The organism is Massilia sp. Masssp93, from assembly GCF_059491295.1.
In genome coordinates, this window is sequence record NZ_CP168502.1 from 684,202 (window position 1) to 914,887 (window position 230,686).

Annotated in this window: 180 protein-coding genes, 2 tRNA genes and 1 pseudogene (1 of these 183 cut by a window edge); 110 read left to right on the top strand and 73 right to left on the bottom strand. The window is 65.2% G+C overall.

The window, feature by feature from the left end:
* Positions 1-9: 9 nt before the first annotated feature.
* Positions 10-909, top strand: a complete 900-nt coding sequence (locus tag ACEN9Q_RS03070; RefSeq protein WP_495627317.1) for a CAP domain-containing protein — start codon at positions 10-12, stop codon at positions 907-909.
* Between the two features lie 89 nt (positions 910-998).
* Positions 999-1,631: a hypothetical protein gene (locus ACEN9Q_RS03075; protein ID WP_495627318.1), complete on the top strand. Its 633-nt coding sequence runs from the start codon at positions 999-1,001 to the stop codon at positions 1,629-1,631.
* 670 nt (positions 1,632-2,301) lie between these two features.
* Here ACEN9Q_RS03075 and mobV read toward each other — a convergent pair.
* Positions 2,302-3,351 (bottom strand): MobV family relaxase, encoded by a 1,050-nt coding sequence (gene mobV, locus ACEN9Q_RS03080; protein ID WP_495627319.1) that lies wholly within the window; start codon positions 3,349-3,351, stop codon positions 2,302-2,304.
* Between the two features lie 995 nt (positions 3,352-4,346).
* Here mobV and ACEN9Q_RS03085 point away from each other — a divergent pair.
* From ACEN9Q_RS03085 to brxL, 11 genes are read left to right on the top strand one after another with little or no spacing between them, the layout of a single operon-like run.
* Positions 4,347-5,246 (top strand): helix-turn-helix transcriptional regulator, encoded by a 900-nt coding sequence (locus tag ACEN9Q_RS03085; protein WP_495627320.1) that lies wholly within the window; start codon positions 4,347-4,349, stop codon positions 5,244-5,246.
* Positions 5,243-5,854 carry a DUF1819 family protein gene (locus ACEN9Q_RS03090; RefSeq protein ID WP_495627321.1) on the top strand — a complete coding sequence of 204 codons (612 nt, stop codon included), beginning with the start codon at positions 5,243-5,245 and terminating at the stop codon, positions 5,852-5,854. The genes ACEN9Q_RS03085 and ACEN9Q_RS03090 overlap by 4 nt, the downstream gene beginning before the upstream one ends.
* Positions 5,851-6,507, top strand: a complete 657-nt coding sequence (locus ACEN9Q_RS03095; protein ID WP_495627322.1) for a DUF1788 domain-containing protein — start codon at positions 5,851-5,853, stop codon at positions 6,505-6,507. Before ACEN9Q_RS03090 ends, ACEN9Q_RS03095 begins: the two co-directional genes overlap by 4 nt.
* An 11-nt stretch (positions 6,508-6,518) precedes the next feature.
* Positions 6,519-9,983, top strand: a complete 3,465-nt coding sequence (gene brxC, locus ACEN9Q_RS03100; RefSeq protein ID WP_495627323.1) for a BREX system P-loop protein BrxC — start codon at positions 6,519-6,521, stop codon at positions 9,981-9,983.
* 7 nt (positions 9,984-9,990) lie between these two features.
* On the top strand, positions 9,991-11,799 hold the full coding sequence (gene pglX, locus ACEN9Q_RS03105) for a BREX-1 system adenine-specific DNA-methyltransferase PglX (RefSeq protein WP_495627324.1): 1,809 nt from the start codon (positions 9,991-9,993) through the stop codon (positions 11,797-11,799).
* Positions 11,796-12,941, top strand: a complete 1,146-nt coding sequence (locus ACEN9Q_RS03110) for an AAA family ATPase (RefSeq protein ID WP_495627325.1) — start codon at positions 11,796-11,798, stop codon at positions 12,939-12,941. Before pglX (ACEN9Q_RS03105) ends, ACEN9Q_RS03110 begins: the two co-directional genes overlap by 4 nt.
* The gene (locus tag ACEN9Q_RS03115) at positions 12,938-13,483 is read left to right on the top strand and encodes a hypothetical protein (protein WP_495627326.1); all 546 of its coding nucleotides are present in this window, start codon (positions 12,938-12,940) and stop codon (positions 13,481-13,483) included. Before ACEN9Q_RS03110 ends, ACEN9Q_RS03115 begins: the two co-directional genes overlap by 4 nt.
* On the top strand, positions 13,480-16,497 hold the full coding sequence (locus tag ACEN9Q_RS03120) for a reverse transcriptase domain-containing protein (protein ID WP_495627327.1): 3,018 nt from the start codon (positions 13,480-13,482) through the stop codon (positions 16,495-16,497). The genes ACEN9Q_RS03115 and ACEN9Q_RS03120 overlap by 4 nt, the downstream gene beginning before the upstream one ends.
* Complete coding sequence (pglX, locus tag ACEN9Q_RS03125; protein WP_495627328.1) at positions 16,494-18,266, top strand: BREX-1 system adenine-specific DNA-methyltransferase PglX; 1,773 nt, start codon at positions 16,494-16,496, stop codon at positions 18,264-18,266. Before ACEN9Q_RS03120 ends, pglX (ACEN9Q_RS03125) begins: the two co-directional genes overlap by 4 nt.
* A 6-nt stretch (positions 18,267-18,272) precedes the next feature.
* On the top strand, positions 18,273-20,780 hold the full coding sequence (gene pglZ / locus ACEN9Q_RS03130; RefSeq protein ID WP_495627329.1) for a BREX-1 system phosphatase PglZ type A: 2,508 nt from the start codon (positions 18,273-18,275) through the stop codon (positions 20,778-20,780).
* Positions 20,781-20,802: 22 nt separating this feature from the next.
* The gene (brxL, locus tag ACEN9Q_RS03135) at positions 20,803-22,881 is read left to right on the top strand and encodes a BREX system Lon protease-like protein BrxL (protein WP_495627330.1); all 2,079 of its coding nucleotides are present in this window, start codon (positions 20,803-20,805) and stop codon (positions 22,879-22,881) included.
* Positions 22,882-22,935: 54 nt separating this feature from the next.
* On the opposite strand, the gene ACEN9Q_RS03140 is transcribed toward brxL, so the two are convergent.
* The gene (locus ACEN9Q_RS03140) at positions 22,936-29,538 is read right to left on the bottom strand and encodes a hypothetical protein (RefSeq protein ID WP_495627331.1); all 6,603 of its coding nucleotides are present in this window, start codon (positions 29,536-29,538) and stop codon (positions 22,936-22,938) included.
* Positions 29,539-30,074: 536 nt separating this feature from the next.
* Complete coding sequence (locus ACEN9Q_RS03145; RefSeq protein ID WP_495627332.1) at positions 30,075-31,151, bottom strand: site-specific integrase; 1,077 nt, start codon at positions 31,149-31,151, stop codon at positions 30,075-30,077.
* Positions 31,152-31,318: 167 nt separating this feature from the next.
* On the opposite strand from ACEN9Q_RS03145, the gene dusA reads away from it, so the two are divergent.
* From dusA to ACEN9Q_RS03165, 4 genes are all read left to right on the top strand, one after another.
* The gene (dusA, locus tag ACEN9Q_RS03150) at positions 31,319-32,317 is read left to right on the top strand and encodes a tRNA dihydrouridine(20/20a) synthase DusA (RefSeq protein ID WP_495627333.1); all 999 of its coding nucleotides are present in this window, start codon (positions 31,319-31,321) and stop codon (positions 32,315-32,317) included.
* A gap of 343 nt (positions 32,318-32,660) precedes the next feature.
* The gene (locus tag ACEN9Q_RS03155; RefSeq protein ID WP_495627334.1) at positions 32,661-34,457 is read left to right on the top strand and encodes a methyl-accepting chemotaxis protein; all 1,797 of its coding nucleotides are present in this window, start codon (positions 32,661-32,663) and stop codon (positions 34,455-34,457) included.
* A gap of 103 nt (positions 34,458-34,560) precedes the next feature.
* On the top strand, positions 34,561-34,878 hold the full coding sequence (locus ACEN9Q_RS03160) for an energy transducer TonB (protein WP_229412637.1): 318 nt from the start codon (positions 34,561-34,563) through the stop codon (positions 34,876-34,878).
* A gap of 253 nt (positions 34,879-35,131) precedes the next feature.
* Positions 35,132-35,503: a YXWGXW repeat-containing protein gene (locus tag ACEN9Q_RS03165; protein ID WP_495627335.1), complete on the top strand. Its 372-nt coding sequence runs from the start codon at positions 35,132-35,134 to the stop codon at positions 35,501-35,503.
* A 1-nt stretch (position 35,504) separates the two neighbouring features.
* On the opposite strand, the gene ACEN9Q_RS03170 is transcribed toward ACEN9Q_RS03165, so the two are convergent.
* The 8 genes from ACEN9Q_RS03170 to ACEN9Q_RS03205 all read right to left on the bottom strand — a co-directional run bounded on the left by ACEN9Q_RS03170 (position 35,505) and on the right by ACEN9Q_RS03205 (position 43,749).
* On the bottom strand, positions 35,505-36,716 hold the full coding sequence (locus tag ACEN9Q_RS03170) for a YbdK family carboxylate-amine ligase (protein ID WP_229412628.1): 1,212 nt from the start codon (positions 36,714-36,716) through the stop codon (positions 35,505-35,507).
* Entirely contained in the window at positions 36,713-37,921 is a 1,209-nt protein-coding gene (locus ACEN9Q_RS03175) for a cation:proton antiporter domain-containing protein (protein WP_495627336.1), read from the bottom strand. Before ACEN9Q_RS03175 ends, ACEN9Q_RS03170 begins: the two co-directional genes overlap by 4 nt.
* Positions 37,914-38,987, bottom strand: a complete 1,074-nt coding sequence (locus ACEN9Q_RS03180) for a hypothetical protein (protein WP_495627337.1) — start codon at positions 38,985-38,987, stop codon at positions 37,914-37,916. Before ACEN9Q_RS03180 ends, ACEN9Q_RS03175 begins: the two co-directional genes overlap by 8 nt.
* A gap of 657 nt (positions 38,988-39,644) precedes the next feature.
* Positions 39,645-40,298, bottom strand: coding sequence for an Ea47 family protein (locus tag ACEN9Q_RS03185; RefSeq protein ID WP_495627338.1), 654 nt, complete (start codon positions 40,296-40,298; stop codon positions 39,645-39,647).
* A gap of 111 nt (positions 40,299-40,409) precedes the next feature.
* Positions 40,410-40,485: transfer RNA gene (locus ACEN9Q_RS03190), tRNA-His, on the bottom strand.
* A gap of 102 nt (positions 40,486-40,587) precedes the next feature.
* Positions 40,588-41,427, bottom strand: coding sequence for a glutamate racemase (murI, locus tag ACEN9Q_RS03195; RefSeq protein WP_495627339.1), 840 nt, complete (start codon positions 41,425-41,427; stop codon positions 40,588-40,590).
* Between the two features lie 141 nt (positions 41,428-41,568).
* Positions 41,569-43,104: a fumarate hydratase gene (locus ACEN9Q_RS03200; protein ID WP_322403884.1), complete on the bottom strand. Its 1,536-nt coding sequence runs from the start codon at positions 43,102-43,104 to the stop codon at positions 41,569-41,571.
* A gap of 36 nt (positions 43,105-43,140) precedes the next feature.
* Positions 43,141-43,749, bottom strand: a complete 609-nt coding sequence (locus ACEN9Q_RS03205) for a TIGR00645 family protein (protein WP_495627340.1) — start codon at positions 43,747-43,749, stop codon at positions 43,141-43,143.
* A 206-nt stretch (positions 43,750-43,955) separates the two neighbouring features.
* Between ACEN9Q_RS03205 and acs the strand changes: the two genes are divergently transcribed.
* A complete protein-coding gene (gene acs / locus ACEN9Q_RS03210) occupies positions 43,956-45,947 on the top strand; it encodes an acetate--CoA ligase (protein ID WP_495627341.1) in 1,992 nt (663 codons plus the stop codon).
* A gap of 335 nt (positions 45,948-46,282) precedes the next feature.
* Here acs and ACEN9Q_RS03215 read toward each other — a convergent pair whose 3' ends face one another.
* On the bottom strand, positions 46,283-46,549 hold the full coding sequence (locus ACEN9Q_RS03215) for a KTSC domain-containing protein (protein ID WP_495627342.1): 267 nt from the start codon (positions 46,547-46,549) through the stop codon (positions 46,283-46,285).
* 164 nt (positions 46,550-46,713) lie between these two features.
* Between ACEN9Q_RS03215 and ACEN9Q_RS03220 the strand changes: the two genes are divergently transcribed.
* Positions 46,714-47,640: a lipase family alpha/beta hydrolase gene (locus tag ACEN9Q_RS03220; protein ID WP_056439283.1), complete on the top strand. Its 927-nt coding sequence runs from the start codon at positions 46,714-46,716 to the stop codon at positions 47,638-47,640.
* Positions 47,637-48,557 carry a lipase secretion chaperone gene (locus tag ACEN9Q_RS03225; RefSeq protein ID WP_495627343.1) on the top strand — a complete coding sequence of 307 codons (921 nt, stop codon included), beginning with the start codon at positions 47,637-47,639 and terminating at the stop codon, positions 48,555-48,557. The genes ACEN9Q_RS03220 and ACEN9Q_RS03225 overlap by 4 nt, the downstream gene beginning before the upstream one ends.
* Before the next feature lie 94 nt (positions 48,558-48,651).
* On the opposite strand, the gene ACEN9Q_RS03230 is transcribed toward ACEN9Q_RS03225, so the two are convergent.
* On the bottom strand, positions 48,652-51,348 hold the full coding sequence (locus tag ACEN9Q_RS03230; RefSeq protein ID WP_495627344.1) for a polysaccharide deacetylase family protein: 2,697 nt from the start codon (positions 51,346-51,348) through the stop codon (positions 48,652-48,654).
* Between the two features lie 211 nt (positions 51,349-51,559).
* Between ACEN9Q_RS03230 and ACEN9Q_RS03235 the strand changes: the two genes are divergently transcribed.
* The 3 genes from ACEN9Q_RS03235 (at position 51,560) to ACEN9Q_RS03245 (ending at position 55,816) form a co-directional block, all read left to right on the top strand.
* A tRNA-Ser gene (locus ACEN9Q_RS03235) sits at positions 51,560-51,650 on the top strand.
* 419 nt (positions 51,651-52,069) lie between these two features.
* Positions 52,070-52,984, top strand: a complete 915-nt coding sequence (locus tag ACEN9Q_RS03240) for an arabinan endo-1,5-alpha-L-arabinosidase (protein WP_495627345.1) — start codon at positions 52,070-52,072, stop codon at positions 52,982-52,984.
* Positions 52,985-53,191: 207 nt separating this feature from the next.
* Positions 53,192-55,816, top strand: a complete 2,625-nt coding sequence (locus tag ACEN9Q_RS03245; RefSeq protein WP_495627346.1) for a TonB-dependent receptor — start codon at positions 53,192-53,194, stop codon at positions 55,814-55,816.
* A 16-nt stretch (positions 55,817-55,832) separates the two neighbouring features.
* Here ACEN9Q_RS03245 and ACEN9Q_RS03250 read toward each other — a convergent pair whose 3' ends face one another.
* Positions 55,833-56,855, bottom strand: coding sequence for a LacI family DNA-binding transcriptional regulator (locus ACEN9Q_RS03250; RefSeq protein ID WP_495627347.1), 1,023 nt, complete (start codon positions 56,853-56,855; stop codon positions 55,833-55,835).
* A 483-nt stretch (positions 56,856-57,338) separates the two neighbouring features.
* On the opposite strand from ACEN9Q_RS03250, the gene ACEN9Q_RS03255 reads away from it, so the two are divergent.
* Together ACEN9Q_RS03255 and galA are read left to right on the top strand one after the other, a co-directional pair.
* The gene (locus ACEN9Q_RS03255; RefSeq protein WP_495627348.1) at positions 57,339-58,730 is read left to right on the top strand and encodes a family 43 glycosylhydrolase; all 1,392 of its coding nucleotides are present in this window, start codon (positions 57,339-57,341) and stop codon (positions 58,728-58,730) included.
* A gap of 48 nt (positions 58,731-58,778) precedes the next feature.
* Positions 58,779-61,256: a beta-galactosidase GalA gene (gene galA, locus ACEN9Q_RS03260; protein WP_495627349.1), complete on the top strand. Its 2,478-nt coding sequence runs from the start codon at positions 58,779-58,781 to the stop codon at positions 61,254-61,256.
* Between the two features lie 196 nt (positions 61,257-61,452).
* On the opposite strand, the pseudogene ACEN9Q_RS03265 reads toward galA, so the two are convergent.
* Positions 61,453-61,611 (bottom strand): annotated as a pseudogene (locus ACEN9Q_RS03265) (Txe/YoeB family addiction module toxin); the annotation flags it as partial.
* A 144-nt stretch (positions 61,612-61,755) separates the two neighbouring features.
* Here ACEN9Q_RS03265 and ACEN9Q_RS03270 point away from each other — a divergent pair.
* The 6 genes from ACEN9Q_RS03270 to ACEN9Q_RS03295 all read left to right on the top strand — a co-directional run bounded on the left by ACEN9Q_RS03270 (position 61,756) and on the right by ACEN9Q_RS03295 (position 68,683).
* Positions 61,756-62,574, top strand: a complete 819-nt coding sequence (locus tag ACEN9Q_RS03270) for an AraC family transcriptional regulator (RefSeq protein WP_495627350.1) — start codon at positions 61,756-61,758, stop codon at positions 62,572-62,574.
* 27 nt (positions 62,575-62,601) lie between these two features.
* A complete protein-coding gene (locus ACEN9Q_RS03275; protein WP_495627351.1) occupies positions 62,602-64,173 on the top strand; it encodes an FAD-dependent monooxygenase in 1,572 nt (523 codons plus the stop codon).
* A gap of 56 nt (positions 64,174-64,229) precedes the next feature.
* The gene (locus ACEN9Q_RS03280) at positions 64,230-65,198 is read left to right on the top strand and encodes an HDOD domain-containing protein (RefSeq protein WP_495627352.1); all 969 of its coding nucleotides are present in this window, start codon (positions 64,230-64,232) and stop codon (positions 65,196-65,198) included.
* A 131-nt stretch (positions 65,199-65,329) separates the two neighbouring features.
* On the top strand, positions 65,330-65,782 hold the full coding sequence (locus ACEN9Q_RS03285; protein ID WP_495627353.1) for a nuclear transport factor 2 family protein: 453 nt from the start codon (positions 65,330-65,332) through the stop codon (positions 65,780-65,782).
* Positions 65,782-66,423 carry a methylamine utilization protein gene (locus ACEN9Q_RS03290; protein WP_495627354.1) on the top strand — a complete coding sequence of 214 codons (642 nt, stop codon included), beginning with the start codon at positions 65,782-65,784 and terminating at the stop codon, positions 66,421-66,423. Before ACEN9Q_RS03285 ends, ACEN9Q_RS03290 begins: the two co-directional genes overlap by 1 nt.
* Position 66,424: 1 nt before the next feature.
* Positions 66,425-68,683: a putative bifunctional diguanylate cyclase/phosphodiesterase gene (locus tag ACEN9Q_RS03295; protein ID WP_495627355.1), complete on the top strand. Its 2,259-nt coding sequence runs from the start codon at positions 66,425-66,427 to the stop codon at positions 68,681-68,683.
* 6 nt (positions 68,684-68,689) lie between these two features.
* Here ACEN9Q_RS03295 and fliD read toward each other — a convergent pair whose 3' ends face one another.
* Together fliD and ACEN9Q_RS03305 are read right to left on the bottom strand one after the other, a co-directional pair.
* Positions 68,690-70,012: a flagellar filament capping protein FliD gene (gene fliD, locus ACEN9Q_RS03300; protein WP_495627356.1), complete on the bottom strand. Its 1,323-nt coding sequence runs from the start codon at positions 70,010-70,012 to the stop codon at positions 68,690-68,692.
* A 52-nt stretch (positions 70,013-70,064) separates the two neighbouring features.
* Positions 70,065-70,994 (bottom strand): PAS domain-containing protein, encoded by a 930-nt coding sequence (locus tag ACEN9Q_RS03305; RefSeq protein ID WP_495627357.1) that lies wholly within the window; start codon positions 70,992-70,994, stop codon positions 70,065-70,067.
* Positions 70,995-71,274: 280 nt separating this feature from the next.
* On the opposite strand from ACEN9Q_RS03305, the gene ACEN9Q_RS03310 reads away from it, so the two are divergent.
* Entirely contained in the window at positions 71,275-72,675 is a 1,401-nt protein-coding gene (locus ACEN9Q_RS03310; RefSeq protein ID WP_495627358.1) for a GntP family permease, read from the top strand.
* 211 nt (positions 72,676-72,886) lie between these two features.
* Here the strand turns inward: ACEN9Q_RS03310 and ACEN9Q_RS03315 are convergent, their stop codons facing one another.
* The 4 genes from ACEN9Q_RS03315 to ACEN9Q_RS03330 form a co-directional block, all read right to left on the bottom strand.
* Positions 72,887-73,774, bottom strand: coding sequence for a sigma-70 family RNA polymerase sigma factor (locus ACEN9Q_RS03315; protein ID WP_495627359.1), 888 nt, complete (start codon positions 73,772-73,774; stop codon positions 72,887-72,889).
* On the bottom strand, positions 73,771-74,070 hold the full coding sequence (locus ACEN9Q_RS03320) for a putative quinol monooxygenase (RefSeq protein WP_495627360.1): 300 nt from the start codon (positions 74,068-74,070) through the stop codon (positions 73,771-73,773). Before ACEN9Q_RS03320 ends, ACEN9Q_RS03315 begins: the two co-directional genes overlap by 4 nt.
* A 103-nt stretch (positions 74,071-74,173) precedes the next feature.
* Positions 74,174-74,854: a GNAT family N-acetyltransferase gene (locus tag ACEN9Q_RS03325; protein ID WP_495627361.1), complete on the bottom strand. Its 681-nt coding sequence runs from the start codon at positions 74,852-74,854 to the stop codon at positions 74,174-74,176.
* Between the two features lie 47 nt (positions 74,855-74,901).
* Positions 74,902-75,702 (bottom strand): alpha/beta hydrolase, encoded by an 801-nt coding sequence (locus ACEN9Q_RS03330; RefSeq protein ID WP_495627362.1) that lies wholly within the window; start codon positions 75,700-75,702, stop codon positions 74,902-74,904.
* Between the two features lie 105 nt (positions 75,703-75,807).
* Between ACEN9Q_RS03330 and ACEN9Q_RS03335 the strand changes: the two genes are divergently transcribed.
* The 3 genes from ACEN9Q_RS03335 (at position 75,808) to ACEN9Q_RS03345 (ending at position 79,477) form a co-directional block, all read left to right on the top strand.
* Positions 75,808-76,449 carry a type II secretion system protein gene (locus ACEN9Q_RS03335; protein ID WP_495627363.1) on the top strand — a complete coding sequence of 214 codons (642 nt, stop codon included), beginning with the start codon at positions 75,808-75,810 and terminating at the stop codon, positions 76,447-76,449.
* Between the two features lie 139 nt (positions 76,450-76,588).
* Positions 76,589-76,807 carry a tautomerase family protein gene (locus ACEN9Q_RS03340; protein ID WP_056439407.1) on the top strand — a complete coding sequence of 73 codons (219 nt, stop codon included), beginning with the start codon at positions 76,589-76,591 and terminating at the stop codon, positions 76,805-76,807.
* Positions 76,808-76,888: 81 nt separating this feature from the next.
* Positions 76,889-79,477: a hybrid sensor histidine kinase/response regulator gene (locus ACEN9Q_RS03345; RefSeq protein WP_495627364.1), complete on the top strand. Its 2,589-nt coding sequence runs from the start codon at positions 76,889-76,891 to the stop codon at positions 79,475-79,477.
* Here ACEN9Q_RS03345 and ACEN9Q_RS03350 read toward each other — a convergent pair.
* Positions 79,463-80,443: a GlxA family transcriptional regulator gene (locus tag ACEN9Q_RS03350; RefSeq protein ID WP_495627365.1), complete on the bottom strand. Its 981-nt coding sequence runs from the start codon at positions 80,441-80,443 to the stop codon at positions 79,463-79,465. The two genes, ACEN9Q_RS03345 and ACEN9Q_RS03350, sit on opposite strands and share 15 nt — an antisense overlap.
* A 92-nt stretch (positions 80,444-80,535) precedes the next feature.
* Here ACEN9Q_RS03350 and ACEN9Q_RS03355 point away from each other — a divergent pair, with 92 nt between their 5' ends.
* Positions 80,536-81,339 carry an MBL fold metallo-hydrolase gene (locus ACEN9Q_RS03355; protein ID WP_495627366.1) on the top strand — a complete coding sequence of 268 codons (804 nt, stop codon included), beginning with the start codon at positions 80,536-80,538 and terminating at the stop codon, positions 81,337-81,339.
* On the opposite strand, the gene ACEN9Q_RS03360 is transcribed toward ACEN9Q_RS03355, so the two are convergent.
* Positions 81,325-84,453: a hybrid sensor histidine kinase/response regulator gene (locus ACEN9Q_RS03360; RefSeq protein WP_495627367.1), complete on the bottom strand. Its 3,129-nt coding sequence runs from the start codon at positions 84,451-84,453 to the stop codon at positions 81,325-81,327. The two genes, ACEN9Q_RS03355 and ACEN9Q_RS03360, sit on opposite strands and share 15 nt — an antisense overlap.
* Positions 84,454-84,469: 16 nt before the next feature.
* Positions 84,470-84,745 carry a hypothetical protein gene (locus ACEN9Q_RS03365; protein ID WP_495627368.1) on the bottom strand — a complete coding sequence of 92 codons (276 nt, stop codon included), beginning with the start codon at positions 84,743-84,745 and terminating at the stop codon, positions 84,470-84,472.
* 224 nt (positions 84,746-84,969) lie between these two features.
* Between ACEN9Q_RS03365 and ACEN9Q_RS03370 the strand changes: the two genes are divergently transcribed.
* The gene (locus ACEN9Q_RS03370) at positions 84,970-86,814 is read left to right on the top strand and encodes a sensor domain-containing diguanylate cyclase (protein ID WP_157201791.1); all 1,845 of its coding nucleotides are present in this window, start codon (positions 84,970-84,972) and stop codon (positions 86,812-86,814) included.
* Position 86,815: 1 nt separating this feature from the next.
* On the opposite strand, the gene kdpE is transcribed toward ACEN9Q_RS03370, so the two are convergent.
* The 6 genes from kdpE to ACEN9Q_RS03400 are packed head-to-tail and all read right to left on the bottom strand — an operon-like array spanning position 86,816 to position 94,834.
* Positions 86,816-87,511: a two-component system response regulator KdpE gene (gene kdpE / locus ACEN9Q_RS03375; protein ID WP_495627369.1), complete on the bottom strand. Its 696-nt coding sequence runs from the start codon at positions 87,509-87,511 to the stop codon at positions 86,816-86,818.
* Positions 87,504-90,227, bottom strand: a complete 2,724-nt coding sequence (kdpD, locus tag ACEN9Q_RS03380) for a two-component system sensor histidine kinase KdpD (RefSeq protein ID WP_495627370.1) — start codon at positions 90,225-90,227, stop codon at positions 87,504-87,506. The genes kdpE and kdpD overlap by 8 nt, the downstream gene beginning before the upstream one ends.
* A gap of 10 nt (positions 90,228-90,237) precedes the next feature.
* Positions 90,238-90,822 (bottom strand): potassium-transporting ATPase subunit KdpC, encoded by a 585-nt coding sequence (kdpC, locus tag ACEN9Q_RS03385; protein ID WP_495627371.1) that lies wholly within the window; start codon positions 90,820-90,822, stop codon positions 90,238-90,240.
* Between the two features lie 14 nt (positions 90,823-90,836).
* Positions 90,837-92,948: a potassium-transporting ATPase subunit KdpB gene (kdpB, locus tag ACEN9Q_RS03390; RefSeq protein ID WP_056439431.1), complete on the bottom strand. Its 2,112-nt coding sequence runs from the start codon at positions 92,946-92,948 to the stop codon at positions 90,837-90,839.
* Positions 92,949-92,963: 15 nt separating this feature from the next.
* Positions 92,964-94,745, bottom strand: coding sequence for a potassium-transporting ATPase subunit KdpA (kdpA, locus tag ACEN9Q_RS03395; RefSeq protein ID WP_495627372.1), 1,782 nt, complete (start codon positions 94,743-94,745; stop codon positions 92,964-92,966).
* Positions 94,745-94,834: a potassium-transporting ATPase subunit F gene (locus ACEN9Q_RS03400; RefSeq protein WP_056439437.1), complete on the bottom strand. Its 90-nt coding sequence runs from the start codon at positions 94,832-94,834 to the stop codon at positions 94,745-94,747. The genes kdpA and ACEN9Q_RS03400 overlap by 1 nt, the downstream gene beginning before the upstream one ends.
* Positions 94,835-95,185: 351 nt before the next feature.
* Between ACEN9Q_RS03400 and ACEN9Q_RS03405 the strand changes: the two genes are divergently transcribed.
* The 5 genes from ACEN9Q_RS03405 (at position 95,186) to ACEN9Q_RS03425 (ending at position 100,966) form a co-directional block, all read left to right on the top strand.
* Positions 95,186-97,063, top strand: coding sequence for a potassium transporter Kup (locus ACEN9Q_RS03405; RefSeq protein ID WP_495627373.1), 1,878 nt, complete (start codon positions 95,186-95,188; stop codon positions 97,061-97,063).
* Between the two features lie 105 nt (positions 97,064-97,168).
* Complete coding sequence (locus tag ACEN9Q_RS03410) at positions 97,169-98,767, top strand: sensor domain-containing diguanylate cyclase (protein WP_495627374.1); 1,599 nt, start codon at positions 97,169-97,171, stop codon at positions 98,765-98,767.
* A 94-nt stretch (positions 98,768-98,861) separates the two neighbouring features.
* On the top strand, positions 98,862-99,326 hold the full coding sequence (locus ACEN9Q_RS03415) for a MarR family winged helix-turn-helix transcriptional regulator (protein WP_495627375.1): 465 nt from the start codon (positions 98,862-98,864) through the stop codon (positions 99,324-99,326).
* A 164-nt stretch (positions 99,327-99,490) separates the two neighbouring features.
* Positions 99,491-100,144, top strand: coding sequence for an outer membrane protein (locus ACEN9Q_RS03420; RefSeq protein WP_495627376.1), 654 nt, complete (start codon positions 99,491-99,493; stop codon positions 100,142-100,144).
* Positions 100,145-100,207: 63 nt separating this feature from the next.
* Entirely contained in the window at positions 100,208-100,966 is a 759-nt protein-coding gene (locus tag ACEN9Q_RS03425) for a hypothetical protein (RefSeq protein ID WP_495627377.1), read from the top strand.
* 27 nt (positions 100,967-100,993) lie between these two features.
* Here the strand turns inward: ACEN9Q_RS03425 and ACEN9Q_RS03430 are convergent, their stop codons facing one another.
* Complete coding sequence (locus ACEN9Q_RS03430) at positions 100,994-101,875, bottom strand: LysR family transcriptional regulator (protein WP_495627378.1); 882 nt, start codon at positions 101,873-101,875, stop codon at positions 100,994-100,996.
* 115 nt (positions 101,876-101,990) lie between these two features.
* Between ACEN9Q_RS03430 and ACEN9Q_RS03435 the strand changes: the two genes are divergently transcribed.
* From ACEN9Q_RS03435 to ACEN9Q_RS03445, 3 genes are all read left to right on the top strand, one after another.
* A complete protein-coding gene (locus tag ACEN9Q_RS03435) occupies positions 101,991-102,860 on the top strand; it encodes an SDR family oxidoreductase (RefSeq protein ID WP_495627379.1) in 870 nt (289 codons plus the stop codon).
* A gap of 274 nt (positions 102,861-103,134) precedes the next feature.
* Complete coding sequence (locus tag ACEN9Q_RS03440) at positions 103,135-103,947, top strand: prohibitin family protein (protein WP_056439465.1); 813 nt, start codon at positions 103,135-103,137, stop codon at positions 103,945-103,947.
* Positions 103,948-104,198: 251 nt separating this feature from the next.
* Positions 104,199-104,777, top strand: a complete 579-nt coding sequence (locus tag ACEN9Q_RS03445; protein WP_495627380.1) for a porin family protein — start codon at positions 104,199-104,201, stop codon at positions 104,775-104,777.
* A gap of 65 nt (positions 104,778-104,842) precedes the next feature.
* Here ACEN9Q_RS03445 and ACEN9Q_RS03450 read toward each other — a convergent pair whose 3' ends face one another.
* Positions 104,843-107,323: a TonB-dependent receptor gene (locus ACEN9Q_RS03450; RefSeq protein ID WP_495627381.1), complete on the bottom strand. Its 2,481-nt coding sequence runs from the start codon at positions 107,321-107,323 to the stop codon at positions 104,843-104,845.
* Between the two features lie 229 nt (positions 107,324-107,552).
* On the opposite strand from ACEN9Q_RS03450, the gene ACEN9Q_RS03455 reads away from it, so the two are divergent.
* The 4 genes from ACEN9Q_RS03455 (at position 107,553) to ACEN9Q_RS03470 (ending at position 112,920) form a co-directional block, all read left to right on the top strand.
* Entirely contained in the window at positions 107,553-108,560 is a 1,008-nt protein-coding gene (locus tag ACEN9Q_RS03455; protein ID WP_495627382.1) for a LacI family DNA-binding transcriptional regulator, read from the top strand.
* A gap of 64 nt (positions 108,561-108,624) precedes the next feature.
* Positions 108,625-110,967: a glycoside hydrolase family 65 protein gene (locus ACEN9Q_RS03460; protein WP_495627383.1), complete on the top strand. Its 2,343-nt coding sequence runs from the start codon at positions 108,625-108,627 to the stop codon at positions 110,965-110,967.
* The gene (pgmB, locus tag ACEN9Q_RS03465; RefSeq protein ID WP_495627384.1) at positions 110,967-111,623 is read left to right on the top strand and encodes a beta-phosphoglucomutase; all 657 of its coding nucleotides are present in this window, start codon (positions 110,967-110,969) and stop codon (positions 111,621-111,623) included. The genes ACEN9Q_RS03460 and pgmB overlap by 1 nt, the downstream gene beginning before the upstream one ends.
* 46 nt (positions 111,624-111,669) lie before the next feature.
* Positions 111,670-112,920, top strand: coding sequence for an MFS transporter (locus tag ACEN9Q_RS03470; RefSeq protein WP_495627385.1), 1,251 nt, complete (start codon positions 111,670-111,672; stop codon positions 112,918-112,920).
* Between the two features lie 67 nt (positions 112,921-112,987).
* Here the strand turns inward: ACEN9Q_RS03470 and ACEN9Q_RS03475 are convergent, their stop codons facing one another.
* Together ACEN9Q_RS03475 and ACEN9Q_RS03480 are read right to left on the bottom strand one after the other, a co-directional pair.
* Positions 112,988-115,096, bottom strand: a complete 2,109-nt coding sequence (locus ACEN9Q_RS03475) for a sensor domain-containing protein (protein WP_082547833.1) — start codon at positions 115,094-115,096, stop codon at positions 112,988-112,990.
* A 109-nt stretch (positions 115,097-115,205) separates the two neighbouring features.
* A complete protein-coding gene (locus ACEN9Q_RS03480; RefSeq protein WP_495627386.1) occupies positions 115,206-116,003 on the bottom strand; it encodes a hypothetical protein in 798 nt (265 codons plus the stop codon).
* A 197-nt stretch (positions 116,004-116,200) separates the two neighbouring features.
* Between ACEN9Q_RS03480 and ACEN9Q_RS03485 the strand changes: the two genes are divergently transcribed.
* From ACEN9Q_RS03485 to ACEN9Q_RS03595, 23 genes are all read left to right on the top strand, one after another.
* Complete coding sequence (locus ACEN9Q_RS03485) at positions 116,201-118,843, top strand: TonB-dependent receptor (RefSeq protein WP_495627387.1); 2,643 nt, start codon at positions 116,201-116,203, stop codon at positions 118,841-118,843.
* A gap of 86 nt (positions 118,844-118,929) precedes the next feature.
* The gene (locus ACEN9Q_RS03490; protein ID WP_495627388.1) at positions 118,930-120,270 is read left to right on the top strand and encodes an MFS transporter; all 1,341 of its coding nucleotides are present in this window, start codon (positions 118,930-118,932) and stop codon (positions 120,268-120,270) included.
* A gap of 57 nt (positions 120,271-120,327) precedes the next feature.
* Positions 120,328-121,275, top strand: coding sequence for a glycoside hydrolase family 43 protein (locus ACEN9Q_RS03495; RefSeq protein ID WP_495627389.1), 948 nt, complete (start codon positions 120,328-120,330; stop codon positions 121,273-121,275).
* Positions 121,276-121,287: 12 nt separating this feature from the next.
* On the top strand, positions 121,288-122,346 hold the full coding sequence (locus ACEN9Q_RS03500) for an aldose epimerase family protein (RefSeq protein ID WP_495627390.1): 1,059 nt from the start codon (positions 121,288-121,290) through the stop codon (positions 122,344-122,346).
* A gap of 15 nt (positions 122,347-122,361) precedes the next feature.
* Entirely contained in the window at positions 122,362-123,246 is an 885-nt protein-coding gene (locus tag ACEN9Q_RS03505; RefSeq protein ID WP_495627391.1) for an SMP-30/gluconolactonase/LRE family protein, read from the top strand.
* A gap of 146 nt (positions 123,247-123,392) precedes the next feature.
* On the top strand, positions 123,393-125,135 hold the full coding sequence (locus ACEN9Q_RS03510) for an IlvD/Edd family dehydratase (RefSeq protein WP_495627392.1): 1,743 nt from the start codon (positions 123,393-123,395) through the stop codon (positions 125,133-125,135).
* A 111-nt stretch (positions 125,136-125,246) separates the two neighbouring features.
* Positions 125,247-126,239 (top strand): AraD1 family protein, encoded by a 993-nt coding sequence (gene araD1, locus ACEN9Q_RS03515; protein WP_495627393.1) that lies wholly within the window; start codon positions 125,247-125,249, stop codon positions 126,237-126,239.
* On the top strand, positions 126,236-127,825 hold the full coding sequence (locus ACEN9Q_RS03520) for an aldehyde dehydrogenase (NADP(+)) (protein ID WP_056439513.1): 1,590 nt from the start codon (positions 126,236-126,238) through the stop codon (positions 127,823-127,825). The genes araD1 and ACEN9Q_RS03520 overlap by 4 nt, the downstream gene beginning before the upstream one ends.
* A gap of 95 nt (positions 127,826-127,920) precedes the next feature.
* Positions 127,921-128,688, top strand: coding sequence for an SDR family NAD(P)-dependent oxidoreductase (locus ACEN9Q_RS03525; RefSeq protein WP_056439516.1), 768 nt, complete (start codon positions 127,921-127,923; stop codon positions 128,686-128,688).
* Between the two features lie 203 nt (positions 128,689-128,891).
* A complete protein-coding gene (locus tag ACEN9Q_RS03530) occupies positions 128,892-130,451 on the top strand; it encodes an alpha-N-arabinofuranosidase (protein WP_495627394.1) in 1,560 nt (519 codons plus the stop codon).
* Positions 130,452-130,454: 3 nt separating this feature from the next.
* Complete coding sequence (locus ACEN9Q_RS03535) at positions 130,455-132,017, top strand: glycoside hydrolase family 43 protein (RefSeq protein ID WP_495627395.1); 1,563 nt, start codon at positions 130,455-130,457, stop codon at positions 132,015-132,017.
* A 15-nt stretch (positions 132,018-132,032) separates the two neighbouring features.
* Positions 132,033-133,061, top strand: coding sequence for an arabinan endo-1,5-alpha-L-arabinosidase (locus tag ACEN9Q_RS03540; protein WP_495627396.1), 1,029 nt, complete (start codon positions 132,033-132,035; stop codon positions 133,059-133,061).
* On the top strand, positions 133,058-135,421 hold the full coding sequence (locus ACEN9Q_RS03545; RefSeq protein ID WP_495627397.1) for a beta-L-arabinofuranosidase domain-containing protein: 2,364 nt from the start codon (positions 133,058-133,060) through the stop codon (positions 135,419-135,421). The genes ACEN9Q_RS03540 and ACEN9Q_RS03545 overlap by 4 nt, the downstream gene beginning before the upstream one ends.
* Before the next feature lie 931 nt (positions 135,422-136,352).
* Entirely contained in the window at positions 136,353-137,315 is a 963-nt protein-coding gene (locus ACEN9Q_RS03550; protein WP_056439712.1) for an ABC transporter substrate-binding protein, read from the top strand.
* Between the two features lie 4 nt (positions 137,316-137,319).
* Positions 137,320-138,840 (top strand): sugar ABC transporter ATP-binding protein, encoded by a 1,521-nt coding sequence (locus ACEN9Q_RS03555; protein WP_056439534.1) that lies wholly within the window; start codon positions 137,320-137,322, stop codon positions 138,838-138,840.
* On the top strand, positions 138,837-139,871 hold the full coding sequence (locus tag ACEN9Q_RS03560; RefSeq protein ID WP_495627398.1) for an ABC transporter permease: 1,035 nt from the start codon (positions 138,837-138,839) through the stop codon (positions 139,869-139,871). Before ACEN9Q_RS03555 ends, ACEN9Q_RS03560 begins: the two co-directional genes overlap by 4 nt.
* Positions 139,868-140,860 (top strand): galactofuranose ABC transporter, permease protein YjfF, encoded by a 993-nt coding sequence (gene yjfF, locus ACEN9Q_RS03565; RefSeq protein WP_056439540.1) that lies wholly within the window; start codon positions 139,868-139,870, stop codon positions 140,858-140,860. The genes ACEN9Q_RS03560 and yjfF overlap by 4 nt, the downstream gene beginning before the upstream one ends.
* Before the next feature lie 101 nt (positions 140,861-140,961).
* Complete coding sequence (locus ACEN9Q_RS03570; protein ID WP_056439543.1) at positions 140,962-141,912, top strand: glycoside hydrolase family 43 protein; 951 nt, start codon at positions 140,962-140,964, stop codon at positions 141,910-141,912.
* Positions 141,913-141,968: 56 nt separating this feature from the next.
* Positions 141,969-142,910: a LysR family transcriptional regulator gene (locus tag ACEN9Q_RS03575; RefSeq protein WP_056439546.1), complete on the top strand. Its 942-nt coding sequence runs from the start codon at positions 141,969-141,971 to the stop codon at positions 142,908-142,910.
* 111 nt (positions 142,911-143,021) lie between these two features.
* The gene (locus tag ACEN9Q_RS03580; RefSeq protein WP_495627399.1) at positions 143,022-143,720 is read left to right on the top strand and encodes a fumarylacetoacetate hydrolase family protein; all 699 of its coding nucleotides are present in this window, start codon (positions 143,022-143,024) and stop codon (positions 143,718-143,720) included.
* The gene (locus ACEN9Q_RS03585; protein WP_056439551.1) at positions 143,717-144,643 is read left to right on the top strand and encodes a 2-hydroxyacid dehydrogenase; all 927 of its coding nucleotides are present in this window, start codon (positions 143,717-143,719) and stop codon (positions 144,641-144,643) included. Before ACEN9Q_RS03580 ends, ACEN9Q_RS03585 begins: the two co-directional genes overlap by 4 nt.
* Before the next feature lie 95 nt (positions 144,644-144,738).
* Positions 144,739-145,767 (top strand): M4 family metallopeptidase, encoded by a 1,029-nt coding sequence (locus ACEN9Q_RS03590; protein WP_495627400.1) that lies wholly within the window; start codon positions 144,739-144,741, stop codon positions 145,765-145,767.
* On the top strand, positions 145,767-146,057 hold the full coding sequence (locus ACEN9Q_RS03595) for a protealysin inhibitor emfourin (RefSeq protein ID WP_056439555.1): 291 nt from the start codon (positions 145,767-145,769) through the stop codon (positions 146,055-146,057). The genes ACEN9Q_RS03590 and ACEN9Q_RS03595 overlap by 1 nt, the downstream gene beginning before the upstream one ends.
* Before the next feature lie 16 nt (positions 146,058-146,073).
* Here the strand turns inward: ACEN9Q_RS03595 and ACEN9Q_RS03600 are convergent, their stop codons facing one another.
* The 5 genes from ACEN9Q_RS03600 to ACEN9Q_RS03620 all read right to left on the bottom strand — a co-directional run bounded on the left by ACEN9Q_RS03600 (position 146,074) and on the right by ACEN9Q_RS03620 (position 151,900).
* Positions 146,074-147,228 (bottom strand): HlyD family secretion protein, encoded by a 1,155-nt coding sequence (locus ACEN9Q_RS03600; RefSeq protein WP_056439559.1) that lies wholly within the window; start codon positions 147,226-147,228, stop codon positions 146,074-146,076.
* Positions 147,225-148,679 (bottom strand): efflux transporter outer membrane subunit, encoded by a 1,455-nt coding sequence (locus ACEN9Q_RS03605; RefSeq protein WP_495627401.1) that lies wholly within the window; start codon positions 148,677-148,679, stop codon positions 147,225-147,227. Before ACEN9Q_RS03605 ends, ACEN9Q_RS03600 begins: the two co-directional genes overlap by 4 nt.
* Positions 148,680-148,697: 18 nt before the next feature.
* The gene (locus tag ACEN9Q_RS03610; RefSeq protein ID WP_056439716.1) at positions 148,698-150,200 is read right to left on the bottom strand and encodes an MDR family MFS transporter; all 1,503 of its coding nucleotides are present in this window, start codon (positions 150,198-150,200) and stop codon (positions 148,698-148,700) included.
* 26 nt (positions 150,201-150,226) lie between these two features.
* Complete coding sequence (locus ACEN9Q_RS03615) at positions 150,227-150,673, bottom strand: MarR family winged helix-turn-helix transcriptional regulator (protein ID WP_056439719.1); 447 nt, start codon at positions 150,671-150,673, stop codon at positions 150,227-150,229.
* 177 nt (positions 150,674-150,850) lie between these two features.
* Positions 150,851-151,900, bottom strand: coding sequence for an asparaginase (locus ACEN9Q_RS03620; protein ID WP_495627402.1), 1,050 nt, complete (start codon positions 151,898-151,900; stop codon positions 150,851-150,853).
* Here ACEN9Q_RS03620 and ACEN9Q_RS03625 point away from each other — a divergent pair.
* Together ACEN9Q_RS03625 and ACEN9Q_RS03630 are read left to right on the top strand one after the other, a co-directional pair.
* Entirely contained in the window at positions 151,895-152,218 is a 324-nt protein-coding gene (locus tag ACEN9Q_RS03625) for a hypothetical protein (protein WP_495627403.1), read from the top strand. The genes ACEN9Q_RS03620 and ACEN9Q_RS03625 overlap by 6 nt on opposite strands.
* A 13-nt stretch (positions 152,219-152,231) precedes the next feature.
* Positions 152,232-152,597 (top strand): hypothetical protein, encoded by a 366-nt coding sequence (locus tag ACEN9Q_RS03630; RefSeq protein WP_056439570.1) that lies wholly within the window; start codon positions 152,232-152,234, stop codon positions 152,595-152,597.
* Between the two features lie 121 nt (positions 152,598-152,718).
* Here the strand turns inward: ACEN9Q_RS03630 and ACEN9Q_RS03635 are convergent, their stop codons facing one another.
* Positions 152,719-153,573: a pirin family protein gene (locus ACEN9Q_RS03635; protein WP_495627404.1), complete on the bottom strand. Its 855-nt coding sequence runs from the start codon at positions 153,571-153,573 to the stop codon at positions 152,719-152,721.
* A gap of 111 nt (positions 153,574-153,684) precedes the next feature.
* Between ACEN9Q_RS03635 and ACEN9Q_RS03640 the strand changes: the two genes are divergently transcribed.
* The 6 genes from ACEN9Q_RS03640 (at position 153,685) to ACEN9Q_RS03665 (ending at position 163,596) form a co-directional block, all read left to right on the top strand.
* On the top strand, positions 153,685-155,220 hold the full coding sequence (locus ACEN9Q_RS03640) for a dipeptidase (protein ID WP_495627405.1): 1,536 nt from the start codon (positions 153,685-153,687) through the stop codon (positions 155,218-155,220).
* A 406-nt stretch (positions 155,221-155,626) separates the two neighbouring features.
* Positions 155,627-156,721 (top strand): galactose-1-phosphate uridylyltransferase, encoded by a 1,095-nt coding sequence (gene galT, locus ACEN9Q_RS03645; protein ID WP_495627406.1) that lies wholly within the window; start codon positions 155,627-155,629, stop codon positions 156,719-156,721.
* Positions 156,718-157,863, top strand: coding sequence for a M24 family metallopeptidase (locus ACEN9Q_RS03650; RefSeq protein WP_495627407.1), 1,146 nt, complete (start codon positions 156,718-156,720; stop codon positions 157,861-157,863). The genes galT and ACEN9Q_RS03650 overlap by 4 nt, the downstream gene beginning before the upstream one ends.
* Positions 157,856-158,971 (top strand): galactokinase, encoded by a 1,116-nt coding sequence (gene galK, locus ACEN9Q_RS03655; protein ID WP_056439581.1) that lies wholly within the window; start codon positions 157,856-157,858, stop codon positions 158,969-158,971. The genes ACEN9Q_RS03650 and galK overlap by 8 nt, the downstream gene beginning before the upstream one ends.
* A complete protein-coding gene (locus ACEN9Q_RS03660; RefSeq protein WP_056439584.1) occupies positions 158,958-160,766 on the top strand; it encodes a glycoside hydrolase family 2 protein in 1,809 nt (602 codons plus the stop codon). The genes galK and ACEN9Q_RS03660 overlap by 14 nt, the downstream gene beginning before the upstream one ends.
* Positions 160,767-160,977: 211 nt before the next feature.
* Positions 160,978-163,596 (top strand): NAD(P)-binding protein, encoded by a 2,619-nt coding sequence (locus tag ACEN9Q_RS03665; RefSeq protein WP_495627408.1) that lies wholly within the window; start codon positions 160,978-160,980, stop codon positions 163,594-163,596.
* Positions 163,597-163,657: 61 nt separating this feature from the next.
* Here the strand turns inward: ACEN9Q_RS03665 and ACEN9Q_RS03670 are convergent, their stop codons facing one another.
* The 7 genes from ACEN9Q_RS03670 to ACEN9Q_RS03700 form a co-directional block, all read right to left on the bottom strand.
* Positions 163,658-164,227 (bottom strand): hypothetical protein, encoded by a 570-nt coding sequence (locus ACEN9Q_RS03670; protein WP_495627409.1) that lies wholly within the window; start codon positions 164,225-164,227, stop codon positions 163,658-163,660.
* A 156-nt stretch (positions 164,228-164,383) separates the two neighbouring features.
* Positions 164,384-164,785: a VanZ family protein gene (locus ACEN9Q_RS03675; protein WP_056439593.1), complete on the bottom strand. Its 402-nt coding sequence runs from the start codon at positions 164,783-164,785 to the stop codon at positions 164,384-164,386.
* 69 nt (positions 164,786-164,854) lie between these two features.
* Positions 164,855-165,178, bottom strand: coding sequence for a hypothetical protein (locus tag ACEN9Q_RS03680; protein ID WP_082547835.1), 324 nt, complete (start codon positions 165,176-165,178; stop codon positions 164,855-164,857).
* A 543-nt stretch (positions 165,179-165,721) separates the two neighbouring features.
* The gene (locus ACEN9Q_RS03685) at positions 165,722-166,486 is read right to left on the bottom strand and encodes an SDR family NAD(P)-dependent oxidoreductase (RefSeq protein ID WP_495627410.1); all 765 of its coding nucleotides are present in this window, start codon (positions 166,484-166,486) and stop codon (positions 165,722-165,724) included.
* A 59-nt stretch (positions 166,487-166,545) separates the two neighbouring features.
* Positions 166,546-167,055 carry a TPM domain-containing protein gene (locus ACEN9Q_RS03690; RefSeq protein ID WP_495627411.1) on the bottom strand — a complete coding sequence of 170 codons (510 nt, stop codon included), beginning with the start codon at positions 167,053-167,055 and terminating at the stop codon, positions 166,546-166,548.
* Positions 167,055-167,912, bottom strand: a complete 858-nt coding sequence (locus ACEN9Q_RS03695; protein WP_495627412.1) for a TPM domain-containing protein — start codon at positions 167,910-167,912, stop codon at positions 167,055-167,057. The genes ACEN9Q_RS03690 and ACEN9Q_RS03695 overlap by 1 nt, the downstream gene beginning before the upstream one ends.
* 9 nt (positions 167,913-167,921) lie before the next feature.
* Positions 167,922-168,500 (bottom strand): LemA family protein, encoded by a 579-nt coding sequence (locus tag ACEN9Q_RS03700; RefSeq protein WP_157201798.1) that lies wholly within the window; start codon positions 168,498-168,500, stop codon positions 167,922-167,924.
* A 153-nt stretch (positions 168,501-168,653) separates the two neighbouring features.
* Between ACEN9Q_RS03700 and pyrF the strand changes: the two genes are divergently transcribed.
* Positions 168,654-169,475, top strand: a complete 822-nt coding sequence (pyrF, locus tag ACEN9Q_RS03705) for an orotidine-5'-phosphate decarboxylase (protein WP_495627413.1) — start codon at positions 168,654-168,656, stop codon at positions 169,473-169,475.
* Positions 169,476-169,481: 6 nt separating this feature from the next.
* Here pyrF and ACEN9Q_RS03710 read toward each other — a convergent pair whose 3' ends face one another.
* From ACEN9Q_RS03710 to ACEN9Q_RS03720, 3 genes are all read right to left on the bottom strand, one after another.
* Positions 169,482-170,705: an MFS transporter gene (locus ACEN9Q_RS03710; protein ID WP_495627414.1), complete on the bottom strand. Its 1,224-nt coding sequence runs from the start codon at positions 170,703-170,705 to the stop codon at positions 169,482-169,484.
* 313 nt (positions 170,706-171,018) lie between these two features.
* Complete coding sequence (sbcB, locus tag ACEN9Q_RS03715; RefSeq protein WP_495627415.1) at positions 171,019-172,467, bottom strand: exodeoxyribonuclease I; 1,449 nt, start codon at positions 172,465-172,467, stop codon at positions 171,019-171,021.
* Between the two features lie 101 nt (positions 172,468-172,568).
* On the bottom strand, positions 172,569-173,522 hold the full coding sequence (locus ACEN9Q_RS03720; protein ID WP_495627416.1) for a GGDEF domain-containing protein: 954 nt from the start codon (positions 173,520-173,522) through the stop codon (positions 172,569-172,571).
* Positions 173,523-173,631: 109 nt separating this feature from the next.
* On the opposite strand from ACEN9Q_RS03720, the gene ACEN9Q_RS03725 reads away from it, so the two are divergent.
* A complete protein-coding gene (locus ACEN9Q_RS03725) occupies positions 173,632-174,444 on the top strand; it encodes a helical backbone metal receptor (protein WP_495627417.1) in 813 nt (270 codons plus the stop codon).
* Positions 174,445-174,485: 41 nt separating this feature from the next.
* Here the strand turns inward: ACEN9Q_RS03725 and ACEN9Q_RS03730 are convergent, their stop codons facing one another.
* The 5 genes from ACEN9Q_RS03730 to ACEN9Q_RS03750 all read right to left on the bottom strand — a co-directional run bounded on the left by ACEN9Q_RS03730 (position 174,486) and on the right by ACEN9Q_RS03750 (position 178,979).
* The gene (locus ACEN9Q_RS03730) at positions 174,486-174,860 is read right to left on the bottom strand and encodes an HPF/RaiA family ribosome-associated protein (protein WP_056439623.1); all 375 of its coding nucleotides are present in this window, start codon (positions 174,858-174,860) and stop codon (positions 174,486-174,488) included.
* 76 nt (positions 174,861-174,936) lie between these two features.
* Positions 174,937-175,638 carry a DUF1345 domain-containing protein gene (locus ACEN9Q_RS03735; RefSeq protein ID WP_495627418.1) on the bottom strand — a complete coding sequence of 234 codons (702 nt, stop codon included), beginning with the start codon at positions 175,636-175,638 and terminating at the stop codon, positions 174,937-174,939.
* Entirely contained in the window at positions 175,635-176,897 is a 1,263-nt protein-coding gene (locus tag ACEN9Q_RS03740) for an MFS transporter (RefSeq protein ID WP_495627419.1), read from the bottom strand. The genes ACEN9Q_RS03735 and ACEN9Q_RS03740 overlap by 4 nt, the downstream gene beginning before the upstream one ends.
* Before the next feature lie 192 nt (positions 176,898-177,089).
* Positions 177,090-177,833, bottom strand: a complete 744-nt coding sequence (locus ACEN9Q_RS03745) for a class I SAM-dependent methyltransferase (RefSeq protein WP_495627420.1) — start codon at positions 177,831-177,833, stop codon at positions 177,090-177,092.
* Between the two features lie 117 nt (positions 177,834-177,950).
* A complete protein-coding gene (locus tag ACEN9Q_RS03750) occupies positions 177,951-178,979 on the bottom strand; it encodes a CDP-6-deoxy-delta-3,4-glucoseen reductase (RefSeq protein WP_495627421.1) in 1,029 nt (342 codons plus the stop codon).
* 12 nt (positions 178,980-178,991) lie between these two features.
* On the opposite strand from ACEN9Q_RS03750, the gene ACEN9Q_RS03755 reads away from it, so the two are divergent.
* Together ACEN9Q_RS03755 and ACEN9Q_RS03760 are read left to right on the top strand one after the other, a co-directional pair.
* Positions 178,992-179,888 carry an NAD-dependent epimerase/dehydratase family protein gene (locus ACEN9Q_RS03755; RefSeq protein WP_495627422.1) on the top strand — a complete coding sequence of 299 codons (897 nt, stop codon included), beginning with the start codon at positions 178,992-178,994 and terminating at the stop codon, positions 179,886-179,888.
* Between the two features lie 158 nt (positions 179,889-180,046).
* The gene (locus ACEN9Q_RS03760; RefSeq protein WP_056439644.1) at positions 180,047-180,310 is read left to right on the top strand and encodes a hypothetical protein; all 264 of its coding nucleotides are present in this window, start codon (positions 180,047-180,049) and stop codon (positions 180,308-180,310) included.
* Between the two features lie 111 nt (positions 180,311-180,421).
* On the opposite strand, the gene ACEN9Q_RS03765 is transcribed toward ACEN9Q_RS03760, so the two are convergent.
* From ACEN9Q_RS03765 to ACEN9Q_RS03795, 7 genes are all read right to left on the bottom strand, one after another.
* Complete coding sequence (locus tag ACEN9Q_RS03765; RefSeq protein ID WP_495627423.1) at positions 180,422-181,501, bottom strand: glycine-rich domain-containing protein; 1,080 nt, start codon at positions 181,499-181,501, stop codon at positions 180,422-180,424.
* A gap of 298 nt (positions 181,502-181,799) precedes the next feature.
* Positions 181,800-183,653 (bottom strand): sensor histidine kinase, encoded by a 1,854-nt coding sequence (locus ACEN9Q_RS03770; RefSeq protein ID WP_495627424.1) that lies wholly within the window; start codon positions 183,651-183,653, stop codon positions 181,800-181,802.
* A gap of 203 nt (positions 183,654-183,856) precedes the next feature.
* Positions 183,857-184,846: a glycine-rich domain-containing protein gene (locus tag ACEN9Q_RS03775; RefSeq protein WP_495627425.1), complete on the bottom strand. Its 990-nt coding sequence runs from the start codon at positions 184,844-184,846 to the stop codon at positions 183,857-183,859.
* A 293-nt stretch (positions 184,847-185,139) separates the two neighbouring features.
* Positions 185,140-186,993 (bottom strand): sensor histidine kinase, encoded by a 1,854-nt coding sequence (locus tag ACEN9Q_RS03780; protein WP_495627426.1) that lies wholly within the window; start codon positions 186,991-186,993, stop codon positions 185,140-185,142.
* Positions 186,994-187,241: 248 nt separating this feature from the next.
* A complete protein-coding gene (locus ACEN9Q_RS03785) occupies positions 187,242-188,096 on the bottom strand; it encodes a glycine-rich domain-containing protein (RefSeq protein WP_495627427.1) in 855 nt (284 codons plus the stop codon).
* A 321-nt stretch (positions 188,097-188,417) separates the two neighbouring features.
* The gene (locus tag ACEN9Q_RS03790; RefSeq protein ID WP_495627428.1) at positions 188,418-190,265 is read right to left on the bottom strand and encodes a sensor histidine kinase; all 1,848 of its coding nucleotides are present in this window, start codon (positions 190,263-190,265) and stop codon (positions 188,418-188,420) included.
* A gap of 171 nt (positions 190,266-190,436) precedes the next feature.
* A complete protein-coding gene (locus ACEN9Q_RS03795; RefSeq protein WP_495627429.1) occupies positions 190,437-192,185 on the bottom strand; it encodes a glutamine--tRNA ligase/YqeY domain fusion protein in 1,749 nt (582 codons plus the stop codon).
* Between the two features lie 204 nt (positions 192,186-192,389).
* Between ACEN9Q_RS03795 and ACEN9Q_RS03800 the strand changes: the two genes are divergently transcribed.
* The 5 genes from ACEN9Q_RS03800 to ACEN9Q_RS03820 all read left to right on the top strand — a co-directional run bounded on the left by ACEN9Q_RS03800 (position 192,390) and on the right by ACEN9Q_RS03820 (position 195,528).
* Positions 192,390-192,680 (top strand): DnaJ domain-containing protein, encoded by a 291-nt coding sequence (locus ACEN9Q_RS03800; RefSeq protein ID WP_056440682.1) that lies wholly within the window; start codon positions 192,390-192,392, stop codon positions 192,678-192,680.
* A 27-nt stretch (positions 192,681-192,707) separates the two neighbouring features.
* A complete protein-coding gene (locus ACEN9Q_RS03805) occupies positions 192,708-193,223 on the top strand; it encodes a hypothetical protein (RefSeq protein ID WP_495627430.1) in 516 nt (171 codons plus the stop codon).
* On the top strand, positions 193,220-194,002 hold the full coding sequence (locus tag ACEN9Q_RS03810) for a hypothetical protein (protein WP_495627431.1): 783 nt from the start codon (positions 193,220-193,222) through the stop codon (positions 194,000-194,002). The genes ACEN9Q_RS03805 and ACEN9Q_RS03810 overlap by 4 nt, the downstream gene beginning before the upstream one ends.
* A gap of 17 nt (positions 194,003-194,019) precedes the next feature.
* Positions 194,020-194,913 carry a hypothetical protein gene (locus ACEN9Q_RS03815; RefSeq protein ID WP_056440676.1) on the top strand — a complete coding sequence of 298 codons (894 nt, stop codon included), beginning with the start codon at positions 194,020-194,022 and terminating at the stop codon, positions 194,911-194,913.
* 288 nt (positions 194,914-195,201) lie between these two features.
* Positions 195,202-195,528, top strand: a complete 327-nt coding sequence (locus tag ACEN9Q_RS03820; RefSeq protein ID WP_056440674.1) for a hypothetical protein — start codon at positions 195,202-195,204, stop codon at positions 195,526-195,528.
* A gap of 30 nt (positions 195,529-195,558) precedes the next feature.
* Here ACEN9Q_RS03820 and ACEN9Q_RS03825 read toward each other — a convergent pair whose 3' ends face one another.
* The 4 genes from ACEN9Q_RS03825 to ACEN9Q_RS03840 all read right to left on the bottom strand — a co-directional run bounded on the left by ACEN9Q_RS03825 (position 195,559) and on the right by ACEN9Q_RS03840 (position 202,177).
* The gene (locus ACEN9Q_RS03825) at positions 195,559-196,617 is read right to left on the bottom strand and encodes an MORN repeat-containing protein (RefSeq protein ID WP_495627432.1); all 1,059 of its coding nucleotides are present in this window, start codon (positions 196,615-196,617) and stop codon (positions 195,559-195,561) included.
* 55 nt (positions 196,618-196,672) lie between these two features.
* Positions 196,673-197,941: a CaiB/BaiF CoA transferase family protein gene (locus ACEN9Q_RS03830; protein WP_495627433.1), complete on the bottom strand. Its 1,269-nt coding sequence runs from the start codon at positions 197,939-197,941 to the stop codon at positions 196,673-196,675.
* Positions 197,942-197,976: 35 nt separating this feature from the next.
* The gene (locus ACEN9Q_RS03835) at positions 197,977-199,761 is read right to left on the bottom strand and encodes a cation:proton antiporter domain-containing protein (RefSeq protein WP_495627434.1); all 1,785 of its coding nucleotides are present in this window, start codon (positions 199,759-199,761) and stop codon (positions 197,977-197,979) included.
* Between the two features lie 154 nt (positions 199,762-199,915).
* Entirely contained in the window at positions 199,916-202,177 is a 2,262-nt protein-coding gene (locus ACEN9Q_RS03840; protein ID WP_495627435.1) for a family 1 glycosylhydrolase, read from the bottom strand.
* A gap of 300 nt (positions 202,178-202,477) precedes the next feature.
* Here ACEN9Q_RS03840 and trpS point away from each other — a divergent pair, with 300 nt between their 5' ends.
* Positions 202,478-203,500 (top strand): tryptophan--tRNA ligase, encoded by a 1,023-nt coding sequence (gene trpS / locus ACEN9Q_RS03845; RefSeq protein WP_495627436.1) that lies wholly within the window; start codon positions 202,478-202,480, stop codon positions 203,498-203,500.
* 125 nt (positions 203,501-203,625) lie between these two features.
* Positions 203,626-204,675: a serine endopeptidase gene (locus ACEN9Q_RS03850; protein WP_495627437.1), complete on the top strand. Its 1,050-nt coding sequence runs from the start codon at positions 203,626-203,628 to the stop codon at positions 204,673-204,675.
* Between the two features lie 9 nt (positions 204,676-204,684).
* Here the strand turns inward: ACEN9Q_RS03850 and ACEN9Q_RS03855 are convergent, their stop codons facing one another.
* From ACEN9Q_RS03855 to ACEN9Q_RS03865, 3 genes are all read right to left on the bottom strand, one after another.
* The gene (locus tag ACEN9Q_RS03855; RefSeq protein ID WP_495627438.1) at positions 204,685-206,871 is read right to left on the bottom strand and encodes a glycoside hydrolase family 9 protein; all 2,187 of its coding nucleotides are present in this window, start codon (positions 206,869-206,871) and stop codon (positions 204,685-204,687) included.
* A gap of 299 nt (positions 206,872-207,170) precedes the next feature.
* On the bottom strand, positions 207,171-207,620 hold the full coding sequence (locus ACEN9Q_RS03860) for a DUF3597 domain-containing protein (RefSeq protein WP_056440660.1): 450 nt from the start codon (positions 207,618-207,620) through the stop codon (positions 207,171-207,173).
* A gap of 32 nt (positions 207,621-207,652) precedes the next feature.
* Positions 207,653-208,174, bottom strand: a complete 522-nt coding sequence (locus tag ACEN9Q_RS03865; protein ID WP_229412669.1) for a hypothetical protein — start codon at positions 208,172-208,174, stop codon at positions 207,653-207,655.
* A gap of 127 nt (positions 208,175-208,301) precedes the next feature.
* On the opposite strand from ACEN9Q_RS03865, the gene ACEN9Q_RS03870 reads away from it, so the two are divergent.
* The 9 genes from ACEN9Q_RS03870 (at position 208,302) to ACEN9Q_RS03910 (ending at position 219,461) form a co-directional block, all read left to right on the top strand.
* Positions 208,302-208,637 (top strand): DUF1294 domain-containing protein, encoded by a 336-nt coding sequence (locus ACEN9Q_RS03870; RefSeq protein WP_495627439.1) that lies wholly within the window; start codon positions 208,302-208,304, stop codon positions 208,635-208,637.
* A gap of 22 nt (positions 208,638-208,659) precedes the next feature.
* The gene (gene ugpQ, locus ACEN9Q_RS03875) at positions 208,660-209,412 is read left to right on the top strand and encodes a glycerophosphodiester phosphodiesterase (RefSeq protein ID WP_495627440.1); all 753 of its coding nucleotides are present in this window, start codon (positions 208,660-208,662) and stop codon (positions 209,410-209,412) included.
* A 69-nt stretch (positions 209,413-209,481) separates the two neighbouring features.
* The gene (locus tag ACEN9Q_RS03880; protein WP_495627441.1) at positions 209,482-211,143 is read left to right on the top strand and encodes a flagellinolysin; all 1,662 of its coding nucleotides are present in this window, start codon (positions 209,482-209,484) and stop codon (positions 211,141-211,143) included.
* 261 nt (positions 211,144-211,404) lie between these two features.
* Positions 211,405-214,020, top strand: coding sequence for an alanine--tRNA ligase (gene alaS / locus ACEN9Q_RS03885; RefSeq protein ID WP_495627442.1), 2,616 nt, complete (start codon positions 211,405-211,407; stop codon positions 214,018-214,020).
* 322 nt (positions 214,021-214,342) lie between these two features.
* Positions 214,343-214,570, top strand: a complete 228-nt coding sequence (locus ACEN9Q_RS03890) for a sulfurtransferase TusA family protein (RefSeq protein WP_056440696.1) — start codon at positions 214,343-214,345, stop codon at positions 214,568-214,570.
* 248 nt (positions 214,571-214,818) lie between these two features.
* Positions 214,819-215,568: an electron transfer flavoprotein subunit beta/FixA family protein gene (locus ACEN9Q_RS03895; protein ID WP_056440649.1), complete on the top strand. Its 750-nt coding sequence runs from the start codon at positions 214,819-214,821 to the stop codon at positions 215,566-215,568.
* A gap of 24 nt (positions 215,569-215,592) precedes the next feature.
* Entirely contained in the window at positions 215,593-216,525 is a 933-nt protein-coding gene (locus ACEN9Q_RS03900) for an electron transfer flavoprotein subunit alpha/FixB family protein (RefSeq protein WP_495627443.1), read from the top strand.
* Between the two features lie 190 nt (positions 216,526-216,715).
* Entirely contained in the window at positions 216,716-218,506 is a 1,791-nt protein-coding gene (locus ACEN9Q_RS03905) for an acyl-CoA dehydrogenase (protein WP_495627444.1), read from the top strand.
* 223 nt (positions 218,507-218,729) lie between these two features.
* Positions 218,730-219,461, top strand: coding sequence for a hypothetical protein (locus ACEN9Q_RS03910; RefSeq protein ID WP_157201836.1), 732 nt, complete (start codon positions 218,730-218,732; stop codon positions 219,459-219,461).
* Between the two features lie 16 nt (positions 219,462-219,477).
* Here the strand turns inward: ACEN9Q_RS03910 and ACEN9Q_RS03915 are convergent, their stop codons facing one another.
* Positions 219,478-219,891, bottom strand: a complete 414-nt coding sequence (locus tag ACEN9Q_RS03915) for a TM2 domain-containing protein (protein WP_056440641.1) — start codon at positions 219,889-219,891, stop codon at positions 219,478-219,480.
* A 323-nt stretch (positions 219,892-220,214) separates the two neighbouring features.
* On the opposite strand from ACEN9Q_RS03915, the gene rpsP reads away from it, so the two are divergent.
* The 10 genes from rpsP to ACEN9Q_RS03965 all read left to right on the top strand — a co-directional run bounded on the left by rpsP (position 220,215) and on the right by ACEN9Q_RS03965 (position 228,857).
* Positions 220,215-220,463 (top strand): 30S ribosomal protein S16, encoded by a 249-nt coding sequence (gene rpsP / locus ACEN9Q_RS03920; protein WP_056440640.1) that lies wholly within the window; start codon positions 220,215-220,217, stop codon positions 220,461-220,463.
* Between the two features lie 70 nt (positions 220,464-220,533).
* A complete protein-coding gene (gene rimM / locus ACEN9Q_RS03925) occupies positions 220,534-221,064 on the top strand; it encodes a ribosome maturation factor RimM (RefSeq protein ID WP_495627445.1) in 531 nt (176 codons plus the stop codon).
* A 26-nt stretch (positions 221,065-221,090) separates the two neighbouring features.
* Positions 221,091-221,852, top strand: coding sequence for a tRNA (guanosine(37)-N1)-methyltransferase TrmD (gene trmD / locus ACEN9Q_RS03930; protein WP_056440638.1), 762 nt, complete (start codon positions 221,091-221,093; stop codon positions 221,850-221,852).
* Positions 221,853-221,952: 100 nt separating this feature from the next.
* Positions 221,953-222,336 (top strand): 50S ribosomal protein L19, encoded by a 384-nt coding sequence (gene rplS, locus ACEN9Q_RS03935; RefSeq protein WP_056440636.1) that lies wholly within the window; start codon positions 221,953-221,955, stop codon positions 222,334-222,336.
* A gap of 59 nt (positions 222,337-222,395) precedes the next feature.
* Positions 222,396-223,061, top strand: coding sequence for a CoA pyrophosphatase (locus tag ACEN9Q_RS03940; protein WP_056440695.1), 666 nt, complete (start codon positions 222,396-222,398; stop codon positions 223,059-223,061).
* A 77-nt stretch (positions 223,062-223,138) separates the two neighbouring features.
* Positions 223,139-224,098: a CobD/CbiB family protein gene (locus ACEN9Q_RS03945; protein ID WP_056440635.1), complete on the top strand. Its 960-nt coding sequence runs from the start codon at positions 223,139-223,141 to the stop codon at positions 224,096-224,098.
* A 138-nt stretch (positions 224,099-224,236) separates the two neighbouring features.
* Complete coding sequence (locus tag ACEN9Q_RS03950; RefSeq protein WP_056440633.1) at positions 224,237-224,578, top strand: DUF3579 domain-containing protein; 342 nt, start codon at positions 224,237-224,239, stop codon at positions 224,576-224,578.
* 81 nt (positions 224,579-224,659) lie between these two features.
* A complete protein-coding gene (locus ACEN9Q_RS03955) occupies positions 224,660-225,109 on the top strand; it encodes a CBS domain-containing protein (RefSeq protein ID WP_056440694.1) in 450 nt (149 codons plus the stop codon).
* A gap of 70 nt (positions 225,110-225,179) precedes the next feature.
* Positions 225,180-227,924: a M16 family metallopeptidase gene (locus tag ACEN9Q_RS03960; RefSeq protein WP_495627446.1), complete on the top strand. Its 2,745-nt coding sequence runs from the start codon at positions 225,180-225,182 to the stop codon at positions 227,922-227,924.
* A 150-nt stretch (positions 227,925-228,074) separates the two neighbouring features.
* Entirely contained in the window at positions 228,075-228,857 is a 783-nt protein-coding gene (locus ACEN9Q_RS03965; RefSeq protein ID WP_056440693.1) for an SDR family oxidoreductase, read from the top strand.
* A 4-nt stretch (positions 228,858-228,861) separates the two neighbouring features.
* Here the strand turns inward: ACEN9Q_RS03965 and ACEN9Q_RS03970 are convergent, their stop codons facing one another.
* The 3 genes from ACEN9Q_RS03970 to ACEN9Q_RS03980 all read right to left on the bottom strand — a co-directional run.
* Positions 228,862-229,140, bottom strand: coding sequence for a hypothetical protein (locus tag ACEN9Q_RS03970; RefSeq protein WP_307188982.1), 279 nt, complete (start codon positions 229,138-229,140; stop codon positions 228,862-228,864).
* 23 nt (positions 229,141-229,163) lie between these two features.
* Positions 229,164-229,904, bottom strand: a complete 741-nt coding sequence (locus ACEN9Q_RS03975; RefSeq protein ID WP_056440630.1) for a GntR family transcriptional regulator — start codon at positions 229,902-229,904, stop codon at positions 229,164-229,166.
* 64 nt (positions 229,905-229,968) lie between these two features.
* On the bottom strand, positions 229,969-230,686 hold the 3' portion of the coding sequence (locus ACEN9Q_RS03980) for a flavodoxin family protein (protein WP_495627447.1). Its footprint extends 350 nt past the window's final position; 718 of the gene's 1,068 nt are visible here — the last part of the coding sequence; its start codon lies beyond the right edge, outside the window; it ends in the stop codon at positions 229,969-229,971.

Genomic DNA, 230,686 nt, shown 5'->3' on the forward strand with positions numbered 1-230,686 from the left:
GTCAGCACCGTGCAGGCGGCTGAACTGCAATCCGCAACGCCGGCAGCGTACCCGGCCGGCAGCGTGCAAGCCATTGCCTTCACCGAATTCAACGCCTTCCGCGCTATCGAGGGCCTCGGCCCAGTGCGCCAGAACGCCAACATCGACATTGCAGCCAAGAACCACGCTGCCTACGTCCAGACAAACATGAGCGGTGCCGACGCGCACCACGAAATCGCAGGCAATCCGGGCTTCACCGGCGCTGAGCCGGGTGATCGCGTGATCGCAGCCGGATACGCGAGCGTCTACACCACGGAAGTCATTGCCTTCGAGGGTATCCAGATGACATCCGTGCAAACCCTGCTGAGCACCGTGTACCACCGCAACGCGATGATGACCCAGGGGCTGACGGACGTTGGCATCGCACCGGGCAACGACAGCGGCCCGAGCTACATCGATGCGGGCTACATCAAGCAGCAGAAGAACGCTGGTGACTACGTGGGCGTGTTCCCGTACGACAAGCAGTCCGGCGTGCCGATGACGCACCACACCGAGTCGCCGAATCCGTTCTACAAGGAATTCGATATGACGCAGGCGAACGTCTGCGCCAAGACCAGCTACCCGATCAGCATCGCCACCGAAACCAGCACCATCCTGAAAGTGACCACCTTCACCGTGACGCCGGAAGGGCAGAGCACCCCGTTGGACGTACGCCTGATGACCCGCGACAGTAGCGACCAGAACTTGCAGTACCTGGGCGCCAACGTTGCCTACATCGTCGGCAAGGCACCGTTCACGCCGGGCACGAAGTACACCGTGCACTTCGTCGGCACTGCCACCGGCAAGGCAACCGGCACCGCAGATGGTCTGGCGATCGACAAGACCTGGACCTTCACGACCGACACCAAGGACGTGATGGGCTGTCATTAAGATTTTTCCGCTAGCGCGGCCTCGGTTGCTGATATGGAATCAATGGTCACCCGAAAATTGCATCTTATTAATAAGGAGATAACATAGCCATGAACGATATTGGAATGGGGATCGCTGAAGCTGCGCTAAATGGATTTCGTTTGGGTAAGCGAATTCAGCAAGAACAGGCACTGCAATCCTGGCAGGACTACGCTGCAGAGCTCGAGAGGCACCTTCATGAAATGCGTCAGAGACTGGCAGATACTAACGTCGAAGTTGATAAATATCTGTGCTTCTATTCTATCTCCCAAGAGCGCCTTAATGCTTCGCACGAAAAGAACATTGAACTTGAGCGATTTATAGCGGAGAAGAACAAGCGATTTGAGGCTGTTATGTCGGCACATCATGGATGCCTCGACACCTTTCAGAAATCGTTAGCGGAGAAAGATCAAGAGATTAAGTACTGGAAGCGAGCCGCCGACGACAAAAATAGGTCAAACGATACCTTGACATCGATCTTGAAGAATGTTTCTGCCAAGGCCGCTGCACTTGATAGACTCTATGAAATGTTAGTGGAAGAGGCGACTAGACTTTATGGTGCCGATAGATTCGAAAGCCTGGATGGCGAGAAAATTAGCCAGGAAGTGGAAAACGCACGCATAAAATTTGAGGAGACAGGGAAGCTTTCATATGCTCCGAAAGTGGATGCCATACGAAAACAAATTCGGCTGAGTTGGAAATAGACTAATATTGGTGCAATTAATTTGATAGTATATTGAAAGGCAGTTGCAATTTTTTTGGTCTGGCAAATAGGGGGCAGCTTTGATTCATACTTATACCAAATTGTACAAAGATGCGGTGTTCAGGAATTACTCCGTATCGATCAGAGTATATTGCCGCAAAGGCGAGTCTGGGTATTCTGCTGAAGTTATTCTTTACTATGGATTGAACGAGGATAATCAGGGTAGGCCTCCTAAACTGTTGTTTTCCAAGCGAAATACAACTGAGCTCGAGCATCTACTCAAAGAGTCCACGGAAATTTTCAACGCGGCTGTACTGGTTCACCGAATGGTTCTCCGGAAGATGAGCATGGCTGCATCGTTACTAATCATATCGATTTTCTGGAGAATTGTGAAATGGATGCCGACGGACGGATCGGCGCTACTCTGGTCGAGAGGGTTAAAGCTGATGACGTGGAGCTTGAAAATGTAATCAACGAAATTTTGAAGGAACTTTCCAAGAATAATTCTAGCAAAAGATGCCGTTGAGAGTAATTCTGTCTATGGCAATCTAAAGAATATCTAATGAGTTGCGGAGGGTAAGATTCCATTAATTCAGGCTTGTTAAATGCATACATCGGCTCGATCTCGATGCACGTTGGGTTATTGTTCAAAGATTGAACGTCGCGCCGGATTAGTGCGATCTCGGCTTTATCCGTGATTGTATATCATCTGAATGCAACAACCTTTTTAGCCCTTCCGACTTTGTTTCAGCCGCATCTCTCTCGCGTGTAAGCAAACCAATTCTCTTCAAGAAGCTCTTCGCCTGCTCGACCATCCTCGTTAGCTGTGCTTGAAGTCCGTCGATCTGGCGCTGGAAATAGGTCCGCTCCTCTTGTATGGTACGTTGCAACTGCATATTCTCGGCCCGCAGCTTGATCGCTTCTAGCTCAAACTCTCGTGCTTCCTCGACTTCTTGGCGCAGCCGTGTGATGGCTTTAGCCTGTTGAACACGAGCACGTTGCCCCATCAGCACTACGTTTCGGGATTGCTCAATAAGAGTGACGTACTTTAACTGCTCTTCCTCATACTTCTTTAGCTGCTCTCCTGCCTTGCCGGTAATCCTGTCACCGATGGTCGGGGCTGGCAGCTTCGGCGCAATTAATGCCGAGTTTTTTTGGAGGACCGCATTGTATTGTGCTGCAGTCGTATGAACGGCTTTACTGCCTTGCAAACCACGATGGAGGCCGAACGGCGCACCGACGACTTTGGCAAACTCGGTTTGCATTGCTATCATTTTGGCCGGCCCACCGAGAAAGTCTCGCGCAGACAATCGGCCATCTGTTGTCAAAGGAACAATATATGCCACGAGGTGCGGGGAAGTTTCGTCTAATTGGACATTCAAGCACACGACGTTCTCGGCCCCGTGGCGAGCCTTGAGCCAGTCTATAGAGGCTTTTAGGTACTCATTTTGCTGCCGAACCGGGGTTGATTTCCACCACTCTGGAGACGCCGTTATTAGATACTCAATGCATATGACTGCATCGCGCCGTCGCTTCGCCGGCAGCCTGGCATTTACCGAACGCGCTAAAGCTAGTGAAGATTGGGCGCCTTCTGTTTTGTTGAAGTGTGTGCGCTCCTTGTCCGCATTCGGCGTTGGGATCTCGCGGAAGGTATGGCGAGCTGAGCCGACGACTGCACTAATGCTCTTCAGTTTTTGGGTTCGGATAATTGCGAAATTCATCGCTGTCTCCAGGCCCGCAGCCCCCGCGTAGGAACCGCGGTGTACTCACTACACTTTGCTGACGCAAAGTTGTTCGCCCTGCCGGGAGCTAAACCCACCCAACTCCGCGCTCCCGTGAGGGAACTTGGCCGGGTTGCGCCCCGGTGGCGCATGAATATATGCGACTGCATTGCTGTCTCCTGTTGCCATGGTTTCTCTTCTATTGTCCACAATTGGAATAGGCATAGTTATAGCAACGGCGCTCTCGGCGAAAATTTCACACTCGAACGAGAATAAATGCATCACTGTGCTTTAGATGTTTCGCACATATTGCGTGTAGATATATGAACCGTGCTGGCGACATTTAAAATAAATCGGAAATGAAAGCTTCTTCAGTGATCTTGTCCGGCTATTATTGGGCAGCTGACGGCTGAGTGGGCGAACATAAAGGTCATTCTTTGCGTTATGCGGGATTGAGTGCACTATCCTGCTCAAAACAAGCGTAAATTGTCACCATGGACGATCCGCTATTTCAGACGCTCACCCAACTGGCGAACACACTCACCATTCTCGCTCGTGAGCGCGATCTGCTAGCTGTTGCTATGACTCGGTTGACCACCGACGTCGAATACTTACAAGGTGAAGTGTCTATGCTGCGCGAACAAGTTGCCGTACAAGTAGCAGTGAAATCCGCGCCTTATGGTTCACTGGCCAGCGAAACCCGTGAGCATGTCGACACGGCCTGTGCGGCTTATCACCTTGGACGTAAGGTACAGACGCTAAGGAAGTGGGCGTGCTACGAGAACGGACCAGTTCGTCCAATTCGGATCCACGGAAGGCTGCGGTGGGCTGTGACCGACTTGCGCCGACTTGGGTGCCGATAGCACAGGCAGATCGAAACGAGTTGACAATAAAACCACAGCTTTAGGCGCCGGGACCGTATCATTTTGATGCGATGATCTTTCTTTTTGGATATACTGAGCAGCTTCTCTTCTCTCAGCTCGGATGTCCTGACCATGATCGATGACCCGCTTGCACAGCTGCCGTTGCCGCAAAGGGATCGGCTTAAGCATGCCGAGCTGCGTTTGCGCTTCTTGGGGGAATTGCGTCGCCTGGATCTCATGCAGCGTTTCGGCATTCAGTCAGCCGCAGCCTCTCGTGATCTTGCGTTGTACAAGGAACTGGCTCCAACGAATATCGATTACGACAGCAGGGGAAAGCGCTACCTGCTCGGTAACGAATTCAAGCCTCTGTTCCCGACGCCCTCAGAGCAAGTCTTGAGTTGGCTGGCTGAGCAACTGGGCGATGCAATTACGCCATCGTCCGACTCTCTCCTACCTTGTCTCATTCCGTCGCGGCTTTCGCATCCCAATCTGGACGTACTGGCATGCGTCACCCGAGCCATTCATCTAGGACAGGTACTTAGCATTCGCTATCACTCCGTTAGCAGTGGGGCGTCACATCGCGAGATCGTACCGTTTGCCTTGCTCGACACGGGGTTGAGATGGCACGTGCGTGCTTTCGATCGCAAAAGCCAAGCGTTCCGTGACTTCGTACTCACTCGTATTCGTGATCCTCAGCCGCGTCTCGACGATGCTCCGTTGCGCCATGAATTGCCCGAGCACGACGTACAGTGGGCGCGTATCGTGGAACTCGACTTCGTGCCGCACCCCGACCAGCCGCGTCCCGACATCACTTGCATGGATTACGACATGCCCGGTAGCGTTCTGCGTTTGAGACTGCGTGCGGCGTTGGCTGGCTATGCATTGCGCAAGTGGAGCGTGGACTGCTCACCCGACCATAGTCTGCGAGGCCCCGAGTATCGTCTGTGGTTAAAAGACCACCTGGCCCTTTACGGTGTCGAGACCGCTATGTTGGCTCCGGGATATCAGGCCAGCAAGGAGCAAGCCGCATGACTGTGCGTTACCGACTTTCTTTCACTACTGGCGGGCTATTCCTGCAAGAGGCGCCTGCGGTCGCCGCGTGCTACCTGAATCTCAGGGATTGGGTAAAGGCCCGTGACCAGGTGCGACAAGACAACCTCCTCCAAGTACGAACCGCTGCCGCCGCCACGCGCATCAGCAAGGAGGTCACTGCGCGGCTGGAGCATCTGGACGAACTCGAACTTCAAGCGCTGCTGGAGCTGAACCTTCGTGATCGAGCCAATTTGCTTTGGGTAGCGGCCTGTCGTCGCTACGCCTTTATTCGCGATTTCGCCACCGAAGTTCTCCGGGAGCATCACGTGCTAATGCGTCGGAAGTTGTCTTTTGGGGACTATGACAGTTTCTATAATAGTAAGGCGCTTTGGCATGCAGAGCTCGATGACATTGCCACGTCCACCCAGCACAAACTGCGGCAGAACCTATTTCGCATGTTGCGGGAAGCCGATCTGGTCTCGGAGCAGCACATGATCCAGCCAGCTTTGCTCAGTCCGCATCTTGCGCATCTTCTGGCCAATCGCAGCGAACAAGAACTGCTCGTCTTTCCGGCTACAGACAGCGATATTCAAAGATGGCTTCAATGAACCAAAAGATTAGTCAGCAACCGTTAGCCAACCGATTTGAACATCTGATCAAAGTGATTGGTAGCGAGCGATTTTTGCAGATGCGCGGGCTAAACAACGATCTGCCCTTCTACATCTGCGAGTTTCGCGCCAGCGAAGCCTTTGAAATGCAACGCTTTCAACGGCAGCTCATCAGTTCCTTGGCCAATCTTAGCGTACCGTGCTTGGGTGGACGCGGTGTCAGGGTGCTGGACATTAATTTGTACGACCTCAGCATCGAGCTGCTGCAGGCTCGCGAAGGCAGCGGAGATGGTAGCCGGCTTTGGGACGAACTTCTTGCTGTCGAAGCCGATGTTGAAAAGGATAACTTGCTCGAACTGCTGCAGAACGTGCTCGGTATCGAGGACTACCTGATCCCTGCCATCGGCGAGCAATTGCAGCAAGCTGACTTTGACGTGCTATTCCTGTCAGGCATCGGTGAGGTCTTTCCCTACATCCGATCGCATAACGTGCTCAACAACCTGCAAAGCACCGCCAAGAACAAGCCCACTGTGTTGTTCTTCCCTGGCGAATACCGTCATTCGCTGGAGCAGGGTGCGTCGCTGGAGCTGTTTGGACTGTTGCACGACGACAAGTACTACCGTGCCTTCAATATTTTCGAGACTCAGGCTTGAGGAAACACCCGATGGAACTTAACCGCATTTTTTTGCATCCAGTCAGCCGTCCGATAGAAGGTGTTATCAAGGCCGACGATGAATCGAGCCTTTATGTGGAGCTCAACGAGTATGTGCTTACAGACGAGGTCGCCAAGCGACTGGAGCATTTTCTTGATGCCTATAACAGCTACCATGGTGCGAACGGCGTCTGGGTCTCGGGCTTCTTTGGCTCGGGTAAGTCACATCTGTTGAAGATGCTGGCCTTGATGCTGGAGAACCGCGCCATCGATGGTACCTCCGCACTCGACATCTTCCTTCCCAAGATCCCGAAGGAGGACGAGCTGCTGCGCGCAGCCTTGAAGAAGGCCATTTCAATCCCTTCAAAAAGCATCTTATTTAACATCGACCAAAAGGCCGACATCATTAGCAAGAGCCAGAGTGACGCCTTGCTCTCGGTCTTCGTCAAGGTCTTCAACGAGACGTGTGGGTACTTCGGCAAGCAGGGCTACATCGCGCAGTTCGAACGAGACCTGGACAGCCGGGAGCAGTTGAATGCGTTCAAGGACGCTTACCAGCGCTTGGCCAACAAACCTTGGGAACGTGGCCGAGAACAGGCGCTGCTGGAATCGGGCAACATTGCCCGCGCTTATGCCGAGATTACCGGGGAAGATCCGACCTTGGCTAAGGGCATTCTGGACAAGTACCGCGCACAGTACAACGTCTCCATCGAAGACTTCAGTCAACAGGTCAAGGCATGGCTGGACAAGAAGCCAGCCAACTTCCGCCTCAACTTCTTCGTGGACGAGGTGGGGCAGTACATCGCCGATAACACCAAGCTGATGACCAACCTGCAAACCGTGGCAGAAAGTCTGGCCACAAAGTGCCAAGGCCGCGCATGGATCATCGTTACCGCCCAGGAGGACATGAACTCCGTGCTGGGGGACATGAACAAGCAGCAGAGCAACGACTTCTCAAAGATCCAGGCCCGCTTTGCCAACCGGCTCAAGCTCACCAGTGCCGACGTGGCCGAGGTGATTCAAAAGCGCCTGCTCACCAAGAATGAGATTGGCACTGAGCTGCTGGTCAGCACCTACGACCAGCAGCTCAACAATTTCAAAACCTTGTTCGAGTTCGCTGACGGTGGTCAGCAGTACATGAATTTCCGGGACGCGGAACATTTCACCTATTGCTACCCCTTCGTGCCCTATCAGTTCCCGCTGTTCCAGGCCTCCATTCGAGGCATCTCGTTGCACAACGGTTTCGAAGGTAAGGCCAACTCGGTGGGCGAGCGCTCTATGCTCGGCGTGTTCCGAGAAGTAGCGATTGCCATCGACCAGGAGCCGGTTGGCCAGCTGGCTACCTTTGACCGTATGTTCGAAGGTATCCGTGGCGCGCTCAAGAGCGCGATCCAGAGTGCGATCAACAATGCCGAGCGCCATCTGGGCGACCCTTACGCCGTGCGCGTCCTTAAGGCGCTCTTCTTGGTCAAATACGTCAAGGAGTTCAAGGCCACGCTGCGCAACCTCAGTGTGCTGATGCTGGAGCGCTTTGGCGACGACCTGCCCGCGCAACGCAAGCGCCTTGAAGCTGCACTCAACCTGCTGGAACAGCAGACTTACATCCAGCGCAATGGCGATGTCTACGAGTACCTGACCGACGAAGAAAAAGACATCGAAGAAGAGATAAAGAACACCGAGGTCGAGACAGCCGACATCCTCAAGGAGTTGGAAACCCTGCTTTTCGATGGCGTCATCAGGCAGCGCAAGATCCGCCACAGCAACGGTCAGGATTACGCCTACACCCGTAAGATGGATGACCGCGCGCTCAGCCGTGAGCACGAGCTGGCTATCCACATTATCACGCCGCTCTCCGATAACTTCGACAACATCACCCTGCAGCGCATGCAAAGCATGGGACGTGATGAGTTGCGAGTGGTCTTACCAGCCGACGTGCGCTTTATGCAGGACCTGACAATGTACAAGCGCACCGAGAAGTACATCCGGCAGAACAGCAACACTACACAAGAAGCGGTCAAGCGCATTTTGGATGCCAAGGGCTTCCAAAACACCGAACGCTTAAACGACCTGCAAGTGCGTGCCCGTAGCCTGTTGGGGAAAGCCACACTCATCATCAACGCGGCGGATGTGGATGTCAGCACCGAAGACGGCCAGACCCGGGTGCTCAAAGGCTTTGAACATCTGCTGCAAACCACCTACCCCAACCTGCGCATGCTGCGCGATGTGCCATTCAACGAGGCAGACATCGGCAAGCACCTGCGTATGGTGGAAGACGGGCTGCTAGCCAATGACGCCACCAGTCTCACCGAGCCTGAACAGGAACTGCTGGCCTTCATTCAAGGCAACGCTCGGGGGGGAGTGCGCACTACCGTCAAGAGCTTAATCGAGCGTTTCGAGCGCAAGAACTACGGCTGGTACTACGCTGCCATTCTTTGCAACCTGGCCCTGTTGTGCGCGCGCGGCAAGGTCGAGGTCAGGCAAGACAGTAATCCGCTGGAGCATGACGCTCTGGAGCGTAGCCTGCGCAACACCAATGCCCATGCCTCGCTAGTGCTTGAGCCACAGGTTGAATTCAGCGCTTCGCAAGTACGCACACTAAAAGAGTTCTTTGCCGACTTCTTCGACAAGCCGGCTAGCAGCAACGAGGCACGTGCGCTGGCTCGCGAGACTATCGATGCGCTGAAGGACCTGGAGATCGAACTGGCCGACCTGCATGGCCAGAAAGCGCAGTTGCCGTTCCTGAGCGTGCTGACCCCGGTGCTGGCCACGCTGAAAGACATGGCAAGCAAGAACCCCAATTGGTTCCTGATCGACCTCGCCCGCGCCGAAGACGCCTTACTCGACACCAAAGAAAACATTATCGAGCCATTACGGCGCTTCATGAACAGCCCACAGCGTGCCATCTTTGAGCATGCTCGCTTGCTCGTCGCCGAGCAGGAGGACAACTTTGCCTATGTGGGCGCGGCCGAAGTGGAGGCTGTTCGTAACCTGCTGGCCGACAGCAAACCCTGGCAAGGCAATCGTCTGCAGCAGCTCAAGCCGCAGCTGGATGCCCTACAGCAAGACGTCTCCAACCAGTTGGCCAGTGAAAAGGAAGCCGCCATCAACCACCTTGCAGAACTGGAACAAAGACTGCAAGCCACCGAGGCGTATGGCCGTCTTAGCTCCACCCATCAGTCGCAGCTGAGCCAACCTTTTGCTGATGCCCGCCTTGCGCTGCAAGGCCAGAAGCGCATTGCCATGATCCGCGATCAACTGCGGCACTTCGAGGACAGCCGCTTTCCACAACTATTGGTGCAACTGGAGCAATGGGCCGAGCCCGCGTCACCTGAGCCCAAACTGGTGCCCGGCCGCACCATCAAAGTCAGTTACGCCAAGCCCTGGCTCACCAATGAGGCTGAGCTCGATGACTACCTGAACAAACAGCGCGAAGCTTGGCTGAGGGAAATCCTGGCTGGCAACCGCGTGCAGATCTAAGCTGGCCATGGACATAAGCAAACTCAAAAAATTCGCCCGGTTCGCCCGACGCACCTTGGGCGAGCAAGTCGGCGCAAAGCTGGCCCTGGTGTTGTCTGAAGCCAGTGCCGCGCGTCGCGAGAGCGCGGCGGCGGTCAAGACGCTGGAAGACGCCATCAAGAGCCATGGCAAGGAACAGGTCATCGAACGTGTGGCTTACATCTGGTTCAACCGCTTCTGCGCGCTGCGCTTCATGGATGTGAACCGCTATACGCGCATCGGCATCGTGTCGCCCGCTGAAGGTCAGTTCCAGCCCGAGATCTTGCTGGAAGCCAAGATGGGCCATATTGACGAAGAGATGGTGCAGGTCAAGACGAGCCAGCAGATTGCCGACCTGCTAGCTGGCAAAAGTCCCAGCCACGACCCGCAGGGCGAGGCCTATCGCCTGCTGGTCGTGGCCGCCTGCAACGCCTGGCATAAGGCTATGCCTTTTCTGTTCGAGCACATCGACGATTTCACTGAGTTGCTGATGCCCGACGACCTGCTCTCGGGTAACTCCATCCTGGCGTACACCCGTGAGGCCATGACGTCGGATGCATGCCAAGATGTGGAAGTCATTGGCTGGCTGTACCAGTTTTACATCTCCGAGAAGAAAGATGCCGTCTTTGAAGGGCTGAAGAAAAACCAGAAAATTTCCCCGGACAACATCCCCGCTGCCACCCAACTCTTCACGCCGCACTGGATCGTGCGCTATCTGGTGGACAATTCGCTGGGCCGCCTGTGGATGCTCAATCGGCCAAATTCCCGGCTGGCCGAGCAGATGGCCTACTACATCCCACCTGAAAAACTGGAAACCGACTTCCTCAAGATCAAGTGCCCGGAAGACATTAAGGTCTGCGACCCTGCGTGCGGCTCGGGCCACATGCTCACCTATGCCTTTGACCTGCTGTACGCCATTTACGAAGAAGAAGGCTACGACGCGGCCGAGATCCCGGAGAAGATCCTCACCCACAACCTCTTCGGCATCGAGCTGGACGAGCGTGCCGGCGAGTTGGCCGCTTTTGCGCTGACCATGAAGGCCCGCGCCCGTCAGCGTCGTTTCTTCAACAAGCGCGTAAAGCCCCACATCACCGTACTGGAGAAAGTGAACTTCACCGATGAAGAGCTGGACGAGTACATGGCCCATGTTGGTCGCGACCTGTTCACCCACGGCCTGCGTGAGACGCTGCAACAGTTTAGCGAGGCTGACAACTTCGGTTCGCTGATCGTGCCCAAGGTGGGCAATGTGGAAGATGTGCTGGCGACGTTGAAAGCTAAGGATATGGTCGGCAACCTGTTCTTGGCGGAGACGCATCAGCGCGTGCTGAGCGTGCTGCACATGGCTGAAGCCCTGAGCCCACGCTATGCGGTGGTAGTCGCCAACCCGCCCTACATGGGTGGTAAAGGAATGAATGGGCGCTTGAGCACCTGGGCCAAAGAGACCTACCCCAACAGCAAGTCCGACCTGTTTGCAATGTTTATTGAGCGCAACCTGGACCTCTTGGTGAAACGTGGTGCGGTTGCCATGATCACCATGCAGAGCTGGATGTTCCTGTCATCGTTCGAGGAGCTGCGCAGCCGCATCCTGAATCAGCACACCATTGTCTCGATGGCGCATCTAGGCGCGCGGGCATTCGACAGCATTGGCGGCGAAGTGGTATCTACCACGGCTTTCGTGCTGGAGAATACTCACAAACCCGAGTATCGGGGGGCATACCTGCGCCTGGTCGATGGCAATTCGGAAGCAGAAAAGATGGAGATGATGGCCAAGGCCATCGCTCAAGGCAGGGCTGCATGATCACCAACCTGCGGCTCAAGAATTTCACCGCCTTCACTGAGTTGGCCATCGAGTTCTCTCCGGGCATCAACATCGTCATCGGCGAGAACGGCACAGGCAAAACCCAGCTGCTCAAGGCCATTCTGGCACTGAGCGGGTCGAAGGCGGGTGGGGAGCAGGCGGGTGAACAACTGACGCGCAAGCTGTGCCGGCTTTACCTCCCACTTAGTGGGCAAGTAGGTGAGCTGCGCCGTGCAGGCACACGGGGAGAGGCCCTGTTGAGCGCTACGTTTGCATCTGGCCAGTCCATCGCCGCTAAGTTCAGCGGCAGCGCCGAGGCGGCCAAGATCAGTACCAATCCGATTGGCGAGGCTTCCCTTGCCATCTTCATCCCGACCAAGGAGGTGCTGTCCTTGGTGCGCGGCCTGACGGCCGAACAGCCCGACCTATCCACCATCATGCGCATCTTCGATGATGGTTATCTGGATTTGGCCTACCAGCTGGTCAAAAAGGGGGGCCACGACCTAAATGCCAAAGTCCAGCTCGACCCACGCTTTGCCAGCATTGTGCCCCGCCTGACCAACTTGATCGGTGGGCAATATACGCTGGAGAGCGGACGTTTCGTTTTCGAGCCGGGCCGCTATGTAGAAACGGATGCCGACGTGCGCAGCAAGGCCCTGCATGCGCAGATGTACCAGGACAGCACCGAATGGAAGTTCGTGCCCAGCAGCAAACATCGTCTGTCCAGCGAAATGACGGCCGAAGGCTTCCGCAAGATCGGTGTGCTGCAACGCCTACTTAGCAACGGCAGCCTCAACCCCGGAATCACTGGCCCACTGCTGTGGGATGAGCCTGAATCTAACCTCAATCCGAAGCTAATAAGGGATCTGGTGCAGGCCCTGATGGAACTCGCCCGCAACGGGCAGCAAGTCATTCTCGCGACGCACGACTACGTACTGCTCAAGTGGTTTGATCTGCTAATGGACAAGGGCAAGGGCGATCAAGTGCGCTTCCACGTGCTTTCACGTGATGCCGATTCCGGTCAGGTGCGCCGGGACAGCATGGACGACTACCGAGCCATTGAGCCGAACGCCATTGCCGACACCTTCAACGAGCTGACTAAAGAACAGGTCGCTCGCAAGATGGGGGCCTTGGGAAAATGAAACTGCGCGAGCGCGACTTGGAAATCGACTTTACAGATGCGATCGACGCAATTATTTTCGACCAGATGACGGCCGACCAACCAGGCTACCACGGCGTCGGGCAAATGCATCGTGTCGATTTCGTGGTCGAGCTTGAGGAGGCGATTGTCTTTGTTGAGGTGAAAGACCCGGGCAATCCTAGAGCACAGGCCGAGGGGCTGGCAAAGTTTCATGGCGAACTGCAAGACGGGACGCTGAGCGACACCTTTGCAGCCAAGTTCATCGATACCTTCCTGTATCGCTGGGCAGAAGAATGCCTGCACAAGCCTGTTCACTACATTAGCCTCGTCACGCTAGAAGACAGCGAACTGCTGCCGAACTTCTCAGACGAGATTGCCAGGAAACTACCCCCGATGGGCAAGTCTGTGCCGCGCTGGAAGCGTCAACTGGCAGAAAACTGCCAGGTGTTCAACATCGAACTGTGGAACGCGAGCTTTCCGAAATGGCCTGCCACGCGCGTCGTGACTGAAGCAGCGAAGAACCGTGCCGGGAGGAATGGATGACTACCCTCCAAGACCTCGGCCTGGCCTACCGCAAAGCCAAGGTGGACCTATACTACTCTTCTCACGCATCGCTAGACGCGATTGCAGACTACGAGGAGAGCCTCCACGCCAAACTCAGCGCCTTGCTGGTAAAGCTTCAAGGCGACGACGAATCCTGGGTCACGCAGCCAGAGTTCCTTGGAGGATGGACGCTGGCCACCAAGTCGGTGGACATGTCGTGCTGGGAGCAATACCGCGAGCAAAATGGCAACGGCCTGATCTTTTCCTCGCCCGCCGAGGAGTGGACACATGCCTGTAGCCTGCTGGCCGAAGGCGACAACCCGCAGAAGCCCAAAGCCGAGTTCCGGGTGATGGCCCAGTGCAGCCTGGACTTCCACGTGCTGTCCACGCTGTGGATGCTAGAGGTCGGTCACCAGTTCGATGCAAGACTGACTGCCGGCGCCTACGGCAACCGCCTGCGCCGTACGCAAGACGGAAAATTAAACGCACTTTCGCTCGGCACTTTTCAGCCCTACCTTAAACCCTTCCGCGACTGGCGCGACAAAGGCATCGAGTCCATGCGCACCGCGCTGGACGCTAACAAGAAGATCGTGGCGCTCACGGCGGATGTCAGTTCGTTCTATCACGAGCTGAATCCCGGCTTCCTGCTCGACCCAGCCTTCGTGGTCGATGTGTTGGGCTTGGAGTTATCTGGCTCTCAAGCCAAGCTGCACCGCCTGTTCATCTGTGCGCTGCAGGCCTGGGCAAAGGAAACGCCTTTGAAGAAGGGCCTGCCCGTCGGGCTGCCGGCTTCAGCTGTGGTGGCGAATGTCGCCCTGGCTGAATTGGATCGAATCGTCGAGCAGCAGCTAGCACCGCTGTACTACGGCCGCTATGTGGATGACATCCTGCTGGTCATGGAGAACGGCGCCAACTTTCGATCTACCACTGAACTGTGGGAGTGGATGTTCTCGCGATCGGGCGGTAAGCTGGGCTGGGTGCCGGGCGAAGAACACAAGCAGATCGGCTTTAGGCCTGCGTATCTGAACGACAGCAAAATCTATTTTGCCAACGCAAAGAACAAGGTATTCATGCTGACCGGCGAGCCAGGCAAGACCTTGGTGGACGCGATTGCCCACCAGGTCCACGAGCGTGCCAGCGAATGGCGCGCGATGCCCCGCTTGCCACGCTCGGCCAGCCATGTAGGCACTGACCTACTCGCGGCCACGCAAAGTGACGGCGAGGCCGCCGACAACCTGCGCAAAGCCGATGCACTGACTATGCGCCGCGCTGGCTTTGCCATCAAGCTGCGCGACTTTGAAGCCTATGAGCGCGACCTGTCGACAGAATCGTGGCAAGCACACCGCCAAGCCTTCTTCCGGGCCTTCGTCCAGCATGTGTTAGTGCTTCCGCAGTTTTTTGATCTGGCGGTGTACCTGCCGCGGGTTATTCGATTGGCAACGGCATGCGAAGACTTCGATGCCCTGCGCAAGATCCTGCGGGCGCTGGAGCAGCTCTGCGCCCAGCTGACCGAGCACTGCACGCTGGGCATTAAAGCCTGTCCGGCCGATAGCGTGCCGCCTTCCTCGGAGCTGATGCGGGTCTGGCAAAAGCAGATGTACACCATGGTACGCGAAAGCATCAGCGCAGCTTTCCCGCCAACGATGTCGAAGCAAGGCAAGGCAACTTGGCAAGCGCACATGGCGGACTACGTGCCTGTGCTGGATCTTGATGCGCTGCTGAACTGGTATGTCTCACCGCAGGGCTTTCAAGCGCAGCAGGCCCGCCTGTTCTCCTTCGACTTGGCCCACATGCCTTTCCGCTTTCTCGGGCTGCCCAAAGAAATGGTGGCTCAGCGTGGCATCCCAGCCAGAAAGACCATCACACATTGCGCTACAGCGCTCGACTTGTTGCCAGAAGCCGTCCTCAACGGGTGCCTGCAGCTCGTAGGTTGGGTCCGGTTTGAGGGCTTGCCGCACGGGCTGCTGTTTGCTACCCGCCCATATAATCTGCCGGAGCTGTTCATCTTGAACAAGTCGGCTTACGACGCTGCGGCGCACGAGGCCATGCAAGCCGTCGTGCTCGCCGTACGTGGCTTCAAGCTGAGCGATGCGGCGCCCCGTTTCGACAAGCACGGCGTGTTACAGATCCCCGATGGCCAACCGCAGCGCCGCTACGCCATTGCCGTCGCCAGCTGGAAAACCCAGATGGCGAGCTGGACGGCCTCGGTCATGCGCATGCCTGACCCGGACGCCCAGCGATACAGCCGCTTGTGCCGCTTGCTCGATAGTGTGATTGCTCAGCCGCAGCACAGCCGGTATCTGGTGCTGCCAGAGCTAGCTTTGCCGGCGCACTGGTTCATCCGCATCGCCCGCAAGCTGCAAGGGCGCGGCATTTCGCTGATCACTGGCATCGAATACCTGCACGCCAGCAAGGCACGGGTGCGCAATCAGGTATGGGCCGCGCTATCGCACGACGGCTTGGGCTTCCCCTCGCTGATGATCTACCGGCAAGACAAACAGCGCCCGGCGTTGCACGAGGAGCAGGAACTTCAGCGCCTGGCCGGCTTGGAGCTTAAGCCAGATAAGGTCTGGAAGACCTTGCCCATCCTGCAGCATGGCGACCTGCGCTTTGCCCTGCTGATCTGCAGCGAACTGACCAACATAGGTTACCGCGCAGCCCTGCGCGGCAAGGTAGATGCGCTATTTGTGCCCGAATGGAACCAGGACACCGAAACCTTCAATGCCCTCGTGGAGTCGGCCGCGCTGGATGTGCACGCCTACATCATCCAGTGCAATGACCGTCAGTACGGCGACAGTCGCATCCGCGCCCCGTTTAAGGAAAGCTGGCAGCGCGACCTGTTGCGGGTCAAGGGAGGTATCACCGACTACTGCGTGGTCGGAGAGATCGACGTGCGGATGCTGCGGCAGTTCCAGAGCAGCCACCGCTCCCCGGGCATGCCGTTCAAGCCGGTGCCGGATGGATTTGAAATTGATTTTGGCCGCAAGGTATTGCCGGCGGGAGAGAATGAATGAGTGGTAACGAGAAGAGTGGCCGTGATCAGGATATAGAGAAGTATTTCTTTCGGGCCTCGGCAGCGGATTTCAAAAAGCTTCCGGGTACTCCAGTGGCTTATTTTGCCTCGAATAGAGTCGGGGAATTATTCCAAGGGCAGCAATCAATTGGTGGCATCTTTAAGCCCCGACAAGGAATGGCTACCACGAACGATGAAATTTTCCTCAGGCTCTGGCACGAGGTGAGTTCATGCAAAACTAATTTTGCTGCAAAGAGCCGTAGCGATGCTAAGCTGAGCAGCAAAAAGTGGTTTCCCTTTCTTAAGGGCGGAGAATTCAGGAAGTGGTACGGAAATAATCAGCATTTAGTCAATTTTCGTAATGATGGCGAAGACGTGTGCTCTTACATTGACAATACACCTGGAGCAAGGGTGAAGTCGAATGGTCGAGTCATCAATCGGGAACTCTATTTCAAAAAGGCATTAACTTGGACTCTTATATCAAGCGCAAGTAGTGCATTTAGGTTTTGTGATGAGGGCTTTGTCCTAGGGCATAAGGGGCCTGCTATTTATTCTGAAGATGGCGACCTTTCAAGTGTCGGCGCCTATCTGAACTCGAAAGTCGCCTTTTTCCTCCTAAAGACTATTTCGCCAACAATAGGATTTGAAGTAGGCCAAATTGCAAAATTGCCGTACATGGAATTGCGGGCCGAACCTAGTGTCCCTGTAAGGTTGAGTAAAAACGACTGGGATTTCTTTGAGAATTCTTGGGGATTTAGCGAACACCCGCTTCTACTGGGTGATTATCGCCAGCCCACACTTAAGGCCAGTTACCAAAAGCTTCGGGCTCACTGGCGCGAAATGACACTGGAAATGCAGCGCTTGGAGGAAAAAAACAACCGAGTCTTTATCGACGCTTACGGTCTGCAGGACGAGCTGAAGCCCGAGGTACCGCTGAACGAAATCACGCTCACCTGCAACCCGCACTATCGCTACGGTGACGATAAGACCGAGGAAGAGCTGGAAGCCCTGTTGCTAGCCGATACCATGCGCGAGTTGGTGAGCTACGCCGTAGGCTGCATGTTCGGTCGCTACAGCCTTGACAAGCCGGGACTGATTCTGGCCAACCAGGGCGAGACGCTAGCCGACTATCTAGCCGAGGTGCCGCAACCCAAGTTCCCGGTCGATGACGATAACGTGGTCCCGTTGCTGGATGGCGACTGGTTCCCGGACGACATTACCTTGCGCTTCCGCCAGTTCCTGCGCGTAGCGTTTGGTGATGCGCATTACGAAGACAACTTGGTCTTCATCGAGCAGGCGCTCAACGTCAAGGGCAAGCGCAATTACAGCCTTCGTGATTACTTCCTGAGCGAGTTCTATGCCGACCATGTGAAGCGTTACAAAAAGCGCCCCATCTACTGGCTGTTCAGCAGCCCCAAGGGCAGCTTCAATGCGCTGATCTACATGCACCGCTACCGCCCGGATATGGTGAGCGTGGTGCTGAAGTACCTGCGCGACTACCGCGAAAAGCTCGTCACCGAAAAGGAGCGCCAGGCTTCTGTGAGCATCAACCCTGCCACCACTCAGGGCGACAAGACACGGGCACTGAAAGAGGCGGACCGCTTGGCCAAGGTGCTGGCCGAGCTTGAGGACTACGAGCGCGATGTGCTCTACCCGCTGGCCACCGAGCAAAAAGCCATCGACCTGGATGATGGGGTGAAGGTGAACTATTCGAAGTTCGGCTTGGCGCTGAAGAAGATTCCGGGGCTAGACGCTAAGGACGAGGATTGACCTGAGATGAGTAACGCAAAGATCCAGCAGGCGCTGAGCAATCTATTTGACAAGCAGCGCATCGTGTTCTGGTATGACACCCGCCGCGAGTTTCGGGCCGACTTCGAGGCGCTGGATTTACCTGGGGTGAAAAAGATCGAGCTGGCCAACAATGAGTTTGGCGTGAAGTACCGCGTTCTGCGCGAGCAACCTGAACAAAAGTTCTTGCTGTTTCGCGATGGTCCCGAACCCGCCTACTTGGAGAACTGGTTGCTGGATGTGCAATTGGCCAGTGGCAGCTCCTTCCGCACTGATCAAGTGGCATTGTGGCTGGCGGAGCTAGAACTGGGTCCCGGGGCCTACCCCTTGTTGGAAGCCCACGCGGCTTTCTTTGAGGCCGCTAAGCGGCGTGAAAGGCTAAAAGAGCTGCTGGAGCCGGGCGACAGCGACAACGCCTTGCGTCAGAAGATGCTCGCCGTTTGTGTGGGCTGTGAGCCGCGCCTTGACGCGATGCTGGAAGCCCTTCTGGCCGAACTTGCTAGCGGCGTCGATACGCGCAGTAAGCTGATGGAGCGCAGCGGCCTGAACGAGCATTTCTGGGAGTTGATGAAGCGCGCCTACGGCTACGTCAGCGAGCAACCTGGGCTTCAGGATTTTGTGATCGAGCTGTTCAAGAGCTGCTTTCTCACTGAGGTGGATGTCGAGTTCAAGCCTCGCATGACATCCGACGCGAAGGTGTTCATCCGGCGCTGGAAAGACAGCCGCGCACACGCGCAGGCCTTCGAGGTGTTGTCCGCCCAGTGTGCAGACATCTTGCAGATCGAGGACAAGCTGCAGGGCTTGGAATACCGGATGCTGATGTCGGTGGATGATTTTGAAGCCATCGACCGCAAGATCCTGAGCGAGCTGGTACGCGAGGTGACATCGCGTACGGTCAGTGCGCAAGAGGTGGAGCAATGGGTACGCCAGCGCCGGCAAGGGCACTGGTTTGATCGCTACCAGCACGTGTACCTAGCCATTGAGCATGCGGCGCAGTTTATGCAGGCGCTGGAACTGACGCAGCTGGATATGGACTCCCTGCCTGATGGCATTCACAAGTATACGCAGACGTGGTTCCGTCTGGACCAGCGTTACCGTAAGTTCATCCACCATGCACGCGAGTCGGGCCAAGCGTCGCTGCTACAGGCACTGAGCCAGCAGATGGAGAACCTCTACACCAACAGCTATCTGTCACAACTGAATGTGCGCTGGCAACGCTTCGTGGACGCTTGCCAACAATGGGAAGCCGCCCCCGTGGTGAGCCAGGCGAACTTCTTTGATCGCTTTGTGCAGCCTTATCTGGAGCGCAAAGGCAAGGTGTGCGTATTGATCTCCGATGCTTTCCGCTACGAGGTGGGGGAGGAGTTGCAGAGCCTGATTCGGCGCGAAGACCGCTTTGATGCGGAGTTGGTTCCTGCACTGTCCTGCCTGCCCAGCTACACCCAGCTGGGTATGGCCTCGCTGCTACCCCACAAGACTCTCCAGATCTTGGAGAACGACAGCGGCGAGGTCATGGCCGATGGAATTAGCGCCATGGGCACCACCAACCGCGCTCGCATCTTGGCTAAGACCGTGCCCGCGTCCACCACGGTGCTCGCGAAAGATGTGCTGGCCATGGGAAAAGAGGATTCGCGGGCCTTAGTGCGCGACCATGAGGTGGTGTACGTCTATCACAACTTGATCGACAAGACAGGGGATACGCGGGACACTGAAGAGCGTGTCTTTGGCGCGGCAGAAGAGACCCTGGATGAGTTGCTGCGGGTGATCAAAAAGCTGGCAAATGCGAATGCGAGCAATATTGTGGTGACCGCGGACCACGGTTTCATTTACCAACACCAACCATTGCAGGACAGTGACTTTCTCAGCACAGAACCCAGCGGCGACGAGATTCTCTACACTAACCGGCGTTTTGTGCTGGGCCGTGGTCTGCGCGAGAGCAGCAGCTTCAAGACTTTTCAGCCCGACCAATTAGGCCTGGCAGGCAACCTACAGCTGCAGATCCCGAAATCGATCAATCGCTTGCGCTCGAAGGGCTCGGGCAGTCGGTTTGTACATGGCGGGGCCACCTTGCAGGAGGTGGTGATCCCGGTGATCAGTATCAACAAGAAGCGCCAGAGCGATGTAGGCAAGGTCGACGTGGAACTGATTGGCGGTGGTGGCAAAACCATCACAACCGGGCAACTAGCAGTGGTGCTCTACCAAACCGAGCCTGTTACGGATAAGCGCCAGCCACGACGTTTGCGCGCCGGCCTGTACACGCTAGCGGGTGAGGCGATTTCCGATGTGCAGGACTTGAGCTTTGACATGACGTCTAGCAACCCACGTGAGCGGGAGGTGGCGGTTCGCTTTATCCTGAGCCGCAAGGCCGACGCTTACAACAATCAGCAGATCGAGCTGCGACTGGAGGAGCCCGTGGACGGGACGTCACACTACACGCGCTACCAGGCCGTGCGTTACACCATTCGCCGTTCGTTCACCAGCGAGTTCGACTTTTAAGGAATAGGACGAGGTACGACCGATGAGCCAATTGGACGACAAGATCAATCAGCACTTTGCTGGGCTGGTGGTCCGCAAGGATCTGGTCAAAATGGTGAAAGGCAATGCCATCGTGCCTACCTATGTGTTGGAGTACTTATTAGGCCAGTATTGCGCCACGAATGACGAGGCCACCATAGAGGCCGGTATCGACACAGTGCGCGAGATCCTGCGCAAGCACTACGTACACCGCAACGAGGCGGGCCTGGTACGCTCGACCATCAAGGAAAAAGGACGACATAAGGTCATCGACCGCATCAGCGTAGCCTTGAACGACAAGTCAGATGCATACGAGGCCGAATTTGCCAATCTGGGCATTAAGAAAGTAATCATCGATTCCGCTACGGTCAAAGCCCACCCCAAGCTACTGGTGGGGGGCGTCTGGTGTATAGCCGATCTCGAGTACTTGTTCACCGAGGATAAAAACGCGTCGCCCTGGATACTGGCCTCGATCAAGCCGATCCAACTCTCCTACTTCGACTTCGATGGTTACGTGGAGGCGCGCAAGCAGTTCTCCACCGATGAGTGGATCGATCTTCTGATCCAGAGTGTGGGCTTCAATCCGCAGATGTTCGGCAAGCGCAATAAGCTTAGCCAGCTGGTGCGGCTGATTCCTTTCTGCGAGCGAAACTACAATCTGATCGAATTGGGGCCAAAGGGTACCGGCAAGTCACACATCTATTCAGAATTTTCACCGCACGGCATCCTGATTTCTGGTGGTGAGGTAACAGTTCCAAAGCTGTTTGTCCACAATGGAACCGGCAAGCTGGGTCTTGTCGGTTACTGGGACGTAGTGGCTTTCGATGAGTTCGCCGGCAAGCAGAAGCGCGTGGATAAGGCGCTGGTAGACATCATGAAGAACTACATGGCGAATAAGTCGTTCTCGCGCGGGGTTGAGACGCTAGGCGCAGAGGCTAGCATGGTATTCGTCGGCAATACTGACCACACAGTCCCCTATATGCTCAAGCACTCTGATCTCTTCGACCCGTTGCCAGATAAGTTTCACGATTCCGCTTTCCTCGATCGTATCCATGGTTACATCCCTGGCTGGGAGGTCGATGTGATCCGCGGCGAAATGTTCTCTAGTGGCTACGGCTTCGTGGTGGACTACGTCGCCGAGATCCTGCGTTCGCTGCGTAACCATGATTTCTCCGATCGATACAAGGCCCGGTTCCGTCTGTCGGATGATATTTCTACCCGAGACCGTGACGGCATCAATAAGACATTTTCAGGCCTGATGAAAATCCTCTTCCCTCACGGAGAAGCCAGCGACGCAGAAATTGAAGATATCCTGCGGGTAGCTATTGAGGGGCGTAAGCGAGTGAAGGATCAGCTCCTTCGGATCGATCAGACCTATCCGGCAGTGCGATTCGCGTACTTCAACTCTCAGGGGACCGAGCGCTTAGTTACCACTCTGGAGGAAGACGAATATCCGAATGCGTACCATCGCCGGGTGGAGATCGGTGGGGCCGAGGTGACACTGGCACAAGGCGTCCCGACTGACGACCCCGCACCAGTGGTAGAAGAAAAAATGTCGGCCACAAGGGGCTCACCGCCGAAGCCCGATGTTGTGCTCAAGGAGCAGCACCTGGTTTTTCAAGAGAATCAGCGTGGCGTAAGTTTCGACAAGTTGTTTGGGCCTTATTTGGTCGGAGCCAAGCGGATCATTGTTACCGACCCCTATCTACGTATATTCCACCAACAGCGTAACTTGATGGAACTGCTCGAGACTGTGAGCAAGTTATCAAGGCTAGAAGACGAGGTAGCGGTGCATGTTGTCACTGTCGAGGATGAGTTTAACGGTGATCGCCAGACCGAGAATTTCCAACGAATGGCGGATGCCTGTGCTGGCATCGGCATTCAGTTCACTTGGGCGTACGACACATCTGGCACCAGGCATGACCGAGATATCACAACTGACCTTGGATGGAAGATCGTACTTAGTCGCGGGTTAGATGTGTTTCAGCGCTTTGATGTTAACGACGTATTCAGCTTCGCAAACCGCGTGCAGCAGCATCGACAGTGTAAGGAGTTTAACCTGACGTTCGTCAAGCTGCAGTGAATACGCTTTGGCGTCCGACTGCCTGGCTTAGCGGACTACACCCTCTAACTGTTTTTACGCACGTTCATCGTCCTCGTCATCCAGCGCTTGGCCCTGTAATAGACGTTCAAGTAATCCGTCGATAGCGAGACGGTGACTGCGTTGTGATAGCCGTTTATCTGGCAGGCCGGCAATAATACGGAAGCGCGAATAAAAATCCGACTGCTGATCTTTGGGCAGTAACTTCAGCGCATTTATGGCGCGGCGAGATAGACTTCGCGGCGACCAAACCTGGCCGTGTTCATCAATAACCACGACCAAGGAACGATGTGTGAAAGCGCTGGTATCGCCAGGACGCCCAGTGGATTTTCCTTTGTGGTATTTTTGAAAAATAATTGAGACGACGAGGTTACGGTCGGAGGATTGGAGCAGCGAAAGTACTTCGTTACTGTAGATCAACAAGCGATGCCCCGCCAGGCTCCACGCATACTCACCCCGTCCACCGCTGGCACCCCAAGCGTCTGCACGGTAAGCCAATTTCCCGTTAGTTGACCAGTGTCGTACAGCTGGGTCATAGGGAACCGTCCCCATCAGGTCTCGTACCCAGTCAGATGGGAATGGCCTGTGGAGTGCATCCATCGCTGCGTAGGGGTCGTGCCGATCGAGCTGAATGTCCGTGTTAGGCTGCTTTGCAACCCAAGGCTGAACCGTGTGATCGTCGCCGCCGCAATCGCGCGCAACCTCGTCTTCATCGCTCGGCAGCCACCGGAAGAATGGCTCTTCTGATAGCAGTGCCATGACAAGCGATTGTGCATCGCTGGCATTCGCAAGCACACTACGAACACTTACCGTCGTGTCTTGCGCGATCGACCAACGTCCTGCCACCGGCACCCAATCTGCCGATACCGTACCATCCGCCAGACCTAGCATTGGTGCCAAGAGATTGCTGTCTTCCTGTGCAGTGCTGCGCTCGCCGCTTTCCGGCATCGGCACATCTTCGTCCTTGTACAGGTCAAGCGGAAACGGATCGGTCAGATCGGCCAGCCAAAGACCGTCCGGACGTGACAGCGTGTATTCTTTTAGGAACGCGTCCCAGACATCGCCGTCCCAGTCCTTCCCAACAACCGGGCGCGTAGCGAGCAGATCGCCGGCAACCAGCATAAGTGCATGCCATGCGAGATAGCTGCCATACTGATCGTGGCCAGGGACATATTCCGACGACGAACCGTCTTCATGGCCGCGGCTACGAGGACACTCATGCATACCTCGGACATCTTTATCCCAGCGTCGCACCCACGCATCGATGCGATCTGCTACTTCCCAGCCTGGGCAGCCAAAGACTCGACACAAACGTTCGACTTGGTACTTGTTGAAGTCGTAGTCGAGCTGAAAGCTGTTGTCCAGCCTCGGCGAGGTGTCCGGCCTGTCCATGTAGCAGTATTCGCCGAAGCCTGTGCTTGGCACGTGGGGGTAAGGTGATTGGTTCGTCAGGGCCAGCTGGGCAATGAGGGCTTCCTTCTCAGAAGGTGCCAACGACTGTGCCAGCGCCGAAACGATGTCGATTGCAAACGCGCGCATCACGACGTGGGGAAACTCAGTTGAAAACGCGATGTTTTCGAAAAATGGTCGATGGAAGACTAGGTGGGATGCCTCGTCCTTCGCGATGCGGGCAAGGGCGACGAGTAGCCACAACTGTGCATGCATAACGTAGAAAGGCAGCTTCACATCGTTGAATGGCACAGCGAATGAATTGAAGCGCTCGATCAACTTCGTGATGATGTCATGGCGTCCTATCGCCGTCAGGCGCCTTACCGAATGTGCGGCGCGCCATCGCATCTTGGCATCCGGATGGCCGAGCCTTGCCCACACGAGGCTGGCGACGAAAGCCGCTTCATCGGCTGGCACCGAGAATCCGACGCTCCATGGGCCGTCGCCGACCTCTGCTGGCAGCTTCTGCGCACTGTTCGCAAGGAACCGCTCAAGCCCCTCTGCAATCGCGCCGGCGTCGGTGCCCGGCGCCAGCCGCGCGGCCAGTGCAAGCCAGGCGTTGCCGCCGAGGCTATGTGCAGAGCTGCGCAGCGCGGCGACAACGTATTCGACAAGAGAAGACCGGTCGACATGAAAATGTTGCTCGAGACCCCGCCAGCCACCCCATGCCTCGACGCTCGAACCGGCGAGTTCGGCCGCGTGCCTGGTCCCAAGACGCAGTCCGAGTGTTGGCAGCGCCTCGCGCAAAGCAACCGACAACTTGCTCCACTCGTCCAGGTATTCGTCGAGCGCGTAAATCTTGTCGGTGAGCGTCGCAGCTGTTACTTCAACGACCGCGCGGACGAATTCCAGCCGCCTGGCTGGTGAACGCGCTTGCTTGGCCAAGTCGCTCAATCTTCTAATTGGCCAGCGCTTTCCTCTCTCGTCAATTTCCTCGTCAAGTATATGGCGGTCGATCGCATCAGGGTCTGTAATATCCACTTGGGAGCCGGCAGGAACTTCCGTCGAGGTTTGCAGCGGAAGGGAAGTTCGCGATTCCGCGCGGATTCCGCGTCGGGCAAGCAAGCCGGCGATGCGTAATCGGGCCTGCGAATCAGCAGGAAGACTGCACTGAGCAAGTGCATGTAACTGCTCGATGGTTTTACCTGAGGGAGACAGTTGATCGTTACGGTCAATCTCGATTAAAAGCATGTCGAAGAACCATTCGCGGCGCTCTCGAGGCAGGCAAGCCAAAACCTCCGATGCGAAGTCTGAGATATGCCACGTCCACGCTTCGATTGGAGCAGCCAGGCCAAACAGGGCGGCAGCGACATCGGCCGACAGCTTCGAGTGGTGCACAAGGACGGTCAATGTAGGGCCAAGGGATAGACCGAATCGAGATACGTCACGATCGTCCTGCCGCGCCAGCATTGCCAACGTCGTGCGGCCGGCAATTGGTACCATCGCCTGCGCGTATTCAATCCAAGGGAATTTACCATCCTCGTGTTGGTTCAACTCGAGGATGCGCGCAAGCGTGTGTGCCGCCACCGGGGGAAGTTCGGGCCCGGCATAGTGCCTCGCAATTTCCAGCAGATGGTTTGTACGATCGAAGTCGTCGGATCCGATGGCTTCAGCCAGATCGAGCGCACGGCGGAAGTATACAGATGCCTCCTCGATGCCGACGCGCCAGACCGCACGGGCAAGCTCTCCGTATGCCGTGACCCTGGCGCCAACATCGGTCTCCCGTTGAATCGTGCAGTCGACATGGCCGGCCAAAAGGAGCGCAGCGTCGTGGCACGACGGAATGCGCGACAGCCGGGCAACCGTGTGTGTCAGTTCGGGCGTGAACAAGCCAGGAGCGTGTGCGGCCCATTCGGCCATTCGCTCGGCAAGCGCGGTATCGATAACGCCAAGTATGTCGGCGACCTCGAAGAACAGGCGGAAACCATTTCGTGCTACATATGCCTTTCCGTCCTGATATGGGTAATTGGAAGATTGTTCGACATCGTGGACGAGCCGTTCGAACGCAGTCGTCACGACTTCACGACGTGTTTTTCCATGTGGAGGACGAACGATATCGGTTACATCATGTGCGTAGTTCAGCAGCGGCAAGATACGGCTGCTGAGCGCATGCGAGTACTCGGACCTTCTTTTCTCGTCCAGACTAGCATGGCTCCTCCGGCGGCGCTTACCATCGAATTTTGGAGCAGTTAATTTCCGGTCGAGCGCTTTGCCGAAGGCCGCTGCGCCCCGCAATCGCTGTCCGGCTGGCACCATTGCGATGAACTCTGCCGGTGCGATGTCGACCAATTCAGCGCGCTTGCGGTTCAACGCGGCTTTGACACCCGCAGCCAGAACGGCCACTTGGATCCTGCGGTCGATATGGAACGAACTTGTATAGTGATAGATATTTGGTGGCGTAAGGAGCGCTGCAGCCAGAATGTTGGACGCCTCGCTTTCCAGACCAAGATCGACCGCCCGCGCCGCCGCCAGCACGCTTGCCAGCGCCAGGCCTTCATTCTTAGCATCGGCAACATCGGGTGCAGGTGCAGCCGCCATGGCCTTGACGAGCCTTTTGGCTTGCGATTCAAGGGCGAAAAATGGAAGCGCAGCCGCGTGAAGGGCTCGGGAGGGGAGGGGAGAGCGCAACAACCGGGCAAGGGGACGCGTACCAGGCGAGTGTGCTGAGTGTCGGTGGCGGTCAAGAAGATCGAATACTTCCCGGAATTTTGCGAAGGCACGCTCTTCACCCTTACGAGCGAAGAACTTCGTAACGCCTACACCGTTCCCTTCGATCAGCTCGATATAGGCAAAGCCGATATCGTCCCGCTCTCTGAAAACTTTCTCATTCTCGAAATACGAGTGGCGGCGCGTACGTGCGCCCCAATTGTACCAATCGATCGATCGACGAGCATGGCGCCGCGCTTCATCCTGGTCGCCGCCGAAAGCGCTCGCAAGTGCAAGAGCTCCGTGCTTTCCGCCCGGCCAGCCTGCAGTGGTCGCAGCGAGCCGGCGCAGGGCCTCGAGGTCACCCGCCGCAGCCGCTAGATCCGGATAGTCATATAAAAATCGGTCGGCCCGTTCGTGGCCTGCAGCAACGAGCGAGGCTTCCAAGAGTAGCCGAAAAAGATCGTCGCGGCGGTTGAATTCTCCAGCCAGTGCGATCGCGGCTGTAATCCGCGCCAGCCGTATATCGCGTCCACTGACCTGCGATGCGCCTCGGGGAACACGCTCATCATAGGCCAGTTGAATGAGCTGATCGGCATCGCGCAGCGTGGTGAGAAGCGCCGGCAGCGCGCGCGCCGCATAGTTGGAGCTGAGCTGGCGTTCTTGCAGCGTGGCGATGATGCTTGCGCGAGCAGCCTGCAGATTGCCAAAGTCTTTTCGGATAAGGGTTTCGGTCGGCTCGTCGCGGAACATCAGGCCGTGTGGCGTTCGCTCCAATAAGGGGGCCAGGTCGGCCGCGAAACTTTCGACCTGTTCTACCAGCAAGCTGTGAGCAGCAGCGAGCTCTTCAATAGGCACGGGCGGCGCTAGCAACGCAATCCCTGTTAGCAAAAGGTCGATGTCGGCATCACGCGCACCACGGGTGCGCGCAGTTGAACGCGCCTCATCGAGTCGTTTGCGGAGCAACGCGTCGAGCAAATCCTGCGGCTGTTCGGAAGCGTTGGGAAAGTTCACTGGGTCGAATGGCCGCCCGGAAGTCAGGAGGTTGTCGAGACAACGCGGATTGCGACCCGATCGTGTCAGCAGCGCGGCGACCTCGGCAGCGGAGGCGTCTGGAACGCGCCGTCCGACCAGGGCACGCACCTCCACATCCGTGAATAACGGGACTGGAAACGGACGATGTGAGGCGCCGCCGGTCGCCAAAGTGAGCCGTTCGGTTCGGCATGATGCGATGATGCGAACGCCATCGATCGGGCTGACACTGATGCTTTGTAATATCAGGTGCGCGAACGACGTGGTCGCCGTATCTTCTGCCGCGAGCCCGGCATGGTCAATCGCGTCCAGCACGAGGGACACGCACGCCGTGCTGCATGTCTGCCGGGCACTCTCGACCGCCTGTTCAAGCCGCCGCCGAAATGCCCTCATCAACCCAGTCACGTCTGCCACTGGCAACAGGATGTCACAAAGGCTTTGCGCGGCCAGGAGATTGGCCAGGTGGACAAGCGTCCTCGAAGGCAGATGCCGGCCGTCGGCCGGATCTCGCCAACGGCCGGCACCGAACCCATCGAATAGGACAACAGGACCATCGAGCCGCAATTCCTCCGCGAGACCCTGCATCAGTACGGTCTTGCCCATCCCGCCGGCGGCATGGACGATGAGCGGACTACCCTCTTCGCGAGCGTGACGTGCAATCTCGCCGAGCGCTTTACGCTGAATGACGATCTCGACTTCAGGAAACGCGTCGGGCGCGGGGTACAGTCTATCTTCGTGTTCGACACCGAGCTCGGCCAGGATCGCTACGCGATTAATTTGCTTGTCAGTCTCGCTCCCAGGGCCCGCCTTGAGCCTGATGAGATTGCGTAACTTGAGAAGGCGCAGCTCGGCATCGGGATCGCCGGGTTCGCTCCAGGCAGCAAGTACCTTGGAAATTCCGCGTTCGGCTTCGGACAAGTTCCCTTTGCTTCCGACTAGTTCCAGTCGACCTAGCAGCTCGGAAAATGGATGGGGATACGCTGCGAGGGCGTCTGCGATCTGGGCTGCCTGCCGGGCCGTATCACCGATGTCAGACACCCCCGCAATAATCGCCGAGATCGCTTTCTGCAAGTTTTCATGGATGGGCCTGTTTGTCGCGAACTCGTAACGGAGCACAGCGAGAACGTGAGCTTCGCCATGCATCGCCCTGAGTTCGGCATCGGCGGCGGCGAATTTCACAAGGGTCGAAGCGAAGTCCGCGGCTCTGACAGGCTTTATAGCGCTTGCAATCGAGTATTTGAACTGGACAACCGTAACACGATGCGCTCGGCCAACATCCTCGCCACCGTGATATCGGACGAGGTCGGCAATTTCGACGGCGCCGTTTCCTAGGTTCTGCTCGTCAAGTTCGCTAAAACCCTCGAGCGTGATGGAAGTTAGATCGGACGATGGCGGGAGGAGTTCGAGGGCCGTACGCGCGGCCCAAGCTTCATGGTAAGCATGGCCCGCTTTTGAGGCACGAAGCTTATCGATCGATTTCGATGTCGTGTTAGTATCTTCGCCCTCGCTCATGGTCGGCTTTATTTCACATGATCTTGGTAGTATACACAGAGCTTGCTGACAACATCCGGTTATTGACCGCGCGATCGGCTGCGACACCGGCCCAGAGTACATCAGCGCCGTGAGGTTGGCCTGGGCCACCAGACACGGCATCCGCATCGATTTCATCTAGCCAGGTCAGCCTCAGCAAAACGCTGAATAGTAGTTTATCGGCCTAAAAGCTAGTAGTCATTCACTGATAAGATAATAGTTTATCAGTGACAGGCTACTAGTTTGAACGCTGATAAGCTAATAGTCTTTAAGTCGAAGAACTATTAGTTTTTATTGACAAGAAAACCGCTGAAACCCGCATGGATGCTGGGTTTCAGATTCCCCTAGTCTTTCTATAGTCTTTTATATAGAAAATGGCAGCTCAACAGCTACCTTGCGTACGCAGCGTTCAACGAACCGTTGCATCGCACGCGTGCAATCCGCGGCGCCGATGCAGACGGATGTAAAACTGACATGCAAGTAACGTAATGCCGCCTACGGAGGCGGCATTTTCGTATTCATGCTGCGGCGGCAACGGGCTCAGCTTTTTTCAATGGGCGCTGCCAAGAAAAGTTTCCATCTTCGTCTGGATGTAGATCTTCAGCCTTCAGCTGGACGTACCGAGCTAACATCTTCCAGTCGAGGTGGCCTGTGAAAATTGCAACCCGCGGGATGTCGTAGCCTTTTTCAAAGAGCCTGGACGTGCCCTCATGGCGAAGATCATGAAACCGCAAATCCTCGATGCCACAAGCCTTTACAGCCCTCGGGAAGATCGTGCTGAAGGTCTTCGCATCGTACGGGAACACTTCATCATGAGTGCGTGGTTGGGCGATCAGGATCGCCCAAGCTTCAGCCAGAAGTGGAACTTTCTGATGGTTCCCTTTCTTTTTCTTCGGGTGCTTCCTGTCGCGTATAATGACGGTCCGTTTCTCGAAGTCGACGTCTGACCACTTCAAGCGAGTGATCTCGGAAGCACGCATTGCAGTGAAGACAGCAAAGTCGATGATCGCGGACATAGGGATTTGCTGGCGTTCCTTCTCGTCGAAGTGCTTTTTTATCTTGGTTAGCTCTTCTTCGGTAGGCCGCCTGTCTCGCTCATTTGACTTGGGGTCAAGACCGCAGTCGACAATGTACTCGCGCACGTCGCCGAAGACATCCATGTCGAAGTGATACTTGTTCGGCTTGCTACCGAAGGTAATGAGCGCAGCGATTTGGGCGATGTCCATGCCGATGGTGACCCCACCTGCACCTTGTGAAACGCGGTTGTCAACGAAGTTCGCAAGAAAGTCGTAGGTTAACGCTTTGACAAGAACGGCGCCCATTGTCCTTTTGAGACGATTGAGAATGGCAACTTTGTTCTTGCCGTACTTCTTGTTAGCAGGCTCTTTCTCGAAATGCTGGTCAATCAGCTTGCCGAGCGTCAGGTCTTTAGCTGCCCGTGCTAACCGTTGCTTGTCCTTCAGCATCGCGGCTTCTGTCTTCGTTGCCCACTCCTTCGCTTCTTTGTGCGTGTCGAAGTTTGCAGAGGTTGGTGGGAAGCCTTTTTTGCGGATGCGTGCCTGCCACTTGCTGCCTACCTGGGAAAATGATGCCACGTGTTCTCCGTGTTGTAAGTGTGCGTTCTACCAGCCGATCTGGCCGAACTCATGTGACAAATTGTGGCAGTATTTGTGGCACTGGTACAGTAGAACGTTGTGAAAAATAGTGAAGCAAAATGAACGATCAGAACCAAGAAAATCCGGGTTTCTCCTATGAGAACCCAGTGAAAAAAAATATCTATCAGGGCCGCCGTTTATCTGTCGCTCCGATGATGGACTGGACCGACCGCCATTGCCGCGTCTTCCACCGCCAGATCACCCGGCACACGTGGTTGTATACAGAGATGGTGACGACGGGCGCCCTGGTCTACGGCGACGTCGAGCGCCACCTGCGCTTTGACGACATCGAGCATCCGGTCGCGCTGCAGTTGGGCGGCAGCGATCCGGCCGACCTCGCGAAGAGCGCGAAGCTGGGCGAGCAGTGGGGTTACGACGAGGTGAACCTGAATTGCGGCTGCCCGTCCGAGCGCGTGCAGAAGGGCGCGTTCGGCGCCTGCCTGATGCAGGAGCCGCAGCTCGTGGCCGATTGCGTGAAGGCGATGCGCGACGCCGTCAGTATCGACGTTACCGTCAAGCACCGCATCGGCATCGACCATAACGAGGAATATGGATTCGTCCGCGATTTCATCGGCACCATCGCCGACGCCGGCTGCCAGACCTTCATCGTGCATGCGCGCAATGCCGTGCTCAAAGGACTGTCGCCCAAGGAAAACCGCGAGATCCCGCCGCTGCGCTACGAAGTGGCGTACCAGCTGAAACGCGAATTCCCCGATCTCGAGATCATCATCAACGGCGGCATCAAGACCGACGACGAGATCGCGACCCATTTGCAGCATGTGGATGGCGTCATGATCGGACGCGAGGCCTATCACAATCCGTACGTGATGGCAGGCTGGGATGCCCGGTTCTATGGCGACGCGACGCCGCCGAAGTCGCGCGAACAGGTGCTGGAAGCGATGATCCCGTATATTCGCGCCGAACTCGACCGCTACGGCGCGCTGGGCCTGCGCCTGAACAGCATCACGCGCCACATGCTGGGGCTGATGGCCGGCCTGCCGGGCGCGCGCGCATTCCGCCAGTTGCTGTCCGACTCCCGCCGCCTCGCCGAAGGCAATCCCGAACTCCTCCTCGAAGCCGCCGGCCGTCTCCGCCTGGCAGCGTAATTTGTCATTTTCCTACCCCGGCCGCATCGCGTGGTCGGGATGTTCAAAATCCGCTACAGAAAACGATGCAGCCTTGGAATCACCTGCATCGTCTTCCTTGCCGAAAAGCAAGAATACACCCATAATCTAGGCTCTTCTCCTTGCACGACATCTAATCCTGTTGTTGTGGTGAAACATAATTACAACGGTGCATGTTTTCTGTCTGCAATTCGCCGTTTTGATTTATCCTGACGGAAATACGCAAGTCCACCGGGAAGATGGACTTTCCGTAACAAAAAAGAGACGGCATCGGGGCGGCAGGCACCCGGGCGGATCTGATCACTTGGAACAGGGAAGATAAGGAATGAATCTCGCAAACATGAAGGTCGGCGCACGTCTGGGCTTGGGCTTTGCCCTCGTACTCGTGCTGCTGGTCATGGTCACTGTCATCGGCATCCTGCGCATGGCGCAGATCCAGAACCGGCTCGACCACGTCGTGAATGTCAATAATATCGTGACCCGTCTGGTCGTCGACATGCGCAACAACGTGAGCGAGCGTGTCACGTCGCTGCGTACCCTGACCCTGATGACCGATCCGGCCGACATGGAGCCGGAACTGAACCGATTCAAGGAACAGACCGCCAAGTACGACGCCCTGCAGGGCAAGCTGGCGGCCAAATTCTCGGAAGAAGCTTCGGCTGAGGAAAAATCCCTGCTGAACCAAGTGAAAGAAGCCGAAGGCGCGGCCATGCCGGCCATCGCCAAGGCGTCGGCACTGTATCTGGCCAACAACGCGATGGACGCCACCCGCGTGATGGTCAAGGAAATCCGTCCGGCCCAGAAGAAATGGCTGGAAGCGCTGGACCAGCTGGGCAGCCTGGAAGACAAGCAGAATGCGCAGAGCCAGGTGGATGCCGAGGCCGCCTTCGCCAGCGCCCGCAACTTCATGCTCATGCTGCTGGGCCTGGCCGTTACGCTCGGCATCCTCGCCGCCACTGTCATCACCCGCGGCCTGCTGAAGCAACTGGGCGCCGAGCCGGGCTATACCGCCCGGATCGCCGGCAGCATCGCCGAAGGCGACCTGTCGATCGCCATCGACACCAAATCGTCGGATCGCGGCAGCCTGCTGGTCGAAATGAACCAGATGCGCAACAGCCTGGTCGACATCGTCAGCCAGGTGCGTCGCGGCACGCACACCATCACCACGGCATCGCGTGAAATCGCGGCCGGTAACACCGACCTGTCGTCGCGTACCGAATTGCAGGCCAGCTCGCTGGAAAAGACCGCGTCGGCGATGGAAGAACTGACGTCGACCGTGAAACAGAACGCCGACAATGCCCGCGAAGCGAACCACCTGGCTGCCACCGCGTCGGATGTGGCACGCAAGGGCGGCGAAGTGGTGTCGCAGGTCGTCGGCACGATGGGCGAGATCAATAGCTCGGCAAGCAAGATCGCCGACATCATCGGCGTCATCGACGGCATCGCCTTCCAGACGAACATCCTCGCGCTGAACGCGGCCGTCGAGGCGGCACGTGCCGGTGAACAGGGCCGCGGCTTCGCCGTCGTCGCCTCGGAAGTGCGCAACCTGGCCCAGCGTTCCGCTGCGGCAGCGAAAGAGATCAAGCAGCTGATCGGCGACTCCGTCGAGAAGATCGGCCGCGGCAGCAAGCTCGTCGGCCAGGCCGGCGAGACGATGGACGAGGTCGTCGCGAGCGTCAAGCGCGTGACCGACATCATGAGCGACATCGCCAACGCCAGTGCCGAACAGAGCGCCGGCATCGAGCAGGTCAACGTGTCGATCATCGAGATGGACGGCATGACCCAGCAGAACGCCGCGCTGGTGGAAGAAGCCGCCGCCGCCTTCCAGAGCCTGCAAGACCAGGCCTCGGAACTGCAGCGCGTCGTCAGCATCTTCAAACTGGCCGAAGGCGAGGAGCCGGTCGTCGCGGAAGCTCCGGCACCGGCCGCAGTCGCCACCCGTGCCGTCGTCGTCCGTGCGGCCAAGCCGCAGCTGAAGAAGCCGGCCCAGGGTCCGGCCAGGGCGAAGGCGAAGGCGAAGGCCGCCGCACCGGCGCCGAGCGAGCGACCGGCCGATGCGCCTGGATCGACCGCGAAGAAGGTCGCGGCGGCTGCCGCCAGCGACGACTGGGAAGAATTCTGAGCCAGGACGGCTCGTCCAGCGCCGGTGATCGCGCCGGCATCAAAAAAAACTTTGTTTTTCGGGGGTAATAAAAATGTCCAATAAGAAATTTGTTATGAGCCTGATGGCTCTGCTGGTATCGGGTGTCGCCGGTTCGGCTTTCGCAGGCGAAACGCCGGCAACGTTCGATCCGAACAAGTGCAAGGTCGAGTATCCGAAAGCGTCGCTGATGAACGAAGAGCAGGGCGTGACCGTCGTGTCCTTCCTCGTCAATGCCGACGGCTCGGTGGCCGATTCGAAGCTGGAAAAGTCGAGCGGCTTCAAGGGTCTGGACAAGGCTGCGCTCAAGGGCCTGTCGGCCTGCAAGTTCAAGCCGGGCACCAAGGACGGCGCACCGGCCCAGACCTGGACCAAGGTCGACTACGCCTGGAGACTGGACTGATCGCCTGTGGATGCCGGCCGGTCCGGCTCGGCGCCCCAGGTGAGGCATTGCGTCCCCGGCATCTTTGCCGGGTGCGCACGAGACCTGCGGCCCGGCGGCATCCACAAGCCTGAAAAGGGCGTCCCTGCGGGGGCGCCCTTTTTGTTACCGGGATGTGGCGGCATGTTTCGGTTGTAAGCGCTTGCATCAATCCCGCTGACGCGCCCGGCGAATCGCTATAGTGGTCTCACAACGAACCGAAAGGAGAACCACCATGAAACGCATTCTCTGTGCCGCCGCTCTTGCCCTCGTCAGCACCGCCGCCGTCCTGCCCGCGCAGGCGTTCGCGCGGGAGGTCGTCGTCGTCCGCACGGCGCCGCCGCCGCCGCGCCACGAAGTCGTGCCGGCCGCCCGCCACGGCTATGAATGGGCGCCGGGTTACTGGAACTGGAACGGCCACCGCTACGTGTGGATGCGCGGCCACTGGGAGCGGGTGCGTCCGGGCTATGTCTGGCACCGTCCGGAATGGCGCCAGGGCGACCGCGGCTGGGAACTGGATCGCGGCGGCTGGCGCCACGGCGACCGCGACGGCGACGGCGTACCGAACCGCGTCGACCGCCATCCCGCCAATCCGAACCGCTCCTGATTCAAGCCAGCGGCGCGCCGTCCTCGAACATTTCGCTGGCCATCCGCGCCAGGTCGTTCATGCCGCCGCCGGACGCGAGATGGGCGCGCAGCCAGCGCGCCTGTCCGCCGTCCTTCATGAGGTGCTCGATGACCTCGCACGCCTTGCCGAAGCCGGGGTCGCTCGAGCGGCCCCGCAGCCGTTCGAGGTCGGCGCGGATCGCTTCCCCGATGGGCATCGAGACTCCCGTTTCCGGATCGATCCAGCTGGCCTCGACGCCGTCGCGCGCCGCGTTGAAGCGGTTCCAGATGTACAGTTCGCGACTGCTGCTTCCCGGCCAGCGGCCCGGCTGGGCGGCCCATTCCAGGCACAGCTCGCGCGCGTAACAGGCCAGCGCGGCCGCGTAGACGGGCTTCAGGGGCGTATCGAGCACGCGCAGTTCGATCGTCCCATATTCGGGTTTGGGCCGCACGTCCCAATAAAAATCCTTGATGCTGTTGACGATGCCGTGGCCGGCCAGTTCGTCGAAGTGGGCGCGGAAGTCGTTCCACGTCCGGATCCCGTACGGCAGGATGCCGCTCATCGGGAACGCGCCGACGACGTTGCTGCGCGAGCTGCAGAAGCCGGACACTTCGCCTTGCCAGCAGGGCGAGTTGGCCGACAGGGCGATGAACAGCGGCGCGCGCTGCGTGAGCCACGAACACAGGCGCATCGCCTCGTCCGGCGAGCCCGCGCCGATGTGCACGTGCATGCCAAACACGGTAAACAGTTTAGCCAGATAGCCGAACTTGCGCTCGGATTCGAAATAGCGCTCCTTCGGGTAGATGCGCTGCTCGTTCCACTTCTGGAACGGGTGCGCGCCGCCGCCGGAGATCGATGCGCCGACGTCGAATGCGGCGCGCTGCACCGTCGTGCGGATGTGCTCCAGCTGCTCGGCCGCCTCGTCGAACGACGTCAGGATCGCGGTCGCCACTTCCAGCATCGACGTCGTGATTTCCGGCGTGTGCACCCACGGCTTGTCGTGCTTGTCCAGCAGGCGCAGGATGTCCGGCGCGGCCGGGAACAGGTCGAACGTGAGGCGGTCGAGCACCATCAGTTCCAGTTCGATGCCCATCGTGCCGACCGTCGACGCCTTGAAGTCCGGCAGGTAGGCGGGGCCCTGGCCGGACACGGCTTGCGCCTGGGCGTCCTGTTTCAACTTGACCAGCGCTTCGTCGTTCATCAACTCGCTCATTGCGAACCTCCTCGATAAGTTTCGCCCGCCAGGCGCAGGCCGACCCAGGTCAGGCCGGGCGCGAGCAGGACGTTCAGGGCCAGCAGCGCGCCCATCACGGCGGTGGACGTCGCATCGAGCCCGGTGTAGGCATTCAGCGTGTTGTCGACGACGAGACCGCCGTAACTCACCAGGGAGCACATCGACAAGGACATCGCATGCTGCTTGCGCGTGTCCCACGCCGTACCGGGCCACAGGGCCAGGCGGGTCGCCGCGATGCGGACCACGAACACCGTCACGGCCGCCAGGATCGCCCAGCCGTGCAGCAGCTGCTGCAGGTCGACGAGCGCGGCCGACATCAGGAACAGCAGCACATAGCCGATGTCCTGCGCGGTCTTCAACTGGGCCTGGAACACGTTGTCGCGCTTCTCGACGTTGCGCAGCAGGACGCCCATCAGCAACAGCGACAGCAGGGCGCTCGCCGCCGTCACGGAGCACAGGCCCAGGTCGATCAGCAGCGCCGCCAGCAGCATGCCGGGACGCAGCGTCGCCGGCACCTTGCACAGCCGCGTGGCGAGCGCGTACACGCCGTAGGACAGGACGGCGATCCCGGCGCCCACCGCGAGCTTGCCGCCCTGGCGCATCAGCTCCTTGGCGAAATCGCCGCCCGCATCCACGCCGTGGCTGCGTGTCCAGGCCAGGGTGATCCCCAGCGCGAGCAGGGCGACGAGGTTGGAGAGTCCGACCATGTTGGACGTGGCGAAGGTGCTGGTGCCGCTGGCGTTTTCGTCCGCCACCATCGAACTGTGGATGACGGGATTGACGGCGATGAGGATCGACCCGATGAAGATCGCGGCGCCCCACGGCAGGCCGAGCAACCCGAGCGTCACGGCGGCCGCCGCGCCGCGCACCAGCGTCGCCAGCAGCAGGCTCGCGCCCTGGCGTCCGCTGCGCATCAGCCACGCGAGGTCCATCTTGCGGCCGACTTCGAACAGCACCAGCGCGGCGGCGCCGTTGAGCAGTTCCTGGAACTGGGTCAGCAGCGCGCTGTCGATGAAGCCGCCGCCGGTCGCACCGAGCAGCAGGCCCGCGATCACGGCGCCATACAATTTGGGGATCTTGAAACGTTGCAGCGTCAGGCCGATCACGAGCGCGAGCATCAAGCCCGCGCCCAGCACGGCCAGCGGCGACAGCAGCCACAGTGGTGTGGACAGTTCATCATTCATGGCGCACCTCCCACGCATGGGCGAGCGCGGTCAGCTCGCGTTCGATCACGTCCGCCCGTTGCTTCGCCAGTTCCTTCTGGCGCTCGGGCGACGCCGGCGCCAGGTCGCTGACGATGCGCGCGCGCACGATGCCCGCATCGTCGCGCAGCGGAATCCACAGCTGTCCCTTGACGCTGCGGCCTTCCTTCCAAACCGCGATGAATTTGGCGCCCGTGCGCGCGCCGGGTTGGGCCGGGTCGAGCAGGGAAAACGGCTGCAGCCATTCGGCGTCGGGGAAGCGGCGCGCCAGCTGCACCTGCATGCCGCTGCGCTGCTCCAGCCGCGCGTCGTCGCGCGAATACGGCAGGTGGATGCGCGTCTGCGTGATGCCCGCCGTTTCCAGGCGGAGGCAGGTCTTCTCGGACACCCAGCGCCACGTATCGCCGTCGAGCACGCGCGGCTTGCCCTTCGACGCATCGCGCCAGGCGACGAACAGCGGCGACGCGGCCGGCAGCGGATTGCCCGCATCGATGGCATGCGCCGCCTTGGTCACGTCGCTCCAATGGCCGGCCTGCCAGTCGCGCGTATCGGGTTTGTCGGACGGCTGCCAGCGCCACAGTGCCGCCGACCATTGTCCGTCGTCGCCGCGCCAGATGGCCGCCAACTGCTGCGTATCGGCCGCGCCGGACGTCACGGTCCGGCCGGACCAGACGCTGCTCCATGGCGGCGCGTCCGCATGGATGGCCTGCGTGAGGCGATGCCACGCGATGGCGGCCGGCGGCAGGCAGGTGGCCGCCGGCGTCGGGATGGCGCGCCAGTACAGCATCTGCACGCGCTGGCTCCAGGCGCAGCGCCGCGCGGTCGGTTCGCCCATGCCCGACAAGGCGGGGTCGATCGGCGCTGCGCAGTCGCTCGGATAAGAACCGCTCAACCGCGTGAAGTCGGCGATGGCGGGCGTCGTGGGCGGCGCAGGCTTGCGCCTGGCGGCCTGCGACGGCGGTGCAAGCAACACGCACAGCGCGAATGCGCTCGCGAGCAGGCGGACCTTGTCGAAGCGGTGGCGGTGCGACGGTGTTACTGGGGTCATAAGTGATCGGCCCTCGGAGAGAGACCTCGGCGCGGCCGGCGGGGAAGGCAGATCCGTCCCGGTGCGCGGAGGCGGGCGGTCGCAGTGCGGCGGGGTCGGCCGGCGTCTGGACCCGTTGAAAGAGTGGATGCTGCGGGGCGCATCCGCGCTGCGGCGGGGCCGCATGGCGGCCAGGTCAACGCAATGCCTGCCGCTCGTTTTTTGAGTGTGTATCGGGATCAAGTATAGGGCAAATAATTCATTTGCTCAAATATGATTGACGTAAGTACATTTTCGACATGTATTTTAGACTATGTGCGGCTGGGGTGGCGTACGGTTGAGCTGATGGAAGCGGACAACGTGTGGAGTTGGATGTGTCAGGAAGAAGGTAGAGAAGGAGAGGATCGAGTTCGCGCGGTTCACGCTCAAGGACATGCAGCCTGCGGCAGTGATGGGCCGGGTAGACGCAGGGGGCGAAAACATCACGAACGCTACTGGGCACAGCAGCGATCGGATGGTGAAGCAGGTCTACGACCGTCGGAAGAAGAAAACCGCTAGAGCTACGGAATAATCAGAGGCCTTTCTCAGCAGGCAGTTATACTGACCTCCGTCGCTGGCGGGCGCCAGTCAAAACGGTAGGCGGTAATCGGGGTGAGTACCATCGGCCACCAGCGATGCTTATCCTTTCACCAAGCGGAGGTGAGATTTCGGCTCCGGCGCTGGCGGCAAGAATCTGGCACGCGCACGTTCCAGCAAAGCAGCCATCTCATCCAGGTATTGTTTCGCTGCTTCATCCACCGTCAGGCCCTCGAGCTCGGGGAACTTCTCAGTTGGAATGTCAGAAAAATACTGTCCAACGACGACGTTATCGGGCACCGCCACATAATATTTTTCCCTTGTACCGTCGGGAAGCTCAACGAGCCAACCACATCCTCCAAGCGTGTCACCCATGAAGAACATAATTGCGCCTGGGGGTTTCGTATGATGCGGAACGTTGTCCGAGGTCCATTCTTTGAAGTGCACGGATGAGTGCACGTTCAGCACGCCCTTTTTTAGAATTTCTGTTCGAGCATCGTTCATGAAGCGCATAAGCGGGTTTGCCTTCATGGCTGCCTGCTCCTCGACATACCATTCATCGAAGCCGTCTGCCGCTGAGGTAAGGTTCTGCAAAACGAAACTGACTGAACGCCCAAAAACAATTAGGTTGTGAAGTCCCGTGGTGCGCCTACTACGATCCGGCAGAAGAAGGTCAGATAGGCCCTCGCGAGCCGTAGCGAGAATGACTTCAGCACGTTGCAGGATGTCAGCAATTTTGGCCGGATCGTGGGGCATTTTTGAGCGCCTTTACTAAGCATCTTCCAAAAAATTGGAATTCATGTTCCAAAAAAACAAAAGGGCTACAAGCCAGAAGCATGTAACCCTTTGTTTTTACTGCTGAATTCTTGGGGTGGCTGATGGGACTCGAACCCACGACAACAGGAATCACAATCCTGGACTCTACCAACTGAGCTACAGCCACCACTGTCTTACTTGCTGTCTCGTTGTTGCCGAGACAGAACGAGATTATATAGCGTCATTCGCAATCTGGCAAATCGAATTGACCCAGCAGTGCGGCGCACGCCTACGCCGCCCCGAACGTCGCTTCCTGCACCGGCGGATCGATGCCGATCAGGCCGTTGAACGCGGCCGACAGCGCGGTGGCGCTGGCGCTCGTGTACGCCTCCAGCCACGCCGGTGCGTCGTCGCGAGCTGAACGGAGCACCCGGCCCGCGTCGAGCAGCCGCACCAGCTGGCGCGCCACCGCTTCGCCCGTGTCGACGAGCGCGACGTCGCGTGCGCCCGTGGATGCGATCACGTCTTCGATTGCCGCCTGCACGAGCGGGTAGTGCGTGCAGCCCAGGACAAGCGTGTCGGCGCCGGCGTCGAGCAGCGGCGTCACGTAGCGGTGCAGCAGTTGCAGCGTGCCTTCCGTGTCGCCCAGTTCGATCTTGTCGACGAGGCCGCGGCACGGCTGCAGCAGGAATTGCGTGCCCGTGGCTTCCGTGACCTGGTCGCGCAGTTGCAGGAACTTGGCGCCGGCCAGCGTGCGCTCGGTCGCCAGCACGCCGACCTTGCCCGTGCGCGTGGCGGCGGCGGCCGGTTTCAGGCCCGGTTCCACGCCGACGATGGGCAGGTCGGGGAAGCTCGCGCGCATCAGCTTCACGGCGGAGATGGTCGCCGTGTTGCAGGCGACGACGATGGCCTTGGCGCCCCGTTCGACGAGGAAGCGGGCCACCGCCAGCGAGCGTTCGGCGACGACGTGTTCGGACTTGTCGCCGTACGGGGCGAAGCCCGTGTCGGCCACGTAGAGCAGGTGTTCGTGCGGGAGTTGCGCGCGGATGTGGCGCAGGATCGAGAGGCCGCCGAGGCCGGAATCGAAGATGCCGACGGGGGCATCTTCGGGGTGTGCTTGGGTGTTCATGGGGAGATGGTAACCCGGCAGGAGGCGTTGTGGTTACGCGGACAAAACTTGGGTCCCCGCCTGCGCGGGGACGACGTGTGAACGGAGCAGTCCAAGTTCGCACGTCGCCCTGCGCAGGCAGGGCCCCAATTTCAAACGACGTCAAACCGTTGCGACCGGAATGCCCTTCAGCGATTCGATCTTCGCGGCCCATTCCTTAGGACCGGTCTCGTGCACCGACGTACCCGTCGAGTCGACGGCCACGGTCACCGGCATGTCCTTGACCTCGAACTCGTAGATCGCTTCCATGCCCAGGTCTTCGAAGCCGACGACCTTCGCCGACTTGATCGCCTTCGACACGAGGTAGGCGGAACCGCCGACGGCCATCAGGTACGCCGACTTGTGGTTCTTGATCGATTCGATCGCCACCGGACCGCGTTCGGCCTTGCCGATCATCGCGATCAGGCCCGTCTTCTCGAGCATCATGTCGGTGAACTTGTCCATGCGGGTCGCCGTCGTCGGGCCGGCCGGGCCCACGACTTCGTCGCGCACCGGATCGACCGGGCCGACGTAGTAGATCACGCGGTTCGTGAAGTCCACCGGCAGTGGTTCGCCTTTCGCCAGCATGTCCTGGATGCGCTTGTGCGCGGCGTCGCGGCCGGTCAGCATCTTGCCGTTCAGGAGCAGGGTCTGGCCCGGCTGCCACGATGCGACTTCTTCCTTCGTCAGCGTGTCGAGGTTGACGCTCTTGCTCTTCTGCGTGTCCGGCGTCCAGTTCACGTCCGGCCAGGTCGACAGCGCCGGCGGTTCGATGTACGACGGGCCCGAGCCGTCCAGCACGAAGTGCGCGTGGCGGGTGGCGGCGCAGTTCGGGATCATCGCGACCGGCTTGCTGGCCGCGTGCGTCGGGTACATATTGATCTTCACGTCCAGCACGGTCGTGAGGCCGCCCAGGCCTTGCGCGCCGATGCCCAGTGCGTTGATCTTGTCGCACAGTTCGATGCGCAGCTCTTCCAGCTTGTTCTGCGGGCCGCGTGCCTTGAGTTCATACATGTCGATGTCTTCCATCAGCGACTCCTTGGCCATCAGCATGGCCTTCTCGGCGGAGCCGCCGATGCCGATGCCCAGCATGCCCGGCGGGCACCAGCCGGCGCCCATCAGCGGGACGGTCTTGAGCACCCAGTCGACCAGCGAGTCGGACGGGTTCAGCATGACGAACTTGGTCTTGTTTTCCGAGCCGCCGCCTTTTGCCGCGACCATCACGTCGACCGTGTCGCCCGGGACCAGTTCCATGTGGACGACGGCCGGGGTGTTGTCCTTGGTGTTCTTGCGCTCGAAGTGCGGGTCGGCGACGATCGAGGCGCGCAGCTTGTTGTCGGCGAAGTTGTAGGCACGGCGCACGCCTTCGTTGACGGCGTCCGTGATCGAGCCGCTGCCGAAGCCTTCGAAGCGCACGTTCATGCCGATCTTGAGGAACACGTTGACGATGCCGGTGTCCTGGCAGATCGGGCGCTTGCCTTCCGCGCACATGCGCGAGTTGGTCAGGATCTGCGCGATGGCATCCTTGGCGGCGGGGCTCTGCTCGGCCTCGTAGGCGCGCGCGAGGTGCTGGATGTAGTCGGCGGGGTGGTAGTAGCTGATGTACTGGAGCGCGGCGGCGACCGATTCGATCAGGTCGTCCTGTTTAATGACAGTCATGTGATTCTCGCTGTGGGGGTCTGGGATTACGTGGTGCTAGTTGTGTGCTTGGTGCTGGGTGTTCATCATGATCCGGTCGGTGTAGGCGATCGCCATCGCCGACAGCAGGAACACGACGTGGATGCAGGTCTGCGCGATGATCGTCTGCGCATCGTAGGACTTGGCGTTGATGAACGTCTTGAGCAGGTGGATCGACGAGATGCCGATGATGGCCATCGCCAGCTTGGTCTTCAGCACGGACGCGTTCACGTGCGACAGCCATTCCGGCTGGTCCGGATGGTCTTCCAGATACATGCGCGAGACGAACGTCTCGTAGCCGCCGACGATCACCATGATCAGCAGATTCGAGATCATGACGACGTCGATCAGGCCGAGCACGACGAGCATGATCGTCGTCTCGTTCAGCTTGTCCGGCAGCGGTGCGCCCGGTACGGCCACGGCCTGGAAGATGTGCTGCAGCGCGGCCTCGTTGCCGAGCGCGGCGAGCACGAGGTCTTTTAGTTCGACCCAGAAATGGAACACGTACACGCACTGCGCGAGGATCAGGCCCAGGTAAAGGGGCAGTTGCAGCCAGCGGCTGGCGAACATGAAACTGGCGATGGCGCTGCGTTTCCTTGCGCTGGACGAGGGTTGCGAATCGAGCATCGAGGCGGGCTTTCCAAAGCGGCGGCGGTCAAGACAGCTCAACATTCTACACCCGTCCCGCCTTGCTGGCTTGGCTTCATCGCCGGCGTAAGGTTGGTAGAATGCCACGAGGGATGCTGGTCGGCGCGCGGCGGGATGTCCTGTAAGGGCTCAGTAAGCGAGCGCGCCTAAGGTATGAGGCAAAATTACTACTAATGGAGACTAGTATGGCCGAGAACGAGACCCAACATCAGGGACTGCAGGAACATCGTGTGTTCCAGCCGCCCGCACAATTCGCAGCCGATGCCGCCATCTCCGGCATGGATGCGTACAACAAGCTGTGCGACGAAGCCGCCGGCGACTACGAAGGCTTCTGGGCCCGCCTGGCGCGCGAGAACATCGCCTGGCACAAGCCCTTCACCCAGACCCTCGACGAATCGAATGCGCCGTTTTATAAATGGTTCGCGGACGGCCAGCTGAACGCATCGTACAACTGCCTCGACCGCAACATCGAGAACGGCAACGGCGACAAGACCGCGATCATCTTCGAGGCCGACGACGGCCAGGTCACCCGCGCCACCTACCGCGAACTCCACGAGCGCGTGTGCAAATTCGCCAACGGCCTGAAGTCGCGCGGCATCAGGAAGGGCGACCGCGTCATCATCTACATGTCGATGTCAATCGAAGGCGTGGCCGCCATGCAGGCCTGCGCGCGCATCGGCGCGACGCACTCCGTCGTGTTCGGCGGATTCTCGGCGAAGTCGCTGCAGGAGCGCATCATCGACGCGGGCGCCGTCGCCGTCATCACGGCCGACGAGCAGCTGCGCGGCGGTAAGCCGCTGCCGCTGAAAGCCATCGTCGACGAGGCGCTGGCGCTGGGCGGCTGCGATACGATCCGCGACGTCATCGTCTACAAGCGCACCGGCGGCAACATCGACTTCCAGCAGGGCCGCGACCTGTGGCTGCACGACCTCGTCGACGGCCAGAGCGGCCAGTGCGAGCCGGAGTGGGTCGATGCCGAGCACCCGCTGTTCATCCTCTACACGTCCGGCTCGACGGGCACGCCGAAGGGCGTGCAGCACTCGACCGGCGGCTACCTGCTGTGGGCCGCGCTGACGATGAAGTGGACCTTCGACATCAAGCCGGACGACGTCTACTGGTGCACGGCCGATATCGGCTGGGTCACGGGCCACACGTACATCTGCTACGGCCCGACGGCCGTCGGCGCCACGCAGATCGTCTTCGAGGGCGTGCCGACGTTCCCGAACGCGGGCCGCTTCTGGGACACGATCGCCAAGCACAAGGTCAGCATCTTCTACACGGCGCCGACCGCGATCCGTTCGCTGATCAAGGCCTCGAACACGGACGAGAAGGTGCATCCGAAGAACTACGACCTGTCCAGCCTGCGCCTGCTGGGCACCGTCGGTGAGCCGATCAATCCGGAAGCGTGGATGTGGTACTACACGCAGATCGGCGGCGAGCGCTGCCCGGTCGTCGATACGTTCTGGCAGACGGAGACGGGCGGCCACATGATCACGCCGCTGCCGGGCGCGACGCCGATGGTGCCGGGTTCCTGCACCTTGCCGCTGCCGGGCATCATGGCCGCCATCGTCGACGAAGCCGGCCACGACGTGCCGAACGGGCAGGGCGGCATCCTCGTGGTGAAGCGTCCGTGGCCGTCGATGATCCGCACCATCTGGAACAACCCGGACCGCTTCCGCAGCGCCTATTACCCGGACGAGCTGGGAGGCAGGTGCTACCTGGCCGGCGATGGCGCCATCCGCAACAAGGACACGGGTTATTTCACCATCACGGGCCGCATCGACGACGTGCTGAACGTGTCGGGCCACCGCATGGGCACGATGGAAATCGAGTCCGCGCTCGTGGCGCACCCGATCGTCGCGGAAGCGGCCGTCGTCGGCAAGCCGGACGACACGACCGGCGAGGCGATCTGCGCGTTCGTCGTGCTGAAACAGGCGCGTCCGACCGGCGAGGAGGCGAAGAAGCTGGCCGCCGAGCTGCGCAACTGGGTTGGCAAGGAGATCGGTCCGATCGCCAAGCCGAAGGAGATCCGCTTCGGCGACAACCTGCCCAAGACGCGCTCCGGCAAGATCATGCGCCGCCTGCTGCGCGTGCTGGCCAAGGGCGAGAGCATCACCCAGGATATCTCGACGCTGGAAAATCCGGCGATTCTCGAGCAGTTGAAGGAATCTGCCTGACCGTTCGGGCGCCTGATCGGTTACACTGATCAAAGCAGAGTTGACGCCGCGCCGGGAAACCGGGGCGGCGTTTTTTTATAGCCGCGCGAAACGGTATTCTTTTGTTACCGTTGAAAAGGGCGCTACGGTGCGAACGGTATTCTTTTGTCACCGTTGAAATGGGCGGTAGGGTGGGCACACCGTGCCCACGCGGTGATACGCGATCTGCGATCTGCCGTGTCCGTGCCGGCATCCGTTGAACGCGTGGGCACGTGGTGCCCACCCTACGAGGTTTCGCGTCTTATTCTGCGCCAGGTTGCTTGGGCAGTCCGCATGATGGGCACGGGGTGCCCATCCTACGTTTCGTCGGGCCGCTTGAATAACGCATCCAATTCCGCCCGTTTACTGGCCACCGCCGCGCGCCCGCGCGTACCCGCGAACTCTTCCTCGATATTGTCGCGATAAAAACTCCAGGCCGCGCCCGACGTCGAGAACCGGCGCCAGACCTCGCTGCCGACGCCTGCGTAATCGATCGCGCTGCCGTCGTCGAATTCCACGCGCAGGATGCGCTCGCGCGCGTCGTAACCGATGGCGCGCAGCTTGCCCGCGTTGATGCGTTTCATGTCCATGGTGTGGTTTTTCTCCCTAACGATGCATGGATTATTGGGACATTCGCCTGATTCGGCAAGCCACGAGGCGTTGCGCGGCCGTGCATGCCTTGTTGCGTTCTCCGCTTGTACGTACTCTGGCTCAGCCGTATCGACCCCATCATAAAGGAGACCAACCGATGAAACGCTTTGCCAACATGCTGGCCGCGCTCTTGTTTGCCCTGTCGTTCCTGCCGCTGTCCGCATCCGCCGCCGGCTATACCCAGACCCGATATCCGATCGTGCTCGTGCACGGCTTCCTCGGCTGGGACAGCATCGGCCCGTACGATTACTGGTTCGGCATCGCCGACGCCCTGCGCCGCGACGGCGCCCAGGTCTACGTCGCCCAGGTGAGCGCCGCCAACAGCACCGAGGTGCGCGGCGAACAGCTGCTCACCTACGTCAAGCAGGTGCTGGCCGCGACGGGCGCCCAGAAAGTCAACCTGATCGGCCACAGCCACGGCGGGCCGACGGTGCGCTACGTCGCGTCGGTAGCGCCCGGGCTGGTCGCATCGGTGACGAGCGTCGGCGGCGTCAACAAGGGCACGCCGGTGGCCGACATCCTGCGCGGCGTGGCCGCACCGGGATCGTTTTCGGAAAGCGTGCTGGGATCGATCGTGAACGGCGTCGCCGGCACCATCGCCTTCCTGTCCGGTGACAGCAGCACCCAGGTGTCGACGGCGGCGCTCGACTCGATGACGACGGCCGGCGCCGCCAGGTTCAACGCCGCGCATCCCGAGGGCGTGCCGGCCACCGCATGCGGTGAGGGCGCGTACCAGGCCCGCGGCGTCTACTATTTTTCGTGGAGCGGCGCGCAGCCGTTCACGAATCTCATCGACCCGCTCGACGCGCCGCTCAGCCTCGTGTCGCTGGCCTTCCTCGGCCAGAAAAACGATGGTCTCGTCGGCAGCTGCTCCAGCCACCTCGGACGCGTGATCCGTGACGACTACCGCATGAACCACCTGGACGAAGTGAACCAGGTGGCGGGCCTCGTCAACCTGTTCGAGACCAATCCCGTCACGCTGTACCGCCAGCACGCTAACCGCCTGCGCGAGATGGGTCTGTGAACCGGAATCCGACCATCGTCATCGCGCTGGGCGCGGCCGGCATGTTGTGGCTGGCCGCGCTGGCGGGGCGGTCTGCGCCGCCGGCGCCTTCCGCGCAGGTCGTGACCGTGGCGCCGGCCGCGCAGCCGTTCGCGCCGTCGCTGCAAGGCACGCGGCCGGACGGCGCCGTGCGCGTGGCGCCGGACGACAGCGTCGTCGCCGACGCCCAGCTGATCGAACTGTTCGACTACTACCTGAGCACCGTGGGCGAGAAATCGCCCGCCGCCGTGCGCGCGGAAATCGAGCGTGAACTGGGCCGCACCCTGCGGCCGCCCGCGGCGGCAGCCGCCAAGCGCGTGCTGGCGCGCTACATCGCGTACCGGCAAGCGCTGGCGGCGCTGGAAACCGACGCGAAGTTGTCGGGCCCGGACGCCGCCGCGCTGAAGCGCCGGCTGGCGGCGCTGCACGGGCTGCGCGCGCAGTATTTCAGCCAGCGCGAGATCGCCGCGATCTTCGGCCGCGAGGACGCCGCCAATGCCGATGCGCTGGCGCGCATGGAAATCCGCGACGACCGCACGCTGACGGCGCAGCAGAAACGCGAACGCCTGGCAGCGCTGGACGCGAGCCTGCCGGCCGCCGTGCGCGCCGCGCGCGAGGCGCCGTTGAAGATCGTGCGCGTGCAGGAAGAAGCCGAACGGCTGCGCGCAAGCGGTGCCGGCGACGACGACGTCTTCCGCCTGCGCGCCGATGCCTTCGGTGCGGATGCGGCCGGACGCCTGGCCGACGTGGACCGCGCGGAGGCCGAGTGGAAGCGCCGGATCGACGCCTACCTCGCGCAGCGCCGCAGTCTGCGCGACGACGCGGCGGTGGCGGCGCTGCGCAGCCGTATGTTCAGCGTGGATGAACAGCGGCGGCTGGCCGCGTATGAAGGACCGTAGGATGGGCACCACGTGCCCACGCGTTCAACCGACGCCGGCGCGAACGCGACGTATTTGATGGAGCGTATCGCCGCGTGGGCACGGTGTGCCCACCCTACAATTTTTCCACCTGCTGCTTCGCGTACCCCGCGCCCGATCCGTTCGGCGCCAGCTCGAGGTAGGTCTTGTATGCCGCCTTCGCCTTGTCGCCGTTGCCCGCGCGCGCGTACGCGTCGCCCAGGTTCATGTACGCGATCGCGCGCGACGGGTCCATCCTGATCGCGTTCTCGAACCAGCGCGCCGCTTCCGCGAACTTGTCCTGCTTGTAGAACACGAAGCCGAGATTGTTGGCCGCGAGCGCGAAGTTCGGCCGCAGTTTCAGCGCTTCCGTGAACTGCGTCTCGGCCTGCGCGTACTGCTTTTCCTTGTACAGCTGCAGGCCGTGGTCGTTGGCGCGCTGCGCCTGCTGGCGGCTCGATACCGGGACCGCGGCCGGCGCCTTGATCGTCTGTTCGCCGCCCTGCAAATCCTTCACGACGACGGGGGCGGATGGCGCCGATGCCTTCGCTTCCAGCTTCGTGTTGAGGGCGATGGCATCGTTCGACAACTGCGCCGTGTTCGTATTCAGGAACTCGCTTTCCTCGGGCAGTTCGAACACGAAGTCGCCGCCCTCGGAACCCGGCAGGCTGCCGAAGGCGGGCGTCTGCTGCGACACGCTGGCCACCGCCGGCGCCACATACGCCGCCAGTTCCGTCGCGGTGATCAGGCCGTCGCCGTTCAGATCGGCCTTGCCGCCGAGGCCCTGCAGCAGCGTCCACGTGAACACGGAATGGCCGTTCGGACCGCCGTCGGACACCATCTGGTCGGTGCCGCCCGCCGTCAGCATCTGGCGCCCGAGTCGCCTGGCGTTATCGCGCAAGAAGGCGGCATTGGCGCCGCCGCGCGTCAAACCGAGGCCGCTGTAGCACGCGTCCATCACGAACAGCACGTGCTTCGCGGGCAGGCTCTCGGCGATGTTCTGGATTTCGGTCATCGGGATGGCGTCGCTGGCGAGGTTCTCCGGATCGGCGTCGTACGGCACGATGTAGCCGAGATCGCGGCCGGAACTCAGCTTGCGCGTCGCGCCGTGGCCCGCGAAGAACACGAACACGCGGTCGTTGGGCTGCAGGCCGCCGGTGCCGCCATGGCCGGCGAGGTCGTGGAATGTCGCGAGGATGCCGCGGCGCGTGGCCTGTTCGTTCTTCAGCGTGATCACGTGGTCGGATGCGAAGCCGAACTTCTGCACGAGCGTCTGGCCCACGCCTTCCGCGTCGCGCACGGCGTATTGCAGGTGCGGCCATTTCGGATAGCCGTCGACGCCGACGACGATCGCCCACGAACTCGCATACCCCGTCGCGGCCGCGCGCGCGAGGGGCGCCGGCGCGGCATTGGCGCCCCCGGCCACGCGGAAGGCCGTGCCGTCCCAGCCGGCGAACTGGTAGCCCTCGGCGACGAGGCGGTCGAGGATCGCCGGCAGCGCCTTCACGGTGCGCTCGTGGATGTCGTGGAACAGGATGATGCCGCGGCCTTCCTTGTCGACTGCGCGCAGCACGCGCTCGGCGATGGAGGCGGGCACCGGATCGGCCCAGTCCAGCGAGTCGATGTTCCACATGACGGACTTCAGGTGCGCATCGGCCAGCAGGTGCATGCCTTCCTTGTTGCGCGCGCCGTAGGGAAAGCGGAACAGCGCGGAGCGTTGCGGATCGACGGCCTTCAGCAGCGTGTCCGTATCGAAGATCTCGGCCTTGAGGCTGTCCCCGCTCTCCTTCGACAACTGCGCGTGCGAGAAGCTGTGGTTGGCCAGCACATAGCCGGCGGCCTTGAGCTTGCGGCTGACTTCCGCGCCCGCGTTCAGGCGCGCGACGCCGTGCGCATCGAGCGTGCCGAGGTTGCGTCCGACGCTGAAGAACACGGCCGGCGCATCGTACTGCTTGAGGATCGCGGCGATTTCTTCGCTGTAGCGGCGGTGCGGGCCGTCGTCGAAGGTCAGGACGATCGTCTTCTTCGGCAGGCCCTTGCCGAAGATCTCGTCCTCGTCCTTGTGCGCGGCCGGTTCGTTGTCCGCGTTCGGCGGCTCCGGTTTGGCAGGATAGGGCAGCACGACGCCATAATCCTTGAGGATGCGGTCGCGCTGGTAGATCGTCTTGAGGTAGCCGACGTAGCTGTCCCACTTCTCGCGCTTCAGGACGATGGAGCGCGACTCGAAGCGCCCGAACACGGCGCTGATCTCCTTTTCGTAGGTGCGCTCGATCTCGGCCAGCGCGTCGAGGTCTTCCGAGATCCGCTTGTGCAACTTGATCGCCGGCAGCGACGAGTCCTGTGCCACATGGTCGAGCAGCGACTGCATCAGCTCGCGGAAGGCAAGACGGTCCGCATCGTACAGCCCTTCGTTCGACTCGACGTAATCGAGCAGGCCGCCGACCGCCTCGAAACGGCGCGGATTCTGCGAGCCGACGAGGCTTGCCAGCGCATCGTCGACCTTCGCGATGCGCTCCTGGTTTTCGTGGAACAGCTGCTGGCCGACGCGGTTGACGTCTTCCTGGCCGGTTTTCGAGAGGCCGGCTTCATCCTGCGTCAGCACGACCATCTTGCGGTAGGCGGCCAGCACCTGCTTGAAGTCGGCGGCGATGGCGGCCGCTTCCTTGGATTGTCCTTGCGGCGGTTGCGGCAGTTGCGCCTGGGGCGACGGCTTGCGGTTGGCCAGGTAGGTGCCACTGGCGGCACCGGCCGCGGCGACGGCGAAGATGACGAGATAGAGGGCTTTACGTTTCACGGCAGTGTTGAAAAAGTTTTATCGGGGCAACAATAGCACTATCGCCGTGACTTTTGCCAACGAAAACTTAACCTTTGTGGTGACGCAAAGAGAGCCCGGCCGGTTGTACGACGGCGCGGCGGGGCGATGCCGGTTGCATGTCACTCTTGTACTGCCGAGAATCCTTGTTATAATAGGCGGCTTCGCGAGCAGCTGGCTCGTGAACCCATCAGGAGAGATGGATGAGTGGTTTAAGTCGCACGCCTGGAAAGCGTGTATAGGTTCATAGCCTATCGGGGGTTCGAATCCCCCTCTCTCCGCCACAGATTCTGCTAAGGCCGCTTTGATGCGGCCTTTTTCATTTGCGCGCCCCGTCCTGGCCACGCGCTTTTCGATGCCCGGGTAAACGTGCCGCGGCTTTAATTCATGTCGACCGCGGGATGTTCTCGAACGTGGTTTTGCGGTAAACTGGCAATTTGATTTAACGTTAAACCAACGGTGACCCGGCCCCGGCTTGCTGTCTTCGCTTCCCCACGCTCGAGAAAGATCCACCCGAATGATGAAAAATTCCTCCAACACACTCCGTTTGTCGATCCGCTTGTTCCCGTTACTTTTGCTTGCCGCTTGCGGTGGCAACACAAGCGGCGCCGTGTCCGTACCGACGGCCGATGCCGTCCCTGTCGTGGCCGATAAACCATTGCCAGACTACATCGAAAGCGGGGGCCTCAAAGGTGCTCTTGGCGTGCACGATCCAGTCATGATCAAGGGCGGCGATACCTACTACGTGTTCGGCACGTTCACCGGCATCAAAACCTCGAAGGACATGACCACCTGGACGAATGCCGGCGCCGTCTTCCCGAAGGGATTCCAGCTCGATTGGTGGAGCAAGGATATTCCACAGGGCGCCCAGATCTGGGCACCCGATATCTCCTGGCACGACGGCAAGTACTGGATGTACTACGCCGTATCGGCCTGGATGAACTTTAATTCCAGCATTGGCCTCGCCACCAATACCACGCTGGATCCAACAGACCCGGCCTATAAATGGCAAGACCAGGGCCAGGTCATTTCGTACAAAAATGGCGGCGAGGGCGTCAACGTCATCGACCCGAACGCATTCATCGACAAGGACGGCAGGGAGTACCTGCTGTACGGTTCCTTCAAGGCCGGCTTGCGGATGGTCGAACTCGATCGTAAGACCGGCAAACTGCTGTCCGACACGCCCACGCCCACGGTCCTCACGAAGTCCCTCGGCGAAGGCGTATTCCTGATCAAGGACCCGCAGTACTACTATATCTTTGCCTCGCGCGGCATCTGCTGCAGCGGCGCGAAGAGCACCTACCAGATCGTGATGGGCCGCTCCAGGACGATCACCGGGCCCTATCTGGCCAAGGATGGCGGCAGTTGGGTCGACGACAAGTATTCGCTGCTGCTGGCGGGCGACGACAACGAACCCGGTCGTGGGCATAACGGCATCTACTCGGAAGGCGACACCACCTACCTGGTCTATCACGCCTATACCAAGGCTTTCGATTACAACTCGGTACTCAACATCAAGCCTCTCTACATGGACGCCGATGGCTGGCCGACCGTCACGCCGACCAGGACCAAATTCCAGATGGAGCCGTTCGAGCAGAAAGTCTTCGCGGGCAAGTGAGCAGGATCAAAACGCCGGTGCCAAAAAACCACGGCGGGTGGACGGCGCCGCGATTTTTCTTGCGCGTTGGTTTTACGTTAAACTAAAATTCGTTCCGAACGGACATGCAACGTCCGCTTTTTTTGCGTCGTTTGGTTTAACGATAAACCAATCTGCGTGATGGTCCAGGTTTCATCGATAACAGTAAAAATCTTGAGGAGATATAAAATGAAAAGAAACACAACGGCGCAGTTCGCGCTCAAGGTGACGGTGGCCGCACTCGCGTCGGCCGGCGTCCTGGGCAGCGCCCCGGCGCGCTCACAGGAAGCCGCCCCGGCCGATACGCCACAAGCGGACGGGAACACCGTCGTGGTGGTCACCGGCGTGCGCCGGGCCGCGCAGACGGCGCAGAAAATCAAGCAGGATGCCGACAACGTCGTCGATTCGATCGTCGCGGACGATATCGGCAAATTCCCGGACACGAACGTGGCCGAGACGCTGGCGCGCGTCACCGGCATCCAGGTACGGCGCGATGCCGGCGAAGCCAATTCGGTGCTGATCCGCGGCCTGCCGGGGATCTCGACGCTGCTCAACGGCCGTGAAATGTTCACGACGACCGGCCGCTATATCCAGTTGGCGGACATTCCATCGACGATGCTGCAGCGCGTGGATGTGTACAAATCGCAGAGCGCCGAATTGCTTGAGGGCGGTATCGCCGGCGTGATCGACGTGCGCACCAATCGCCCGTTCGACTTCAAGGGCGCCACCGTCAGCGTGAATGCGGGCGCGCGGCACCTGGACAAGGCGCACCGCACCAACCCGGAAGCGAGCGCCCTGTTCTCGAATCGCTGGAAGACGAATGCCGGCGAGTTCGGCGCGCTGGTCGGCGTGTCGTACGTGAAGAGCGATTACTGGGAAGAGCGCAGCTTCCAGTCCTTCCCGATCTCGAAGGATTGGCTCGGGGCAGGCGCGACCGGTCCGGACGTGCTGGGCCTGCAGACGATTTACGGCAAGCGCAAACGCACGGCCGCCAATTTCGCCGCGCAGTACAAACCCAACGCCGACCTGGAATTCTATGCCGAAGGCCTGGCTTCCCATTTCCAGGGTAACGACCAGACCGACCTGCTGGTGGGCTTTCCCTTCTGGGCCGGCAGCAGCAGCGCCACCATGATTCCCGGCACCAAGGAAGTCGATACGGTGACGTCGCAGAACGCCAACACGATCCTGTCGACGCAGGCGCGCAACGCGGACAACAAGACGTCCCAGATCGCCCTTGGCGCGAAATGGCGGGTCACGCCCGGCTTGCGCCTGACCTCCGAACTGGCGCATACCGACTCGAAATACGTCTGGCGCAATCCGATCCTGGACGTGATCACCAACGTTCCGAACGCGTACGGCAAGACCAATGTCGACGGCGGCGCGTACGTGAAATACGACGGCTTCGATATCGGCAATCCGGCCAATATCAACCTGTTGCAGCTGTTCGACCGTTACGGCAACGACAAGGGGAGTTCGACCGACTTCCGCTCGGACGCCACCTTTACCCCGGAGAACGACGGCTTGTTCAAGGAATTCCTGGCCGGCGTGCGTGCCAACCATCGCACGGCGGAGTCGATCAAGTCGTTCGAGGGCAGCATTTCCGCGCCGAATAACGTCAAGGCGTCGACGCTGCCGGGCATGACCTGTAACGCGCCGACGATGTCGCGCGATTACGGCACGCAGAACTGGTACACGCCATGCGCGAGCTACTTGCTGGACGATACCGCGACGGTGCGGCAGGCGGTGACGGGCAACCCGGCCGCCAAGGGACTCGATCCGGGATCGTTCTTCAAGGACGTCGAAAAGAATATGTCGATGTACGTGTCGAGCAAGATCGGCTTCGATGTCGGCGCCATTCCCGTCGATGGTCTGCTGGGCGTGCGCGTGACGCGGACCGATTCCGACCTGATCGGCAAGAGCCAGGTCAACGGCCAGTACGTCGAGACGCCGGTCAGCGCGAGCGGCACCGACGTGCTGCCGAGTGCGAACTTCAAGGCCAGGCTGACGCATGACGTGATTGCGCGCGTCGCCTACGCGAAGACCCTGACGCGTCCGGATTTTGCACAGCTCAATCCCGGTACGGCCTACGTCGCGGCGAACGGCACGACAGTGCAGGCGACGGCCAATGGCGGCAATCCGAACCTGAAGCCGTTCACCGGCCAGAACCTGGATACGGCGCTCGAGTGGTATTTCGCACCGACCGGCATGCTGAGCGCGACAGTGTTCCGACATAACTTCGACGGCTACATCATCAACAAATCGGTGCCCGAAATATTCCAGGGCATCAAGTACGACACCAGCCGTCCGTTCAATACCGACAAAGGCCATTTGCAAGGCCTGGAAATGTCGTACCGCCAGTTCTACGACAAGCTGCCGGGCTGGCTGGGCGGCTTCGGCATGGAGGCGAACGTCAGTTATATGGAAGGCGGCCTGACGTCGTCCATCGTGCCGGGATTGCAGGGCAAGCCGTTCAGCGGCATGTCGAAGAATTCGTACAACCTGGTCGCGCTGTATGAAAGGGCCGGCGTATCGGCGCGCCTCGCCTATAACTGGCGCTCGAAATTCGTGGAGGTCTACGGCGATCATCCGAGCAATTCGGGCAGCGCGCCGGCGCGCGATTTGATCGCTGCGCCGATGTCCACGCTGGATGGTTCGCTGAGCTACAAGTTCACGCCGAACCTGTCGGTGACCCTCACCGGCACCAACCTGCTGAACTTCCAGTATGTCGATTACTGGACCGACCAGCGGCTGTATCCACGCGATACCCGCCGTTATGACCGTACGGTCGGGCTGGCGCTGAACTGGAAGAACTGATCGTCCGGTCGATGTTTCACGCGCCCGGGCGCGGCGCCGCCGTCGATTCCCGGACGATCAGTTCCAGGCCGGGAATGCACTCCATCGGCGGCGCGTCGTGCTTGCGCTCCAGGATTTCCATCAGCAGTTCCACGCCGCGCGCGGCCATCGCGGCAGTGGGGATGGCGACCGTCGTCAGCGCCGGGCGCGACTGGCTCGACGACATGATGTTGGTGATGCTGACCACAGAAATCGCGGCGGGGACCGGACGGCCCAGGTGAGCGGCGGCTTCGAGGACGCCCAGCGCGGCGAGGTCGTTCGAGACGAAGACCGCCGTCAGGTCCGGCATCGCGGACAGCAGGTCGAGCGCCGCCGCTTTTCCGCCTTCGAACGTGTCCGCGCAAAAACGTACCGCCGCGGCTGGGCAGGCCAGGCGGGCCTTGCGCATGGCGTCGCGGAAGCCCAGGTAGCGCAGGTTGTGCATGCCGTCTTTCGGGCTGGCGATGATCGCGCCGATCTGGCGGTGGCCGAGTTCGGTCAGATGGCCGGCCGCCATCCGTCCCGCCGCGCGGCCGTCGAAGGCAAGGCAGGGGAGTCCCGGATGCGTGTCCGGGTCTTCCCACAGGTTGAGGACGACGGGTGTGCCCTGCGCGACGATCTGCTTGAGATGCTCGACGTTCAGGCCCGGATTGTTGGCGACGATGACGCCGTCGGACAACGAACCGGCCACTTCGTCGAGGAAGCGGGTTTCCTTTTCCGCTTCGTAGTCGGTGTTGCAAACGATGAGATAGCGCTGGTGCTTGCGGGCGGCCTGGTCCACGTACAGCATGAGCTCCGAATAGAAGGGATTCGTGATGCAGGTGAGCACCAGGGCGAAGGTGGGGGCCTTGCGTTCGACGAGCGCACGCGCCGCGAGGTTGGGACGGTAGCCCAGGTGCGCGACCGCATCGAGCACGCGCTGCCGGGTCGCGTCGCCCGTCCTGCCGCGTCCGCGTAGAACGTTGGTCACGGTGGTCGGTGTGACGCCGGCATGGGCCGCTACTTCCTTGATGGTTGCCATGAGTGGATTCGAAAGCCTTGCATGTGAATGGATGTCGGGATTTTCCTTGAAATTAGTTTTACGTTCAACTAATATTGTCAAACATTGGTTTAACGTTAAAGCAGTGCAAACTATCGGCATGGCACTTCATTCCTCCCTGTTTGCCGGCGCCGAAAGCCGGGACGCGCTGGCGCGGCTGCACGCTCGACGCGGCCGATCCGGCCCAGGTCCGGCGGCGCGGCGCCGTTGCGCTATCCGGGGCAGGCGCGTGCGGACTGCCGGACGCGGCATATAAACCGTTTCGTCTCCTAGGCCAGCGTGGCCTTTGTGGCAGCCTCGGCTGCCACTTTTTTGTTGGGGGACGAATGTGCTCAACGTAGGTTTTTCCGCTTTTGGACGATTACACGTCGGCATCGCAAAAGCGGTATCGCAGGGCGCGGAAAAGCGATCGCGGTTGCTTTTTTTCCTGCTCTGTATTGCGCCGACACTCACAGGAGGATGTTCATGAAAAGATGTGCAGTTGGACTGGTATTACTGGCGGCATTGGCGACCCAGGCAAGCGCGCAGGTGGCCGTCAGCGACGCCGTGCAGTTCAAGATCAAGAACGTCAACAGCGGATTGCTGCTCGCGATTCCCGGCGCCAGCCAGGCCGCGGGAAGCAACGTGATTCAATGGAGCGACACCGGCGGCAGCGAGCAGTTGTGGCATTTCATTTCGATGGGCAGCGGCCAGTACAACATCGAAAACCTCGCGACCCATCAACTGCTGGGCGTGTCGAGCGGCTCGAAATCGGCCGGCGCGCAAATCGTCCAATGGGCCGATAACGGCACGGCGGATCATCTGTGGACGGTCGCCCAGGCGTCCGATGGCAATTATCTGATCAAGAACGTCAACAGTGGCTTGTACCTCGACGTCTACCAGGGGAGCACGTCGACGGGCGCCGTCATCGACCAATGGAGCGCATCCGGTTGCCTGTGCCAGGAATGGCAGCTGGTAAGCACCGGCACCGATCCGTATCCGGCGCCTGGCGCCGTGAGCGGCAACGGGACGGGCGTGCACGATCCGTTCATGCTGCGCGACGGCGGCGGGACCTACTGGCTGTACGGCACCAACAACACGCTGGCGTCGTCGAGCGACCGGATCAATTTCACGAATGCCGGCAGCGCATTGGCGCCGATACCTGCGTGGACCGCCACCTATACCAAGGGCGGCACGCTGTGGGCGCCGAACGTGGCGCGGATGAACAACACGTACTACCAATACTATTCCGCATCCAGTTACGGATCGCAGACCTCGGCCATCGGCGTCGCCAGCGCGTCCACGCCGAACAGCACGGCGTGGACCGACCTGGGGACCGTGGTCACGTCGAGCGCATCGACGCCCTACAATGCCATCGACCCGAGCGTCATCCAGGACCAGGCGGGCGGCTGGTGGATGTCCTACGGATCGTGGTGGAACGGCATTTACCTGATCAAGCTGGACCCGGCCACCGGCAAGCAATCGACGGCCAATACGACGAACTACCACCTGGCCCAGCGTCCGAAGGGACTGGAGGGTTCGTATCTCTACTATTACAACGGGTATTACTACCTCTTCGCGTCCATCAATAACTGCTGCAGCGGTGCGAACAGCACGTATCGCATCATCGTCGGCCGTTCGAGCTCGGTGACCGGCCCCTACCTGGACCGCGGCGGCGTCAATCTGCTGAGCGGCGGCGGCACGATCGTCCTGAGCGCGCACGGCAACATCAAGGGACCCGGCGGCCAGAGCCTGATGACCGACAGCGACGGCCCTCTGATGGTGTACCACTACTACGATGCCAATAACAACGGCAATCCGACGCTGGGCGTCAACCGCATCGGCTTTACGGCGGATGGCTGGCCTTATGTGTATTGATGCTCCGATTCGATACGCGGATTTTTTTACTTGCATAGGAACGACGCAATGAAGCTGCACAAGTCTGCTTTTCCTGGTTGGCGGATGCTGGTCCGCCATGTTTTGTTCGCGGTGCTCGGCGGGTTGGTCGTCATGCCGGCACACGCCGACGCCGGACGCGAACGGCTATCGCTCGATCGCGGCTGGCTGTTTCATCTTGGGGACGTGCCATTCCACGTGCCGGCCACGCAGGATGAAACCTATTACGCCACCAAGGCCGGCATGGCGTCGGGTGCGGCAGCCGTGAAATTCGATGACACCGCCTGGCGCAAGCTCGACCTGCCGCACGACTGGCAGGTCGAACAGCCCTTCGACCCGAAAGCGAATATGGCCCAGGGCTTTCGGCCGCGCGGCATCGGCTGGTACCGGCGCTATATCGCCCTGCCCGAAAGCGATCGCGGCCGGCACGTCGAACTCGAATTCGGCGCCATCGCCACGCATGCCACGGTGTGGGTGAACGGTAACCTCGTCAACCATAACTGGTCGGGCTATAACGAGGTGCGCATCGACATTACGCCGTATCTGCATTATGGCGACAAGCATGCCAACGTCGTCGCGGTCCGCGTCGATGCGGATGCGATGGAAGGCTGGTGGTACGAGGGGGCCGGCATGTACCGGCACACCTGGCTGGTCAAGACCGATGCCGTGCACGTGGTGCCCGACGGGGTGCGCGTCACGCCGCGCAAGACCGATGGCGGCACCTGGGAAATTCCGGCCACTGTCACGCTCGATAACGATGGCAAGCAGGACGCGCACGTCGAGGTCGAGATGGTGGTGACCGGCCCGGATGGCAAGCAGGTGGCCCGCCGCCGCGCGTCGGTCGACGTTCCGGTGCTGACGCAGGTGACCGCGGCGCTGCCCATGACGATACGCGATCCGATGCTGTGGTCTCTCGACAGGACCACGCTCTACCGCGTCACCACCACCGTGCGGCGCGACGGCAAGGTGGTGGACCGGCTTGCCCTCGATACCGGCTTTCGCACGTTGCGCTTCGACGCCGCAAAAGGCTTCTTCCTCAACGGCAAGCACGTCAAGTTGCAGGGCGTGTGCCTGCACCAGGACCATGCCGGCGTCGGCGTCGCCGTGCCGACCGCGATCTGGGCATTCCGTCTACGCCGCTTGAAAGAACTCGGGGTGAATGCGATCCGCTTCTCGCACAATGCGATCGCGTCCGAGGTGCTGGACATGGCCGACCGCATGGGCTTCCTGGTGATGGCCGAGAACCGCAATTTCAATCCGTCGCCGGATTACATGAAGCAGTTCGAGTGGATGCTCAAGCGCGACCGCCACCACCCGTCGATCATCCTGTGGTCGGTCTTCAACGAGGAGCCGGTGCAGGCCACGGAGGCCGGCTACGAAATGGCGCGCCGCATGGTCGCTGTCGCCAAGGCGCTCGATGGCACGCGCCCAACCACGGCCGCCATGAGCAATGGCTTGCTCACGCCCCTGAACGTTTCGCATGCGGTGGACGTGGTCGGCGCCAATTATCAGATTCCCGAGTACGACAAGTTCCATGCGGCCCGTCCCGACAAACCTTTTACGAGTTCGGAAGATACGTCGGCTTTCATGACACGCGGCGAATTCGCGACCGACAAGGCGCGTCATATCGAGACCAGCTACGACACCGAAGCGCCGGCCTGGGGCAATACCCATCGCGACGCCTGGCAAGCGATCGGCACGCGCGATTTCGTCGCCGGCGGCTTCGTCTGGACGGGCTTCGACTATCACGGCGAGTCCTGGCCCTACGCATCGTGGCCCTCGGTCAGTTCGTTCTTCGGCATCATGGACTTGAACGGTTTTCCGAAGACGGCGTATTACATGCACCAGGTCCAGTGGATCAAGGATCGCCCGCTCGTCTACATCGCGCCGCACTGGAACTGGGCCGGCAAGGAGGGCCAGGAGATCGTCGTCAGGGTGATGTCCAACGCCGAACGCGTCAAGCTCCTGCTGAACGGTCAGGAAATCGGCGAGCAGAAGGTCGATCATTACCGGATGAACGACTTCAAGGTCGCTTATGCGGCAGGCGCGCTGGAAGCAATTGCGTACACGGGCGGCAAGGAAGTCGCGCGCGCGCGGGTCGAGACCACCGGCCCGGCCGTCGCGCTGGAATTGGTGCCGGATCGGACCGCCCTCGATGGCGACGGACGCGACGCCATGCCGATCACCGTCCGCGCGCTCGATGCACAGGGCAGGGCGGTTCCGCTCGCGCAGGACGAAGTGCGGTTTACCATCGCCGGCGCGGGCCAGTCGATCGGCAATGGCAATGGCGACCCGAATTCACACGAAGACGAGAAAGGCAGTACGCGCAAACTGTTCAACGGCCTGGCCCAGTTGCTCGTGCAGAGCAACTGGAACAGCAGCGGTTCGATCGAAGTCGACGCCAGCGCTCCCGGATTGCGGACCGCGCACCTGACGATTCCGGTCAGGGCCGTCGCGCCGGTAGCGTACGTGCCTGCGGCGGCCCCCCCGGTCGACGACAAGCCGTAGCGCCGAATAGCTCAATTCGACGGCAGTTGCCCGGATTACCGAGCCGCTGCCGGCACCTTGCTGGAGCCACCTCACGGGGGATTCGGTTTCGTCCCTGGTAGCGAGGCGGCTCGGCAAGGTGTGCCGCGCCACCCTGATGACCTGTCGATAATTGGAATAAAAAAAGGGAGCGTTTTCGCTCCCCAATCCATGAGTTGTAGTGATAGCGGCGCGAGATGATCACCAGCTCATTCTCGCGCACTTCGTAGACGAGACGGTTTGCTTCATCGATCCTGCGCGACCAGAAGCCGCTCAGGCTGTATCGCAAGGCCTCCGGCTTGCCGATCCCCTCGAAAGGGAGTCTCTGTGCATCCTTGAAGCGGGGCGGCACGCACCTGGCGCCAGTCAGCCATCCCGAATTTGTCGCGTTTGTACTAGAAGCACTTTCGCCCCGCTGGCATGCTCGCCCATCTCCCCCGTATGCTGGCAGCACCGCGCGTTCCCAAGCCAATCACTCACCATGCCCCCGGCACCCTCCATCCGACCTCACCACCGCGAACTCGACCCGCCAGCCGCACTGCAAAGCGCCATCAAGTGCTTCTGGTACGACCGCCGGGATGCGGGCGCGTTGAGCCAGCCGTTCGAGGTCCTGCCCGACGGCTACGCCGAAATCATTTTTCACTTCGGCGACACGTGCGGCTTGCCCGGCATCGGATGCGTCCAGCAACTGCCGTCGCCTTTCCTGATGGGCTTACTGAACCAGCCCGTGACGCTGGACGTCCGCGGCCGGCTCGACATCGTCGGCATCCGCTGCTATCCGTGGGCCGTGTTCGACCTGCTCGGCCTCGTGCCCGGGAACGCGGGCGTGCGCGTGTTCGCGCATCCCGTCGCCAGCCTGCACGCGACACTCGCGCGGTGCATCCAGGCAGAGCGCATCGACGAGGCGCTGGCCCACGTCGAGCGCTGTTTCATGCAGACGCGCACACCCGTCGACGGCATGCTGGCCCGTGCCGGCGCGGCGATGCGGGAGGCGAACGGCACGCTGGCCGTCAGCGAAGTCGCCGCGGCCGCGCATGCGACCGTGCGTACGCTGGAACGGAAGTTCAAGCAGTCGTCCGGCCATACCGTCAAGGAGGTGTCCGGCCTGATGCGCTTCGAGCAGGTGCGCAATGCGTTGTTCCATCGGCCGCAAGCCAGCATTGCCGGCCTGGCGCAGGCGCTGGGCTATGTCGACCAGTCGCACCTGAGCCGCGAATTCAAGCGCTACAGCGGCACGACGCCCGCGGCGTTCGCGCGCAGGCAGCCGCGCGGCGACTTTGGCGGGTTTGTACAAGCCTGACGGGAAGGGCGCCGGTATCGTTCCCGGATGACCTCTACATCACCCCATTACGACGTGATCGTCGCCGGCGCAGGTCCCGTCGGCCTGTTCCTCGCCTGCGAACTGGCGCTTGCACGCTGCACCGTACTGGTCCTGGAAAAAGCCGCCGATCCCGATTCGCCGTTGAAGCGCCTGCCGTTCGGCATACGCGGCCTGTCGTCGCCCAGCATCGAAGCGCTGTACCGCCGCGGCCTGCTGGACGAACTGCAGGTGCCCAAAAAACTCGAGCATCCGTTCGTCGCCGCGACCGGCACGCAAGTCAGGCGCCAGGCGGGGCACTTCGCCGGCATTCCGTTTCATCGCGAAGACGTCGACGCGTCGCAATGGCCCTGGCGCCTGCCCGGCGCAACGCCGACCAATCTGCTGGCCGAGATGGCGGAACTGGAAGCCGTGCTGGCCCGCCGCGCGCACGCGCTGGGCGTCGAGATCCGGCGCGGCCTTGCCGTGACAAAGGTCGGGCAAGCGGCCCATGACGTGACCGTGCATGCGGGCGGGCAGGCTTTCACGGGGCGTTGGCTGGTGGGCTGCGACGGCGCGCGCAGTGCCGTGCGCAAGGCCGGCCGCTTCGAATTCGCGGGCACGGCGCCTGAATTCACGGGCTATACGGTCAAGGCCGATCTCGTCGAGCCGGCGCCGATCAGGATGGGCCGCACGATGACACCGGCCGGCATGGTCATCCAGTTCCAGCCGGGGCATCTGGCGCTCGGCGATTTCGACGGCGGTGCCGCTCACGACGCCGGCCAGCCGGTCACGCGCGAACACGTGCAGGCGGTCCTGCGCCGCGTCTCCGGCACCGATGCGACGATCGCCGCGCTGCATCTCGCCACCACGTGGACCGATCGCGCGCGCCAGGCCACCGCCTATCGCGACGGGCGCATCCTGCTGGCCGGCGATGCCGCGCACATCCACTCGCCGCTGGGCGGGCAGGGACTCAACCTCGGACTGGGCGATGCGATGAACCTGGGCTGGAAGCTCGCCGCGACCGTCCACGGCACCGCACCCGCCGGCCTGCTCGACACCTATCACGCGGAGCGGCACCCGATCGGCGCGCGGGTGCTGGACTGGTCGCGCGCGCAGGTGGCGATCATGCGCCCGGAACCGGCGGCCCGCGCGCTGCATGCGGTCCTCCGCGACCTGATGGACACGCGCGACGGCGCCACCTATGTCGCGGGCAGGGTGTGGGGCATCCACACGCACTACGACCTCGGCGGCGATCATCCGCTCGTGGGCCGCAGCGTACCCGACTTCGTGTTCGACGATGGCACGACGATGAGCACGACGATGAGCACGGCCATGCGCGACGGCAGGCCCATCCTGCTCGATGTCGGCGCGGACGCGGCGCTCGCGGCCTTCGCGCGACGCTGCGGCGACCGGATGACGTACGTGGCGGGCGCCGTCCGCGAAAGCCTCGGTGTGCGCGCATTGCTGGTCCGGCCCGACGGCATCGTCGCCTGGGCTTGCGACGGCCCGCCCGATCGCACCGGACTGGCGCATGCGGCCGCGCGCTGGTTCGGTGGCGACGATGTCGCGGATGCCGCGGAGCATGCTGCAATGCGGTGATGCGCGCATCGTCACGGTTATCCGCGTGCGCCCTGCATCAGGCTACAATAGGCCCCATGAAAAACTGGATCAGCCGCCTTCGGGGCGGCGCCGACAACCCTGCCGTCGCCAAGGCCGTCCCCGCGGCCGCGGAGGATGGCGAACAGCCCGGCGGCGTCGCCGCCGAGATCGAAGCCACCTACTACCGCTGGCTGACGGCATCCGCCGGCTACGATGCCCCGGCCGAGGTCGAAACCGCGATCCTCGACCAGGTCCGCGCGCTGGCGCGCGATCCGGCCGGCGCGGCCGAGCTGGTGCCGCGCGTGCCCGAAGTGATCCCGCAACTGCTGCGCAGCCTGCAGGACGAGGCGTCGAACGCCGAGCTGGCGCGCCAGGTCGCGCAGGACGTCGTCCTCGTCGCGGAAGTGATCCGCGAAGCGAACAGCGCCTATTACCGGCCGATGTCGCCCGTGAAGACGGTCGAGGCGGCCCTCATGATGCTGGGCCAGAACGGCTTGCGCATGCTGCTCGCGCGCGTCGCGTTCCGCCCGATCATCAAGCTGCAGGCGACCGGCTTCACGCGCGTGGCCGCGCCGCTGGTCTGGAACCAGTCCGAGAAATGCGCGTTGGCCGCCAGCCTCATGGCGCCGGGCCTCACGGCGGGGGCGTTCGAAGCCTATCTGGCCGGCCTGATGCAGAACCTCGGCGTCGTCGTCGGCTTGCGCCTGGCCGACCGCGTCTGCGAGGATGGCAAGGTGCCCGGCTCCAGCGAATTCGGCCTGCAATTGCTGGCCGAGGGCCGCAACCTGTCGGCGGCCATCGCGCAGCACTGGGACTTCCCGCAGCCGGTCGCCGACGCCATCGCGCACGCGGGCGATCCGGACGGCGAAAACCTGGCCCAGGCGCTCGCGCTGGGCGACCGCATCTCCAAGCTGCGCGTCCTGATCGACGCCCACGTGGTCGACGACGACGACGACTTCGTCATGGAGGGCCTCGACAACTTCCAGCGCCGCTGTCTCGGCAAGCTGAGCATGATCGAAAGCTGATCTGCCGCACCGATGTGGTGTCGCGCGCATCGTTGCGCCACACCCGTGTTGCCACGCTTGGGTTTCCGTGTAATCATGATTTTCGGACACGAAACTTTTATCCAGGTAATAACCAAGCGTGGAGGTGGACGATGACCCGCAAGACGAAAGTTGCATCCCTGATATTGACCCTGGCGCTTCTGCCCTGGTGCGGCGGCCAGGCCGTGGCCGGACCGCTGGACGAGGCGAAGGCCAAGGCGCACCTCGACGCCGTGGCCGCCGGCGACCTGGAAGCGCTGATGCGCGACTATGCCGACGACGCCTACATGGAGTGGGTCGGCGGACCGCTCGACGGCCGCTACCGGGGCAAGGCCGAGATTCGCGCCGTCTGGCAGAAATTCATTGCGGTCAACGGCGGCCAGCCGCGTCCCGCAACGTTCGGCAAGTTGAAGGCGTTCGCCAACCCGCACGGCACGTCAGTGGAGGCCGGGGCCGGCTACGGCGGGAAGTTGCCGATGAAAGTGTGGCATGCGCTGACCTACCGCGACGGCGACCTGACCACCGAAGTCTGGCAGATCGCCCCCGCGCTGCAGATCGAGCAGTGATGCGCGCGTCGCTGCTGGTGCTGGCGGCGGCGCTGTTCGGCGGTGCGGCCGGCGCCGCGCCCGTCGAGGTGCTGGTGCGGACGCCGGCGGGCCTCCCGCTGGCCGACGCCGCCGTGCTCGTGGAGCCGCTCGCGGGCGCGCCCGCGCGAGCGCGAGCGCGCCCGCCTGCCGCGCACGTGGCCATCGAGCAGCGCGGCCGCGAATTCATCCCGTGGATGACCGTCGTGCAGACCGGCACCAGCGTCGACTTCCCCAACAACGACACGGTCCGTCATCACGTGTACTCGTTCTCCGAACCCAAGCGCTTCGAGATCAAGCTGTACGCGGGCAAGCCGGGCCAGCCCATCGTGTTCGACAAGCCGGGCCAGGTCGACATCGGCTGCAATATCCACGACTGGATGGAGGCCCACGTGCTCGTCGTCGACACCCCGTACTTCGCCCGCACGGGCGCGGACGGCCGCGCCACCATCGCCGCCGTCCCGGCCGGGCGCTACCGCCTGCGCCTGTGGCATCCGCTGCAAAAGGCGCAGGCCGCGCCGGACGACATCGAGGTTGGCGACGCGCCGGTGCGCGAGACGCTCGTGCTGGACGCGCGCCCGCGCGAGCCGAGGCCGCACACCGAGGACACGGACCACTACTGACATGTCATCGACATCGCTGCGGCATCGGATCGCCATCGTCTTCGTCGGCCTGCTGGTGCTGGTCATGGGGCTCGTGCTGGCGCTCGTCCACAGCAGCAGCGCGCGCATCGTCGAGCGCGAGACGCAGCGCGAGCTGGCCGTCGGCGCCAAGGTGTTCCAGCGCCTGCTCGAACAGAACCAGCGCCAGCTCGAGACGGCCGCCGGCGTGCTGTCCGCCGACTTCGCGTTCCGCGAGGCGATCGCCACGCAGGACCAGCCGACCGTGCGCTCCGTGATCCGCAACCACGGCCAGCGCATCCACGCCCAGGTCATGATGGTCACCGGCACCGACGGCAGGATGATCGCCGCCACGCAGAGCACCTTTGCCGCCGGCGATCCGTTCCCGTTTCCCGACCTGCTCGCGGCGGCCGAAGCGGCGGGGCGCAGCGCCGGTTTCCGCCAGATGCGCAACGGCCAGCTGTTCCAGGTCGTGCTCGTGCCGATCATGGCGCCCACGCGCATCGCCTGGGTGGCGATGGGCTTCCACGTGGACGACCGCTGGGCGCACGAGATGGCCGGCGTGACCGGACTCGGTGTGCAGATCGTGCGCGTGGGCATGCCTGGCCTGCTCGCGTCGTCCGGCGCCGCCGCGACGGATGCCGGCGACGCGCGCAACGCATCGGTCGGCGTGCCGCTGGACGGCGGCCTGCAGGCCGTGCTGCAGCTGCCGGTCGCGCAGGTGCAGGCGCCGTTCAACCAGTTGCAGGGGCGGCTGCTGGGTGTGATCGCCGCGGCCGTGCTGGTGTTCGCGCTGGGCAGCGTGATGCTGGCCGGGCGCATCGTCCGGCCCCTGAACGATTTATCCGCCGCGGCCCGCCGCATCGCGCTGGGCGATTACGCGCAGCCGCTGCCGCCGGCGCAGGGCGACGAGATCGGCCAGCTGGCCGGCAGCTTCGAACAGATGCGCACGGGGATCGCGAGCCGCGAGGAACGCATCGTGCGGCTGGCCTATGTCGACGAATTGACGGACCTGCCGAACCGCACGCGCTTCCTGGAAGCGTTCGGCCGCCTCACGCCGGGCGGGGGCGGCGCCGTGATCGTCGTGAACATCGACCGCTTCGCCCTCATCAACAACGCGCTGGGCCACCTCGTCGGCGACCGCCTGCTGCGCGCCGTGGCCGGCCAGCTGCGGCCGCTGGCGCCGGCCGGCGGCATGCTGGCGCGCCTGTGGGGCGACCAGTTCGCGTTCCTGCTGGAGGGCGCCGACCTGGACGCGGCGCGCCGCTTCGCCGACGGCGTGCTGGCCGCATTGCGCGACCCCGTCACGCTGGACGGCCAGCGCCTCGACATCGAGGCCGGCGTCGGCATCGCGCTGTATCCCGACGACGGCCTCGATGCCGCAACGATCCTGCGGCGCGCCGAGCTGGCGCTGGCCGCGGCCAAGCGCCGTCACGCCGGCGTCGCGTTCGCGTCCGAGACGGGCGCCGAGCCCGCGCACGAGCAGCTGTCCCTCATCGGCGACATGCGGCGCGCGCTTCTCGCCGGCGAATTCACGCTCGCCTACCAGCCCAAGCTGGCGCTTGCCGGCGGCCGCATCGTGGCGGTGGAGGCGCTGCTGCGCTGGCAGCATCCGGAGCGCGGCAGCATCGCGCCGGCGCGCTTCATCCCGTTCGCCGAGCAGACGGGCTTCATCCGCGAGATCACGCCGTGGGTGCTGGAGACGGCCGTGCGCCAGGCCGCCGTCTGGCATGCGGCGGGACTGGACATCGCCGTGTCGGCGAACCTGTCGACGCTGGACCTGCTCGATCCGCACCTGGGCCGGCGCGTGCGCAACCTGCTGGAGACGCATGCCGTGCCGGCGCGCCGCCTGTGCCTGGAAATCACCGAGAGCGCGCTGATGGACGATCCGGCGCAGGCGCAGGCACACCTGGACGAACTGGCGGCCCTCGGCATCAAGCTGTCGATCGACGACTACGGCGTCGGCCAGGCGTCGCTGGCCTACCTGAAAAGCCTGCCGGTCGACGAACTGAAACTCGACCGCAGCTTCATCACGGCGATCACGGAATCGCCGCGCAACGCGGCCATCGTCGAATCGACCATCATGCTGAGCCACGCGCTCGGCCTCACCGTCGTCGCCGAAGGCGTGGAGACGCAGGCCGAGCTGCGCTGGCTGCGCGAGCACGGCTGCGACATCGCGCAGGGTTACGGCATCGCGCGCCCGATGGCGGCGACGCAGTTGCAGGGCTGGCTGGCCGACTTCGCGGCCAGGACGACGGCCTGACGCCGGTCAGGCGAGGAAGTCGAACGCCGACGCCGGCCGTCCCTCGCTCATCATGCCGAACAGCGAGTTGGCGCCCGCGCTCGCGTATTGCTGCACCAGGCGGCTCGCCTGCGCGTTGACGGCCTGGGTCATCTGCGTCTTCTTGCCGGCGAGCGCGTCGCGGTCCTTCGTCACGGCCGCGGCCTGGTCTGCGAGCGTGCTGCCCGTCGCCAGCTGCTGCGCGAGTCCGGCGCCGAGCTTGTCGGCGAGGCCCGTGCCGCCGTCGGCGAACACCTTCGCCACCCGGTCGGGCGCGGCGGCGATGGCCGCGTTCAGCTTCGTCTCGTCGACCGTCAGCTTGCCGTTCTTCGTGCCGACGCCGATGGCCGCCAGCGCGGCCGGATCGGCGCCGCCGACGAGCCGCGCGACCTGATCCTGGATGTGCGCGAGCAGGCGGTCGGAGGCGACGTCGCCCGACTTGAGGCCTGCCAGGCGCGCCGGCAGGCCGTTGACGGCGGCGGCGAAGGCCTTCACGTTGCGCGCGATGGCGTCGTTGTCCCCGGCGATCGTGACCGTGCCGGCGCCCGTCGCCTTGAGGTCGAGCGTGACGCCGGCGATGGCGCCCGCCAGCCTGTTGCCGGCGCTCGTGACGGTCTTGCCGTCGACGTTCACGACCGCGTCCTGCGCGGCGCTCGTCTGCGTGACCGTGCCGCGCGCCGGCGGCTGCCACGCCAGCAGCGCCTGCAACGCCGGGTCGCCGGAGACCTGCACGCGCATCGCGTTCGCGGCGCCGGGCTGGCTGCTCAAGGTCAGCGCCACGCCTTTGTCGCCGGATACCAGCTTCGCATCCACGCCGGCCGCCTTGAATGCGGCGGCGATGCCTTCCAGCGTGTTGTCGGGCGCGCCGATGCGGATCGTCTTCGTGTCGTTTCCCGTCCCGATCCGGATGACGGTCGGCGCGCCGCTGCCGATGGCCGTGGTGCCGGACGCCACCCGGACGGTCGACAGTTGCTGGGCCTGGGCCAGCTGCTTCACGTCGACCTTGTGCGTGCCGGCCACGGCGCCGGATGCCGTGATGCGCGCGTCGACCGCCTTGCCGTCGACCTGCGCGGCCAGTTTCATGCCGCTGGCCGCGACCGTGCCGGCGACGGACTTCACGTCGTCCAGCACGTTGGCGAGCCGGCCCAGCGTGGACAGGCGCGCGTCGTCGCGCCGGATCTGCGCGTCGATGCCCTGCAGGCCCGTGCTGCGCGCGGTGAGCGATTTCACGGCGCTGCCGTACAGGTCGGACAGGGTCTTGCTGCCTGCCGTGGCCGCGGCCGTCGTCGTGGATGGAATCGTGGTCGTCATGCCGGTATTATCCGCGCAAACTTGTCATCTCATTCATTGAACATCGCCTGGATTACGCATCAATCTCGGCTTTCGCGTGGGCCGGCGCCTCGACGAAGCCGGCGACGGCGCCCACCACTGCGCCCGTCTCGTCGCGCAGGGGCACGGCGTTGATGACGACGTGCAGCCGTTCGTCGTCGGCAAAGCGCACCGTCAGCGTTTCGCCGCGGATTTCCTCGCCGCTGGCGGCGGCGCGCTGCAGCGGCAACTGGTCGAGGGCCAGCAGCGTGGCGCCGGCATACACGGCGAATGCCCGTCCGCCCGGGGCGTCGGGCCCGGGATTCTCGCCGCGGCGCAGGCGCAGCAGGCGTTCGGCGACGGGATTGGCCTTGACGCGCCGGCATTCGCGGTCACTGGCGAGGAACAGCGCGGCGGGCGCCGCCTGCATCAGGCCTTCCAGCTCGCTCGTGCGGCGCTGCTCGCGCCGCTGGCTGTCCTGCAGGGCGCCCGCCAGGCGCCGCTGTTCGGTGATCTCCTCGACGATGACCGTCACGCCCAGCAGCGTTTCGGCGCCGTCGAATACCGGATGGAGGCTTTCGCGCCAGACGCGGCGCACGTGCGGCTGGGCGGGCGTCGCGCCTTCGAAGACGGAACCGACGATGGGCCGCCCCGTCGCCATGACCTGGCGGATGCGGATTTCGGCGGCGGCCGCGATTTCCGGAACGACGTCGTGGATCGACTTGCCGACGTGGTCCTCGGGCGGCAGCCCGTTGATGTCGGCCAGCAGGCGGTTGATGCGCAGGTAGCGCAGGTCGAGGTCGAGCACGGCCAGTCCGACCGGCACGTGGGCGAGCGCGGCTTCGAGGGTCAGCATGGCGCGACGCATGTCCATGCTTTCGCGCCCGGCGTCCGCCAGGCGTTGCTGCTGCCGGCCCAGGACGACGGCGATGACCGCCGCGAGAGGCATCAGCAGCAACAGGAGCTCTGCACTTACAACGGGCACGGCAATCCTCCGAACACATGGGCCGATGATTCTCGAAAATATCATTTTCTTTGCGAAATCATCAATATGTGTATGCAGTATCGCGGCTGTGAATGTGGGAATCCGGTGCGCTAACGTGCAAATGTGTGGCTGTGTAACATCAGCGGTGTGACATGTGCCGCCCATGGCGCCGATCCGGCGACCGTAATTTTACGTATATCAAAGATTTGTCGAATCAATAATAATCGGCAGCCGGACGGCTCACGGCGATCCCGGCCGTAACAAAAGAGAGAGGAGGCATATGTCATTCATCATCGTTCTCGCCGCGCTGGCGTTCCTGATGTTCGCCGCCTACCGCGGCTACAGCGTCATCCTGTTCGCGCCGATCGCGGCCCTGGGCGCGGTGCTGCTGACGGCGCCGGCGGCCGTCGCGCCCGTATTCACCGGCATCTTCATGGAAAAGATGGTCGGCTTCGTCAAGCTGTACTTCCCCGTGTTCATGCTGGGCGCCGTGTTCGGCAAGGTGATCGAGCTGTCCGGCTTTTCGGAATCCATCGTCAACGCCGCCATCCGCTACATCGGCCGCGCGCGCGCGAACGCCGTGATCGTCGCCGTGTGTGCGCTGCTGACCTATGGCGGCGTGTCGTTGTTCGTCGTCGTGTTCGCCGTGTATCCGTTCGCGGCCGAGCTCTACCGCCAGAGCAATATTCCGAAACGCCTGATGCCGGGCGCGATCGCACTGGGCGCGTTCTCGTTCACGATGGATTCGCTGCCGGGCACCCCGCAGATCCAGAACATCATCCCGACCACGTTCTTCAAGACGACGTCGTGGGCCGCGCCCGTGCTGGGCACCGTCGGCTCGCTGTTCATCGTCGTCGTGGGCCTCGGTTACCTCGAATGGCGCCGCCGCGCGGCGATGGCGCGCGGCGAAGGCTACGGCAGCTCGCTCGTCAACGAGCCGGAGCGCATCCCGTCCACGTCGCTGCCGCATCCGGCGCTGGCGATCCTGCCGCTCATCGTCGTGGGCGTCGCGAACTTCGTCCTCACGCGCGCGATCCCGCAATGGTATGGCGATGCGTACACCGTGCCGGCCGCGATCCTGCCCGGCGTGCACACGCCGGTGACGGCCACCGTCAAGACCGTCGTCGCGATCTGGTCGGTGGAAGCGGCGCTGCTGCTGGGGATCGTCGTCGTGATCGTGACCGCGTTCCGGCGCGTCGCCGGCCGTTTCGCGGACGGATCGAAGGCGGCCGTCGGCGGCGCGCTGCTGGCCGCGATGAACACGGCGTCCGAGTATGGTTTCGGCGGCGTGGTCGCGGCGCTCCCGGGCTTCATCGTCGTCGGCGATGCGCTCAAGAGCATCCCGAACCCGCTCGTCAACGCGGCCGTGTCGGTGAGTTCCCTCGCCGGCATCACGGGGTCCGCGTCGGGCGGCATGAGCATCGCGCTGGCCGCGATGTCGGACCTGTTCATCAAGGGCGCGCAGGCCGCGCAGATCCCGCTGGAAGTGCTGCACCGCGTCGTGTCGATGGCGAGCGGCGGCATGGACACCTTGCCGCACAACGGTGCCGTCATCACGCTGCTGGCCGTGACGGGGCTCACGCACAAGGAATCGTATCGCGAGATCTTTGCCGTCACCGTCATCAAGACGCTGGCGGTGTTTTTCGTGATCGGGTTTTATTACGTGACCGGGCTGGTGTGAAAAAGCGGCGTCGTTCGCGTGCATAAACCCGTCGCCTCACGGATAACGCCGTCGCGTCCCCGCATAACTCCGTCGCCCCCGCGCATAAACACCGTCGCCCCCGCGCAGGCGGGGGCCCAAGTTTTCGTGCGTTACGGCAGCGCCGGCAAACTTGGGTTCCCGCCTGCGCGGGAACGACGGGGGGCGCCCGTACGCCGTAAAAAGACGCCATTCACGCCGGCAGGCAGACATATTCCGCATCCTGCATGGCATAGCGGGCGAACAAAAAGTCCCGGATCGACGCCACGCGTCCATCCGCCCAGCCGAGGACGACGAAATAATCCGGCCGCCCAGGGGCGCCGTCCGACTGCCGGATCAGCACCGCGGGCAGCCCTTCCACGAGGCCCGGCCATGCCGTCCAACCCGTGGATTGGCCATAGCGCGTGAAGTACTTGCCGACGGCGGCGCCCTGCAGCCGCAGCCGGTTCGCGAGGTCGAGCCGCACGTCGGCCGCCAGCGTCTCGCGCAGCGCGTCGAAATCGCGCGCGTTGAACAGGTCGACGTAGCGCTGCAGCAGCCGCCGTTCCGCGTCCGGCAAGGCGGCGTGCGTGGCGGCGCCGGTCCCGTGCCCGGCCAGTTCGCGCAGGCGTCCGCGCCCGCGCTGCAGGGCCGATTTCACCGCGGGCACGGTCGTGTCGAGGATGTCGCTGACCTCGTCGGCGGAGTAGTCCAGCACGTCGAACAGAATGACGGCGCTGCGCTGCGCCGGGGACAGGCGCATGAACGCCGGCAGGCTGGCCGACGTCGCTTCGCGGCGCGCCTGCTCGTCGTGCGCGTCGGCGATCGCATCCACCTCGTCCTCGTCGCGCATGGCGGGCGCGCGGGCCCGGCGCCGCAACAGGTCGAGCGCCAGGTTGTGCGCGATGCGGAACAGCCAGCCCTCCGGATTGTCGATGGGACGGTCCGGTGGCGGCGACTCCAGCGCGCGCACGAGCGCATCCTGCACGATGTCCTCGGCGTCGAGCACGGATGCGACCATGCGCGTGCAATAGCGGTGCAGCCGGGGGCGCAGGCGCTCCAGGTCGACCGACTGGATGGCGGACGGCGCGGCCCGGGTCATGCGGCGGCGACGGTCGAGGCGGCGTCGCAGGTGATGGCGTCCATCTGCGCGATGGCCTTCACGCGTTCGAAGTAGGCCGGCATCTCGGGATGCTGGCGCATCGCCGCGATGTCGTCGGCGCTGCGCCATTGGCCGTAGATGACGACGCGGCGGTTGTCGCGGGCGATGTGCAGCGTGGACGACACGAAGCCGGGGACTTTCGAAATCCACGCCTCCGTGCCTTGCCGCAGCAGGGTCACGAGGCGGTCGAGGTTTTCCGGCGCGACGGTGAAGATGTTGATCAGGGTGGTGGTCATATCGGTTCTCCATGAACCCGGACAGGAGGGTTCGCATCCGCATAGACGCCGGCGGATGGCGAAACGAATCGGTCCTGCGAAAAAAAATGACGGCCGGCGTAGGTCAGCATGGCGTGACGACCCGCACGACCGTTTCGCACCAGTCGCGGAAACCCATGCGCAGATAAAGGTCGTGCGCGCGCCGGTTGGCGCTCATCACGTGCAGGAACGGCGTGTTCGCGCGCGCCAGCTGGCGCATGACGAGCTTTTGCACCAGGCGCTTCGCGTAGCCGCGGCCCTGGTGGTCGGGATGCGTGCAGACGCCGCTGATCTCGCGCAGGCTGTGCGCCGCCATGCGCTCGCCGGCCATCGCGACGAGGCGGCCGTCTTCGACATAACCGAAGTATTCGCCCAGTTCGATGGTGCGCGGGCCGAACGGGCCGGGGCGCGTCAGCTGGGCCAGCGCCATGGCCTGGTCGACGTGCGCGGGACCCAGCGGCAGGGCGTCCGCGGCCGGGTCGTGCGCCGGGCCCGCGCGGCCGTCCCACACGAGACGGAACATGGTGGCCTCCGCCGTGATGCGCCAGCCGTCCGGCACGGGGCCTGACCAGGCGTCGCAATACAACTGTTCGCCGGGCACGCAGAACGGACGCAGCGCGGCGAAGTCGGGCGCATGCGGATCGGGGAAGCCGGCGATGGGCGAAAAGCCCGGCGCGTAGCGGCGCGCGCGGTCGGTGCCGGTGGCGAGGTGGCGGTGGGGGCCGTTGAGGCAGTTCCAGAAGACGTTGTCGAGCGGGTGTGCCATGGTCGTCGAAAGCCGTAAAACGTCACTCTAGCATGGCGCGGCGGCATTCACGCGGGCAGCCGCAGCACCCAGTCGAGCAGGGGCCGGGCCGCGTCTTCCCAGCGCGGATCGAGCATGAGCGCGTGCGCCAGCCGCGGCACGAGGTGCGGCGTGGCGCCGTAATAGGTGGCGGTGCCGCGCACGGCGTCGGGACGGATGAAGCGGTCGTCCAGGCCGCCCAGCACGAACATCGGCGGCGACTGCCAGGGCATCGGCGCGAACGGCCGCCAGCCCTGCAGTTCGATGCCGACGTGGCGCGACTCGCCCTGCACGCGGCCGGCGAAGCGGGCATAGTCGGCGTCGGGGAGGTCGTCGGAAAACAGGTGGCGGCGCATGGCGTCGGGGTCGAGCGACTGCGCGTCGGCGAAGCTCAGGCGCGCCAGTTGCTGGAACAGGTCGGGCGACGACAGCATCATCTGCCACGCCGAATACGCGAGGCCCCACGGCGGCACGGACGCGAGCAGCGCGACCCCGGCCGCGTGGCCGCCGCTGCGCACCCAGTCCTGCACGACGGCGCCGCCGAGCGAGTGGCCGACGACGACCAGCGGTCCGCCGTCCAGTTGCGCGACGGCGCGGCGCAGGTCGTCCGTGTAGTCGGCCAGGCGCCAGTCGTTCAGGCGCTCGCGGCCGCCGCTGCCGCCGTGGCCGCGCAGGCTGAGCGCATGCACTTCGAAGCCGGCGTCGGCGAACCAGGGCATGACGTGTTCTTCCCACACCCAGGCGCCCACGCAGATGCCGTGCACCAGCAGCAGGTGCGGGCTGTCCGGACGAGGCCGGGCCGGACGGCGCGTGATCAGTTCCAGTTCCATGCATGCGTCAAGAGTGGCTCTCGACTGTATGGTAGCGCAATCGGGGCACGGACCACGCATGGTTACAACGTTTCGCAAACCATGTCGTAGTCAAAGCGGCGCCACGTGGATATACTGAAAAAATTCTTGCTGCCAAGAAACCAGACCATTTGCTGCTCGTTTCTATATCGAATTCGCAACCCTGTCATGCATCGACAAATACATAGAATCAACGCCATCCATACCGGGCGGACCCAGGGCTTTACGCTGATCGAACTGATTGTCGTGATCGTCATCCTTGGCGTGTTATCGGCGGTGGCCTTGCCGAAATTCGTGGACCTCGGGTCGTCGGCCCGCGTTTCCTCGCTTCAGGCGCTGGCCGGATCCGTTAAAACGGGCATCGGCATGGTCAAGTCTCTGACTGCGATACGAGGGGCGGGCACGCCGGCCGGTGTGACCGACCTGACGTTTGTCAGCATGGACTCCGCAACCCAGTTGCGGGTCTGGAATGGCTACCCCGACCGGTGGTGCGACGGCATCGGCGCGGTCCTGCAAAGCATGACCGTCCCGAGTGGCGGCTGCTATCTCTCGGCAGCGGGCATCCAAGTCGACGGCTTTACGTTTTACGGTTTCGGGAACAACAAGCTGCCCAACGGCGACGCCGGATGGCGAATCGAGAGCGCGCCGACGCCCACCCAATGCTCCGTTCAGTACACGTATAACGGCACGGGCGTTCCCGTCCTCAAGGTCAATACCGGCGGATGCTGAGGGAATCCGGGCCGCCGCCGGCTGTTGCGCCGCGCCGAACGGACTTTTCCATTTCTCCGCATTTATCCTCGGGGCGCGAATGGCCACAATGCATGGGACGGCGACACCCGTCGCCGCCCATTCATGACGAGGACCATCCATGCCGTTCGCAAATTTCAAATTTCCAGAAGGCGTCGTCGACGCCGCCCGCAAGGAAGAGATCATCCACCGCACGACGGCCATGTTCGTCGAGTATTTCGGCGAGCAGGTGCGGCCCTACACGATGGTGCTGGTGGAGGAGGTCGCCGACGGCGGCTGGGGCCGGGCGGACGAGACCTTGACGCTTGCGAAGATGGGGTTGGCTGCCGCCCCCGCTTGATTGCGCATGCAATGCAAATGGCGCGCCGCGGCGCCGTGCTTTTCGGTAGCATGGGCTGACCAACCACTCGGTCCTGCTTCGATGGCGACCCAACCCTCATCCGTCGCGTCCTGCGTCGACGACGTGCTCATCACGGCGGAGCTGGAGCGGCGCCCGCGCCGGGCGCCGGATCACGCGGCCGAGAACCGTGCCATGGCCGCGCTCGCCCGGCAACTGGCCGTCGATCCGCACGGCGTCCCGCAGAAACTGGCCGAGCTGGTGCTGGAGCTGTGCGACGCCGACTCGGCCGGCATCAGCCTGCTGGAGGAGCTGGATGGACGGCGCGTGTTCCGCTGGCATGCGGCGGCCGGGCTGTTCGCGGAGCACCTGGGCGGCACCATCGAGTTCGACCGCAGCCCGTGCGGCGTCGTAGTCGACCGCAATCAAATCATGCTGATGCGGTACGGCGAGCGCTGCTTCGAAGCGATGCTGGGCTTCGATCCGCCCCTGATCGAGAGCCTGCTCGCGCCGTGGGTGGCCGAGGGGCGCGCATTGGGGACCGTGTGGGTGATCAGCCACCGCGAGGAGCGCCGGTTCGACGCGGAAGACGCGCGCGTGCTGTGCAACCTGGCCGATTTCGCGGCCGCGGCGTACCAGGCCATCGTCGCGTTCGAGGAGACGGCCGAGAGCAGGCGCGACCTCGTGCACGCGGCCGAGGAGCGCACGCGCGTGCTGGCGGGACATAACCGCATGCTCGAACACGAGATCGCCCAGCGGCGCCAGGCCGACGACGCGCTGCGCGCCAGCGAGCAGCGCTACCGCGACCTGCTCGGCGCGATTCCCGCCGGCGTCGTCGCGTGCGACGCGGCGGGGACCGTCGTATTCCACAACGCGTGCGCCGACCGGCTGTGCGGCGGCCCGCCCGGCGAGACGCCGGCCTGCTGGGGCGTGGGCGCATGCGCCGCGAACGGCCACCGGCTGACCAATTTCACGGCGCCGCTGCACGACGTGCTGGCCGGCGGCGAGCCCGTCGTCGACCGCGAACTGTCCATCGAACGGCCGGACGGCAGCCGCATCGACGTCCTGCTGAACATCACGCCGCTGCGCGACCACGCGGGCGCGCTCGGCGGCGCCGTGAACATCGTGCAGGACATCACGGCGCGCAAGCGCGTCGAGGAAGAACTGCGGGCGTCGGAACTGCGCTTCCGCACGCTGGCGAACACGGTGCCCGTGCTGATCTGGCAGAACGACGAGCAGGCCCGCAACGTGTTCGTCAACCAGTACTATCTCGACTTCGCCGGCAAGCCGTTCGAGGACCTGATGGGCGTGCGCTGGCATGCGCTGGTGCACCCGGACGACGCGCCGGCCTACATCGCCGACTACATGGAGGCCGTGCGCGCGCGCCGGCCCTGGCGCAACCTCGACCGCCTGCTGCGCCACGACGGCCAGTGGCGCTGGTTCGACAATTACGCGCAGCCGCTGTTCGCGCCGGACGGCAGCTACGCGGGCCATGTGGGGGCCTCGCTCGACATCACCGACGCCGTGCTGGCCGAACAGGCGCTCAAGGAGACCGACCGCCGCAAGGACGAATTCCTGGCCGTGCTGGCGCACGAACTGCGCAACCCGCTCGCGCCGATCAGCAACGCCGTGCACCTGCTGCGCCATCCGGACGGACGGCGCCGCGCCGACCGGCTGGTCGAGATGCTGGGACGCCAGGTGCGCCAGATGATCAAGCTCGTCGACGACCTGCTGGAGATCGCGCGCATCACCCGCGACAAGATCGAACTGCACCCGCAGCCGCTGCTGCTGGCCGACGTCGTGCACGGCGCCGTCGAGACGAGCCGGCCCCTGATCGACCAGATGCGCCACCACCTGGACGTGCGCCTGCCCGACGAGCCGGTCACGCTGTACGCCGACAGCGTGCGCCTCACGCAGGTTCTCGCCAACCTGCTGAACAACGCGGCCAAGTACACGGACCTGGGCGGCCGCATCGAGCTGGCCGCGCGCCGCGTCGGGCTTGACGTCGAGATCGCGGTGCGCGACAACGGCATCGGCATCCCGCCCGGCCACCTGCCCGAGGTGTTCGACATGTTCACGCAGGCGCACCGCGCGGCCGGGCGCGGGCACGGCGGGCTCGGGATCGGGCTCGCGATGGTGCGCGGCCTCGTGCAGATGCATGGCGGGACCGTCGAGGCGAAGAGCGCCGGCGCGGGACATGGCAGCGAATTCGTCGTGCGCCTGCCGCTGGCGGACGCGCACGACGCGGCCGACGACGACGCGGCGGCGGCCGGCACGGTGCCGCTGGCCGGGCAGTGCATCCTCGTCGTCGACGACAACCAGGACGCGGCCGACACGCTCGCCATGCTGCTCGAAGCGGACGGCGCCCGGGCGCGTGCCGTGTACGACGGCGCCGCGGCGCTGGCCGCGCTGCCCGGCCCGCGTCCGCACGCGGTGCTGCTGGACCTGGGCATGCCGGACATGGACGGCTTCGAAGTGGCGCGCCGCATCCGCGCCGATCCCGCCTGGTGCGGCGTGCGCATCGTCGCGCTGACCGGGTGGGGCCAGGAGCGCGACCGCGAACGCACGCGCGGCGCCGGGTTCGATTTCCATCTCACCAAGCCCGTCGACCTGGCCATGCTGCACGCGTGGCTGGGCACGTCCCGCGCCCACGAGGCCTTACCCGGGACGTAGCCGGAACGCCTTGCGGTACGCCGCCGGCGACGTCTGCAGCGCGGTGCGGAAGTGCTGGCGCAGCGACAGCGCGGAGCCGAAGCCCGCTTCCTGCGCTACCACTTCGACCGCGGCATCGCCCGTCTCCAGCATCCAGCGCGCGTGCGCCAGCCGCTGGGCCAGCAGCCATTGCTTGAACGACGTGCCCGTCGCCTGGCGGAAGTGACGCGTGAAGTTACGCCGGCTCATGGCGGCGCGCCGCGCCAGGTCGTCGATGGCGTGTTCTTCTCCGAGGTGCCGCGCCACCCAGTCCAGCACCGCGGTCAGCCGGCCGTCCGTGCCCGACACGGGCAGCGGCCGCTCGATGAACTGGGCCTGGCCGCCTTGCCGGTGCGGCGCCACCACGAGCATGCGCGCCACGTGGTTCGCGGCATCCGCGCCGCACAGCCGGCGCAGCAGGTGCAGGCAGCAGTCGATGCCGGCGGCCACGCCGGCCGACGTCAGCACGTCGCCGTCGTCCACGTACAGCACGTCCGGATCGACTTTCACGCGCGGATGGCGGCGCGCCAGTTCCGGTGCCACGGCCCAGTGCGTGGCCGCGGTGCGGCCGTCCAGCAGGCCCGCTTCGGCCACCGGGAAGGCGCCCAGGCACAGCGCGACGATGCAGGCGCCGCGTCCGTGGGCCGCGCGCAGGGCGTCCAGCAGCGCGGGCGGCGCGGGGCGGCAATCGTCGTACCAGGCCGGCATGACGACGATGTCGGCGTGCGCCAGCGCTTCCAGGCCGTGGCGCGGCACGATGGCGAAGCCGGCGCTCGTCGCCAGCGGCGTTTCGGGGCCGGCGCCGCACACGGTCAGCTCGAAGCGGGAGCGCGCGTCCGCGCCGGGGCGGCCGCTGAACACGAGGCAGGGCACGGACAGGTGGAACGGCGTCATGCCGTCGAAGGCGATGACGGCCACGCGGTACGAAGGAGGAGCGGATCGGGTCATGGCCCGATTATATCGAAAGGTGTCCTGCGGGCCACTGTCGGGTTTTACCCCGCGCCGCGAGAATGGCGGTACACGAACCACAAGGAGCCGCCATGCAACTCACCCAGATCCGCAACGCCACCCTGCTCGTCGACTACGCCGGCAAGACCCTCCTCATCGACCCGCTGCTGGCCGGGCGGGGCGCCTACCCCGGCTTTGCCGGCACGGCCAACAGCCACCTCGCCAATCCCCTCGTCGACCTGCCCGTGCCGCTGGCCACGCTGCTCGACGTGGACGCCGTCGTCGTCACGCACCTGCACCTCGACCACTGGGACGAGACGGCGCGCCGCGTGCTGCCGCGCGGCCTGCCCGTGTTCGCGCAGAATGGGGCCGATGCCGACGCCATCCGCGCCGACGGCTTCACCGACGTGCGGCCGCTCGCGGCGGACGGGGACACGCCGTTCGACGGCATCCGCATCGCCCGGACCGGCGGCCAGCACGGCAGCGATGCCGTCATGGCGGCGATCGGCGCACGCATGGGCGAGGTGTCCGGCATCGTGCTGCGCCATCCCGACGAGCCGACGCTGTACATCGCCGGCGACACCGTGTGGAACGCGCACGTGGCGGCGGCGCTGGAAACGTACGATCCGGACGTCGTCGTGCTGAACTGCGGCGACGCGCAGGTGCCGGGCCTCGGCGCCATCATCATGGACCTGGACGACGTGGGCCGGGTGGCGCGCGCCGCGCCGCGGGCGTCCATCGTCGCGAGCCACCTGGAGGCCGTGAACCACTGCGTGCTGTCGCGCGCCAACCTGCGCGCCTGGCTTGACGGGCAGGGCCTGCGCGCGCGCGTGAGCGTGCCCGAGGATGGCGAGGCCCGCACGTTCCAGCGGGTGCGCGAACTACGCCCCGCTTAACCAGGCCGCCAGCGCCTGCAGGTCGACCGGCTTGGTCAGGTGATGATCGAAGCCGGCCGCGCGCGTGCGGGCGCGGTCGGCCTGCTGGCCCCAGCCAGTGAGGGCGACGATGCGCACGCGCGCGCCGCCCGCGGTCCGCATGGCGCGCGCGACGTCGAAGCCGTCCATGTCCGGCATGCCCAGGTCGAGCAGCACGACGTCCGGCGCGAACCGCGGCAGGCTCGCCAGCGCGGCCGGCCCGCCGTACACGGCCCGCGCCCGCGCACCGTGCGATTCCAGCAGCAGGGCCAGCGTGTCGGCCGCGTCGGCGTTGTCGTCGACGACGAGGATGCGATGGCCGGCCAGCGTGCCGCATGGCGTATCCGCGCAGGCGTCCGGCGCGGTGTCCGGCAGCAGCGGCAGGCGCACGATGAATTCGCTGCCCTGGCCGGGGCCCGCGCTGTGCGCTTCCACGGTCCCCTCGTGCATCTCGACGAGCTTGCGCACGATGGCGAGGCCGATGCCCAGGCCGTCGCCGCCGCCCTTGTTGTCCAGGTGCGGCTGCGCGAACATGTCGAACACGCGCGGCAGCTGGGCGGCCGGGATGCCGCGGCCGTTGTCGACCACCGCCAGGGCGACGGTGCTCCCGCAGCGCTGCGCGGCCAGTTCGATGCGTCCGCCGGCGTCCGTGTACTTGGCGGCGTTGTTGATCAGGTTCGTGAGCACCTGCGTCAGCCGCACGGCGTCGCCGTGCACGACGAGGGGTTCGTCCGGCAGCGCGACGTCGAGGCGGTGGCCGGCCCGCTCGAACTGCGGGCGGCTGGCATCGACGGCGTCGCGCACGATGTCGGCGAGCGGCAGCGGACACCTGGCCAGTTCGATCTTGCCGCGCGAGATGCGCGCGATCTCCATCAGGTCGTCGACCAGCTTGACGATCTGCCGCACCTGGCGCTCGACGATGCCGAACAGGCGGTCGGTCGCCGCCGGGCCGTCGGAACGGCGCAGCAGCTGGATCGCGTTGCTGATCGGCGCGAGCGGATTGCGCAGCTCGTGCGCCAGCGTGGCGAGGAATTCGTCCTTGCGCCGGTCCGCTTCCTTCAGCGCCTGCTCGGCGCGCACGCGCTCGATCGCGGCCCACGTCCGCTCCGCGACCTCGCGCACGAGGTTCACTTCGGCGCCGCTCCAGTGGCGCGGCGCCGCGTGGTGCACGAAGAACGCGCCCGCGACGCGGCCGCCGGAAAACAGGCCGACGCCGACCTGGGCCGCGATGCCGGCGCCGCACCAGCCCGCGCGCGCGGCGCCGTCCACGAGCGGGTCGCGCGCCATGTCCTCGACGACGAACGCTTCGCCCCGGTCGAACGCGGCGAGCGCGCGCATGCCCAGCGCGGGCAGCGGATACGTGCCGGCCAGCGACGCCACGCCGTCCACGTGGTCGCGCCGGATGTGGACCCGGCTGTCCTCGAATTCGCCGATCAGCACGCGGCTGGCGCCCAGGTGCGCGCCCAGCATGCGGGTGGCGGTCGTCTCGATCGCGTCGAGCGCGTCCAGCGACCGCATGGCGTCGGACAGGCGCAGCAGGAAGGCCGCGCGTTCCTCGCTCTCGCGCAGGCGCGCTTCCAGCATGCGGCGGCCCGTCGTGTCGCGCGAGACGCCCACGACCTGCTCGACCGAGCCGTCCTCGGCCAGCACCGGCCCCCAGCGGAACTGGAAATAGGCGCTCGTGCCCGTGGGGCTCGTGAAGAACACTTCGTCCTGGATGGTGACGCCGGTGCGGAAGATGGTATCGAGGTGCTCGTCCAGGCGCGCGGCCAGGTCGGACGGGTGGCCCAGGTCGGCGAAGCTGCGTCCCAGCAGGTCGCCCGCGCGCGCCCCGAACAGTTCTTCCATTGCGCGGTTGACGTAGACGAAGCGGTGCGCGCGGTCGAACGCGTACACGAAATCGGGCAGGGCATCGAGCGTCGTCGCGACGAAGCGCGACTGGCGCATCAGCGCCGCGTGGGCCGCTTCGCGCTCGGTCTCGGCCTGCGCGCGTTCGACGGTGGCCCAGGTGCGTTCGGCCGTTTCCTGCATCAGGGCCAGGTCGGCGTCGCTCCAGGCGCGTGGCCGGCCGTGGTGCGCGAACAGGACGGCGACGAGCCGGCCGTCCTTCACGAGCGGCATGTCCGCCACCGCGGCGGCGCCGAGCGCCGCATGCGCCGCGCGGGCGGCGGCGTCCAGCGCCGGATCGGCCCGCACGTCCGGCCGCACGACCGGGCGGCCCGTGCGCAGCGCGGCCAGCAGGCCGGCGCCGTAGTCGGCGTAGCGCAGCTTGTCCGCGAGCGCCGGCGCGGTGGCGCCGTCGGCGTACGTGACGATCAGGTGTTCGCCGTCGCCGCAGTCGGCCGCATAGCCGATCCGGTCGACGCCGAGGTGTTCGCGCAGCACGCGCGCGGCTTCGGCCTGGATGCGGCGCGGATCGGCCAGCGGGCGCAGTGCGTCGTTCAGGCGCAGCAGGAAAGCCTGGCGCCGTTCGTCGTCGCGCTGCGCCGCCAGGCCGTGGTCGACGCGCCGGCCGTCGCCGTCCAGCGCCGTCACGGCCCGGTGCGCGGCCGCGGCGAAGGACGACAGCGCCGCCAGCAGGCGCGCATCCTCGGCGTCGAACCGGCGCTCGTGGTCGTGGGCGACGGCCCAGACGGTGCCGGCCGGCCGGCCGTCGATCGTCCACGGCACCAGCAGGCATTCCGCCAGCGGCGGACCGCCGCAGCGCAGCGCCGGGAAGCAGCGGTCCGGCGCGTCGAACAGCAGCGTCATGTTGCGCTCGACGACAACGCCGCACGGACTGGCCGCGCGCGGTATCGCGCTCCCGAGCACGCCGGTGTGCGCGCCGGCCACGGCGGGCCAGCGGAACACGTCGCCGTCGTCGCCGCGTTCCAGCACGCTGACGCCGGCCGTGCCGGCGCGGCACAGTTGCAGCGCGAGTTCGGCGAGCCGCTGCAGTACGCCATGCGGATGCGTCACGAGCTCGAGGCTGAGGAGGGTGAGGGCGCGGTTCTCCGCGCAGTGGTCGGGCGCACGCGCCGGGCGGCGTGCGAGTTCGTGCGTGATCAAGACCTCGTCGAGGGTCGCCTCGACATTGCCCGTGTCGTTATGCGTCATGTCTTCTCGTCCGTTGTTATGCCGGGCAGACTCGGTGCGGCTGGGCCGCGAACGGGAAGAATAGGGGCAGTTTGCCCGGCAGGGCAAGTGAAAGATGCGCCAGCCCGGCCTTGCGGTCGCGGCCGTGTTGCCGGCGCGACGATTCAAATTCCAAGTGGAAATGAAGCGCGTCGACATGCCGATCGGCACCGACTGCCGTTCCCGATTTGAGCGAACGGCGCCGTCCGCTACGCCGACGACGCAATGCGGGCTGGCTTGGCATCAGGTGTGACATTTGCGCAGCAGAAGTCATGTTTTTTGCATAAAGAATGAATTCTCGCCAATTATTCCGCTGTAGAATGTTTCAGAAGTTTTATGCCGGTACGGGGTGTGCCCGTGATGCAACGGTTGTAGCGCCAGTGCACAGCCTGGTGGTAATCGGATAGAATCTTCTGAAAAGGCTGTGCGCTTTGACGAATCTGCTTGTCGCGGCGCCGGCATCGCCGGTTGTTCTTCGCCGTCCAGGCAAGGGTGCTCATGCTCAGTCAACAAGATCTTGCGGAAGAAGCGCGCATCAGCGCCCTGCACGCGCTGGGGGTGCTCGACACGCCCCAGGAAGACCGGTTCGACCGCGTCACCCGCCTCGCCGTGGCCGCGTTCCGCGTGCCCATCGCGCTCGTGTCGCTCGTCGACCGCGAGCGCCAGTGGTTCAAGTCGCGCGTGGGGCTCGACGCCGGCGAGATGCCGCGTTCGCTCGCCCTGTGCAGCCACACGATCACCCTGGACGACCTGCTCGTCGTGCCCGACACGCTGCTCGACGAGCGCTTCGCCGGCCACCCGCACGTGACGGGCGGGCCGCGCATCCGTTTCTATGCCGGCCAGCCGCTGCACAGCGTCGACGGCCAGCCGCTCGGCACCCTGTGCATCATCGATACGGCGCCGCGCGCATTCGGCGACGCCGACCGGCACCTGCTGGGCGACCTGGCGCGCCTGGCGCAGGATGAGCTGAACCGCGACGCGCTGGTGACCGCGCGCACCCGCGAACTGCACGACAAGAACGCCGCCCTCGAGCTGGCGATGCGCCTGCGCGTGACCGCCGAACGCGTCTTGCGGCAGAAGCAGGAATTGCTGGATGCGGTGCTCGAGACGGTGGACGTGGGCGTGGTCGCGTGCGACGCCGACGGCCACCTGACCCTGTTCAACCGCGCGGCGCGCGCCTTCCACGGCCTCGACGCGGAAACCGGTCTGTCGATGGCCGACTGGCCCGCGCGCTACGATTTATACGGCGAGGACGGCCTCACGCCGCTGGCCCCGGAACAGGTCCCGCTCGTGCGTGCGCTGCACGGCGAGCGCGTGCAGGATGCCGGCATGACGATCCACGCGCCGGGCGCCGCGCCGCGCCGCCTGCTGGCGAGCGGACGCGCGCTGCACGGCCCGGGCGGCGAGCCGCTGGGCGCCGTCGTCGCGATGAAGGACGTGACGGAGCTGGCCGCGTCGCGCGCGCGCCTGGCCGAGAGCGGCGAATGGCTGCGCACCATCGCCGACAACGTGCCCGCGCTGATCGCCTACGTCGACACGGACCTGCGCTATCGTTTCGCCAACGAGCGCTACCGCGAATGGTTCGGCGTGAAGAGCCAGGACATGATCGGCAGGACCGTGCTGGAATCGATGGGCGAGGCGTTCTACGCGCCGCGCCGCGCGGCGCTGGAACGCTGCCTGGGCGGCCACGCGTCGCACCTGGAGATCGAGGAAGTGCGCCGCGGCCGCACCCGCGTGGTCAGCTCGACCTATTTGCCGCACTTGCGCGACGGCGTCGTGCAAGGCATCTACGTGCTGTCGACGGATGCCACGTCGGCGCGCGAGTACGAGCGCCAGCTGCACGCGCTCGCGCATTCCGACCACCTGACCGGCCTGCCGAACCGGCGCAGCTACGAGGAACGCTTCGGGCAGGCCATCGCGCGCGCGCGCCGCGGCGCCACGCCGCTGGCGCTGGCCTATCTCGACGTCGACCACTTCAAGCAGATCAACGATGGCCACGGCCACGCGACCGGCGACGCCGTGCTGCGCGAACTCGCGCGCCGCCTGGCCGCCAGCGTGCGCAGCACGGACACCGTGGCGCGCCTGGCCGGCGACGAATTCGTGGTCTTGCTGGAGCAGGTGGGTTCGCCGCGGGAATGCGAACGGATCGCGGCCAAGCTGCAGGATGCGATCCGCCTGCCGTTCGAACTCGACGGCCGCACGGTGCAGGTCACGAGCAGCATCGGCATCGCCTGGAGCGCGCATCCGGAACAGGCCGCGCTGGCCCTGGTGGCGGACGAGGCGCTGTACCGGTCCAAGCATGCGGGACGCGATACGGCGTCCGTGTTGGTCGCCGGCGCCTGAATCAAGGCAGCTGGAACCGGTAGCCGACGCCGGTTTCGGTGATCATGTAGCGGGGCTGGGCCGGATTGTCTTCCAGCTTGTGGCGCAGATGCCCCATGTAGATCCGCAGATAGTGGGCATGGTCCGCCTGGTTCGGGCCCCACACGTTGCGCAACAGCTGGGGTGTGGTCATGACCTTGCCGGCATTGGCGACGAGTACCGCCAGCAGGCGGTGCTCGGTGGGCGTCAGCCGCACGGCCACACCGCCCTTGGTGACGCGCCGGTTCTGGACGTCGACCACGACGTCGCCGAAGCGCACCTTGCCGTCGCCGCCGGTCGCGGGGCCGCGCTGGCGGCGCTGCGACGCGCGCACGCGCGCCAGCAGTTCGCCGACGCCGAACGGCTTGGTCAGGTAGTCGTCCGCGCCGTTGTCGAGGGCGCGGATCTTTTCTTCCTCGTTCACGCGGGCCGACAGCACGATGACCGGCACGGCAGACCACTTGCGCAAATCGGCAATGAAATCGACGCCGTCGCCGTCGGGCAGGCCGAGATCGAGGATGACCACGTCCGGCCTGCGGGTGCCGGACTCGGTCAGCCCGCGCTGCAGGGTCGCCGCCTCGTGCACCTGCCACCCTTCCTGTTCCAGCGCGCCGCGTACGAAGCGGCGGATATGGGGCTCGTCTTCCACGAGCAGGGCGATGCCGGCAAAATCACTCATCCTGTTCCTCGATCTCGATGTCTTCGTCCAGCAGGGGCAGCGCCGGCGGCGTTCCCAGCGGCAGGGTGAACACGAACGCGGCGCCGCCTCCCGGCTGGTTGGCCGCATGAATCGTACCGCCGTGGGCGCCGACGATCGCGCGGCAGATCGCCAGGCCCAGGCCGACCCCGGGCTTGACGGATTCGCGCTCGCCGCGCGTGAATTTCTCGAACACCGCCTCTTCCTGGCCGGGCGGCAGGCCCGGTCCGTCGTCCGTCACGGCGACGTCGAGCCACACGCCGTGCCGCTCGGCCGAGATGGCGACCGTGCTGCCCGGCGCCGTGTATTTTCCCGCGTTTTCCAGCAGGTTGGACAGCACCCGCTCGATCAGCACGGCGTCGTACTGCACCAGCGGCAGGTCGGCCGGCACATGGGTCTCGACCGTGTGGCCGGCCAGCGCGGCGCGGCTGGCCGCGAGCGCGCTGCCGATGACTTCCTCGACCGGTTGCCACTGGAGTTTGAGCCTGACGTCGCCGCTTTCGATGCGGGCCATGTCGAGCAGGTTCGTCACGAGCATGCTCATGCGGACCATTTCTTCGCGCAGCGCGTCCGCCATGGTGCGCTGCGCGGGCGCCAGCGGCGGCGCGGAGTGCGCCAGCGCTTCGGCCTGCACCATCAGCGAGGTAAGCGGCGTGCGCAGGTCGTGCGACAGCGCCGCCAGCAGCGAGTTGCGCAAGCGCTCCGATTCGATCTTGAGCAGCGCATCCTGCGCGACCTCGATGTAGTGCACCCTTTCCAGTGCAATGGCGGCCAGCGTGGCGAAGGTGTCCAGTTGCTGGCGCTGCTCGGGCGCCAGCAGCCAGCGCGCCGTCGCCGCCTCGATCGCCAGCACGCCGCGGGTGCGCATCGGCGCCACCAGCGGCATGTAGAAGACGGGACTGCCGGGCAGGGTGTCGGTTCCCATGCCGGCGCTGGCGCCGTGGTCGAACGCCCATTGCGCGATGCCGGCATCGAGGGCGGCGATCGGCCCGGCGTCCGCCTCGGCGGAGGGACGCACGCGCCCATCGGCGTCCGGCAACAGCAGGGCCGTACGCGCGCCGAACGTGCGCCCGATCGCATCGCGCGTGGCTTCCTGGATCTGCTCCGTCTGCAGCACGCCGGACAGGGCCCGCGCGAATTCGTACAGCGCGCGGGTCCTGCTCTCGCGCCGGGCTGCGACATGGGCCTGGAAACGCAGGCCGGCCGTGAGATGTCCCGTGATCAGGCCGACCGCAAGCATCACGCCGAAGGTCACCAGGTACTGCAGATCCGATATCGCGAACGTGAAGCGCGGCGGCACGAAGAAGAAGTCGAAGCAGGCCACGCTCACGCAGGTCGCGGTGACCGAGGGGCCGCGGCCGAACCGCACCGCCACCAGCAGCACCACGAGCAGGAACAGCATGGCGATGTTGGCGAGGTCCAGCCAGGCGATGGTCGGCGTGGCCGCCAGCGCCATGCACAGGCTGGACAGGATCGCGGCGCCATGCGCCACGATGGCCGTCCGGCCGGGCGCACGGGGTTCGTCGGTCCGCGCGCGCGGGCCCTCGGCCGCCAGGCTTTGTGCCGCCGCGACTTCGAGCAATTCGATGTCGGGCGCGCGGCGCGCGACGCGCCGGCTGGCCGGCGCCCGCCACGGCCGGCCGCCATGGCCGCGGCCCAGCACGATCCGCGCCAGGTTATGGGTGCGCGCATAGTCGACCACCGCGTCTTCCATCCGGTCGCCCGACAGGACGGCCGTGGCGGCGCCGAGGTCGCGCGCCAACTTGAGCGCGTCCAGTATCCGCTCGCGCCGGGCGGCGCCGAGCCGCTGCAGCGCGGGGGTCTCGACGTAGACCGCATGCCACTCGGCGCCGAGCTGGCCCGCCAGCCGCGCAGCGCTGCGCACCACGCCCTCGGCACCGGGGCCGGGCCCCACACAGGCCAGCAGGGCCGTTCCGGTCCGCCAGACCGCGTCGATCGACTTTTCGACGCGGTAGGCGCGCACGTCGTCCCCGATGCGTTCGGCGGTGCGGCGCAGCGCCAGCTCGCGCAGCGCGATGAGGTTCCCCTTGCGGAAGAAATTCCGGCCGGCCCGTTCGGCCTGCGAGGGCTGGTACACCTTGCCGAGCTTGAGCCGGGCCAGCAGCTCGTCCGCCGGCAGGTCCACCAGCACCACTTCGTCGGCCTCGTCGAACACGGAGTCCGGCACCGTTTCGCCGACGCGCACGCCGGTGATTCCGCCGACCACGTCGTTCAGGCTCTCGAGGTGCTGCACGTTCACCGTCGTGAACACGTCGATGCCGCGCGCCAGCAGTTCCTCGATGTCCTGCCAGCGCTTGGGGTGGCGCGAGCCGGGAACGTTCGAATGGGCCAGCTCGTCGATCAGCACCAGTTGCGCGCGCCGTTCCAGCGCGGCGTCGATGTCGAATTCGACCAGCGCCCTGCCGCGATAATCGATGCGTTTGCGCGGCAGGACCGCCAGCCCTTCCAGCAAGGCTTCGGTCTCGGCGCGCCCGTGCGTCTCGACGATGCCGATCAACACGTCGCAGGTAGCGGCCAACTGGCGCGCCGCGGACAGCATCGAGTAAGTCTTGCCCACGCCGGCCGAGGCGCCGAAATAGATGCGCAGCCGGCCGCGCGCCGCCCGGCGTTCCTGTTCGCGCACCTGGGCCAGCAGCGCATCCGGGTCGCGCCGCGCTTCGTCGCCGGGGAAATTCATGCGGCTCGCCTCATTGCGCGCGCGGCGTCTTGCCGTCCAGCGCCAGGTTCAGCGCCAGCACGTTCACGCGCGGCTCGCCCAGGAACCCCAGCGCCGGATCTCGCCGGTACTGCTCGATGAGTGCGCGGACCTGGCGTTCCGGCAGATTGCGCGCGGCCGCGACACGCGCCGCCTGGTAGTCGGCAGCCGCCACGCTGATCTCCGGATCGACCCCGCTGGCCGAGGCGGTGACGAGGTCGACCGGTATCGGCGCGCGGTTGCCGGGATCGGCCCGTTTCAGCGCGGCCACGCGTTCCTTGACGGCGGCCAGGAAGGCCGGATTGGTCGGCCCCAGGTTCGAGCCGCCGGAGCCGGCGGCATTGTCCGCCAGCGGCGCCGTGGCCGACGGCCGGCCCCAGAAATAGCCGGGCGAGGAAAACGGCTGGCCGATCAGGATCGAGCCGGCCGTGCGGCCGTCGACCGCGACGAGGCTGCCGTTCGCTTCGTGGGCGAAGGCGACGTGGCCGATGCCGGTGACGGCGGCCGGGTACAGCAGGCCGCACAGCAGGCTCAGGGCGCAGAAGATGACCAGTGCGGGACGCAGGATGGATGCCATGGGGGTCTCCTTGTTCAGACGAGGCCGAGCGCCGCCAGCAGCACGTCGATCGCCTTGATGCCGATGAACGGCAGGATGATACCGCCGGCGCCGTAGATCAGCAGGTTACGGCGCAGCAGGGCGGTCGCGCCGATCGCGCGGTAGCGTACCCCGCGCAGGGCCAGCGGGATCAGGAACACGATGATCAGCGCGTTGAAGATCAGCGCCGACATGATCGCCGAGGCCGGGCTGGCCAGGTGCATGACGTCGAGCGCCTTCAGCTGCGGATAGGTGCCGACGAAGGCGGCCGGGATGATCGCGAAATACTTGGCGACGTCGTTGGCGATCGAGAACGTTGTCAGCGACCCGCGCGTCATCAGCATCTGCTTGCCGATCTCGACGATTTCCAGCAGCTTGGTCGGGTTCGAGTCGAGATCCACCATGTTGCAGGCTTCCTTGGCGGCCTGGGTGCCCGAGTTCATCGCCACCGCCACGTCGGCCTGGGCCAGCGCCGGGGCATCGTTGGTGCCGTCGCCGGTCATCGCCACGAGGCGGCCTTCCGACTGGTACTGCCGGATCAGCGCGAGCTTGTCCTCCGGCGTGGCCTCGGCCAGGAAGTCGTCGACGCCCGCCTCGGCGGCGATCGCGGCCGCGGTCAGCTTGTTGTCGCCGGTGATCATCACGGTCCTGATGCCCATGCGGCGCAATTCGGCGAAACGCTCCTTGATGCCGCCCTTGACGATGTCCTTGAGCTCGACCACGCCCATCGCGCGGGCGCCGTCGACCACGACCAGCGGCGTGCTGCCGCGGCGCGCGGCATCTTCGACGGTGCGCGCGACCTCGGCCGGGAAAGGCATGCCGAGCGCGTCGACATGGCGCCGCACCGCATCGAAGGCGCCCTTGCGGATCCGGCGCTCGCCCACGTCGACGCCGCTCATGCGGGTCGTCGCGGAAAACGGCATGAAGACGGCGTGCATGCTTTCCATCTCGCGCTGGCGGATATTGAAACGCTGCTTGGCCAGCACCACGATGCTGCGGCCTTCCGGGGTCTCGTCGGCCAGGGACGCCAGTTGCGCCACGTCGGCCAGCTCGCGTTCCGTCACGCCGGGTGCGGGCAGGAAGGCGGCGGCCTGGCGGTTGCCGAGCGTGATGGTGCCGGTCTTGTCGAGCAGGAGCACGTCGACGTCGCCGGCCGCTTCCACCGCGCGGCCGGACGTGGCGATCACGTTGGCGCGCATCATGCGGCTCATGCCGGCCACGCCGATCGCCGACAGCAGGCCGCCGATGGTCGTGGGGATCAGGCAGACCAGCAGCGCGATCAGGACCGTGATCGTGACCGGCGTGCCGGCCCCGGCCGCCGCGACCGAGTACAGCGAGAACGGCAGCAACGTCACCGTCACGACCAGGAACACGATGGTCAAGGCCACCAGCAGGATCGTCAGGGCGATCTCGTTGGGCGTCTTCTTGCGCCTGGCGCCTTCCACCATCGCGATCATGCGGTCGAGGAAGGTCTCGCCCGGGTTCGCGGTGACCTTCACGACCAGCCAGTCCGACAGCACGCGGGTGCCGCCCGTGACGCTGGAAAAGTCGCCGCCCGATTCGCGGATCACCGGCGCCGATTCGCCGGTGATCGCGCTCTCGTCGACCGAGGCGACGCCCTCGACCACCTCGCCATCGATGGGCACGACGTCGCCCGCTTCGATCAGGATGTGGTTGCCCTTGCGCAGGTCGGAGGCGGGGCAGGGCAGCCACGTGGTGCCGTGCCTGGGGACGGACAGCTTCTTGGCCGTCACGCTGTCCTTGAGGCCCCGCAGCGATGCCGCCTGGGCCTTGCTGCGGCCTTCGGCCAGCGCCTCCGCGAAGTTCGCGAACAGCACCGTGAACCACAGCCAGACGCTCGCTGCGAGGATGAATCCGCGCGGCGCCTCGCCGGTGCCGGCCACGGCCTGCAGATAGAGCAAGGTCGTGATGATGGCGCCGACATAGACCACGAACATGACGGGGCTGCGCAACTGGGTGCGCACACCCAGCTTCCTGAAGGCGTCGACCAGGGCCGGGACGGCCAGCGTGGTGTCGAACATGTTCAAGCGCTTGCCGCCGGCCGGCGCGCCCGCGGGCGGCGCCGCGGACGAAGAGAGTTGGGACATTGGAGACTCCATCGATTATTTTGCGAACAGCTGCAAGTGCTCCGCCACCGGACCGAGGGCGAGCGCCGGCACGTAATTGAGTACGCCGACCAGGACCACGACGCCGACGAGCAGGCCGACGAACATGGGACCATGCGTGGGCATGGTGCCCGCGGTGGCCTGCAGGCGCTGCTTGGCCGCCAGCGAGCCGGCGGCCGCCAGCACCGGCACGATCACGCCGAAGCGCCCGAACCACATCGCGATGGCCAGCATCCAGTTGTAGAACGGTGTGTTGGCGGACAGGCCGGCGAACGCGCTGCCGTTGTTGTTGGCGGCGGAGCTGAACGCGTACAGGATTTCCGAGAAGCCGTGCGCGCCGGGGTTGGCCACCCCGGCCTTGCCCGCGTCCAGCATGACGGCGATCGCGGTGCCCGCCAGCACGAGGACCGGCGTGACCAGGATGGCGATCGACGTCATCTTCATCTCGTAGGCCTGGATCTTCTTGCCGAGGTATTCCGGAGTGCGGCCGATCATCAGGCCGGCGATGAACACCGCCATGATCGCGAACACCAGCATGCCGTACAGGCCGGAACCGACGCCGCCGAACACGACCTCGCCGAACTGGATCAGCAGCAGCGGCACGGCGCCGCCCAGCGGCGTGAACGAGTCGTGCATCGCATTGACCGCGCCGCAGGAGGCGGCCGTGGTGACGGCGGCGAACAGCGCCGAGGCGTCGATGCCGAAGCGGACTTCCTTGCCCTCCATGTTGCCGCCCGCTTGCAGGCTGCTCGCCTGCTGGTCGATGCCCATGGCCGACAGCAGCGGGTGGGCCTGGTGCTCGGCGAACATCACGCTGCCCGCCATCACGACGAACAGCGCCGTCATCGCGGCCAGGATCGCCCAGCCCTGGCGGCGGTCGCCGACCAGGCGGCCGAACGCGAAGCACAGGCCGGCCGGGATCAGGAAGATCGACACCATCTGGAGCAGGTTCGACAGCGGGGTCGGATTCTCGTACGGATGGGCGGAGTTGGCGTTGAAGAAGCCGCCGCCGTTCGTGCCCAGCATCTTGATCGCTTCCTGGGACGCCACCGGACCCATCGCGATCGTCTGCGTCGTCGCGGTCACGTTCACGGTCGCCGGCCGGCCATCCGCGCCGGTTCCCGGCTGCGTATAGGTGAGCGGTTCGACCAGTGGTACTTGCTGGTAGCCGGAGAAATTCTGGATCACGCCTTGTCCCATCAGGAACACGGAGAACACCAGCGACAGCGGCAGCAGCACATACAGCGTGCTGCGGGTGAGGTCGACCCAGAAATTGCCGATCGAACGGGACGACTTCGCGGAAAAGCCGCGGATCAGGGCGAACGCCACCGCAATGCCGGTGGCGGCCGAGAAGAAGTTCTGGCAGGTCAGCGCCAGCATCTGGGTCAAATAGCTCATGGTCTGCTCGCCCGAGTAACCCTGCCAGTTGGTGTTGCTGACAAAGCTGATGGCGGTGTTGAAGGCCGAGTCGGGGCTGACGTTGCCGAGTGCCTGCGGGTTCAGCGGCAGCCATGCCTGTACGCGCTGCAGCAGGTAGACGGCGAGCGCGCCGACCGCGTTGAACACCAGCAGGGCGATGGCGTACGCCTTCCAGTCCATCCCTTGCGCCGGTGCGATGCCGGCCGCGCGGTACAGGATCGACTCGGCGCGGTGCAGCCAGCCGAGACCGCGCACGCGGCCGCCCTCGGCCACGCGGGCCAGCAAGATCCCAAGCGGCCAGGCCGTGGCCAGCAGGAGCGCGAAAAACAGCGCCGGAAGCGCCAGCGAACGAACGTCCATCACAGGTCCTCCGCGTTGAACATGGCGTACAGCAGGTACGCCAGCAGGGCGCCGGAAGCGAGCGCGCCGATCAGGTAAAAGAGCGTCATGTGCGCTCCCCCAGTTGAGCGCAGCCGCTTGCCATGCCCCAGGCCAGGGCAAGGAACAAGACGATCGCGCCGATGAAGACGATATCCATGCGTACCTCGTTGTTCAGGTTGATCGGAAAGCCAGGGCGGCGGCGACAGCCGTTCCTGTCGGACGGTCGTGCGCCTTGCCGTCATGCGTTGCGATGCAATGGAGTGTAGAGACGCGGACGTAAAGATTTTCTAAAAAGATGTCCGGCGCGGATAAACGGTTTATTTACGGACGGGGTCGTGCGCCGTCGGGCAGTGTTTTTACAAAATATTTATGCGCCGCCCGGTACGATACCGCTCCCGAATACCGTCTGGAGGACCCGGTTGGATACGCAGCAGAACAACAAGAAAGTGGCCGGCCTCGCGCTCGCCGCCATCGGCATCGTGTACGGCGACATCGGCACCAGTCCGCTGTACTCGCTGAAGACCGTCTTCGATCCCACGCATGGGCTGGCGCTCACGCCGGCCAACCTGGTCGGCGTCGTATCGCTGATCTTCTGGGGCCTGACCATCATCGTTTCGTTCAAATACGTGGCGCTGGTCCTGCGCGCCGACAATCGCGGCGAAGGCGGCATCATGGCGCTCCTGGCGCTCGCGCTGGCAGCCGTCGGCGAGCGCAAGCGCCTGCACACCGCGCTGCTGCTGATCGGGGTATTCGGCGCGTCGTTGTTCTACGGCGACAGCGTCATCACGCCGGCGATTTCGGTCCTGTCGGCGGTCGAGGGCCTGGAGGTCGCCACCCCGGCGATGCAGGCTTATGTCGTGCCGTTGACGATCGTCATCCTGATCGGCCTGTATGCGGCCCAGAGTCACGGCACCGCCGGCATCGGCCGCTGGTTCGGCCCGATCATGCTGGTGTGGTTCGCGGTGCTGGCGGCAATAGGCGTCCTGAACATCGCCCGCAGCCCTGCCATCCTGGTCGCGCTCAATCCGTGGCATGCGCTGCGCTTCTTCATCGACAACCGCGGCATCGCCTTTCTCGCGCTTGGCGCGATCGTCCTGGCGTTCACGGGCGCCGAGGCGCTGTACGCCGACATGGGCCACTTCGGCAGGAAGCCGATCCGGCTCGCCTGGTTCGCCGTCGCCTTTCCGGCGCTGGCCCTGAACTACCTCGGCCAGGGCGGCCTGTTGCTGGCCCGCCCGGAAGCGATCGCCAATCCTTTCTTCCAGCAGCTGGGCAGCTGGAGCGTCTATCCGCTGGTCGTGCTGTCCACCATCGCGACCGTCATCGCATCGCAGGCGACGATATCCGGCACGTTCTCGATGACCAAGGAAGCGATCGCACTCGGCTTCCTGCCGCGCATGCGCGTCGTGCACACGTCGGAACGGGAGATCGGGCAGATCTATCTTCCGCTCATCAACTGGCTGCAGCTGATCGCGGTGCTGCTGGCCGTCGTCGGATTCGGCTCGTCCGAGCAACTGGCATCGGCCTACGGCATCGCGGTCACCGCAACGATGCTGGCGACGACGATCCTCACGTATTTCGTGATCCGCTACCGCTGGCGCATGAACCTGCTGCTGTGCCTGGGCGCGACCGGCTTTTTCCTGGTGATCGACGTGGCGTTCTTTTCGGCGAACGCCCTCAAGATATTGCATGGCGGCTGGTTCCCGTTGTTGCTGGGCGTATTGCTGTTCACCCTGATGCTCACCTGGCGCCGGGGGCGCCAGCAAGTGTTCGACAACCTGCAAAAGCATGCCATTCCACTCGACGCTTTCTTGGAGTCATTGTTCATTGGGCCGCCGACGCGGGTGCCCGGTACGGCGATTTTCCTGCGCGGCGAAAGCGATGGCGTACCGCATGCGATGCTGCATAATCTTTCGCATAACAAGGTGTTGCACGAACGTGTCGTGTTTCTCACCGTGCACATCACGGACGAGCCCCGTGTCGACCCGCAGTCCCAGGTCCGCATCACCGGGCTTGGCCACGGCTGCCATCAGGTCGACGTGACGTTCGGTTTCAAGGACGAGCCGGACATTCCCGGCATGCTGGGCCTCTGCGCACGCCACGGGCTGGCGTTCGACATGATGGAGACCTCGTTCTTCGTCGCGCGGCAAACCGTGATCTCGACGCCGGGCGCGGGCATGGCGCCATGGCGCGAGCACCTGTTCGTCGCGATGCAGCGCAACGCGCGCGATGCCGCCGACTACTACCGGATCCCGACCAACCGGGTCATCGAGCTGGGAACGCAAGTCGAAATCTAGGCATCCGCGGATCACGCATGAGGCCTGGCCGCATCGTGCCGTGCGCCGGTGGACGCCGCGGCGCGACGCGGCTAAGCTGGAGCCCCGCAGGATTCGGAGCATCGCATGCACAATTCCGATGACGGTGCCGGCCACGGCACCGACCACGCCGGCGCCGCGCTGCCTGCGCTCGACGGGCCGCGCCGTCCATTGGCGGCGCTGACCGTCGCGCTGCTGTCCTGCTTTTGCCTGTTGCTGGCCGGCCTGCAGGGCTGGAGCGCCTGGCATGCCTACCGGACCCGCCTGGACGACAGCCGCGTCGCCACGGCCAACATGACGCGCGCGCTGGCGTCGCATGCGGAGACGTCGATCAAGCTCGGCGATGCCGTGCTGGCCGAGATGGTCGAGCGCATCGAGCACGACGGCCTGGACGACGCCGCCACGGAACGCCTGACGTTGCGGCTGCGCGAGCTCACGCACGACGTCGGCGAACTGCACGGCCTGTTCGTGTACGGCCCGGACGGGAAGTGGCTGACGTCGTCGCTGCCGCGTCCCATGCAGGGCAATAATTTCGACCGCGAGTATTTCCAATACCACCTGCTGCACACCGGGCGCGGCACCCACGTGAGCGTGCCCGTGCGCAGCCGCTCGACCGGCGTGTGGATCCTGCCGCTGTCGCGCCGCATCGAGGCGCCCGACGGCACCTTCGCCGGGGTGGTGCTGGCCACGCTCAACCTGGGGTGGTTCGGCCGCTTCTACGACAGCTTCGACGTCGGCAAGAACGGCACCATCCTGCTGGCGCTCGACAACGGCACGCTGGTCTACCGCCGTCCGTTCCACGATGACCAAGTCGGCATGGACATCCGCAACGGCACCATCTGGGAGCAGGCCCAGCGCAGCGGCCAGCCCGGCTCGGCCGTGCTGGCGCCCAGGATCGACAACATCGAGCGCCTGTACAGCTACCGGCACCTGACGGGTTTTCCGCTGTTCGTCGCCAGCGGGGAGGCCAAGGACGAGATCCTGGCCGGATGGCGCCGCAGCACGCTGCAGACGGGCGTGCTGGTGCTGGCGGCGATTTGCGCGCTGGCGTGGGGCGGCGTGCTCCTCGTGCGCCAGATCCGCGTCCGCGAGCGGCTCGAACACGACCTGCGCCGCGCGGGCGCCGCGCTGCAGCGCCACAACGAGTCGTTGCAGAACCTGGCCGACAGCGACGCCTTGACGAACCTCGCCAATCGCCGCCTGTTCGAGGACCGCCTCGTGCGCGAATACGACCGCGCGCGCCGCAGCGGCGCGCCGTTCGCCCTCGTCATGGCCGACATCGACCATTTCAAGCAGTACAACGACCATTACGGCCACCCGGCCGGCGACGACTGCCTGCGCAAGGTGGCCGGTGCCGTCGCCGACGGCGCGCGCCGTCCGGCCGACCTGGCCGCGCGCTACGGCGGCGAGGAATTCGCCGTCATCCTCGCCGATACCGACCTGGCCGGCGCCAATGCGGTGGCCGACAGGATCCGTGCATCCGTGGCCGGCCTCGACCTGCGCCATCCGGACAGCCCGTCCGGCCGCGTCACCCTCAGCATGGGCCTGTACGTCGGCCATCCGTCCCTGGCCGAACGCAACGATCCGCTGGCCTGGGTCGACGTGGCCGACCGGCTGCTGTACGAGGCAAAGGACACGGGCCGGAACCGCGTCGTCGCGCGCGAGGGCCACGAGGCGGCGGCTTGAACCCTGCCGTGCGCCCCGCGGCGGCGGAAGGCCTACACTGGCGTGGAGCCCGCTCGGTGCGGGCATTGACGGCGCGCGATCCGATCTGCGAACCATGGAAGCCAACGACTCATCCACCCGGCACGGCAAGCGGACGCCGCTTCTCGACGACCAGTTGTGTTTTGCGCTGTACTCGACCGGCCTGGCGATGAACAAGGTGTACCGCAAGCTGTTGCGCCGGCTGGATCTGACCTATCCGCAATACCTCGTCATGCTGGTGCTGTGGGAAAAGGACGAGCAGACGGTATCCGAGATCGGCGCCCGGCTGTTCCTCGACTCGGCCACGCTGACGCCGCTCCTCAAGCGGCTCGAGGCGGCCGGCCTGGTGACGCGGACCCGTTCCGCCCTGGACGAGCGCCAGGTCGTCGTCGCCCTGAGCCCCGGCGGCCGCGCGCTCGAGCGCGAAGCCGCCGCGATCTACGACGGCGTACTGTGCGCCGCCGCCTGCGCGCCGTCCGAACTGGCGGCCATCAAGCGCCAGCTGGACATGCTGCGCGGTAAACTGGCCGACCATACGTAGCGGCGCCGCGACGGCTGCGTGTGGTCATCGGGGCGCGCGCTCCGGTCGCCCGCTTTGTTGTAACAACGTGAAACATCGTACGTATATCGTGATGCGATCTTGAACACGGAATGCTATCGTGACGGGGTCTCCGGTTGAATCATCCACGACAACGAGGGAGGACGATGAAGACATCCAGTTTTGCATTGGCCGCCGGGCTGCTTGCCGCCGGCGGCGCCCAGGCTCAACTGCTGGACGGCGCGACCGCGCCCAGGACGCTGTCGTCGACGCCCGCGCCGTCGCAACCGTTCGGGAAAGTCCAGCCCGTCCCGCGCACCTATATGGGCAATGCCGCGGAGCCGGTCGGACTGAAAAATCCCTCCAAGAGTGAGTTCGGCGTCTATGTGGCGGACCCGAAACTGTTCGGCGGCATCAACCTCAGTCCGAACGTCGCGCTCGAAACGGGGTACGCGAACCTCTACACCCGCGGCTATCACTTCGCCGACTACGCCAGGCCCGACGAAGTGAACGGTGCCTTGGGCACCAAGGGCTTCAACAGCTACCTGGCCGCCAGGGTCAACGTGCCCGTCAACGACAGTTTTTCCGCCTACGGGAAGGTGGGCGTCGCCTACAGCGAGCGCGTGGCCCACGACAAGACCCTGCGCGCCACTGCCTCGGACAGCGACGTGGGCGCCTATGCCGGGATGGGCGCGCGCTACAAGCTGACCGAGAAGGCGTCGGTGTCCGCGCAGTACGAGCAGTACGGTAACAGCGCGAAGAAATGGGGCAGCGAGACCAATAATTCCGGGCTGAGCGCCAAGTTCAGGATGGGCTTCTGAGCCTGCGGCCCATGGCGCGCGCCTTGTGTCAGAATGTCGGCCGGTTCGACGTGAAAGACGCACATGGATAAATTGATTTCGGAATTGACCCGCCTGTACCTGGTGCCGGACAGCCAGGCCGCGCAGGCGCTGGCGCAACGGGGCGGCGGCGGGCCGTGCGCGCCCGTCGACCTCGTGTCGGATGACGGCCTGACGCGCGCCATCGCGATCCCGTTTCGCAAGGCGCCCGGCGCGGACGAGCAGCACTGGGAGCACCTGTGCACCGTCGCGAACGGCCTGCAGGAGGACTTCGGCTTTCCGGCGCCCGCGGTGAGCGTCGCCAGCGCGGGCGGCTTCGTGCTGTGGCTGTCGCTGGCGGTGCCCGTCCCGGTGGCCGCGGCGCGGCGCTTCGTCGACGGCCTGGCCCGCCTGTGGCCGGACACGCTGCCGGACGCCGCCGCCGTCGCCATCCCAGTGGAACTGCCGCCGTGCCTGAACGGGGCGACCGGCACCTGGGCCGCCTTCATCCACCCGGGCATGGGCGCGTCGTTCGCGGACGAATCCGGGCTCGACATGCCGCCGCCCGTGGCGGGGCAGGTCGCGTTCCTGGAAGGGCTGGACAGCATCACGGCCGGGCAGTTCGATGCGGCGCTGGCCCGGCTGGAGCCGGTGGCGCCGGCGGCGCCGGTCCGGCCGTCCGCCGCGCCGGCGCGCCACGACGCGGGCATCCCGGACGGGCTGCTGCTCAAGGATGCCACGCTGGAAGACATCGTCCGCGCCCTGCATGCGCGCGACATCGAGCCGACATTCCGTTTCGTGCGCATGGAACGCCCGGCGCAATGAACCCGTCCGGCCTGCGCGGCCGGCCGGTCAACCGGCGAGATACGCCGCCAGCTCGTCCGGCGTCCCTTTCGGAAATGCCGCCTTCAGGTAATCGAGGAAGGCGGACACGCGCGCACTCAGCAGCCGCCGCGACGGGTACAGCGCCCACAGGGCAATCTCCGGCCCGGCCACGTCGCCCCAGCTCACCAGCGTGCCGGCGGCGAGATCGCGGCTGACGAGCGAGACCGGCAGGCAGCCCGCGCCGACGCCCGCCCGCACGGCGTCGCGCACCATCACCAGCGATGACAGGCGCAGTACCGGGTCGATCGCGATCTCCGGCTGTTCCATCACGCGCCAGGCTGCCTGGACACTCGTGGTCCGCACGACCGCGGGCACGGCCGCAGCGCCCGCCGGCCGGACCAGCGCCGGGCTCGCCACGACGGCGAGCCGGTCGCGCAGGAAGATGCGGCCGACGAGGTTTTCGTCCGGATCCGGATTGACGCGGATCACGAGGTCATAGCCTTCCTCGACCATGTCCACGGGCCGGTCTTCCGTCGTCACTTCCAGCCGCACCTCCGGGTAGCGCAAGGCGAACCCGGCGGCCAGCTTCCCCATCGCCGTCTGCGCGAACAGCAGCGGCGCGCTGACCCGCAGCCGGCCGCGCGGCCGCGCGCCGCCCGAGGCGAGCGCCGCCGCCGTTTCGTCGATTTCCGTCAGCAACGCCCCCGTCCGCTCGTACAGCGCCCGCCCTTCCTCGGTGAGCTTGAGCACGCGCGCCCCCCTTTCGAGCAGGCGCAGGCCGAGGCCGGCCTCCAGCTCGGCGACGCGGCGCGACAGGGTCGCCTTCGGGCGGCCGGTCGCCCGTGCGGCGCGGCCGAACCCGCCGTGACGGGCGACGAGGTTGAAATCGGCGAGGGCGAGCAAGTCCATGTGTTTCACCTGTGAGACGGAATGTCTAAATATACCGTCTATCGGCGCACCTGTGGGACGTCTAAGCTGTGAAGCGTCAACCGACACTTATCAACTTCCACCAGGAGCAAACATCATGACCATTCTCGTCACCGGAGCAACGGGCAACGTCGGCCGCCACGTCGTCGATCAACTCGTGAAGCGCGGCGCCAATGTCCGCGTACTCGTCCGCAACCCCGCGAAAGCCGATTTCCCGGCCGGCGTCGACGTCGTCCAGGGCGACCTGCTCGACGTCGATGCGCTGCGCGGCGCGTTCGCCGGCGTGTCCACGCTGTTCCTGCTGAATGCCGTCGTGCCCGACGAATTCACGCAGGCGCTGGTCGCGCTCAACGTCGCCCGGGAAGCGGGTGTGGACCGGGTCGTCTACCTGTCCGTCATCCACAGCGACCTGTACGTCAACGTGCCTCACTTCGCGGGCAAGTTCGGCGTCGAGCGGATGATCGAGCGGATGGGCTTTTCCGCCACGATCCTGCGTCCGGCCTATTTCATGGACAACGACGTCACGATCAAGGACGTCGTGCTCGGCTACGGCACCTACCCGATGCCGATCGGCGCCAAGGGCCTGGCCATGATCGCCGTGCGCGACATCGGCGAGATCGCGGCCATCGAGCTGATCCACCGCCACAACGCCACGCGGCCGCTGCCGACCGAGCGGATCAATCTGGTCGGTCCGGACACGCTGACGGGGGCGGACGTCGCCGCCATCTGGTCGGACGTGCTGCAACGCCCGATCGCGTACGGCGGCGACGACACGGCCGGGTTCGAGCAGAACCTGCGCCGGTTCATGCCGGCCTGGATGGCGTACGACATGCGCCTGATGAGTGAGCGCTTCCTTACCGACGGCATGGTCCCGGCGGCGGGCGACGTCGCGCGGCTGGTTGCGCTGCTGGGACGGCCGCTGCGTTCGTATCGCGACTTCGCCGCCGGCATCGCCGCCGCGGCCTGACGCCACGAGGCTTCGGCTTTCCCGCAGTTGAACCTCTGATATTTCTGATTCTTTTGTTGACCCGACCGCTATACACTTGTTCATCGTCAACTCATATAGAAACGTCGATAAACCTGCTGCGCGTTGCACTGTTGTCCTGCGATGCTCGCTGTACTTGCGTACAGATCCGCTTCTCGGACACCATTGCGGCCGCTCGCGACGGTTTCTCGAGGTTCCTAATTGACGAGCTGCCGGCCAAAGTCGATCGGCGGAACCAAGCAGAAAGGGATGCAAAATGAATCGAGTATCACTGAACGCGGGCGCAAAAATCATCGTCCTGGTGGTCGTCCTGTTCCTGGTGTGGGCGCTGGCGCCGTTCGGGACCGTGCCGGCAGGCTACCGGGGCGTGATGACGACGTTCGGCAGCCCGGGCGACCAGGTGCTGAGCGAGGGCATCCACTTCCGCGTGCCGCTGGCGCAAAAGCTCAACCTGGTCAACGTCTCGATCCAGAAGGGCGAAGGCGACGGCGACGCGGCCTCGCGCGACCTGCAGACCGTGCACACCCGCGTGGCGCTGAACTACCACGTGCGGCCGGATGCCGCCATCACGGTGTTCCGCGACCTGGGCAACGAGCCGGGTCAGCGCATCATCATCCCGTCCGTGCAGGAGGCGGTGAAGGCCGTCACCGCGCGCTTCACGGCCGAGGAATTGATCGCCAAGCGGACCGACGTGCGCGACCAGATCGTCACCCAGCTGCGCGAACGGCTGGCGCGCCACGGCATCATGGTGGACGAGTTCTCGATCGTGAACTTCAATTTCTCGCGCTCGTTCAACGAAGCGATCGAAGCCAAGACGACGGCCGAGCAGCTCAAGCTCAAGGCGGAACGCGACCTGCAGCGCATCGAGGTGGAAGCGAAGCAGCGCGTGGCGCAGGCCAAGGCCGAGGCGGAATCGCTGGCCGTGCAGCGCCAGCAGGTGACGCCGGAACTGATCCGCCTGCGCGAGATGGAAAACCAGCGCATGGCCATCGAGAAGTGGGACGGCAAGCTGCCGAATGTGGCGGGCGGTGCGATCCCGTTCATCAATGTGACGAACGAGGCGAAGTAAGCACTGCAATTGTAAAACTGTGAAACAAAAATAGCGTCGACGTATGGCTGGCAACACGCAGCCATCGTCGCGTTATGTCTTGTAATAATCATTGACACATCGGCATGCATATTCGACCTGAAGGTCGGTTGTCTGCATACCCGTAACAGATCCTTACCAATCCGGGATTTTTGCTTTCTGAACACATTGCTATCGTGGCGACCGTCGCGATTCATTCCGAATCGTGCGCCAGACCACAACAGGAGATAGCAATGAAAGCATTCACCTTCGTCCTCGCCGCCGCCGCGCTCGCCGCAGGCACCGCCGCTCACGCGCAGCAATCGTCGACCCCGTCCGATACGGTGTCTTATCGTCCCTACGTCGGCATCGGCGTGGTGAGCGCGGGCAACATCACGACCGGCAGCCGCCATGCAGACGCCAAGATCTTCGGCGGCGTCGACTTGTCGAACAACGTCGGTGTCGAGGCGGGTTATGTGAACTTCTCGAGCCAGGATGTTCATTTCTCGGAGGCGATGACCAACACGCCTGGCGGCACCACATTGGCGACCAAGGGCTACAGCGCGTATATCGCCGCCAAGTACACGGTGCCCATCAACGACCGGTTCTCGGCCTACGGCAAGCTGGGCGTGGCGCGCAACCAACGCAAGCTGAGCGGAAGCTTTGGCCTGTCGGACACGGATACCAACGATAACGTGTATGCCGGTCTCGGCGTGCAGTACAAGCTGAACGAGCGCATGTCCGTCGTCGGCGAATACGAGAACTACGGCAAGCAGCAAGCCTTCGGCGCGCGCCCCGGCGTGTGGTCGGCGGGCCTGAAGGTCGGGTTCTGAACGAAAAAAGGCGGGACCGAAGTCCCGCCAAGAGGGTACAGCAGAAGAAGCGGTAAATCAGGCCATCAGAAGCGGTAGGTGAACGACGCTTCCCACGTGCGGCCGAAGATCGGACGGGCGTTGATCGGGCCGACGCTGCTGCCGACGAGGCGCGAATTGCCTTCGGTCAGGCCGAGCGCGTTGTTGACGTTGGTGCCGGTGACGCGGAATTCCAGCTTGTCGGACAGCTCGGCCAGGATGCCCAGGTCCAGCGTGTTATACGACGGCAGGTACTGGGTGTTCTGCTGGTCGGCCCAGCGCGCGCCCACGTGCGCGTAGGTGCCGTACAGGCGCAGCGCGTAATCGCCCAGCGGGATGCGGTAGCTCGGCGAGAAGCGGTACTGGAACTTCGGCTGGCGCTGCACCTGGTTGCCCGCAATGGTCGGGTTGTCCTTGTACGTGGAATCCTGCCAGTCGCCCGTCAGCTGCAGTTGCAGGCCCGTGATCGGGCGCACGGCCAGTTCGAATTCCACGCCCTTGCCGTGCGAGCCGCTCACCGAGTACAGCACGCCGGTCGTGGTGATCTGCTGGAACGAGATGCCCGTGAAGTCCGTGAAGAAGGCGTTGACGTAGGCGCTGTACAGCGGCGTCGCGGTCTTGTAGCCGATCTCGTACTGCGTGACTTTCGGCGTCGGGACGCGGTTGCGGTCGTTCACGACGTCCTGGCTGCCGGCATTGCGCAGGTCGTCGAAATAGATGAACGTGTGGCCCTGGTTGGCGCGCACGAACACGCTGGAATCCTTCGTCAGCTTGTACAGGCCGCCGGCCGTGAACGAGTTCGCGGAGTCGTCGCGCGACAGGCCCGTGAAGCTGCCGCTTGGCTGCGACGTGCCGTTGTTGTACACGGTCAGCGGATTGTTGTCCGTGTCGCCCGACGTCAGGTTCGAGATCGAGCCCGAGATGTGCTGCTTCTCGTGGCGCATGCCCGCGTCGACCTTGATGCGGTCGTTGATGCGCCATTCGTCGGCCAGGAACACGGCCGTGTTGTTGCCGTCGTACGAGGCGATCGGCGCGTAGAACACGTTGCCGTCGGTGCCGTTGTGCGACACGACGGTGCCGTTGTTCAGGGCGACGTCGATGAGGCGCGCGTTCGGCGTGGCCGTCATCAGGTGGCTGTTGCCGAGGTACCAGACGTCGTGCGACGAGTAGTTCGCGACGTAGGCGCCGGCCGTGACGGTGTTGTCGTGGCCGACATCCTTGCTGACGCGGAATTCGTCCGTGAACGAGCGCAGCTTTTTCTCGACGGCCCACAGGCCCGCCTGCACGACCTGCTGGTTCGCGGCGACGGTGCCGCCGCCGTTCGTGTACGTGATGGCGCCGCCGGTGGCGGGCGCGCCGGCCGCGGCCAGCACGGCGGAATTGCCGTTGGCGGAGGCGATGGCCTGGCTCACGTAATCGGCCGCGCTCAGCGGGTTGTTACCCGTGAACATGGCGATGGTGTTGAGGTCGCCCTTGAAATAATTGAACTTGTTCGACACGTCCCAGCCGTTCAGCTTTTGCTGGAAATCGGCGCCGACCAGGTTCGAGGAGAGGCCGCGGCCATCGCCCAGGTCGTAGTTCAGCGTCTTGCCCGGGCCGGCCTCGACCGTGAAGTTGCGCATCTCGTTGCTCATCAGGGTGCCGCGCAGCGGATCGAAGCCCGGGAACGACGAGATCGTGTGGCCGTTGTTCGACGAGATCAGCGGCACGCCCGTGTAGAACGCGTTCTTGTCGGACGTGGAGCGGGCATAGACCGTCAGCTCGCCCTGGTCCAGCTTGCGGGTGAGCGAGGCGGACAGCTGGCCGCCGTCGTCGGCCGGGAAGCCCGAGTCGCGCACGCCGTTCGTCGTGCGGTAGAAGCCGCCGATCATGCCGTACCAGCCTTCGGCGATCTTGCCGCTGTAGACGCCGTCGAAGCGGCGCAGGCTGCCGGTGCCGGTCGTGAAGCGCAGGCTGCCTTCCGGATCGTCGCTACCTTTCTTCATGATGAAGTTCATCGTCGCGCCCGGCTGGCCGCTCGAATAGATCGTGCTCGGACCGCCGCGCAGCACTTCGACGCGCTCGATCGTGTCATCCAGGCGGAAGGCGGACGAGCCTTCGAAGAACGACAGCACGGGCACGGGGAAGATCGGGTTGCCGTTCATCTGCACGGAAACGAACGGCGAGTCGCTGCCCGACGGGAAGCCGCGCACTTCGATGTTGGCGCCGGACTGGCCGCCCGTCGCTTCGGCATACACGCCCGGCACGATCTTGAGGACGTCGGCCGTGCTGGACGGCGCGGCCTGCTTCAGCTGTTCCTCGGTCGCGGTGGTGATCGAGAAGCTCGTGTCGATCTTGCGCGTGCCCGAGGCCGATGCCGTACCGGTCACGACGACTTGCTGGATTTCTTGCTGGACGTTGTCCTTCGGGGGCTGGGGAGAAGCCTGCTGGGCGCTCGCCTGGGACTGGGTGACGAGTGCGAGGACGGCGAGGGCAACTGCCGACAGTTGCGGGAACTGCATGGTGTTTTTCAGCATGGGGCTGTTCATATTATGCTCTCTTGTGATTGGGAACCGGCTGCGGGGCGTCTCCTCCCCGGATTTCCCGTCGATTGATGGTCCGACAAGGAAAGTGCGGTCATTGAAACATCGGATGACATCGATGTCAATCAAAATGCTATCGATGTCATTTTTTGTCGACAACGCAAAAAAATCTGTCATAATCCGTTCCGCTCAAGTAATCTGATACCGCTACCTCAGCCTTACCCTCACGAACACCATGGCGCAAGCGAAAAAAAATCCAGTCGGCGACTCCGCAGTGACGATGGAAGACCTGGCGAAGATCGCCGGCGTCTCCACGATCACGGTGTCGCGCGCGCTGCGCGACAGTCCGCTCGTGACGGAAAACACACGGGAAAAGATCCGCAAGATCGCGGCCGAGCAGGGCTACCGCTTCAACATCAGCGCGCGCAACCTGCGCATGCGCCGCTCGTATTCCGTCGCCGTCGTCGTCGAGATGACGCCCGTGAAAGGGCGGCCGATGTCGGACCCGTATCCGCTCGAACTCCTGGGCGGCATCACGCAGGAATTGACGACGGCCGGCTACAGCGTGGTGCTCACGTCCAAGCAGCTGCTCGACACGGCGCCGGTGCAGGGCGCCGACGGCCTGATCCTGCTGGGCCAGGGCTCGCACGGCGAGGCCGTCAAGGCGCTGCAACAGACCACGTTGCCGCTCGTCGTGTGGGGCGCGCCGGAAGACGGCGCCACGTACACGGTGGTCGGTTCCGACAACCGCAAGGGCGGCGCCAGCGTCGCCGAGCGCTTCCTGGAGCAGGGCCGGCGCAAGCTGATCTTCGTCGGCGACGTCGACCACGCCGAGGTGCAGGAACGCTGCGCCGGCTTCATCGACGCGCTGTCGAACCGCGCCACCGTGCACATCCTGCGCCCGAAGGCGTTTACGTTCGAGGCGGGTTTCGACTGCGTGACGTCGCTGCTGAAAAAGAAGAGCGGCCACAGCATCGACGGCCTGTTCGCCGCCAGCGACCTGCTGGCGATGGGCGCCATCCGCGCGCTGACGGAAGCGGGCCTGCGCGTGCCCGACGATATTTCCGTGATCGGCTACGACGACACGCCGGGCGCCGCCAGCTTCGTGCCGCCGCTCACGAGCGTCCATCAATACCTGCGCGACGGCGGCGTGCTGCTCGCGAAAAAAATGCTGGCCATGATCGACGGCGAGCGCGTGCAGTCCGAAACGCTGCCGACCACGCTGATCGTACGCCACACCTGATCTCCCCCGCACACCGACAAGCTTGAAGAACGCGCCCCGCGCACGAGACGAGGAAACTGAAGTGATGAATGACATCGATACCACGAATGACATCGATAACAATGGCGCCATCGCGGCCGAGCCCTGGCGCATCCGCGAGGCCGCGTTCGATCCGGCGCGCGCGTTCCTGCACGAGACCCTGTTCACGCTGGGGAACGGCTACATCGGCATGCGCGGCACGCCCGACGAAGGCACGCGCGAGGGCGGGGGCCAGACGCTGGAAGGCACGTACCTGAACGGCTTTTACGACACGGAAGCCATCCGCTATCCCGAAAACGCGTATGGCCTGGCGCGCGTGAACGAATTCATGCTCAACGTGCCGAACGCCAAGCGCGTCGCGGCCGTCGTCGACGGCGAACGCTTTTCGCTCGATGGCGGCCGCGTGCTCGCGTGGGAGCGCACGCTGGACCTCAAAACCGGCCTGCTGGTGCGCACGGTCGAGTGGGAGACGGCGACCGGCAAGCGCCTGCGCATCGCCAGCCGCCGGCTCGTGTGCTGCGCGCGCAAGCACGTCGCGGCCATCGAGTATGCCGTCACGCCGCTGAATTTTTCGGGCCCCGTGCGCATCGATGCCGACATCGATGCCGCCGTGACGAACCTGCAGGCGGGCGACGATCCGCGCGTCGGGTCCGCGCTGACGGGATCGTCGCTGATCGAGACGGGACGCGACGTCGGCGCGCACGACGTGCTGCTGCTGCAGCGCACGCGCCACAGCGGGTTTGCGCTGGCCACCGCGACGGCGTCCGTGCCGTCGGGCGCCGCGGTGCGCGTCGCGCCGGCTGAGTTGGGCCACGTGTTCGAGGCCGACGTCGCGCAGGGCGCCACGTTCACGCTGCACAAATACGTCGCCTACGCCAGCTCGCGCGACATGGCGATCGATGCCGTCGGCCCGCACGCGCGCGCCGAACTGGCGCAGGCCCGCGCCGCCGGGTTCGAGGCGCTGGCGCGCGAGCAGGCCGGCTACCTGGCCCGCTTCTGGAGTGATGTCGACGTGTCCATCGCCGGCGACGACGCCCTGCAGCAGGGCGTGCGCTTCAACCAGTTCCACCTGCTGCAGTCCGTGGGCCGCGACGGCAAGACGAACATCGCGGCCAAGGGTGTGACGGGCGAGGGCTATGAAGGCCACTATTTCTGGGACACGGAGATCTATGTGTTCCCGTTCTTCCTGTTCTCCCGCCCCGAGATCGCGCGCGCCCTGCTGCAGTACCGCTACAACGGCCTGCCCAAGGCGCGCGAGCGGGCGCGCCAGATGGCGCACGCCAAGGGCGCGCTGTACCCGTGGCGCACGATCGCGGGCGAGGAGTGTTCCGCCTATTTCCCGGCCGGCACCGCGCAATACCACATCAACGCGGACGTCGCGTACTCGATCCGCCTGTACCTGCTGGCGACCGGCGACTTCGACTTCATGGCGGAGCAGGGCGCCGAGATCGTGCTGGAGACGGCGCGCATCTGGACCGGCATCGGCGGCTACGACCGCAAGGGCCGCTTCTGCATCAACGAGGTGACGGGACCGGACGAATACACGGCCCTCGTCAACAACAACTACTACACGAACGCGATGGCGCGCATGCACATGACGTTCGCGGCGGACGTCGCCGAGCGCCTGCGCGCCGAGCGGCCCGCCGACTACGCGCGCGTCGCGCACGCCATCGGCTTGTCCGACGACGAAATCCGGTCCTGGCGCGCGGCCAGCGCGGCGATGTTCCTGCCGTACGACGACGACCTCGGTATCCACGAACAGGACGACAGCTTCCTGTCCAAGAAGCCGTGGGATTTCGCGAACACGCCGCCAGAAAACTATCCGCTGCTGCTCAACTACCACCCGCTCGTCATCTATCGCCACCAGGTGTGCAAGCAGGCGGACGTCGTGCTGGCGCTGCTGCTGTTGTCGAACCAGTTTTCGGAGGGCGACAAGCGCCGCGACTTCGATTTCTACGAAGGCGTGACGACGCACGATTCCTCGCTGTCGTCCTGCATCTTCAGCATCGTCGCCAGCGAGATCGGCTATCGCGACAAGGCCTACGCCTACTTCATGGAGACGGCCCGCCTCGACCTCGACAACACCCACGCCAACACGCAGTACGGCGTGCACACGGCCGCGATGGCCGGCACCTGGCTGGGCGTCGCCTACGGCTTTGCCGGCATGCGCCTCGACGACGCCGGCCTGCGCTTCGCGCCGACCCTGCCGGACCAATGGACCGGCTACCGCTTCAACGTGCAGGTGCGCGGCGCGCTGCTGGAAGTGGCGGTCGACGGCGCCGGCACCGGCTACCGCCTGCTGCGCGGCGAACGCCTGGCGTTCGCCCACGGCGGCACCCCGATCGCACTCGACGCGCAGCGCACGCACATCCGCATGGAGAACAAATAATGAGCACCCGCCCGGTTTCCAGATTCAAGGCCGTGATCTTCGATCTCGACGGCGTCATCACCGACACCGCGCACTACCACTACCTCGCATGGAAGCGCCTGGCGGACAGCGTCGGGGCGCCGTTCGACGAAGCGTTCAACGAGCAGCTGAAAGGCGTCGACCGCATGGGCTCCCTGGCCCTGATCCTCGCGCGCGCGCCGCGCGCCTACACGCCCGAGGAACAGCGTGCGCTGGCCGATGCCAAGAACGGCCATTACCAGGAACTGATCGCGACGATGACGCCGACCGACCTGCTGCCGGGCGCCTTGCGAGCGCTGGAAGACGTGCGCGCGGCGGGCCTGAAGATCGGTCTCGCGTCGGTCAGCCGCAACGCGTTCACGGTGCTGGACCGCCTGGGCATCCGCGACCGCTTCGACGACGTCGTCGATGCCGCGACCGTCGTCAACGGCAAGCCCGATCCGGAGATCTTCCTCACCGCGGCCGCGCACCTGGGCGTGCCGCCCGCGGACTGCCTCGGCGTGGAAGACGCGGCCGCGGGCGTCGCGTCGATCAAGGATGCGGGCATGGTCGCGGTGGGCGTGGGCCGTCCGGACGTGCTGTACCGGGCCGACCGCGTGATACCTTCGATGGAAGCGTTCCGGCTCGAAGACTACTGACGCGCATCGCAATAACGATAATGACAAAAAACAAGCGGAGACAAACGTGAACCAACGCCGCATCCTGCTGGCCCTCTTCCTGATCTACTTCGTGTTCGCCATCCTGCTCAACAGCGTGGGCACGGTGATCCTCCAGGTCATCCACAACTACGGCGTCGACAAGGGCGCGGCCAGCGTGCTCGAAGGGTTCAAGGACCTGCCGATCGCGATCGTGTCCTTCCTCGTCGCGTCGACCCTGCCGCGCTTCGGCTACAAGAAGGCGATGCTGCTGGCGCTGGCGATCGTCGCCGCCGCCACGCTGGCGATGCCGCTGATTCCCGCCTTCGCCACGGCCAAGCTGCTGTTCCTGTGCGTGGGCGTCGCGTTCGCGCTGGCGAAGGTGTCCGTGTACTCGACCATCGGCCTCGTCGCGCGCGACCGCAAGCATCATGCGGGCATCACGAACCTGCTGGAAGGCTTCTTCATGGTCGGCGTGCTGTCGGCGTACTGGATCTTCGGCTTCTTCATCGATTCCGACCATCCCGCCTCGACGAGCTGGCTGAACGTCTACTGGATCCTGTGCGCGCTGTGCGTGGCGACGTTCCTGCTCGTGCTGTCGACGTCCTTCGACGAGCACGGCGCGGCGCCGCCGCACAGCCGCGGGCCGGCCGCGGACTTCGTCGAGATGCTGCGCCTGTTCGCCCGTCCGCTCGTGTGCGTGTTCGTGCTGACCGCGTTTTTATATGTGCTCGTCGAGCAGGCCGTCGGCACGTGGCTGCCGACGTTCAACAACGAGATCCTCAAGCTGCCCGCCGCGATGAGCGTGCAGGTCACGAGCATCTACGCGGGCTGCCTCGCGGTGGGACGGCTGTCGGCGGGCGTCATCATGCGCCGCCTGAACTGGTATCCGGTGCTGACCGCGTGCATGCTGGCGATGGGCGCGACGGTGCTGCTCGCGTTGCCCCTCACGCACGGCGTCAAACTCGACCCCAACGTGACGTGGGCGACGGCGCCGGTGGCCGCGTTCCTGTTCCCGTTCATTGGCCTGTTCATGGCGCCGATCTACCCGGGCATCAATTCCGTGATGCTCAGTTCTCTCCCGAAGCACCAACACGCGCCGATGACGGGCCTGCTCGTGATCTTTTCGGCGCTGGGCGGCACGACCGGATCGCTCATCACGGGGTATGTGTTCGGGCATTTCAACGGCCACTTCGCGTTCTACCTGACGCTCGTGCCGATCGTGCTGATGGTGGGGAGCCTGTATGCGTTCAAGCGGCAGGTGGAGAAAGTGGTGACGGAGGTGGCTGTTACGGCGTAGGGTGGGCGGCCCCCGCCCACCATGCGTGTGCGGCCCGCGAACGTTCGGTGGGCGCGGGGCGCCCACCCTACTGGCAACCCGGATCGGCCTGCGCCGGCTCCGCGCTCTGCGCCAGCAGCAGCGCGCGAAAATCGCTGGCGCGCATCGGCTTGCCGATCAGGTATCCCTGCAGCACGTCGCATCCCGTCGAGCGGATCGCTTCCCGCTGCAGCTCCGTCTCGATGCCTTCGCAGATCACGTCCAGCTTGAGCGACTTGGCGAAGGCGATCACGCCGTTGACGATGTCGAGGCAGCGCTGGTCCTGCCCGATCTCGCGCACGAACGAGCGGTCGATCTTGATCGCGGTGATCGGCAGCTGGCGCAGGTACGACAGGTTCGAGTAGCCGGTGCCGAAGTCGTCGAGGGCGATGCGAAAGCCGACGCTCTGCAGTGAGCGCAGCACCAGCGCCGCCTTCTCGATGTCCTGCATCAGCATGCTCTCGGTGACTTCCAGCTTGATGCACTCGGCGTCCAGGCCGTAGCGCGCGACGATGTTCTTGAGCAGCGGCGGCAGGTTCTCGTCCGTCAGCTGGCGCGGCGAGACGTTCACCGCCATCCGCAGCCGGTAGCCCAGCAACTCCCATTCGCGCGCCTGGCGGCACGCTTCCTCGCACACCCAGGCGCCGACGGCGGTGATGGCGGGCGAGCCTTCCAGCATGGGCAGGAACAGGTCGGGGGCCAGCAGCCCGAGGCGCGGATGTTCCCAGCGCAGCAGCGCCTCGGCGCCGACGACGGCGCCGTTGGCGGCGCTGACCTGCGGCTGGTAGAACAGCACGAACTGGCGCCGTTCGAGGGCCGAGAACACGTCCTGGCGCAGCTCCAGGCGCTGCTTGAGCAGATGGCGCGCCTGCGGCGAGAACACGGCGAACGTGTGGCGGCCGTTGTCCTTCGCTTCGTACATGGCGGCGTCGGCGTTGTTGAGCAGTTCGTCGGCCGTGTAGTCGCTGCCGCTGCCGATCGCGATGCCGATGCTGCCGCCGATCGCCACGTGGTGGCCGTCGACCGGGATCGGGATGGCCAGCTGCTGCAGGACGGCCGCGGCCACCGCTTTCGCGCCTTCGGTATCCATGTCGTCGAGCACGAACACGAATTCGTCGCCGCTGATGCGCGCCACGGTGACGCCGCTGCTGGCGAGTCCGCCGAGGCGGCGCCCGATCTCCTGCAGCGCGGTGTCGCCGGCGCGGTGGCCGTGGGCGTCGTTGACTTCCTTGAAGTGGTCGAGGTCGACGAACAGCACGCCCACGTTGCGGTCTTCCTCGACCGAGCGCGCGAGCGCGTCGTCGAGTATGCGCAGGCAGCTGAAGCGGTTGTGCAAACCCGTCAGGCTGTCGTGCGTGGCCAGGTGCACGAGCCGCGTCTCGGCTTCCTTGCGCTCGGTGACGTCGGCAAAGAACACGGTCAGGCCTTCGCGCGACGGGTAGGCGCGGACTTCGATCCACATGCCCAGCGGTTCGTAATAGCTCTCGCAGCTGGCGACTTCCTGCTCGTCCATCGCGCGCATATAGGTCTGGTAGAACGGGCCGTCGACCGCTTCCGGGAATTCGTCCCACATGCGCTTGCCGATCAGCTCCTCCGGGCGGCGCGAGATCGCGGCCGCGCCGCGCGCGTTGATGTAGGTGAAGCGCCAGTCGTGGTCGACCGAGAAGCAGCCGTCGGCAATGCTCTCCAGCATGGTGCTCAGGCGTTCGCGCGCCTGCACGGCCGCGCGCTGGGCTTCCACCACCTCCGTCACGTCCTGCAGGAATGCGACGAAGTGCGTGGGCGCGGCGCCGTCTTCGCTCACGGGAAACAGATGCATGCGGCTCCAGAACAGGCTGCCGTCCTTGCGGTAGTTGCGCAGCAGGGCCGTGCAGATCTCGGCGTGTTCCACGCAATGGCGCATGCGTCCGATCTCGGGCTGGTCGCGGTCGTCGCGCTGCAGGAAGCGGCAGTTGCGGCCGACCACTTCGTGCGACAGGTAGCCCGTCAGCTTTTCGAAGGCGGGGTTGACGTAGGCGATCGGATTGTCCGGCAGGCTCGCGTCGGCAATGATGATGCCCGTGTTGCTGGCTTCGATCAGGCGCTTGAAGAACGGCACCGGCAGGTGCTCGATGTTTTCGAGGAGGGAGCGAACTTCTTCAGGAGAACAATTCTGCATGATCGTCTACCTTGACGCTGGACGTTGTCAGTGTAACGCCGCGTGCCGTCCGCGTGCAGCACGAAAGACAGTCGTGCTCGCCTTTGTTGCCGGGTGGCTGGAACCGGCGTCAGCCGATGCCCAGCGCGGCCATTTTCGCGCGCAGCGCGAGCCGGTCCGCATCGATCCGCGCGCCGTTCGTGCGGCTCGACAACGCGGCCCGGTCCTTGCGGCCAAGGAAGTAGGCGATGCGTTCCGCGTTGGCGCCGGACGGGTGCGGCATCCCGTGCAGGATGCGGTCGGGCGCAAGCACGCCGCGCTGCGCGAGCCAGTCGAGCGCGAGGCCGACCTTGGGGCCCAGCGGCACGTAGACGGCGTCGGGCAGGAGGCTCGCCTCGCGCGCGAAATAGTCGAGCAGCTGGGCTTGCAGCAGCGGGGTCGTCAGCATGTTCGGCGCCGCGCCGTTGTAGTTCTTCTGGTCGACGAAGACCGGGTGGCGCAGCACGGCCGTCACGTGCATCAGGTGCGCGTGCTCACCGAACAGCGAGGCGCAGCCGGCGATGCCGAGCCAGCGCTGCAGGCCCACGTGGTCGAGCAGGGCGACGAGGTTCGGGCGGATCGCGCCGCTGAACGCGCCCGTGTACTTGGCCGCGCGCAGCACCTCGTCCTGGCTTGCGCGGAGCGCGAGCAGGCGCCGCGCCTCGCGCACGGCGTTCTTCCACTGCACGAAGCCGGGCGAGATGCCGACCAGCACGACCCGCGCCGTGCGGTTCACGTAATCGAACGGGATGTAGTGGGCGCTCAGGGCGCCGGCGCGCGCCAGCAGGAAGCCGTCGGGGATCTGCGCGGGCGTGGCGACGGCGTCCGGATCGGTGTCCTGGATGAGGTCGCGGAACGATGAAAACGTGGCAATGGTGCTTGAAAGCATGATTTATGGGTATGCAACATGGGTCTGCAATCGATGTCACAAAGCGTTGTGCCGTTTATGGATACGAAAAATGATATCGAAGTTGCGGAAAAATTGATTGGATCGTTCTCACTCGAACGCCTAAGATTACCTTTAAGCATGCCAGTTCAGAAAGTGTGCCTCGCTTTCAGAAACATAACAATATTTAAAGGAGACGTATGGAACCCATCGCATCGGGCCGGTTCGCGCCTGCACCCCGCACCTTCGCATTGCGCGGCACCGTTGCCGCACTCATGGGCATCGGCCTGTTGACGAGCGTTTCCGTACGCGCCCAGGACGCCGGCGCCGCCCAGGACGCCAACCAGGCCAGCGGCGCCAACGTCGTGGTCGTCAGCGGCCAGCGCCAGGCGGCGCAGAGCGCGCAGACGATCAAGAAGAACGCCGATCAGGTGCTCGATTCCATCGTCGCCGACGACATCGGTAAATTCCCGGACAAGAACGTCGCCGAGATCCTCGGCCGCGTCACCGGCGTGCAGATCCTGCACAACAACGGCGAAGCCAGCAGCATCGTGATCCGCGGCCTCGGCGGCGTGACCACCTTGATCAACGGCCGCGAAATGTTCACCGCGGCCAGCCGTTCGCTGGTGATGTCCGACGTGCCGGTCTCGATGCTGCAGCGCGTGGACGTGTATAAATCGCAGGGCGCCGACATGGTCGAAGGCGGCACGTCGGGCGTCATCGACGTGCGCACCTTCCGTCCGTTCGACTTCAAGGGCGAGCAGGTCGCCATCAACGCGCGCGCCGAGCACCGCGACAAGGCCGGCAAGACCGACCCGCAGATCGGCGGCCTGTGGTCGAACCGCTGGAAGACCAGCATCGGCGACGTCGGCCTGCTGGGCGGCCTGTCGTATCAGCGCGGCCGCTATTTCGACGAGGCCGCGTGGGCCGGCCAGCCGGCCACGTACACGGCCAACGGCCAGACCGTGCAGGGCGCGGACGGCAACGGCCGCGTGATGACGACGGGCGACCGCAAGCGCCTGGCGGCGAACTTCTCGGCCCAGTGGCGCCCGAACCGCGACATGCAGTTCTATGCCGAAGGCTTCGGCACCAAGATCGACCACGATTCGCAGAGTATCTTCTTCGTCGGCGGCCTGCCGGTGTACAGCCCGGCTTCGACCATCACGACGACCACCGAGGGCGGCAAGAACTACCTGTCCAGCGTCAGCAATCCGAGCGACACGTCGCTGGTGCTGAGCTCGACCCAGGCACGGCGCGACTGGTCGAAGGGCAGCCAGCTGGCTCTCGGCGGCATCTGGGACGCGTCGTCGACGATCCGCCTGTCGTCCGAACTGGTGCGCACGGTGTCGACCTATCGCCAGGAAAACCCGATCCTCGACTCGATCTACACCGCGCCCCACGCGGTCGTCGGCGGCGTGCGTGACGGCGGCGGCTACGTCGATTATCCGGGCACGGACCTGACCGATCCGTCCAAGTGGACCATGATCGCGCTGTACGACAACCACAATCATTCGAACGGCTCGGCCAACGACTGGCGCGGCGACGTGACCTGGACGCCGGAAGATGCCAGCCTGCTGAAGGAACTGAGCGGCGGCGTGCGCTGGGCCCAGCGCGATGCGTCGTATGCGCACGAACTGAACAACTACCGTCCGGCGACGATCACCGGCCAGAACCCGGCCAGCGTCCCCGGCCTGTCGTGTGTCAGCCCGCAGCTGTACGGCAACTACGGCGTGAACCAGTACTACGCTTCGTGCTATGAATACCTGCTGAACAACACGTCCACCGTGCGCCAGGCGATCCTCGGTACGCCGAACGGCCTGCCGGACGATCCGCTGTCGTACTACACGGACCGCGAGACGACGGAAGCTATCTACGGCAAGGCCAAGATCGGCTTCGATGCCTGGAGCGTGCCGGTCGAAGGTACCGTCGGCGTGCGCGTCGTGAACACCAAGCAGAGTGTCAATGGCAACTCGCGTGCCGGTACGGGCGTGGTCACGCCGGTGTCGGTCTCGTCCAGCAACACGGATGTGCTGCCGAGCCTGAACGTGCGCGCCAACTTCCGCGACGACCTGGTCGGCCGCATCGTGGCCGGCAAGGCGATCGAACGCGCCGCGTTCGGCGACTACAACCCGGGCGTCGTGCTCGGTTCCGTCACCACCACCAACGGCAATCCGCCGGGCGGCACCGGCGGCAACCCGAACCTGAAGCCGCAGGAAGCCCGCAACCTGGATGTGGCGCTGGAGTGGTATTTCTCGAAGGACGGTTCGGTGACCGGTACGGCCTTCCAGCACGACTTCAAGAACTACATCCGCCACAAGACGACGACGGAAACGATCAACGGCCAGGCCTACCTGATGGATCGTCCGTACAACACGGACACGGCCAAGCTGTACGGCTTCGAAGGCGCTTACCAGCAGTTCTTCTCCTTCCTGCCGGGCTGGATGAGTGGCCTGGGCGTGCAGGCGAACTTCACCTTCATGAACGGCGGCATGACCGAGCCGGACGGCAGCCGCAACACGTTCCCAGGCATGTCCAAGAAGGCCTATAACCTGGTCGGCCTGTACGAGCGCGCTCCGTGGTCGGCACGCCTGGCCTACAGCTGGCGCGATTCGTTCGTGGACACGTACAACTACCGCGGCCTGGGCATGAACCTGATCGTCGAACCGATCAAGACGCTGGACGCTTCGCTCTCGTACAAGATCACGGACAGCCTGACGGCAACCCTGGACGGCAGCAACCTGCTGGACCAGGCCTACCACGACTACCACGGCACCCCGTTGCTGCCGCGTGACGTGCGTCGTTATGACCGCGTCGTCGGCTTTGCGCTGCGTTGGAAACACTGATCCAGGTTTCTGATCGATAGGCAATAATGAGGGTGCTGCCCGGGGAAACTCCGCGTAGCACCCTGTTCGTTTGGAAGGAAGTCCGCATGCATACCCAGAAACTCTCCACTCTCGAAAAAGTGGGCTTCGGCGCCGGCGACATGGCGCTCAACGTGGTGATCTCGTCGATGATGCTGATCATTACCTTCTTCTACACGGACGTCTATGGACTCAAGACGACCGACCTCGCGCTGCTGTTCGTGCTGGTCAAGTTCGTGGGCGCGTGTTCCGACCTCGTCGTCGGCCAGATGACGGATACGTTCCTGAGCCGCTGGGGCCGCTATCGTCCCTATCTGCTGTTCCTCGCCGTACCCTACGGCCTTTCCGTGTTCGCCGTCTTCAGCACGCCGGACTGGGGCTATGATGCCAAGCTCGTGTGGGCGTATTCCACGTACATCCTGATGACGCTGATGACGTCGGGCGTGGGCGTGCCGTACATTTCGCTGATCAGCGGCCTGACGAGCGATCCGCAGGAGCGCCTGTCCGCCAACGGTTATCGCCTGTTCCTCGCCAAGGTCGGCGCGTTCATGGTGACGATCGTCGTGCCGATCCTCGCGCAGCGCTGGGGCAACGGCAGCCAGGCCGCCGGCTACCAGGCGGCGATGGCCCTGATGGCCCTGCTGGGCGTCGTGCTGTTCCTGTTCACGTTCTTCACGACGACGGAGCGCGTCGTCTACAAGACCCGCCGCCAGCCGTTGCTGGAACAGATCCAGGTGCTGGCGCAGAACGACCAGTGGCTGATCCTGTGCGCCGTCTGCGTGACGGGCACCATCGGCTACGTGATCCGCGGTTCCGTCGCGATCTATTACGCCAAGTATTACCTGCACGGCGACACGGCGACGGTGTCGGCGTTCCTGTCGACGGGCGTCGCGGCCGCCATCATCGCGATGGTCGTGTCCACGTGGGTCACCAAGTTCTATTGCAAGGTCAAACTGTTCCGCTACACCCAGCTGATGGTGGCGGTGCTGTCCGTGATGATTTATTTCATGGTCAAGCCGGGCGACACGGCGCTGGCATTCTTCCTGTACTTCCTGCTGTCGCTCGTCGTCGACCTGCACGCCCCCGTGTTCTGGTCGGCGATCGCCGAGACCATCGACTACGGCCAGGTCAAGACGGGCAAGCGCGTGTCCGGCTTCGCGTTCGGCGGCATCTCGGTCGCGCAAAAGGCCGGCATGGGCATCGCGGGCGGCCTCGTGGGCCTGCTGCTGAATTATTTCCACTACCAGCCGAACCAGGAACAGGGCGCGCTGGCGCTGCACGGCATTGCGCTGATGCTGTCCGTGATTCCGGGGTTCTTCCACTTCCTGATGGGGGCGCTGATGTTCAAGTACCGCATCAGCGATGAGTATTACTCGACCGTCAAGGAAGACCTCCGCGCCAGCGCGTGAAACTTGGGCCCCCGCCCGCGCGGGGGCGACGTATCAAATGTAACCCTCGAGACGACGATGGACACCGTACTGAAACCCCTGATCGAACAACGCGCCGACCCGTACATCTACAGGCACACGGACGGCTATTACTATTTCACCGCCTCGGTCCCGCAATACGACCGCATCGAACTGCGCCGCGCGAAAACGATCGCCGAACTGGCCGCCGCGCCCACCGTCGACGCGTGGATCAAGCCGGATACCGGCCCGTACAGCGAACTGGTCTGGGCGCCGGAACTGCATTTCAACATGGGCGCGTGGTACGTCTACTTCGCCGCCGCGCCGAGCCGCGAGATCAAGGACAAGCTGTTCCAGCACCGCATGTACGCGATCCGCAATACGAACGCGAACCCGCTCGAAGGCACGTGGGAATTCATGGGCCAGGTCGACACGGGCATCGACACGTTCTGCCTGGACGCGACGACCTTCAACCACAACGGCGTGCTGTATTACCTGTGGGCGCAGAAGGACAAGGCGATCGAAGGCAATTCGAACCTGTACATCGCGAAGATGAAGACGCCGTGGCAGATCGAGGGCCAGCCGGTGCTGCTGTCGAAGCCCGAGTACGACTGGGAAATCCGCGGCTTCTGGGTCAACGAGGGCCCGTCCGTCCTACGCCGCAACGGCAAGATCTTCATCTCGTATTCCGCCAGCGCCACCGACGAGAATTACGCGATGGGCCTGCTGTGGGCGGACGAGGATGCGGACCTGCTCGATCCGGCGGCGTGGACAAAGTCGCGCGAGCCCGTGTTCCGTACATGCTACGATCACGGCATCTACGGACCCGGCCACAACAGCTTCACGTATGCTGAAGATGGCGCTACCGTCATGCTCGTCTATCATGCGCGCACCTATACCGAAATCGTCGGCGATCCGCTGTGGAATCCGGACCGCCATACTTTCGTCAAACCGCTGCGCTGGGACGAGAACGGCATGCCGGTATTCGGGCGGCCTTCCACCCTCTGAGGACATAACAACGTGCAAAACGGAATCACCCAGGCGCCGTTCGGGACCTTGCCCGACGGCAGGCAAGTCACCCAGTACACGCTCAAGAACAATAACGGCATGATCGTCAGGATCCTGGATTTCGGCGGGATCATCACCGAGATCCACGTCCCGGACCGCGACGGCGTCTTCGCCGACGTGGCACTGGGCTTCGAGACGCTTGGCCCCTATGTCAAGGACAGCCCGTATTTCGGTGCCCTGATCGGCCGCTACGGCAACCGCATCGGCAAGGGCCGCTTCACGCTCGACGGCAAGGAAGTCCAGCTGACGGTCAACAACGGCAACAACCACCTGCACGGCGGCGATCCGGGCTACGACAAGGTGCTGTGGACGGCCGTCGTCGAAGGCGCGAGCCTCGTCCTGCGCTACGACAGCCCGGACGGCGAGCAGGGCTACCCGGGCAACCTGGTGGCCACGGTCACGTACCAGCTGACGGACGACAACGAGATCGTCGTGCGCTTCCACGCCGTCACCGACCGGCCGACGCCCGTCAACCTCACGCAGCACAGCTATTTCAACCTGGCCGGCGCGGGGCAGGGCGACATCCTCGGCCACGAGATCACGATCGACGCCGATAAATTCGTGCCCATCGACGCCGGATCGATCCCGTTCGGCGAACTGGCCCCGGTGACTGGCACGCCGTTCGACTTCCGCAAGCCGCGCACGATCGGCGAGCGCATCGGCCAGCCGGACAAGCAGCTGCGCCACGGCACCGGCTACGACCACTGCTGGGTGCTGAACAAGCCCCTGGGCGAGCGCGGCCTCAAGCGCGCCGTCCACGTGATCGAACCGACGACGGGCCGCGTGCTCGAATTGTTCACGCAGGAACCGGGCGTGCAGTTCTACAGCGGTAATTTCCTGGACGGGTCGCTGGAGGGCAAGGGCCATCCGTGGATCTTCCGCAGCGGCTTCTGCATCGAGCCCGAGCACTATCCGGATTCGCCCAACCAGCCGTCGTACCCGAACACGATCCTGCGTCCGGGCGACGTGTACGAAACGGAATCGCGCTTCCGCTTTTCCGTGGCGCCGTAATCGAGGAGGCTTCGCATGATGGAACTGGTGGTGGATGGCCGGCATGTGCTGGGCGAGGGAATCATCTGGGACGACCGCGGCGCACGCCTGCTGTGGACCGACATCGAACGCAGCGAGCTGTGGTCGCACGCACCCGCGACGGGCGCGCTGCAGCGCTGGCCGCTGCCGGAGCGTCTCTGTTCGATGGCGCTGACGGAAGTCGACGGCTGCCTGCTGCTGGGCCTCGCGTCCGGCCTCGCGTTCTTCGACCTCGCCAGCGGTGAGCTCGACCGCATCTGCGACGTCGAGGCCGACCTGCCCACCACCCGCCTGAACGACGGCCGCACCGACCGCCAGGGCCGCTTCGTGTTCGGCATGTTCAACCAGGCCGAGAACCCCAAGGACGCCATTGGCGGCTTCTACCGCCTGAACCACGACCTCACGCTGGAGCGCCTGCCGCTGGGCAATGTCGCCATCGCCAACAGCATCTGCTTCAGCCCGGACGGCCGCACCATGTATTACGCGGACTCCGGCACGCGCGAGATCCGCTGCTGCGATTACGATCCCGTCACGGGCGCCATCGCCAATCTGCGCCAGTTCGTGCCGGCCGACGCCGCCCCCGGCGACCCGGACGGTTCGACGATCGATGCCGACGGCTATCTGTGGGGCACGCGCTGGGGTGCCGGCCAGGTCGTGCGTTTCGCGCCGGACGGCAGCGTCGACCGGATATTGACCTTGCCCGCGCCGCAGCCGACCTGCCCGGCATTCGGCGGCGCCGGGCTGGACGTTTTATATGTCACTTCGGCAACGGTCGGGTTACGCGCCGGCCAGCTGGCGGATGCCCCGAAGTCCGGCGGCGTGTTCGCGCAGACCCTGCCGGTACGCGGTTTGACGGAGGTCCGGTTCGCTGGTCGACGCTGATAGCGATAACAGCGATGCCGATATCGATATCGATTGCTGTTAAAAATTGATTGGAAAGTTATCTGATCGGCCTTTAGACTTCCTTCATCGCTGAGCTGGACGACGACATGAGTCGCTCAGCACTACAAAAACGACGGAGGAAGAGCATGTCCGAGACAAAAAAGAAGCCCACCCTGCGTTCTGCAGCGTGGTTCGGTACCCAGGACAAGAACGGCTTCATGTATCGGAGCTGGATGAAGAACCAGGGCATTCCCGATCATGAATTCCAGGGCAAGCCGATCATCGGCATCTGCAACACCTGGTCCGAACTCACGCCCTGCAACGCCCATTTCCGCAAGCTGGCCGAGCACGTCAAGCGCGGCATCCTGGAGGCGGGCGGTTTTCCGGTCGAATTCCCGGTGTTCTCGAACGGCGAATCGAACCTGCGTCCGACCGCCATGCTGACCCGTAACCTGGCCAGCATGGACGTCGAAGAATCCATCCGCGGCAATCCGATGGACGGCGTCGTCCTGCTGGTCGGCTGCGACAAGACCACGCCGGCCCTGCTGATGGGCGCGGCCAGCGTCGACCTGCCGACCATCGTCGTCACCGGCGGCCCGATGTTGAACGGCAAGCTGAACGGCAAGGACATCGGCTCCGGCACCGCCGTCTGGAAATTGCACGAGCAGGCCAAGGGCGGCCAGATCTCGATGCACGACTTCCTCGCCGCCGAAGCGGGTCACGCGCGTTCGGCCGGCACCTGCAACACGATGGGCACCGCGTCGACGATGGCCTGCATGGCCGAATCGCTGGGCACGTCGCTGCCGCACAATGCCGCGATCCCCGCCGTCGACGCGCGCCGCTACGTGCTGGCGCACATGTCCGGCATCCGCATCGTCGAGATGGTCAATGAAGACCTGAAGCTGTCGAAGATCCTCAAGCGCGAGAACTTCGAAAACGCGATCCGCGTGAACGCCGCGATCGGCGGTTCGACCAACGCCGTGATCCACCTGAAGGCGATCGCCGGCCGCGTCGGCGTGCCGCTGGAACTGGAAGACTGGACCGCGGTCGGCAAGGGCACCCCGACGATTGTCGACCTGCAGCCGTCCGGCCGCTTCCTGATGGAAGAGTTTTATTACGCCGGCGGCCTGCCGGGCGTGATCCGCCGCCTGGGCGAACACAACCTGCTGCCGCACAAGGACGCGCTGACCGTCAACGGCAAGACGCTGTGGGAAAACAACCAGGAAGCGCCGATCTACAACGATGAAGTGATCCGCAAGATCGACAACCCGCTGATCGACGACGGCGGCATCTGCATCCTGCGCGGCAACCTGTCGCCGCGCGGCGCCGTGCTGAAGCCGTCGGCCGCGTCGCCTCACCTGATGCAGCACCGCGGCAAGGCGGTCGTGTTCGAAGACTTCGACCACTACAAGCAGCGCATCAACGATCCGGACCTGGACGTCGACGAGAACTCGATCCTGGTGATGAAGAACTGCGGTCCGAAGGGCTACCCGGGCATGGCCGAAGTGGGCAACATGGGCCTGCCGCCGAAGCTGCTGGCGAAGGGCATCACCGACATGGTGCGCATCTCGGACGCGCGCATGAGCGGCACCGCCTACGGCACCGTCGTGCTGCACGTGGCGCCGGAAGCGATGGCCGGCGGCCCGCTGGGCATCGTCAAGGACGGCGACTTCATCGAACTCGATTGCAAGGGCGGCCGCCTGCACCTGGACGTGTCGGACGACGAGATCCAGGCCCGCCTGGCGGACCGCGCCGAGAGCCAGAAGGAGCCGCCGCGCACCGGTTACGCGGGCCTGTACCTGGACCACGTGCTGCAGGCCGACGAAGGCTGCGATTTCGACTTCCTCGTCGGTTGCCGCGGCTCGGCCGTGCCCAAGCATTCCCATTAATGTCGGCATTCGCGTGGACACGGGACGCCCGCCCTGCGTTGGGTGGGCACCCCTTGCCCACGCGTTTGACCATATGAACACCCGCGCATCGCGCCTCGGAGACATCTGACCATGCTGCTCATCCAATACAAATCCGCCACCGGCGACCGCCGCGTCGGCATCCTGAACGGCGACGTCGTCACCGCGATCACCGGCTACGGCTCGACGCTGGAGCTGGCGCAAGCCGCCATCGCCCAGGGCCAGGGCCTCGCCGCGCTGGCCGCCGCCTCCGCCACCGGCGTCAACGAATCCTACGAAGCGATCGCCAGCGAAGGCCGCTTGCTGGCGCCGCTCGACCACCCGGATGCGGCCCACTGCTACGTCACCGGCACGGGCCTCACGCACCTGGGCAGCGCCGACGCGCGCGACGCCATGCACAAGAAGATCGGCGGCGACGTCGAATCCCTGTCCGACTCCATGAAGATGTTCCGCATGGGCGTCGAAGGCGGCAGGCCGGAAGCGGGCAAGGCCGGCGTGCAGCCGGAATGGTTTTATAAAGGCGACGGCTCGATCGTGCGCGCCGGCGGCCAGGACATGGAGATGCCGGACTTTTCGCTGGACGGCGGCGAGGAACCGGAGATCGCCGGCCTGTACGTGATCGGCAACGACGGCCAGCCGTACCGCGTCGGTTACGCACTGGGCAACGAATTCTCGGACCACGTGACGGAACGCCAGAACTACCTGTACCTCGCGCACTCCAAGCTGCGCAACTGCGGCGTCGGTCCGGCGCTGCTCGTCGGCGAACTGCCGGCGCACGTGCAGGGCGTCTCGCGCATCCGCGCGGCGGACGGCTCCGTGCGTTGGGAAAAGGCCTTCGTGTCGGGCGAACAGAACATGTCGCACACGATCGGCAACCTGGAATACCACCACTTCAAGTACGGCCTGTTCAACCGCCCGGGCGACGTGCACATCCACTTCTTCGGCACCGCCACGCTGAGCTTCGCGGACAGCGTGAACGTGCAGGCCGGCGAAACGTTCGAGATCGAATCGCCGCAATTCGGCCCGGCCCTGCGCAACAAGCTGGCTGTCCATCCGACTCAATTTGCGAAAGTGAAGACCTTATGACCGACGTGACCACCGCACAAATCACGGGCGAAGCCCTCATCGGCGGCGTCGCCCGGCGCGGCGCCGGCGGCTCGTTCAAGGCGTGGAACCCGTCCGCGCGCGAGCACCTGGAACCCGCTTTCCACATGGTCGACATCGCCCAGATCGACGAGGCCTGCAGCCTGGCCGGCAAGGCGTTCGACGTCTTCCGCAACACGACCGACGAAGCGCGCGCCGCGTTCCTCGATACCGTCGCCGACCAGATCATGGCCCTCGGCGATGCGCTGGTCGAGCGCGCGATGCTCGAGACCGGCCTGCCGCGCGGCCGCATCGAGGGCGAGCGCGCCCGTACCTGCAACCAGCTGAAACTGTTCGGCACCCTGCTGCGCGAAGGCTCGTGGCAGGACCCGCGCATCGACCCGGCGCTGCCGCAGCGCACGCCGCCGCGTCCGGACCTGCGCAGCCGCCTGATCGGCGTCGGTCCCGTCGCCGTGTTCGCCGCATCGAACTTCCCGCTCGCGTTCTCCGTCGCCGGCGGCGACACCGCGTCCGCCTTCGCGGCCGGCTGCCCCGTCGTCCTGAAGGCCCACTCGGCCCACCCCGGCACGTCGGAACTCGTGGCGCGCGCCGTCGCCCGCGCCGTCGAACTGTGCGGCCTGCCGGCCGGCACGTTCGCGCTGCTGACCGGCACCGGCAACGGCATCGGCCAGGCGCTCGTCGCGCATCCGGCCATCCAGGCCGTCGGCTTCACCGGTTCGCGTTCCGGCGGCACCGCGCTGATGGCCGTCGCCGCGGGGCGCCAGCAGCCGATCCCGGTCTATGCCGAGATGAGCAGCATCAATCCGGTGTTCCTGCTGCCCGTCGCGCTGGAACAGCACGCCGAGCGCATCGGCCGCGAATTCGCCGCCTCGCTCACGCTGGGTGTCGGCCAGTTCTGCACCAACCCCGGCCTCGTGCTGGCGATCGACGGTCCGGGCCTGTCCACGTTCTGCGCCGCCGCCACGGCAGCGCTGAACGACACCCAGCCGGCTACCATGCTGTCGGCCGGTATCGCATCGAGCTTCCGCCGCGGCGTCGCCGCGCTGGGCAGCAACGAAGCGGTGAGCACGCTGCTGCGCCTCGAGCACGAAGACAACCAGGGCCACGCCGCGCTGTTCCGCGTCGAAGCGGACGCGTTCCTGGCCCGCAAGGAGCTGCACGAAGAAGTGTTCGGCCCGGCCTCGCTGCTGGTCGTGTGCAAGGACGTCGAGCAGATGCGCGCCATCGTCGAGCACCTGGAAGGCCAGCTGACCGCCGCGATCCACCTGGAAGAGGGCGATATCGAGGCGGCGCAGGTGCTGCTGCCGACGCTGGAGCGCAAGGTCGGCCGCATCCTGGCCAATGGCTTCGGCACCGGCGTGGAAGTGGCGCACGCGATGGTGCACGGCGGTCCGTTCCCGGCCACGGCCGACGGCCGCAGCACGTCGGTGGGCACGGGCGCGATCTTCCGCTTCCTGCGCCCCGTGGCGTACCAGAACCTGCCGCAGGCGCTGCTGCCGGCGGTGCTGCGCGACGAAAACCCGCGCGGCATCTGGCGCCGCCGCGACGGCGCGCTGGGCAAGGACTGACACGCCAACACGCCGCGAACGTCACGCGAGCGGCGACAGTAGGGTGGGCACCACGTGCCCACGCGTTACGCTTAGAATAAGATGAGGAGACGACGATGGGGACTTTAGCCAAGTACGGCAGCCTGGACGGCAAGCGGGTATTCGTGACGGGCGGCGGCAGCGGGATCGGCGAAGCGATCGTGGCTGCGCTGGTGGAACAGGGCGCGCTGGTGGGCTTTGTCGACATCATGCGCGACGCCAGCGAGGCGCTGGTCCAGCGGCTGGCGCAGGCCGGCCACAAGGCGCCGATCTACCGCTACTGCGACATCACCGACATCGCCAGCCTGCAGGCCGTGATGGCCGAGATGGCCGCCAAGCTGGGCGACTTCGACGTCATCGTCAACAACGCCGCCAACGACCAGCGCCACCAGATCGGCGAGGTCTCGGTCGAGTACTGGGATGAGCGCATCGCCATCAACCAGCGTCCGATGTTCTTCACCGTGCAGGCCGCGCTGGAAGGCATGAAGCGCCGCGGCGGCGGTTCGGTCATCAACTTCAGTTCGATGTCATGGCATGCCAAGAACCCGAACTACCCGATCTACGCGACGACGAAGGCGTCCGTCATCGGCCTCACGCGCTGCCTGGCGCGCGACCTGGGCAAGTTCAACGTCCGCGTCAACACGGTCACGCCGGGCTGGGTGATGACCCAGCGCCAGATTGACCTGTGGCTGGACGAAGCGGGCGAAGCCGAGATCGCGCGTTCGCAATGCCTGCCGGGCAAGCTGATGCCCGAGGATATCGCCGCGATGGTGCTGTTCCTGTCCGCCGACGACAGCAAGATGTGCACGGGGCAGGAATTCATCGTGGATGCCGGCTGGGTGTGACGCGCCTGCCGCGTTTTTCCCGCTAGCCCGAACACCGTCGTTCCCGCGGAGGCGGGAACCCAAGCATTGTCGCAGGATTCGCACAACTTGGACCCCGCCCGCGCGGGGACGACGGATCGAAGGATATCTGCCGCACACGCGGCATTTGCCATTCTGCTCGTCATTAACACAACCACCCAACGACCAAAACAAACGGAGACCACATGAAGGCATTCCAACCCACCGTCCTCGCCCTCGCGCTCGGCCTTGCCGGCGCATTCTGCGCAAGCGCCGCATTCGCACAAGTCAACGTCACCGTCGACGCGGCCAAGCCGGGCGCGGTGATCGACAAGGACGTCTACGGCCAGTTCGCCGAACACCTCGGCACTGGCATCTACGGCGGCCTGTGGGTCGGTCCGGATTCGAAGATCCCGAATACGCGCGGCTGGCGCAACGACGTGGTCGGCGCCCTGAAAGCCATGCACGTGCCGCTGGTGCGCTGGCCGGGCGGCTGCTTCGCCGACGAGTACCACTGGCGCGAAGGCATCGGCCCGCGCAGCAAGCGTCCGGTGAAGGTCAACACGAACTGGGGCGGCGTGCCGGAATCGAACGCGGTGGGTACGCATGAATTCTTCGACCTCGTCGAGATGCTGGGCGCGGACGCCTACGTCAACGGCAACCTGGGCACCGGCACCCCGCAGGAAGCGGCCGAGTGGATCGAGTACATGACGTCGGAAGGCAAGTCGTCGCTGGCCGAACTGCGCGCGAAGAACGGCCACCCGGCGCCGTTCAAGGTGGCCTATTTCGCCATCGGCAACGAGTCGTGGGGCTGCGGCGGCAATATGCGTCCGGAGTACTACGCCGACCTGTACCGCCAGTGGAACACCTTCCTGAAGGCGCCGCAGCACCTGCGTCCGAAGATGATCGCCAGCGGCGGCACCGCCGACGACACCACCTGGACCGACATCCTCTCGCGCGACCTGAAAGGCCGCACGGACGGCATCAGCTTCCACTACTACACGCTGCCGACCGGCGACTGGCACCACAAGGGCGCCGCCACCGGCTTCCCGGAATCGGAATGGTTCTCGACCATGAGCCAGACCCTGCGCATGGAAGACTTCGTGCGCAAGAACGTGGCCATCCTCGACAAGAACGACCCGGAGAAGAAGATCGGCTTCGACGTGGACGAGTGGGGCACCTGGTACGACGTCGAGAAGGGCACCAACCCGGGCTTCCTGTTCCAGCGGAATACGATCCGCGACGCCGTCGTGGCCGCGCTCAACTTCAACATCTTCCATGCCCACGCCGACCGCGTGCGCATGACGAACATCGCGCAGATGGTCAACGTGCTGCAGGCCATGATCATCACCGACAACGACAAGATGCTGCTGACGCCGACGTACTACGCATTCAAGATGTACGTGCCGTTCCAGGACGCGACCTCGCTGCCGGTCACGCTGTCGAACAACACGACCTACGGCTCGAACGGCCAGGGCGTGCCGGGCATCAGCGCCTCCGCGGCCAAGGCCAAGGACGGCAAGACCTATGTCGCGCTGGTCAACACCAACCCGCACGACGCCACCGACGTCGTCCTGAACGTGGCCGGCCAGAACGTCGGCGCCGTGCGCGGCCAGCTGCTGACCGCCGATTCGATGGACGCCCACAACACCTTCGAGCACAAGGACGCCGTCAAGCCGGTGCCGTTCAGCGCCAACGCCAGCGGCGGCAAGCTGACGATCAAGGTGCCGGCCAAGTCGGTGCTGGTCGTGGCTGTCGAAGGCTGATCGATGGCGCACGCATTGACTCCGCGTGCGCTGGCCGTGGCGGCCGCACTCGTCCTCGCCGGATGCGGCGGGGGCGGGGGCGGCGGCGGCGCTGCCGCGCCGGTGACCGCGCCGGTCGCCGCCACGCCGTCGACGCCAGCCACGACGCCAGCCCCGACCACGACCGACACGCCGGCCCAGGCCGCGATCACGTTCGCCAACGTGTCCGTGCACGACCCGGCCGTCATCAAGGTGGGCGACACGTGGTACGCGTTCGGCTCGCACCTGGCGGCCGCCAAGACGACGGACCTGATGAACTGGACGAAGATCGCCGACGGCGTCACCGACAGCAACCCGCTGTTCGCGAAGGTGACGACGGCGCTGGCCGACACGTTCGCATGGGCCCAGGTCACGGACCTGTGGGCGCCGGATGTCATCCAGCTGGGTGACGGCAAGTTCTACATGTACTACGATGCCTGCAAGGGCGATTCGCCGCGCTCCGCGCTGGGCGTGGCCGTCGCCGACAAGATCGAAGGCCCGTACGTCAACAAGGCGGTGTTCCTCAAGTCCGGCATGTGGGGCGAGGTCAGTCCCGACGGCACCGTCTACGACGCGCTGAAGCATCCGAACGTCGTGGACCCGAACACGTTCCGCGACGCGGCCGGCAAGCTGTGGATGATCTACGGTTCCTACTCGGGCGGCATCTTCATCATGGCGATGGACCCCGCCACCGGCCTGCCGGTCGCGGGCCAGGGCTACGGCAAGCACCTCATGGGCGGCAATCATGCGCGCATCGAGGGCGCCTACGTGATGTACAGCCCGCAGACGAAGTACTACTACCTGTTCACGTCGTTCGGCGGACTCGATGCGAACGGCGGCTACAACATGCGCGTGGCGCGCGCGACCAACCCGGACGGTCCGTACCTCGACGCCACCGGCAAGGACATGGCCGATGTGAAGGCCGATTCGACCAAGCCCCTGTTCGACGACGTCAGCATCGCGCCGTACGGCCAGAAGCTGGTCGGCAACTACCAGTTCGCGCTGGCGAGCGGGGAGACCGGAACGCCGGTCGGCTACGTCTCGCCCGGCCACAACTCGGCGCGCTACGAAGCGGCGACGAACCAGTACTTCCTGATCTTCCACACCCGCTTCCCGGGCCAGGGCGAATACCACGAAGTGCGCGTGCACGAGATGTTCATCAACGACGACGGTTGGCCGGTGGCGGCGCCGCTGCGCTACGTGCCGCTGTCGAAGAGCGCGACGACGGTCTCCCCGACCGTCACCAGCGCGGACACGGCCGGCGCGTACAAGATGGTCAACCACGGCAAGGACATCTCGGCCACGGTCAAGCCGTCGGTCGCGATCCGGCTCGACGCCAACGGCACGGTGACCGGCGCAGGATCGGGCAACACCGGCGGCACCTGGACGCACAAGGGCAACAACAACGTCGCGATCGTGATCGACGGCGTCACGTACAGCGGCGTGCTGTCGCGCCAGTGGAACCCGAACGCGAACGCCTTCGCGGTGACGTTCACGGCGCAGTCGAAGGCCGGCGTGTCGCTGTGGGGCATCCGCACCGGCTCGTAATCGAAAGGATGAAGCATGCGTAAAGCGACGAAAATCGCGGCCGCACTCGGCGCCGGCGTGGTGGCGCTGGCCGCCGCGCTGACGGCGCAGGCGTCCCAGGTCGGCGTGCACGACCCGGTGATGGCCAGGGACGGCAACACGTACTACCTGTACAGCACGGGCCCCGGCATCACGTTCTATTCGTCGTCCGACATGCTGCACTGGAAGCCGGAAGGCCGCGTGTTCGCGGGCGCGCCGACGTGGGCGAAACGTGCGGCGCCGACGTTCAACGACCATATCTGGGCCCCGGACATCCACAAGCACAACGGCCGTTGGCTGCTGTACTACTCGGTGTCCGGCTTCGGCAAGAACACGTCGGGCATCGGCGTGACGACCAATGCCACGCTCGACCCGCGCGCGCCGGACTACCGCTGGGACGACCAGGGCATGGTCGTGCAGTCGGTGCCGGGCCGCGACATGTGGAATGCCATCGACCCGAACGTCGTCGAGGACGACAAGGGGCAGGGCTGGATGACCTTCGGTTCGTTCTGGGGCGGCATCAAGCTCGTGAAACTGGACGACAGCTGGACGAAGGTCGCCGAGCCGCAGGAATGGCATACGATCGCGCGTCGCGAGCGGCCCGCGTTCACGCCGGACGAGCAGGCGGCGCCGGCCGAGATCGAAGGGCCGTTCATCTTCAAGAAGAACGGCTATTATTACCTGTTCGTGTCGTGGGGCCTGTGCTGCCAGGGGCCGAAGAGCACCTACCACGTCGTGGTCGGCCGCGCGCGCGACGTCGCCGGACCGTACCTCGACCGCCAGGGCAAGGACATGGCGCAGGGCGGCGGCTCGCTCGTGATCCAGGGCGACAAGGACTGGAAGGCGCTGGGCCACAACAGCGCCTACACCTTCGACGGCAAGGATTATCTCGTGCTGCACGCGTACGAGACGGCGGATCACTACAGGCAGAAGCTGAAGGTGATGGACATCCGCTGGGACAAGGACGGCTGGCCGACGGTCGATCCGAAAGACCTCAACAAATACGTGAGCGAAGAAGTCAAATGAAGCTTACCCGCATCGCCGCACTGCTCCTCGCCCTGGGCGCCACGACATCCCAAGCCGCCGACCTGTTCCCGCTGCAGGACGTGCGCCTGGGCGCGAGCCCCTTCCTCGACGCCCAGGCCACGGACCTGAACTACCTGATGGCCATGGAGCCGGACCGCCTGCTGGCGCCGTTCCTGCGCGAAGCGGGCCTCACGCCCAAGCAGCCCAGCTACGGCAACTGGGAATCGTCCGGCCTGGACGGCCACATGGGCGGCCACTACCTGTCGGCGCTGGCGCTGATGTACGCGTCGACCGGCGATGCGGAGGTCAAGCGGCGCCTGGATTACTTCGTCGCGGAGCTGAAGCGCGCGCAGGCGGCCAACGGCGACGGCTACCTGGGCGGCATCCCGGGCGGCCGCGCCGCGTGGCGCGACGTCGCCGCGGGCAAGCTCCATGCCGATAACTTTTCCGTCAACGGCAAATGGGTCCCGTGGTACAACCTGCACAAGATCTTCGCCGGCCTGCGCGACGCGTACCGCTACGCCGGCAACGAGGATGCGAAGGCGATGCTGGTCGCCCTGTCCGACTGGGCCCTGCGGTTGACCGGCCATCTCACGGACGAGCAGATGCAGCAGATGCTCAGGGCCGAGCAGGGCGGCATGAACGAGGTGCTGGCCGACGTCGCCCAGATGACCGGCGACAGCAAATACATGGACCTGGCGCTGCGCTTCTCGCACCAGGCGCTCCTGCAGCCGCTGGAAAAGCACGAGGACAAGCTCACGGGCCTGCACGCCAACACGCAGATCCCCAAGGTCATCGGCTTCAAGCGCATCGGCGACCTCACGGGCCGCAAGGACATGGCGGACGCCGCCGCGTTCTTCTGGGAGACCGTCGTCGACCACCGCACCGTGGCCATCGGCGGCAACAGCGTCAAGGAGCACTTCCATGACGACAAGGACTTCAGCCCGATGATCGAGGAGGTCGAGGGGCCGGAGACCTGCAACACCTACAACATGCTGAAGCTGACCGAGATGCTGTTCGCGACCTCGGACAACGCCGGCTATGCGGACTACTACGAGCGCGCGCTGTACAACCACATCCTCGCGTCGGAGCGTCCGGGCACGGGCGGCTTCGTCTACTTCACGCCGATGCGTCCGAACCACTACCGCGTGTATTCGCAGGTGGACAAGGCCATGTGGTGCTGCGTGGGCTCCGGCATCGAGAGCCACGCGAAGTACGGCGAATTCATCTACGCGCACGAAGAGAAGGGCGGCAACGCGGCGCTGTTCGTGAACCTGTTCATCCCGTCGACGCTGAACTGGCGCGAGAAGAACGTGCGCATCACGCAGGCGAACGACTTCCCGGACCAGGCCAGCACGCGCATCACCGTCGACGGCGATGCGAAGTTCGCGCTGAAGATCCGCTATCCGGCCTGGGTCGCGCCGGGCAAGCTCGCGGTGAAGGTGAACGGCAAGCGCGTGAAAGTCGATGCGCAGCCGGGCAGCTACGTGAACATCGAGCGCGCGTGGAAGACGGGCGACCGCGTCGACGTCAGCTTGCCGATGGCGATGCATCTCGAGCAGATGCCGGACAAGTCGAATTACTACGCGGTGCTGTACGGCCCCGTCGTGCTGGCCGCGAAGACGAACCCGTTCCCGACGGAGCACCTGGACTTCTTCGCGGACGATTCGCGCATGGGCCACATCCCGTCGGGCCAGGTCTGCCCGCTGGAGGCCGCGCCGACCTTCGTCGCGGACAGCCGCGATTTCACGCGCCGCTTCAAACCGGTGAAAGGCAAGCCGCTGACGTTCACGGCGCCGGGCGTCGTGCAGGGCGGGGCGGGATCGTCGACCGAGTTCATTCCCTTCTTCCGCCTGCACGACTCGCGCTACATGATCTACTGGCAGCAGAGCACCCCGGGCGAGTACGCGCGCATGAAGCTGGACGACGCCGCCAAGGAATCCGAGCGGCTGGCACTGGACGCGCAGACCGTCGACCAGGTGGCGCCGGGCGAGCAGCAGCCGGAATCGGACCACGGCTTCAAGGGCGAGGGCGCGGATGCGGGCCTCAACAACGGCCGCCACTGGCGCCATGCGAGCAAGTGGTTCAGCTACCAGTTGAACGATCCGAAGCACGAGGCGAAGCTGCTGCGCCTCACGTTCGCGCGCGCCGACGCGGGCCGCAAGTTCGACATCGTCGTCGACGGCCAGCGCATCGCCGAAGTCGAACTGGCGGCCGGCGAGGCGCAGGAATTCTATACGCGCGACTTCGCATTGCCGCCCGCGCTCGTGCAGGGCGCGAACGGCAAGCTGGAAGTGAAATTCGTCGCGAAGGAAGGGTCGATGGCGGGTGGCCTGTATGGACTGCGATTATTACGTTGACCTAAAAACCGTCATTCCCGCGAAGGCGGGAACCCAACTGTTGCACGCCTTGTGTTGACGCGTGCAACTTGGGTCCCCGCCTGCGCGGGGACGACGTTTTTACGTCGCGTATCGAATGACACGACGCCTGCGCGGTGCCCGCGCCCGCGCGTCCGGGCATGGCCGTGATCCCGAAATGGATATGGATTCCGCCAAAATTACGTTGACCTAAAAACCGTCATTCCCGCGCAGGCGGGAACCCAAGTGTTGCACGCCTTGTGTTGACGCGTGCAACTTGGGTCCCCGCCTGCGCGGGGACGACGTTTTTACGTCGCGTATCGAATGACACGACGCCTGCGCGGTGCCCGCGCCCGCGCCCGCGCCCGCGCGTCCGGGCATGGCCGTGATCCCGAAATGGATATGGATTCCGCCAAAATTACGTTGACTTAAAAACCGTCATTCCCGCGCAGGCGGGAACCCAAGTGCTGCACGCCTTGTGTTGACGCGTGCAACTTGGGTCCCCGCCTGCGCGGGGACGACGTTTTTACGCCGCGTATCGAATGACACGACGCCTGCGCGGTGCCCGCGCCCGCGCCCGCGCGTCCGGGCATGGCCGTGATCCCGAAATGGATATGGATTCCGCCAAAATTACGTTGACCTAAAAACCGTCATTCCCGCGCAGGCGGGAACCCAAGTGCTGCACGCCTTGTGTTGACGCGTGCAACTTGGGTCCCCGCCTGCGCGGGGACGACGTTTTTACGCCGCGTATCGAATGACGCGACGCCCTGCGCCGTGCCCATGCCCGTGTCCTGCGCCGTGCCGCGCCCGCGCCCGCGCGTTCGGGCATGCGGCCGGGATACCGAAATGGATATGGATTCCGTCAAAAAAATGATTGGATGAATATGTCACTTCTGTCATAGTATCCATGCACAACAATTCCGGAGACAAAGTGATGACCGTCACCCGTAGAACCCTCCTGGGCGTTGCCGCCGCTGTCGCGTGCGCAACCGCCATCCCGGCATTTGCCGCCAAACCCCTCACGATCGGCTTCTCGCAGGTCGGCGCCGAAAGCGAGTGGCGCACGGCGAATACCGCCTCGATCAAGGACGCCGCCAAGAAGGCCGGCGTCACCCTCAAGTTCGCCGACGCCCAGCAGCAACAGCAGAACCAGGTCAAGGCCATCCGTTCCTTCATCGCCCAGCGTGTCAACGTGATTGCGTTCTCGCCGGTCGTGGAGACCGGTTGGGAGACCGTGCTGCGCGAAGCGAAGAACGCGAAGATCCCCGTGATCCTGACCGACCGCGCCGTGAAGGTCAGCGACCCGTCGCTGTACGTCAGCTTCATCGGTTCCGACTTCGTGGAAGAGGGCCGCCGCGCCGGACGCTGGCTGCTCGACTATGACAAGAAGATCGGCGGCAAGCCGCTCAACATCGTCGAGCTGCAGGGCACGACCGGTGCCGCGCCGGCGCTGGACCGCAAGGCCGGTTTCGCCGAAGTCATCGCGGCGAATCCGAAGCTGAAGATCATCCGTTCGCAGACGGGCGATTTCACCCGCGCCAAGGGCAAGGAAGTGATGGAAGCCTTCCTGAAGTCCGAAGGCAAGAACATCAACGTGCTGTACGCGCACAACGACGACATGGCCATCGGCGCGATCCAGGCGATCGAGGAAGCCGGCCTGAAGCCTGGCAAGGACATCATCATCATTTCGATCGACGGTGTGAAAGGCGCGTTCGAGGCGATGAAGGCCGGGAAGCTGAACGTGACGGTCGAGTGCAATCCGCTGCTCGGACCGACCCTGATCCAGACGGCGCAGGACGTCGTGGCCGGCAAGCCGGTCCCGAAACGCATCGTCGTGAACGAGGGCGTGTTCCCGGCTGAGGTGGCGGCGAAGGAACTCCCGAACCGTAAGTATTGAGTCGATGATGGTCGATTCGAAGCAGCCGGTGTTGGAAGTCACCGGCATCCACAAGGCTTTTCCCGGGGTGAAGGCGCTGTCCGAAGCAGGATTGCGCCTGTTCCCCGGCGAAGTTCATACGCTGATGGGCCAGAACGGCGCGGGCAAGTCCACGCTGATCAAGGTCCTCACCGGCGTCTATCAACCGGACGCCGGCAGCATCGTGCTGAATGGCCGGGCGATCCAGCCGCGCTCCACGCAGGATGCGCAGAACCTCGGCGTCAGCACCGTCTACCAGGAAGTCAATCTGTGCCCGAATCTGTCGGTCGCGGAAAACATCTTCATCGGGCGCTATCCGCGCCGCTTCGGCATGGTCGACTGGCGCAGCATGCGCACGCAGGCGGCCGCGCTGCTGGCCCGCCTCGAGATCCACGTCGACGTCAGCCGCCCGCTGGCGGATTATCCGCTCGCGATCCAGCAGATGGTCGCCATCGCGCGGGCGCTGAACACGGATTCGCGCGTGCTGATCCTCGACGAACCCACGTCCAGCCTGGACGAGGCGGAAGTGCAGATGCTGTTCTCGGTGCTGCGCCGCCTGCGCGAAGAGGGCATGGCGATCCTGTTCGTCACCCACTTCCTCGACCAGACGTATGCGATCTCGGACCGCATCACGGTGATGCGCAACGGCGAGCGCGAAGGCGAGTATGCGTGCGCCGATCTGTCGCGCCTGGCCCTCGTCAACAAGATGATCGGCGCGCCCGCCGACGCCGAACATGCGGCGGATGCCGCGCTGCAGGGCGAGGTGCCCGAACCCGGCGACGTCTTCCTGCGCGCACGCGGCATCGCGCGCAAGGGCGTGCTGTCGCCGGTCGACCTGGAACTGCGCCGCGGCGAGCTGCTGGGCCTTGCCGGCCTGCTGGGCTCCGGCCGCACCGAAACCGCGCGCCTGCTGTTCGGCGCCGACAAGGCGGACGGCGGCAGCATCGACATCGACGGCAAGCAGGTGAGTTTCGCGAACCCGCGCGACGCGATTCGCGAGGGCATCGGCTTCTGTTCGGAAGACCGCAAGCACGAAGGCGCGATCCTCGCGCTGTCCGTGCGCGAAAACCTGATCCTCGCGCTGCAGGCGCGCCAGGGCATCTTCCGCGCCATTCCCTTCAAGCGCCAGCAGCAGCTGGCGCTGGACTACGTCAAGTGGCTGGGGATCAAGACGGCCAGCATCGAGACGCCGATCGGCACGCTCTCCGGCGGCAACCAGCAGAAGGTCTTGCTGGCGCGCTGGCTCGCGACCGATCCGCGCCTGATGATTCTCGACGAACCGACGCGCGGCATCGACGTGCGCGCCAAGCAGGAAATCATGGATTACGTCAGTAACCTGTGCCGCAAGGGCATGTCCATTCTCTTCATCTCGTCCGAACTGCCGGAAGTGCTGCGCGTGTCGGACCGCATGGTCGTCATGCGCGACCGCAAGGCGTGCGGCGAGTACCGGCGCGGCGATCTCGACGAGACGTCCGTGCTGCACGTGATCGCGGGGGAGACGGCATGAGCACCACCGGCGCCACCGTCAAACCGGCCGCGCGGGCGGGGGCATCGCGCACCGCCTGGCTGCTGCATCCGCTCGTGCGTCCGATCGGCGCGCTCGTCGCGCTGCTGCTCGTCGACGCGTTCCTCGTGCCCGGCTTCTTCCACCTCGAAGTCAAGGAAGGGCACCTGTACGGCGCGATCATCGACATCCTCAACCGCGCCGCGCCGCTGATGCTGGCGGCGCTCGGCATGACGCTTGTCATCGCCACGCGTGGTATCGATATCTCCGTCGGCGCCGTCGTCGCGATGTCCGGCACCGTGTCGGCGATGCTCATCGGCGGCAGCACGCCCGAAACGCCGATGGCCCTCGCGCTGGCGGCGGCGCTCGGCGTCGCGCTGCTGTGCGGGCTGTGGAACGGCGTGCTCGTCGCCGGGATCAAGCTGCAGCCCATCGTCGCGACCCTGATCCTGATGGTCGCGGGGCGCGGTCTCGCGCAGCTGCTGACGGACGGCCAGATCGTCACCGTGTATTACCAGCCGTTCTTCTTCCTGGGCAGCGGCTACCTGGCCGGCCTGCCGTTCTCGCTGTTCGTCGTGGCCGCGGTGTTCGCGGCGACGCTGCTGCTGGTGAAGAAGACGGCCCTCGGCCTGTTCATCCAGGCCGTCGGCATCAATCCGGTGGCGGCGCGCCTCGCGGGCCTGCGCACCGCGACGCTCATCACGTTCGTGTACGTGTTCTGCAGCGCCTGCGCGGGCCTGGCCGGCATGCTGATCACGTCGAACATCAAGAGCGCGGACGCCAACAATGCGGGCCTGCTGCTGGAGCTGGATGCGATCCTCGCCGTCACGCTGGGCGGCACTTCGCTGGCCGGCGGCAAATTCAGCCTGGTGGGCAGCGTGATCGGCGCGCTGATCATCCAGACGCTCACCTCCACCATCTACTCGCTGGGCGTGCCGCCCGAAGTGAACATGGTCGTCAAATCCATCGTCGTCTTCGCCGTCTGCATCTCGCAGTCGAGCGAATTCAAGAACATCCTGCGGAGGTCCGCATGAGCGCGGTCGCAACGAATGCCCGCGGCCGCAGTGCAATCTCCGGCGCGCCGTGGTTCACGTCCATCGTCACCGTGGTGCTGCTGCTGGCGATGCTCGGCATCGGCGGGGCCGTGTATCCGGGCTTCCTGTCGCTGCAGGTGATCTTCAACCTCCTGATCGACAACGCCTTCCTGCTCGTGATCGCGGTGGGCATGGGCTTCGTGATCCTGTCCGGCGGCATCGACCTCTCGGTCGGCTCCGTGCTGGCGCTGTCGACGATGATCTCGGCCTGGCTGCTGCAGAACGCCCACTGGCCGCCGCTCGCCGTCATCGCGCTCGTGCTGCTGCTGGGCGCGTGCTTCGGCGGCGCGATGGGCGCGATCATCCACCTGTTCAAGCTGCAGCCGTTCATCGTCACGCTGGCCGGGATGTTCCTCGCGCGCGGCCTGTGCTACCTGATCAGCGTGGAGTCGATCACGATCGACAATCCGATGTTCACCGCGATGTCGCAGACGCAGGTGCCCATCTTCGGCGCGTTCCTGTCGCCGAGCGCCATCATTGCCGTCGTCGTCCTGCTCGTCGCGATCTGGCTCGCGCACTACACGGCGTTCGGCCGGGCCGTGTACGCCGTCGGCGGCAACGAGCAGTCGGCCGCGATGATGGGCCTGAACGTCGGCCGCACCAAGGTCCTCGTGTATGCGCTGTCGGGCTTCTGCGCGGCGCTGGCCGGCGTGCTGTTCTCCTTCTACATGCTGTCCGGCTACGGCCTGCACGGGCAGGGCACGGAGCTCGATGCCATCGCCGCCGTCGTCATCGGCGGCACCCTGCTCACGGGCGGCTACGGTTACATTGCCGGCGCGCTGTCCGGCGTGCTGGTGCTGGGCGCGATCCAGACGCTGATCGCCTTCGACGGCACGCTCAGCTCGTGGTGGACCAGGATCGTCATCGGGGCGCTGCTGTTCATCTTCTGCGTCGTGCAGCGCGTGATGGGCGGGCGTTCGAAACAATAAAGGCGGCTCGCGCGCACGACCTCCGGCCACACGGAGGCGGGCGCGGCCCCTGCTGTACCCGGCGTTGCCAACGCCGGTGATCGTACAACAACGGAGACTACATGCTCAAACCCACGCTCGCCGCGGCCCTGGTCGCGACGGCGGCGCTCGCCCACGCCGCCAATCCCATCACCAGCAAGATCTTCACGGCCGACCCGGCCGCCCTCGTCGACAACGGCCGCGTGTACCTGTACGTCGGCCATGACGAGGCGCCCGTCGGCGGCAAGGATTACCTGATGAACGAGTGGAAGGTGTTCTCCAGCTGCGACATGCAGCACTGGACCGAGGCGCCGAACGCCGTGCCGTTCTCCACGTTCAAATGGGCGGCCAAGGATGCGTGGGCCAGCGACATCGCGAAGCGCAACGGCAAGTACTACCTCTACGTGACCGTCGAGCACAAGACGATCCCCGGCAAGGCGATCGGCGTGGCCGTGTCGGACAGCCCGACCGGCCCGTTCGTCGACGCGCGCGGTTCGGCCCTCGTCACCAACGACATGACGCACGAGACGCCGATCGGCTGGGACGACATCGACCCTGCCATCTTCGTCGACGACGACGGCCAGGCCTACCTGTACTGGGGCAACACCGTCATGAAGTACGCGAAGCTGAAAGCCAACATGACGGAGCTGGACGGTCCGATCCACACGGTGGGCCTGGAAGCGTTCACGGAAGCGTCGTACCTGCACAAGCACGCCGGCAAGTACTACCTGTCGTACTCGCGCAAGTGGCCGGAAGAGACCGCGTACATGACGGGCCCCACGGCCACCGGCCCGTGGTCGTACGGCGGCGTGATCATGGAGAAGAACACGAACCTCGGCACGATCCACCACGCGATCATCGACTTCAACGGCAAGTCCTACATCATTTACCACAACGGCAAGCTGCCGACCGGTGGCGAGTACCGCCGCTCGGTCGCCGTCGAGGAGTTGCACTACGGTCCGGACGGCAAGATCCTGCCCGTCGCGCAGACGGCGCAGGGGCCGGCCGCGAATCCATCGGCAGCGTGCAAGTGATTATGGTTTAACGGAGATTTCCGTTAAATCGATATCAATAATGATATGATGTATTGATGGATACGACCAACCCGAACTGGTTTCTCAAGGCCCGCCTCAAGACCCGGCAGCTGCTGCTCTTGATCGCGCTCGACGACTACCGCAACATCCACCGTGCGGCCGACGAACTGCACATGACGCAGCCGGCCGCCTCCAAGCAGATCAAGGATCTCGAGGAGATGCTGGACGTCAAGCTGTTCGAGCGCCTGCCGCGCGGCATGGAGCCGACGATCTACGGCGAGACGATGATCCGCCACGCGCGCATGGCCCTGACGAGCCTCGCGCTGGCGCACGACGACATCGTCACGCTCAAGGCCGGCCTCACGGGCCAGGTCGAGGTCGGCGTGATCATGACGCCCGCGATGGCGCTGCTGCCGCGCGCGATCGCCCGCGTGAAGGAAGAGGCCCCGCTGCTGCGCATCGGCGTGCAGCTGGAGACCAGCAACCTGCTGCTCGACAAACTGCAGCACGGCATGCTCGACTTCATGATCGGCCGCATCTTCGACACGGGCGACACGTCCGGCCTGATCTATGAGGAGCTGACGGAGGAGCCGGCCTGCGCCGTCGTCCGTCCCGGCCATCCGCTGCTGGAGCGCAAGGCCCTGGCCTTGCAGGACATCGCGCCGCTGCCGTGGATCGTGCCGCCGCACGGCAGCATCCTGCGCTACCGCTTCGACATGATGTTCCGCCGCGCCGGCCTGGAGCCGCCGGCCAACGTCGTCGACACGACCGCGCTGCTGATGATCACGGCCCTGCTGCAGCAGACCGATTCGCTGCACGTGATGCCGATCGAGGTGGCGCAGTACTACGCATCGCTGAACGTGATGCGCATCCTGCCGATCGAACTGCCGTGCAAGATGGACGCGTTCGGCATCATCCGCCACCAGGACCACCTGCTGTCGCCGGGCGCCGACCTCCTGCTGCGCGCGGTGCGGGCGGCGGCCAAGGAGATCTACTGAGCCGGGGGCGCGCAGCCCTGTATTGCTCCTTCGTCCACAGCGCGATTGTGTTAGGCTGTCCGGCGCATCCGGCTGGTCCGGTGCCATCGCAATGTCTTTACAAGGAACCGCATGACTGCCTTCGTCATTCCGCCTCCCGCCGTCCCGGCCCTCGCCGTGGCCGGTTCCGACCAGGTATTCCCGCTGCGCCGCGTGTTCTGCGTCGGCCGCAACTATGCCGCCCACGCACGCGAGATGGGCGCCGATCCGAACCGCGAACCGCCGTTCTTCTTCACCAAGCCGGCGGACGCCGTCGTGCCGGCCAGCGGCACCGTGCCGTATCCGTCGTCCACGCGCGACCTGCACCATGAAGTCGAACTGGTCGTCGCATTGAAGGGCGGCGGCACGGACATCGCGCCCGAGCGCGCGCTGGACCTCGTGTGGGGCTACGGCGTGGGCCTGGACCTGACGCGGCGCGACCTGCAGGCCGTCGCCAAGAAGGATGGCCGCCCGTGGGACATGGCGAAGGGCTTCGACGCCTCCGCGCCGTGCAGCGCGCTCGTGCCGGCCGCGCGCACGGGCCATCCGCAGGACGCGCGCATCTGGCTGGAAGTGAACGGCCAGGCCAGGCAGGAAGGCAACCTGAACGAGATGATCTGGCCCGTGGCGGACGTGATCGCCGCGCTGTCGCGGCTCGTCGCGCTGGCGCCGGGTGACCTGATCTACACGGGCACGCCGGCCGGCGTCGCTGCGCTGAACCCGGGCGACCAGGTGCGCGGCGGCGTCGACGGCGTGACCACGTTCGAACTGCGGATCGGCACGGGGGCATGAAGACGGTCCTGCAGATCGGGGGTTTCGCGCCCGAGATCCAGGCCCAGCTCGACGCCGAATTCCGCTGCCTGGGCCTCGCCGATCTCGAACGCGAGCCGCACCTGGCGCCTCACGTCGGCGCCATCGTCACGCGCAGCAACCAGGAGGTGCCGGAAGACGTCGTGCGGCGCCTGCCGGCACTCGAGATCATCGCCACCTGCGGCGTCGGCTACGACCTGATCCCGCGCGCGCTGGCGGCCAGCCGCGGCATCGTCGTGGCCAACACGCCGGACGTGCTGAACGCCGCCGTGGCCGAGCTGTGCATCGGCTCCCTGCTGGCACTGCTGCGCCGCCTGCCGCAGGCCGACCGCTACGTGCGCGCGGGCCAGTGGACGAGCGCCGGCTTCCCGCTGGCGACGAGCCTGGCGGGCAAGCACGTGGGCATCGTCGGCATGGGCCGCATCGGCAAGGAGATCGCGCGCCGGCTGGAGATGTTCGGCGTCGCGCTCGCCTACCACGGCCGCACCGACCAGAACTTGGCGTGGCGCTACGAGGCCGACCTGGCCACGCTCGCGCGCGACAGCGACATCCTCATCGTCGTCGCACCCGGCGGCGCGGACACGAAGCACCTGATCGACGCGCGCGTGCTGGACGCGCTGGGCCCCGCCGGCTACCTCGTGAACGTGGCGCGCGGCTCGCTCGTCGACGAGCAGGCGCTGCTCGCGGCGCTGGAGCGGGGCGGCATCGCCGGCGCGGCGCTGGACGTGTTCGACAACGAGCCGGACATCGACCCGCGCTTCCTGCTGCTTCCCAACGTGATGCTCACGCCGCACGTGGGCAGCGCCACGCACGAGACGCGCGCGGCGATGGCGCAGCTCATGCTGGACAATGTGCGCGCCTGGTTCCGCAGCGGCAGGGCGCTGACGCCGGTCGAGCCGGACTGAGGCAATAGCCGCACCGCGGTGCGGCTATTGTGCGCCGCAGCGCGGCCGGGTGGATTACGCTCATCAAGACGAGCGCAAACCGCCATGGAGGTCCTATGCACATCCACACGCCCGCGTGCACCTGTTTCATCATCCCGTCTTCGATGCTGCGCAAGCTGGCCGTCCAGGCCGACGAGGCGGAGCGCCAGCGCCTCCTCGAGCAGATGGAACGCTCGGCCTTCCTGCGCGGCCAGCGCGCGGCCAGCGGCCTCGCCGCGCCGGGGCTGCAGGTGGCGCCCGGCGTCAAGCACCGCACCGTGTACGACGCGCACCACAAGACGCGCCTGCCCGGCAAGCTGGTCCGCACCGAGACGGCGGCGCCCGTGGCCGACACGGCCGTCAACGAGGCGTTCGACGGCGCCGGCACCACCTACGACTTCTACCAGCAGGTCCTGCACCGCAATTCCATCGACGGCCGCGGCCTGGGCATCGATTCGAGCGTCCATTACAGCAAGAGCTTCAACAACGCGTTCTGGAACGGCCGCCAGATGGTCTACGGCGACGGCGACGGCAAGCTGTTCACGGGCTTCACGCACGCGCTCGACGTGATCGCGCACGAGCTGACCCACGGCGTCACGCAGTACACCGTGCCGGGCGGGGGCCTCGTCTACGATGGCCAGAGCGGGGCGCTGAACGAATCCGTGTCCGACGTGTTCGGGTCCGTCGTCAAGCAATGGCACCTGAAGCAGACGGCCAGGAAAGCAGATTGGCTGATCGGCGCCGGCATCATGACGCCCGCCGTCGGCAAGGCGTTGCGTTCGATGGCCGCTCCGGGCAACACGGCCCTCACGTGGTCGGGCGACGACCAGCCGGGCACGATGGCGGGGTATGTGGAAGGCGGGGACGTGCACACGAATTCCGGCATCCCCAACCACGCGTTCTATCTCGCCGCGATGAAGCTGGGCGGGCACAGCTGGGACAAGGCGGGGCCGATCTGGTACCAGGCGCTGTCGCTGCTGCATCCGGACGCGACGTTCGCGGACGCCGCCCAGGCCACCGTCAAGGCGGCCGAGCTGCGCCACGGCGTCGGGTCCGCCGAGGCCGCGGCCGTGCAGGGCGCGTGGCACGAGGTGGGCGTCGTGTGATGCGCCTGTCGCTGCATTGCGTGGGCGGCTTCACCGGGCCGGCGGGGGCACAGACGCGCGACGTGGACGTCGACAGCCTGCCTGCGGCCAAAGGTACGCGCGTGCGCGGGCTCGTGCAGGCGCTCGACCTCGCGCAACTGCCGCCGACCTTGCTGAAGCCGCGGCCGCAGTCGTGGGATTTCACGTACACGCTGACGATCGATGACGGTACGCCGCGCCAGGTGCGCTTTCACCTCGACGCGGCGCCGCCGGCGCTGCGCGAGCTGGTCGAATTCATCGAACGAACGTAACGCGCGGCGCCGATTCTCAATTGGCCATGTTCCTGGCGACGATGGCATCCGTCGCCGCCTTCGCCTGCTGCAACGGCTGGTTCAACACCGTGGTCGCATACGCCGGTGCCGGTGCGGCGACCGTGCCGAGCGCGCTGCCGCCCTTGTGGCTGATGTCCACGTCGACCGTGGCCGACAGGCCCACGCGCAGCGGATGCGCCGCCAGTTCCTTCGGATCGAGCGAGATGCGCACCGGCACGCGCTGCACGACCTTGATCCAGTTGCCGGTGGCGTTCTGCGCTGGCAGCAGCGAGAACGCGCTGCCCGTGCCCGCGCCGAGGCCCACGACCTTGCCGTGGTAGACCACCTTGCTGCCGTAGATGTCGGCTTCGACGGTGGCCGCCTGGCCCACGCGGATATCGCGCAATTCCGATTCCTTGAAATTGGCGTCGACCCACAGCTGGTCCAGCGGCACGATCGACAGCAGCGGCGCGCCCGGCGCGATGCGGCTGCCGACCTGCACGCTGCGCTTGGCCACATAGCCCGACACCGGCGCGACGATCGCGTTGCGGCGCGCGGCCAGCCACGCGGACAGGTAGTCGGCCTTCGCGGCCAGCACGTTCGGGTGTTCGGCGGGGGACACGCCCGCCACCGTCACGCGCGCGGCCGCCAGCTGCTTCTGCGCGACTGTAAGTGCGGCCTTCGCGTCGTCGACGGCGCGGCGGGCGTGCGCCACGTCTTCGCCGGAGACGAGGTTGTCGGCCGCCAGCGGCGCGCGGCGCGCCAGGTCTTCCTGTTTCGCCTTGAGTTCCACGCGGCGCTGGTCGACGACGGCCTCGTACTGCGCCACGCTCGTGTAGCGCTCGCGCTGCTGGCGCACGGCCGTGCCCAGGCGCGCCTCGGCCTGGGCCAGCGCGACTTCCGCGTCGGACGGGTCGAGGCGGACGATCTCGGTGCCGGCCTGCACCAGCTGGGTCTCGTCGGCGCGGATCTCGACGACGCTGCCCGTCACCTGCGACGACACGTTCACGAGGTTGCCGCCCACGTAGGCGTTGTCGGTCTCGACGCGCTTCGATGCGACCAGCGCATACCAGGCGGCGTAGGCCGCGCCGGCGGCGAGGAAGGCGACGGTGATGCCGGCCAGGACGACGCGGCGTTTTTTATTGGAGGTGACTGGGGTCTCGGTGCTCATGGTCGGTTTGGCTTCGTGTTCGATTGGGTGAGGGCGGGCGGCGTCGCGTGGTAGCCGCCGCCGAGCGCGCGCGCGAGCGCGACCTGCGTCTGCAGGCGCGCGTCCGTCAGCTGCAGGTCGACGTCGCGCTGGCGCAGCACGGCCATGCGCGCCTGCTGCACGGCGCTGCGGTCGGCCAGGCCGCGCTGCATGCGGGCCTCGGCGTTCGCGGCCAGCTTGCGGCTCGCCGCCAGCGTGACGGCGTGCGCCTGCGTCTCTTTTTCGATGCCTTGCAGGGTGGCCGCTTCGCGCGCGCCGTCGCGCACCGCGGTCAGGACGGCCTCGTTGTACTCGGCCAGCAGTTCGTCGCGGCTGGTGCGTGCGCTGCCCAGTTGGGCGTGCAGGCGGCCGCTGTCGAACAGGGGCAGGTCCAGCGTGGCGCCGAGGAGCGGCGTGCGGCTCGGATAGCGCAGCAGCTTGCCGAGCGACGTCGCATCGAGGCCGATGGCGGCCGCGAGGTTGATGTCGGGCCGGAACGCGGCTTCGCTGGCGGCCACGCGCCCCAGCTGCGCCTCGACGCGCCAGCGCGCGGCCTGCAGGTCGGGACGGCGCGCGAGCAGCTCCATGCCCAGTTCGCGCGGCACGGCGTCGATCGCCGGCGCGCTCTGGAAGCGCGCGAGGTCGTTCAGCGCGGTGGCGTCGCCGCCAACGAGGGCGCGCAGGCCTTCGCGTTCGCGCGCGGCGTCCGTGTCGTAATGGGCCGCCTGTTCCTGCAGGCTCGCGAGGTCCTGCTCCGCGCTCTGTAGCGCATCGGCGCTGATCAGGCCATGCGCCATGCGGGTCTTGCGGCCGGCGATCACGTCGCGCTGCACCGCGATCAGGGCGTTCGTGTTGTCCTGGCGCGCCCACAGCATCTGCAGGCGCAGATAGCTTTGCACGACGGATGCGGCGAGGGTCTGGCGGACCTGGGCGGCTTCGGCGGCGGCCGCATTCGTTTCGCCCAGCGCGGCGGCGATGAGGGCGCGGTGCTTGCCCCACCAGTCGAAGTCGTAAGAGGCGCGCAGCGATACGGAGGCGTCGTTGAACCACGCCCCGCCGATCGGCGGCGGGAAGAAGCCGTTCGACGAATAGCGTTGGCGGTTCAGGCCCGATGCGAGATCGACCTTGCCGCCTTCGTTGGCGACTTCCGCGCCGAACGCGGCGCGCGCGCTGGCGACGCGCGCGGCGGCCACCGCGAGCGACGGATTGTCGCGCAGGGCGCGCGCCACGAGGCCGTTCAGCTGCGGGTCGTGGTAGTCGAGCCACCACTGCTCGGCGGGCCAGGCGTCGGCCGGCAGCTGGATGGCCGGTGCATGCTGCGCCTTGGCGAAATCGGGGCCGCGCACCTGGCGCGCGTCCGGCGGGACGCTGATGCAGCCGGACAGCAGGGCCAGCGCGGCGGCCGCGATGGGAATGAGTTTGAAGTGTCGCACGTTGTTCGGGTCTTTCGCTTATTCGAGGGCCGCGTGGTCGATCTGCGCCGGCGCGGCGGCCGCCTTGGGCGGGCGGATCAGCAGCAGCGTCGGGATCACGGCCAGGGTCAGGAGCATCATCAGCCAGTAGTCGTCGACGTAGGCGATCATCGACGCCTGGCGCGTGATTTCGTTGTTGATGAGGGCGGGGCCGGCCTGCGTCGCCATGTCGTAGAGGCTCATCGGATCGTGCACGGCCGGATTCGCGGCGTTCACCTGCGTGGCCAGCGACGCGTGCGCGATCTGCGTGTTGCGCACGAGGAGGGCCTGCACGAGCGCGATGCCGATCGACGAGCCGATATTGCGTACGAGGCTGTACAGCGCCGTGCCTTCCGCGCGCATCTGCGGCGACAGCGTCGCGAACGTGGCGGCCGACAGCGGCACGAACACGAGGCCCAGGCCCACGCCCTGGATCACGCCCGGCCACACGATGTCGGACTGCGACAGCACGAGCGTGTAGTGCGTCATCTGCCACAGCGAGAACGCCGTGATCGCGAAGCCGACGCCGAGCAGCAGGCGGAAATCGACCTTGCCCGTGAGGCGCCCGACGATCATCATCGCGGCCATCGTCCCGAGGCCCGACGGCGCCGTGACGAGGCCCGCCAGCTTGGCCGGATAGCCCATGAGGCCCTGCAGCATCGTCGGCATCAGCGCGCGCGTCGCGAACAGCACCATGCCGACGATGAAGATCAGGAGCAGGCCCGTGACGTAGTTGGCGTTCTTGAGCAGGCGGAAGTCGACGAACGACTGGCCGGCGGGGCGCGTCAGCGTGTGGCCGATGAAGTACGCGAAGGCGAGCGTCGTCAGGATCAGTTCGACCCACGTCTCGGTCGAGCCGAACCAGTCGTTCTGCTCGCCGCGGTCGAGCAGCATCTGCAGCGCGCCGATGGCGACCGACAGCGTGACGAAGCCGAACGTGTCGAAGCGCACGCGCCGCGCCGGGGCGGCCGCGTGGATGTAGCGCCAGATGCCCCAGAAGGCCAGCGCGCCGATCGGTACGTTGATGAAGAAGACCCAGCGCCAGCTGTAGCTGTCCGTCAGCCAGCCGCCCAGCGTCGGGCCCAGGATCGGTCCGATCATCACGCCCATGCCCCACACGGCCATCGCCGACCCGTGCTTTTCGCGCGGGTTGATGTCGAGGAGGACGGACTGCGACAGCGGCACGAGCGCCGCGCCGAACACGCCCTGCAGCATGCGCGCGACGACGATTTCCGTCAGCGTGGCCGAGATCCCGCACAGCACCGAGGCGAGCGTGAAACCCGCGACGGACACGAGGAACACGCGCTTCAGGCCGAAGCGGTCGACGAGCCAGCCGTTGAGCGGCGTCGCGATGGCGGCCGCCACGATGAACGACGTCAGCACCCACGTGATCTGGTCCTGCGACGCCGACAGCGACCCCTGCATGTGCGGCAGGGCGACGTTGGCGATGGTGCCGTCCAGCGCCTGGATGATCGTCGCCAGCATGATCGAGATCGTGATCATGGTGCGGTTGATGGGCGCGGCCGTCGTCACAGGGTGTCCTCGAGGCGCTTCTTCAAGGTCTCCAGCAGGACGGTCGCCGTGGCCAGCGCCTGCGGGTCGAGGCCGGCCAGCAGGTCGGCCCGGAATGGCGCCGCTTCGCCGATGACTTCGGCGTAGACGGTCTTGCCGGTGTCGGTCAGGTGCACGAGTTTCACGCGGCGGTCGAGGGGCGAGGGCGCGCGCGCGACGAAGCCGTCGCGCTCCAGGCGGTCCAGCATCGACACCATCGACGGCCCCTCGACGCCGACCAGGTCGGCCAGCGCCCGCTGCGACATCGGTTCGCCCGACTTGGCGATCATCGCGATCGTCATCCAGCCGGACTGGCCGATGCCCAGGTGCTTGAGGCGCTTGTCCAGCGCGAGCCGCCACAGCCGCGCGCTCGTGTGCAGGGCTGCCGAGAAGCGTTCTTCGAACGATTCGGGTAGGCTACTCATCATTAGTCATAAAATAGATAGGAACCTATCGATTTTATGCGACGTTGGCGAACTGTGCAAGCTGGCAATGAAATCGAAGGCAATTTCCCAAAACCGGGCTCTGACCCCGAATTGACGATGAAATCGAGGGCAATTTCCCAAAACCGGGCTCTGACCCCGAATTGACGACTTGACGGTTCAGGCGGGCGGTTCGGCCTTGTCCAGCGTGAACACGGCGTGGACGTCGCCGGCCACGATGCCGCGCGCGTTCCGGAGCGGCGGTGCGCGGTACGGGTCGAGGTGGGCGCGGCGCGTGGCGTCCAGCAGGCCCAGCTGATCGAGCACGGAGAACGTGGCCGGGTGCAGCGCGCGCGGGGCGCCGTCCGCCACCTTGATCGCGATGCCGATGCCGGCCGAGCGGATGCCGATGGCCTGCACGGCGTCCGCGCCGATCTTGGCGACCCAGTCGCCGCCGCCGGCCTGCATCCACGCGAGGTCGGTGCGCGAATCGCCCGACACCATGTCCGGGTGCGCCGTCATCGCGTCGAACAGGTCGCCCAGCGCGCCGCCGAGGCGGGCGTCCGGCCCCGGTTGCGCCAGGCGCGCATACAGGTGCGCGAGGCGCGCCAGCGGCATCGCGTAGTTCGGCGCCGAGCAGCCGTCGATGCCCATCGGCAGCGTGTCTTCCGTCATCTGCACGCAATCGGCCAGGGTGGCGCGGATCGCGCGCTGCAGCGGGTGCGCGGGATCGACGTAGTCCGCCGTCGGTGCGCCGTGCAGGCGGCACCAGGCGAGGAAGCCGCTGTGCTTGCCCGAGCAATTGTGGTGGACCGTGCGCCAGCGCCGCCCCGCCGGCACGGGCAGGCCGACGGCGTCGTAGTACAGCGGCGCCGCGCAGCCGCAGGCGAGCTGGCTTTCGTCCACGCCGATCTTGTCGAGGATGGCCGTCACGCCCACCAGATGCTTTTCCTCGCCAGAGTGGCTGGCGCACAGGAGGGCCAGTTCGGCGCCGGTGAAGCCGAAGCGGGCCGGGCCGTCGTCCAGGACGAAGGGCAGGGCCTGGAACGGTTTCAGGGCCGAACGGGTGAACGTCATGACGTCGGGATCGCCCGCCGACCACAGCAGGCGGCCGGCCACGTCGACGACGGCGATCGAACCATGGTGGATGTTCTCGACCGCGTAGCCGCCGGCCAGGTCGCGGTCCCGCGGATAGCCACGCGTCGTGGCCACCAGAGGCACTGGATGCATCGGTCTCTCCTTCGTCCGGATGGGGTTCTCGACGCCGCCACTGTACCGGATATCGGCCGCATGGTGCGCGCCCGAGCCGGCGCGGACGATGTCAAAAACTATATGCATCCGCAGCAATCCGCCCCGGTTTTTCGACAGTTCATCCCCCGTTTTCGACGCTTCGGCGGTTCGCCGATGACGCCGCCGCGAGCGCTTCCTACACTGTCATCACTCGCCGCACATTATCGATGCGGCGATATGAAAAACGGTGGACCCATTGAGCATCCGGCGATCATTTTGAAATCGCGCTTGTGGTCCGTTCTATATTTCGTATCTTGACTTCGGAGCAATCATGCGTATTCCACAAGCCCTGGCCTTCATCGGCGCCGCCACCCTGTCGCTGTCGGCGTTCGCCGACCCGTCCATCGCGCCCTCGTCGGCCAGCGCCAGCGCCGTGCAGTTGCCGGGCACGTCGCACTCATACCGCCTGAACGAGGACGAAGCCCGGCACATGCGCGGTGCGTTCCTGCTCGCCGACGGCCGCACGATGAAAGTGACGAACCGGATGAACCGGCTGTACGTGGACATGGACGGCAAGCACGAAGAACTGGTGCCGGTCGGTCCCAAGAAATTCGTCACGCGCGACACGGGCACCATCATCGCGTTCAACGAGGTGCCGTACGCCGACGAGGTCGTCGTCAACCAGGCCGCGCGCTGATGCGCGGCGCCCAACACGGCCGGCCCGGCCGACACGGTCCGGGCCGGCGCCTTTCAGCGCGGCGCGAGCGGGGCGGCCACGCCCCGGCGCCGCACCCCTTCCGCCGGTGCGCGATCGACGGTCAGATCGGCGCGCCGAAGCGCCCGGCCTGGTAATCGGCGATCGCCTGCTGGATTTCCGCACGCGTATTCATCACGAACGGCCCGTGCGCCACGACCGGTTCGCGGATCGGCTCGGCATGGCCCAGCAGCAGCAGGCTGTCGCGGTCGGCCAGGATCTCGATCTCGTCGCCCTGCGGTTCGAACTCGGCCAGGTGGCAGGCGCTGACCGTCTCCGGCATGCACTGGATCACGCCGCGCACGACGTACAGGAACACATTCCGATCGAGGAGGCCGTCCAGGTGCAGGCGCGCGCCCGCCTTCATCTCCACCGTGCACAGCGCCACGCCCGTCAGCGATTCGACCGGACCCGTCACGCCGCCAACCGTTCCCGACACGAGGTGCACGCGCACGCCGTCGCCCTTGTCCACGACCGGTATCCCGTCGGCCTGCAGTCCCACGTAGCGCGGCGCCGTCATCTTGAGCGCGGGCGGCAGGTTGACCCACAGCTGCAGGATCTCCAGGCCGCCGCCGCGCTCCATGAATTCGCGCGGCGACACTTCCGCGTGCACGATGCCGCGGCCGGCCGTCATCCATTGCACGCCGCCGGGGCCGATCACGCTCTCGTGGCCGGCGCTGTCGCGGTGGGCCAGCAGGCCGTCGAGGATGAAGGTGACGGTCTCGAAGCCGCGGTGCGGATGCGGCCCGAACGGCAGGCCGCGGTTGTGCGGCGGGTAGACCTGCGGTCCGTGGTGGTTGAGGAACAGGAAGGGATCGATCTGGTCGAGGTGCGGACCCGGCACGGGACGCCGGGTGATCAGGTCGCCGATGTCGTCGCGCAGCGCGGCATGCACGCGCCGGATGATCTTGTGGGCCATGCTCGTTTCTCCGCTTCTCCGATGGTTCGAACCAATACGATACCCCATCGCACGCACTTCCCGCATCCCTGCTAGACTCGTTGCGCTTTTGCAATCATGGAGACGATAACGATGAAAACGAAAACATGCGCACGCAACCTGGCCGCGGCCATCAGCCTGGCCTGGGCGGCAAGCGCGATGGGGGCGCCGACCGCGACCCCGGCCGTGCCCGGCGACGCCGCGATCAAGGCGGCCAAGCATGCCGTCACGGCCTATCGCGACGACGTGGTCGCCACGCTGTCCAGGCTCGTCAGCTACAACACGGTGGCCGACAAGGCCATCCCGTGCGAACGCAATCCGCGCCACATCGCGTTCAAGGCCTACCTGAAGCAGGAAGCGGAGCGGCTGGGGCTGGACTTTACCGATTACGGCTGCGTGGCCGTCGTCGGCCTGGGCAAGGGCAGCGAGCGCGTGGGTCTCGTGGCGCATGGCGACGTGCAGCCCGTCGATGCGAGCAAGTGGAAGAAGTCGCCGTTCGAACTGGACGCCACGAGCGAACCGGGCCGCCTGCTGGCGCGCGGCGCCGAGGACGATAAAGGCCCCATCGCCACCGCGCTGTACGCGATGAAGTCGCTGAAGGACCTGCAGGTGCCGCTGTCCAAGCGCATCGAGCTGTACGTCTACATGGCCGAGGAATCGGACTGGGGCCCGCTGGAAGCCTTCATCAGGGGGCACACGCTGCCGCAGATGAACATCACGCTCGACGCAGAATACCCGGCCGTCACGGCGGAGAAGGGGTATGGCACGCTGGCCGTCACGATGCCGAAAACGACCGCCGCGCCGCCCGCGGGCACGCCCTTCGTGAAGGAATTCCGCGGCGGGTTCTTCGGCAGCCAGATTCCCGAGGACGCGCAGGCCCTCGTCGCCGACGCGACGCCGGCACTGGAGGCGCAGATCCGCGCGCGTGCCGGCAAGCAGGTCGGCATGCATTACCAGTTCGAATGGAAGGGCAAGGACCTGCTCGTCACGGCCAAGGGCCTGTCGGCGCACTCGTCCAAGCCGGAAGACGGCGTCAACGCCATCAGCATGCTGGCCGACGCGCTGGCCGTGCAGCCGTGGCCGGACACGACGGCAGGCGCCCTGGTGAACTTCCTCAACGAGATGGTGGGCACCGGCTACTTCGGCGAAAAATTCGGCAGCATCGCCTACCGCGACGCGTTCATGGGCCCGATGACGTTCGCGCCGACGGTGATCCGCCAGCACGACGACGGCGGCATCGAACTGTCGATCAACATCCGCCGTCCGCAGGGCAAGACCAAGGAGCAGCTGACCAACGAGATCAATGCCGCGCTGGCGCAATGGCAGGGTGCGCACGTGCAACTGGCGAACATCTCGGCGCAGATCGGCGACCCGTGGATGCAGAAGGATGCGCCCCAGCTGCCGGTGCTGATGAAGACGTTCGCGTACTTCACGGGCATCAAGGACCCGAAGCCGGTCGCCATCGGCGGCGGCACCAATTCGCGCCTGTTCCCGCACGCCGTCAGCTTCGGCCCCGCGATGCCGCACACGGTCTATACGGGCCATTCGGAACACGAGTTCATCACCACCAAGCAATTGCTTCTGAACCTCGAGATGTACACGGCCGTGCTGGCCGAGCTGGCCAAGTAACGCCTCCCGCGGGCATGGTCGTTCCATGCCCGCGTCCTTCCTTCCCACGACACATTTGCCCGCCAGCCGCGCCCGCTCGTGGGGGCGCTTCACGATTTTGGTCGCTCGGCCGTCGTGTAGGTCTCGGTCTCGCCAAAATGTGTAAATCCTTCCAAAAATTTTGTAGGTTTGAGCCTACACGACGTCCTTCTTCATAGGGAAAAAATGCCTGTCCGGCGGCTTTTCCCTAGGAGAGACAGCAGACCGCGCCAAGGCCTCCGGACAAGCCTCCGCGCGGCCCGTTGATTGTCGGAAAATCAATTGCTGACGCCGAGAAAATGTGGCGAAAACGCCATGATAGGATCAAACCTGACCGCGACCGGATACCCGAAGTCGCGCAAGGAGCAATGCCTGACCTGCCGATGCCATGCACAGCCAAGACCTGATAAAACCTGACGGAAGACATCTGACGTTGTACAGCAACCGGCCCATCCCGGACGGCATCGTCGCGACCAGTCCCTTCGCCGAGCCGCAGCACGCCAACCCGCACCTGCGCTGGCATGCGCTGCGCGGCGAGTGGGTCGCGTATGCCGCGTTCCGCCAGAACCGCACGTATCAGCCGCCGCCGCAGTACAACCCGCTGGCGCCCACGCGCGACCCGGCACACCCGACCGAGATGCCGGCCGGCGACTACGAGATCGCCGTGTTCGACAACCGCTTCCCGTCGCTGGCGCCCGATGCGCATGAACCGCCCACGCTGACGGTGCCGAGCGCGCCCGCCAACGGGCAGTGCGAGGTCGTCGTGTTCACGCAGGACCCGCAGGCGGCGCTGGGCCGCCTGCCGCTGGCGCGCATCGAACTGCTGCTGGAAGTGTGGGGCGACCGCACGCGGCGCCTGAAAGGCCGCAACCACATCCAGTACGTGCTGCCGTTCGAGAACCGCGGCGCCGAAGTGGGCGTCACGCTGCATCATCCGCACGGCCAGATCTACGCCTACCCGTTCGTGCCGCCCGTGCCCGCGCGCCAGCTGGCGCAGGAGCGCGAGTACTACCTGCAGCACGCCACGAGCCTCCTTTGCGACATGGCGCGCGACGAAGCGGCGGACGGCAAGCGCGTGCTGTACCAGGACGAGCATGCGATCGCGTTCGTGCCGGCCTGCGCGCGCTATCCGTACGAGGTGTGGACGATGCCGACCGGCCCTTGCGGCGACTTCGCGGCGCTCACGCCGGCACAGCGAACAAGCCTGGCACGCGCGTTGAAGACGGTGCTGTTCAAGTTCGACTGCCTGTGGGAGCGCCCGTTCCCGTACCTGATGGTGTGGTACCAGGCGCCGACCGACGGCGCCGACCACCCCGAGACGCAGCTGCACTGCCAGTTCTATCCGCCGTACCGCACGCGCGACCGCCTGAAATACCTGGCCGGCACGGAGATCGGCGCCGGCATGTTCGCGATGGACGTGCTGCCCGAGACGACCGCGTACGAATTGCAGCAGGTCGACGTGCGGCTGGAGGACGCGGCATGAGCGCGCTGCCGGACCGCGGCGCCGGACGATCGGCCGGCGAGGTCGCGGACAAGCTCGCGCTGCTGCGCGCCGCGCTGGCGCAAACCGGGGCCGGCGCAGTGCGCCTGCGCGGCACCGACTGGTTCGCGTGGGCGACGGCGGGAGGCGACGCCGCCGTGCTGCAGGGGGCCGACTGCGGCGTGGCCGAGGTGCTCGTCACGCACGACGACGCCGTCGTCCTGACCGACGCCATCGAGGCCGAACGCCTGCGCCTGGAACAGGTGCCGCCCGGTTTCACGTTCCACATCGCGCCGTGGGCCGAGACCGAGCTGCGCGAGACCCATGTGCTGGGCGCGGCCCGCGGCGGCGCCGTGCTGTCCGACCGCCCGCGCAACGGCAACGGCAACGGCAACGCCGAGCAGCCGCTGCCCGCGAGCCTGCGCCTGCGCCGCATGGTGCTGCAGCCGTCCGAACAGGACCGCTACCGCGCGCTGGGTGCGGAGGCCTCCGCCGCGATGACGGCGACGCTGCGCGCCGCGCGTCCGCACTGGACCGAGCTCGACCTCGCGGCCGCGGGCGCGCAGGCGTTGTGGCGGCGCGGCATCCAGCCCGCGCTCGTGCTGGCCGCGGGCAGCAGGCGCCTGCAGGCGTTCCGCCATCCCGTGCCCACGCGCGAGACGCTCGGCGCGCGCGCGATGCTGGTGTTCTGCGCGCGCCGCCACGGCCTCGTCGCGAGCCTGTCGCGCGCCGTCGCGTTCGGCGCATTGACCGTCGACGAGCGCAATGCGGAGGCGGACCTGCTGCAGGTCGAGGCGACGGGCCTGGATGCCGTGCGTCCGGGCCAGTCGCTGGCCGCCGTCTACCACGCGTTCGATGCCGCCTATCGCCACGCCAACCGGCCGGAGGCGATCCGCGAGCACCATCAGGGCGGCATCGCGGGCTACCAGGCGCGCGAGATCGTCGCCAGTCCCAGCACCGCGACGGGGATCGAGGCGGGCATGGCGTTCGCGTTCAATCCGAGCTTCGCCGGCATGAAAGTGGAAGACACGTTCCTGCTCGGCGCGCATGGGCTGGAAAACCTGACGCTGGACCCGGACTGGCCGGCGACGACAATCCAGGGCCGCGCGCGGCCCGTATGGCTGGAGGTGGCAGACCATGAATGATCCCGAGACCTTCTTCGGCGGCGCCCCGGAGGCGCACGCGTCGGCACCCGGCCGCGTGAACCTGCTGGGCGAGCACACGGACTACAACGACGGCTACATGCTGCCCGTGGCGACGCCGCAGCGGACCGAGGTCGCGCTCGCGCACAGCCACGACGACCAGCACCACCTGTATTCCGGCACGCTGGACGGCAACGTCACGTTCGCGGCGAAGGGCGGCAGCGCGCCGCAGGGCTTCGGCAGCTATATCGAAGGCTGCATCCGCCTCGTGGAAGCGACGGGCGTCACGGTGCCGCCGCTGCGCGTGTTCGTGACGACGACGCTGCCCGTGGGGTCCGGCCTGTCGTCGTCCGCGGCGCTCGAAGTGGCGATGCTGCGCGCGCTGCGCAACCTGCTCGGCTTCACGCTCGACAACGTGACGCTGGCCAGAATAGCCCAGCGCGCCGAGATCGAATATGCCCGCGTCAACTGCGGCATCATGGACCAGATGGCGTCCAGCCTGTGCGACGAGCGCAACATGCTGTTCATCGACGCGCGCACGCTGGAGCACCACCTCGTGCCGATGCCACCCGGCACGGAGCTGATCGTCGTCGACTCCGGCGTGCCGCGCACGCTTGCCGCCAGCAAGTACAACGAGCGCCGCGCCGAATGCGAAGAGGCGTCGCGCAAGCTGGGCGTGCGCGCGCTGCGCGACGTGACCGACCCGGCGGCGGTCGACACGCTGCCCGAGCCGCTGCGCCGGCGCGCCCGCCACGTCGTGCTCGAAGACCTGCGCGTGCTGGAAGCGGCGCAGGGCGTGTCGGCCGAACGTTTCGGCGAACTGATGAACGCGTCGCACGACAGCCTGCGCGACGACTACGAGGTGTCGATTCCCGAGCTCGACCAGCTGGTGGCCGCGCTGCGCGCCGCCCCGGGCGTGCTCGGTGCGCGCCTGACCGGCGCCGGATTCGGCGGCGCGTGCGTGGCGTTGTGCCGCGCCGGAGGTCAAGAAAAATTCGCAGCAAGACAGGCAGCGGAAACTGCACTCTCCACCTACAACAAAGCTGGACGCCAGGGACGCATCCTGATCCCGGTCCCGACCCAAGGAAAGGAAAACAATGAGCCAGTTTGAGTATCCCCGCCCGCAGCTGGTCCGCGACAATTGGATCAACCTGAACGGTAAATGGCGCTTTCGTTTCGACGATGAGCTGGTCAACAAGATGCCGGAAGGCGTGAAAGGCTGGACCCACGAGATCAATGTCCCGTTCGCACCCGAGACCGAGATGTCCGGCATCCAGGACACCGGCTTTCACCGCTTCTGCTGGTACGAACGCGACTTCGAGGTGATGCCGTCCGAGAACCGTGTGATCCTGCACTTCGGCGCCATCGATTATTTTTCCCGCGTGTGGGTCAACGGCCAGCTCGTGGCCGAGCACGAGGGCGGCCACACGCCGTTCCGCGCCGACATCACGCCCGCGTTGAGAGCGGACGGCAAGCAGACCGTGACCGTGTTCGTCGAAGACGATCCGGCCGACCTGGCCAAGCCCCGCGGCAAGCAGGACTGGCTGCTGGAACCGCACTCGATCTGGTATCCGCGCACGACCGGCATCTGGCAGACCGTGTGGGTCGAGCAGGTGTCGCGCACCTTCATCCAGAACCTGCGCTGGACGCCGCTGTTCGAAACCTTCGAGATCGGTTGCGAAGTCATCGCCGGCGGCGACATCCAGGAAGACATGTTTGTCGAGGTTAAGATTTGGCACGGCAAGCAATTGCTGGCGGACGACAACTACAAGCTGCTGGCCGGCGAGGCGAACCGCAAGATCGCGCTGTCCGACCCCGGCATCGACGATTCGCGCAACGAATTGCTGTGGAGCCCCGAACGCCCGACCCTGCTCGACGCCGAGGTGATCCTGCGCTGCGGCGACAGGATCGTCGACCACGTGAAGTCGTACACGGCGCTGCGCTCGTTCCACATCAACCGCGACCGCCTGCTGCTCAACGGCCGCCCGTATCCGCTGCGGCTCGTGCTGGACCAGGGTTACTGGACGGAGTCGTTCCTGACGGCGCCGTCGGACGACCACCTCAAGCGCGACGTCGAACTGGCCAAGCTGATGGGCTTCAACGGCGTGCGCAAGCACCAGAAGATCGAAGATCCGCGCTACCTGTACTGGGCCGACAAGCTGGGGCTGCTCGTGTGGGAAGAGATGCCCTCGGCCTACCGCTTCGCGCCGCGCGCGATCACGCGCATGGTCAAGGAATGGACCGAGGCCATCGAGCGCGACTACAGCCACCCATGCATCATCGTGTGGGTGCCGTTCAACGAATCCTGGGGCGTGCCGAACCTGACACTGACCCAGGCGCACCGCAACGCGGTCGAGGCGCTGTACCACCTGACGCGCACCCTCGACTCGACCCGCCCGGTGATCGGCAACGACGGCTGGGAAGCGTCGGCCACCGACATCCTGGGCATCCACGACTACGACTGCAGCCCGGACAAGCTGAAGGCGCGCTACGAGGTCAGCGACCCGGTGCGCACGCTGTTCGATCAACGCCGTCCCGGCGGACGCATTCTCACGCTGGACGGCTTCCCGCACCGCGGCCAGCCCATCGTGCTCACCGAATTCGGCGGCATCGCGTACGACCCGAACGCGACGCCCGAGGACGGCACGTGGGGCTATACCCGTGCCCATACGGCCGAGAGTTATCACGCGCTGTACCAACGCCTGCTGAAGGTGGTCAACGAGACCTTCATGTTCAGCGGCTTCTGCTATACCCAGTTCGCCGACACGTTCCAGGAAGCGAACGGCCTGCTCAACGCGGACCGTACACCCAAGCTGCCGTTCGAGGTGATCAGCGCGGCGACGCGCAACGTCGCCCTCGAACCCAAGGACGTGGAAGAGGAGGGAGACATGCCGGGCGCAGCCTGACGTCTTGCGCCGCCCGGCGCGCTCCGAACCCTGTCGCGAGCACGGCACCCGCAGGGCGCCTGCCCCATCGCTGCGCGGTCACGCATGGCCGCGTTGATGGACGGACACGCCCGTCCGTGCCGCGCGACCCGCGTTCGCCGGCGCGCCGCGGTGCGGGCGGTCCGGCTTTGCATCGATCAACCGACCGCCCTCGGGCGACAAGGAGCCCATCATGTCCACGATCGTCGTTTTCAGCCACCTGCGCTGGGATTTCGTGTTCCAGCGGCCGCAGCACCTGCTGTCGCGCCTGGCCCAGCATTATCCCGTCCTGTTCGTCGAAGAACCGGTGTACGACGATGGCGCCCCGTTCATGGAACGCTCCAGCCCCGCGCCGAACGTGACCGTGTGCCGCGCGCACACCCCGATCCACGCCAACGGTTTCCACGACGAGCAACTGCGGCTGCTCCAGCCCATGGTCGCGCAGCTGGCACCACCGGGCGAGGACGTCATCGCCTGGTTCTATACGCCGATGGCGCTGCCGCTGCTGCAATTGCTGCGGCCCGCGCTCGTCGTGTACGACTGCATGGATGAACTGGCGTCGTTCAAGAATCCACCCAAGCAATTGCTGCAGCGTGAAAGCGCGCTGCTCTCCATCGCCGACCTCGTGTTCGCCGGCGGCCCCAGCCTGTACGAGGCGAAGCGCCACCGCCACCCGAACGTCCACTGCTTTTCCAGCAGCGTCGACGTCGTGCATTTCCAGCAGGCGCTGGACCGCGGGCGCGCACATCCGCAGCAGGACGCCATCCCGCATCCGCGCCTGGGCTTCTACGGCGTGCTGGACGAGCGCTTCGATCCGGACCTCGTCGGCGCCGTGGCCGAAAGCCACCCCGAGTGGCAGATCGTGCTGGCCGGACCGATCGTCAAGATCGATCCGGAGCGTCTTCCACGCCGCCCCAACATCCATTACCTGGGCCAGCAGCCGTACGCGGCGCTGCCCGACCTGCTCGCCGGCTGGGACGTCTGCCTGATGCCGTTCGCCATCAACGAGGCGACGAAATACATCAGCCCGACCAAGGTGCTCGAATACATGGCGGCCCAGCTGCCGATCGTCAGCACGCCGATCGCCGACGTCGCCAATCCGTACGGCCACGTCGTCGCCATCGCGGCGACCGCGGACGAATTCATCGCCGCGTGCGAGGCCGCGCTGGCGCAGACGCCCGAGCAGCGCCGCCACATGATCGATGCGATGCAGGCCGTCGTCGCCGCGACGTCGTGGGACAACACGGTCGCGCGCATGCGCGAGCTGATCGACACGGCGCCGCCGCGCACCGACCGGCGCGCCACCCCGCGCAGCCTCGACGCGGCGGCCGACGCGGCCGCCGTCTCGCTGCGTGGCGACGCCCGGCGCGGCTCGAAGGTCAATCCGTTGCGCGTCCACGAGCCGCATGTGGGCACGATCGTCATCGGCGGCGGCCCGACCGGCCTGTCGGCCGCTTACCACCTGGGCGCGGATACGCTGCTGCTCGACCGCAACGAGACCGTCGGCGGCTGGTGCCGCTCGATCGACGACAACGGCTTCACGTTCGATCACGCCGGCCACATCATGTTCTCGAACGACCCGTACGTCCTCAAGATGTACGAGGTGCTGCTGGGCGATAACGTGCACTGGCAGAATCGCGAAGCGTGGATCTACAGCGAGGGCGTATATACCCGCTATCCGTTCCAGGGCGCGCTGTACGGCCTGCCGCCGAAGGTGATCACGGAATGCGTGATGGGCGCCATCGAAGCCCGCTACGAAAGCGCGGAGGGCAGGACGACGGCCGCGCAAGCCGTCGACGACTGCTGCGCCGACGGCACGGCCGACGTCTGCAACACGGACCGTGCCGTGAAAGGCGAAGTGCGCAACTTCGAGCAATTCATCTACAAGGTGTGGGGCAAGGGCATCGCGAAACACTTCGCGATTCCGTACAACCGCAAGATCTGGACCGTGCCGCTGTCCGAGATGGAAACGTCGTGGCTCGGCGGCAGGGTGCCGCTGCCGAACCTGGAAGAAATCATCCAGGGCGCGCTGGAGCCGTCGCCGGCGCCGCTGGGGCCGAACGCGCGCTTCGGTTATCCGTTGAAGGGCGGGTTCCAGGCGCTGATGAACGGCTTCCTGCCTCACATCAAGGGCAAGATCGAATTGAATGCGGACGTCGTGAAAGTGCTGCCGCGCGAACACATCGTCGCCCTGCGCGACGGCCGCCGCTTCCGCTACGACGACCTGATTTCCACGATGCCGCTGCCGGAGCTGGTCAAGGCGATCGGCGACGAGGCGCCGGAAGAGGTGAGGGCGGCGGCGAAGGGCCTGCGCCACGTGTCGATCCGCTGCGTGAACATCGGCATCGACCGCGTCGCCACGGACAAGCATTGGATCTACTACCCGGAAGACACGATCTTCCACCGCATCTTCGTGCAGGGCAATGCGAGCCCGGGATGCAATGCGCCGGGCGGCTTCGGCTTCACGTGCGAGATCTCGTACTCGCCGTATAAACCGCTGCCCGTCGACGGCGACGCGCTGATCGAACGCGCCATCGCGGATTGCCGCAAGGTCGGCATGATCCGGGACGGCGACACGATCCTCGCCGCCAACCAGGTCGACATGCCGTACGCCTACGTGCTGTACGACCACGCGCGCGCCCGCAACGTGGCGACGTGCAAGGCCTGGCTGAAGCAGTTCGACATCGTCCTCGTCGGCCGCTACAGCGAGTGGGAATACTACAACTCCGACCACGCGCTGCTGGCCGGCAAGCGCGGCGCGGACATCGTGCGTGCCAGGCATACGCAGGCGCAGCAGGTCGGGGCGGAATAGGAACGGTGCCCGGGCGCGCTGCGGGATGCCGCCGGCGCGCCGGACCGAGCCGCTGTTCGGCTCAGTGTTGAATCATGCCGCCTGCCAGGCTCACGCGGTCGCCGGTGCGGAAGTCCGGCGTCGTCTGCTGCGTCACGACCTGGGTGCTGCCGTCGTCCATGCGCAAGGTGACGCGATAGACGCGGTCGGCGGAGCTGCCGGTGGCGCCGCCCGCGCTGCTGCCCATCGCCGCGCTCGCGCTGCTCTCGCCTTCCATGGCGGCACCGCTCGAACTGGGGACGACTTCGATGGCGGCGACGGTGGCGTTCGGGCTCATCGGCGGCGCGGTGGCGCCCTGGCCCTGCGTCATGGCGCCGGCGCTGTCATAGCCGGTCGAGCTGCCCGCCGTGCCGGACGCTCCGGAAGTGCCCGAGCTGCCGGTGTCGCCGCTGCTGCCCGACATGCCGCTGCTGCCCGATGTGCCGCTGCTGCCCGATGTGCCGGTGGCCGTGCCGCTGCTGCCGGTCTCGCCGCTGGTGCCGCTGGTGCCGCTGCTGCCCATGCCACCGCCGCGCCAGGAACTGCACGCGGACAGCCCGACTGCGAGCGCCAGCAAGCCCGCCAGGAAGACGCTCTGGTGTTTTTGCTTCATGATCAACTCCTTCTGATGGGATAGTGTCAGGTTAGATGAGTGACGATGCCGCGTGCCACTTTGGTAAGAGGCCTGTTCGGTATCGGCGTTCAAGCTGCCTCCAGTTGAGCATGAGCCACGTCAAAGCCGTGGCGAATAGCGGCGGGTGACGCGGCCTCAGCGTTGGGCGTCGACGGGGGCGCGCGACGCCAGCAGGGCCAGCACGCTGCCGACGACGATGGCGGCGCCGACGTCGACGGCCCAGTCGCGGACGTCAGCGCCGCGATACGGGAAGAAGCTTTGCACGAACTCGTCGCCGGCACCCATCACGGCGACCGCCAGCACGGCCTTGCAGGCGCGGGCGAGCGCGCCGCCGCGGCTGCCGACGAACCACAGCGAGGCCAGCGCGGCATAGGCGATCGAGTGCAGGACCGGTCCCGGCGCGTAGGCACCGATGTCGGCCCGGGCGCCGGGGATGTTGCCTGTCGTAATGATCGTCAGGTACATCAGTACGGCGCCCGCAAGGCACAGCAGGCGCCGGTGCGGATGTTGCAGGAACGTGGATAAATACGATGTCATGGCAAGGTGAGGCTGAAAAGCGCTCACCTTACCATGCTCGTTGTGCGCTTGCACAAACGCGCGCGGGCCTCAGATCGTCAGGGCCGGCGCGCCGTTCGGATAGTGAGCGTCGAAGCAGCTGGCGCAGTCGGCGCAGAATAAATGGGCCATGCGCACCGCCGACTGGCGCAGGACCAGTTTCAGGTGGCCGCTCTGGCATTTGGGACAGATCTCTCGGACAGTGCCGAAAGTCAGTACGTGAAGAGGTTGCCCTTCATCGTCGAGGTGGTCGATCACCATGCGCGGGTTCAGCTCGCTGAGAACCAGACAGTCTTCCGGTTCCGCGTGATGGCGGCGCGATGGATGGGGTTGCTCTTGGGGTGGCGACATCGTCTCAGGTACAGGTAAAGTCATTGGACCGGCTCCATGTTGGATTGTCTTGTCCCCACGCGACATGTAAAAAATCGCGAGGCGCGAGATTCATCATAGCGGAATCTGAAGATGGTTCAAGCACAACAGCACGCAATTGTGCGGTGCGTGGCAGACGCGACAATAAGAATACGGAACAAAAAAAATGCCCGCCAACGGAGGACGGGCACAACCCAAGATCGGGCCAAGAGACGCAGAATTCGGTGCGGTGTGCCGCTAGCAGCACACCTTCTGCGATCACGCATATCGGTTGCGTGTATGCAGATGAACCCAGTATAGGGAGAAAATGTGACTTGACCATGACGCTCATCAAAGATGCGTGCCTTTGGTCCCGAACGTTTGCGGATGGGATTGGTCCGCATGAGAACGATAAAAAAAAAGCCCGCTGATTGAGCGGGCTTCAAACTATTTTCTTGGAGGAGAATAGTGGAGACAGGTGCCATTATGCTGCGCTGCGGCATGCGCGTCCAATGATGAATTCGGATACCGGTTATTACCTGGCGTAATAATGGCCGAGCTCGCTTCGCGTCAGTCCTTGACCGGCACCGTGTAATTCAGCGCCATGCGGCCGCCATCCGCATACAGCGTCTGGCCCGTGATGTACGACGCGTCGTCGCTGGCGAGGAAGGCGGCGATGCCGGCGATCTCTTCCGGTTCGCCGCAACGGCCCAGCGGCGTGCGCGACAGGATCGTGTGGCGCGCTTCGGGGCTTCCCAGAACGGCCTGCTTCGCCAGCTCCGTCAGGATCGTGCCCGGGCCGATACCGTTGACGCGGATGCCGTGCTGGGCCAGGCCGATCGACGCCACGCGCGTGAGCTGGTTGACGCCGCCCTTCGACACGACGTACGGAATCTGGTTCGGAATCGCCAGCTCCGCATTGACACTCGACATATTGATGATGCAGCCGCTCTGGCGCTTGACCATCTCGCGGGCCACGGCCTGGCTGCACAGGAACATCGATTTCAGATTGATGCGCAGTACGCGGTCGAAATCGTCCTCGGCCAGGTCGAGGAAATCGGCGGCATGGGTCACGCCGGCGTTGTTGACGAGGATGTCGACGCGGCCGAAGGCGGCCAGCGTGGCGGCCACCATCGCATCGACTTCGGCCTTCACGCTCACGTCCGCCCGGAAGAAGCGGGCAGCGTCGCCCAGCGCGGCGGCGGCGGATGCGCCTTCGGGACGGAGATCGACGAGCATCACGCGCGCGCCCTCGCGCACGAGGCGTTCGGCGCACGCATGGCCGATGCCCTGGCTGGCGCCGGTGACGATGGCGACTTTCTGGCTGAGTTTCATGGATATCCTCGTTGCTGCAATGAAAAGGCCGCCATTGTAGCGGCCTGCCGCGCCGCGCGTCAGAGCATCACGGGCCGGTCGGGCAATTCGTTCGGGCGTGCGCCGCCGGACGGGAAATGGTTGCGCAGCAGCTGGTTCACCTGGGCGATCGCGGCCAGTGTCGCCGCGCGGAATTCGCCGCGGGAAAAGCCGCGTGTCATCGTGTCGCACACGCCCTGCCAGGTGGCGGCGGGTATCCTGCGGTCGATGCCCCGGTCGGCAATGATATCGACCTTGCGGTCGGCCAGGTTCACGTAGATCAATACGCCGCAATTGTCCTCGGTGTCCCAGATGCCGTAGTCGGCGAACAGGGCGATGGCGCGCTGGCGGTTCGTCACGCCGGCCCAGGCCAGCGCCAGCGGCAACCCCTTTTCGACGATCAGGCGCACTTCGCCCCGGTGCGTCTGCTCGCCGGCCGTGATGGCTTCCGTGATCGCGGCGAGGGCATCGGGCGGAAACGCGCGCTCCGCTTCGTTGCGGGTGCTGAACAGGTGGCGCAGGGCGCGCCGCAGGCGGCTCGGCTCGTCCATCACCAGTCTCCCGAGGCGCCGCCGCCGTCGAAGCTGCCGCCGCCGCCGGAGAACCCGCCGCCGCCGCCGTCCGAAAAGCCGCCGGAAAAGCCGCCGCCCCCGCCGCGCCAGCGGTCGTCGTCATGATGGTGGGTGGCATTGGCCAGTATGTTGCCGAGAATGAAGCCGGTCGTGCCGCTGTCCCAGCCGGCGCCATAGCGGCCCGGTTGCGCCAGCCGTGTGCGGCGCGGGCGGAACACCGCGCGCAGGACCACGACGCCGACGAGGATCAGGAAGAGGCTGACGACGACGTTGGGGCCGTCGTCCTCATGTTGTTGCGCCGGCGTTTGCGCCGGCGGCGCCGGGAATTTTTCCTGGTCGAGCAGGGTGGCGATGGCGCCCACGCCCGCGACGAGGCCGCCGTACCAGTCGTTCTGGCGGAAGTGCGGCGCGATCGTGTCTTCCAGGATGCGTTTCGATTGCGCGTCCGTGAGGACGCCCTGCACGCCGCGCCCCGCCTCGATGCGCAGGCGGCGCAGCGCCTTGGGATTGTCCTTCGCGACCAGCAGCAGCACGCCGTCGTCGACGCCCTTGCGCCCCAGTTTCCAGGCGTCCGTCACGCGGATGCCGTATTGCTCGATGGCTTCCGGCTCGGTCGACGCCACGAGCAGCACGGCGATCTGGCTACCCGTCTTCGCCTCGTAGTCGGCCAGCACGCTTTCCAGTTGCCGGCGCTGGTCCGGCGTCAGCATGCCGATCTCGTCGGTGACGCGCGCACGCAGCGGCGGCACCGGTTTGAACTGGCCTTGCGCGCAGGCGTTACAAGCCAGCAGCAGGGTCAGCATCCAGGCCCAGAGCAAGCGCGGCAGGGCGTTCATGGGATGGCCTTATTTGCCGAAGTTGACGGTCGGCGCCGTCGAAATGGATTTCTCGTTCTCGACCGTGAACGAGGGCTTGGCCTGGTAGCCGAACATCATCGCGGTCAGGTTGGTCGGGAAGCTGCGGACCGTCACATTGTAGTCCTGCACCGCCGCGATATAGCGTTGGCGCGCCACCGTGATGCGGTTTTCCGTGCCTTCCAGCTGCGACTGCAGGTCGCGGAAGCTGGCGTCGGCCTTCAGTTGCGGATAGTTCTCCGACACGGCCATCAGGCGCGACAGCGCGTTCGACAACTCGCCCTGCACCTGCTGGAATTTCTGGAAGGCTTCCGGATTATTCAGCACTTCCGGCGTGATCTGGAAGCTGGTCGCGGCCGCGCGCGCGCGCGTGACGGCTTCCAGCGTATCCTTTTCGTGCGTCGCGTAGCCCTTGACCGTGTTCACCAGGTTGGGAATCAGGTCGGCGCGGCGCTGGTACTGGTTGACGACCTCGGACCAGGCGGCCTTGGTGGCCTCGTCCTTGGCCTGGAACTGGTTGTAGCCGCAGCCCGACAGCAGGGTGGCGGCCAGGACGGCGGCCAGCAGCATGCCGGCCCAGCGCGTGAACAAGGAAGGTTTCATCTGGCGATCCGTAACAAGTTGTCGAATGGCCAAAATATACCTGAAATGACATTGTATTGGCGAGACGAGCGGGGCGGAGCGCTACAATAGCGGGTTTGCAATCAGATCAGAGAGGCCGCCATGAACTTCATCGATAAACTGGACGCCGCCTGGCGCCGCAACGATTCCCTGCTGTGCGTGGGACTCGACCCGGACACGGCCCGCTTCCCCGCGCACCTGCAAGACCGCCCGGACGGCATCGTGGAGTTCTGCAAGGCCATCATCGACGCCACCGCCGACCTCGCCTGCGCGTTCAAGCCGCAGATCGCCTACTTCGCCGCCCTCGGCGCGGAAGACCAGCTGGAAGCCATCTGCCGCTACCTGCGCGAGCGCTACCCGCACATCCCGCTGATCCTGGACGCCAAGCGCGGCGACATCGGCGCCACCGCGCACCAGTACGCGCGCGAAGCGTTCGACCGTTACGGCGCCGACGCCGTCACCGTCAATCCGTACATGGGGTTCGATTCCGTCGAGCCGTACATGGCGTGGCCGGACCGCGGCGTGATCGTCCTGTGCCGCACGTCGAACGCGGGCGGCTCCGACCTGCAGTTCCTGGACGTGGGCGGCCAGCCGCTGTACCAGCACGTGGCGCGCCTCGTGGCCGAAAAATGGAACAAGAACGGCCAGTGCGCGCTCGTCGTCGGCGCCACGTTCCCGGAAGAACTGGCGCAGGTGCGCGCCATCGTCGGCGACATGCCGCTGCTCGTGCCGGGCGTCGGTGCCCAGGGCGGCGACGTCGAGGCGACCGTCAAGTCGGGCCGCACGGCCGCCGGCGCGGGCATGATGATCAATTCCTCGCGCGCCATCCTGTACGCGCAGCCGCAGGGCGGTGAAGACTTCGCCGCGGCCGCGCGCCGCGTGGCGCTCGAGACGCGCGACGCCATCAACCGCTACCGCGGCTGAGCCGCTTTACGTCCGCCCATCGCGCTGCCGGGCGATGCCGAGGTAGCGCATCCCGACCGCCAGCGCCGCGAAGCCCGATGCGGCGGCGACGCCCAGCGCCCAGCGCGGGCCCGCGTGGTCGGCCACCCAGCCGACGATCGGCGCGCCGACCGGCGTCGTGCCCAGGGCGATGCCGAGCCGCACGGCCATCACGCGGCCGCGCATCGCGGGTTCGGTGGACAGCTGGATCAGGCTGTTCGAGGTATTGGTGAAGGTGAGGGCGGCCACGCCCGTCAGCGCCAGCGCGGCGGCGAACCACGGATAGCCCGGCGACACCGCGGCGAGCAGGCAGCCCACGCCGAACACCCCGGCCCCGATCACCAGCGCGCCGAAGTGCGTGCGCTCGCGGCCGGCGGCGAGCAGCGCGCCGATGACGCTCCCGACGGCCATCGTCGACGACAGCAGGCTGTAGCCGCGCGCATCGGTATGGAACACGGAGACGGCCATGGTGCCGATGAAGATCGGGAAATTCAGGCCGAACGTGGCGATCAGGAACAGCATGGCGAGGATCGCCATCAGGTCCGGCCGCTTCCACACATAGCGCAGGCCGTCGAGCATCCCGCGCCCGCCCGCGCTCCCGCGCGCGCGCGGGTGCGCGTGCAGCTCGCTCTTGCGCAGCCATGCCAGCGAACCCAGCACCGCGACATACGACAGCCCGTTGATCAGGAACGCCCATCCGGTGCCGACGCCGGCGATCAACAGGCCGGCGACCGCGGGCCCGACCATTCGGGCGGCGTTGAACGACGTCGAATTCAATGCGACAGCGTTCGGCAGGTCGGCGTCGCCGACGAGCTGCGCCACGAAGGTCTGGCGCACCGGCGCGTCGAAGGCCGATGCGCAGCCGAACAGGAAGGCGAACACGTAGACCTGCCACAGTTGCACGATGCCGGCGATCGTCAACAGGCCCAGCGCGAGCGCGAGCACGCCCATGGCCGCCTGGGTGACCATCATCAGCTTGCGCTGGTCGACGTGGTCGGCGACCCAGCCGGTCCACGGCAGCAGCAATAATTGCGGGCCGAACTGCAGCGCCATGACGGTGCCCACGGCCGAGGCGTTGTGGTGCGTGAGCTGGGTGAGGACGAGCCAGTCCTGGGCGGTGCGCTGCATCCAAGTGCCGACGTTGGAGACCAGGCAGCCGGCGGCCCACAGGCGGTAGTTGAAGTTATTTAACGAACGGAATGCGCGGGCCATCGGGATTGTCGTGGGGTGGGCGGTCCTCGCCCACGCGGTGATACGCGACGGTCGATCCGTCGAAAACGCGGCTCATCCGTGCAAACGCCGGTTGTACGCGTGGGCACGGGGTGCCCACCCTACGTAACGCGGCGCAGGCGTCAATCAATAACGAACGGAATGCGCGGGCCATCGGGATTGTCGTAGGGTGGGCGGTCCTCCGCCCACGCGGTGATACGCGACGGCCGATCCGTCGAAAACGCGGCTCATCCGTGCAAACGCCGGTTGTACGCGTGGGCACGGGGTGCCCATCGTAACGCGGCGCGAGCGCGAATCAATACCGGCTCGGGGCGATCATCTCCGCGTAATCATACAGCGCGCCCAGGATTTCCTCAGCCCGCTCGTCCGCCGTCTCGGACAGCGCGTCGATCTCAGCGAACAATTGCTCGACCGTGCGCGCCCCGCCGGCGCCGTCGAACAGGCGCGCGGCGCGGTGTTCTTCCCACGCCTGCTGCTCGTCGTCGCCCAGGGTGTGCGGGAAGTTGCGGGCGCGGTAGCGGAACAGCAGGTGCGCCAGGCGCTCGTCCTCGAACGACGGGCGCAGCGTCGCCAGCTTGGGCGCCGCCTCGGTCCGCAGCGATTCCAGCCGGCGCCGGTCGCCGGTCGAGACGAAGCCGCCGTACAGGTCTTCGTCGACGTCGACGGCGGCCGCGCCGGTCTCGCGCTGGTACACCTTCTGCCAGACCGCCGCCATGTCCGGCCCGCCCGCGGCAATGCGCGCGTGCGCCAGGCATTGGTCGACGTCCAGTTCCCAGCGCGCCGCCAACTGCGTGCTCAGCGTTTTCAGGTTGCTGACCAGCATCGGCGACTTGTTCAGGTGCACGCTCTTGATGGGCAGCCGGGTCATCCCCTCGGGCATCTCGGCGGCGCGGGTGAACAGGCGCTGGCGGATCGTGTCGACGTTCAGGTGGAACAGTTCGGACGGGTCGTGGCGGCAGTCCCACACGAGGACTTCGTTCTTGTTGGTCGGGTGCGTGGCCAGCGGCCAGACCATCGCGAGGCAGCCGCGCTCGGCCGGGAACATGCCGGAAACGTGCAGGAAAGGCTGGCGCAGCGCGCGGTCGAGGTGCAGACCCATCTGCTCGGCGACCTTGTCCTTGCGGCGCAGTTCGAGGCAGAAGTCGAACAGCTTCGGTTGCTTGCTGCGCAGCAGGCGCGCCAGCGCGATGGTGGCGCGCACGTCGGACAGGGCGTCGTGCGCGGCGTCGTGCGCGAGGCCGTTGTCGCGCGTGAGGTGTTCGAGCCTGAAGCTGGGGCGGCCGTCGTCGTGGCGCGGCCACGTGATGCCGTCCGGACGGAGCGCATAAGCCATGCGGACGACGTCGAGCATGTCCCAGCGGCCGCAACCGTTCTGCCATTCGCGCGCATACGGGTCCATCAGGTTACGCCACAGCAGGAAGCGCGTGACTTCGTCGTCGAAGCGGATCGTGTTGTAGCCGACGCCGATCGTGCCCGGCTCGGAGAACGCCGCGCAGATGCGGGCCGCGAATTCGTGCTCGGGCACGCCGTGTTCGAGGCAGTGCTGCGGCGTGATGCCGGTGATCAGGCAGGCCTGCGGATCGGGCAGGTAGTCCGGCGCAGGCTGGCAGTACAGCATGATCGGCTCGCCGATTTCGTTGAGGTCGGCGTCGGTGCGGATCGCGGCGAACTGCGCGGGACGATCGCGTCGCGGTTCCGCGCCGAAGGTCTCGTAGTCATGCCAGAGGAACGTATGGGTGCTCATTGTGGTGCCGTGCGCGGCTGAGTTGCGACGCGCCATTCTAACTTGCATGAATCGCGCGGCCTAGCGTCGCCGCAATCCGGCCGGGGGAACCAAATGGACGTTCACGTGCCGATGCGGTCCCGTCCGGCTTCCTTGGCGCGGTACAAGGCGGCGTCGGCGGCTTCGATCAGGCCCCGTTCGTCCTGGCCGGGCAGCAGGGTGGCGACCCCGAACGAGCCGGTGACGTGGGGCAGCGGCAGGCGCATGTCGTCGAACACCACGGCCTCGCGCATGCGTGCGCACAGGCGTTCGGCGACCATCACGGCCCGCTGCTGCGGGGTGGCGGGCAGGATCGCCATCATCTCTTCGCCGCCGTAGCGCACGGCGAAATCGGTCGGACGCAGGCCGGCGCGGATCACGCCGGCCGCCGCGCACAGGGCGCTGTCGCCCGCGATGTGGCCGTGGGTGTCGTTGAAGCGCTTGAAGTGGTCCAGGTCGATCATCACGAGCGACAGCGGGCCGCTGTCCTGGCGCGCGCGGGCGACGAGCTTGGGCAGCGCGTCGTTCAGCCAGGCGCGGTTGTACAGGCCCGTGAGGCCGTCGTTGAACGACAGCTGGCGGTAGAACTCGCCGAGCTTCTGGCGCCGGCGCAGGCGCGCGTTCGTCGCGCGGATGCGGAACGACAGCAGCCGCAGCAGGTTGCGCGCCACGCCATTGTGGCCGTCAATCAATTGCCACACGCGTTCAGGTTCGATCACGAGGAGCTCGCTGTCTTCGAGCGCGACGATGGCGTCCAGGTTGGCGGCATCGTCCAGCACCGACTGCTCGCCCACGCTCTCGCCGGGCAGGATGCGGTCGATATTGCCTTCGCCCAGCGCCGCCTCCACGGCGAGGCTGCCCGCCAGCAGGATGTACAGGCGCGCCCGCAGGCCGTCCTCGAGCGCCTCGCCCTCCGGCAGCCGCACCAGCTTGCAATCCGCGAGCGCCTGCGCGACGGCGGGGCCGTCGGCGTCGCGAAAGAGCTGCAGGTCGCGGATGCTGTAGGAGGATGCACCGAAGGTGCCGGTTACGATCATGGATTTAAACTTCTGGGCGACAACTTATATTGACAACCTCGCATGATACCTGAACGAAACAGCAACGCCGATGCTTGGCGCCGATAAACAACAGTGTTTCAATGGCGGCATGACTACCGCTACCGATTCCATCCTGGCCGACGCGCTCGGCAAACTGCACGCGCCCGCGCCCGATGCGCGCATCGTCTGCCTCGTGCCCTCGATCACCGAACTGCTGTGCGACCTGGGCCTGGCCGGCAACGTGGTCGGCCGCACCGGCTTCTGCATCCATCCGCGCGACGTCGTCGCCGCCATTCCCAAGGTCGGCGGCACGAAGGACGTCAACATCGAGAAGATCCGCCGGCTGGCGCCCACGCACGTCGTCGTCAACATCGACGAGAACGAAAAGCCGACCGTCGACAGGCTGGCCGAATTCGTGCCGCACATCGTCGTCACGCATCCGAACGCGCCGCGCGACAACCTGCACCTGGCACGGTTGATGGGCGGGATCTTCGGTGCCGGCGATGCCGCCGCGCGCTGGTGCGCCGCCTTCGAGGCCGAGTACGCGGCGCTGCGCGCGTTGCCGCAACATCCCCCTCGCACGGTGTTGTACTGCATCTGGCAGGACCCGTGGATGACGGTGTCGAACGGGACGTATATCGCCGCGATGCTGGCCGAACTGGGCTGGCGCGTGCCGGACCTGGGCGCGGACCGCTATCCGCGCTTCGCGTGGTCGCAGGAACTCGTGGACGGGCTCGATGCCGTGCTGCTGTCGACCGAGCCCTACCGCTTCACGGAAGCGCATGCGGACGCGCTGGAAAAGCAGCTGGGGATTCCCGTGCTGCTGGTCGACGGCGAGATGATGTCGTGGTACGGCAGCCGGGCGCTGGCGGGGCTGCGCTATCTGCGGCAGGTCCGGGACATGGTCGAGGGCGCAGGCTGAACGGAGCGGCCCGGGTGCCGGGCCGCGGTCGCCGCGGGCGATCAGGAATCGCTGGTCAGGTCTTTGTCGGACTCGGCGTCGACGGGCAGCGGTTCGCGCTTGTTCTTGTCGTTCAGGCGGCCGATGGCGCTGTCCAGTGCACGCTTGAGCTTGGTGATGGCGCCCGAGATCGACAGTTGCAGGTTTTCCGCATGCGCATGCACGACGACGGGCGCATAGCCGGACACGAGCGCTTCCATCATGCAGTAATTGCTGCCGTCCTCGTGCTTTTCGCGGTTTTCGTTACTCAGGTGGACGTCGACGCGGCGCACGTGGTCGCCGAAACGGCTGATCGCTTCCTCGACCTGGGTGCGGACGCGTTCGTCGAGGCCCTGGTGGCGCTGGATCGTGTTATCGGTGTTGACATTAACTTCCATAAACTCCTCCAAAAGTGGTCATATTTGCATCGATGTTACACACTCCGGGAAAGACCCGGCGCGCCGCACGCGCGGCTCAGGCATTCACGAGGCTGGCCGCGATGTTGACCGAGAGGCCGAGGATCACGAGGTTGAAGAAGAACGCGAGCACGCAATGGCCCAGCACCAGCTTGCGCATGGCGCGCGTCTTGACCGTCACGTCCGACGTCTGGACGGCGACCGAGAGCGTGAAGGAGAAATACAGGAAATCCCAATAGTTCGGCTGCGTGTGCCGGTCCGGGAATTCCAGCGGCAGCGTGTGCTTGCTGGCCGTGTAGTACAGGTGCGCGTAGTGGAAACAGTACATGACGCCGACCAGCAGCCAGGAGCCGATCACGGTCAGCGCCGTGAACGCGTAGTGCAGGGCCGCCACGTGCTCGGATGCCTGCTTCATGTTCGCCAGTTCGGTCACGATGGCATAGACGCTCAGGATCGCGCCGACGATCACGGCGCCCAGCACCGCGCCGCCGCGTTCGTCCTGTCTTTCGGCGATGGCGCGCACCCGGCTGTGGTCGGCCCGGAACATCGTCCACGTCATCGTCAGCAGGTACGACCACACCCCGGTGTTCCAGCCGATCAGGGCGCGCCGCAGGCCGGAGTAGTGGCCCGGCGCCAGCAGCCCGACCGCCACGCCGAGCATGAGCGCGCCGAGCAGGTAGGGGCGGCTGCGGATGAAGCGCACCAGGAAGCCGGGTTGCTCCGGCGGGCGGGCATCGTGGGGGAAGGGCTTGTCCATCATCCGGCCTTGGCCTGTGCGGTGCGTTCCGCTTCGTGGTGCGGGAAGCGGTCCATGCGCGACAGCACTGGGAACAGCTTCATCCACGTGCCCGTGACGACGAGGGTGGCGACGCCGCCGAACACGATCGCGCGCACGAGGCCGAACCAGCTGGCCGTGAGGCCCGATTCGAATTCGCCCAGTTCGTTGGAGGCGCCGATGAACACGGCATTCACGGCGCTGACGCGGCCGCGGATCTCATCCGGCGTTTCGTACTGGACGAGCAGGTGGCGGATGTAGACGCTCACCATATCGCCCGCGCCCAGCAGGAACAGGGCGCCGAGGGCGACGTAGAAGCTGTGCGTGACGCCCATCGTCACGGTGGCCGCGCCGAACAGGGCGACGCCGCCGAACATCCAGGCGCCGACCCTGCGCGTGATGGGCCGGAACGCCAGCGCGATCGAGCACAGCGTGGCACCCGCGCCCGGCGCCGTGCGCAGCAGGCCGAGGCTCGTCGGGCCGGCCTGCAGCACGTCGTGGGCGTAGGCGGGCAGCAGGGCGGTGGCGCCGCCGAACAGCACGGCGAACAGGTCGAGCGAGATGGCGCCCAGCACGATCGGACGCGACCACACGAAGCGCAATCCCTCCAGCAGCGTGTGCCAGCTGACGGGCGCCTTGTTCCTGGCCTGCGGCGCGCTTCTGGTGCGGGCCATCAGCAGCACGGCCACGGCCAGGAGGGTGCTCGACACGGCGTAGACGACGTTCGGCCCGAACACGTACAACAGGCCGCCCAGCACCGGACCGACGATCACGGACACCTGGAACGTGGACGAGCTCAATGCCACGGCCTGCGAGAAATCCTGCGTGGGGACGAGGTTGCGCAGCACGGCCTGCGAGGCCGGCATCATGAAGGCGCGCGCGCTGCCGTACAGCACGAGCACGGCGTACACGGGCCAGACGGTCGTGCTGCCGGACAGCGTGAACGCGACGAGCAGCAGGCTGCACAGCAGCTGGGTGGCCATGCACAGCAGGACGATCTTGCGGCGGTTGTGCGTATCGGCCACGTGGCCGGCCCACAGGATGAGCAGCAGGAAGGGCGCGAACTGGGCCAGGCCGATGAGGCCGAGGGCGAACAGGCTGTGGGTGATCTGGTAGACCTGCCAGCCGACGGCCACGCTCTGCATCTGGATGGCGAGCGTGCCGAGGAAGCGCGACGACAGGTAGAACGCGACATTCGGATTGCGCAGGACGGCAAGACGGCCTGTCGGAGAAAGGACGGACATAGGTTGGGTGAGGGTACTGGCAGGAATGCAACCCTCATTGTGCCTGATGTCGCCGAACTGCGCTGTCAATACGTAGGGTGGGCACACCGTGCCCACGCGGACGCCGGCGAACCGCGAACGTGCGCGTGGGCGGGGGCCGCCCACCCTACGGTTGGTGTGCGTGCACCCGTGCCCACCATGGGGGCCGCGAAATTATTTTTTGACGAACCGGACCGCGAACTTGTCGTCCGGCGCGCCCTTCATCTCGAAGAACGGCTGCTCGCGCGGGTCGGACGGGGCGCGCAGGTAATCGCTGCGGGCGTCGACCTTGAAGCCGGCTTTCGTCACCTCGTCGACCAGCGTGTCCTCGTCGATGCGGTGCAGCGTCTTGGTGGCCGTCAGGCCGGCGCCCTTCTTGGCCGCATTGTCGACGATGACGAGGTGGCCGCCCGGCTTGAGCGCATCGTACAGGTGCTTGTTCATCGCGGCGCGGTCGGTCGGGGTGTTCACGATGTCGTGGTACGACATGTTGATCGTGATGAGATCCAGCGGCGGCGTGCCTTTCGGGACCGGATCGTTGTAGTCCGCCACGATCGCATGCAGGTTCGGCAGCGTGGCCTGGCCCACGCGCTGTTCCAGCTTCGGATTCGGCTTGCCATTCTGGGCCCAGACGGCGCCCTTGGTGCCGACGGCCGCCGTCAGCAGCGCCGCGGTGGCGCCGCCGCCCGACGCGACGTCGAGCACCTTCATGCCCGGTTTCACTTCGGCGAACGTCAGGAACTCGCCCGATTTGCGGTGCGCGTCGGCCTTGCGGTCGTCGTCGCTGCGGATCGGGCTGGCGAGGACGGATTGCCAGTTGGCGCCCGCCTGGTCGGCGGCGTGGGCGGGGAGGGCGCCCGTCAGCAGGGCGGCCGACAGGGCAAGCAGGACAGGGGCACGGCGGAGCGTCTTATGCATATGTTCGACCCTTTCTTGTTGGGAGCCGGCCGGACGTGGCCGGGGCAACCGCGACCTTACTCCAAATTCTTGTCGAGATATACAAGAATCGCATCTGCATGCGCCCCTGTCCGCGCGTCACGGCTGGGCCAGGTCGGCCTCCGTCGTGAAGGCGTCGGCGTAGAACTCGTCGTCCGGCAGGCCGCACCGGGCGACGTAGTCGCGCCGCGCCGAATCGACCATGATCGGCGCGCCGCATGCGTACACCTGGTGGTTGGACAGGTCGGGAATGTCCTGCATCACGGCCGCGTGGACGAAGCCGGTGCGGCCCGTCCAGCCGTCTTCCGGCAGGGCGTCCGAGATGACCGGCACGTAGGTGAAATGCGGCAGCTCGCGCGCCCATTGTTCGCACAGTTCGTGCATGTACAGGTCCTGCGGCCGGCGGCCGCCCCAGTACAGCGCGACGGGACGCTCCGACTTCAGGTGGATCATGTGCTCGACGAGGGCCTTGACGGGCGCGAAGCCGGTGCCGGACGCCAACAGCACGATCGGCTTGGCGGATTCCTCGCGCAGGAAGAAGGTGCCCAGCGGGCCTTCGAAGCGCAGGATGTCGCGCTCCTTCATCGCCCCGAACACGTGGTCCGTGAACAGTCCGCCCGGCAGGTGCCGGATGTGCAGTTCGATGGGGCCGCCCAGCGACGGTGCGCTGGCGATGCTGTAGGCGCGACGCTTGCCGTCCTTGAGCATGAATTCGACGTACTGGCCGGCGCGGTAGGCGAGGGCTTCGTTGGCCGGCAACTGCAGCGTGAGGATGACCACGTCCGGCGCGGCGCGGCGGATCGAGGTGACGCGGGTCGGCATCTTGCGCACCGGATACTCGCTGCTGCCGCCCACTTCACGCGCTTCGATCACCAGGTCGCCCTCGGGGACGGCGCAGCACATCAGCGCATAGCCCTGCAGTTTTTCCTGGTCGGACAGGGCGCGCGCCTGGTGCGGCTTGTGCTGGATCGTCCCTTCGACGACCTTGCCCTTGCAGGAACCGCAGGCGCCGTTCTTGCAGCCGTACGGCAGGCCGATGCCGGAACGGATCGCGGCCGCGAGCACGGTTTCGTCCCCCGCGCAGTCGTAGTGATGGCCGCTGGGCTGGACAGTGATCTGAAACGTCATACAATCCTCGGAATGAATACAAAAAACAATGTCAGGTTCAACAAGCCGCGCCTCCTGATCGTGGGCTGCGGCGATGTCGGCATGCGTCTGCTGCCGCTGGTGCGCGAGCGCTTTCGGGTGTTCGCCGTGACGAGCCAGCCGGCCCGTGCTGCCGCGTTGCGCGCGGCGGGCGCGGTCCCGGTCGTGGCCGACCTCGACCGGCCCGAGACGATGAAACGACTGGCCGGACTGGCGCAGCGGGTCGTGCATCTTGCGCCGCCTCAGCAGGACGGTGCGCTCGATTTGCGCACGCGCAATTTGACCGCCATTCTACCCGAGGGCGCGCGGGTGGTTTATGTCAGCACCACGGGCGTCTACGGCGACCGCGGCGGCGCGGCGACGCCCGAGACGACGCCGGTGGCCCCGCGCAACGCCCGCGCCCGCCGCCGCGTGGACGCCGAACGCGTAATGCGTGCCTGGGCCGTGGCCGGCGGGGGCAAGGTGGCGATCCTGCGCGCGCCCGGCATTTACGCGGCCGACCGCCTGCCCATCGAACGGCTGCAGCGCGGCACGCCGGCGCTGGCGCCGGTCGACGACGTGTACACGAACCACATCCACGCCGACGACCTGGCGCGCCTGTGCGCGCTGGCGCTGTTCCGCGCGCGGCCGGGGCGGGTGTACAACGCGTCCGACGATTCGCGCCTGAAGATGGGCGACTATTTCGACGTCGTGGCCGACGCCTTCGGCCTCGCGCGGCCGCCGCGGCTGGCCCGGACCGAGCTGGAGAAGGCCGTGTCGCCGATGCTGCTGTCGTTCATGTCGGAATCGCGCCGGCTGGACAATCGCCGGATCGGGACGGAGCTGCGCGCCCGCCTGCTGCATCCGCGCGTCGAAGCGGCCGTCGCCGCGCTGGCCCGGGCGTCGAAATAAGGGCGGCTTAAGCATTTCGCAACTGATCCATGTATCATTTGGGTTCGCCGTAGAGCGACCATACAAATAATCTATATTTCCCAAAACTGGCTGATTTTCCATTACCCGCCTCGGGTCGTGGAGAATTTCCCATGGATGTCACTAGCGAAGGACCATCAATGCCCATCCGACGGATACCCGAGGGCGCCGAGTATGACCCGAACCGGGTGCTCGATGCCATCATCAACAAACTTAAGCTCAAGAACGACGCCGCGCTGTCGCGCGTGCTGGAAGTGGCGCCGCCCGTGATCAGCAAGATCCGCCACAACACCCTGCCGATCGGCGCCACCATCCTGCTGCGCATGCACGAAGTGTCCGACTACAGCATCCGCGAGCTGCGCGCGCTGATGGTGCGGATGGAGGGCGTGACCGGCGCGGCCTGAGCCGCAAACAAAAAAGATCCGTCCCGGGGTACGGGGCGGATCAGGCTGGCGCCGCCTGCGTGGGAGCGGCCGCGCCAGAAGGGCTGTGGGACGTGGTGGCGTCCTCGGACCTCAGGCGGCGGCCGCGCTACGCGGACCGGCGCACCATGCGGTGGCGGCGCCGATGACGCTGCCGCCACGTTTCGCCCGCACGTCGATGCGCGGACCGGCGCACCAGGCGGTGGCGGTGCTGACGGCGCCGTCGGCACGCTTGGCCTGTGCGTCGATGCGCGGGCCGGCACACCATGCGGTGCCGGCGTCGATGGCACGCTTGGCTTGTGCCTCGAGACGCGGACCGGCACACCATGCGGTGGCGGCGCTGACGGCGCCTTCGGCGCGCGGACCGGCACACCATGCGGTGGCGGCGTCGATGGCACGCTTGGCTTGTGCCTCGATACGCGGACCGGCACACCATGCGGTGGCGGCGCTGACGGCGCGTTCGGCGCGCGGGCCGGCACACCATGCGGTGGCGGCGTCGATGGCACGCTTGGCTTGTGCCTCGATACGCGGACCGGCACACCATGCGGTGGCGGCGTTGACGGCGCCTTCGGCGCGCGGGCCGGCACACCATGCGGTGGCGGCGCTGACGGCGCCTTCGGCGCGCGGACCGGCACACCATGCGGTGGCGGCGCTGACGGCGCCTTCGGCACGCGGGCCGGCGCACCATGCGGTGGCGGCGTTGATGGCGCCTTCGACACGCGGGCCGGCACACCAGGCGGCCTCGTTGCCGGCGCCGTCCTGGGACACCGGCGATGCTGCGGCTGCGGCGCCCGGATAGGCTTCGCCGAACGTGGCTTCATACAGTTCGCGCATACGGTCGCCGCTGTCGAGACGGAACTGTTCATCGTCTTCGCCACGCATGCCGACGTACGGATAGTGGTGCAGGAAATAGCCGAAGGCCTGCTCGCAGTCGGCGGCGTATTTCATCGTGTCGAGGATGTGGTAGTGCCAGAACGTGTCGACGTCGACCAGCGGCGCTGTGTCTTCTTCCGGATACATCTTCATCAAGCACAGGAAACGGCGATATTCTTTTTCCACGGCATTGGCCTTCTCCAGGCTCCAGCCTTCGCCTGATGCCACGTGCATCAGCTTCATCTTGATCGGTTCCAGGTCGAGTTGCATCACAGCATTGATCAGGTCATTGGTGTTCATGGTCATCCTCATTAGTAATTGTTGAGTACTACTATCCCTAGTTATGGTTTTAAGCGGTGAATCGACTGCCTACGAACAATATTTCCACGAAGCATATGATGACATCGGGCAACACACTGTCGAATTTACGGACGTGTCTTACACGTGCTCAATGTAGTTGAGGCAATTCACCTAGTTATTGATATTTGTCAAAGAAACAACATTCGTTGCTCAATCGGCTATGCAGAGCTTATTGAGCAAAGTAGGCACATCAGGAAGAATATCCTGCGAGCATGACAGAAAAATGAGGAGGGTGGCGCTAGATGACAGCCGAGCCCGATCCATGCGCGAGCGGGTCGCGTATGGCAATCTCGGGTCCGCCGATGACGGGCGCCGATACGGTCACGGTCGTGCCGCCGTCCGGTTCGCTGAACACGGCGCAGGTGCCGCCGAGGATCACGATGCGCTCCTCGATGCCGACCAGCCCGAACGAACCGTATTTGTTGCGTCCGCCCGGCGGCAGGCCGCAGCCGTTGTCGCGCACCGTCAGCGACAGCCAGCCGCCGTTCAGGCGCAGCTCCACCTTCACGCGCGTCGCGTTGGCATGGCGGACGATGTTCGTGAGGGATTCCTGCAGGATGCGGAAAAAGGCCGTCGCGCAGTGGTCGGGCAGGGCGATCTCGCCGTGCTCATCGTGGATGTCGCACTGGATGCCGGTGCGGCGCTGGAACTGGTTGACCTGCCACTCGACGGCCGCCGACAGGCCGAGGTCGAGCACGGTCGGGCGCAGGTCGTTGATGATCTGGCGCACGCTCTTGATCGTCGTGTCGATCTGCACCAGCGTGGCGCGGGCGCGCTTGTGCAGGTGGCTGTGCGTGCCCTTCGTGCGTCCAGCCAGCAGTTCGGCCTCGATGCGCAGCGCCAGCAGGCTCTGGCCGAGGTCGTCGTGGATCTCGCGCGCGATGCGCTTGCGTTCCATTTCCTTGATCTGGTACGCGTGGTCGGCGAGGCGCCTGAGCTTCTGGTGCGACAGTTGCAGCTTGCTCTGGCTCTCGCGCAGTTCGCTCGTCATTTCCTGGGCGAGGGCGAGGGCCGCGCGGCGCGACGACGTCAGGATGTGCAGCAGGGCGTACAGCATGACCGAGCCGAGGAAGCCGAACGCCATCATCAGCTTCGGGTAATAGCCGTCGAATTCCGTGTAGAGCGAGGCTTTCGGGACGCTGTAGGTCGTCTTCCACAGGCGGCCGTTGAAATCGAGCGGCAGGGTCGTCTTGAACACGTCGTCGCTTTTGGCGAGCGGCGGTGTCGGGTTGTCCGGGGTGCCGTGGCTGTCGAACAGGGTGAGCAGTTTGTTCGAGGCATCCCGGCCCTGCGCGTCCATGCCCGGTCCCACGTCGAACAGGGTCATGCGCAAGCCGGAAATCGGGACTTCGTCCATCACACCGTGTAACAGTTTGCGGACGCTGAATGCGATGCCGAGGGAGCCGGTATAGGCGGCGCGCCGTTGTTCCACGGTATCGAGTCCGGCACCGAAACGATAGATGGGCATGCGCATGCCCAAATAGATATTGTTCGGATGGGAGAGAACCTGGATCGGCGTGCCCGCCGAAAAAATCGTGCCGCGGTCGCGCTCTTCGATCAGTTGCGTTCCGAAATAGCGGTTGGCCATCAGGTCGAGGCCATAGTATCGGCTGCCCGGCGGAGCGGGTTCGACGAAGGCCACGACGAGGTAGGATGACCGGATGCCCGGCGGCGTGATGTCCAGCTGGACGGGCTTGCCGAAAATGCGCGATACGCTCGTGCGCAGGTCGTCGACGAAAGTGTCACGCTCGCCCTGGGGCACGTAGACCGCGAAATTGATGTAGTCGACAGCCGGGAAATTACGGGACAAATCGAGCCCGTGTACGAATTCGTTGAAGTTCTGGTGGGTCAGGACGTTGGTGCTCTGGATCATGCTGCCCGTGGAGCGCAGCAAGTCTGTGTACGATTTCACCCGAACGTTGATCACGCTTTGCGCGTGCTTGGCATGGCTGACGAAGCGGGCCTCGGCATCGCTCTCGATCGAACGTGCCGTGACCACGTACAGCAGGCCGCCGACAAGTGAGGACAGCAAGGTGCCGGCCCAGAACGATAACCGGGTGACCGAAAATGCGTCTCTCAGTGTCGTTGCCATGAAAATCCCATTTCCAGACCTTTCCGGCGCGCGCCGGTCATGCAATGTTAATTATTTGCAACTTACGCGCGTTAGATATTTTGCGAACCTAGCAGTTCAAAGAGTTGTCGTTACGGCCGAACAAAAGAAATGACCCGTCCGGTGACACGGGACGGGTCGGCTGGCGAGGACGGGGTGCCGCATGTGGCACCCCGTGGCGAGCGTCAGGCCGTCAAGCGTGCATCCGTCTTGACGCGGGGGCTGGCGCAATAAGCCGTTTCGGCACGCGGACTGGCGCAGTAAGCGGTTTCGGCACGCGGACTGGCGCAGTAAGCGGTTTCGGCACGCGGACTGGCGCAATAAGCGGTAGCGGCCACCGCGCCGTCGCCTTGGCGGGCCTGCGCCTTGACGCGCGGGCTGGCGCAATAGGCCGCCTCGATGCGCGGGCTGGCGCAGTAGGCCGTTTCGGCACGCGGGCTGGCGCAATAAGCGGTAGCGGCCACCGCACCGTCGCCTTGGCGGGCCTGCGCCTTGACGCGCGGGCTGGCGCAATAGGCCGCTTCGATGCGCGGGCTGGCGCAGTAGGCCGTTCCGGCACGCGGGCTCGCGCAATAAGCGGTAGCGGCCACCGTTCCGTCGCCTTGGCGGGCCTGCGCGTTGACGCGTGGGCTTGCGCAATAGGCTGCGTTGACGCGCGGGCTGGCGCAGTAGGCTGCGTCGATGCGCGGGCTTGCGCAGTAGGCTGCGTCGATGCGCGGGCTTGCGCAGTAGGCGGCAGCGCCGGTTTTGCTGTCGAGGGGCACGGCATTCGTTGCCGGTACGGCCAGCGCGCCCGGATAGGCTTCGCCGAAGGTGGCTTCGTACAGTTCGCGCATGCGGTCGCCGCTGTCGAGACGGAACTGTTCATCGTCGTCGCCACGCATGCCGACGTACGGATAGTGGTGCAGGAAATAGCCGAAGGCCTGCTCGCAGTCGGCGGCGTATTTCATCGTGTCGAGGATGTGGTAGTGCCAGAACGTGTCGACGTCGACCAGCGGCGCGGTGTCTTCTTCCGGATACATCTTCATCAAGCACAGGAAACGGCGATATTCTTTTTCCACGGCATTGGCCTTCTCCAGGCTCCAGCCTTCGCCTGATGCCACGTGCATCAGCTTCATCTTGATCGGTTCCAGGTCGAGTTGCATCACAGCATTGATCAGGTCATTGGTGTTCATGGTCATCCTCATTAGTAATTGTTGAGTACTACTATCCCTAGTTATGGTTTTAAGCGGTGAATCGACTGCCTACGAACAATATTTCCACGAAGCATATGATGACATCGGGCAACACACTGTCGAATTTACGGACGTGTCTTACACGTGCTCAATGTAGTTGAGGCAATTCACCTAGTTATTGATATTTGTCAAAGAAACAACATTTGTTGCTTAAGTGGATACGCAAACGCTAACGGATAGGGTAGGCGTATCCGGAAAGGATAGCCGATAGCAATGAATGCCGAGGGAAAAGGTTAGATGAGGGAGGAGCCGGCGCCGTGCTCGAGCGCGTCGCGAACCGGGTGTTCCAGTTGTCCGGCGACGGGCGCCGATACGGTCACGGTCGTGCCGCCGTCCGGTTCGCTGAAGACGGCGCAGGTGCCGCCGAGGATCACGATGCGCTCCTCGATGCCGACCAGCCCGAACGAACCGTATTTGTTGCGTCCGCCCGGCGGCAGGCCGCAGCCGTTGTCGCGCACCGTAAGCGACAGCCAGCCACCGTTCAGGCGCAGCTCCACCTTCACGCGCGTCGCGTTGGCATGGCGGACGATGTTCGTGAGCGATTCCTGCAGGATGCGGAAGAAGGCCGTCGCGCAGTGGTCGGGCAGGGCGATCTCGCCGTGCTCGTCCTGGATGTCGCACTGGATGCCCGTGCGGCGCTGGAACTGGTTGACCTGCCACTCGACGGCCGCCGACAGGCCCAGGTCGAGCACGGTCGGGCGCAGGTCGTTGATGATCTGGCGCACGCTCTTGATCGTCGTGTCGATCTGCACCAGCGTGGCGCGGGCGCGCTCGTGCAGGTGGTTGTGCGTGCCTTTCGTGCGCCCGGCCAGCAGTTCGGTCTCGATGCGCAGCGCGAGCAGGCTCTGGCCGAGATCGTCGTGGATCTCGCGCGCGATGCGCTTGCGTTCCATTTCCTTGATCTGGTACGCGTGATCGGCCAGGCGCCTGAGCTTCTGGTGCGACAGTTGCAGCTTGCTCTGGCTCTCGCGCAGTTCGCTCGTCATTTCCTGGGCGAGCGCGAGGGCGGCGCGGCGCGACGACGTCAGCGTGTGCAGCAGGGCATACAGCAGTACCGAGCTGAAGAAGCCGAATGCCATCATCAGTTTCGGATAATAGGCGTCGAATTCCGTGTACAGCGCGGTCTTGGGCGCGCTGAACGTCGTTTTCCACAGGCGGCCATTGAAATCCAATGGAAGCGTCGCGGAAAACATGTTCTCGTCGCCGGCCAGAGGCGGCGTCGGGTCCTGGCTGCTGCCATGGTTGTCGAACAGCGTACGCGGCAGCCCGGCCGTTTCCTGGCCGTGGACGTCCAGGCCCGGACCGATGTCGTACAGCGTCATGCGCAGCCCTGAGATCGGGATCTCGTCCATCACGCCATGCAGGAGTTTCGGGACGCTGAAGGCAATGCCCAGCGACCCGACGTAGGCGGCGCGGCGCTCTTCCACCGTGTTCGCAGGCGCGCCGAAGTAATAGATCGGCATGCGCATGCCCAGGTGGTTATCGTTGGGCCTGGACAGGGCGAGGATGGGCGTGCCGGAGGCATAGAGCGTCGCCCGGTCGCGGGATTCGTCCAGTTGCCTGCTGAAATAACGGTTGGCGGACAGGTCGATGCCGTAGTGGCCGGGGCTGGACTGGTCGGGTTCGATGTACGAGACGATCAGGTAGGACGGACGCCGGCCCGGCGGTGCGATATCCAGCGGCGCCGGCGTAGTCATGTAGCGCTGCATCTCTTCACGCAGGTCGCTGACGAAGGCATCGCGCTGCGCGTCGGTCACGTAGACCGCAAAATTGATGGAGTCGACCGCGGGGAAGTTCCTGGCCAGATTCAGTCCGCTCACGTATTCGTGGAACTTGCGGTGGCTCAGGACGTCGGTGCTATGAATCATGCTGCCGGTAGCCCGCAGCAGATCGGTATAGGACTTGACCCGCACCCCGATCACGCTCTGTGCGTATTTCGCATGGCTGATGAAGCGCTCGTAGGCATTGCTCTCGATCGAGCGCTGGGTCATCACGTATGACAGGCTGCCGACCAGCGACGACAGCAGCACTCCGGTCCAGAACGAGAACCGGGTGACCGAAAACGCGTCTCTCAGAACCGTCGGCATAGGATTTTCAAAGGTGTGACGCGGGCTCGCGCCGGCAAGTTGCTTTATCGCTTTGCAACTTACCTGTGTCGCATGCATGGTGAACCTAGCAGCTCGAACAGTTGCTGATGAGTCAGAATTGCTGTGATGGAAAAGCACCCTGCAAGCAACGACTTGCAGGGTGAAGTCGGCCAACTTGCCGTATATTCCCAGACGTTGGCTGCTTGATATAGATCAAGCGGAAACGCCCATACTGTTGTGTTGTCCCATCATGCGAGCCGGCCGCGCAGCTTGCCGTCCGGGCCGGCACAATAGGCTGTGGCGCCGGCGCTCAGGCGTTTGCCGTCGGGGCCGGCGCAGTAGGCGGTGGCGCCGGTGCTCAGGCGTTTGCTGTCGGGACCGGCACAATAGGCGGTGGCGCCGGTGCCCAGGCGTTTATTGTCGGGACCGGCGCAGTAGGCGATCGCCGCGCTGCGGATGGGGTTCAGCAGGTTGCGCAGCTTGCCGTCCGGACCGGCGCAGTAAGCGGTGGCCTGGCCGAGGACATCGCTGTGGCCGCCGAGGCGCTTGTTGTCCGGTCCGGCGCAATAGGCGATGGCCGCGCGGTCGATCCGCGATTGGCTGTCGGGCCCGGCGCAGTAGGCGGTGGCGACGGCGGCATTGCGCCGGCCGTCCGCCTGCAGGCTGTCCGGCCCGGCACAATACGCCGTGCGCGCCTCGCCGCCGCTCTCGGCCGCCGTGGCCGGATAGGCTTCGCCGAACGTGGCTTCGTACAGTTCGCGCATGCGCTCGCCGCTGTCCAGGCGGAACTGCTCATCGTCGTCGCCACGCATGCCGACGTACGGATAGTGGTGCAGGAAATAGCCGAAGGCCTGCTCGCAGTCGGCGGCATATTTCATCGTGTCGAGGATGTGGTAGTGCCAGAACGTGTCGACGTCGACCAGCGGCGCGGTATCTTCTTCCGGATACATCTTCATCAGGCACAGGAAGCGGCGATATTCTTTTTCCACGGCATTGGCCTTCTCCAGGCTCCAGCCTTCGCCCGATGCCGCGTGCATCAGCTTCATCTTGATCGGTTCCAGGTCGAGTTGCATCACGGCGTTGATCAGGTCGTTGGTGTTCATGGTCGTCCTCGTCTTGTTGGTTGGGTACTGCTATCCCTGGTGATGGTTGTCCGTTAAATCGATTGCCGGAAACAGTATTTCCTTGATGCGTGTAATGACATCGCGCACCACGCTGTCGAATTCGCGGACGTGTCTTGCACTTGCTCAATGTAGTTGAGACAATTTGCCTAGTTATTGATATTTATCAAAGATGCAATACGTATTGCCAAGACGGCCATGCAATTGTCGTGCTGTAGAGTAGGACGGCCTTCGACGCATGCGTGAAGGCGAAGAGAATTCGCCGCCCGTATGAGGGCAGCGACGTGGTCGGAAGTGTCTGGGTCAGATCAGGGCCGGGCCCGGTCCGTGTTCGAGTTGTTCGCGGGCCAGGTGTTCCTGTCCTCCCGCGACGGGCGCCGATACGGTCACGGTCGTGCCGCCGTCCGGTTCGTTGAAGACGGCGCAGGTGCCGCCGAGGATCACGATGCGCTCCTCGATGCCGACCAGCCCGAACGAACCGTATTTGTTGCGCCCGCCCGGCGGCAGGCCGCAGCCGTTGTCGCGCACCGTCAGCGACAGCCAGCCGCCGTTCAGGCGCAGTTCCACCTTCACGCGCGTCGCGTTGGCGTGCCGGACGATGTTCGTGAGCGATTCCTGCAGGATGCGGAAGAAGGCCGTCGCGCAGTGGTCGGGCAGGGCGATCTCGCCGTGCTCGTCCTGGATGTCGCACTGGATGCCGGTGCGGCGCTGGAACTGGTTGACCTGCCACTCGACGGCCGCCGACAGGCCGAGGTCGAGCACGGTCGGGCGCAGGTCGTTGATGATCTGGCGCACGCTCTTGATCGTCGTGTCGATCTGCACCAGCGTGGCGCGGGCGCGCTCGTGCAGGTGGTTGTGCGTGCCTTTCGTGCGCCCGGCCAGCAGTTCGGTCTCGATGCGCAGCGCGAGCAGGCTCTGGCCGAGATCGTCGTGGATCTCGCGCGCGATGCGCTTGCGTTCCATTTCCTTGATCTGGTACGCGTGGTCGGCCATGCGCCTGAGCTTCTGGTGCGACAGCTGCAGCTTGTTCTGGCTCTCGCGCAGTTCGCTCGTCATTTCCCGGGCGAGGGCGAGGGCCGCGCGGCGCGACGAGGTCAGGGTGTGCAGCAGGGCATACAGCATGACCGAGCCGAGGAAGCCGAACACCATCATGAACTTCGGATAATAGGCGTCGAATTCCGTGTACAGCCTGGCTTTCGGGACGCTGAAGGTGGCCTGCCAGGGGCGGCCGTTGAAATCGAGCGGCAGGGTCGCCGTGAACACGTCGTCGCCGCCGGCGAGCGGCGGACGCGGGTCGCTTGCGCTGCCAATGCTGTCGAACAGCGTGCGCGGCGCGGACGGGAACTCCCGTCCGTACGCGTCCACGCGCGGGCCCGTGTCGTAGAGGGTCATGCGCATGTCCGCGACCGCCACTTCGTCCATCACGCCATGCAGGAGCTTCGGGACGCTGAAGGCGATGCCCAGCGAGCCGAGATAGGCAGCGCGGCGCTGTTCGACGGTGGCGAGCGGCGCGCCGCGACGGTACACGGGCATGCGCATGCCGAGGTGGGCGTCGTTCGGCCTGGACAGCGCGGGAATCCGCGTGCCCGACGCCGCCATCGTGCCCATGTCGCGCGCGACCTGCAACTGGCCGCCGAAATACGGATTGGCCCACAGGTCCGTTCCATAATGGCCGGGGCTGGACAGGTCCGGTTCGATGTAACTGACGACCAGGTAGGCAGCGCGCGCGCCCGGCGGAGAGATGTTCAGCGGTACATTGATATAGGGCTGAAGTTCGGCTCGCAGGCCGGCGAGGAAAGCGTTGCGCCGTTCCTCGGTCACGTACAGCGCCAGGTTGATCGAGTCGACGGCAGGGAAATGCTTGTCGAGCTGGAGGCCGTTCACATAATCGTGGAACTTGCGGTGGGTCAGGGCATCGGTGCTCTGGATCATGCTGCCGGTCGCCCGCAGCAGGTCGGTATAGGACTTGATACGCACGCCGATGGCGCCTTGCGCGTATTTGACGTGGTTCATGAAGCGGGATTCCGCGTCGCTTTCGATCGAACGCGCGGTGTCGACGTACAGCAGGCTGCCGACCAGCGTCGACAGCAAGACGCCGGTCCAGAACGAGAACCGGGTGACGGAAAAAGCGTCTCTCAGCGTCGTCGACATGAGGATTTGCGTGCGGGCAAGATAGTGTTAGTTTATTGCAACTTGCTTGGCTTGCGTGCCGGATGGACCTAGCAGATCGGTGAGTTGTCGGGGTGAGTCATCGGTGACTGGCCGCGGAGGTCGGAACAAGCCCGGCTCATGCATCGAACCGGGCTTGCGGGATGGGGCGGATTACTTGCCCCAGCTGTCCTTGAGCGTCGTGACACGGTTGAACACGGGCTTGCCCGGTTGCGAGTCGACGCGGTCGGCGACGAAATAACCGTGGCGCTCGAACTGGAAGCGCTGGTCCGGCGCGGCCTGGGCCAGCCCCGGTTCCAGGTAGGCGGTGACGACTTCCAGCGCGTTCGGATTCAGCACGCTCATGAAATCCTTGCCGCCGCCGTCCGGCTGCGGGTCGAGGAACAGGCGGTCGTACAGGCGCACTTCGGCTTCCAGCGCGTGGCCGGCGCTGACCCAGGTGATGTTGCCCTTGACCTTGTAGGTGTCCGCGCCGGGCGTGCCCGATTTCGAGTCCGGGAAATAATTCACGTGCACGGCGACGACGTTGCCGTCCGCGTCCTTGTCGAAACCGGTGCACTCGGCGACGAAACCGTATTTCAGGCGCACGCGGGCACCCGGCTTGTCGTCGACCGGCGGCGTGAAGCGGTGGTAGCCCTTGGTCGGTACTTCCATGAAGTCTTCCTGCTCGATCCACAGTTCGCGCGAGAACGGGAACGAACGGGTGCCCCATTCCGGATGGTGCGGGTGGACGGGCGCGCTGCATTCGACCGTCTCGTCTGCCGGGAAGTTATCGACGATCAGCTTGAGCGGACGCAGCACCGCGACGGCGCGCGGCGCCTTCGGATCGAGGTCGTCGCGCAGGGCGCCTTCCAGCGTGCTCATGTCGATCCAGCCGTCGGCCTTGGAGACGCCGATGCGCTCGCAGAACAGCTGGATCGATTCCGGGGTGTAGCCGCGGCGGCGCAGGCCGACGATCGTGGGCATGCGCGGGTCGTCCCAGCCGGACACGACGCCGTCGACCACGAGCTGGCGCAGCTTGCGCTTGGACGTGACGACATAGGTCAGGTTCAGGCGCGCGAATTCGTACTGGCGCGGCACGGGACGCTCGAAGAAGCCGCCCTCGGCCAGCGTCTCCACGAGCCAGTCGTAGAACGGGCGGTGGTCCTGGAATTCCAGCGTACACAGCGAGTGCGTGATGTTCTCCAGCGCGTCCGAGATCGGGTGCGTGTAGTCGTACATCGGGTAGATGCACCACGCGTCGCCCGTGCGGTGGTGATGCGCGTGGCGGATGCGGTACAGGGCGGGATCGCGGTTCGTCATGATGGGCGAGGACATCGCATCCTCGCTCATCCTGGCGCGCAGGATGTGCTCGCCATCCTTGTACTTGCCGGCCTTCATGTCGCGGAACAGCTGCAGCGATTCGGCGGCCGGACGGTCGCGGAACGGCGAGTTCGTGCCCGGCGTACCGAAGTTGCCGCGGTTGCGCGACATGTCTTCGGCGCTCTGGCTGTCGACGTAGGCCTTGCCGTTTTCGATCAGGTATTCGGCCATCGCGTACAGCTGGTCGAAGTAGTCGCTGGCGTAGTGCAGGTATTCCTGCCCGCCTTGCTCCCACGTGAACCCGAGCCACTTGACGCTGTCCATGATCGTGTCGACGTATTCCTGGTCCTCTTTTTCGGGATTGGTGTCGTCGAAACGCAGGTGGCAACGGCCCTGGTAGTCGCGCGCCAGGCCGAAGTTCAGGCAGATGGATTTGGCATGGCCCACGTGCAGGTAGCCGTTCGGCTCCGGCGGGAAGCGCGTGATCACGGACGGCATGCCGGCACGCGTGTGGGTGCCCGCGGCGATGTCGGATTCGACGATCGCACGGACAAAATTCGGTGACGGGGTGGCCGCCGCGGCGTTCTTGTCGTTACTCATGAAACCTATTGTTGGATGGGTATGATTCCCGGCATTTTACCGTAGAAGACGGCATCCGGGCCGCTATGTGGTCAAGCGCACGGTTTGCCCGCAGGGCAGTCCGCATACTGGGCGGGTCATCGTCGGGGGCGGCCTGTCAAGTTGGCGCTTTCTATAGGATAATCCCGGTTTAATGTTTTTTCGGCCACAGCCGGAGAGTTCCAAGTGGAAAATTTATACGCGATCCTCGGCGTCGCGCCGAATGCCAGCGACGACGACATCAAGAAGGTCTACCGGTCGCTCGCCATGCGCTACCACCCGGACCGCAACCAGGCGCCGGGCGCGGAAGCGCGCTTCAAGGCCGTCACGAAGGCTTATGAAGTCCTGTCCGACCCGGCCAGGCGCGCGGAATACGACCAGAGCGTGAACCACCGCATCGTGCTCGACGCGGAAAGCGAGGCGTTCGAGCTGTGGCGCTCGGTGTTTGCCCTGAACGGCGTGAACATTCCCGCCTGAGCCCATCCAACAGAATACGAGTCAATCATGAAAAAAGTACATCCGGAGTTCGCCTTCCAGTCGCGCGAGCTGGAAGGTCAGATCGAAGGCACCCTGGGTGACCCGCCCAACCGCAAGAACTACGACATGATGGTGCAGGCCCTCGTGTCCGAATACGCCAACGGCGACGGCCTCGACGACGTCAACATGATGGCGTTCGCGCTCGTCGACCGCATCCGCTTCACGGACCCGAAAGGCCTGATCCGCGAAGCCAGCGATTACGAGGGCGGCGATCCGGCGAAGGTATTCGGCATGGCCAACTGCGACGGCGACGACGCGGGCCGCGCCATGTACGCGGCCGTCTGCGACAACCATCCCGAGCTGGCGCGCCAGGCCATCGTGACGGCGTTCCTGTACAAGAACCAGGCCCGCTGGGAAGACGACGACCAGTCGCTCGACCAGCTGGCCAGAAACGACGAAGGCGACGACGAGGAACTCGACGAGACGTCCGTCGGCGACGATTTCTCCCAGCTGTTCGACCAGGATGGAGGTGAGCGCGAATGAGCGACGACAACAAATCCAATCTGCCCGCGCTGAGCAAGCAGGTCGGCGAGCTCGTGCTGGCCGGTTCGCTGCAGCACGCCGAGGAGGCGCTGTCGCAGGCCGCCGACGAGCATGGCGATTACGCGGTGGCCGAAGTGCTGTCGACGTTGCCGCCGCAGGTGACGGCGCTGCACCTGGCCGGTTTCGACGGGGCCAAGACGTCCCTCGCGACCCTGCTCGTGCCGCCCAAGGCGTGGGCCGAGAGCCTCGCCTACCTGGCCGCCACCTGGCCGGACGACATGATCGAGGACGATCCCGAGCGCATCGCCGAGAACCTGTTCAACCACATCCACGGCGTGGTCTACGCGACGGATGACGAAAACCGCCGCCAGGAGCTGCTGACGGAAGCGTCCGCCACCGACTACGGCGCCACCGCGTTCGCCATCGTGTGGTCGCTGGCGCCGCGCGAGATCCTCGAAGTGGCGGGCGAGATCAACAACCGCGGCCCGCACATCAACGTGCACACGACGTCCGACAGCGACGTCGTGCCGCTCGCCGTCGACCTGGCCAAGGCCAGCGAGGACGGCTGGCAGCGCTCGCTGCTGGAGCTGTTCCCGGAATACCGCAACACGGCCGACCTCGCGGACGTCGAGCTGCCGGACGACCCGGACGAAGAGACGGAATTCCAGCAGCGCGGCACGCGCGAACTGCTGTACCGCCTGCGCAAGCAGGTGCCGTCCGTGCGCAGCATGCCGCGCCGCAGCGGCCGCCGCAGCATCGGCACGGACATCTTCTCGTGACGGGGCTTGCAAGCACGATGCTGCCGGCAATCGTCATCGAAAAACCGCCCCGGCTGATCCGCGCGATCCGGCTGATCGCCGCGCACGCGGACGCCGACGAGGCGGCCGGCCTGGCCGACGAGCTCTCGGGCATCACCGCGATGGTGGCCGAGAAGTTCACCAACGACCGCACGGCCGAGGGCATCCAGCGCGCGCAGCTGCTGACGATCGGCGGCGTGTCGCTGGGCCTGGAACATCTCGTCAAGGAAGAGATGGAACAGCGCGACGACGAGCAGGGCGACCTGGACGCGCTCGACGTGCTGCTGGGCGAGGGCGCGGAATACGTGTTCCAGCAAGGCTTCCGCCTGATCCGCGAACTCGCGGCGCTGCCGGAAGACACGCTGATCGGCGAGTTCGACGCCGACCCGGTGTATTCGCAGCGGCGCCTCAAGGAACTGTTCGTCGACATCTGCACGGCCGACCCGGGCGAGACGTGGACCGGCTACGAGCGCTACCTGGGGCAACTCAAGCAGCGCAAGGACGTACAGGCCGTCGTGCGCGCGGCCCAGTGGCTGCGCCGGCATCACTGGGAAGGTCCCGTCAAGGACCCGGACCTGAACGCGGAAGGCGTGATCGCGCTGGCGATCGTCTTCGGCGTCGAAGGCGGCGGGCGCATCGTCGCGCGCACGGGGCAGAAGGAATTCGAGCGCTTCGTGCAGACCGTCCGCAAGAGCAAGCCGGACTTCGAGGCCGGCTGGGCCGCGCTGCTGGAACACGTCCCGGCGCCGCACCAGGCCATCATCGCGGACCGCATCGCGAGCTATCGCAACAGCATCCTGCTGCAGAATATCGCGGGCAAGGTGCCCATGAAGCAGCTGTTCGTGGAGCTCGAAAACTACGCCGGGTCCGAGATCGACGCCGAGTATCCGTAACGCATGCGTCGCAATGGCGGGCTCGGGGAGCCCACCCTACGTGCAACCGAGGCCGTAGGGTGGGCACCCCGTGCCCACCGGACGTTTGTATCACCAAATCGAAGCCGTAGGGTGGGCACCCCGTGCCCACGAGACGTTTGCGTCATCAAATCCGGTAATTCCGGAAAGGGGTGCTGAGCTCGTCAATACGGTTCGTGCGCCCCTCGATTCCCAACAGGACTACCATGACGCTCCAGCCCCGCATCCCCGGCGGATGTGGACACGAGCCATCAATGCAAGGAGCACGTCATGTTGCAAGCAAACGAAATCCAGCAGCGATTCACTCATATTCAGCAAACCATCCAGGAGGCCGAACAGGCCTGCAAGCAGGCCGGCGACGCACCGGACGAGATCCGCAACGTGATCGACAAGCTGTCGCGCGAAGCCAAGCAGGCGCAGAGCGTCATGCAGTCGAACGACCAGCAGCGCATCCAGCAATGCGTGGACAACCTGGAAGACATGGGCGACGAAGCCAAGCGCATCAGCCGCTCGCTGCCGACCATGCCGGCCCACCTGGAAGCGGCCGTGACCCGCGTGCACGCCGAGCTGTCCGACCTGAAGCACAAGCTGCACTGATCGTCCGGGCGCCACGGCGCGCCGTGGCGTTCAGGGTTCCAGCCCCAGCCGGAGACGATAAGGATAGACCATCTCGCACGGCTGCCCGGCGCAGACGGCGGGTTTGTACTGGACCAGGCCGGCCATGGTCGCGACCATCTTGCGCGCCTCGGGATCGGTCAGGCCGAGCGCCTTGACGCTGCGGGCCTTGCCGTCGGTGCCTACCTGCACATACACCGTGATATTGCCTTCCGCCTGCATGGTGCCGACGACGCGCGCTACCGCCCGGTAGAACTCGGCGGGACCCTTGACGGGATACGGTGGCTCGTCCCCTGGTGCGAGCGCCGGATACCAGTTGGCGACGCGCGCCCGCTCCGCCGCGGTCAATTCATTGAAGCCCCGCTCGGGCGGCACCGGAATGCCGCGCGCGACGTCGTGCCGGATTGTCGTTCCGATCGTGGCGATGTGCTGTTTGACCGTGTAGGTGCCGTCGGGCGCGGCGACGGGCGCCCGGCCCGGCTCGCGCCCGTCCTGCACGGCCGCCTCGCGCCCGGTGCCGCCCACGTAGACGATCTTGCCCGGGCCGCTCGGCTCGCCGTTCTTCCAGCCGCCTTCGTAGCGGCCGCCGAGCTCGTAGGTCATCGTGCCGGTGCCGTCCGGCTTGCCCTTCTTGAACTCGCCCTTGTAGTCGTCGCCGTTCACGTACAAGACTTCGGCCACGCCCGTGAGTTCGCCCATCCGGACCTCGCCCTCGTACTGGTCGCCGTTCGGCTCGCGGAAATAGCCACGCCCGTCCGGCACGCCGTCCTTGAGCGTGCCCGTGTAGGCCTCGCCGTTTGGAAAGCGCAGCGTGCCTTCGCCCAGCACCCGCCCGGCCGCGAAGGCCGCTTCCAGCTTGTAGCGCTTGCCGGCGGCATCCGTCCATTCCAGCGTGCCCTTGCCGTCGGCATAGCCGTCGCGGCAAGCCCCGTTCCAGTCCGGCGCCTGCGCGGGCGGCGGCTTCACGGCGGCCAGGCGGCAGTCCGGCTTGCCGATCCACGCCGGCGCTTCCTGCGCAATGGCCGGTGCGCAGGCGAGTACGAGAACGAAAGAGATGGGTGCGGATTTCATGGCGGCCATCATCCGTGTCTGTCCGTAAATTGTCAACTCATCGATGCGACGGGGTTCACACAATGCCGCCCGCGCGCAGGGCCGCGATCTCCTCGTCGTTCTTGCCCAGCACGTCGCGCAGGACCTCGGCCGTGTGCTCGCCCAGCAGCGGCGGCGCCAGGCTGCTCGTCGCCGGCGTGGCCGACATCCGCATCGGGCTGCGCACCAGTTTCACGTTGCCGGCGGTCGGATGCGGCAGCGCGATCTCCATGCCGCGCGCGCGCACCTGCTCGTTGGCGAACACCTCGTCCAGGTCGTTGATCGGGCCACACGGCACACCGACGGCTTCCAGCATCGCGATCCACGCGTCGCGCGGCTGTTCGCGCACCATGTCGGCCAGCAGCGGCACGAGCACGTCGCGGTTCTGCACGCGCAGCGGATTGGTGGCGAAGCGCGGGTCGCGCGCCAGTTCCGGCCGGCCGCCCGCTTCGACGAATTTCTGGTACTGGCCGTCGTTGCCCGCGGCGACGATGATGTGGCCGTCGCTGCACGCGAACGTCTGGTACGGCACGATGTTGGCGTGCGCATTGCCCCAGCGCCTGGGCCGCTTGCCGCTGTTCAGGTAATTGCTGCCGACGTTCGCGAGCATCGCAACCTGCGTGTCGAGCAGCGCCATGTCGATGTGCTGGCCCTCGCCCGTGCGGTCGCGGTGCGTGAGGGCCGCGAGCACGGCGACGGTCGCGTACATGCCAGTCATCAGGTCGGTCAGCGCCACGCCGACTTTTTGCGGACCGCCGCCCGGCAGGTCGTCGCGCTCGCCCGTGACCGACATCAGCCCGCCCATGCCCTGGATGAGGAAATCGTAGCCGGCGCGGTGCGCGTACGGCCCGTCCTGGCCGAAGCCCGTGATGGAGCAGTAGACGAGGTCCGGCTTGATGGCCTTCAGCGTCGCGTAATCGAGGCCGTAACGCTTGAGGTGGCCGACCTTGAAGTTTTCCAGCACGACGTCGCAGTGGCGCACCAGGTCGCGCAGCAGCGCCTGGCCTTGCTCCGCCGCGATGTCGACCGTGAGCGAGCGCTTGCCGCGGTTCGCGGACAGGTAGTACGCCGCTTCCGTGGTCGGCTGGCCGGACGCGTCCGGGGCATACGGCGGGCCCCAGGCGCGCGTGTCGTCGCCGGCGCCGGGGCGCTCGATCTTGATGACGTCGGCGCCGAGGTCGGCCAGGTTCTGCGAGCACCAAGGGCCCGCCAGCACGCGCGACAGGTCGAGCACGCGGATGTGGCCCAGCGCGCCTTGCAGTCGATGGTCCGGACCGTTGTGCGGTCCGTTCGGAATGGATGCCATTCTGCCTCCGATGGATGAGTTGTTCTCGGCGCGGATTATACGTCGCGCTCGTCCCGCTCCCGCGAGCGGGCGTCGTCGAGGGCCGCGGCGAACTGGTCGCGCTCGCGGTCGACGATGTCGTCGACGACGCGCTCGTCCAGTCCCATCCCTTCGAGCACGAAGGCCGACAACTGCAGGCTCGCCTCCAGCGTCTCGGGCACGACGACGTTGGCGCCGGCCCGCTTGAGGGCGCGCGCATGCTTTTCGTCGCGCGAGCGCGCATACAGCTGCACGTGCGGGAATTCGCGCCGGATGCCGCGCACGGCCTGCAGCGCCGATGCGGGATGGTCCATCGTGAGCACGATCGCGGGCGCTTCGTCGGCGTGCACGCGGCGCAGCAGCTCCGGCCGGGACGCGTTGCCGAAGTAGACGGGCACCCCGTCCGCGTGCAGCCGCGAGACCATCTTCGCGTCGTTCTCGAACGCGACGTACGGGATGTTCTGCGCCGCCAGCAGCTTGGCCAGCTGCTGCCCGACGCGTCCGAAGCCGGCGATGATCACACGGCCCCGCGCTTGTTCCAGCTCGTTGTCGTCCTGCTGCGCCTGTGCGGCATGCGCGTGCGCGGCGGAGCGCTCGCCGATCGCGTGGCCGATCCGTGCCAGCAGCGGCGTGATGAACAGCGACAGGCCGACGGCCAGTATCACGCGCGCGCCGAGGGCGCCGTCCAGCAGCCGCGCCGCGATCGCGTCGCCGATGACGATGAACGCGAATTCGCCGCCCTGGCCCAGCAGCAGGCCGCCTTCGATCGCACGGCCCCACGGCAGGCCGCCGAGCCGCAGCAGCGGCGCGATGACGGCGCCCTTGAGCAGCACGAGCCCGACCACCGCGCAGGCGAGCCACAGCGGCGCGCGCACGATCTGCAGCGGGTCCATGCCCATCCCGACGGTCATGAAGAACAGCCCCATGAGCAGGCCCTTGAACGGTTCGACCATCAGCTCGACCTCGTGCTTGAATTCCGTCTCGGCCAGCAGCACGCCGGCGATCAGCGCGCCCAGCGCCATCGACAGGCCGGCCAGGTGCGACAGCGCGGCGATGCCGAACGTCGACAGCAGGATCAGCGCCATGAACACGTCCGGCTGGCGATGCCGCGCGAACGCACGGAACAGCGGATGCACGACCTTGCCGCCGATCAGATAGATCACCGCGATGGCGCCGGCCGCCTTGGCCATCGCGAGGAGGGCGATCAGCGCCACGTTCGTGTCCGCCCCGGCGCCGCCCTTGCCGAGCGCACCAATCAGGATCAGGATCGGGACGACGACGAGGTCCTGCAGCATCAGCACCGCGAACGCGGCCTGGCCCACGGGACCGGCCGTGCGCTGGCTCTCGGCCAGCAGCTGCATCACGACGGCCGTGGACGACAGCGACAGCACGAGGCCCAGCACGAGCGCCGCGTCGAGCCGGCGGTCGATCAGGACGTACGCCGCGCCGCCGATCAGCGCGGCGCACAGCAGCACCTGCGCGCTGCCGGTGCCGAACACCCAGCGCCGCATGGCCCACAGGCGCGCGGCGGACAGTTCGAGACCGATCATGAACATCAGGAACAGCACGCCCAGCTCGGCCAGCATCGCCACGTTCGCGTTGTTGGGAAACGTGAGCAGGCCGAGCAGGTGCACCTCCTGCGCCATGCGTCCGAGGCCGAACGGCCCGAGGAGGGCGCCGACGGCGAGGAAGCCCAGCACCTGGTTGATGCGCAGGCGTTGCAGCAGCGGGATCAGGATGCCGGCGAGGGCGAGGAACAGCAGGATTTCGCGCAGGAAGGGGAAGGCGTGTTGCTCTTGCACGTGAGGCCTTTATTGGACAGGGGGCCCGCCAATTTTAACGCGTGGGCTCGGGGAGCCCACCCTACGGCCGTGACCATTCGTAGGGTGGGCACCCCGTGCCCACGCAGCGATACGCCACAAGCGTAGCCGCACGCGTGCCGGCGACCGCGAACGACTATGCCTGCCGGCTCTCCGCCGTGAGAATCACCTCTTCCATCTCGTGGTCGATCTCGTTGCGCAGTTCGAGATAGCGCCCCAGCGCATGATCCAGCGAAGGCAACAGGATCGCCCGCTCGCTGTGCAGCCCGGTGTAGCGCGGGCGCTGCGCCGCGAAGCCGATCGATTCGGTCGACACGGCTTCCAGCCGGCTCGCGTCCACGCCGGCCTGCGCGGCCGCGCGCTCGGCCAGTTCGGCCCACGTCAGCGTGCCCACGTTGGCCAGGTGCCAGACGCCGGATTCGCCGTCGATCGCGAGGTCGAGGCAGGCGTGCACGAGGTCCGGCACGTACGTCGGCGACACGGCCATGTCGTGCGCGGCGCGGAACGGTTCGCCCCGTTCCAGCGCGCCCAGCGCCAGTGTGACGAAGTTGTACTTGTCCCACGGGCCGAAGAAGGCGCTCGTGCGCACGACGAGGGCGCCCGGGTGCTTGTCCTGCACGCGCAGCTCGGCCTCGGCCTTGCTGCGGCCGTAGACGTTGAGCGGGGCGACGGTATCGCTTTCGACATAGGGCCGGTCGAGGGCGCCGTCGAACACGAGGTCGCTGGAGAACGTGGTGAGGTGCACGCCGTGGCGGGCGCACGCGGCGGCGAGGATCGCCGGGCCGATCGCGTTCTCGCGGAAGCAGCGTTCGGCATCGCGCTCGGCGTCGTCCACGCGCACGTAGCCGGCCGTGTTGATCACCGCCCACGGACGATGGCGCGCCAGCGCGCGTTCGACGGAATCGGGGTCCGTGATGTCCATGTCCTGGCGCGACAGCAGGCGGTACGCCAGGTTGCGCTTGCGGCAGATGCGGGCGAAGGCGCGGCCCAGCGTGCCGGTCGCACCCGTGATCAGGACCGGCGCGGCGTCCTTGCCGACGAGCGTGTGGCCGTCGGCCGTGATCGACGTGAGGGCATCCGGCGTGGCGACCGGCTGGCACAGCCAGCGGCCGGGACGGCGCCACCAGCCCTGGCCGCGCAGCACCGGATGCGACAGCGGCGTGCCGGCCGACAGCTCGCGCATCATGCGCGCCACGGCGGTCGCGCGCGGCGCGGGCGCGCGCACGTCGAACGGGCCCGGTTCGTAATAGCCGTTGTTGCGCGTGACGAGGCTGTTCCAGTCGAACGAGCCGAGCAGCGACCACACGGTCACCGCGCGCAGGTCGACGCCGTTCGCGCGCACCTCCTTGCCCGCTTCCCAGATTTCGAGCAGCCAGCGCAATTGGTCTTCGCGGTTGGCGTCGATGTGGGCTTCGGTGACGGCCAGCGGGATGTGATACCGGTCCCAGATCTCGTGCAGCAGCGGGGCGATGCCCGCGGTGGGCGTCGCGAGCGCGCGCGACGCTTCGATGTCGGCGCACGCAATGCCGTCGGCCGTGCCGCGGTGGTGCGCCGGATAGCGGTCGGGACGGTGATCGAGCCAGCGTTCGCTCGTGACATAGTAATTGACGCCGATGACGTCGGGCGGGCAGGGATTCTCGCGGAACCACAGGAACTCGTCGGCCGGGATGCCCGTCTTCGTCAGGTAGGACCACAGCGGATGTTCCGGCCCGACCATGCCGCACAGCAGGTCCCACGCGAGCCAGCGGCGCTCGTTGTAGAACTCGGCGACCTTGGCCATCTCGGGCGTGCTGTAGGTCTTGCCGAGATCGTCCGTCTGCACGAGTTTCGCGTCCGGATTCACCGCGCGGATGGCGCGCATGGACAGCACGACGGCGCGGCACTGGTTCAGCAGCGCCTGCACGAACGTGCGGTCGTCGCGGCCGTGCGGATACCACACGCCGTACAGGCCGGCGAAGCGTGCCGTCGTGCACGGTTCGTTGACGGGCGTGTAGTACTCGATCCACGGGTAGCGCGCGGCGACGGCGCCGGCATACTCGGCCAGTTGTTCCGCGAACGCCGGATCGACGAGGCTCGTGTGGCGCGGGCCGCTGCCGTGGTGGATCAGGCCCGCGATCGGCGTGATGCCGTGGGCGCGCAAGGCGTTCAGGCGCTCGTCCGGCCAGGTCCAGTCGGCATGCTCGATGCCGTCCGGGGCCGTGCGCTCCCACAGCACGGGATAGCGGATGGCGCGGATGCCGAGGGAGGCGAAGCGGGCGATGTCGTCCGGCCTGCCGGCGTGGCCGTTACGGTCGAGTTGGTGGAAGTAGTCGTCGCGGACGCGGTTGACGGTGCATTCGAGGCCGCCCCAGAGTTCGAGGGGACGGGCGTGGCTGTTCGTGCTCTTCGTGGAATTCATAAATCACCAGTTTGTTAGTTTTATTGCAACAAAAAATCCAGCATGGTCCCGATCTGGCAAAAAAGTCGGGGAAGCGTTTTGGCTTTCGAGCGGTGGCGGTTGACAGCCGCGCGTCAACCTGCAACCATGCCATCCATGAATTTTTCGTATCCACATCCTGTTCTCACCTGGTGGCGCCGCTGATTGCGCGCGGCCAGTGAATTGGATAGGTATTCCGAAACGCCGCCTCGATTCCAAGGTGGCGTTTTTGTTGGCGCGGCAGGATCGGGGCAGGGCGGTCAAACACCCAAGGACAACTCGATGAGTCTGCAAACCCCTACCGCTACCACGCCCATCATCCTGACCGGCGACCGGCCCACCGGGCCGCTGCACCTCGGCCACTTCGTCGGCAGCCTCCGCAATCGCGTCACTTACCAGGATCAATATCGCCAATTCATCATGCTCGCGGACGCCCAGGCGCTCACGGACAATATGGATGATATTGGTAAGGTACACCGGAACGTGATCGAGGTGGCGCTCGATTACCTTGCCGTGGGGATCGACCCGGCCAAGTCGACGATCCTGATCCAGTCGCAGATCCCGGAACTGGCCGAGCTGACCTTCTATTACCTGAACCTCGTGACCGTCGCGCGCCTCGAGCGCAACCCGACCGTCAAGCAGGAAATCATGCTGCGCGGCTTCGAGCGCGACATCCCGGCCGGCTTCCTGACCTACCCGGCGAGCCAGGCCGCCGACATCAGCGCGTTCAAGGCCACCATCGTGCCGGTGGGCGAGGACCAGATCCCGATGATCGAGCAGTGCAACGAGATCGTGCGCAAGTTCAACCGCAATGCCGGCCGCGACATCCTCGTCGAGTGCAAGGCGATCGTGCCGGAAGTCGGCCGCCTGCCGGGCATCGACGGCAAGGCCAAGATGAGCAAGTCGCTGGGCAACACCATCAACCTGGGCGCATCAAGCGACGAGATCCGCGCCGCGGTCAAGATGGTCTACACCGACCCGCTGCACCTGAAGGTGTCGGACCCCGGCCACCTGGAAGGCAACGTCGCCTTCCTCTACCTGGACGCGTTCGACACCGACAAGGACGGCCTCGCCGAGATGAAGGCGCATTACCAGCGCGGCGGCCTGGGCGATTCCGTCGTCAAGAAGCGCCTGGAAGGCATCCTGCAGGACATGCTGGCGCCGATCCGCGCCCGCCGCGAGGAACTGGCCAAGGACAAGGGGCAGGTCATGCAGATCCTCAAGGAAGGCACGATGAAGGCACGCGAAGTCGCGGCGCGCACGACGGACGAAGTGCGCAAGGCACTCGGGTTGTCCTATTTCTGATCCGCTGCGGGTAGCGATAGACGCGACGTGAGGTAGCGCAAGGCGATGGCTTTGCGCTTTCTTGTGGTCCGCTCCATGTATTGATGGCAAGCTGCGGCTTTCGTCATCGATGGAGGAGCGGCACCATGAACAAGGGTTTGCGTTGGACCGAACAATGGATGCGCCGGGCGCTGTGGATCGTCGCATTCGTCTTCGCCGGCTTTTTGATCGGGCTCGGCAACCAGGTCGTCGACAACGTGGTGTACCTGGAGCCCGTGCCGCCCCCCGAACAATTCCTCGATCCGGCCAGGGCCGGGCCGCTGCAGGCCGCGGTCCGGCAGGCGGAGGACATACGCGGGAAGGCGGACGCCGCGCTGGAGCAGGCCCAGCAGCAACATCAGGTCGCGCAGGCCAACACCAGGAGCGCGCGCGAGGCCTTCGAGAACTGGATCGCGACCCGCCATGCGACGGCGCGTCCCGACCAGGACAAGGACCTGATCGCGCGCAACCGCGAACTGGACAAGCTCGTGGCGGCGGAACGGGCCGCGCTCGCCGCGGTGCAGGCCCAGGAAAAGGTCGAACTCGACGCCAAGCAGGCCCAGCAGAAGGCAGGCGCCGCTTACGAGGCGTTGCTGGAACCGGCAAAGCAGGCCGCGTATGCAGCGGAGATACGGGCCGAGCGCAAAGTCTTCTTGATCCGCCTCGGCGTGACCCTGCCGCTGCTGCTGGTGGCGGGCGCGCTGTTCAAGTACAAGCGCAACGGCACGTACTGGCCGTTCACGTGGGGCTTCATCTTCTTTGCGCTGTTCGCGTTCTTCGTCGAGCTGGTGCCGTATTTGCCCATCTATGGCGGCTATGTGCGCTACGGCGTGGGGATCGTCGTGACGGTCGTCGCCGGCCGCTACGCGATCCGCTGGCTGCACGCGTGGCTGGAACGCCAGCGCGCCGCCGAGGCCATGCCCGACGCGCAGCGCCGCACGACGATGCGCTACGACGTGGCGATGACGCGCATCGCCAAGAACGTATGCCCGTCATGCGAGCGCGCGACCAATTACAAGGACGACCACCTCGCCCATTGCCCGCACTGCGGCATCGGCCTGTTCGACCGCTGCCCGGCGTGCACGTCGCGCAAGAACGCTTTCACGCGCTACTGCTTTTCGTGTGGCACGCCGGCCAACGTCAGCCTTGCGGACTGAGCGGGATGCTTATTTCACGAAGCGGGCCAGCAGGCGGATATACGCCGTCTGGTAACCGTTCGAGGGCTCGCTGACCGACCACGAGTTCAGCGGCCAGCCGTCGTTGAAGTCGAGATAGGTCTTCTGCGACGGCTGGCCGTACGGCGGCGACGGCGGGGCCGAGCCGCATTTCGACGACACGTTCGGGCAGTTGCCGTCCCAGTTGTATTGCGTGCCGGCCGGACCGCCCACCAGGTAGCCCGGCGCCGGGCCGTACGGCGATTGCCTGGCGTCGTTCCACGGCGTGCCCTGGGTGAACCACGTATGCCACAGCCGGTTGACGGAATTCTCCGCCCCGAAGCTGTACATATTCGAAAGATAGACCTTGCCCAGCGGGTTCACGCCGTGGAGGTAGTGCGCGTAGTCGGCCGCGGCGTTGGCATCCTGGTCGGCCGTGTGGCGGCTGATGCCGTAATAGCTTTCTTCGGCGAACAGCGTGCCGGCATTCGCCTTGACCGCGTTGCTGGCCCAGGTGTACGAGCCGATGAAGGCACGGTACGGGTCGGTCTGCGCGTCGACCTTGCCCCAGCCGTCGTAGTCGGCGCGGCCCCACAGGTCGAGGAATTGCGTGCGGATCGCGGAGGCCACGGTGGACGTCGCGTTCGGCAGCGACGCGTAGTACAGCAGGTTGCGGGCGTCGCCGGCGCTGAAGCCCGACAGGTTCCAGCTCTTGAACATCGCCGCGTCGGTATAGTTCGCGTCGACGTAGCTCTGGTAGGCGGCGTCGCCCGTGGCGGCGAACAGGCGGACGGCCGCCGCCAGTTTCAGCGACTTGCGCCCGTTGTCGTCCGTTTCCTGCTGGCCGACGGCGAGGCCGGACGTGCCATGGTTCGCGTCGTTGTTGTAGAACAGGACGTTGGGGTTGGCCTGCGCCCAGTTCCAGGCGTTCTTCGCGCGCGTCAGGAGGTCGGCCGCATACGTGTTCAGCGACGCGTTGTTCAGGCTGCCCAGCACCTTGGCGCCCTCCGCGAAGGCCGCGGCCGTGGCCAGCGTGGCCGTCGTGCTGGCGTCGCCGTAATAGCTGGGGCCGGTGGACGTGGACGGCGGGCTCGCACCCACGACGCCGACAACGGACAGCACCGAGCCGTCGCCATTCTGCATCCGCTTGAGCCAGTCCAGGCCCCACTTCGCTTCGTCGAGGATGTCCGGGATGCCGTTGTACGATTCGGGCAGATTGAAATCGTCGGTGAACACGGTCGGATTCTGGACGTAGGCGTCCATCAGTTCTCCCGCGTAGCCCGCCGCCCAGCTGGTGTACTTGTTGTAGTCGCCCGCATCGGCCCAGCCGCCGCGCAGGTCGCGCGCGGTGGCGGCGTTGCCGGCGTCGAGGAAGCGCCGTGCCTGCGAATCCTGGCCCGGCCCAAGGTTGCCGGCGCCGTCCGCCCAGTTCAGGCCCGCGTTGTTCGCGGTCCTGGCCTGGCCGAGGCGCTGGTAATAAAACATGCGCACGGCCTGGATCAGCACGTTGCGGTAGACGTTGTCGCCGATCTCGAAGCGGGCCGAGCGCTGGCCGCCGGCGTCGACGATCTCATATGTGCCCGGCGTCGTGATGTTGCTGAAGTCAAAGTGCCAGACCTGGTCGCCCGACGACGGATCGGTCGCCCGGCTGTTCCATTCCGTGGGCCACCACGTGTACACGGTCGCGCCCGTGGCCGAGTTCACCACGCTGACCTGCTGGGGCCAGAACTGCGGGATGCCGGCGTCGTAGCCGGTACGGGGCATGCGCAGCACCGCGACCTTGCGCGCGTTGGTCAGGTAGCCGAACTGGTCGACCATGATGTACGTGCCGGCATTGGCCGCCATGGCCGGCCACACCGTGAAGTTGTACTGCTGGGTCGACTTGGCGCCGCAGCTGTTCGTGTAGGTGGCCGTGGCCGTGCAAGTGGTGGCGCTGGTGCCGGTATTGGTGAGCTTGATGGTCTGCTCGCGCGTCGATCCCGATGTGCCGCAGCCGCTCCACGCCCACGTGCCGGACACCGGCTGCGGCCCGAGGACGACGGTCGAGCCGGTATTCAGCGCGGCCGTGGCATTGACCGCCCACGAGGTGGTGCCGTTGATGTTGATGTACGGGGTCGTGGCACTGGGCTGGCACGTCTGCGCCCATGCGGGTGCGCTCAGTGCCGCCAGTGTCAGCAGTACGCTCTTCTTGATCTCCATGTTTTTCTCTGTCGAAGGTATGCAGGCCGGGCTCGACGAGCCCACCTCGCTGGGCGCGGGCGGGCCGGGCGGCAACGGCCGGCCGTCGTTGTCGCCGCTGGAATTCATCGGGTGATGCGTGCATTGCCCGCGCCCGTCATGCGGCGGCGATGTGACAAAAGAACGTGTGGGGAAGGGGCATTGATGTGTTCATTATGCGAGGGCCGTCGCGGCCCCGCCAGAACGAAAACGACCAGTCCGACGTATGAAATTTGCCGGCGGCATGGACGCCGCCGGTCGGGAGGTGAGGAGGGTGAGGCTTAGTCCTTCAGGTCGGCCGGCACCTTGCCGCCGTTCGCCGCCAGCTTGTTCATGACCTGGCGGTGCAGCCAGATGTTCATGCTGGCCGAGTCGTTGGTATCGCCCGTGTAGTGCAGCTCGGCAGCCAGTTCCTTGCGCGACTGCAGGCTGGAATCGAGGCCGAGCAGCTTGAGCAGGTCGACGATCGACGTGCGCCAGTTCAGTTGCTGGCCTGACTGCCGCTCCATGTTGTTGAGGACGGCTTCCACGTCCACCTGCTGCATCGTCGCGGGAGCAGCGGCCGGCGCCGCCTGCGGCTGTTGCGCGGATTGCGGGGCCGGTTGCTGCGCGGGCTGCTGCGTCGGCTGCGGCGCGCGTTGCTGGGAGCCCGGGTCGGCCTGTCCGCCGGATTGGGCGGCGGGATGCGAGGACGGGAAGATCTTGTGGAAGATATTACTCAGGATACCCATAGCGAGTCCTTTTCGGTGATGGATGGATGCGCTCAATGGCGCTGCTGCATGCCCTGCGCCATATGGCCGAGCGCGATCGCCAGCGCCGCGCCGCCGATGGCCTTGAGCAGGGTCGGGTGTTCGGCATAAAAGTCGCCCATGCGGTCGACGATGCCGGGATTCTGCTGTTCGGCCTTGGAAGCCAGTTCCTGCACCTGGTCCGGCGACACCTGGTTCGCCTGTTCCGGCGACACGCGGGCCTGGCCGCCGCCCAGCAGGTTGCCCAGCGCGCCGCCCGCCACGGACGACAGCACGGACGGCCCCACGCTGGCCAGCAGATGGTTCAGCATGCCGGCGCGCTGGTCGGGATTGCTGTGGCTGAACAGCTGGCTGACCATCTGCCCGAACGGCGGCGTCTGGTCCGAACGCAGCGCCTGCGTCACGCCTTGCGCGACGGTGGCGCGCGGCACGTTCTGGGCCACGCTGTCGAAATCGTTCTCGGCCTGCGCCGGGTTGACGTTCGGATTGGCGCCGCCCAGGTATTGCTGCAACAGATTGCCCAAATCAAAGCTCATGATGTTCTCCGCGTTGACGTCGAAGGGCAAGGGTAGGCGTTCGCGCGGGATTCCTCCGTACGGTCGCTAACGGACAGGAAATGGCGCGGGCATTGCTTGGTGGACACTCATGCCGTAAGCTGGCGCCATGACCTATGCGCCGCTGCTCCTGTTCCTTGCCCTGTACGCTTATGCCGCGCTGGCGCTGGGCCTGCCGTCCGCGGTGGGGCTGGCGTACGTGCTGGCCAGCGTCGCCTGCTTCGCGCTGTATGCGCGCGACAAGGCGGCGGCCCGGCGCGGCGACCGCCGCACGGCCGAGCGGGATTTGCTGCTGCTGGGCCTCGCCGGCGGCTGGCCCGGCGCCTTGCTGGCGCAACAATGGCTGCGCCACAAGACCGTCAAGATGCCGTTCCGGTACTTGTTCTGGCTGACCGTCGGCGCCAATCTCGCCGGATTCTGCGTGCTGGCGCGTGCGCTGGCCTGAGCACCGTTCACGAGGAGCAATCATGTGGCCTTACCCGAAGATCCTGGCGCACCGCGGCGGCGGCACGCTGGCGCCCGAAAATACGCTGGCCGGCCTGCGCCGCGGCATCGAAGCGGGATTCCGCGCCATCGAATTCGACGTCATGCTGGCGCGGGACGGCGTCCCCGTCGTGCTGCACGATCCCGAGCTGGGCCGCACGGTGGCCGGGTCCGGGTCGGTGGCCGAGATCGACGCGCCCGACCTCGCCGCGCGCGATGCGGGCGCCTGGTTCGCACCCGAATTCGCGGGCGAGCCGGTGCCGCTGTTCGCGGAGTTCGCGCAGTATTGCAAGGCGCACGGCGTGTGGATGAACATCGAGATCAAACCGGTGCCCGGCCATGACGCGCGGACCGGCACCGTGGTCGCGCGCCTGGCCGCCGCCCTGTTCGCCGACGACCTCGCCGCCGGCCGGGTGGAGACGGCGCCGCTGCTGTCCTCGTTCAGCGAGGCGGCGCTGGAGGCGGCCCGGCACGCCGCGCCGGCGTTGCCGCGGGCATGGCTGACGGCATCGCTCCCGCGCGATTGGGCGCGCCGCGCGCGGGCGCTGGACGTGGTCGCCATCCACACGGACCACAAGCGGCTGACGGCCGCCCAGGCCGCCGCGGTGAAGGCGGCCGGTTTCGGCCTGTTCTGCTACACCGTCAACACGCCGGCCCGTGCGCGCGAGCTGTTCGGCTGGGGCGTGGACGGATTGTGCACGGACCGGATCGACCTCATCGGTCCCGCTTTCAATTAAACCGGATCGTTCCCTCAAGAATTGTAACGCGTTGTCGTTAATGACATTCGGCTACCGGTCACGGTCTTTATGTCACTTTCGATCAACAACAATTCACTGTCACTGAACACCCAGCGCAAGCTCGCGGACCATACGAATGAAGCGAACCGCCTCATCGCGCGGCTGAGCTCGGGCGCGCGCATCGGCGGCGCCTCGGACGATCCCGCCGGCCAGGCGCTGGCGTCACGCATGACGTCGCAGCTGACAGGGATGAGCCAGGCCATGCGCAGCATCAACGACGCGACGTCGATGCTGCAGGTGGCGGACAGCACATTGTCGAACATCACCGACAGCCTGCAGCGCCTGCGCGAACTGGCGGTCGCGTCCGGTAACGGCGCGTACACGGACAGCGACCGCAACACCCTGCAGGCGGAAGCGGACCAGATCCTCACGCATATCACGCAGACCGGCAACGGCGCCACGTTCAATGGCCAGACGATCTTTTCTCAGGATAATGGGAACGCGAACGAGGACAAGAAGAAACGTGCCGTCCTGGACAGTCTCAGGGCCGGCTGGCTGAGCTCCGCCGAAGACATGGTCCAGCAGTACTACGGCCTGCAAGCCGACGGCGTGACGCTCAAGATCAACCTCGACACGACGGACGGGCAGAGCGGCGTGCTCGCATCTGTCACGGGCTCGACGGCGCCGGGCAGCGACATCACGCTGAACATCGACATGGCCGATTTCAGCGACATCACGACGCCGGACGGCGGCTCGGGGCCGCTGTACGATGACAGGGTCGTTGCGCACGAGATGGTGCACGCGATCATGCTGCGCTCGACCAGTTTCAATTTCCCGCAATGGTTCACGGAAGGCACGGCCGAGCTGATCCAGGGTGCGGACGAGCGCGTGGCGGGCGCGCTGGCCAGCGGCCAGACGGCGGACGACATCGTCGGGACGATCGCGGGCGGCGGCTTTACCTACGAAGGCGGCTACGTCGCGTCGCGCTACCTGCACGACAGGTTGAAAAGCATGGGCGTCGACGGCGGCATGAAGGGCCTGATGACCTACCTGAGCGCACACCGCACGGCCGACCTCGACACCGCCCTGAACGCCGTCACCGGCGGGCAGTACCACGACACGGGCGATTTCATGGCGGACTTCTCCGCGCACGGCGCCAGCTTCATCACCGACACGATGAACCTGGCGAATGCCGACACGGGCGCCATCGGCGGGCTCGACGCGGACGGTGGGCCGTCGCGCGACGCGCAGGGCGTCGTCGCCGACGCCGGCTCCGGCACGCCGGACCGGCCGCTGCGCAATTTCAAGGTCGAGTATCCGGACATCGGCACCGCCGCGCCGTCCATGCGTCGCGTGCAGATCCAGGCCGGGGCCGACGCCAGCGACCTGATCGACATGCAGTTCGCGGCCGTGAATGCAAACGCGCTGGGGCTCGGCGACCTGGACATGCACGACACGGCGGTGGCGCTGCTGCACATCGACGACGCGCTCGCCTTCGTCAGCGAGCAGCGCGTGCAGGTGGGCGCCTACAGCAACCGCATGGATGTCGTGGCCAGCAATAACCAGACGGCATCGATGAACCTGGAAGCGGCGCGCGGGCGCATCCAGGACGTCGATTATGCCGGCGACACGGTCCAGTTGACGCGCGTCCAGATCCTGCAGCAGGCCGCATCGGCGATGCTTACACAGGCCAACGGAGAGCCGCGGGCGGTGCTGGCGCTGCTGCGCTGATCGACGTCGGGTGGGCACGGGGTGCCCACCCTACCTATGCTGATCGACGTCGCGTGGGCACTGGGTGCCCACCCTACCTATGCTGATCGGCGTCGCGTGGACTCGGGGCGTCCGTAGGGTGGGCTCCCCGAGCCCGCCATGCCGATCCAGAATTGTTGCCGATCCTGCAACAGCCAATCTCGCGAAAACTATTTACCTTCAATAGCTACGCTATAATCGATTTTCTTTATATAGCAAGCTGCCTAAATCCGCCCCTACGACATGAAATCCACCGAAATTCGCGAAAAGTTTCTCAAGTTCTTTGAGTCCAAAGGCCACACGATCGTCCGCTCCAGCCCGCTCGTGCCGGGCAACGACCCGACGATGTTGTTGACCAACAGCGGCATGGTGCAGTTCAAGGACGTGTTCCTGGGCCTGGATACGCGCCCGTACAAGCGCGCCACCACCGTGCAGCGCTGCGTGCGCGCCGGCGGCAAGCACAACGACCTGGAAAACGTCGGCTACACCGCGCGCCACCACACGTTCTTCGAAATGCTGGGCAATTTCAGCCTCGGCGACTATTTCAAGCGCGACGCCATCCACTTTGCCTGGGAACTGCTGACCAAGGTGTATGACCTGCCGGCAGAAAAACTGACGATCACCGTCTACTTCGAAGACGACGAAGCCTACGGCATCTGGGCCAACGAGATCGGCGTCCCGGCGGAGCGCATCATCCGGATCGGCGACAACAAGGGCGCGCGCTACGCATCGGACAACTTCTGGCAGATGGCCGACACCGGCCCGTGCGGCCCGTGCACGGAAATCTTCTACGACCACGGCCCGGACATCTGGGGCGGCCCCCCAGGCTCGCCGGAAGAAGACGGCGACCGCTTCATCGAGATCTGGAACCTCGTGTTCATGCAGTTCAACCGCGACGAAGCCGGCGTGCTGACCCCGCTGCCGAAGCCGTCGATCGACACCGGCATGGGCCTGGAGCGCCTGGCCGCCGTGCTGCAGCACGTGCATTCGAACTACGAGATCGACCTGTTCCAGAACCTGATCAAGGCCGCCGCCCGCGAAACCGGCGCGACCGACCTCGCGAACAATTCGCTGAAAGTGATCGCCGACCATATTCGCGCGGCCAGCTTCATGATCGTCGACGGCATCATCCCGAGCAGCGAAGGCCACGGCTACGTTTTGCGCCGCATCATCCGCCGCGCGCTGCGCCACGGCCACAAACTGGGGCAGACGAAGCCGTTCTTCTACAAGCTCGTCGGCGACCTGGACATCGAGATGGGCGCCGCGTACCCGGAACTGCATGAGGCGAAAGAGCGCGTGATGCAGGTGCTGAAGGCCGAGGAAGAGCGCTTCGGCGAGACCCTCGAGCACGGCATGAAGATCCTGGAAGCGCAGCTCGCGAAGGACCCGCAGAACCTGGACGGCGCCACCGCCTTCACCCTGTACGACACCTACGGCTTCCCGCTGGACCTGACCGCCGACATCTGCCGCGAGCGCAACATCAAGCTGGACGAGGCAGGTTTTAATGCCGCCATGGAGCAGCAGAAGAAAACCGCCCGCGCCGCCGGCAAGTTCAAGATGGCCGCCAACGTCGAGTACTCGGGCGCAAAGACGACCTTCGTCGGCTACGAAGCGCTCGTGCACAACAGCCGCGTCGTCGCGCTGTACACGGCCGGCGCCCCGGTGCAGGAATTGAAGGCCGGCCAGGACGGCATCGTCGTGCTGGACACGACGCCGTTCTACGCCGAGTCGGGCGGCCAGGTGGGCGACAAGGGCCTGCTGAAATCGCCGGGCGGCTTGTTCGAAGTGGAAGACACGCTGAAGATCCAGGCGGACGTGTTCGGCCACCACGGCGTGCTGCAGTCGGGTTCGCTGAAAGTCGGCGACCTGGTCGACGCGCAAGTCGATGAAGTCAAACGCGCCCGCACCATCCGCAACCACTCGGCGACGCACCTGATGCACAAGGCGCTGCGCGAAGTGCTGGGCGGTCATGTGCAGCAGAAGGGCTCGTTGGTCGATCCGGACAAGACCCGTTTCGACTTCAGCCACAATGCCCCGCTGACCGCCGAGGAAATCACGAAGGTCGAGCAGATCGTCAATGCCGAGATCCTGCAGAACCACGCGACCGTGGCGCACCACATGTCGATGGACGACGCGATCAAGCATGGCGCCATGGCCCTGTTCGGCGAGAAATACGGTGACACCGTGCGCGTGCTGGACATCGGCTCGTCGAAAGAGCTGTGCGGCGGGGTGCACGTCACCCGCACGGGCGACATCGGGCTGTTCAAGATCGTGTCCGAATCGGGCGTCGCCGCCGGCATCCGCCGCGTGGAAGCCGTGACGGGCGAGGGCGCACTGGCGCTGGTGCAATCGATCAACCGCAAGCTGAACGAAGCGGCCGGCGCGCTGAAGACGAGCCCGGACGAACTGCCGGTCCGCATCGGCCAGGTGCAGGACCAGGTCAAGTCGCTGGAGAAGGAAATCGCGGCGCTGAAATCGAAATTGGCGGCAGGCCAGGGCGATGAACTGGTGACGAAGGCCATCGACGTGAACGGCATCAAGGTGCTGGCCGCAACGATGGAAGGTGCCGACGTCGCCGGCCTGCGCGAGACGATGGACAAGCTCAAGGACAAGCTCGGGACGGCCGCCATCGTGCTGGCATCCGTGCTGGAGGGCAAGGTCAGCCTGATCGCCGGCGTCACCGCCGACGCCACGGGCAAGGTCAAGGCGGGTGATCTCGTCAACTTCGTCGCCAAGCAGGTCGGCGGCAAGGGCGGCGGACGTCCGGACATGGCCCAGGCAGGCGGTACGGACCCGGCAGGGTTGCCGCAGGCGCTGGCCGGCGTGGCCGGCTGGGTCGGCGAGCGCGTTTCCGCCTGACTGTTGTAACCGGCGGCGCATGCGTCGCGGGTCGGGGTGGGTGGATTCCGCCCACGCGTTCAATTTACTCATGAATTGATCCACATCAACCTAGTTGCAATTGAACGCGTGGTCGGCAAAGCCGACCACCCTACATCCCTCTCATCCGGTCATCGCCGCCTCATCTCTTCCAGCCTGTCAAGTAATTGACGTTGTTACACCGCAACATGGATACCAAATTTTGGTGCGGCGCGTCATAATGGGGTAATTGGAGTACTATCGGGTCAATGCCCTACCAACTAGCAGGCAATCGATGAGCGAAACCATAATCGACACCGGCACCATCGAGGTCCAGAAGGACCTGGATGCGCGTGGCTTGAATTGCCCGCTGCCGATCCTCAAGGCGAAGAAGGCCCTCGCCGAGCTCGCCAGCGGCGAAGTGCTGCGCATCGTCGCCACCGACACCGGTTCGGTACGCGACTTCCAGGCGTTCGCCAAGCAGACCGGCAACGCGCTCCTGGCGCATACGAACATCAACGGCGAATTCACGTTCTGGCTCCGCCGTAAGTAAGCGCTTACCCGCGCCTCGCACCGCCCGGACCGCCGGGCAGGCCACCCCGTCAGCGTGAGCGGGGCAATACACAACCATTCGGCGCTCCCGCCGGTTTTCTCCGAGAATCCGATAACACAATGAAACACGATTAGGGTGATTCCTCTAACCGAAAAACGCACGATCGTGCTTTAATTCTGACCTGAACGACATTTGCTTTTATAATTCGGATCATTTTTAGTCTTTCACCCATTTTTCAAAGGCACACTATGAAAGTCCTGGTACCCGTCAAACGCGTGGTTGACTACAACGTCAAGGTCCGCGTCAAGTCCGACGGCAGTGGCGTCGATATCGCCAACGTCAAAATGTCGATGAACCCGTTCGACGAGATCGCGGTGGAAGAAGCCACGCGCCTGAAGGAAGCCGGCAAGGTCACCGAGATCGTCGCCGTGACGTGCGGCGTGGCGCAGGCCCAGGAAACCCTGCGTACCGCGATGGCGATCGGCGCCGACCGCGGCGTCCTGGTCGAGACCGGTGCCGAGATCGAGCCGCTGGGTGTGGCCAAGGTGTTGAAGGCGCTGGCCGTCGAAGAGCAGCCGCAGCTGATCATCCTGGGCAAGCAGGCGATCGACGACGATTCGAACCAGACCGGCCAGATGCTGGCTGCGCTGCTGGGCTGGCCGCAGGCGACGTTCGCCTCGAAGGTCGTGCTGGAAGACGGCAAGGTCACCGTGACCCGCGAAGTGGACGGCGGCCTGGAAACCGTGCAGCTGACGCTGCCGGCGATCATCACCACCGACCTGCGCCTGAACGAGCCGCGCTACGTCACGCTGCCGAACATCATGAAGGCCAAGAAAAAGCCGCTGACGACCGTCAAGCCGGAAGACCTGGGCGTCGACGTCACGCCGCGCCTGAAGACCGTCAAGGTCGCCGAGCCGGCCAAGCGTTCGGCGGGCGTCAAGGTGCCCGACGTGGCGACCCTGGTTGCGAAGCTGCGTACCGAAGCCAAAGTCATCTAAGTACAGAATACATAAGGGAACATCATGGTCGCACTCGTCATTGCTGAACACGACAACGCCGCGCTGAAGGCAGTCACCCTGAACACCGTCACCGCGGCCGCACAATGCGGCGGCGACGTCCACATCCTCGTCGCCGGCAGCAATTGCGGCGCCGTCGCGGAAGCCGCCGCCAAGGTCGCCGGCGTCGCGAAGGTGCTGGTCGCCGACGCGCCGCAGTTCGCCGACGGCCTCGCCGAGAACGTCGCCGAGCAGGTCCTGGCCGTCGCCGGCAACTACTCGCACATCCTGGCCCCCGCCAGCGCCCACGGCAAGAACGTGCTGCCGCGCGTGGCCGCCAAGCTGGACGTCGCGCAGATCTCGGAAATCACCAAGGTCGATTCGCCGGATACGTTCGAGCGCCCGATCTACGCCGGCAACGCCATCGCCACCGTGCAGTCGACGGACAAGGTGAAGGTCATCACCGTGCGCGGCACCGGCTTCGACGCCGCCGCCGCCGAAGGTGGTTCGGCCGCCGTCGAGACCGTCGCCGCCGTCGCGGACTCGGGCAAGTCGAGCTTCGTGGGCCGCGAAGTGGCCAAGTCGGACCGTCCGGAACTGACCGGCGCCAAGGTCGTCGTCTCGGGTGGCCGCGGCATGGGTTCGGGCGACAACTTCAAGATCCTGGAACCGCTGGCCGACAAGCTGGGCGCCGCCATGGGCGCGTCGCGCGCCGCCGTGGACGCCGGCTACGTGCCGAACGACTGGCAGGTCGGCCAGACCGGCAAGATCGTCGCGCCGCAGCTGTACATCGCCGTCGGTATCTCGGGCGCGATCCAGCACCTGGCCGGCATGAAGGATTCCAAGACCATCGTCGCCATCAACAAGGATCCGGAAGCGCCGATCTTCTCGGTGGCCGACTACGGCATCGTCGGCGACCTGTTCGAGGTCGTGCCGGCCCTGGTCAAGGAACTGGGCTAAGCCGCCCGCTGGTGGCATGCACGCATGGCCACCAGCAAAAAAATACGTCGTTCCCGCGCAGGCGGGAACCCAAGTCCGTAGCGTACGACCGGCGCTTGCCATTGCTGGCGGCGCCGGATATTTGGGTTCCCGCCTTTTTTGCGCTCGGCGGTTGACGTTTACGTAAACGAGAGAAAACGAGGAGACCGCGGTGACCTACAACGCCCCCCTGAAAGACATGCTGTTCGTGATGAACGAACTGGCCAACCTGTCCGAGATCAACCGGCTGCCCGGCTGCGAAGACGCGACGCCCGACACCGTCGAAGCCGTGCTGGAAGAAAACGCGAAATTCTGCGGCGGCGTCGTCGCCCCGTTGAACCACCCTGGCGACAAGGAGCCGAGCTACTGGCACGACGGCCAGGTCACGACGTCGAAAGGCTTCAAGGAAGCGTTCAGGAGCTTCGCGGACGCCGGCTGGCAGGGCGTGCAGCATCCCGCCGAATTCGGAGGCCAGGGTCTGCCCAAGCTCGTCGCCACGCCGTGCATCGAAATGCTCAATAGCGCGAACATCGCGTTCGCGCTCGTCGGCCTCCTGACCGACGGCGCCATCGAGGCGCTGCTGACCGCCGGCACCGACGAACAGAAGACGCGCTTCATCGAGCCGCTGATCAGCGGCAAATGGACCGGCACCATGAACCTGACGGAGCCGCAGGCCGGTTCCGACCTCGCCGCCGTGCGCACGCGCGCCGTGCCGCAGGGCGACGGCACGTACAAGATCTTCGGCACCAAGATCTTCATCACCTACGGCGAGCACGACATGGCGGAGAACATCATCCACCTCGTGCTGGCGCGCACGCCGGATGCGCCCACGGGCGTGAAGGGTATCTCGCTGTTCATCGTCCCCAAATTCCACGTGAACGACGATGGCTCGCTGGGCGAACGCAACGACGTGCACTGCGTCTCGATCGAGCACAAATTGGGGATCAAGGCGAGCCCGACCGCTGTGCTGCAGTTCGGCGACCATGGCGGCGCGATCGGCACGCTGGTCGGCGAAGAAAACCGCGGCCTCGAATACATGTTCATCATGATGAACGCGGCCCGCTTCGGCGTCGGCATGCAGGGCATCGGCCTCGCCGAACGCGCCTACCAGCAGGCCGTCGCGTTCGCGAAGGAGCGCGTCCAGTCGCGCGCCGTCGAAGGCTCCGCGGGTCCTGTCGCCATCATCCACCACCCGGACGTGCGCCGCATGCTGATGTCCATGCGCGCGCAGACGGAAGCGGCGCGTGCGCTCGCCTACGTCGGCGCCGGCCTGTCCGACCTGGCGCACAGCCATCCGGATGAAGCGGCCCGCAAGGCCAGCCTGGCCGCGTACGAATACCTCGTGCCGGTGATCAAGGGCTGGTCGACGGAGATGAGCGAGAACGTCGCGCGCGACGGCGTGCAGGTGCATGGCGGCATGGGCTTCATCGAAGAGACGGGCGCCGCCCAGCACTACCGCGACGCCAAGATCCTGACGATCTACGAAGGCACGACGGCGATCCAGGCCAACGACCTCGTGGGCCGCAAGACCGTGCGCGACGGCGGCGCCGTGGCGAAGTCCATCCTGGCCCAGGTCCGCGCGACCGGGGCGCAGCTCGGCGAGGTGCAAGATGCCGACTTGGCCGCGATCCGCGCGCAGCTGGCGGCCGGCAGCGCGGCGCTGGAAGCCGTCGTCGACTACGTCGTGGCGAATGCGAAATCCGATGTGCGCGGCGTGTTCGCGGGCAGTGTCCTGTACCTGAAACTGGCCGGCATCGTGCTGGGCGGCTGGCAGATGGCGCGTGCGGCCCTGGTCGCGCGCCAAAAGCTGGAGGGCGGCGCCGGCGACGCGGCGTTCTACCGCGCCAAGATCGCGACCGCACGCTTCTTCGCCGACCATGTCCTGGCGCAGGCGGACGGCCTGCGTCATGCGATCGTGGACGGCAGCGCGGGCGTGCTGGCGCTGGACGCCGACCAGTTCTGACGCTCGCGCCGGACCCTTCGAAAGCGGCCTGCGGGCCGCTTTTTTTTGGGCGCTGCGCGGCCGCGATGGAGTTCGGCCGGCGATTTGTTGTGCGCTGCCGACCGGCGCCAGGTGTTTGACGCCCGTCATGCGTAATGGGTAGTTGGTGCTCCTAGAATCGATCTGTCGCACCCACGGATGTGTTTCGCGGTGCATGGCCAACCAAGGAGCGCCCATGTTTTCCATGAAGCCTGATACGGTGTTACCGATTGCCGCGGCCTGCGCGGTACTGTGTGCGCTCGCCGCCTGCGGGGGCGGCAGCGATCCCGCCTCCACGACGACGGCCGCCGATCCGCCGGCGGCGCCGAGCCCGAGCCCCACGCCCGCGCCCACGCCGGCCCCGACGCCGGCGCCGACCCCTGCACCCACGCCGGCGCCGCCTCCGCCCACCGATCCCGCGCCGCCGCCCGACATCGTGCTGGCACCTGGCTATACCGAGATTTCAGCCACGGTGACCTTCAGCCGGCCGCACTGGCCCGCATGGAGCCACTCGGGGACGGCCATCGTCGACGGCGTCGGCTGCGCGAAGAACGAGAACTACCACGTCCACGCGCTGCTGTCGGTCTACCAGGATGGCGTGCGGCTCGCGTTGCCGGAGTCGATCGGCCGCGGCAGCGGGTGCGCGTACGAGATGCACACGCACGATGGCTCGGGCGTCATGCACATCGAGACGGACGTGCCCAAGGTCTTCACGCTGGGCCAGTTCTTCGCGCTGTGGGGGCAACCGTTGAGCGCCACGTCCGTGGCCGGCCTGCCGGGCAAGCCGACCTATTACGTCGTCGACAAGGAAAAGGTCACGCGCGTCACGGCCGATCCGTCCGCCATCACGCTGGATGCGCACCGTGAAATCGTGGTCGTGACGGGCACGCCGCCCACGCAGGTGCCCCGGTATAACTGGAATACGAGCGGTTTGTGATGCCGGCGCGGCGCGGTCAGCCGTATGCGCCGCCCGTGTAGAGCAGGTCGAACAGGCGCGAGATGGTGGCGATGAGTGCCGTCGTGCCGACCAGCATCGTAATCACGACCAGCAGGATCACGAACCAGTGCGAATGCGACGTGCGTCCGGAGCCGGCGTTGTAGCGGGCGTCCCATTTCTCGTCCGGCATGAGACCGAAGACCAGGGCTTCGACGAACCCGGCGATCCAGGACACGATGAGGGGCAGCAGCACATAGAACGGATTGGGCGCGTGCCCGATCCCGTACACGAGGCCGGCCGCCGGGACGCTGCAGAGGTGCAGCAGGCCGATGCGGTCGACGCTGCCCTTGAGGTAGAAACGGTGCGCGCCGAGCCCGCCGAGCAGGAAGGCGAGGGCGGTGGCGAAAGTCTTGTTCTTATGCTGCGGCATCGCGTTATTGTTGAAAGGAAAGCCATCAGTATCGTCCAAAACGGGATGCGTAGCACGCGCTTTCGTGGTCGCGCGCCTGCGCACGAGGCGGCGCCCGGGAAGCCGGCAGGGCGGGATAGTGGCGGAGCGTCGCAAAATAGGCGATAATCTTGGATTCGGCCGGGACAGCGCGCCCAGCGTTCTTGGTTGTTTAACGGAACCTCAAAAACCGTCGCGAGCCCGCGGCAGGTTTTTGACGTTCCATTATATAAACGCTTGCTGATGCACGGTGTAGCGCGCTATAATCGTCGGCTTTCTCCGTCCAGCACACTTTTGGAAATATTATGGTCGTTATTCGTTTAGCTCGTGGTGGTGCCAAAAAGCGCCCGTTCTACAACATCGTTGCAACCGACTCGCGCAATCGCCGCGACGGCCGTTTCATCGAGCGCATCGGTTACTACAACCCGATGGCTTCGGGCAAGGAAGTCGGCCTGAACATCACCGCAGATCGCCTGTCGTACTGGCAAGGCGTTGGCGCACAACTGTCCCCGACCGTTGCCCGCCTGATCTCGTCGCAAAAGGCTGCAGCCTAATTCAAGGTTGTACGGTTTGACCGATTCGGCAGCACATTCGGCATCGACCCCGGCGCAAGCCGGGACGCAGGTGCCTGACGACCTGATCCAGGTCGGCTACATTACCGGCGCCTACGGGCTCCGCGGTGGCGTGCGCGTCACGCCGCACTCGATGGATGCGGATGCGCTGCTGAGCGTCAAAACCTGGTGGATCGACAAGCCGTCGCTGCATACCGTCAAAGTGCGGAATGCCAAGTATCACAGCGGCGACGTGACGGCCACGCTGGCCGACGTCGACGACCGCGAGATGGCCGAGGCGCTCAAGGGTGCCACGGTCCAGGTGTCGCGTGCGGATTTTCCGGAGCTTCCGGAAGACGAGTATTACTGGACCGACCTGATCGGCTTGGATACGGTCAACCTGCAGGGCGAAGCGCTCGGCAAGGTCACCGATATGATGCACAATGGCGCGCAGTCCATTCTGCGCATCACGCCCGAGTCCGATCCGAGCGCCGCTCCCGACGCCAAGGCGCCGGAGCGGCTGGTGCCGTTCGTGGACCAGTACGTCAAGACGGTCGACCTGCAAGCCAGACTGATTACCCTGGACTGGGGCCTGGATTATTGATCCCGTCCACCTGAAGCGAGGTCCCGATGCAGTTTGACGTCGTGAGCTTGTTTCCCGAAATGTTTGCCGCATTGACGCAGTCGGGCGTGACCCGGCGCGCGCACGAGCAGGGCTTGTGGAACCTCGCGATCTGGAATCCGCGCGATTTCACGCAAGATCGCCACCGCACCGTGGACGACCGCCCGTATGGCGGCGGCCCCGGCATGGTGATGCTGGCCAGACCGCTCGAAGCGACGATCGGCGCGGCGAAGCAGCGCCAGGTCGATATGGGTCTCCCGGCGCCGCGCGTCGTATTCATGTCGCCGCAAGGCAAGCCGCTGACGCACGAACGCGTGATGGGCCTGAAGAACGAGCCCGGCCTCGTGGTGCTGTGCGGACGCTACGAAGCGGTCGACCAGCGCCTGCTGGACCGCGTCGTCGACGAGGAAATCTCGCTCGGCGATTTCGTGCTGTCCGGCGGCGAATTGCCGGCGATGGCCCTGATGGATGCCGTGGTGCGGCAACTGCCCGGTGTGCTGGGCGACGGTGCATCGGCGGTCGAAGACAGTTTTGTGAACGGCCTCCTGGATTCGCCGCATTACACGCGTCCGGAAGTCTACGAAGGCGAGGCCGTGCCGCCCGTGCTGATGGGCGGAAATCACGCCGAGATCATGAAGTGGCGCCGCCAGCGTATGCTGGAGGCGACCGCAAAGAAACGGCCGGATCTGCTGGACAAGGCGCGCGGCGCCGGTCTGCTGACGAAGGCCGATGAGCAGTTTCTCGCGACCTTGGAAAAGGTCGCGGAATAAAGGCGGGCACCAATCGGTGCCTGCATGGGTACCCCCGTGTTTAACCCCATCCTCTACCGGGCACCGAACGCGCCGGCAAGATGGTATAAGGAGTCTACAAATGGATCTGATCCAGCAACTCGAGCAAGAAGAGATTGCGCGCCTCGGCCGCAACATCCCTGATTTCGCACCGGGCGACACCGTCGTCGTCAGCGTCAACGTCGTCGAAGGCAACCGCAAGCGCGCCCAGGCATACGAAGGCGTCGTGATTTCGCGTCGTAACCGCGGCCTGAACTCGAACTTCATCGTTCGCAAGATCTCGTCGGGCGAAGGCGTGGAGCGTACGTTCCAGCTGTACTCGCCGCTGATCGCTTCGATCGAAGTGAAACGCCGCGGCGACGTGCGTCGTGCGAAGCTGTACTACCTGCGCGAGCGTTCGGGCAAATCGGCACGTATCAAAGAGAAACTGCCGACCCGCAAAGCCGCTACGACTGCTGCGAAGTAATAGCGTCTGTGGTGAGGAAAAGGCATCCATTTGGATGCCTTTTCTTTTTGGAGAAAGCCTTGGCAACACTGCATATCGATCCCAAGCGTCTGCCCGTCGACGCGATCGCCGGCGAGCCCGCCCTGGCGGCCGAGCGCATGGATGTCGCCTGGCTGCGCGAGCGCCTTGCCCATCCGCCGCTGTGGGCGCCGGAATTGCCCGAGGACTTGCGCCTGCGTTTCCCGGCGCTGCGGCGCGCGGCCGTGCTGATACCCATCGTGCGCCGGCCCGACGGCCTGACGGTGTTGTTGACCCAGCGCACTGAACACCTGACCAACCATGCGGGCCAGGTCAGCTTTCCCGGCGGCCGCACGGACGAGGGCGACTCCTCGCCCATCGAGACGGCCCTGCGCGAGTCGGAGGAAGAGATCGGCCTCGGGCGCCGCCACGTGGAAATCATCGGCGTGCTGCCCGACCATGTCACCGCTTCGGCCTATGTCGTCACGCCCGTGGTGGGCCTCGTCACGCCGCCGTTCGACCTGGTCGCCGAATCGAACGAAGTGGCCGCCATTTTTGAAGTGCCCTTGCAGTTCCTGATGGATGGCATGAACCACCAGCGCATGTCGTTCGACCTGCCCGACGGCGGCGGCCGGCGCAGTTTTTATGCGATGCCTTACGAGCGCTTCTTCATCTGGGGCGCGACGGCGGGTATGCTGCGCAATCTGTTTCATTTGTTACGCGCCTGATGGGGAATGGACTCTCGCCGGTCTCTGCGCTATCGTAGCGGGCAGTGAAGTAAGGCAACAACGACAAAGGACCGTGCATGACATTCTTTTCCATCCTGTGCGCGCTGCTCATCGAACAGCTGAAGCCGCTGCGCGCAGATAACCAGATCTACGCCGAGATCAAGCGCCTGGCCATGCGGATCGAGGGCTGGTTCAATGCCGGCCAGGCCAGCCATGGCCGGCTGGGCTGGTTCCTGATGATGGCGGTCCTGATGCTGCCGACGGCCGTGATCTACGGCGCCCTCCTGTATTACCGCCTCGTGTTCGCCGCGTTCGCCTGGAACGTGCTGATCGTCTATCTCACGCTCGGCTTCCGCCATTACAGCCATTACTTCACGTCGATCCAGTTCGCGCTCAACGCGGGCGACGAGGCCACGGCGCGCACGCTGCTGGGCGAATGGGCCAGGATCGACACGGTCGGCATGGATGCGACGGAAATCGCCCGCATCGCGGTCGAAAAATCCCTCATCACGACGCACCGCAACGTGTTCGGCGTGTTCTTCTGGTTCCTGATGCCGCTCGGCCCGGCCTGCGCCGTCATGTACCGCGTGTCCGAATACCTCGCGCGCGCATGGAACGAACCGGACCATATGCGCAACGAGGCGTTCGGCGAATTCGCCGCCCGCGCGTTCTACTGGATCGACTGGGTGCCAGTGCGCCTGACGGCCATCGCGTTCGCCGTCGTCGGCAATTTCGAGGACGCGATCTATGCGTGGCGCAATTTCGCCGACCGGTGGACGGACGAATCGAAAGGCATCATCCTGGCCGCGGGCGGCGGCGCCATGGGCGTGCGCCTCGGCAGCCCGGCCGAGAACGCGCCGCGCGTCATGCCGGCCGACGCGGCGGCCGTCGACCTGTCGGCCAGCGAGGACGACATGCTGCCCGGCGACGAGCCGAACGTGCGCGCACTGCAAAGCACGGTCGGCCTGGTGTGGCGCGCACTGTTATTATGGATGCTGCTCCTGCTGCTGCTGTCGGGCGCTGTCCTGCTCGGCTGACCTTCATCGGGCCGCAAGATGTTGCGCCCGTCATCGTGCCGGTCGACCGGATCGGCACGCGGGGCTCGTCCGCAGGTCTTCTATAAGATATAATAGTCAGGTTGTTCTCATCCACGCCTTTGTTTCAGAAGCCGCACTATGGCCGACTCACCGCAAACCGGGAAAGGCGCCGACGAATTCTTCATTCTCGGCGTGACAAGTAAGGGCAGGCAGTTCCGCCCGAGTGACTGGGCCGAACGTCTGTGCGGCGTCATGTCGTGCTTCCGGCCGGCCGGAAGCGGCGGACCGAACGCCCACCTCAAGTTTTCGCCGTACGTGCACCCGACCGTCGTCAACGGCGTCAAGGCTGTCGTCGTGAACAATGCCCTCAAAAGCATCGAACCGCTGGCCTACCACTTCGTGTGCAATTTCGCCAAAGACAACGACCTGCAAGTCGTCGAGGCGTGCTTCGTTCCCCCGGCAGAAAACAAGGCATCCTGATCGACGCCGCGCGGGTTTGATTTATCGCCAACCTGCACTATGCTCCAAGGATAGCGTAAGCATCTGACGTTGGAGCTGGCCATGGAAGTCGGAAAACTCTGCACGGTCGACACCGTATTCTGCGCGCGCGACGAAAGCGTGCAGGGCGCGGCCTTTCTCATGCGCAAACATCACGTGGGCGACATCGTCGTCGTCGACGCCGCGGACAGCGTCCCCACGCCGGCCGGCATCGTCACGGACCGCGACATCGTCGTCTCCGTCGTCGCCCTCGGCCTCGATCCGGGCGGATTGCAGGTGGGCGACATCATGACGGACGACCTGCTCACCGCCGACGAGCACGATGACGTCACCAATACCATCGAACGCATGCGCCTGCGCGGCATCCGCCGGGTGCCGGTGGTGGGCGAGGGCGGGCGCCTCGTCGGCATCGTCAGCGCCGACGACCTGCTCGGCTTCCTGGCCGAGGAAATGGAAGACCTCGCCCGCATCAGCCCCTACCAGCAACAGCACGAACGGCGTACGCGGCAATGAGGGTAAGGCTCGCCTAAGTCCCCGTCTGTTACCATGTCCCACGGACAATGGTTCTTACAGACGGAGTACTATGAGCTCGACGTTTTTCCAGCGCGGCGCCGCCGCATGTTTGACGACTTATGCCGTCGTTGGCGGCCTCGCCTTCATCGCGACGGGCAGCGCCTGGGCGTTCGACCTGCCCAAGGGCGTCGTGCAAGGCCCCTCCGTCGAGGGCATCACGGAATACCGCCTGCCGAACGGGCTGAAAGTCCTGCTGTTCCCCGACTCCTCGCGTCCGACCGTGACCGTCAACGTGACGTACCTCGTCGGCTCGCGCCACGAGAATTATGGCGAGACCGGTATGGCCCACCTGCTCGAACACCTGATGTTCAAGGGCAGCCCCAAACATCCGGACATCACGCGCCAGTTCCAGGACCGCGGCATGCAGTTCAACGGCACGACGTCGCTCGACCGCACCAATTATTACGAAGTGTTCCAGGCGTCGGACGACAACCTGAACTGGGCGCTGGGCATGGAAGCGGACCGCATGACGCATTCCAATATCGCCAAGAAGGATCTCGATTCGGAGATGACGGTCGTGCGCAACGAGTACGAGAACGGCGAGAATTCGCCGGGTGCCGTCCTCATGAAGCGCATGCAGAGCGTGGCGTACGACTGGCATGCGTATGGACGGTCCACGATCGGCAACAAGAGCGACATCGAGAACGTCAAGATCACGAATCTGCAGAATTTCTATCACACGTATTACCAGCCCGATAACGCCGTGCTGCTCGTGGCGGGCAAGTTCGATCCCGCGAAGACTTTGTTGTCGATTAACCGCCTGTTCGGCGCGGTGCCGAAACCCAAGCGCACGCTGCCGGAATTCTGGACCGTCGAACCCACGCAGGACGGCGACCGCACCTTCACCGTGCGGCGCCAGGGCGACGTGCAGATCGTCGCGCTCGGCTACAAGGTGCCGTCCGGCCTGCACGACGACAGCGACGCGCTGAGTTTCGCATCGACCATCCTCGGCGATGCGCCGACGGGCCGCCTGCACAAGCTGCTCGTGGAGACCGGCAAGGCGAGCCAGGTGTTCGCCTATGGCCAGACGGGCTATGCGCCCGGCCTGCAATTCTTCGGCGCGGTCGTCAAGAAAGACGCGCCGCTCGAACCCGTGCGCGCCGCGCTCACGCAGGCCGTGGAAGAGTTCGCCAAGAACCCGCCGACGCCGGAAGAAATGGAACGCACCAAACGCAGCTTCCTGAATGAATTCGAGCGCAGCCTGAACGACCCGCAGCAGGTGGGCCTCGCCTTGTCGGAAGTCATCGCGCTGGGCGACTGGCGCCTGTTCTTCGTCGGCCGCGACCGCATCGACAAGATTACGTCGGAACAGATCGCGGCAGCAGCGGGCCGCTATTTCAAGCGCGACAACCGCGTGACGGGCGAATTCATCCCGGACGATAATCCGCAGCGCGCCGTGATCCCGCCCGCGCCCAGCGTGCAAAGCCTGTTGAAGGATTTCAAGCCGAAGGCATCCACGCTGAGCGCCGAGGATTTCGATCCCAGCCAGGCAAACATCATGAAGCGCACCACGCTGACGACGGCCGGCGGCGTGAAGCTGGCGTTGCTGCCCAAGAAGAATCGCGGCCAGACGGTCACCGTCGACCTGCGCCAGCACGTCGGCGACGAGCAGAACCTGTTCGGCAAGGGCGCGCTGCCCGGCCTGACGTCCGCGATGCTGATGCGCGGCACGACGAAGTACGACCGCGTGCACCTGGCCGACGCGTTCGACAAGCTCAAGATTTCCGGCAGCGTCACGCATTTCCAGACGACGCGCGAAAACCTGCCGGAAGCCCTGAAACTCGTCGCCCACGTGCTGCGCGAACCCAGCTTCCCGGCCAACGAATTCGAGCAATTGCGCCAGCAAGCGATCGTCGGGCTGCAGGCCAGCCGCAGCGAGCCGACCAGCGTGGCGTCGCGCGCGCTGAATGAGCATTTCGACATCTATCCCAAGGGCGATATTCGCCACGAAACGACGTACGATGAAGATCTTGCCGACCTCAAGGGCGCCACGCTGGACCAGGTCAAGGCCTTCCACCACGATTATTACGGCACCGTGCCGGCGGAAATGTCCATCGTCGGCGATTTCGATGCCCAGGCCGTCGTGCCGCTCATCGACCAGTTGTTCGGCCAGTGGAAAGCCCCGATGCACGTGGCGCCCGTGCTGCGCAAGAATGGCGACATCGCGCCCATCCACGAATTCCTCAATACGCCCGACAAGGAAAACGGCTATTACACGGCGCGGATCAACCTCGACCTGAACGTCGACGACCCGGATTATCCGGCCCTCATGCTGGCCGACTACATCTTCGGCGGCGGCGGCCTGCGGTCGCGCCTGATGGACCGCATCCGCCAGAAAGACGGCCTGTCCTATGGCGTCGGCTCGAACCTGGCGGCCGGCGACCTCGACCGTGCCGGCATGTTCGCGATCAACGCCATCGCCGCGCCGCAAAACCTCGCCAAGGTCGACGCCGCCGTACGCGAAGAACTCGCGCGCGTGCTCAAGGATGGCTTCACGGATGCGGAACTCGCAGGCGCCAAGTCGGGTCTGATGCAACAACGGATCCAGAATCGTGCCGACGACGGCGCACTGGCGGCCGGCTGGACCGCGTACATGTACCGAGGCCGTACGTACGCATGGTCGGCCGAGTTCGAAAAACACCTGATGGCCGTCACGTTGCCCCAGCTGAACGCGGCGTTCCGCAAGGCGGTCGACCCGGCGAAAATGTCCGTCGTCATGGCTGGAGACAAGGCAAAAGTGAAACCTGCACCCTGATTGCAACACTCGGTCGTTCATTATCCGGCCGAAGTGTCGAGAAACTTGGTCAATGCCCGGCACGGGCGCTATCATGTTGCCTTAACGCAGTATTGCTCATAGGAAGCAAAGATTGCGTCAAGCTATTGAAAAGGAAGCATGATGAAGGGCATGACCAAGCAGACACCGAGTGGCATTTCGTATGCCGGCAAGGTTGTGCTGGTAACCGGAGGCGCCAGCGGCATCGGTCGCGCGACGGCGCTGGCATTCGGGCGCGCGGGCGCCTGCGTCGTCATCGCCGACACGTCGGTCGACGGCGGCCACATGACCGCGGCCCTGATCGTCGAAGCGGGCGGCAAGGCGCTGTTTGTTAAAGCCAATGTCACGGTCCCGGCGGACGTCGAGGCCCTGATCGACAAGGCGGTCGGCCATTACGGCCGCATCGACTGCGCCGTCAACGGCGCCGCCGTCGAGGAAGAATACCTGCCGCTGGCCGAGGGCGACGACGACCAGTTCGACCGCATCATGAGCGTCAACGTCAAGGGCGTCTGGCTGTGCATGAAGAGCCAGCTGCGCCAGATGCTGAAGCAGGAAGGCGGCGGCGTGATCGTCAACATCGCCGATGCCGGCGGCCTCGTCGCGGCACCGCACCGCGCGATCTACTCGGCGTCCAAGCACGCCGTCGTCGGCCTGACCAAGAGCGCGGCCGTGGAATATGCCAAGGACAGTATCCGCATCAACAGCATCTGCCCGGGCGCAGTCAAGACGCCGATGCTGGCGCGCATGCTCGAGCGCGAGCCGGGGCGTGACAAGAAGCTGAAGTCGGCGCACCCGATGGGCCGTATCGCCGATCCGGCCGAGATCGCCAATGCGGCGCTGTGGTTGTGCTCGGAGCAGGCGTCGTTCGTGACCGGCCACCAGCTCGCGATCGATGGCGGCCTGACGGCAATCTGAGCGCCTACCCGCGGCCGTTGCGCGGCGGGGTCTTCCGGCGCGCGGCGCGCTGCTGCTTTGCCTGGGTATCGACGCGCGCCTGGCGCGCCTTGTACAACGCGACGGCATCCTCGCGCGCACGCGTGAGCGTCCGCATCGCCGGATGATCGTCGTGCGGCGAAAAATACTCGGCGGACTGCGCGTCGACGACGAGCTTGATGGCGGTGGCGTCGTCCAGGTCGTAGAGTTCGGTCAGCAGCGTGGTGACTTCGTCCAGGTAGGCTTCGTAGGTCAGTTCGGTCATGGTGGTTCTTTGAATGGGTTGTATCAGCCGGCGCTCAGCTCGGCCACGAAGTCGTACATATCGCCGCGGAAGTACGAGCGGCAGAATTCCACCGCCTGCCCGTCCGGCAAAAAGCCCAGCCGCTCCACGCACAGGCCCGCATCGCCTTCCTTCGATTGCAGCAGCTTCGCCTGTTCGGCGTTCAGCAGCAGGGCGGACAGGCGCTGCAGGGCGCGCACGGGGCGCTTGCCGTTCGCTTCCAGCGCTTCGTACATCGAGACGTCCACCGCGTCCAGCGAGGGCAGGGCGGAGGCCGCGATCGTCGCGTATTCCAGGCACATCGGCATATCGTCGGCGTAGCGGATGCGGTTGAAGCGGTAGACGGCGGCGCCCGGCGACAGGCGCAGGCGCAGCGCTTCCTCCGGCGTCACCGTCCCCGCCGAACGCTTGAGCCACACGCTGCGCGGCGTGCGTCCGCGCGAGCGCATGTCTTCCGAAAACGACGTCAGCTTGGCGAAATTCTTTTCGATGCGCGTGTTGATGAAATTGCCCGAACCCGCGCGGCGCACGAGCAGGCCTTCCTCGACGAGGCCGTCGATGGCCTTGCGCACGGTGATGCGCGAGATGTCCAGTTCGGCGGCGAGCTGGCGCTCGGCCGGCAGGGCTTCCGCCGGGCCGTAGACGCCGCGGTCGATCGCGTCGCGCAGGGCGCGCTGCAATTGCTGGTAGAGCGGCAGGTTGCTGGTGGCGGAGAGCTGGTGCATCAACTGCGCGAGGTGGGACATGCGGGAAGGTCGACAGGACGGACGAAGCCTCGATGATACCAAAAAAAGACCGCCTGCCGGCCTCCTACTTCGGCCGCGGATTGGCCAGCTTGCGGTCAGGCTGCAGCAGCTTGCCCGAGCGCACGGCCGCGACGCCGGCGGACACGGCGCGCGCCACGTTGCGCACCTCTTGCTGGAAGGCCGTGTCCCGGTCCAGCGTGTCATGGCTGTCCGCATACGATTCGTAATACCCGACGTAGCGGTCGAGCTGGGCTGCAGGGCCCGCGTCGATCAGGCCCATCCAGTCGAGCCAGTCGGACAGCGAGCGCCGCGTGCCTTCGATGCCGGCCACGTCGCCATGCACGGCGACGCCGTAGACGCGGCCGGCGAGGTGTTTCGGATAGGACCAGTCTGTCTCGAGGGCCTTGGCTTTTTCCGCATCCTTGCCGTGGGTGGACGTCGGGTCGGGATTGCCGCCGTCCGCGCACACGAGGCGGTCGATCATCAGCTTCAGTATCGACGGCGACTGATACCAGTAGACGGGCGTGACGATGATGATCCCGTGCGCCTGGACCCAGCGCTCGTAGATCTCGTTCATCCAGTCGTTCTCCTGGTTCAGCGAATGATTCGGATAGCAGCTGCAGGGCCAGTGGCACAGCGGCATGGCCGTCGACACGCAGGCCTTGCACGGATGGATGTGGCGGTCGTAGTCGGAGATGATGCGCGACAGGTCGAGCAGGTCGGTCTCCACGCCTTCCGCCGCGAGCGTCTCCTCGCACAGCTTCGCGAGGCGCCACGTCTTC

Excerpts from the sequence above, each read along its gene's own strand:
- ACEN9Q_RS03480 (WP_495627386.1), bottom strand. The coding sequence starts at position 116,003 with ATGCTTTCAAGCACCATTGCCACGTTTTCATCGTTCCGCGACCTCATC.
- araD1 (WP_495627393.1), top strand. The coding sequence starts at position 125,247 with ATGCTGCTCATCCAATACAAATCCGCCACCGGCGACCGCCGCGTCGGC.
- ACEN9Q_RS03290 (WP_495627354.1), top strand. The coding sequence starts at position 65,782 with ATGCGCGCGTCGCTGCTGGTGCTGGCGGCGGCGCTGTTCGGCGGTGCG.
- ACEN9Q_RS03675 (WP_056439593.1), bottom strand. The coding sequence starts at position 164,785 with ATGACATCGTATTTATCCACGTTCCTGCAACATCCGCACCGGCGCCTG.
- ACEN9Q_RS03860 (WP_056440660.1), bottom strand. The coding sequence starts at position 207,620 with ATGGGTATCCTGAGTAATATCTTCCACAAGATCTTCCCGTCCTCGCAT.
- ACEN9Q_RS03660 (WP_056439584.1), top strand. The coding sequence starts at position 158,958 with ATGAGCCAGTTTGAGTATCCCCGCCCGCAGCTGGTCCGCGACAATTGG.
- ACEN9Q_RS03955 (WP_056440694.1), top strand. The coding sequence starts at position 224,660 with ATGGAAGTCGGAAAACTCTGCACGGTCGACACCGTATTCTGCGCGCGC.
- ACEN9Q_RS03600 (WP_056439559.1), bottom strand. The coding sequence starts at position 147,228 with ATGAGCACCGAGACCCCAGTCACCTCCAATAAAAAACGCCGCGTCGTC.
- ACEN9Q_RS03690 (WP_495627411.1), bottom strand. The coding sequence starts at position 167,055 with ATGGACGAGCCGAGCCGCCTGCGGCGCGCCCTGCGCCACCTGTTCAGC.
- ACEN9Q_RS03590 (WP_495627400.1), top strand. The coding sequence starts at position 144,739 with ATGCACATCCACACGCCCGCGTGCACCTGTTTCATCATCCCGTCTTCG.
- murI (WP_495627339.1), bottom strand. The coding sequence starts at position 41,427 with ATGAACACCCAAGCACACCCCGAAGATGCCCCCGTCGGCATCTTCGAT.
- ACEN9Q_RS03950 (WP_056440633.1), top strand. The coding sequence starts at position 224,237 with ATGGCCGACTCACCGCAAACCGGGAAAGGCGCCGACGAATTCTTCATT.
- ACEN9Q_RS03400 (WP_056439437.1), bottom strand. The coding sequence starts at position 94,834 with ATGACGCTCTTTTACCTGATCGGCGCGCTCGCTTCCGGCGCCCTGCTG.
- alaS (WP_495627442.1), top strand. The coding sequence starts at position 211,405 with ATGAAATCCACCGAAATTCGCGAAAAGTTTCTCAAGTTCTTTGAGTCC.
- ACEN9Q_RS03340 (WP_056439407.1), top strand. The coding sequence starts at position 76,589 with ATGCCGTTCGCAAATTTCAAATTTCCAGAAGGCGTCGTCGACGCCGCC.
- ACEN9Q_RS03345 (WP_495627364.1), top strand. The coding sequence starts at position 76,889 with ATGGCGACCCAACCCTCATCCGTCGCGTCCTGCGTCGACGACGTGCTC.
- ACEN9Q_RS03415 (WP_495627375.1), top strand. The coding sequence starts at position 98,862 with ATGGAAGCCAACGACTCATCCACCCGGCACGGCAAGCGGACGCCGCTT.
- ACEN9Q_RS03095 (WP_495627322.1), top strand. The coding sequence starts at position 5,851 with ATGAACCAAAAGATTAGTCAGCAACCGTTAGCCAACCGATTTGAACAT.
- ugpQ (WP_495627440.1), top strand. The coding sequence starts at position 208,660 with ATGTGGCCTTACCCGAAGATCCTGGCGCACCGCGGCGGCGGCACGCTG.
- ACEN9Q_RS03790 (WP_495627428.1), bottom strand. The coding sequence starts at position 190,265 with ATGTCGACGACGCTGAGAGACGCTTTTTCCGTCACCCGGTTCTCGTTC.
- ACEN9Q_RS03250 (WP_495627347.1), bottom strand. The coding sequence starts at position 56,855 with ATGGCAACCATCAAGGAAGTAGCGGCCCATGCCGGCGTCACACCGACC.
- ACEN9Q_RS03725 (WP_495627417.1), top strand. The coding sequence starts at position 173,632 with ATGACTACCGCTACCGATTCCATCCTGGCCGACGCGCTCGGCAAACTG.
- ACEN9Q_RS03255 (WP_495627348.1), top strand. The coding sequence starts at position 57,339 with ATGAAAAGATGTGCAGTTGGACTGGTATTACTGGCGGCATTGGCGACC.
- ACEN9Q_RS03440 (WP_056439465.1), top strand. The coding sequence starts at position 103,135 with ATGAATCGAGTATCACTGAACGCGGGCGCAAAAATCATCGTCCTGGTG.
- ACEN9Q_RS03445 (WP_495627380.1), top strand. The coding sequence starts at position 104,199 with ATGAAAGCATTCACCTTCGTCCTCGCCGCCGCCGCGCTCGCCGCAGGC.
- brxC (WP_495627323.1), top strand. The coding sequence starts at position 6,519 with ATGGAACTTAACCGCATTTTTTTGCATCCAGTCAGCCGTCCGATAGAA.
- mobV (WP_495627319.1), bottom strand. The coding sequence starts at position 3,351 with ATGAATTTCGCAATTATCCGAACCCAAAAACTGAAGAGCATTAGTGCA.
- ACEN9Q_RS03700 (WP_157201798.1), bottom strand. The coding sequence starts at position 168,500 with ATGCTGCTGGCCGCCGTCCTGGCCGCCACCCTGCTGTCGGGCTGCGGC.
- ACEN9Q_RS03140 (WP_495627331.1), bottom strand. The coding sequence starts at position 29,538 with ATGAGCGAGGGCGAAGATACTAACACGACATCGAAATCGATCGATAAG.
- ACEN9Q_RS03460 (WP_495627383.1), top strand. The coding sequence starts at position 108,625 with ATGAATGACATCGATACCACGAATGACATCGATAACAATGGCGCCATC.
- ACEN9Q_RS03110 (WP_495627325.1), top strand. The coding sequence starts at position 11,796 with ATGATCACCAACCTGCGGCTCAAGAATTTCACCGCCTTCACTGAGTTG.
- ACEN9Q_RS03350 (WP_495627365.1), bottom strand. The coding sequence starts at position 80,443 with ATGACCCGATCCGCTCCTCCTTCGTACCGCGTGGCCGTCATCGCCTTC.
- ACEN9Q_RS03330 (WP_495627362.1), bottom strand. The coding sequence starts at position 75,702 with ATGGAACTGGAACTGATCACGCGCCGTCCGGCCCGGCCTCGTCCGGAC.
- ACEN9Q_RS03945 (WP_056440635.1), top strand. The coding sequence starts at position 223,139 with ATGACATTCTTTTCCATCCTGTGCGCGCTGCTCATCGAACAGCTGAAG.
- ACEN9Q_RS03735 (WP_495627418.1), bottom strand. The coding sequence starts at position 175,638 with ATGATGGACAAGCCCTTCCCCCACGATGCCCGCCCGCCGGAGCAACCC.
- ACEN9Q_RS03915 (WP_056440641.1), bottom strand. The coding sequence starts at position 219,891 with ATGCCGCAGCATAAGAACAAGACTTTCGCCACCGCCCTCGCCTTCCTG.
- pglX (WP_495627328.1), top strand. The coding sequence starts at position 16,494 with ATGAGTGGTAACGAGAAGAGTGGCCGTGATCAGGATATAGAGAAGTAT.
- ACEN9Q_RS03310 (WP_495627358.1), top strand. The coding sequence starts at position 71,275 with ATGTCATTCATCATCGTTCTCGCCGCGCTGGCGTTCCTGATGTTCGCC.
- ACEN9Q_RS03365 (WP_495627368.1), bottom strand. The coding sequence starts at position 84,745 with ATGACTTCTGCTGCGCAAATGTCACACCTGATGCCAAGCCAGCCCGCA.
- ACEN9Q_RS03720 (WP_495627416.1), bottom strand. The coding sequence starts at position 173,522 with ATGATCGTAACCGGCACCTTCGGTGCATCCTCCTACAGCATCCGCGAC.
- ACEN9Q_RS03325 (WP_495627361.1), bottom strand. The coding sequence starts at position 74,854 with ATGGCACACCCGCTCGACAACGTCTTCTGGAACTGCCTCAACGGCCCC.
- ACEN9Q_RS03495 (WP_495627389.1), top strand. The coding sequence starts at position 120,328 with ATGGACACCGTACTGAAACCCCTGATCGAACAACGCGCCGACCCGTAC.
- ACEN9Q_RS03165 (WP_495627335.1), top strand. The coding sequence starts at position 35,132 with ATGAAACGCATTCTCTGTGCCGCCGCTCTTGCCCTCGTCAGCACCGCC.
- ACEN9Q_RS03770 (WP_495627424.1), bottom strand. The coding sequence starts at position 183,653 with ATGGCAACGACACTGAGAGACGCATTTTCGGTCACCCGGTTATCGTTC.
- brxL (WP_495627330.1), top strand. The coding sequence starts at position 20,803 with ATGAGCCAATTGGACGACAAGATCAATCAGCACTTTGCTGGGCTGGTG.
- ACEN9Q_RS03425 (WP_495627377.1), top strand. The coding sequence starts at position 100,208 with ATGGATAAATTGATTTCGGAATTGACCCGCCTGTACCTGGTGCCGGAC.
- ACEN9Q_RS03200 (WP_322403884.1), bottom strand. The coding sequence starts at position 43,104 with ATGACTGTCATTAAACAGGACGACCTGATCGAATCGGTCGCCGCCGCG.
- ACEN9Q_RS03650 (WP_495627407.1), top strand. The coding sequence starts at position 156,718 with ATGAGCGCGCTGCCGGACCGCGGCGCCGGACGATCGGCCGGCGAGGTC.
- ACEN9Q_RS03820 (WP_056440674.1), top strand. The coding sequence starts at position 195,202 with ATGTTGCAAGCAAACGAAATCCAGCAGCGATTCACTCATATTCAGCAA.
- ACEN9Q_RS03640 (WP_495627405.1), top strand. The coding sequence starts at position 153,685 with ATGAAAACGAAAACATGCGCACGCAACCTGGCCGCGGCCATCAGCCTG.
- ACEN9Q_RS03435 (WP_495627379.1), top strand. The coding sequence starts at position 101,991 with ATGACCATTCTCGTCACCGGAGCAACGGGCAACGTCGGCCGCCACGTC.
- ACEN9Q_RS03680 (WP_082547835.1), bottom strand. The coding sequence starts at position 165,178 with ATGACTTTACCTGTACCTGAGACGATGTCGCCACCCCAAGAGCAACCC.
- ACEN9Q_RS03175 (WP_495627336.1), bottom strand. The coding sequence starts at position 37,921 with ATGAATGATGAACTGTCCACACCACTGTGGCTGCTGTCGCCGCTGGCC.
- kdpB (WP_056439431.1), bottom strand. The coding sequence starts at position 92,948 with ATGTCCCAACTCTCTTCGTCCGCGGCGCCGCCCGCGGGCGCGCCGGCC.
- pglZ (WP_495627329.1), top strand. The coding sequence starts at position 18,273 with ATGAGTAACGCAAAGATCCAGCAGGCGCTGAGCAATCTATTTGACAAG.
- ACEN9Q_RS03970 (WP_307188982.1), bottom strand. The coding sequence starts at position 229,140 with ATGACCGAACTGACCTACGAAGCCTACCTGGACGAAGTCACCACGCTG.
- ACEN9Q_RS03450 (WP_495627381.1), bottom strand. The coding sequence starts at position 107,323 with ATGAACAGCCCCATGCTGAAAAACACCATGCAGTTCCCGCAACTGTCG.
- ACEN9Q_RS03115 (WP_495627326.1), top strand. The coding sequence starts at position 12,938 with ATGAAACTGCGCGAGCGCGACTTGGAAATCGACTTTACAGATGCGATC.
- pgmB (WP_495627384.1), top strand. The coding sequence starts at position 110,967 with ATGAGCACCCGCCCGGTTTCCAGATTCAAGGCCGTGATCTTCGATCTC.
- ACEN9Q_RS03295 (WP_495627355.1), top strand. The coding sequence starts at position 66,425 with ATGTCATCGACATCGCTGCGGCATCGGATCGCCATCGTCTTCGTCGGC.
- ACEN9Q_RS03580 (WP_495627399.1), top strand. The coding sequence starts at position 143,022 with ATGACTGCCTTCGTCATTCCGCCTCCCGCCGTCCCGGCCCTCGCCGTG.
- ACEN9Q_RS03750 (WP_495627421.1), bottom strand. The coding sequence starts at position 178,979 with ATGACGTTTCAGATCACTGTCCAGCCCAGCGGCCATCACTACGACTGC.
- galA (WP_495627349.1), top strand. The coding sequence starts at position 58,779 with ATGAAGCTGCACAAGTCTGCTTTTCCTGGTTGGCGGATGCTGGTCCGC.
- ACEN9Q_RS03755 (WP_495627422.1), top strand. The coding sequence starts at position 178,992 with ATGAATACAAAAAACAATGTCAGGTTCAACAAGCCGCGCCTCCTGATC.
- ACEN9Q_RS03615 (WP_056439719.1), bottom strand. The coding sequence starts at position 150,673 with ATGAGTAGCCTACCCGAATCGTTCGAAGAACGCTTCTCGGCAGCCCTG.
- pglX (WP_495627324.1), top strand. The coding sequence starts at position 9,991 with ATGGACATAAGCAAACTCAAAAAATTCGCCCGGTTCGCCCGACGCACC.
- kdpD (WP_495627370.1), bottom strand. The coding sequence starts at position 90,227 with ATGAATTTCCCCGGCGACGAAGCGCGGCGCGACCCGGATGCGCTGCTG.
- ACEN9Q_RS03960 (WP_495627446.1), top strand. The coding sequence starts at position 225,180 with ATGAGCTCGACGTTTTTCCAGCGCGGCGCCGCCGCATGTTTGACGACT.
- ACEN9Q_RS03555 (WP_056439534.1), top strand. The coding sequence starts at position 137,320 with ATGATGGTCGATTCGAAGCAGCCGGTGTTGGAAGTCACCGGCATCCAC.
- ACEN9Q_RS03810 (WP_495627431.1), top strand. The coding sequence starts at position 193,220 with ATGAGCGACGACAACAAATCCAATCTGCCCGCGCTGAGCAAGCAGGTC.
- ACEN9Q_RS03635 (WP_495627404.1), bottom strand. The coding sequence starts at position 153,573 with ATGGCCCACAAGATCATCCGGCGCGTGCATGCCGCGCTGCGCGACGAC.
- pyrF (WP_495627413.1), top strand. The coding sequence starts at position 168,654 with ATGAACTTCATCGATAAACTGGACGCCGCCTGGCGCCGCAACGATTCC.
- ACEN9Q_RS03830 (WP_495627433.1), bottom strand. The coding sequence starts at position 197,941 with ATGGCATCCATTCCGAACGGACCGCACAACGGTCCGGACCATCGACTG.
- ACEN9Q_RS03485 (WP_495627387.1), top strand. The coding sequence starts at position 116,201 with ATGGAACCCATCGCATCGGGCCGGTTCGCGCCTGCACCCCGCACCTTC.
- ACEN9Q_RS03285 (WP_495627353.1), top strand. The coding sequence starts at position 65,330 with ATGACCCGCAAGACGAAAGTTGCATCCCTGATATTGACCCTGGCGCTT.
- ACEN9Q_RS03355 (WP_495627366.1), top strand. The coding sequence starts at position 80,536 with ATGCAACTCACCCAGATCCGCAACGCCACCCTGCTCGTCGACTACGCC.
- ACEN9Q_RS03620 (WP_495627402.1), bottom strand. The coding sequence starts at position 151,900 with ATGCATCCAGTGCCTCTGGTGGCCACGACGCGTGGCTATCCGCGGGAC.
- ACEN9Q_RS03585 (WP_056439551.1), top strand. The coding sequence starts at position 143,717 with ATGAAGACGGTCCTGCAGATCGGGGGTTTCGCGCCCGAGATCCAGGCC.
- ACEN9Q_RS03270 (WP_495627350.1), top strand. The coding sequence starts at position 61,756 with ATGCCCCCGGCACCCTCCATCCGACCTCACCACCGCGAACTCGACCCG.
- ACEN9Q_RS03975 (WP_056440630.1), bottom strand. The coding sequence starts at position 229,904 with ATGTCCCACCTCGCGCAGTTGATGCACCAGCTCTCCGCCACCAGCAAC.
- galT (WP_495627406.1), top strand. The coding sequence starts at position 155,627 with ATGCACAGCCAAGACCTGATAAAACCTGACGGAAGACATCTGACGTTG.
- ACEN9Q_RS03560 (WP_495627398.1), top strand. The coding sequence starts at position 138,837 with ATGAGCACCACCGGCGCCACCGTCAAACCGGCCGCGCGGGCGGGGGCA.
- ACEN9Q_RS03245 (WP_495627346.1), top strand. The coding sequence starts at position 53,192 with ATGAAAAGAAACACAACGGCGCAGTTCGCGCTCAAGGTGACGGTGGCC.
- ACEN9Q_RS03220 (WP_056439283.1), top strand. The coding sequence starts at position 46,714 with ATGAAACGCTTTGCCAACATGCTGGCCGCGCTCTTGTTTGCCCTGTCG.
- ACEN9Q_RS03570 (WP_056439543.1), top strand. The coding sequence starts at position 140,962 with ATGCTCAAACCCACGCTCGCCGCGGCCCTGGTCGCGACGGCGGCGCTC.
- ACEN9Q_RS03595 (WP_056439555.1), top strand. The coding sequence starts at position 145,767 with ATGCGCCTGTCGCTGCATTGCGTGGGCGGCTTCACCGGGCCGGCGGGG.
- sbcB (WP_495627415.1), bottom strand. The coding sequence starts at position 172,467 with ATGAGCACCCATACGTTCCTCTGGCATGACTACGAGACCTTCGGCGCG.
- ACEN9Q_RS03155 (WP_495627334.1), top strand. The coding sequence starts at position 32,661 with ATGAATCTCGCAAACATGAAGGTCGGCGCACGTCTGGGCTTGGGCTTT.
- ACEN9Q_RS03850 (WP_495627437.1), top strand. The coding sequence starts at position 203,626 with ATGAACAAGGGTTTGCGTTGGACCGAACAATGGATGCGCCGGGCGCTG.
- ACEN9Q_RS03085 (WP_495627320.1), top strand. The coding sequence starts at position 4,347 with ATGATCGATGACCCGCTTGCACAGCTGCCGTTGCCGCAAAGGGATCGG.
- ACEN9Q_RS03205 (WP_495627340.1), bottom strand. The coding sequence starts at position 43,749 with ATGCTCGATTCGCAACCCTCGTCCAGCGCAAGGAAACGCAGCGCCATC.
- yjfF (WP_056439540.1), top strand. The coding sequence starts at position 139,868 with ATGAGCGCGGTCGCAACGAATGCCCGCGGCCGCAGTGCAATCTCCGGC.
- ACEN9Q_RS03320 (WP_495627360.1), bottom strand. The coding sequence starts at position 74,070 with ATGACCACCACCCTGATCAACATCTTCACCGTCGCGCCGGAAAACCTC.
- ACEN9Q_RS03535 (WP_495627395.1), top strand. The coding sequence starts at position 130,455 with ATGGCGCACGCATTGACTCCGCGTGCGCTGGCCGTGGCGGCCGCACTC.
- ACEN9Q_RS03510 (WP_495627392.1), top strand. The coding sequence starts at position 123,393 with ATGTCCGAGACAAAAAAGAAGCCCACCCTGCGTTCTGCAGCGTGGTTC.
- ACEN9Q_RS03075 (WP_495627318.1), top strand. The coding sequence starts at position 999 with ATGAACGATATTGGAATGGGGATCGCTGAAGCTGCGCTAAATGGATTT.
- ACEN9Q_RS03730 (WP_056439623.1), bottom strand. The coding sequence starts at position 174,860 with ATGGAAGTTAATGTCAACACCGATAACACGATCCAGCGCCACCAGGGC.
- ACEN9Q_RS03185 (WP_495627338.1), bottom strand. The coding sequence starts at position 40,298 with ATGCCCCACGATCCGGCCAAAATTGCTGACATCCTGCAACGTGCTGAA.
- ACEN9Q_RS03475 (WP_082547833.1), bottom strand. The coding sequence starts at position 115,096 with ATGCAGAATTGTTCTCCTGAAGAAGTTCGCTCCCTCCTCGAAAACATC.
- ACEN9Q_RS03895 (WP_056440649.1), top strand. The coding sequence starts at position 214,819 with ATGAAAGTCCTGGTACCCGTCAAACGCGTGGTTGACTACAACGTCAAG.
- ACEN9Q_RS03760 (WP_056439644.1), top strand. The coding sequence starts at position 180,047 with ATGCCCATCCGACGGATACCCGAGGGCGCCGAGTATGACCCGAACCGG.
- ACEN9Q_RS03685 (WP_495627410.1), bottom strand. The coding sequence starts at position 166,486 with ATGAAACTCAGCCAGAAAGTCGCCATCGTCACCGGCGCCAGCCAGGGC.
- ACEN9Q_RS03965 (WP_056440693.1), top strand. The coding sequence starts at position 228,075 with ATGACCAAGCAGACACCGAGTGGCATTTCGTATGCCGGCAAGGTTGTG.
- ACEN9Q_RS03695 (WP_495627412.1), bottom strand. The coding sequence starts at position 167,912 with ATGAACGCCCTGCCGCGCTTGCTCTGGGCCTGGATGCTGACCCTGCTG.
- ACEN9Q_RS03625 (WP_495627403.1), top strand. The coding sequence starts at position 151,895 with ATGCATCGGTCTCTCCTTCGTCCGGATGGGGTTCTCGACGCCGCCACT.
- ACEN9Q_RS03160 (WP_229412637.1), top strand. The coding sequence starts at position 34,561 with ATGGCTCTGCTGGTATCGGGTGTCGCCGGTTCGGCTTTCGCAGGCGAA.
- acs (WP_495627341.1), top strand. The coding sequence starts at position 43,956 with ATGGCCGAGAACGAGACCCAACATCAGGGACTGCAGGAACATCGTGTG.
- ACEN9Q_RS03670 (WP_495627409.1), bottom strand. The coding sequence starts at position 164,227 with ATGAAGCAAAAACACCAGAGCGTCTTCCTGGCGGGCTTGCTGGCGCTC.
- ACEN9Q_RS03275 (WP_495627351.1), top strand. The coding sequence starts at position 62,602 with ATGACCTCTACATCACCCCATTACGACGTGATCGTCGCCGGCGCAGGT.
- ACEN9Q_RS03900 (WP_495627443.1), top strand. The coding sequence starts at position 215,593 with ATGGTCGCACTCGTCATTGCTGAACACGACAACGCCGCGCTGAAGGCA.
- fliD (WP_495627356.1), bottom strand. The coding sequence starts at position 70,012 with ATGACGACCACGATTCCATCCACGACGACGGCCGCGGCCACGGCAGGC.
- ACEN9Q_RS03740 (WP_495627419.1), bottom strand. The coding sequence starts at position 176,897 with ATGTCCGTCCTTTCTCCGACAGGCCGTCTTGCCGTCCTGCGCAATCCG.
- ACEN9Q_RS03525 (WP_056439516.1), top strand. The coding sequence starts at position 127,921 with ATGGGGACTTTAGCCAAGTACGGCAGCCTGGACGGCAAGCGGGTATTC.
- galK (WP_056439581.1), top strand. The coding sequence starts at position 157,856 with ATGAATGATCCCGAGACCTTCTTCGGCGGCGCCCCGGAGGCGCACGCG.
- ACEN9Q_RS03215 (WP_495627342.1), bottom strand. The coding sequence starts at position 46,549 with ATGAAACGCATCAACGCGGGCAAGCTGCGCGCCATCGGTTACGACGCG.
- ACEN9Q_RS03520 (WP_056439513.1), top strand. The coding sequence starts at position 126,236 with ATGACCGACGTGACCACCGCACAAATCACGGGCGAAGCCCTCATCGGC.
- ACEN9Q_RS03710 (WP_495627414.1), bottom strand. The coding sequence starts at position 170,705 with ATGGCCCGCGCATTCCGTTCGTTAAATAACTTCAACTACCGCCTGTGG.
- trpS (WP_495627436.1), top strand. The coding sequence starts at position 202,478 with ATGAGTCTGCAAACCCCTACCGCTACCACGCCCATCATCCTGACCGGC.
- ACEN9Q_RS03815 (WP_056440676.1), top strand. The coding sequence starts at position 194,020 with ATGCTGCCGGCAATCGTCATCGAAAAACCGCCCCGGCTGATCCGCGCG.
- ACEN9Q_RS03745 (WP_495627420.1), bottom strand. The coding sequence starts at position 177,833 with ATGCATAAGACGCTCCGCCGTGCCCCTGTCCTGCTTGCCCTGTCGGCC.
- ACEN9Q_RS03280 (WP_495627352.1), top strand. The coding sequence starts at position 64,230 with ATGAAAAACTGGATCAGCCGCCTTCGGGGCGGCGCCGACAACCCTGCC.
- ACEN9Q_RS03370 (WP_157201791.1), top strand. The coding sequence starts at position 84,970 with ATGCTCAGTCAACAAGATCTTGCGGAAGAAGCGCGCATCAGCGCCCTG.
- rpsP (WP_056440640.1), top strand. The coding sequence starts at position 220,215 with ATGGTCGTTATTCGTTTAGCTCGTGGTGGTGCCAAAAAGCGCCCGTTC.
- ACEN9Q_RS03530 (WP_495627394.1), top strand. The coding sequence starts at position 128,892 with ATGAAGGCATTCCAACCCACCGTCCTCGCCCTCGCGCTCGGCCTTGCC.
- ACEN9Q_RS03910 (WP_157201836.1), top strand. The coding sequence starts at position 218,730 with ATGAAGCCTGATACGGTGTTACCGATTGCCGCGGCCTGCGCGGTACTG.
- ACEN9Q_RS03840 (WP_495627435.1), bottom strand. The coding sequence starts at position 202,177 with ATGAATTCCACGAAGAGCACGAACAGCCACGCCCGTCCCCTCGAACTC.
- ACEN9Q_RS03795 (WP_495627429.1), bottom strand. The coding sequence starts at position 192,185 with ATGAGTAACGACAAGAACGCCGCGGCGGCCACCCCGTCACCGAATTTT.
- ACEN9Q_RS03880 (WP_495627441.1), top strand. The coding sequence starts at position 209,482 with ATGTCACTTTCGATCAACAACAATTCACTGTCACTGAACACCCAGCGC.
- ACEN9Q_RS03455 (WP_495627382.1), top strand. The coding sequence starts at position 107,553 with ATGGCGCAAGCGAAAAAAAATCCAGTCGGCGACTCCGCAGTGACGATG.
- ACEN9Q_RS03610 (WP_056439716.1), bottom strand. The coding sequence starts at position 150,200 with ATGATCACGATCTCGATCATGCTGGCGACGATCATCCAGGCGCTGGAC.
- ACEN9Q_RS03825 (WP_495627432.1), bottom strand. The coding sequence starts at position 196,617 with ATGAAATCCGCACCCATCTCTTTCGTTCTCGTACTCGCCTGCGCACCG.
- ACEN9Q_RS03315 (WP_495627359.1), bottom strand. The coding sequence starts at position 73,774 with ATGACCCGGGCCGCGCCGTCCGCCATCCAGTCGGTCGACCTGGAGCGC.
- trmD (WP_056440638.1), top strand. The coding sequence starts at position 221,091 with ATGCAGTTTGACGTCGTGAGCTTGTTTCCCGAAATGTTTGCCGCATTG.
- kdpE (WP_495627369.1), bottom strand. The coding sequence starts at position 87,511 with ATGAGTGATTTTGCCGGCATCGCCCTGCTCGTGGAAGACGAGCCCCAT.
- ACEN9Q_RS03090 (WP_495627321.1), top strand. The coding sequence starts at position 5,243 with ATGACTGTGCGTTACCGACTTTCTTTCACTACTGGCGGGCTATTCCTG.
- ACEN9Q_RS03865 (WP_229412669.1), bottom strand. The coding sequence starts at position 208,174 with ATGAGCTTTGATTTGGGCAATCTGTTGCAGCAATACCTGGGCGGCGCC.
- ACEN9Q_RS03120 (WP_495627327.1), top strand. The coding sequence starts at position 13,480 with ATGACTACCCTCCAAGACCTCGGCCTGGCCTACCGCAAAGCCAAGGTG.
- ACEN9Q_RS03360 (WP_495627367.1), bottom strand. The coding sequence starts at position 84,453 with ATGACGCATAACGACACGGGCAATGTCGAGGCGACCCTCGACGAGGTC.
- ACEN9Q_RS03780 (WP_495627426.1), bottom strand. The coding sequence starts at position 186,993 with ATGCCGACGGTTCTGAGAGACGCGTTTTCGGTCACCCGGTTCTCGTTC.
- ACEN9Q_RS03545 (WP_495627397.1), top strand. The coding sequence starts at position 133,058 with ATGAAGCTTACCCGCATCGCCGCACTGCTCCTCGCCCTGGGCGCCACG.
- ACEN9Q_RS03170 (WP_229412628.1), bottom strand. The coding sequence starts at position 36,716 with ATGAGCGAGTTGATGAACGACGAAGCGCTGGTCAAGTTGAAACAGGAC.
- ACEN9Q_RS03805 (WP_495627430.1), top strand. The coding sequence starts at position 192,708 with ATGAAAAAAGTACATCCGGAGTTCGCCTTCCAGTCGCGCGAGCTGGAA.
- ACEN9Q_RS03420 (WP_495627376.1), top strand. The coding sequence starts at position 99,491 with ATGAAGACATCCAGTTTTGCATTGGCCGCCGGGCTGCTTGCCGCCGGC.
- ACEN9Q_RS03575 (WP_056439546.1), top strand. The coding sequence starts at position 141,969 with ATGGATACGACCAACCCGAACTGGTTTCTCAAGGCCCGCCTCAAGACC.
- kdpC (WP_495627371.1), bottom strand. The coding sequence starts at position 90,822 with ATGGCATCCATCCTGCGTCCCGCACTGGTCATCTTCTGCGCCCTGAGC.
- ACEN9Q_RS03870 (WP_495627439.1), top strand. The coding sequence starts at position 208,302 with ATGACCTATGCGCCGCTGCTCCTGTTCCTTGCCCTGTACGCTTATGCC.
- ACEN9Q_RS03180 (WP_495627337.1), bottom strand. The coding sequence starts at position 38,987 with ATGACCCCAGTAACACCGTCGCACCGCCACCGCTTCGACAAGGTCCGC.
- rplS (WP_056440636.1), top strand. The coding sequence starts at position 221,953 with ATGGATCTGATCCAGCAACTCGAGCAAGAAGAGATTGCGCGCCTCGGC.
- ACEN9Q_RS03410 (WP_495627374.1), top strand. The coding sequence starts at position 97,169 with ATGCACAATTCCGATGACGGTGCCGGCCACGGCACCGACCACGCCGGC.
- ACEN9Q_RS03765 (WP_495627423.1), bottom strand. The coding sequence starts at position 181,501 with ATGAACACCAATGACCTGATCAATGCTGTGATGCAACTCGACCTGGAA.
- ACEN9Q_RS03550 (WP_056439712.1), top strand. The coding sequence starts at position 136,353 with ATGACCGTCACCCGTAGAACCCTCCTGGGCGTTGCCGCCGCTGTCGCG.
- ACEN9Q_RS03630 (WP_056439570.1), top strand. The coding sequence starts at position 152,232 with ATGCGTATTCCACAAGCCCTGGCCTTCATCGGCGCCGCCACCCTGTCG.
- ACEN9Q_RS03855 (WP_495627438.1), bottom strand. The coding sequence starts at position 206,871 with ATGGAGATCAAGAAGAGCGTACTGCTGACACTGGCGGCACTGAGCGCA.
- ACEN9Q_RS03430 (WP_495627378.1), bottom strand. The coding sequence starts at position 101,875 with ATGGACTTGCTCGCCCTCGCCGATTTCAACCTCGTCGCCCGTCACGGC.
- ACEN9Q_RS03490 (WP_495627388.1), top strand. The coding sequence starts at position 118,930 with ATGCATACCCAGAAACTCTCCACTCTCGAAAAAGTGGGCTTCGGCGCC.
- kdpA (WP_495627372.1), bottom strand. The coding sequence starts at position 94,745 with ATGGACGTTCGTTCGCTGGCGCTTCCGGCGCTGTTTTTCGCGCTCCTG.
- ACEN9Q_RS03665 (WP_495627408.1), top strand. The coding sequence starts at position 160,978 with ATGTCCACGATCGTCGTTTTCAGCCACCTGCGCTGGGATTTCGTGTTC.
- ACEN9Q_RS03775 (WP_495627425.1), bottom strand. The coding sequence starts at position 184,846 with ATGAACACCAATGACCTGATCAATGCTGTGATGCAACTCGACCTGGAA.
- ACEN9Q_RS03505 (WP_495627391.1), top strand. The coding sequence starts at position 122,362 with ATGATGGAACTGGTGGTGGATGGCCGGCATGTGCTGGGCGAGGGAATC.
- ACEN9Q_RS03540 (WP_495627396.1), top strand. The coding sequence starts at position 132,033 with ATGCGTAAAGCGACGAAAATCGCGGCCGCACTCGGCGCCGGCGTGGTG.
- ACEN9Q_RS03785 (WP_495627427.1), bottom strand. The coding sequence starts at position 188,096 with ATGAACACCAACGACCTGATCAACGCCGTGATGCAACTCGACCTGGAA.